This is a genomic window from Dongia deserti (assembly GCF_003574735.1).
In the GTDB taxonomy this organism is placed as follows: domain Bacteria; phylum Pseudomonadota; class Alphaproteobacteria; order Dongiales; family Dongiaceae; genus Dongia_A; species Dongia_A deserti.
In genome coordinates this window covers 1-223,697 of the sequence record NZ_QORW01000006.1, presented here as the reverse complement: position 1 = coordinate 223,697, position 223,697 = coordinate 1, and the positions used below count along the sequence as shown (strand labels likewise).

At 64.3% G+C, this 223,697-nt stretch carries 220 protein-coding genes, 5 tRNA genes, 1 pseudogene and 1 riboswitch (1 of these 227 running past the window's edge); of the genes and pseudogenes, 117 read left to right on the top strand and 109 right to left on the bottom strand.

The genetic code is table 11. The annotated features are described in order from the left end of the window. On the top strand, positions 1-507 hold the 3' portion of the coding sequence (locus DTX69_RS11500; RefSeq protein ID WP_119301672.1) for a glutathione S-transferase family protein. The gene continues 105 nt to the left of window position 1, outside the view; 507 of the gene's 612 nt are visible here — the last part of the coding sequence; its start codon lies beyond the left edge, outside the window; the stop codon is at positions 505-507. Positions 508-527: 20 nt separating this feature from the next. Further along, positions 528-1,508: a pyridoxamine 5'-phosphate oxidase family protein gene (locus DTX69_RS11495; protein ID WP_119301671.1), complete on the top strand. Its 981-nt coding sequence runs from the start codon at positions 528-530 to the stop codon at positions 1,506-1,508. On the opposite strand, the gene DTX69_RS11490 is transcribed toward DTX69_RS11495, so the two are convergent. From DTX69_RS11490 to DTX69_RS11475, 4 genes are all read right to left on the bottom strand, one after another. Next, positions 1,493-2,119 (bottom strand): dihydrofolate reductase family protein, encoded by a 627-nt coding sequence (locus tag DTX69_RS11490; protein WP_119301670.1) that lies wholly within the window; start codon positions 2,117-2,119, stop codon positions 1,493-1,495. The two genes, DTX69_RS11495 and DTX69_RS11490, sit on opposite strands and share 16 nt — an antisense overlap. Before the next feature lie 62 nt (positions 2,120-2,181). Next, on the bottom strand, positions 2,182-2,529 hold the full coding sequence (locus tag DTX69_RS11485; protein ID WP_119301669.1) for a GFA family protein: 348 nt from the start codon (positions 2,527-2,529) through the stop codon (positions 2,182-2,184). A gap of 100 nt (positions 2,530-2,629) precedes the next feature. Further along, the gene (locus DTX69_RS11480; RefSeq protein WP_119301668.1) at positions 2,630-3,508 is read right to left on the bottom strand and encodes a universal stress protein; all 879 of its coding nucleotides are present in this window, start codon (positions 3,506-3,508) and stop codon (positions 2,630-2,632) included. 96 nt (positions 3,509-3,604) lie between these two features. Then, a complete protein-coding gene (locus DTX69_RS11475) occupies positions 3,605-4,474 on the bottom strand; it encodes a helix-turn-helix domain-containing protein (protein WP_119301667.1) in 870 nt (289 codons plus the stop codon). A 139-nt stretch (positions 4,475-4,613) separates the two neighbouring features. Between DTX69_RS11475 and DTX69_RS11470 the strand changes: the two genes are divergently transcribed. Continuing rightward, the gene (locus DTX69_RS11470; RefSeq protein WP_119301666.1) at positions 4,614-5,585 is read left to right on the top strand and encodes a phytanoyl-CoA dioxygenase family protein; all 972 of its coding nucleotides are present in this window, start codon (positions 4,614-4,616) and stop codon (positions 5,583-5,585) included. An 84-nt stretch (positions 5,586-5,669) separates the two neighbouring features. Here DTX69_RS11470 and leuB read toward each other — a convergent pair whose 3' ends face one another. From leuB to DTX69_RS30105, 4 genes are all read right to left on the bottom strand, one after another. Then, on the bottom strand, positions 5,670-6,782 hold the full coding sequence (gene leuB / locus DTX69_RS11465) for a 3-isopropylmalate dehydrogenase (RefSeq protein WP_119301665.1): 1,113 nt from the start codon (positions 6,780-6,782) through the stop codon (positions 5,670-5,672). A 190-nt stretch (positions 6,783-6,972) separates the two neighbouring features. Next, positions 6,973-7,581, bottom strand: coding sequence for a 3-isopropylmalate dehydratase small subunit (leuD, locus tag DTX69_RS11460; protein WP_119301664.1), 609 nt, complete (start codon positions 7,579-7,581; stop codon positions 6,973-6,975). A 107-nt stretch (positions 7,582-7,688) separates the two neighbouring features. After that, positions 7,689-7,883 (bottom strand): hypothetical protein, encoded by a 195-nt coding sequence (locus DTX69_RS30110; protein ID WP_162917098.1) that lies wholly within the window; start codon positions 7,881-7,883, stop codon positions 7,689-7,691. A gap of 65 nt (positions 7,884-7,948) precedes the next feature. Then, a complete protein-coding gene (locus DTX69_RS30105; RefSeq protein ID WP_162917097.1) occupies positions 7,949-8,119 on the bottom strand; it encodes a hypothetical protein in 171 nt (56 codons plus the stop codon). A gap of 92 nt (positions 8,120-8,211) precedes the next feature. On the opposite strand from DTX69_RS30105, the gene DTX69_RS11455 reads away from it, so the two are divergent. Further along, complete coding sequence (locus DTX69_RS11455; protein WP_162917096.1) at positions 8,212-9,123, top strand: LysR family transcriptional regulator; 912 nt, start codon at positions 8,212-8,214, stop codon at positions 9,121-9,123. A gap of 124 nt (positions 9,124-9,247) precedes the next feature. Here DTX69_RS11455 and leuC read toward each other — a convergent pair whose 3' ends face one another. The 12 genes and pseudogenes from leuC to aroA all read right to left on the bottom strand — a co-directional run bounded on the left by leuC (position 9,248) and on the right by aroA (position 19,718). Beyond that, positions 9,248-10,654, bottom strand: a complete 1,407-nt coding sequence (gene leuC, locus DTX69_RS11450) for a 3-isopropylmalate dehydratase large subunit (RefSeq protein WP_119301662.1) — start codon at positions 10,652-10,654, stop codon at positions 9,248-9,250. A gap of 48 nt (positions 10,655-10,702) precedes the next feature. Then, on the bottom strand, positions 10,703-11,083 hold the full coding sequence (gene rplS, locus DTX69_RS11445) for a 50S ribosomal protein L19 (RefSeq protein ID WP_119301661.1): 381 nt from the start codon (positions 11,081-11,083) through the stop codon (positions 10,703-10,705). Continuing rightward, positions 11,080-11,820, bottom strand: a complete 741-nt coding sequence (trmD, locus tag DTX69_RS11440; RefSeq protein WP_119301660.1) for a tRNA (guanosine(37)-N1)-methyltransferase TrmD — start codon at positions 11,818-11,820, stop codon at positions 11,080-11,082. Before trmD ends, rplS begins: the two co-directional genes overlap by 4 nt. Continuing rightward, complete coding sequence (gene rimM / locus DTX69_RS11435; RefSeq protein ID WP_119301659.1) at positions 11,817-12,401, bottom strand: ribosome maturation factor RimM; 585 nt, start codon at positions 12,399-12,401, stop codon at positions 11,817-11,819. The genes trmD and rimM overlap by 4 nt, the downstream gene beginning before the upstream one ends. A gap of 22 nt (positions 12,402-12,423) precedes the next feature. Beyond that, positions 12,424-12,789 carry a 30S ribosomal protein S16 gene (gene rpsP / locus DTX69_RS11430; RefSeq protein WP_119301658.1) on the bottom strand — a complete coding sequence of 122 codons (366 nt, stop codon included), beginning with the start codon at positions 12,787-12,789 and terminating at the stop codon, positions 12,424-12,426. Positions 12,790-12,831: 42 nt separating this feature from the next. Further along, positions 12,832-13,233, bottom strand: a complete 402-nt coding sequence (locus DTX69_RS11425) for a VOC family protein (RefSeq protein ID WP_119301657.1) — start codon at positions 13,231-13,233, stop codon at positions 12,832-12,834. Further along, positions 13,230-14,630: a signal recognition particle protein gene (ffh, locus tag DTX69_RS11420; protein WP_119301656.1), complete on the bottom strand. Its 1,401-nt coding sequence runs from the start codon at positions 14,628-14,630 to the stop codon at positions 13,230-13,232. Before ffh ends, DTX69_RS11425 begins: the two co-directional genes overlap by 4 nt. 187 nt (positions 14,631-14,817) lie before the next feature. Next, positions 14,818-15,168, bottom strand: coding sequence for a LapA family protein (locus tag DTX69_RS11415; protein ID WP_119301655.1), 351 nt, complete (start codon positions 15,166-15,168; stop codon positions 14,818-14,820). Positions 15,169-15,272: 104 nt separating this feature from the next. After that, positions 15,273-15,611, bottom strand: a complete 339-nt coding sequence (gene ihfB / locus DTX69_RS11410; protein ID WP_119301654.1) for an integration host factor subunit beta — start codon at positions 15,609-15,611, stop codon at positions 15,273-15,275. Between the two features lie 281 nt (positions 15,612-15,892). Beyond that, positions 15,893-17,629 (bottom strand): annotated as a pseudogene (rpsA, locus tag DTX69_RS11405) (30S ribosomal protein S1); the annotation flags it as partial. Between the two features lie 83 nt (positions 17,630-17,712). Beyond that, complete coding sequence (gene cmk, locus DTX69_RS11400) at positions 17,713-18,369, bottom strand: (d)CMP kinase (protein ID WP_119301652.1); 657 nt, start codon at positions 18,367-18,369, stop codon at positions 17,713-17,715. Beyond that, complete coding sequence (gene aroA, locus DTX69_RS11395; RefSeq protein WP_284735703.1) at positions 18,366-19,718, bottom strand: 3-phosphoshikimate 1-carboxyvinyltransferase; 1,353 nt, start codon at positions 19,716-19,718, stop codon at positions 18,366-18,368. The genes cmk and aroA overlap by 4 nt, the downstream gene beginning before the upstream one ends. A gap of 200 nt (positions 19,719-19,918) precedes the next feature. On the opposite strand from aroA, the gene DTX69_RS11390 reads away from it, so the two are divergent. Both DTX69_RS11390 and DTX69_RS11385 read left to right on the top strand, forming a co-directional pair. Further along, entirely contained in the window at positions 19,919-20,248 is a 330-nt protein-coding gene (locus DTX69_RS11390) for a TIGR02300 family protein (protein ID WP_119301650.1), read from the top strand. Positions 20,249-20,362: 114 nt separating this feature from the next. Further along, positions 20,363-20,438, top strand: a tRNA-Ala gene (locus DTX69_RS11385). Positions 20,439-20,617: 179 nt separating this feature from the next. Here the strand turns inward: DTX69_RS11385 and DTX69_RS11380 are convergent. The 3 genes from DTX69_RS11380 to DTX69_RS11370 form a co-directional block, all read right to left on the bottom strand. Continuing rightward, positions 20,618-21,382 carry a hypothetical protein gene (locus DTX69_RS11380; protein WP_162917095.1) on the bottom strand — a complete coding sequence of 255 codons (765 nt, stop codon included), beginning with the start codon at positions 21,380-21,382 and terminating at the stop codon, positions 20,618-20,620. 95 nt (positions 21,383-21,477) lie between these two features. Next, a complete protein-coding gene (locus DTX69_RS11375) occupies positions 21,478-22,056 on the bottom strand; it encodes a cache domain-containing protein (RefSeq protein WP_119301648.1) in 579 nt (192 codons plus the stop codon). A gap of 110 nt (positions 22,057-22,166) precedes the next feature. Then, positions 22,167-22,856 (bottom strand): PAS domain-containing protein, encoded by a 690-nt coding sequence (locus tag DTX69_RS11370; protein ID WP_119301647.1) that lies wholly within the window; start codon positions 22,854-22,856, stop codon positions 22,167-22,169. On the opposite strand from DTX69_RS11370, the gene DTX69_RS11365 reads away from it, so the two are divergent. The 4 genes from DTX69_RS11365 to DTX69_RS11350 all read left to right on the top strand — a co-directional run bounded on the left by DTX69_RS11365 (position 22,770) and on the right by DTX69_RS11350 (position 25,544). Then, positions 22,770-23,324, top strand: a complete 555-nt coding sequence (locus DTX69_RS11365; RefSeq protein ID WP_162917093.1) for a GNAT family N-acetyltransferase — start codon at positions 22,770-22,772, stop codon at positions 23,322-23,324. The two genes, DTX69_RS11370 and DTX69_RS11365, sit on opposite strands and share 87 nt — an antisense overlap. A 128-nt stretch (positions 23,325-23,452) precedes the next feature. Continuing rightward, positions 23,453-23,914, top strand: a complete 462-nt coding sequence (locus tag DTX69_RS11360; RefSeq protein ID WP_119301646.1) for an Hsp20 family protein — start codon at positions 23,453-23,455, stop codon at positions 23,912-23,914. 62 nt (positions 23,915-23,976) lie between these two features. Then, positions 23,977-24,192: a DUF1150 family protein gene (locus DTX69_RS11355; RefSeq protein WP_119301645.1), complete on the top strand. Its 216-nt coding sequence runs from the start codon at positions 23,977-23,979 to the stop codon at positions 24,190-24,192. Positions 24,193-24,311: 119 nt separating this feature from the next. After that, a complete protein-coding gene (locus DTX69_RS11350; RefSeq protein WP_162917092.1) occupies positions 24,312-25,544 on the top strand; it encodes a pentapeptide repeat-containing protein in 1,233 nt (410 codons plus the stop codon). Between the two features lie 61 nt (positions 25,545-25,605). On the opposite strand, the gene ptsN is transcribed toward DTX69_RS11350, so the two are convergent. The 9 genes from ptsN to DTX69_RS11305 all read right to left on the bottom strand — a co-directional run bounded on the left by ptsN (position 25,606) and on the right by DTX69_RS11305 (position 32,934). Beyond that, positions 25,606-26,070 carry a PTS IIA-like nitrogen regulatory protein PtsN gene (gene ptsN, locus DTX69_RS11345; protein ID WP_119301781.1) on the bottom strand — a complete coding sequence of 155 codons (465 nt, stop codon included), beginning with the start codon at positions 26,068-26,070 and terminating at the stop codon, positions 25,606-25,608. A gap of 22 nt (positions 26,071-26,092) precedes the next feature. Next, on the bottom strand, positions 26,093-26,707 hold the full coding sequence (gene hpf / locus DTX69_RS11340) for a ribosome hibernation-promoting factor, HPF/YfiA family (protein WP_119301643.1): 615 nt from the start codon (positions 26,705-26,707) through the stop codon (positions 26,093-26,095). 163 nt (positions 26,708-26,870) lie between these two features. Continuing rightward, positions 26,871-28,391 carry an RNA polymerase factor sigma-54 gene (gene rpoN / locus DTX69_RS11335; RefSeq protein ID WP_119301642.1) on the bottom strand — a complete coding sequence of 507 codons (1,521 nt, stop codon included), beginning with the start codon at positions 28,389-28,391 and terminating at the stop codon, positions 26,871-26,873. A gap of 12 nt (positions 28,392-28,403) precedes the next feature. Continuing rightward, positions 28,404-29,228 carry an LPS export ABC transporter ATP-binding protein gene (lptB, locus tag DTX69_RS11330; protein WP_162917091.1) on the bottom strand — a complete coding sequence of 275 codons (825 nt, stop codon included), beginning with the start codon at positions 29,226-29,228 and terminating at the stop codon, positions 28,404-28,406. Then, the gene (locus tag DTX69_RS11325) at positions 29,225-30,175 is read right to left on the bottom strand and encodes an LptA/OstA family protein (protein ID WP_119301640.1); all 951 of its coding nucleotides are present in this window, start codon (positions 30,173-30,175) and stop codon (positions 29,225-29,227) included. The genes lptB and DTX69_RS11325 overlap by 4 nt, the downstream gene beginning before the upstream one ends. Beyond that, positions 30,172-30,888 (bottom strand): LPS export ABC transporter periplasmic protein LptC, encoded by a 717-nt coding sequence (gene lptC, locus DTX69_RS11320; RefSeq protein ID WP_119301639.1) that lies wholly within the window; start codon positions 30,886-30,888, stop codon positions 30,172-30,174. Before lptC ends, DTX69_RS11325 begins: the two co-directional genes overlap by 4 nt. Before the next feature lie 18 nt (positions 30,889-30,906). After that, positions 30,907-31,908 carry a KpsF/GutQ family sugar-phosphate isomerase gene (locus DTX69_RS11315; RefSeq protein ID WP_119301780.1) on the bottom strand — a complete coding sequence of 334 codons (1,002 nt, stop codon included), beginning with the start codon at positions 31,906-31,908 and terminating at the stop codon, positions 30,907-30,909. 204 nt (positions 31,909-32,112) lie between these two features. Then, entirely contained in the window at positions 32,113-32,736 is a 624-nt protein-coding gene (locus tag DTX69_RS11310) for a ribonuclease D (RefSeq protein WP_119301638.1), read from the bottom strand. Positions 32,737-32,849: 113 nt separating this feature from the next. Continuing rightward, a tRNA-Leu gene (locus tag DTX69_RS11305) sits at positions 32,850-32,934 on the bottom strand. Positions 32,935-33,091: 157 nt separating this feature from the next. Here DTX69_RS11305 and DTX69_RS11300 point away from each other — a divergent pair. Beyond that, positions 33,092-34,030 (top strand): complex I NDUFA9 subunit family protein, encoded by a 939-nt coding sequence (locus DTX69_RS11300; RefSeq protein ID WP_119301637.1) that lies wholly within the window; start codon positions 33,092-33,094, stop codon positions 34,028-34,030. A gap of 1 nt (position 34,031) precedes the next feature. Here the strand turns inward: DTX69_RS11300 and DTX69_RS11295 are convergent, their stop codons facing one another. Continuing rightward, positions 34,032-34,847 carry an undecaprenyl-diphosphate phosphatase gene (locus DTX69_RS11295; protein WP_162917090.1) on the bottom strand — a complete coding sequence of 272 codons (816 nt, stop codon included), beginning with the start codon at positions 34,845-34,847 and terminating at the stop codon, positions 34,032-34,034. A gap of 265 nt (positions 34,848-35,112) precedes the next feature. On the opposite strand from DTX69_RS11295, the gene DTX69_RS11290 reads away from it, so the two are divergent. The 5 genes from DTX69_RS11290 to DTX69_RS11270 all read left to right on the top strand — a co-directional run bounded on the left by DTX69_RS11290 (position 35,113) and on the right by DTX69_RS11270 (position 42,670). After that, positions 35,113-36,555, top strand: coding sequence for an NAD(P)-dependent oxidoreductase (locus tag DTX69_RS11290; protein WP_119301635.1), 1,443 nt, complete (start codon positions 35,113-35,115; stop codon positions 36,553-36,555). A 33-nt stretch (positions 36,556-36,588) separates the two neighbouring features. Continuing rightward, on the top strand, positions 36,589-37,071 hold the full coding sequence (locus DTX69_RS11285; protein ID WP_162917089.1) for a DUF2059 domain-containing protein: 483 nt from the start codon (positions 36,589-36,591) through the stop codon (positions 37,069-37,071). Positions 37,072-37,101: 30 nt separating this feature from the next. Continuing rightward, positions 37,102-41,628 (top strand): glutamate synthase large subunit, encoded by a 4,527-nt coding sequence (gene gltB / locus DTX69_RS11280; protein ID WP_119301633.1) that lies wholly within the window; start codon positions 37,102-37,104, stop codon positions 41,626-41,628. Between the two features lie 3 nt (positions 41,629-41,631). Then, entirely contained in the window at positions 41,632-42,183 is a 552-nt protein-coding gene (locus DTX69_RS11275) for an RBBP9/YdeN family alpha/beta hydrolase (protein ID WP_119301632.1), read from the top strand. Between the two features lie 73 nt (positions 42,184-42,256). Then, entirely contained in the window at positions 42,257-42,670 is a 414-nt protein-coding gene (locus DTX69_RS11270) for an ATP synthase subunit B family protein (RefSeq protein ID WP_162917088.1), read from the top strand. 81 nt (positions 42,671-42,751) lie between these two features. Here DTX69_RS11270 and DTX69_RS11265 read toward each other — a convergent pair whose 3' ends face one another. Next, positions 42,752-43,357 carry a hypothetical protein gene (locus tag DTX69_RS11265; RefSeq protein WP_119301630.1) on the bottom strand — a complete coding sequence of 202 codons (606 nt, stop codon included), beginning with the start codon at positions 43,355-43,357 and terminating at the stop codon, positions 42,752-42,754. 129 nt (positions 43,358-43,486) lie between these two features. Here DTX69_RS11265 and DTX69_RS11260 point away from each other — a divergent pair, with 129 nt between their 5' ends. After that, positions 43,487-44,056 carry a histidine phosphatase family protein gene (locus tag DTX69_RS11260; RefSeq protein WP_284735702.1) on the top strand — a complete coding sequence of 190 codons (570 nt, stop codon included), beginning with the start codon at positions 43,487-43,489 and terminating at the stop codon, positions 44,054-44,056. Next, positions 44,053-44,535, top strand: a complete 483-nt coding sequence (locus DTX69_RS11255) for a GNAT family N-acetyltransferase (RefSeq protein ID WP_119301628.1) — start codon at positions 44,053-44,055, stop codon at positions 44,533-44,535. Before DTX69_RS11260 ends, DTX69_RS11255 begins: the two co-directional genes overlap by 4 nt. 60 nt (positions 44,536-44,595) lie before the next feature. Here the strand turns inward: DTX69_RS11255 and DTX69_RS11250 are convergent, their stop codons facing one another. Then, positions 44,596-45,402 carry a M48 family metallopeptidase gene (locus DTX69_RS11250; protein WP_162917086.1) on the bottom strand — a complete coding sequence of 269 codons (807 nt, stop codon included), beginning with the start codon at positions 45,400-45,402 and terminating at the stop codon, positions 44,596-44,598. 192 nt (positions 45,403-45,594) lie between these two features. Here DTX69_RS11250 and DTX69_RS11245 point away from each other — a divergent pair, with 192 nt between their 5' ends. Both DTX69_RS11245 and fzlA read left to right on the top strand, forming a co-directional pair. Further along, positions 45,595-46,071: an NUDIX hydrolase gene (locus tag DTX69_RS11245; protein ID WP_162917085.1), complete on the top strand. Its 477-nt coding sequence runs from the start codon at positions 45,595-45,597 to the stop codon at positions 46,069-46,071. Positions 46,072-46,141: 70 nt separating this feature from the next. Then, positions 46,142-46,810: an FtsZ-binding protein FzlA gene (gene fzlA / locus DTX69_RS11240; RefSeq protein ID WP_119301625.1), complete on the top strand. Its 669-nt coding sequence runs from the start codon at positions 46,142-46,144 to the stop codon at positions 46,808-46,810. Positions 46,811-46,879: 69 nt separating this feature from the next. On the opposite strand, the gene DTX69_RS11235 is transcribed toward fzlA, so the two are convergent. Then, a complete protein-coding gene (locus DTX69_RS11235; RefSeq protein WP_119301624.1) occupies positions 46,880-47,527 on the bottom strand; it encodes a tetratricopeptide repeat protein in 648 nt (215 codons plus the stop codon). 199 nt (positions 47,528-47,726) lie between these two features. Between DTX69_RS11235 and DTX69_RS11230 the strand changes: the two genes are divergently transcribed. Continuing rightward, positions 47,727-48,590 (top strand): SDR family oxidoreductase, encoded by an 864-nt coding sequence (locus DTX69_RS11230; RefSeq protein WP_119301623.1) that lies wholly within the window; start codon positions 47,727-47,729, stop codon positions 48,588-48,590. On the opposite strand, the gene DTX69_RS11225 is transcribed toward DTX69_RS11230, so the two are convergent. Continuing rightward, a complete protein-coding gene (locus DTX69_RS11225; protein ID WP_119301622.1) occupies positions 48,587-49,426 on the bottom strand; it encodes an alpha/beta hydrolase in 840 nt (279 codons plus the stop codon). The two genes, DTX69_RS11230 and DTX69_RS11225, sit on opposite strands and share 4 nt — an antisense overlap. A gap of 34 nt (positions 49,427-49,460) precedes the next feature. On the opposite strand from DTX69_RS11225, the gene DTX69_RS11220 reads away from it, so the two are divergent. The 10 genes from DTX69_RS11220 to pheT all read left to right on the top strand — a co-directional run bounded on the left by DTX69_RS11220 (position 49,461) and on the right by pheT (position 56,952). Then, complete coding sequence (locus DTX69_RS11220) at positions 49,461-50,663, top strand: glycosyltransferase (protein WP_119301621.1); 1,203 nt, start codon at positions 49,461-49,463, stop codon at positions 50,661-50,663. 239 nt (positions 50,664-50,902) lie between these two features. Further along, entirely contained in the window at positions 50,903-51,343 is a 441-nt protein-coding gene (locus DTX69_RS11215; RefSeq protein ID WP_284735701.1) for a hypothetical protein, read from the top strand. 110 nt (positions 51,344-51,453) lie between these two features. Beyond that, entirely contained in the window at positions 51,454-51,609 is a 156-nt protein-coding gene (locus DTX69_RS11210; protein WP_119301620.1) for a hypothetical protein, read from the top strand. Between the two features lie 22 nt (positions 51,610-51,631). Then, positions 51,632-51,826 carry a hypothetical protein gene (locus DTX69_RS30100; RefSeq protein WP_162917084.1) on the top strand — a complete coding sequence of 65 codons (195 nt, stop codon included), beginning with the start codon at positions 51,632-51,634 and terminating at the stop codon, positions 51,824-51,826. After that, positions 51,820-52,182, top strand: a complete 363-nt coding sequence (locus DTX69_RS11205; RefSeq protein WP_119301619.1) for a DUF3175 domain-containing protein — start codon at positions 51,820-51,822, stop codon at positions 52,180-52,182. Before DTX69_RS30100 ends, DTX69_RS11205 begins: the two co-directional genes overlap by 7 nt. Positions 52,183-52,357: 175 nt before the next feature. After that, positions 52,358-52,561: a 50S ribosomal protein L35 gene (gene rpmI, locus DTX69_RS11200; protein ID WP_119301778.1), complete on the top strand. Its 204-nt coding sequence runs from the start codon at positions 52,358-52,360 to the stop codon at positions 52,559-52,561. Between the two features lie 27 nt (positions 52,562-52,588). Then, positions 52,589-52,951: a 50S ribosomal protein L20 gene (rplT, locus tag DTX69_RS11195; protein ID WP_119301618.1), complete on the top strand. Its 363-nt coding sequence runs from the start codon at positions 52,589-52,591 to the stop codon at positions 52,949-52,951. A 6-nt stretch (positions 52,952-52,957) separates the two neighbouring features. Beyond that, positions 52,958-53,374: a hypothetical protein gene (locus tag DTX69_RS11190; protein WP_119301617.1), complete on the top strand. Its 417-nt coding sequence runs from the start codon at positions 52,958-52,960 to the stop codon at positions 53,372-53,374. A gap of 93 nt (positions 53,375-53,467) precedes the next feature. Further along, entirely contained in the window at positions 53,468-54,553 is a 1,086-nt protein-coding gene (gene pheS, locus DTX69_RS11185; RefSeq protein ID WP_119301616.1) for a phenylalanine--tRNA ligase subunit alpha, read from the top strand. After that, positions 54,550-56,952: a phenylalanine--tRNA ligase subunit beta gene (gene pheT / locus DTX69_RS11180; RefSeq protein ID WP_119301615.1), complete on the top strand. Its 2,403-nt coding sequence runs from the start codon at positions 54,550-54,552 to the stop codon at positions 56,950-56,952. The genes pheS and pheT overlap by 4 nt, the downstream gene beginning before the upstream one ends. Before the next feature lie 88 nt (positions 56,953-57,040). Here pheT and DTX69_RS11175 read toward each other — a convergent pair whose 3' ends face one another. Beyond that, positions 57,041-57,562: a DUF2380 domain-containing protein gene (locus DTX69_RS11175; RefSeq protein ID WP_119301614.1), complete on the bottom strand. Its 522-nt coding sequence runs from the start codon at positions 57,560-57,562 to the stop codon at positions 57,041-57,043. Continuing rightward, positions 57,559-58,092: a DUF2380 domain-containing protein gene (locus tag DTX69_RS11170; RefSeq protein WP_119301613.1), complete on the bottom strand. Its 534-nt coding sequence runs from the start codon at positions 58,090-58,092 to the stop codon at positions 57,559-57,561. The genes DTX69_RS11175 and DTX69_RS11170 overlap by 4 nt, the downstream gene beginning before the upstream one ends. Positions 58,093-58,197: 105 nt before the next feature. On the opposite strand from DTX69_RS11170, the gene DTX69_RS11165 reads away from it, so the two are divergent. From DTX69_RS11165 to lepA, 3 genes are all read left to right on the top strand, one after another. Next, entirely contained in the window at positions 58,198-58,566 is a 369-nt protein-coding gene (locus DTX69_RS11165) for a CidA/LrgA family protein (RefSeq protein WP_119301777.1), read from the top strand. Next, the gene (locus DTX69_RS11160; protein WP_119301612.1) at positions 58,563-59,276 is read left to right on the top strand and encodes an LrgB family protein; all 714 of its coding nucleotides are present in this window, start codon (positions 58,563-58,565) and stop codon (positions 59,274-59,276) included. Before DTX69_RS11165 ends, DTX69_RS11160 begins: the two co-directional genes overlap by 4 nt. 101 nt (positions 59,277-59,377) lie before the next feature. Next, positions 59,378-61,180, top strand: coding sequence for a translation elongation factor 4 (gene lepA, locus DTX69_RS11155; RefSeq protein ID WP_119301611.1), 1,803 nt, complete (start codon positions 59,378-59,380; stop codon positions 61,178-61,180). A 7-nt stretch (positions 61,181-61,187) separates the two neighbouring features. On the opposite strand, the gene DTX69_RS11150 is transcribed toward lepA, so the two are convergent. Next, positions 61,188-61,463, bottom strand: a complete 276-nt coding sequence (locus DTX69_RS11150) for a hypothetical protein (protein ID WP_119301610.1) — start codon at positions 61,461-61,463, stop codon at positions 61,188-61,190. Between the two features lie 197 nt (positions 61,464-61,660). On the opposite strand from DTX69_RS11150, the gene DTX69_RS11145 reads away from it, so the two are divergent. Next, positions 61,661-61,753: transfer RNA gene (locus DTX69_RS11145), tRNA-Ser, on the top strand. Between the two features lie 58 nt (positions 61,754-61,811). Here DTX69_RS11145 and DTX69_RS11140 read toward each other — a convergent pair. Then, positions 61,812-62,357 (bottom strand): PAS domain-containing protein, encoded by a 546-nt coding sequence (locus tag DTX69_RS11140; protein WP_119301609.1) that lies wholly within the window; start codon positions 62,355-62,357, stop codon positions 61,812-61,814. A 535-nt stretch (positions 62,358-62,892) separates the two neighbouring features. Then, complete coding sequence (locus tag DTX69_RS11135) at positions 62,893-63,903, bottom strand: glycosyltransferase (RefSeq protein WP_162917083.1); 1,011 nt, start codon at positions 63,901-63,903, stop codon at positions 62,893-62,895. A gap of 327 nt (positions 63,904-64,230) precedes the next feature. Here DTX69_RS11135 and DTX69_RS11130 point away from each other — a divergent pair, with 327 nt between their 5' ends. The 8 genes from DTX69_RS11130 (at position 64,231) to DTX69_RS11095 (ending at position 73,115) form a co-directional block, all read left to right on the top strand. Then, positions 64,231-65,412 carry a glycosyltransferase family 2 protein gene (locus DTX69_RS11130; protein ID WP_119301607.1) on the top strand — a complete coding sequence of 394 codons (1,182 nt, stop codon included), beginning with the start codon at positions 64,231-64,233 and terminating at the stop codon, positions 65,410-65,412. A gap of 3 nt (positions 65,413-65,415) precedes the next feature. Further along, positions 65,416-65,601, top strand: coding sequence for an NAD-dependent epimerase/dehydratase family protein (locus DTX69_RS30605; protein ID WP_284735700.1), 186 nt, complete (start codon positions 65,416-65,418; stop codon positions 65,599-65,601). 58 nt (positions 65,602-65,659) lie between these two features. Further along, positions 65,660-67,459, top strand: a complete 1,800-nt coding sequence (locus DTX69_RS11120) for an ABC transporter ATP-binding protein (RefSeq protein WP_119301606.1) — start codon at positions 65,660-65,662, stop codon at positions 67,457-67,459. A 3-nt stretch (positions 67,460-67,462) separates the two neighbouring features. Next, positions 67,463-68,689, top strand: a complete 1,227-nt coding sequence (locus DTX69_RS11115) for a glycosyltransferase family 2 protein (protein ID WP_119301605.1) — start codon at positions 67,463-67,465, stop codon at positions 68,687-68,689. Next, positions 68,686-70,014 carry a glycosyltransferase family 2 protein gene (locus DTX69_RS11110; RefSeq protein WP_284735699.1) on the top strand — a complete coding sequence of 443 codons (1,329 nt, stop codon included), beginning with the start codon at positions 68,686-68,688 and terminating at the stop codon, positions 70,012-70,014. The genes DTX69_RS11115 and DTX69_RS11110 overlap by 4 nt, the downstream gene beginning before the upstream one ends. Next, positions 70,011-70,751 (top strand): class I SAM-dependent methyltransferase, encoded by a 741-nt coding sequence (locus DTX69_RS11105; protein WP_119301604.1) that lies wholly within the window; start codon positions 70,011-70,013, stop codon positions 70,749-70,751. Before DTX69_RS11110 ends, DTX69_RS11105 begins: the two co-directional genes overlap by 4 nt. Beyond that, the gene (locus DTX69_RS11100; protein ID WP_119301603.1) at positions 70,739-71,995 is read left to right on the top strand and encodes a glycosyltransferase family 4 protein; all 1,257 of its coding nucleotides are present in this window, start codon (positions 70,739-70,741) and stop codon (positions 71,993-71,995) included. Before DTX69_RS11105 ends, DTX69_RS11100 begins: the two co-directional genes overlap by 13 nt. A gap of 115 nt (positions 71,996-72,110) precedes the next feature. Then, a complete protein-coding gene (locus DTX69_RS11095) occupies positions 72,111-73,115 on the top strand; it encodes a hypothetical protein (protein WP_284735698.1) in 1,005 nt (334 codons plus the stop codon). 58 nt (positions 73,116-73,173) lie between these two features. On the opposite strand, the gene DTX69_RS11090 is transcribed toward DTX69_RS11095, so the two are convergent. Both DTX69_RS11090 and DTX69_RS11085 read right to left on the bottom strand, forming a co-directional pair. Then, positions 73,174-73,695: a Spy/CpxP family protein refolding chaperone gene (locus tag DTX69_RS11090; protein WP_119301602.1), complete on the bottom strand. Its 522-nt coding sequence runs from the start codon at positions 73,693-73,695 to the stop codon at positions 73,174-73,176. 8 nt (positions 73,696-73,703) lie between these two features. Next, entirely contained in the window at positions 73,704-74,345 is a 642-nt protein-coding gene (locus tag DTX69_RS11085) for a pyridoxamine 5'-phosphate oxidase family protein (protein ID WP_119301601.1), read from the bottom strand. A gap of 173 nt (positions 74,346-74,518) precedes the next feature. Here DTX69_RS11085 and DTX69_RS11080 point away from each other — a divergent pair, with 173 nt between their 5' ends. Continuing rightward, on the top strand, positions 74,519-75,739 hold the full coding sequence (locus tag DTX69_RS11080; protein ID WP_284735697.1) for a multidrug effflux MFS transporter: 1,221 nt from the start codon (positions 74,519-74,521) through the stop codon (positions 75,737-75,739). Here DTX69_RS11080 and dmeF read toward each other — a convergent pair. Then, the gene (gene dmeF, locus DTX69_RS11075) at positions 75,702-76,688 is read right to left on the bottom strand and encodes a CDF family Co(II)/Ni(II) efflux transporter DmeF (protein ID WP_119301600.1); all 987 of its coding nucleotides are present in this window, start codon (positions 76,686-76,688) and stop codon (positions 75,702-75,704) included. The two genes, DTX69_RS11080 and dmeF, sit on opposite strands and share 38 nt — an antisense overlap. Positions 76,689-76,886: 198 nt before the next feature. On the opposite strand from dmeF, the gene DTX69_RS11070 reads away from it, so the two are divergent. Continuing rightward, positions 76,887-78,686 carry a hypothetical protein gene (locus DTX69_RS11070; RefSeq protein ID WP_119301599.1) on the top strand — a complete coding sequence of 600 codons (1,800 nt, stop codon included), beginning with the start codon at positions 76,887-76,889 and terminating at the stop codon, positions 78,684-78,686. Here the strand turns inward: DTX69_RS11070 and DTX69_RS11065 are convergent. After that, complete coding sequence (locus DTX69_RS11065) at positions 78,662-79,627, bottom strand: glycosyltransferase (RefSeq protein WP_119301598.1); 966 nt, start codon at positions 79,625-79,627, stop codon at positions 78,662-78,664. The genes DTX69_RS11070 and DTX69_RS11065 overlap by 25 nt on opposite strands. Positions 79,628-79,821: 194 nt before the next feature. Between DTX69_RS11065 and DTX69_RS11060 the strand changes: the two genes are divergently transcribed. Further along, a complete protein-coding gene (locus DTX69_RS11060; protein WP_162917082.1) occupies positions 79,822-82,005 on the top strand; it encodes a mechanosensitive ion channel family protein in 2,184 nt (727 codons plus the stop codon). Positions 82,006-82,150: 145 nt separating this feature from the next. Here DTX69_RS11060 and DTX69_RS11055 read toward each other — a convergent pair whose 3' ends face one another. The 4 genes from DTX69_RS11055 to DTX69_RS11040 all read right to left on the bottom strand — a co-directional run bounded on the left by DTX69_RS11055 (position 82,151) and on the right by DTX69_RS11040 (position 86,148). Next, positions 82,151-83,563, bottom strand: coding sequence for a pyridoxal phosphate-dependent decarboxylase family protein (locus DTX69_RS11055; RefSeq protein ID WP_119301596.1), 1,413 nt, complete (start codon positions 83,561-83,563; stop codon positions 82,151-82,153). A 4-nt stretch (positions 83,564-83,567) separates the two neighbouring features. Then, positions 83,568-85,175, bottom strand: a complete 1,608-nt coding sequence (locus DTX69_RS11050) for a 5-guanidino-2-oxopentanoate decarboxylase (RefSeq protein ID WP_119301595.1) — start codon at positions 85,173-85,175, stop codon at positions 83,568-83,570. A 92-nt stretch (positions 85,176-85,267) separates the two neighbouring features. After that, entirely contained in the window at positions 85,268-85,612 is a 345-nt protein-coding gene (locus tag DTX69_RS11045; RefSeq protein ID WP_162917081.1) for a plastocyanin/azurin family copper-binding protein, read from the bottom strand. Beyond that, positions 85,609-86,148, bottom strand: coding sequence for a DUF4142 domain-containing protein (locus tag DTX69_RS11040; protein ID WP_119301593.1), 540 nt, complete (start codon positions 86,146-86,148; stop codon positions 85,609-85,611). Before DTX69_RS11040 ends, DTX69_RS11045 begins: the two co-directional genes overlap by 4 nt. A gap of 118 nt (positions 86,149-86,266) precedes the next feature. On the opposite strand from DTX69_RS11040, the gene DTX69_RS11035 reads away from it, so the two are divergent. Next, positions 86,267-86,968, top strand: a complete 702-nt coding sequence (locus tag DTX69_RS11035) for an RNA polymerase sigma factor (protein ID WP_162917080.1) — start codon at positions 86,267-86,269, stop codon at positions 86,966-86,968. Here DTX69_RS11035 and msrB read toward each other — a convergent pair. Beyond that, the gene (msrB, locus tag DTX69_RS11030; protein WP_119301592.1) at positions 86,952-87,383 is read right to left on the bottom strand and encodes a peptide-methionine (R)-S-oxide reductase MsrB; all 432 of its coding nucleotides are present in this window, start codon (positions 87,381-87,383) and stop codon (positions 86,952-86,954) included. The genes DTX69_RS11035 and msrB overlap by 17 nt on opposite strands. Positions 87,384-87,401: 18 nt before the next feature. Then, positions 87,402-88,202 (bottom strand): helix-turn-helix transcriptional regulator, encoded by an 801-nt coding sequence (locus DTX69_RS11025; protein ID WP_119301591.1) that lies wholly within the window; start codon positions 88,200-88,202, stop codon positions 87,402-87,404. A gap of 147 nt (positions 88,203-88,349) precedes the next feature. Between DTX69_RS11025 and DTX69_RS11020 the strand changes: the two genes are divergently transcribed. The 5 genes from DTX69_RS11020 to DTX69_RS11000 all read left to right on the top strand — a co-directional run bounded on the left by DTX69_RS11020 (position 88,350) and on the right by DTX69_RS11000 (position 93,421). Next, positions 88,350-89,507, top strand: coding sequence for an ABC transporter ATP-binding protein (locus DTX69_RS11020; RefSeq protein ID WP_119301772.1), 1,158 nt, complete (start codon positions 88,350-88,352; stop codon positions 89,505-89,507). Positions 89,508-89,587: 80 nt separating this feature from the next. Then, positions 89,588-90,730, top strand: a complete 1,143-nt coding sequence (locus DTX69_RS11015) for an ABC transporter substrate-binding protein (protein WP_119301590.1) — start codon at positions 89,588-89,590, stop codon at positions 90,728-90,730. Between the two features lie 190 nt (positions 90,731-90,920). After that, positions 90,921-91,820, top strand: coding sequence for an ABC transporter permease (locus DTX69_RS11010; protein ID WP_119301589.1), 900 nt, complete (start codon positions 90,921-90,923; stop codon positions 91,818-91,820). 7 nt (positions 91,821-91,827) lie between these two features. Next, positions 91,828-92,649 carry an ABC transporter permease gene (locus DTX69_RS11005; RefSeq protein WP_284735696.1) on the top strand — a complete coding sequence of 274 codons (822 nt, stop codon included), beginning with the start codon at positions 91,828-91,830 and terminating at the stop codon, positions 92,647-92,649. Between the two features lie 10 nt (positions 92,650-92,659). Further along, positions 92,660-93,421 carry an SDR family NAD(P)-dependent oxidoreductase gene (locus DTX69_RS11000; RefSeq protein WP_119301588.1) on the top strand — a complete coding sequence of 254 codons (762 nt, stop codon included), beginning with the start codon at positions 92,660-92,662 and terminating at the stop codon, positions 93,419-93,421. A 63-nt stretch (positions 93,422-93,484) separates the two neighbouring features. Here the strand turns inward: DTX69_RS11000 and DTX69_RS10995 are convergent, their stop codons facing one another. Further along, entirely contained in the window at positions 93,485-93,676 is a 192-nt protein-coding gene (locus DTX69_RS10995) for a hypothetical protein (RefSeq protein WP_119301587.1), read from the bottom strand. A 193-nt stretch (positions 93,677-93,869) separates the two neighbouring features. On the opposite strand from DTX69_RS10995, the gene DTX69_RS10990 reads away from it, so the two are divergent. Continuing rightward, positions 93,870-95,348 carry a catalase gene (locus DTX69_RS10990; protein ID WP_119301586.1) on the top strand — a complete coding sequence of 493 codons (1,479 nt, stop codon included), beginning with the start codon at positions 93,870-93,872 and terminating at the stop codon, positions 95,346-95,348. Between the two features lie 170 nt (positions 95,349-95,518). Next, positions 95,519-96,502 (top strand): NADPH:quinone reductase, encoded by a 984-nt coding sequence (locus tag DTX69_RS10985; protein WP_119301585.1) that lies wholly within the window; start codon positions 95,519-95,521, stop codon positions 96,500-96,502. Positions 96,503-96,508: 6 nt separating this feature from the next. Here the strand turns inward: DTX69_RS10985 and DTX69_RS10980 are convergent, their stop codons facing one another. Then, a complete protein-coding gene (locus DTX69_RS10980; protein ID WP_119301584.1) occupies positions 96,509-96,853 on the bottom strand; it encodes a DUF190 domain-containing protein in 345 nt (114 codons plus the stop codon). Positions 96,854-96,862: 9 nt separating this feature from the next. After that, positions 96,863-97,255, bottom strand: a complete 393-nt coding sequence (crcB, locus tag DTX69_RS10975) for a fluoride efflux transporter CrcB (RefSeq protein ID WP_119301583.1) — start codon at positions 97,253-97,255, stop codon at positions 96,863-96,865. A 92-nt stretch (positions 97,256-97,347) separates the two neighbouring features. Continuing rightward, a riboswitch (Fluoride riboswitch) is annotated at positions 97,348-97,409 on the bottom strand. A gap of 180 nt (positions 97,410-97,589) precedes the next feature. Between crcB and DTX69_RS10970 the strand changes: the two genes are divergently transcribed. Next, positions 97,590-97,811, top strand: coding sequence for a hypothetical protein (locus DTX69_RS10970; RefSeq protein WP_284735695.1), 222 nt, complete (start codon positions 97,590-97,592; stop codon positions 97,809-97,811). Between the two features lie 78 nt (positions 97,812-97,889). Here the strand turns inward: DTX69_RS10970 and DTX69_RS10965 are convergent, their stop codons facing one another. Both DTX69_RS10965 and DTX69_RS10960 read right to left on the bottom strand, forming a co-directional pair. Continuing rightward, positions 97,890-98,513, bottom strand: a complete 624-nt coding sequence (locus tag DTX69_RS10965) for a hypothetical protein (protein ID WP_162917079.1) — start codon at positions 98,511-98,513, stop codon at positions 97,890-97,892. A 290-nt stretch (positions 98,514-98,803) separates the two neighbouring features. Continuing rightward, the gene (locus DTX69_RS10960; protein WP_119301581.1) at positions 98,804-100,051 is read right to left on the bottom strand and encodes an adenylate/guanylate cyclase domain-containing protein; all 1,248 of its coding nucleotides are present in this window, start codon (positions 100,049-100,051) and stop codon (positions 98,804-98,806) included. 105 nt (positions 100,052-100,156) lie between these two features. Between DTX69_RS10960 and DTX69_RS10955 the strand changes: the two genes are divergently transcribed. Beyond that, positions 100,157-100,702: a NifU family protein gene (locus DTX69_RS10955; RefSeq protein ID WP_119301580.1), complete on the top strand. Its 546-nt coding sequence runs from the start codon at positions 100,157-100,159 to the stop codon at positions 100,700-100,702. 217 nt (positions 100,703-100,919) lie between these two features. Next, entirely contained in the window at positions 100,920-102,392 is a 1,473-nt protein-coding gene (locus DTX69_RS10950) for a sensor histidine kinase (RefSeq protein ID WP_119301579.1), read from the top strand. Here DTX69_RS10950 and ddpX read toward each other — a convergent pair. Then, positions 102,389-102,946, bottom strand: a complete 558-nt coding sequence (ddpX, locus tag DTX69_RS10945) for a D-alanyl-D-alanine dipeptidase (RefSeq protein ID WP_119301578.1) — start codon at positions 102,944-102,946, stop codon at positions 102,389-102,391. The two genes, DTX69_RS10950 and ddpX, sit on opposite strands and share 4 nt — an antisense overlap. A 135-nt stretch (positions 102,947-103,081) precedes the next feature. Between ddpX and tsaB the strand changes: the two genes are divergently transcribed. The 19 genes from tsaB to DTX69_RS10850 all read left to right on the top strand — a co-directional run bounded on the left by tsaB (position 103,082) and on the right by DTX69_RS10850 (position 120,844). Beyond that, a complete protein-coding gene (tsaB, locus tag DTX69_RS10940) occupies positions 103,082-103,765 on the top strand; it encodes a tRNA (adenosine(37)-N6)-threonylcarbamoyltransferase complex dimerization subunit type 1 TsaB (RefSeq protein WP_119301577.1) in 684 nt (227 codons plus the stop codon). Then, positions 103,762-104,280, top strand: coding sequence for a GNAT family N-acetyltransferase (locus DTX69_RS10935; RefSeq protein WP_119301576.1), 519 nt, complete (start codon positions 103,762-103,764; stop codon positions 104,278-104,280). Before tsaB ends, DTX69_RS10935 begins: the two co-directional genes overlap by 4 nt. A 146-nt stretch (positions 104,281-104,426) precedes the next feature. Continuing rightward, positions 104,427-104,837, top strand: a complete 411-nt coding sequence (locus DTX69_RS10930; RefSeq protein ID WP_119301575.1) for a MucR family transcriptional regulator — start codon at positions 104,427-104,429, stop codon at positions 104,835-104,837. 216 nt (positions 104,838-105,053) lie between these two features. Then, positions 105,054-105,440: a Fur family transcriptional regulator gene (locus DTX69_RS10925; protein ID WP_119301574.1), complete on the top strand. Its 387-nt coding sequence runs from the start codon at positions 105,054-105,056 to the stop codon at positions 105,438-105,440. Further along, complete coding sequence (locus DTX69_RS10920) at positions 105,437-106,273, top strand: GNAT family N-acetyltransferase (RefSeq protein WP_119301573.1); 837 nt, start codon at positions 105,437-105,439, stop codon at positions 106,271-106,273. The genes DTX69_RS10925 and DTX69_RS10920 overlap by 4 nt, the downstream gene beginning before the upstream one ends. Positions 106,274-106,280: 7 nt before the next feature. After that, entirely contained in the window at positions 106,281-107,174 is an 894-nt protein-coding gene (locus DTX69_RS10915; protein ID WP_119301572.1) for a lysophospholipid acyltransferase family protein, read from the top strand. Positions 107,175-107,308: 134 nt separating this feature from the next. Beyond that, positions 107,309-108,730, top strand: coding sequence for a tRNA (N6-isopentenyl adenosine(37)-C2)-methylthiotransferase MiaB (gene miaB / locus DTX69_RS10910; RefSeq protein WP_119301571.1), 1,422 nt, complete (start codon positions 107,309-107,311; stop codon positions 108,728-108,730). Beyond that, the gene (locus DTX69_RS10905; RefSeq protein ID WP_284735694.1) at positions 108,727-109,806 is read left to right on the top strand and encodes a PhoH family protein; all 1,080 of its coding nucleotides are present in this window, start codon (positions 108,727-108,729) and stop codon (positions 109,804-109,806) included. The genes miaB and DTX69_RS10905 overlap by 4 nt, the downstream gene beginning before the upstream one ends. Before the next feature lie 23 nt (positions 109,807-109,829). Beyond that, on the top strand, positions 109,830-110,357 hold the full coding sequence (gene ybeY, locus DTX69_RS10900; protein WP_119301569.1) for an rRNA maturation RNase YbeY: 528 nt from the start codon (positions 109,830-109,832) through the stop codon (positions 110,355-110,357). After that, entirely contained in the window at positions 110,354-111,235 is an 882-nt protein-coding gene (locus DTX69_RS10895) for a hemolysin family protein (protein WP_119301568.1), read from the top strand. The genes ybeY and DTX69_RS10895 overlap by 4 nt, the downstream gene beginning before the upstream one ends. Continuing rightward, on the top strand, positions 111,235-112,851 hold the full coding sequence (gene lnt, locus DTX69_RS10890; protein ID WP_119301567.1) for an apolipoprotein N-acyltransferase: 1,617 nt from the start codon (positions 111,235-111,237) through the stop codon (positions 112,849-112,851). The genes DTX69_RS10895 and lnt overlap by 1 nt, the downstream gene beginning before the upstream one ends. Positions 112,852-113,009: 158 nt before the next feature. Beyond that, positions 113,010-113,474: a helix-turn-helix domain-containing protein gene (locus DTX69_RS10885; protein WP_119301566.1), complete on the top strand. Its 465-nt coding sequence runs from the start codon at positions 113,010-113,012 to the stop codon at positions 113,472-113,474. Between the two features lie 157 nt (positions 113,475-113,631). Beyond that, complete coding sequence (metK, locus tag DTX69_RS10880; RefSeq protein ID WP_119301565.1) at positions 113,632-114,801, top strand: methionine adenosyltransferase; 1,170 nt, start codon at positions 113,632-113,634, stop codon at positions 114,799-114,801. Positions 114,802-114,843: 42 nt separating this feature from the next. Beyond that, complete coding sequence (gene trmB, locus DTX69_RS10875; protein WP_119301770.1) at positions 114,844-115,539, top strand: tRNA (guanosine(46)-N7)-methyltransferase TrmB; 696 nt, start codon at positions 114,844-114,846, stop codon at positions 115,537-115,539. A gap of 51 nt (positions 115,540-115,590) precedes the next feature. Next, positions 115,591-118,056 (top strand): helicase-related protein, encoded by a 2,466-nt coding sequence (locus DTX69_RS10870; RefSeq protein ID WP_119301564.1) that lies wholly within the window; start codon positions 115,591-115,593, stop codon positions 118,054-118,056. A 2-nt stretch (positions 118,057-118,058) separates the two neighbouring features. Beyond that, positions 118,059-118,451 carry an RNA-binding S4 domain-containing protein gene (locus tag DTX69_RS10865; protein WP_119301563.1) on the top strand — a complete coding sequence of 131 codons (393 nt, stop codon included), beginning with the start codon at positions 118,059-118,061 and terminating at the stop codon, positions 118,449-118,451. Between the two features lie 139 nt (positions 118,452-118,590). Continuing rightward, on the top strand, positions 118,591-118,926 hold the full coding sequence (gene fdxA / locus DTX69_RS10860) for a ferredoxin FdxA (RefSeq protein WP_119301562.1): 336 nt from the start codon (positions 118,591-118,593) through the stop codon (positions 118,924-118,926). A gap of 369 nt (positions 118,927-119,295) precedes the next feature. After that, entirely contained in the window at positions 119,296-119,838 is a 543-nt protein-coding gene (locus tag DTX69_RS10855; RefSeq protein WP_407643979.1) for a CarD family transcriptional regulator, read from the top strand. Positions 119,839-120,043: 205 nt separating this feature from the next. After that, positions 120,044-120,844, top strand: a complete 801-nt coding sequence (locus DTX69_RS10850) for a hypothetical protein (protein ID WP_119301561.1) — start codon at positions 120,044-120,046, stop codon at positions 120,842-120,844. A 5-nt stretch (positions 120,845-120,849) separates the two neighbouring features. Here DTX69_RS10850 and DTX69_RS10845 read toward each other — a convergent pair whose 3' ends face one another. After that, complete coding sequence (locus DTX69_RS10845) at positions 120,850-122,703, bottom strand: adenylate/guanylate cyclase domain-containing protein (protein ID WP_119301560.1); 1,854 nt, start codon at positions 122,701-122,703, stop codon at positions 120,850-120,852. 139 nt (positions 122,704-122,842) lie between these two features. Further along, positions 122,843-124,357: a M48 family metalloprotease gene (locus DTX69_RS10840; RefSeq protein ID WP_162917078.1), complete on the bottom strand. Its 1,515-nt coding sequence runs from the start codon at positions 124,355-124,357 to the stop codon at positions 122,843-122,845. 199 nt (positions 124,358-124,556) lie between these two features. Between DTX69_RS10840 and pip the strand changes: the two genes are divergently transcribed. The 8 genes from pip to DTX69_RS10800 all read left to right on the top strand — a co-directional run bounded on the left by pip (position 124,557) and on the right by DTX69_RS10800 (position 135,704). Continuing rightward, positions 124,557-125,507: a prolyl aminopeptidase gene (gene pip / locus DTX69_RS10835; RefSeq protein ID WP_119301558.1), complete on the top strand. Its 951-nt coding sequence runs from the start codon at positions 124,557-124,559 to the stop codon at positions 125,505-125,507. Positions 125,508-125,927: 420 nt separating this feature from the next. Continuing rightward, on the top strand, positions 125,928-126,284 hold the full coding sequence (locus tag DTX69_RS10830; protein ID WP_119301557.1) for a DUF6152 family protein: 357 nt from the start codon (positions 125,928-125,930) through the stop codon (positions 126,282-126,284). 6 nt (positions 126,285-126,290) lie between these two features. Next, positions 126,291-126,779 carry a DUF6644 family protein gene (locus tag DTX69_RS10825; protein ID WP_284735693.1) on the top strand — a complete coding sequence of 163 codons (489 nt, stop codon included), beginning with the start codon at positions 126,291-126,293 and terminating at the stop codon, positions 126,777-126,779. A gap of 11 nt (positions 126,780-126,790) precedes the next feature. After that, complete coding sequence (locus tag DTX69_RS10820; RefSeq protein ID WP_162917077.1) at positions 126,791-127,357, top strand: histidine phosphatase family protein; 567 nt, start codon at positions 126,791-126,793, stop codon at positions 127,355-127,357. Positions 127,358-127,505: 148 nt separating this feature from the next. Further along, positions 127,506-129,107 carry a B12-binding domain-containing radical SAM protein gene (locus tag DTX69_RS10815; RefSeq protein WP_119301555.1) on the top strand — a complete coding sequence of 534 codons (1,602 nt, stop codon included), beginning with the start codon at positions 127,506-127,508 and terminating at the stop codon, positions 129,105-129,107. A 519-nt stretch (positions 129,108-129,626) separates the two neighbouring features. After that, positions 129,627-132,293: a glycosyltransferase family 2 protein gene (locus tag DTX69_RS10810; RefSeq protein WP_119301554.1), complete on the top strand. Its 2,667-nt coding sequence runs from the start codon at positions 129,627-129,629 to the stop codon at positions 132,291-132,293. A 6-nt stretch (positions 132,294-132,299) separates the two neighbouring features. Then, positions 132,300-134,006 (top strand): glycoside hydrolase family 17 protein, encoded by a 1,707-nt coding sequence (locus DTX69_RS10805; protein ID WP_119301553.1) that lies wholly within the window; start codon positions 132,300-132,302, stop codon positions 134,004-134,006. Positions 134,007-134,105: 99 nt separating this feature from the next. Beyond that, positions 134,106-135,704: an ATP-binding protein gene (locus tag DTX69_RS10800; protein WP_119301552.1), complete on the top strand. Its 1,599-nt coding sequence runs from the start codon at positions 134,106-134,108 to the stop codon at positions 135,702-135,704. A gap of 96 nt (positions 135,705-135,800) precedes the next feature. On the opposite strand, the gene DTX69_RS10795 is transcribed toward DTX69_RS10800, so the two are convergent. Beyond that, positions 135,801-136,187 carry a hypothetical protein gene (locus DTX69_RS10795; RefSeq protein ID WP_119301551.1) on the bottom strand — a complete coding sequence of 129 codons (387 nt, stop codon included), beginning with the start codon at positions 136,185-136,187 and terminating at the stop codon, positions 135,801-135,803. A gap of 129 nt (positions 136,188-136,316) precedes the next feature. Here DTX69_RS10795 and DTX69_RS10790 point away from each other — a divergent pair, with 129 nt between their 5' ends. The 3 genes from DTX69_RS10790 (at position 136,317) to DTX69_RS10780 (ending at position 140,034) form a co-directional block, all read left to right on the top strand. Further along, positions 136,317-137,333: an alpha/beta hydrolase gene (locus DTX69_RS10790; protein WP_119301550.1), complete on the top strand. Its 1,017-nt coding sequence runs from the start codon at positions 136,317-136,319 to the stop codon at positions 137,331-137,333. Positions 137,334-137,766: 433 nt separating this feature from the next. Further along, entirely contained in the window at positions 137,767-139,314 is a 1,548-nt protein-coding gene (locus DTX69_RS10785) for an ATP-binding protein (protein WP_119301549.1), read from the top strand. Between the two features lie 9 nt (positions 139,315-139,323). Then, entirely contained in the window at positions 139,324-140,034 is a 711-nt protein-coding gene (locus DTX69_RS10780) for a response regulator (protein WP_119301548.1), read from the top strand. A 189-nt stretch (positions 140,035-140,223) separates the two neighbouring features. Here DTX69_RS10780 and DTX69_RS10775 read toward each other — a convergent pair whose 3' ends face one another. After that, positions 140,224-142,542, bottom strand: coding sequence for a patatin-like protein (locus DTX69_RS10775; RefSeq protein WP_119301547.1), 2,319 nt, complete (start codon positions 142,540-142,542; stop codon positions 140,224-140,226). 142 nt (positions 142,543-142,684) lie between these two features. On the opposite strand from DTX69_RS10775, the gene DTX69_RS10770 reads away from it, so the two are divergent. Next, complete coding sequence (locus tag DTX69_RS10770; protein ID WP_284735692.1) at positions 142,685-143,443, top strand: SDR family NAD(P)-dependent oxidoreductase; 759 nt, start codon at positions 142,685-142,687, stop codon at positions 143,441-143,443. A gap of 49 nt (positions 143,444-143,492) precedes the next feature. Here the strand turns inward: DTX69_RS10770 and DTX69_RS10765 are convergent, their stop codons facing one another. After that, positions 143,493-145,229: an adenylate/guanylate cyclase domain-containing protein gene (locus DTX69_RS10765; RefSeq protein ID WP_284735691.1), complete on the bottom strand. Its 1,737-nt coding sequence runs from the start codon at positions 145,227-145,229 to the stop codon at positions 143,493-143,495. Positions 145,230-145,852: 623 nt separating this feature from the next. On the opposite strand from DTX69_RS10765, the gene DTX69_RS10760 reads away from it, so the two are divergent. Further along, entirely contained in the window at positions 145,853-146,065 is a 213-nt protein-coding gene (locus DTX69_RS10760; protein ID WP_119301545.1) for a hypothetical protein, read from the top strand. A 1-nt stretch (position 146,066) separates the two neighbouring features. Here the strand turns inward: DTX69_RS10760 and DTX69_RS10755 are convergent, their stop codons facing one another. From DTX69_RS10755 to DTX69_RS10735, 4 genes are all read right to left on the bottom strand, one after another. Continuing rightward, positions 146,067-146,471 carry a hypothetical protein gene (locus DTX69_RS10755; RefSeq protein WP_119301544.1) on the bottom strand — a complete coding sequence of 135 codons (405 nt, stop codon included), beginning with the start codon at positions 146,469-146,471 and terminating at the stop codon, positions 146,067-146,069. Continuing rightward, a complete protein-coding gene (locus DTX69_RS10750) occupies positions 146,468-148,060 on the bottom strand; it encodes a GMC family oxidoreductase (protein WP_119301543.1) in 1,593 nt (530 codons plus the stop codon). The genes DTX69_RS10755 and DTX69_RS10750 overlap by 4 nt, the downstream gene beginning before the upstream one ends. Positions 148,061-148,235: 175 nt before the next feature. Continuing rightward, positions 148,236-149,387 (bottom strand): slipin family protein, encoded by a 1,152-nt coding sequence (locus DTX69_RS10745; protein WP_119301766.1) that lies wholly within the window; start codon positions 149,385-149,387, stop codon positions 148,236-148,238. Between the two features lie 405 nt (positions 149,388-149,792). Then, positions 149,793-149,864: transfer RNA gene (locus tag DTX69_RS10735), tRNA-OTHER, on the bottom strand. A 253-nt stretch (positions 149,865-150,117) separates the two neighbouring features. Here DTX69_RS10735 and DTX69_RS10730 point away from each other — a divergent pair. The 3 genes from DTX69_RS10730 to DTX69_RS10720 are packed head-to-tail and all read left to right on the top strand — an operon-like array spanning position 150,118 to position 151,944. After that, complete coding sequence (locus DTX69_RS10730; RefSeq protein ID WP_119301542.1) at positions 150,118-150,318, top strand: DUF2905 domain-containing protein; 201 nt, start codon at positions 150,118-150,120, stop codon at positions 150,316-150,318. 18 nt (positions 150,319-150,336) lie between these two features. After that, entirely contained in the window at positions 150,337-151,257 is a 921-nt protein-coding gene (locus DTX69_RS10725; RefSeq protein ID WP_119301541.1) for an aldo/keto reductase, read from the top strand. Positions 151,258-151,269: 12 nt separating this feature from the next. After that, complete coding sequence (locus DTX69_RS10720; RefSeq protein WP_119301540.1) at positions 151,270-151,944, top strand: DUF6064 family protein; 675 nt, start codon at positions 151,270-151,272, stop codon at positions 151,942-151,944. A gap of 7 nt (positions 151,945-151,951) precedes the next feature. Here the strand turns inward: DTX69_RS10720 and DTX69_RS10715 are convergent, their stop codons facing one another. The 6 genes from DTX69_RS10715 to DTX69_RS10690 all read right to left on the bottom strand — a co-directional run bounded on the left by DTX69_RS10715 (position 151,952) and on the right by DTX69_RS10690 (position 157,671). Further along, positions 151,952-152,881 carry a chitosanase gene (locus DTX69_RS10715; RefSeq protein WP_119301539.1) on the bottom strand — a complete coding sequence of 310 codons (930 nt, stop codon included), beginning with the start codon at positions 152,879-152,881 and terminating at the stop codon, positions 151,952-151,954. A gap of 315 nt (positions 152,882-153,196) precedes the next feature. Beyond that, the gene (locus DTX69_RS10710) at positions 153,197-154,297 is read right to left on the bottom strand and encodes a dihydrolipoamide acetyltransferase family protein (RefSeq protein WP_119301538.1); all 1,101 of its coding nucleotides are present in this window, start codon (positions 154,295-154,297) and stop codon (positions 153,197-153,199) included. After that, positions 154,294-155,274 carry an alpha-ketoacid dehydrogenase subunit beta gene (locus DTX69_RS10705; protein ID WP_119301537.1) on the bottom strand — a complete coding sequence of 327 codons (981 nt, stop codon included), beginning with the start codon at positions 155,272-155,274 and terminating at the stop codon, positions 154,294-154,296. Before DTX69_RS10705 ends, DTX69_RS10710 begins: the two co-directional genes overlap by 4 nt. Beyond that, on the bottom strand, positions 155,271-156,356 hold the full coding sequence (gene pdhA, locus DTX69_RS10700; RefSeq protein ID WP_284735690.1) for a pyruvate dehydrogenase (acetyl-transferring) E1 component subunit alpha: 1,086 nt from the start codon (positions 156,354-156,356) through the stop codon (positions 155,271-155,273). Before pdhA ends, DTX69_RS10705 begins: the two co-directional genes overlap by 4 nt. Before the next feature lie 124 nt (positions 156,357-156,480). Continuing rightward, a tRNA-Arg gene (locus DTX69_RS10695) sits at positions 156,481-156,554 on the bottom strand. Between the two features lie 76 nt (positions 156,555-156,630). Continuing rightward, the gene (locus tag DTX69_RS10690) at positions 156,631-157,671 is read right to left on the bottom strand and encodes an ABC transporter substrate-binding protein (protein WP_162917076.1); all 1,041 of its coding nucleotides are present in this window, start codon (positions 157,669-157,671) and stop codon (positions 156,631-156,633) included. 103 nt (positions 157,672-157,774) lie between these two features. On the opposite strand from DTX69_RS10690, the gene DTX69_RS10685 reads away from it, so the two are divergent. From DTX69_RS10685 to DTX69_RS10675, 3 genes are all read left to right on the top strand, one after another. Next, on the top strand, positions 157,775-158,770 hold the full coding sequence (locus DTX69_RS10685; RefSeq protein WP_119301765.1) for an NAD(P)H-dependent glycerol-3-phosphate dehydrogenase: 996 nt from the start codon (positions 157,775-157,777) through the stop codon (positions 158,768-158,770). A gap of 139 nt (positions 158,771-158,909) precedes the next feature. Continuing rightward, positions 158,910-159,371, top strand: coding sequence for a universal stress protein (locus tag DTX69_RS10680; RefSeq protein ID WP_119301534.1), 462 nt, complete (start codon positions 158,910-158,912; stop codon positions 159,369-159,371). Between the two features lie 308 nt (positions 159,372-159,679). Continuing rightward, positions 159,680-160,255: a GNAT family N-acetyltransferase gene (locus DTX69_RS10675; RefSeq protein ID WP_119301533.1), complete on the top strand. Its 576-nt coding sequence runs from the start codon at positions 159,680-159,682 to the stop codon at positions 160,253-160,255. 99 nt (positions 160,256-160,354) lie between these two features. Here DTX69_RS10675 and DTX69_RS10670 read toward each other — a convergent pair whose 3' ends face one another. From DTX69_RS10670 to DTX69_RS10645, 6 genes are all read right to left on the bottom strand, one after another. After that, positions 160,355-160,558: a hypothetical protein gene (locus tag DTX69_RS10670; RefSeq protein ID WP_162917075.1), complete on the bottom strand. Its 204-nt coding sequence runs from the start codon at positions 160,556-160,558 to the stop codon at positions 160,355-160,357. A gap of 74 nt (positions 160,559-160,632) precedes the next feature. Continuing rightward, entirely contained in the window at positions 160,633-162,708 is a 2,076-nt protein-coding gene (locus tag DTX69_RS10665; RefSeq protein WP_162917074.1) for a sensor histidine kinase, read from the bottom strand. Between the two features lie 240 nt (positions 162,709-162,948). Continuing rightward, a complete protein-coding gene (locus DTX69_RS10660) occupies positions 162,949-164,463 on the bottom strand; it encodes an aldehyde dehydrogenase (RefSeq protein ID WP_119301530.1) in 1,515 nt (504 codons plus the stop codon). A 200-nt stretch (positions 164,464-164,663) separates the two neighbouring features. Further along, entirely contained in the window at positions 164,664-165,581 is a 918-nt protein-coding gene (locus tag DTX69_RS10655; protein WP_119301529.1) for a DMT family transporter, read from the bottom strand. A gap of 22 nt (positions 165,582-165,603) precedes the next feature. Continuing rightward, the gene (locus DTX69_RS10650; RefSeq protein ID WP_119301528.1) at positions 165,604-168,132 is read right to left on the bottom strand and encodes a cation:proton antiporter; all 2,529 of its coding nucleotides are present in this window, start codon (positions 168,130-168,132) and stop codon (positions 165,604-165,606) included. Between the two features lie 104 nt (positions 168,133-168,236). After that, on the bottom strand, positions 168,237-170,453 hold the full coding sequence (locus DTX69_RS10645; protein WP_162917073.1) for a CHASE2 domain-containing protein: 2,217 nt from the start codon (positions 170,451-170,453) through the stop codon (positions 168,237-168,239). 68 nt (positions 170,454-170,521) lie between these two features. Here DTX69_RS10645 and DTX69_RS10640 point away from each other — a divergent pair, with 68 nt between their 5' ends. Continuing rightward, positions 170,522-172,114: a gamma-glutamyltransferase family protein gene (locus DTX69_RS10640; RefSeq protein ID WP_119301526.1), complete on the top strand. Its 1,593-nt coding sequence runs from the start codon at positions 170,522-170,524 to the stop codon at positions 172,112-172,114. 13 nt (positions 172,115-172,127) lie between these two features. Beyond that, positions 172,128-173,036 (top strand): hypothetical protein, encoded by a 909-nt coding sequence (locus DTX69_RS10635; RefSeq protein WP_119301525.1) that lies wholly within the window; start codon positions 172,128-172,130, stop codon positions 173,034-173,036. An 11-nt stretch (positions 173,037-173,047) separates the two neighbouring features. Here the strand turns inward: DTX69_RS10635 and DTX69_RS10630 are convergent, their stop codons facing one another. From DTX69_RS10630 to DTX69_RS10605, 7 genes are all read right to left on the bottom strand, one after another. Continuing rightward, a complete protein-coding gene (locus DTX69_RS10630) occupies positions 173,048-173,497 on the bottom strand; it encodes a GNAT family N-acetyltransferase (protein ID WP_119301524.1) in 450 nt (149 codons plus the stop codon). A 46-nt stretch (positions 173,498-173,543) separates the two neighbouring features. Next, positions 173,544-173,720: a hypothetical protein gene (locus tag DTX69_RS30095; protein ID WP_162917072.1), complete on the bottom strand. Its 177-nt coding sequence runs from the start codon at positions 173,718-173,720 to the stop codon at positions 173,544-173,546. A 318-nt stretch (positions 173,721-174,038) separates the two neighbouring features. Further along, positions 174,039-175,823 (bottom strand): acyl-CoA dehydrogenase C-terminal domain-containing protein, encoded by a 1,785-nt coding sequence (locus tag DTX69_RS10625; protein WP_119301523.1) that lies wholly within the window; start codon positions 175,821-175,823, stop codon positions 174,039-174,041. A gap of 9 nt (positions 175,824-175,832) precedes the next feature. Continuing rightward, positions 175,833-178,160 carry a 3-hydroxyacyl-CoA dehydrogenase/enoyl-CoA hydratase family protein gene (locus DTX69_RS10620; protein ID WP_119301522.1) on the bottom strand — a complete coding sequence of 776 codons (2,328 nt, stop codon included), beginning with the start codon at positions 178,158-178,160 and terminating at the stop codon, positions 175,833-175,835. Beyond that, entirely contained in the window at positions 178,157-179,293 is a 1,137-nt protein-coding gene (locus DTX69_RS10615) for a thiolase family protein (protein ID WP_119301521.1), read from the bottom strand. Before DTX69_RS10615 ends, DTX69_RS10620 begins: the two co-directional genes overlap by 4 nt. After that, positions 179,290-181,005, bottom strand: a complete 1,716-nt coding sequence (locus DTX69_RS10610; RefSeq protein WP_119301520.1) for a long-chain-fatty-acid--CoA ligase — start codon at positions 181,003-181,005, stop codon at positions 179,290-179,292. Before DTX69_RS10610 ends, DTX69_RS10615 begins: the two co-directional genes overlap by 4 nt. 97 nt (positions 181,006-181,102) lie before the next feature. Further along, on the bottom strand, positions 181,103-181,876 hold the full coding sequence (locus DTX69_RS10605; protein WP_162917071.1) for an SDR family NAD(P)-dependent oxidoreductase: 774 nt from the start codon (positions 181,874-181,876) through the stop codon (positions 181,103-181,105). Positions 181,877-181,995: 119 nt separating this feature from the next. Between DTX69_RS10605 and DTX69_RS10600 the strand changes: the two genes are divergently transcribed. Next, on the top strand, positions 181,996-183,192 hold the full coding sequence (locus DTX69_RS10600) for a phosphoglycerate kinase (protein WP_119301518.1): 1,197 nt from the start codon (positions 181,996-181,998) through the stop codon (positions 183,190-183,192). Positions 183,193-183,207: 15 nt separating this feature from the next. Here the strand turns inward: DTX69_RS10600 and DTX69_RS10595 are convergent, their stop codons facing one another. Beyond that, entirely contained in the window at positions 183,208-184,029 is an 822-nt protein-coding gene (locus DTX69_RS10595; protein ID WP_119301517.1) for a FecR family protein, read from the bottom strand. A 79-nt stretch (positions 184,030-184,108) separates the two neighbouring features. On the opposite strand from DTX69_RS10595, the gene DTX69_RS10590 reads away from it, so the two are divergent. Beyond that, positions 184,109-184,669, top strand: coding sequence for an NUDIX hydrolase (locus tag DTX69_RS10590; protein ID WP_119301516.1), 561 nt, complete (start codon positions 184,109-184,111; stop codon positions 184,667-184,669). 82 nt (positions 184,670-184,751) lie between these two features. Then, positions 184,752-185,387 carry an exopolysaccharide biosynthesis protein gene (locus DTX69_RS10585; RefSeq protein WP_162917070.1) on the top strand — a complete coding sequence of 212 codons (636 nt, stop codon included), beginning with the start codon at positions 184,752-184,754 and terminating at the stop codon, positions 185,385-185,387. Here the strand turns inward: DTX69_RS10585 and hrpB are convergent. From hrpB to DTX69_RS10565, 4 genes are read right to left on the bottom strand one after another with little or no spacing between them, the layout of a single operon-like run. Further along, complete coding sequence (gene hrpB / locus DTX69_RS10580; RefSeq protein ID WP_119301514.1) at positions 185,384-187,873, bottom strand: ATP-dependent helicase HrpB; 2,490 nt, start codon at positions 187,871-187,873, stop codon at positions 185,384-185,386. The genes DTX69_RS10585 and hrpB overlap by 4 nt on opposite strands. Positions 187,874-187,884: 11 nt before the next feature. Then, entirely contained in the window at positions 187,885-188,319 is a 435-nt protein-coding gene (locus DTX69_RS10575) for a YqaA family protein (protein ID WP_119301513.1), read from the bottom strand. After that, positions 188,316-188,726, bottom strand: a complete 411-nt coding sequence (gene cueR, locus DTX69_RS10570; protein WP_322090886.1) for a Cu(I)-responsive transcriptional regulator — start codon at positions 188,724-188,726, stop codon at positions 188,316-188,318. Before cueR ends, DTX69_RS10575 begins: the two co-directional genes overlap by 4 nt. After that, positions 188,726-190,951 (bottom strand): heavy metal translocating P-type ATPase, encoded by a 2,226-nt coding sequence (locus DTX69_RS10565; protein WP_119301512.1) that lies wholly within the window; start codon positions 190,949-190,951, stop codon positions 188,726-188,728. Before DTX69_RS10565 ends, cueR begins: the two co-directional genes overlap by 1 nt. Before the next feature lie 122 nt (positions 190,952-191,073). On the opposite strand from DTX69_RS10565, the gene DTX69_RS10560 reads away from it, so the two are divergent. Next, on the top strand, positions 191,074-191,277 hold the full coding sequence (locus DTX69_RS10560) for a heavy-metal-associated domain-containing protein (RefSeq protein ID WP_119301511.1): 204 nt from the start codon (positions 191,074-191,076) through the stop codon (positions 191,275-191,277). Positions 191,278-191,303: 26 nt separating this feature from the next. On the opposite strand, the gene DTX69_RS10555 is transcribed toward DTX69_RS10560, so the two are convergent. The 9 genes from DTX69_RS10555 to DTX69_RS10515 all read right to left on the bottom strand — a co-directional run bounded on the left by DTX69_RS10555 (position 191,304) and on the right by DTX69_RS10515 (position 199,479). Then, positions 191,304-191,636: a carboxymuconolactone decarboxylase family protein gene (locus DTX69_RS10555; protein ID WP_119301510.1), complete on the bottom strand. Its 333-nt coding sequence runs from the start codon at positions 191,634-191,636 to the stop codon at positions 191,304-191,306. 108 nt (positions 191,637-191,744) lie between these two features. Continuing rightward, on the bottom strand, positions 191,745-192,701 hold the full coding sequence (gene lhpI / locus DTX69_RS10550; RefSeq protein WP_119301509.1) for a bifunctional Delta(1)-pyrroline-2-carboxylate/Delta(1)-piperideine-2-carboxylate reductase: 957 nt from the start codon (positions 192,699-192,701) through the stop codon (positions 191,745-191,747). Between the two features lie 58 nt (positions 192,702-192,759). Further along, positions 192,760-192,960 (bottom strand): hypothetical protein, encoded by a 201-nt coding sequence (locus DTX69_RS10545; protein ID WP_119301508.1) that lies wholly within the window; start codon positions 192,958-192,960, stop codon positions 192,760-192,762. Position 192,961: 1 nt separating this feature from the next. Continuing rightward, positions 192,962-194,113 (bottom strand): PepSY-associated TM helix domain-containing protein, encoded by a 1,152-nt coding sequence (locus tag DTX69_RS10540; protein ID WP_119301507.1) that lies wholly within the window; start codon positions 194,111-194,113, stop codon positions 192,962-192,964. Between the two features lie 6 nt (positions 194,114-194,119). Then, entirely contained in the window at positions 194,120-196,516 is a 2,397-nt protein-coding gene (locus DTX69_RS10535) for a TonB-dependent receptor domain-containing protein (protein ID WP_162917069.1), read from the bottom strand. A gap of 124 nt (positions 196,517-196,640) precedes the next feature. Then, on the bottom strand, positions 196,641-197,585 hold the full coding sequence (locus DTX69_RS10530; RefSeq protein ID WP_119301505.1) for a FecR family protein: 945 nt from the start codon (positions 197,583-197,585) through the stop codon (positions 196,641-196,643). 32 nt (positions 197,586-197,617) lie between these two features. Continuing rightward, positions 197,618-198,127 (bottom strand): sigma-70 family RNA polymerase sigma factor, encoded by a 510-nt coding sequence (locus DTX69_RS10525; RefSeq protein ID WP_119301504.1) that lies wholly within the window; start codon positions 198,125-198,127, stop codon positions 197,618-197,620. A 128-nt stretch (positions 198,128-198,255) separates the two neighbouring features. Beyond that, entirely contained in the window at positions 198,256-199,149 is an 894-nt protein-coding gene (locus DTX69_RS10520; RefSeq protein ID WP_162917068.1) for a DUF1223 domain-containing protein, read from the bottom strand. A 138-nt stretch (positions 199,150-199,287) separates the two neighbouring features. Further along, on the bottom strand, positions 199,288-199,479 hold the full coding sequence (locus DTX69_RS10515) for a DUF1674 domain-containing protein (protein WP_119301502.1): 192 nt from the start codon (positions 199,477-199,479) through the stop codon (positions 199,288-199,290). Between the two features lie 116 nt (positions 199,480-199,595). Between DTX69_RS10515 and htpX the strand changes: the two genes are divergently transcribed. Continuing rightward, positions 199,596-200,525: a zinc metalloprotease HtpX gene (gene htpX / locus DTX69_RS10510; protein WP_119301501.1), complete on the top strand. Its 930-nt coding sequence runs from the start codon at positions 199,596-199,598 to the stop codon at positions 200,523-200,525. 15 nt (positions 200,526-200,540) lie between these two features. On the opposite strand, the gene DTX69_RS10505 is transcribed toward htpX, so the two are convergent. After that, positions 200,541-201,344: an IclR family transcriptional regulator gene (locus DTX69_RS10505; RefSeq protein WP_162917067.1), complete on the bottom strand. Its 804-nt coding sequence runs from the start codon at positions 201,342-201,344 to the stop codon at positions 200,541-200,543. A 221-nt stretch (positions 201,345-201,565) separates the two neighbouring features. On the opposite strand from DTX69_RS10505, the gene DTX69_RS10500 reads away from it, so the two are divergent. The 8 genes from DTX69_RS10500 to DTX69_RS10465 all read left to right on the top strand — a co-directional run bounded on the left by DTX69_RS10500 (position 201,566) and on the right by DTX69_RS10465 (position 210,306). Continuing rightward, positions 201,566-202,453 (top strand): proline iminopeptidase-family hydrolase, encoded by an 888-nt coding sequence (locus DTX69_RS10500; protein WP_119301499.1) that lies wholly within the window; start codon positions 201,566-201,568, stop codon positions 202,451-202,453. An 80-nt stretch (positions 202,454-202,533) separates the two neighbouring features. Further along, positions 202,534-203,472 (top strand): ABC transporter permease, encoded by a 939-nt coding sequence (locus tag DTX69_RS10495; RefSeq protein ID WP_119301498.1) that lies wholly within the window; start codon positions 202,534-202,536, stop codon positions 203,470-203,472. Further along, positions 203,469-204,338, top strand: coding sequence for an ABC transporter permease (locus DTX69_RS10490; RefSeq protein ID WP_119301497.1), 870 nt, complete (start codon positions 203,469-203,471; stop codon positions 204,336-204,338). The genes DTX69_RS10495 and DTX69_RS10490 overlap by 4 nt, the downstream gene beginning before the upstream one ends. After that, positions 204,335-205,303 (top strand): ABC transporter ATP-binding protein, encoded by a 969-nt coding sequence (locus DTX69_RS10485; RefSeq protein ID WP_119301496.1) that lies wholly within the window; start codon positions 204,335-204,337, stop codon positions 205,301-205,303. Before DTX69_RS10490 ends, DTX69_RS10485 begins: the two co-directional genes overlap by 4 nt. Beyond that, positions 205,300-206,307, top strand: coding sequence for an ABC transporter ATP-binding protein (locus DTX69_RS10480; protein ID WP_284735689.1), 1,008 nt, complete (start codon positions 205,300-205,302; stop codon positions 206,305-206,307). The genes DTX69_RS10485 and DTX69_RS10480 overlap by 4 nt, the downstream gene beginning before the upstream one ends. Beyond that, the gene (locus tag DTX69_RS10475) at positions 206,304-207,818 is read left to right on the top strand and encodes an ABC transporter substrate-binding protein (RefSeq protein ID WP_284735688.1); all 1,515 of its coding nucleotides are present in this window, start codon (positions 206,304-206,306) and stop codon (positions 207,816-207,818) included. The genes DTX69_RS10480 and DTX69_RS10475 overlap by 4 nt, the downstream gene beginning before the upstream one ends. 153 nt (positions 207,819-207,971) lie before the next feature. Next, positions 207,972-209,348: an RsmB/NOP family class I SAM-dependent RNA methyltransferase gene (locus DTX69_RS10470; protein ID WP_119301495.1), complete on the top strand. Its 1,377-nt coding sequence runs from the start codon at positions 207,972-207,974 to the stop codon at positions 209,346-209,348. Between the two features lie 193 nt (positions 209,349-209,541). Next, the gene (locus DTX69_RS10465; protein ID WP_119301761.1) at positions 209,542-210,306 is read left to right on the top strand and encodes an SDR family oxidoreductase; all 765 of its coding nucleotides are present in this window, start codon (positions 209,542-209,544) and stop codon (positions 210,304-210,306) included. Here the strand turns inward: DTX69_RS10465 and DTX69_RS10460 are convergent. The 5 genes from DTX69_RS10460 to DTX69_RS10440 all read right to left on the bottom strand — a co-directional run bounded on the left by DTX69_RS10460 (position 210,293) and on the right by DTX69_RS10440 (position 214,223). Then, positions 210,293-210,877 (bottom strand): DUF488 domain-containing protein, encoded by a 585-nt coding sequence (locus DTX69_RS10460; protein WP_284735687.1) that lies wholly within the window; start codon positions 210,875-210,877, stop codon positions 210,293-210,295. The genes DTX69_RS10465 and DTX69_RS10460 overlap by 14 nt on opposite strands. A gap of 44 nt (positions 210,878-210,921) precedes the next feature. Next, positions 210,922-211,617 carry a DUF1826 domain-containing protein gene (locus tag DTX69_RS10455; RefSeq protein WP_162917065.1) on the bottom strand — a complete coding sequence of 232 codons (696 nt, stop codon included), beginning with the start codon at positions 211,615-211,617 and terminating at the stop codon, positions 210,922-210,924. Continuing rightward, complete coding sequence (locus DTX69_RS10450; RefSeq protein WP_119301492.1) at positions 211,608-211,880, bottom strand: hypothetical protein; 273 nt, start codon at positions 211,878-211,880, stop codon at positions 211,608-211,610. The genes DTX69_RS10455 and DTX69_RS10450 overlap by 10 nt, the downstream gene beginning before the upstream one ends. A 92-nt stretch (positions 211,881-211,972) precedes the next feature. Further along, positions 211,973-212,998 (bottom strand): L-threonine 3-dehydrogenase, encoded by a 1,026-nt coding sequence (tdh, locus tag DTX69_RS10445; protein ID WP_119301491.1) that lies wholly within the window; start codon positions 212,996-212,998, stop codon positions 211,973-211,975. Between the two features lies 1 nt (position 212,999). Beyond that, positions 213,000-214,223 (bottom strand): glycine C-acetyltransferase, encoded by a 1,224-nt coding sequence (locus DTX69_RS10440; RefSeq protein WP_119301490.1) that lies wholly within the window; start codon positions 214,221-214,223, stop codon positions 213,000-213,002. Positions 214,224-214,353: 130 nt separating this feature from the next. Here DTX69_RS10440 and DTX69_RS10435 point away from each other — a divergent pair, with 130 nt between their 5' ends. Further along, the gene (locus DTX69_RS10435; protein WP_119301489.1) at positions 214,354-214,698 is read left to right on the top strand and encodes a VOC family protein; all 345 of its coding nucleotides are present in this window, start codon (positions 214,354-214,356) and stop codon (positions 214,696-214,698) included. A gap of 73 nt (positions 214,699-214,771) precedes the next feature. Here the strand turns inward: DTX69_RS10435 and DTX69_RS10430 are convergent, their stop codons facing one another. Next, a complete protein-coding gene (locus tag DTX69_RS10430; RefSeq protein ID WP_119301488.1) occupies positions 214,772-215,149 on the bottom strand; it encodes a response regulator in 378 nt (125 codons plus the stop codon). Positions 215,150-215,353: 204 nt separating this feature from the next. Between DTX69_RS10430 and rpe the strand changes: the two genes are divergently transcribed. Genes rpe through purH form a run of 3 tightly spaced genes read left to right on the top strand, consistent with a single transcriptional unit; the run spans position 215,354 to position 219,424 of the window. Continuing rightward, positions 215,354-216,028: a ribulose-phosphate 3-epimerase gene (rpe, locus tag DTX69_RS10425; RefSeq protein WP_119301487.1), complete on the top strand. Its 675-nt coding sequence runs from the start codon at positions 215,354-215,356 to the stop codon at positions 216,026-216,028. Between the two features lie 11 nt (positions 216,029-216,039). Further along, complete coding sequence (locus DTX69_RS10420; RefSeq protein WP_119301486.1) at positions 216,040-217,803, top strand: heparinase II/III family protein; 1,764 nt, start codon at positions 216,040-216,042, stop codon at positions 217,801-217,803. A gap of 37 nt (positions 217,804-217,840) precedes the next feature. Then, the gene (purH, locus tag DTX69_RS10415; RefSeq protein ID WP_119301485.1) at positions 217,841-219,424 is read left to right on the top strand and encodes a bifunctional phosphoribosylaminoimidazolecarboxamide formyltransferase/IMP cyclohydrolase; all 1,584 of its coding nucleotides are present in this window, start codon (positions 217,841-217,843) and stop codon (positions 219,422-219,424) included. A 6-nt stretch (positions 219,425-219,430) separates the two neighbouring features. On the opposite strand, the gene DTX69_RS10410 is transcribed toward purH, so the two are convergent. Beyond that, the gene (locus DTX69_RS10410; protein ID WP_284735686.1) at positions 219,431-220,357 is read right to left on the bottom strand and encodes an aKG-HExxH-type peptide beta-hydroxylase; all 927 of its coding nucleotides are present in this window, start codon (positions 220,355-220,357) and stop codon (positions 219,431-219,433) included. Between the two features lie 135 nt (positions 220,358-220,492). Continuing rightward, complete coding sequence (locus DTX69_RS30090) at positions 220,493-220,660, bottom strand: hypothetical protein (RefSeq protein ID WP_162917063.1); 168 nt, start codon at positions 220,658-220,660, stop codon at positions 220,493-220,495. Positions 220,661-220,829: 169 nt separating this feature from the next. Between DTX69_RS30090 and DTX69_RS10405 the strand changes: the two genes are divergently transcribed. From DTX69_RS10405 to DTX69_RS10395, 3 genes are read left to right on the top strand one after another with little or no spacing between them, the layout of a single operon-like run. Further along, positions 220,830-221,726 (top strand): hypothetical protein, encoded by an 897-nt coding sequence (locus DTX69_RS10405; protein ID WP_162917062.1) that lies wholly within the window; start codon positions 220,830-220,832, stop codon positions 221,724-221,726. A 57-nt stretch (positions 221,727-221,783) separates the two neighbouring features. Continuing rightward, positions 221,784-222,965 carry a DUF3734 domain-containing protein gene (locus DTX69_RS10400; protein WP_119301482.1) on the top strand — a complete coding sequence of 394 codons (1,182 nt, stop codon included), beginning with the start codon at positions 221,784-221,786 and terminating at the stop codon, positions 222,963-222,965. Next, positions 222,962-223,546, top strand: a complete 585-nt coding sequence (locus DTX69_RS10395; RefSeq protein ID WP_119301481.1) for a GNAT family N-acetyltransferase — start codon at positions 222,962-222,964, stop codon at positions 223,544-223,546. The genes DTX69_RS10400 and DTX69_RS10395 overlap by 4 nt, the downstream gene beginning before the upstream one ends. Positions 223,547-223,697 lie beyond the last annotated feature (151 nt).

Sequence of the window (223,697 nt, the reverse complement as noted above, 5' to 3'; positions counted from 1 at the left end):
GGCGCGCACAAGGCGCCGGAGTTCCTGAAGCTGAACCGGTTCGGGCAGGTGCCGGTGCTGGATGATGACGGCACCATCATCAGCGATTCCAACGCGATCCTGGTCTATCTCGCGAAGAAGTATGGCCGGAGCGATTGGCTGCCGGAAACGCCGGAAGCCGCGGCATCGGTGCAGCGCTGGCTGTCGGTCGCGGCGGGGCAGATCGCATTCGGGCCCGCGGCTGCACGCCTGGTCACCCTGTTCGGCGCCAAGTTCAGTGCCGAGGAGGTGATCGCCCGCGCCCATGTGGTGCTGACGGTGATCGACGAGGAACTGGCAAGCAGGAGCTGGATCGCCGCGCCCCAGCCCACCATCGCAGACGTCGCGCTCTACAGCTATATCGCGCGCGCGCCGGAGGGGAATGTCGACCTCTCCCCCTATCGCAACGTCCAGGCCTGGCTTCGCCGCATCGAGGCGCTGCCAGGCTTCGTCCCATTCCAGAAGGCGCAGGTCCGGCACGCGGCATGAGCAGGAAAGAAAGGTCAGCCATGTCGAACGTTGCGGAACAGGCTTTCGCTTCGCCTTGGCACGCCGGCGAGGTCGCCATGCAGCGCAGCGCCGGTTCCGCCGAGAAGCTGGCAGCGCACGGGCATCTGCTCCTGCGCGATCATCTGATCGAGCAACATCGGCTGTTCTATCCGCAACTGCCGTTCATCGTGGCGGGAGCGGTCGACAGCAAAGGCGATGCCTGGGCGACGATCCGCACCGGCAGTCCGGGTTTCCTGCACGCGCCCGATCCGTACCGGCTCAGCATTGCGGCTGCGCGCGAGGGGACCGATCCTGCGGATGACGGCATGAATGACGGCGATGCCGTCGGCCTGCTCGGCATCGAGCTGCATACGCGGCGCCGCAATCGCTTGAATGGCTTGGTGCGGCGACACGACGACGGAGGATTCGACGTGACTGTCCACCAGAGCTTCGGCAATTGCCCGCAATACATCCAGCTGCGCGATTTCGCATTCGTGCGGGACCCCTCCGCACCGACGGCCGAAGCGCCACGCGTGCTCGACCGGCTGAACGAGCTCGCGCGGATGATAATCGCCCAGGCAGATACCTTTTTCGTCGCATCCTACGTCGACCGTGCACCGGGTCGACGCGAGGTCGATGTTTCACATCGTGGCGGCAAAACTGGCTTCGTGCGCGTCGATGCGGACGGTGTGCTGACGATTCCGGATTTCTCCGGCAATCGGTTCTTCAACACCCTCGGCAACCTGATTGCCAATCCGAAGGCCGGGCTGCTGTTCGTCGATTTCGAGGCCGGCGACCTCCTGCAGCTCACCGGCGACGCCGAGGTGATCCTCGACTCGCCGGAGATCGCCGCTTTCGAAGGCGCGGAGCGCCTGTGGCGCTTCTCCCCGCGCCGCATGCTCTACCGCCCCGATGCGCTGCCGCTGCGCTGGACCTTCCAGCCGGATGGCTGGTCGCCGCAGTCACTGCGCACGGGCACCTGGGATCATACTGGCCGATAGGTGTGCGCGACCAAGCCGCCGTCGAATGCGGTCGAGCTCACAAGCTTGAGGTCGAGCGGTCGATCGAGATCCGAGAAGGGCGCCAGCCCGCGACCGAGCGCGACCGGATACACAAGCAGCCAGTATTCATCGGCCAGCCGTTCCCGCACGAGGCTGCGCGCGAAGCTGGCCCCACCGTGCGCCAAGATGGGCTTGCCGGGCTGCTGCTTCAGCCGCGCGATCTCGGAGGCCAGCTCGCCGCGCGCGATCCCCGGATTGGCCCAGGACTCCAGAACGGAAGGCGGGACCGCAGCGGAGCCTTTCGCTTGCGCGCGTGGCGCATCCTTCAGGGCCTGGGTCGTCGAGGCTTGTTCCAACCCTCTGCGCGTGAAGACGACCTTCGGGATTTCGTTCATGGGCGCTGCGATGGGATCGGTCGAGCTCGGCCAATAGGCCGCCATGTCGCGGAAGGTGCGGCTGCCCATGATGTGGACCCCCACTTGCCACAGCGTCTCGACGGTCCAGGAACTCGCACTGTCATCGAAGCTCTTGAAGATCCAGTCGATTTCGCCGTTTGGACCGCCCATGAAGCCGTCCAACGACAGGTTCATTCTCAAGATCAGCTTTCTCATCGCGTCGCCTCCGCTGCTTGCCTCTCATCAGCAAGGACGAACGGGCGGGCCGGAAGCCGACATCACATCGCGCGGCCGTCGAAATTGATGACGGGCAACGAAGCGGCCTCCACACCCTCCAGGCACCGCACGTTGATGTAAGCCGAGCGTCCCTCCTGCGAGCCCGCATCCTCGGCATAGGGGTGTATGCCGCAGGTCTGGCAGAAGCGATGTTCGATGACGTGGTTGTTGAAGGTGTAGCGCCCCACACCCTGCCCCGAACCCAGCAGACGCAGCTTGTCGCGCGGCACGGACCACAGCAATGCACCCTTGCGCGAGCAGATCGAGCAGTTGCAGGAAACGACTTCGGTCAATTCACCTTCGACTTCGAAAGCCAAGTTGCCGCAATGGCAGCCGCCTTTGTAGAGCATATCTGCCCCTCCTTATGAATTGGACTAAGCATAGTCGCGCATGAGCCGGCCCATCACGGCCGGTTGCGGACTACTCGTCAATAGGGGAGAGCGGTCGCGATCAGTGCGTCATGAAGACCGGAACGTTGGCGGCGTCGATCATGTGGCTGGTGACTCCGCCCAGCACCAGGTGCTTCAGGCGGCTGTGTGTGTAGGCGCCCATGACCAGCAGGCCGGCATCGACCTCGCGCGCGGCCAACAGCAGCTTCTCGGCGATGCTGCCGCCCATCTCCGCGCCTTCGCCGACCGACGCCGAGATTCCGTGCCACGCGAGGTAATGTACCAGGTCGGCCGCCGACTGCACGCCGGCATGGGAATCCTGCACATTGATCACGCGTACGCGTGGACGATCGCCGAGCAGCGGCAGCGCCGCGCTGATGGACCGGATGGCCTCGATGCTGCCGTTCCAGGAGATGATCGCAGCGCCATTCATCATCGCCTCGAGCTGCGCCGGCGTGCAATCGGAGGGGATCAGCAGCACGGGGCGACCGGCGGAGAACAGCGCATCCTCCACCGCCACCGCGACCAGATCCAGCGCCTGCTCCGATTTCGGCCGCGCCATGATGATGAGGTCCGTCAGCCGCCCGAAGCGCGCGAGCAGCTCCGATTCCTGCCCCTTCTCTGCGCGGAACTCCGCGGTCGCGCTGGGGTGCGGTTCCGGCCGATCGCCGAGCGCGACGTTGTTCGCCCGCATCCATCCATCGAAGGCCGACTTCGCCTGCGCGGAGCGCGCTTCCGCGTGGCGTTCGGCAGCAGCTACCACTTCTGCAATCGCGACACCGACATCGACCATCAGGGGCGTCGTCTTCAAGGGATCGGCCACCGCATGGAGCGCCTGGACATGGGCCTGATGAGCGCGAGCGACGATCAGGGCTGCATCAAGCGCCGTGCGATCCGAGTCCAGCCCGAACAGCGGAACAAGAACATGCTTGAAGGACATGGTCCAAGCCCTCCTCCTTATTGTTGTTGGAACGGAGCATAGCGCAATTTCGTTCCCGTTGCTTGATCTGGATCAGGTGCAGAGAGGGAATCCGCCTCAGCGCTTTTCCCGGTAGGCCCGCCGAAATGCCCGCGGCGTGACGCCCTTCATCGCTTTGAACTGACGATGAAAATTGGCGAGGTTGTGGTAGCCGGCCTCGTCGGCGATATGGGCGATGGGGCGATCGCTCCCGATCAGCAGAGCCGATGCGCGGCCGATCCTGAGCTGCACCACATAATCCGTCACGCTCATATGCGCGTGACGGTGGAACAGCCGATGCAGGGTGCTGAGGCTCATATGGACCCGGCGCGCGAGCGTCGCGACGGAGAGCGCGGGGTCAGCATAGTTCTCGTGCAGATAGGCAAGCACCGGCGCGATGCGCTCATCCTCGCTTTCGCTGACCGCCTTTGCGGCGACGGCCGGCGACGACAACGGCATGAAATCGGCATCGCGCGCCAGCATGGCCAAGAGATCGATGAGTCCGATCACCTGCGCGGTCTGATCGCGCGCTAGCAGCGCCAGAATGCGGCTCCGAGCCTCTGCAGCGCTCTTGTGGGAGAAGCCAAGGCCGCGCGTGGATGCATCCAGCATGCGGCAGGTCGCACGGAATTCGGGCAACGGGCGCAGCACCTGCTCGACCCAGCCCTGGTTGAACCACATGACGACGGCAGTATGCGGCTTGGCCGGATCGATCGGGCGCGCCGATTGCCAGGTGTGCGGCAGATTGGGCCCGACCAGCGCCAGGTCGCCATCGCGGTAGGGCGCGATGTGGTCGCCGATATAGCGTTGGCCGAAGCTGTTCAGCGTGAAGGTCAGCTCGTATTCGGGGTGGTAGTGCCACTCGAACGGGAAAGAGGGCAGCCGCCGGTGGAACAGGGTCCAGGACGCCCCCGCCGGCACAGTCACTTTCTCGAAAATGGGCTTCATCGCGCGTAGAATACGCCGAACTTGACCGATGAGTATATGTTTTTGACAGAGCCGGCGAACATGGACCTGGCGCGCTGACCTAGCATCTCGGCACCTTTTGCTCTTGTTGTGTTTTTGTTGTGCTTTGGGAGAGGTGTTCATGGACCGCTATGGATATGGCGATGGCAAGCCCGGCAATCCCTCGGTCGGTTATGCCGCGACCACGCAGCTGAAGGACATCAAGAAGCGGCTTCCGCTGCGCGTGCTCTCCTCCGCCGATTGGGAGCACTGGACGACCTGGGGCTATGTCGTGGTGAAGAACGCGGTCCCCGCGGCGAACGTCCGCCGTTTGGTCGATCTGCTCTGGGAGTTCCAGGAGATGGACCCGCAGGATCCGGCGACTTGGTACAAACCGCAGCTCCGCGATCACGAGATGAAGGAGCTCAACAACAGCGGCATGGTGGAGATCTATAACCACCAGCACCTTTGGGACAACCGCCAGCACCGCCGTGTCTACGACGCGTTTGTTGACATCTGGGACCGAGAAGAGCTCTGGGTGACGATCGATCGCGCGAACCTGAACCCGCCGAACCGCAAGGCGCGCGGCTTCAACGGTTTCATCCACTGGGATGCCGACACACGGTTGGACCCGCTGCCGGTCAACGTGCAAGGCGTGGTCTCGCTGGTCGATACCGACTCAGAAGTGGGCGGCTTCCAATGCGTGCCGGAGCTGTTCCGCACGCTGGAAGACTGGCGCAAGACGCAGCCTGCCGACCGCAACGGCTGGGTGCCGGACACCACCGGCTTCGAGATCGTGAACGTGCCGATGCAGGCCGGCGATCTCCTGATCTTCAACTCGCTGCTGGCGCACGGCATCCGGCCGAACCGCTCCGAGAACCGCGTGCGCATGGCGCAATACATCTCCATGGCGCCGGCGGATGAAGATAACCAGGCGCTGCGCGAGTTGCGCATCGCATCCTGGCGCGATCGCGAGCCACCCAAGGGCTATGCCTTCCCCGGCGATCCGCGGCAGTGGGAGAAGACGCGCTACGACCGCGCCAAGCTGACGGAGTTGGGCGAGAAGCTGCTGGGCTTGAGGAGTTGGAAGGAACAATCGGCGGCGGCTGAGTAGCCCCAACAGCTGCGCACAATTCAATGTCACCCCGGCCGAAGAGCCGGGGTGACAGAAAGAGTATGGACAGAAGCGGGCGAAGAGCTACTTCGCGAGCCTATCGAGCTCCTTCAAAATCTCGTCGCCCATGCGCGTGGTCGAGACCTTGGTGCAGCCCGCGGCCATAATGTCGCCGGTGCGGAAGCCAGCGGCGACCACGTTCTTAGCGGCCTGCTCGAGCAGGTCGGCCGAGGAGCCGAGGTCGAAGGAATAGCGGAACATCATCGCCAGGCTGAGCAGGCACGCCAGCGGATTGGCGAGATCCTTGCCGGCGATGTCGGGCGCGGTGCCGTGCACCGGCTCATAGAGCGCCTTGCGCCGGCCATTCGCGTCGGGCGCGCCGAGCGAAGCCGACGGCAACATGCCAAGCGAGCCAGTCAGCATCGCCGCGCAATCGCTGAGCAGATCGCCAAACAGATTGTCGGTCACGATCACGTCGAACTGCTTGGGCTGGCGCACCAGCTGCATGGCGCAGTTGTCGGCGTACATGTGGCTGAGCTCGACGTCGCTGTATTCCGCCTTGTGCAGCTTGGTCACTTCCTCGCGCCACAGCACGCCGCTTTCCATCACGTTGGCCTTCTCGACCGAGCAGACCTTGCGGCCCCGCTTGCGCGCCAGCTCGAAGGCAACGCGCGCGACGCGCACGATCTCGCTGGTGGTGTAGACCTGGGTGTTGATGCCGCGGCGCTCGCCATTCGGCAGAGTCTCGATGCCGCGGGGCGAACCGAAATAGACGCCGCCGGTCAACTCGCGCACGATCACGATGTCGAGGCCGGCCACCAGCTCCGTCTTCAGGCTCGAGGCTTCCGCCAGCGCGTCGAACACGATCGCGGGACGCAGGTTCGCGAACAGCTCCATATCCTTCCGCAGGCGGAGCAGGCCGCGCTCCGGTTTGATCTCGAACGGCAGATTGTCCCACTTCGGCCCACCGACGGCGCCGAGCAGCACTGCATCGGCCTTCATCGCCTTCGCCATGGTCTCGTCAGTCAAGGGCATGCCGTGCTTGTCGATCGCGCAGCCGCCGACCAGGTCGTCCTCGACGTCGAACTTCAGCGCCTGGTTCTTCGCGAACCAGTCCAGCACGCGCTTCACTTGCGTCATCACTTCAGGACCGATGCCGTCGCCGGCGAGGATCAGGAGTTTCTTGTTGGTGGGCATGTAGCTTCCTCAGACTTGCACGCGGCAACGCCGCCGATTTTTCCTTTCGTCATGGTCGGACTTGGTCCCACCATCCACGAGTTTCGGTGAGCAAAGCCGCGGCGCGTCGGACAAACTCGTGGATGGTCGTGCCCCGCTTGAACCATTGGCCACGACCATGACGGACGAGAGTGTGACTAGCGCCGGCGGCCTACCACAGCCAGGGCTGGCCGACCTTGGCCTTCTGCTCGTAGCTGTCGATGTTGGCGGCCTTCTGCATGGTGAGGCCGATGTCGTCGAGGCCGTTCAGCAGGCAGTGCTTGCGGAAGGCGTCGATCTCAAATTTGATGCAACCGCCGTCCGGCCCGCGGATCTCCTGCTTCTCGAGATCGATCGAGATCACGGCATTGGCGCCGCGATTGGCATCGTCCATCAGCTTGTCGACCTCTTCCTGCGGCAGCGTGATGGGCAGGATGCCGTTCTTGAAGCAGTTGTTATAGAAGATGTCCGCGAACGAGGGCGCGATCACGCAGCGGATGCCGAAATCGAGCAGCGCCCAGGGCGCGTGCTCGCGGCTCGAGCCGCAGCCGAAATTAGCGCCGGTCACCAGGATCTTGGCATTGCGGTACTGCGGCTTGTTGAGGACGAAATCCGGGATCTCCTTCCCGTCGGGCGTGTAGCGCATCTCGTCGAACAGGTTCTTGCCGAGCCCGGTGCGCTTGATGGTCTTCAGGAACTGCTTGGGGATGATCATGTCGGTATCGACATTCATCATCGGCAGGGGCGCTGCGACCCCGGTGAGCTGGTCGAATTTCTGCATCAGACATATCCGCGAAGAGCGGCCGTGTGGGGCCGCCGACGGGCGGTTATGTCACGGCGCGGCGGCCCCTCACAAGCCCTTCACGCGGGCACATCTTTTGGACGGGTCTACCAGCGCCAATCGCGTGGGTCCGACGGGCCGTCGACGGGCGGCAGCCCAACATCCTGGCGCAGATGGTCCGGCAGTTCCTCGATCGCGGACCGCCGGAGGCCCGTGCGCAGAAAGCCCCAGTTCAGCAGGGCCTCGCCCAGCCAATCCATGGCGAAGATGGGGGCCGACGAAAAACGCGAAGTCGTTAACATCTCAGTCTCCTTGCTTTGGTGGCAGGAGACCTAAGGGCTGTCGGGCCGGCGCGGAGTGAAGCAGTTCACTCCTGGTCTGGATGCTGCGGGGCCGGGAAACCGAGATCCCGCCAAAGATAATCCGGCAGGCGCCTGATCTCGATCTTCAACGGCGGCTTCGCGACCGGTGGCACGTGGGCGACCGGACGGGCTCCCAACCGGAACCGGGCGAGCCAAAGGGTGAATGCGTGGGCCATGGCGATCCTCCGTGGCTTCGACTCTATGCGCGACAAGTTCGGATCGACATTCGCCATCATTCGATATATTTCATGCGATTATGAATGGATCAGTGCCGAACTGGGATGACTTACGCCTGTTCGCAGCCATTGCAGCGGCAGGCTCCCTCAGCGCGGCCGCCCGGCGCCTGAAGTTGAGCCAGCCGACCATGAGCCGCCGGCTGCAGGCTCTCGAAGCGCAGATGGGCGCCAAGCTGCTGGAACGAGTGGGCGGCGGGCCGGCCGGCAGCTATGTGCTGACGCCCAAAGGCGCCGAGCTCCTGCCCCTTGTTGAGCGCATGGTCGAGGCGGGCGAAGCAATCGAGCGGGCCAGGCCGGATTTCACCGAGGACGCCACCGGCATCGTCCGGGTCGCCTCCGGCCCGATGACCATCCGCTTCATCGCCCGCCGGCTGCCCGAACTGCTCGATGCGCTGCCCGGGATCGAGATCGAGCTCTACAGCTCCTATTCGCTGATCAACCTTTCGCGGCGCGAAGCGGACATCGCACTGCGCAACCGCCGACCGGAGGAAGGCCGGCTGGCCATGCGCGCCCTGCCGCAACCAACCTATGCCGTGTTTGGCTCCAAGGTCTATGTCGCGCGCCACCCGGTGGCGGCGACCGAGGCGCGTTACGAGGAATGCCGCTGGATCGGCTTCGATGACACGCGCGGCTACAGCGAAAGCCTGCTGTGGCTGACCGCCAAGCTCGGCCGTGCGCCGCACATTCGCTGCAGCAACGCCAGCACGATCCTCGACGCCCTGGTCACCGGCGCGGGCCTCGCCGTGTTGCCCTGCTTCCTCGCCGCGGAAGAACCATCGCTGGTGCAGCTGACCGCGCCGATCGACGACTTGGACCGCGAGGGCCTGTGGCTCGTCGTGCATGAAGACATGCGCGACCGGCCGCGTGTGCGCTTGGCGGCCGACCGGATCGCCGCCTTGTTCCACCGCTATCGCCATCAGCTCCAGCCCGAGGGTGCGGGCTGATCAGAAAAGGTCGTAGCCTACCGCCATCAAAGGCTTGGCCGTGGGCGAGATCAAAGCGTGGAGCGAACTCGTGGGTGCCCGTACCAAGCGCGGGTAGAGCGAAATGAGAGGCGCGTGCTTGGACCTACGACAGTTTCCGCACGTCCGTCAGGTGCCCGGTCACCGCCGCTGCCGCGGCCATCGCGGGGCTGACCAAATGCGTGCGGCCGCCGCGGCCTTGGCGGCCTTCGAAGTTGCGGTTGGACGTCGAGGCGCAGCGTTCGCCGGGCGCGAGCTTGTCGGGATTCATCGCGAGGCACATGGAGCAGCCGGGCTCGCGCCATTCGAAGCCGGCTTCGAGGAAGATCTTGTCCAGCCCTTCCGCTTCGGCCTGGTGCTTCACCAAACCGGAGCCGGGCACCACCATCGCGTTCACGTGCGCGGCGACCTTGCGGCCCTTGGCGATCTTGGCCACCTCGCGCAGGTCCTCGATGCGGCCGTTGGTGCAGGAGCCGATGAAGACGCGGTCGACCTTGACCTCCTCGAGCCTCGTGCCGGGCTGCAGGCCCATATATTCCAGCGACCGTTCGACAGCGCGGCGCTTGTTCTCGTCGGCGATATCCGCCGGGTTCGGCACCTTGCCGGTGATCGGCAACACGTCTTCCGGGCTGGTACCCCAGGTCACTTGCGGGATGATGTCGGCGGCCTTGATCACGATCTCGGTGTCGTACTTCGCGCCGGGATCACTGGGCAATGTCTTCCAGAAGGCGACCGCCTGCTCCCACGCGCCGCCCTTCGGCGCCATCGGCCGGCCCCTCAAGTAGGCGAAGGTGGTCTCATCCGGCGCGATCAGGCCGGCGCGCGCGCCAGCCTCGATCGACATGTTGCAGATCGTCATGCGCCCTTCCATCGAGAGCGCGCGGATCGCATCGCCCGCATACTCGATGACATGGCCGGTGCCGCCCGCGGTGCCGAGGCGACCGATGATCGCCAGCACGATGTCCTTCGCCGTTACACCCGGGCCGACATGACCCTCGACCGTGATGCGCATATTCTTCGCCGGCCTCTGGATCAGCGTCTGTGTGGCGAGCACATGCTCCACCTCCGAGGTGCCGATGCCGAACGCCAGCGCGCCGAACGCGCCGTGGGTCGAGGTGTGAGAATCGCCGCACACGATGGTCATGCCGGGCTGGGTGAAGCCCTGCTCCGGCCCGATGATGTGCACGATGCCCTGCCGCACATCATCCATGGAGAAATAGTCGATGCCAAATTCGCGGCAGTTCTGCTCCAGCGTCTCGACCTGGATGCGGCTCTCTTCCTCGGTGATGCCCTTGGAGCGATCGGTGGTGGGGACGTTGTGGTCCGCCACCGCCAGCGTCGCCTTCGGCTGGCGCACCTTGCGGCCCGAGCTGCGCAGGCCTTCGAAGGCCTGGGGCGAGGTCACCTCATGCACGAGGTGCCGGTCGATGTAGATCAGGCACGTCCCGCCGTCCTGCTGATGGACCAGATGGTTGTCCCAGATCTTGTCGAACAGGGTCCGAGGTTTTGCCATGACCGATGCCGTTCCAGCCGATTTGCCTGATGCCTACTCTTCCGCGCCCTATTCTTCCGCGCTTGCGCCGATCGGGCCAGCCTTTTCGGTGATGCGGGCAGCCTTGCCGCGGCGGCCGCGCAGGTAATAAAGCTTCGCCCGGCGCACGTCGCCGCGGCGCACCAACTCGATCGAGACCAGGCGCGGGGAGTGCAGTGGGAACACGCGCTCCACGCCCTCGCCATAGCTGATCTTGCGCACCGTGAAGGAGGAGTTGATGCCGGCGTTCTTGCGCGCGATGCATACGCCCTCGAAGGCCTGCACGCGCTCGCGGTCGCCCTCGACCACCTTCACGTTGACCTTCACGGTATCGCCGGGCGCGAAGTCCGGCGCCTTGTTGCCGCCAAGCTTGGCGACCTGGGCCTTCTCGAATTTCTGCAAGGTGTTCATGATCCACGTCCTTTCTTCTGAATCTGTCCGGCGCTCTGCTGCGCCATCCGTTTCTGATAGGCAGCCCACAGATCGGGCCGCCGCGATTCCGTTGTCTGTTCGGCCTGCAGCTTGCGCCAGGCTTTGATCTTCTCGTGATGCCCGCTCATCAGGATCTCGGGCACCTGCCGGCCGCACCAGTCCGCAGGCCGCGTGTAGTGGGGATATTCGAGGAGGCCCGATTCGAAGCTCTCCTCCTCCAAGGTCTCTTCCGCGCCCATGACGCCGGGCAGCAGACGCACCGCCGCGTCGATGAGCGCGATCGCCACCGGCTCTCCGCCCGACAGCACGAAGTCGCCGAGGCTCACTTCCATGAGGCCGCGCGCTTCGATCACGCGCTCATCCAGCCCTTCATAGCGGCCGCACAGCAGCACCACGCCCGGACCGGTGGACAGTTCCCTCACCATCTCCTGGTTCAGGACCTTGCCGCGCGGTGTCAGGTAGATCGCCGGCTTCAGGCCATCGCGCGTCGCGTGATCGAGCGCCGCATCCACCACATCCGGCCGCATGACCATGCCCGGCCCGCCGCCAAACGGCGTGTCGTCGACCGTGCGATGCCTGTCGGTGGCGAAGCGGCGGATGTCGATGGTTTCGATCGTCCAATCGCCGCGCTCCAGCGCCTTGCCGGCGAGGCTGTGGCCAAGCGGTCCCGGGAACATCTCCGGGAACAGGGTGAGGATGCGCGCGGTCCAACTCATGGCGCGGCCTCCTGCAACTCGGCCGCCTCTTCCTCCTCGTGCTCCGGGACCTCGAAGAAGTCCGCCGGCAAGTCCAGCACCACGCGACCGCCCTTGATGTCGACCACCGGTACAAAGGCCTTGGTGAAGGGCACCACGAAGCCTTCGCCCGACTCCGGCACCACGAGCAGCAGATCGCCCGCGCCGTAATTGTCGACCGAGACGATCTCGCCCAGTTTCTCGCCCTTGCCATCGAACGCGCTGAGGCCGATCAGATCCGCGAGGTAGTATTCTTCCGGATCTTCCGGCGCCGGCAGACGTCCGCGGTCCACGAACAGCTCCACGCCTTTCAGCGCCTCGGCCGCGTTGCGGTCGGTGATGCCGGCCATGCGCGCGATCAGGATGCCCTTCGCCGCATCGGCGGTGCCGACGATGCTGAGCTCGAAGGTGCGCTTGCGCTTGGGATCGGTCAGCGGCCCGTATTCGGCAATGGCTGCGGGCTTGGCGGCGAAGGATTTCACCTTCACCTCACCCTTGATGCCGTGCGCGCCAAGGACGGCGCCCATCAGCACAAGTCGCTGCGATGTTGCCGAAGCTGGCATGATTGTGTCCGATCCGCCCCGCTTACTGAGCCGGCGCTTCAGCAGCCTTGGCGGCCGCTTCGGCCTGGGCCTTCGCGCGCTCTTGCGCCTTTGCCTTCGGCAGATGCTGCTTGCTCTGCTCGTGGCGCTTCGGCGCCTCGCATAAGCCGGCGCGGGAGAAGAAGAGCTGCACGCGCTCGCTCGGCGTCGCGCCCATCTTCAGCCAATGCTTAGCGCGCTCGACGTCGAAGGTGACGCGGTTCGGGTCATCTCTCTGCAGCATCGGATTGTAGGCGCCGATATGCTCGACGAAGCGGCCGTCGCGCGCGAAACGCGATTCGGCAACCACGATGCGATAGTACGGGCGCTTCTTGGCGCCGCCGCGGGTCAGTCTGATCTTCAACGACACTTGGTTCTCTCCTTTGGATGGTCTGTTGTTCGTCTCAGCTATCTATTCCGGATGGTGACAGCAAGCTTCGATCTTGTTGCCGTCCGGGTCATACGCAAATGCACCGTAATAGTTCGGGTGATAGTGCGGCCTGAGGCCCGGCGCGCCATTGTCCTTGGCGCCGGCCTTGAGTGCGGCTGCATGGAATTCGTCGATCGATTTCCGGCTCTTCGCCTGGAAGGCGACATGGGTGCCGCCCTTCGCATTCGACTCCTTGTCGAACTTTTCCGGCTCACCGATCCAGAAGCTGGGCTTCTCGGCCTCGCCATAGCCGTGCGCGATCACGCCTTGACCGGGAATATCGACGGTGTAGACGCAGGCATAGCCGAGGGGCTGCAGCACCGCGTCATAGAAACCCTTGGCCTTGCCGAGATCGGATACGCCGATCGAGATGTGATCGATCATCGCCGTCCTCCGAATGGTGGGGGCCCGCCCATGCCGCCAGCGCCGCCCTTCATCAGTCCGGCCATGCCAGAGCGCATCAGGCCCTTCTGGCCCAGCTTGCTGACCTGCTTCATCATGCGGGCCATTTCCAGGTGCTGCTTCAGCAGCTTGTTCACGTCCTGCACCTGCATACCGCAGCCCTTGGCGATGCGGTTCTTGCGCGATGCCTTGATGAGGTCGGGGTTGCGTCGTTCCTTCGGCGTCATCGACGAGATGATGGCGAGGGAGCGCCGGATGACCTTGTCGTCGACGCGCCCCTCGAGCTGCTTCTGCATCTTGCCCAGGCCGGGCAGCATGCCAGCGATGGAAGCGAGGCCGCCCATCTTCTGCAGCTGCTTCAATTGGCCGGCGAGATCGTTCATATCGAACTCGCCCTTCTGCATCTTCTTGGCGAGGCGTTCGGCTTCTTCGGCCTCGGTCGTCTCGATCGCCTTCTCGACCAGGCTGACAATGTCGCCCATGCCGAGGATGCGGCTGGAGATACGGTCGGCGTGGAAGTCTTCCAGCGCATCCATCTTTTCGCCGACGCCAATCAGCTTGATCGGGCAGCCGGTGATCGCACGCATGGAGAGCGCAGCGCCGCCACGCGCATCGCCATCGACACGCGTCAGCGCGATGCCGGTGACGTTGACGCGTTCCTTGAAGGCCTTCGCGACATTCACCGCGTCCTGGCCGGTCATCGCATCGGCGACGAGCAGCGTCTCATGCGGCTTGGCGGCGGCGTGCACCTCCGCCACTTCGCTCATCAACTCCTCGTCGATCGCGAGGCGGCCCGCGGTATCAAGCAGCACGACGTCGAAGCCTTCGAGGCGGCCCATCTGGATCGCGCGCTTGGCGATCGCCACCGGCGTCTCGCCCAGCACGATCGGCAGCGTCTTCACGCCGACCTGCTCGCCGAGGATGGCGAGTTGCTGTTGCGCGGCGGGCCGGCGCACGTCGAGCGAGGCCATCAGCACGCGCTTGCCGCGCTGCTCGAACAAGCGCTTGGCGATCTTGGCCGTGGTTGTGGTCTTGCCCGAGCCTTGCAGGCCGACCATCAGGATCGGAACGGGTGCCGGCGCATTGAGATCGAGGCCAGGCTCGACGCCCTCGCCGGCAGAGAGGGTCTTCACCAGCTCGTCATGGACGAGCTTCACCACCATCTGGCCGGGCGTCACCGACTTGACAACGCGTTCGCCGACGGCGCCTTCGCGCACCTTGGCAACAAAATCCTTGACCACCGGCAGGGCGACGTCGGCCTCGAGCAAGGCCACGCGCACCTCGCGCATTGCCTCGTCGACATCTGCCTCCGACAGGGCGCCGCGCCGGGTCAGCTTGTCGAAGACGCCGTTCAGCCGTTCCTGCAGCTTCTCGAACATGTCGCTCTGTCGATCCTCAAACGCTCGTCAGTCGGTTTGCCGCGTGCCGCGGCTGGCGCAAAACAGTTTCACGCCCGTGCGCGAAACTCGCGGACGGACGGGGCCCCTCGGGACCGGCCTTCAACAATGCCGTAAGGCGCGCGGAAACTAGGCTTAGGCGGTAGTTAAGTCAAGCAATCAGCCTTACTCAGGCCGCATGGGTAATGGCGGGTGGACGGGATTGTGGGCCGGCCTGCTTCTGAGCCTCGAGCTGCTGGCGCAACTGGCTGATTTGCTGGGCTTTTTCGGCGTTCAGGCGGCCCAGCTCGCGAGCCCGCTTGCGGGCGCCACCGCCGCTGAGCCAGGCGCTGAACGCGCCCACCACGAAGCCCAGCAGGACACAGGCGATGATGACGGCAAACAGGGGCGCGGGCATGACGTAGGGCAGCGGCCACAGGCGCACGTCCACCACGTCACGGTTCTGGACAACGAACGTGACGACGATCAACGCCACCACCAGGAACAGGAACCACTGCAGGAATCGCAGGACGGTGCGCATGCTCGATGCTCCGCGAAAAGAATCTTGAGACTCAGTCTATTGCGGCCAAAGACGCGGCGCAAAACATCCGTGTGCCGCAGCCGGCATCGCGCGCCTGGACGATGCTAGGGCTCCTTGCCGGCGCCGCCTGCAGACGAGGGCGTCTTCGCCGGCTCGGTCTCGATACGGCCGTTCAGCCGGTCGCGCAACTCCTTGCCGGTCTTGAAGAACGGCACGACTTTCTGCTCCACGGCAACGGTCTCGCCTGTGCGCGGATTGCGGCCGCGCCTGGCTTCGCGGAACTTCACGGAAAAGGCGCCGAAGCCGCGCAGCTCGACACGCTCCCGCTTGGCAAGTGCTTGGGTGATCTCTTCGAAAATCGTGGTGACGATCCGCTCGACGTCGCGGTGATACAAATGGGGGTTAAGTTCCCCGATGCGCAGTATGAGCTCCGATTTGGTCATCTGATTTTATCCCCCCACCCCGACGCATGTATCTCGGCGCCCGGGCGGCCCCTATGAGAACGGCGCCCATCCCGCGCCTCATCCCAAGCCTGCCAAGCATCCGCCCGGGCGTCAAGGATAAGTCGCTCATTTATATGAGTTTTTTGCAGGGCGGTTCCAGCCGCCCCAGCCCGCCGCCGGCTTCCCAGCCATCTGAAAAGAGCCCAAAAGCAAGGGGCCGGCGGGTTTTTCGGCCCGCCGGCCCCAGATTTCGGCTCGAAAAGCGGAGACCGACCGGTCTTTTAAGCTTCCTCGCCCTCTTTCTTGCCTTTCTTGGCCTTGTTGAGCGCAGCGCCCAGGATGTCGCCCAGGCTGGCGCCCGAGTCGGACGAGCCATACTCCGCCATCGCCTGCTTGTCCTCCTCGACCTCGCGGGCCTTGATGGACAGGGTCAGCTTCCGGGTCTTGGCATCGACCTGCATGATCTTGGCATCGACCTTCTCACCGACCGCGAAGCGGTCAGGCCGCTGCTCGGAACGCTCGCGCGACAGGTCCACCTTCTTGATGAAGCCCGACACGCCATCGCCTATGGTCACTTCGAGACCACCGTCCACCACCGCCGCGACCGTGCAGGTCACGACCGCGCCCTTCTTCAGGCTGGTGGCGGCCTCCGCGAAGGTATCCTTCTGCAGCTGCTTGATGCCGAGGGAGATGCGCTCCTTCTCCACGTCGACATCGAGGACCTTCACCTTCACGCTGTCGCCTTTCTTGTAGGCCTGGACAGCTTCCTCGCCCGGCTTGTCCCAGGAGAGGTCGGAGAGATGCACCATGCCGTCGATCTCGCCCGGCAGGCCGACGAACAGGCCGAACTCGGTGATGTTCTTCACATCGCCCTGCAGCTCGGTGCCGACCGGATATTTCTCGACGAAGTTGGTCCACGGATTGTCCAGGCACTGCTTGAGGCCCAGCGAGATGCGGCGCTTCACCGGATCGACATCCAGCACCATCACTTCGACCTCCTGCGAGGTCGAGACGATCTTGCCTGGATGCACGTTCTTCTTCGTCCAGCTCATCTCTGAGACGTGGACCAGGCCTTCGATGCCCGGCTCCAGCTCCACGAACGCGCCGTAATCGGTGATGTTGGTGACGCGGCCGGTGAACTTGGTGCCGACCGGATACTTCTGGTCGACGCCCTCCCACGGATCGGCTTCCAGCTGCTTCATGCCGAGGCTGATGCGCTGGGTCTCCGGATTGAAACGGATGACCTGGACCTTCACGGTCTGGCCGATCGAGAGCGCCTCACTCGGATGGTTGATGCGGCGCCACGCGATGTCCGTGACGTGCAGCAGGCCATCGACGCCGCCGAGATCCACGAACGCACCGTAGTCGGTGATGTTCTTGACCACGCCCTGCAGCACCTGGCCTTCCTTGAGGTTGGCAACCAGCTCGTTGCGAGCCTCGGCGCGGCTCTCTTCGAGCACGGCGCGACGCGACACAACGATGTTGCCGCGCGCGCGGTCCATCTTGAGGATCTGGAACGGTTGCGGCGTGCCCATCAGCGGACCCACATCGCGTACCGGGCGGATATCCACCTGGCTACCGGGCAGGAACGCGACGGCGCCGTTGAGATCGACGGTGAAGCCGCCTTTCACGCGGCCGAAGATCACGCCCGTGACGCGCTGGTTGTCTTTGAACTGACGCTCGAGCTGGGTCCAGGATTCCTCGCGGCGGGCCTTTTCGCGCGAGAGAACGGCTTCGCCGTTCTTGTCTTCCATACGCTCGAGATAGACTTCGACGATGTCGCCGACTTTGATCTCGGGCCTCTGTCCCGGCGTGGCGAATTCCTTGAGCGCGACGCGCCCTTCGGACTTCAAGCCGACATCGACCAGGACGAATTCGTTTTCGATTCCGACGACAGTGCCCTTGAGCACGCTGCCTTCGAGGCCCTGGCTGGCACCGAGGGTTTCCTCGAGCAGTGCAGCAAACGATTCAGATTGCGGTTTTTCCTTCAAGGCTGACTTAGCCATATTGGTGTTGGTCCTTTCATCGCTATTCCGGCCAACCGGTTGTCTCCGGCGGTCTTGAAAGCTGGTTGCACAAACGGATTCGGCAGAGGCGTGCGCTACGCCTTCATCTTCGTCGCGATGAAAGCCAGTGCGCGCTCAAACACCTGGTCGGCCGTGAGGTCGGAGGTGTCTATGGTCAGCGCGTCTGTCGCCGGTTTGGTCGGCGAAATGGAGCGGCCCTGATCGCGGGCATCCCGCTCCTGCATGTCCTGCAAAACCCGCGCGTATATAGCCGTCTCGCCGCGCGCTTGCAACTCTTTGACCCGCCTGTCCGCGCGGGCCTCAAGGCTCGCGGTAACAAACAATTTAGCATCCGCATCGGGGCACACGACGGTCCCGATGTCACGGCCATCGAGGACCGCCCCGCCACTATTCCTTGCGGCACTCCGGGCGAAATCACGCTGCCAGTTGAGGATGGCAGCCCGGACCGAGGGGATCGCCGCCACCTTTGATGCAGCGGTGCTGGTTTCCTCCGCCCGGAGGGCTGGCTCGCCCAGGATTTCGGGCTTGAGCGCCTTGGCGGCCGCGGTCGCGGCATTTTCGTCGGCCGGATCAAGGCCTTGGCGCAAGACCGACAGCCCGACGCCGCGATAGAGGGCGCCGGTATCCAGGAACTCGAAGCCGAAATGGTCGGCCAAGCGCCGTGCCAACGTGCCCTTCCCAGCCGCCGAGGGGCCGTCTACCGTGATGATTAACCTAGGCTTCTCGGTCATCGGTCGGCCTTGGTAACCATGGCGCCGAGGGCGTTCATGAGATCAACAAAGCCGGGGAACGAGGTGCCGATCGCCTCGGCGTCGTCGATCTCCACCGGTTTTTGCGCGGCCATGCCGAGCACCAGGAACGACATTCCGATGCGGTGGTCGAGCTTCACCGGAATGCGCACGCCGCCTGCAGGTGCCTTGCCGCCGGTGACGGTGAGGCTGTCCTGGCCTTCGCTGACCTTCACACCGCAGGCAGCGAGACCTTGTGCCATTGCGGACAGGCGATCGCTTTCCTTCACGCGCAGCTCGGCGAGGCCTTCCATCCTGGTCTCACCGTCTGCGAAGGCGGCGACGACCGAGAGGATCGGATATTCATCGATCATCGAGGGCGCACGTTCGGCCGGGACCGTCACCCCTTTCAGCGCAGAGTGACGCACGCGCAGGTCACCGACCGGCTCGCCCGCTTCCTCGCGGCGGTTCTCGATGACGATGTCTGCGCCCATTTCCAGCAAAGTCTCGATGAGGCCGATGCGATGCGGATTGAGACCGACATTCGGCACGCGGAGGTCAGAGCCGGGCACGATCAAGGCGGCGGCCATCGGGAAGGCGGCGGACGACGGATCGCCCGGCACGATGATCTTGCGCCCGAAAATCTCCGGTTGGCCGGTCAGCGAAACCGCGCGGCCCTCTGGTGTCTGCTCCACCGTCAAGGTCGCGCCAAAGCCTTTCAGCATCAGCTCGGTATGATCGCGCGTCGGCTCCGGCTCGATCACCGTCGTGATGCCGGGCGCGTTCAAGCCGGCCAGCAGGATCGCGGATTTCACCTGCGCCGATGCGACCGGCAGCTTGTAGGTGATGGGCATCGGCTCGGCGGTACCGATCACCGCGAGCGGCGGGCGGCCGCCGGCGCGCGCGACGATACGCGCGCCCATGCGTGACAGCGGCTCCGACACCCGCCCCATCGGGCGCGAGCGCAGGCTCGCATCGCCGGTGAAGAACGTGACGAAATCATAGGGCGCGACCAGCCCCATGAGCAGGCGCGTGCCGGTGCCGGCGTTGCCGAGATCCAGCACTTCAGGCGCCTCGCGCAGGCCACCGATGCCGCGGCCCTGCGCGCGCCACACGCCGTCCGCGCCCCGCTCGGCTTCGCCGCCCAGCAGGCGCATGGCGGTGGCGGTGCGCAGCACATCCTCACCTTCCAGCAGCCCGTGGATCTCTGTCTCACCCACCGCCAGCGCTCCCAGCATCAGGGAACGATGCGAGATGGATTTGTCGCCGGGCACGCGCGCGGTGCCGCTGAGCGGCGCGGCCTTGCGCGAGCGGAAAGGTTGAGGGGCTGCGGCGGAGCTGGAAGCGGTCACGGCGGTTGGACTTTCGAACGGGATCGGCGTGGCTTTAGCACAGGGCCGGCCAGCAGCGCCAACCCTCGAATAATCGCCGTCACACGAAGCCGCGAGGCCGGTTGACAGTGCTGGCCGAGCGTGGCAATGGGGCCACGACTTCATGAACAACCGGCCGGCGGGCCAACGACCCGGGGGCCCCGGCCAAAGGAGCGAGCGACGTGAGCAAACCGGAGTGGGGAACCAAGCGCACCTGCCAGAGCTGCGGCGCGCATTTCTATGACCTGCGCAAAGACACCATCATCTGCCCGAAATGCGGGGCAACCTATGATCCCGAGGCGGTGCTCAAGTCCCGCCGCGGCCGGGTGGTGGAGAAGTTGACGCCGGTCAAGCCGCTGGAGCCCGAGGTGCCGGAGGTCGAAGCGGAAACGGAAACCGAGGCCCTCGGCACCGAAGAGGAAGAGGTCATCGAGGACACCTCCGAGCTGGGCGAGGATGAGGAGGATATGTCCGAAGTCATCGAAGGCGTCGACGACGAGAAGGAGCGTTAAGGCTTTCACAGCCGTTCCAGCGGTAATTATTCGCTTGAATTAAAGGGGGCCGCTGCTTAGCTTCTGCCCCGGTTTCGGACCGCCCATTCCAGACGGCGATCCGCAAGGAGTTTCGGGCCCATAGCTCAGCTGGGAGAGCGCCACAATGGCATTGTGGAGGTCAGCGGTTCGATCCCGCTTGGGTCCACCAGACGAAAACCCCCGCCGCAGAGATGCGCGGGGGTTTTTCCTTGCAAGAGATCCGGGCGACGGCTCTCAGGCGCACCGACGCGATGGCGGTGGAGATTTCACTCACGCGATTGATCGTGCGCGCGGTCTCGTCCCGCGCGACCTGGGTAGCTCGCGCGGCTCGCACCGCGCCCGATACGATCACCCATCCAAGCGGAAAACAGAGCGCGCGCGGCTGAGGTCCAGCAGGATCGTGCTGACGGTGCTCTGATGGGTCCAGCCGGACACGCTGATCTGGACGATGGCACCGCGGAAGTCCGGGCCCAGCAGCCGCGCCAGCGTGCGTAGTCTGGTGTTGGTCACGGAAAACAATTCAGCGCCCGTCGCCCTGAAGTCCGTCCGCAGACGATGGGCGATCCGCGCCCATTGCGCGCCGGGCAACGCACGATCCACATAGATCAGCGTGTCGACCGTCAGATCCGATACGTGGATTCCCCGCGCTTCCATGTCGGCGTGGGAGAACTGGATGGTCGGCAAACCGAAGGTTTCCAGGACTTCGTCGCGTGCGCTCTCCAGGCCGAGCTCGCGGTACGTCGTGGCCGCAATCATGAAGCTCTGCCCGCCCTCTTCGCGCGGCGCGTACCAGATCCGAACGTCGCGCGCCCGGCCGCCGGAATCAGGAGCCAGGGCGAGCCGGACATAGGGTGCAGGTGTGGTCTGCACATCGATCGCCACGATCTCCGGCAGCGCCTGCTTGCTCATGCCGCATCCGCGGCGCACCGGCTCACCCAGCTCCCTCTTTTCGCAGAAGCCATTACCGAGTCGGGTCTCATCCAGGGCGAGGCCGTAGATCTGCAGGACCGTGTTGTCTTCGCTGCCGGCCAGCGCCGCAGGCGTGGAACATGCAATCTGCACAGTGATGCCGAGCCCCAGGAGGGCCCCGAGGCTTCGCACAACACCCATCATCGTCGCTATCCTCAGTGGTGAGCGCCAGAGGCGCTTCATCCGAGGATAGCGGGCTTGTTCGCCGCGAGCAACGAACTGCTGTGGCGGGTCACAGCCTACCTTGTCATCAGCGAAGGGTTAGACGCTGTGGGATCCCTTCGAGCTGTCACAGCGGTGGAAGCCACGCTCATCAGCCTGCACGTACCCGCGCCAGGAAGTTGCCGACCTCGCGGTTCATCAGCTCCGATGCGTTGGCTGGCCTCCGACAAAGCGGTGACGGTGGTGTCGGTGCGCTTTGCCTCCAGCACCGCGTGATTGGCAATGCTCGCCGAGTTGGCGACCTGCTGGCTGATCTCGCGGATCGACGTCGACAGTTCTTCGGTCGCCGCAGCAACCGACTGCGGCACCATATCGTTGACCCAGAAATATTCCTCGCCGCCGTAGCGCAGCGCGGCCAGCTCCGCCAGCGCGGCTTGTTGCGCCTCCTGCTCGCCCGTCACGGCGGCCTGCTTGTGATACGATGCGATGATGCCGTGGGCGATTTCGACTACGTGCTGCGTCTTGACTTGGCGGTCCTCAAGCAGCATAGCGCGCGTCCGCCAGGCGTCGACGGCGCCGACCAGCAGCGTGCCGATCACCGACACCGCCACCACCAGTCCCATTCGCCGCCCGATCTTGAGGTCTCCGAAACGCATAATCACCCTCCAAACGCGTCTTGGGCGCGCAAACCATGCAGCGCTCGTTAACGGCGCGTTTTATTTCCGACTGAAGAGATAGCGCCTTTGACACAGCGACGATCTGTCGCTCAGTCCACCATGTGATGGCTATACACGAGTATGATGTTCACGCGCGCATCATCATCGGAAAGCGGAAGAAGGATGACCTGCTCGCGGGCGTAGCGACCATCGGGTGTCGTGAATTCGCGGCGCTCCAGGCGCGGCGCGCGCCGGGCGACGACGTCCTGATAACTCGCCATCGACGCGTCGGCCGATGCGCCATAGAAGCCTTCGGCTACCGATTTGCCCGTCGGATCGCGCCCCCGCATCGCGACTTCGCGCGTGCCGACCAGCCGATAGAGGAAGCGGCGTTCGTCGGCGACTACTTCGACCAGCATGATCCCGGGAAGAAATGGCACGATTTCGCTCGGGTCGATGTTGGCGCGCGACGGCATGCGACGGTCGCGGCGCTTGTGATCCCAATAGGCATAGAACGTGGCGATGTCCGACTCGAAGTTGGCCAGATCGGGAAGAGCTTCAGTGGCGCAATGCGATGGCGTTCTGGTGGTGGGCCCCATGATCTCCCCCTCGGCAGAAGCGTTGCACTGCGCTGCGCACAGCACAAGTTGTGCGAAGGAACAGCCGAAGCGCCGAACTGTCACACCTGCCATCGACATGGTAACAACCGAGGCATGGATTCCGATTGGCTCAGCATCGAGACTCGACGCCTCATCTTGCGCACGCTTCCTCCTGCGGCGCTCGCTGCCCTGGTCGCACATGATAGGGCCGAAGCATCACGCTTGGCTGGCTGCAGGCTGGACGATTTTCCTGACGCAGCACTCCCACTCGCAGCGATGAGGCTACAAGACCTGGTCACAGACCTCACCTATCTTCCATGGTCGCTGCGGGCCATGGCGCTGAAGCCTGATCTTACGTTCGTCGGCTACTTCAATTTCCACACCAAGCCGGGTGCGGATTATCTGAAGGAGCTGGCGCCTGGCGCGGTGGAATTGGGCTACTCCGTGATGCCGAACTTCCACCGCCAAGGCCTTGCTCAAGAAGCCGCCCTGGGGATGATGGACTGGGCCAACCGGGTGCATGGGGTGAGCCGGTTTGTGGTCTCCATCAGTCCCCATAACCCGGCCTCCGTTGCCATGGCACGCAAACTCGGCTTTACCCAGATCGGCAGCCACATTGATAATGAGGACGGCTATGAAGATATCTTGGCCCGGAGCTGGCCATCCTAGCCGGCCTTGAAATCGTTAATTTCCCACCTAGATTCTAAACATGGCCGCAATCGGGTCATCCGGGGCCGCGCCGAATCGGGCGGTGCCGGAATTGGGTAGCTCGCTCGTGCTGGAGGAGCTTGGAAATTATGACGCGCTTGTCTTTGTTCAACAGCCCGCTGCTGCTCGGTTTCGATCATTTCGAGCGAACTCTGGATCGGATCGCCAAGAGCGGCGCGGAAGGTTATCCGCCCTACAATATCGAGCAGATCGGCGAGGATCGCCTGCGCATCACGCTGGCGGTTGCCGGGTTCGGGCTCGACGATCTGGAGATTCAGATCGAGGACAATCAGCTCACCATCAAGGGTCGGCAGAAGGACGATACGGGCCGCGTCTACCTCTATCGGGGGATTGCGGCGCGACAGTTCCAGCGCAGCTTTGTGTTGGCTGAAGGAATCGAGGTCAAAGCGGCGACCCTCGACAACGGCCTGCTGTCGGTCGACCTGCAACGGCCGAAGGCCGTCAGTCAGGCGCGTACCATCCCGATCAGTCGGGGCACGGGCGACAAGGCCACTGCCAAAAGGTTGACAGTGGACGCTGAGAGCAAATGAGAGCGCAAGGAGCCGAGGTGCCGCCAGGCGGGCATTGGATCCTCAGGTGACGGAGTGAAAATATGACGGAACTGGAACGCATTCGTGCCTTGACCCCCGATGACCTGCTGATGCTGGGGATCAAGAACATCGCCTATATGAAAGATATCGAGGTCGATGGCGAGACAGCGGTCGCTTTGTTTGCCGCCAATGGCCAACAGATTGCAGTCATGGAAGACCGACAGACGGCGGTCGCTGCCGCCTGGCAGAATGGCCTCGCTCCGATGACGGTGCACTGATCGAAGGTCCTGCCTGAGACTGAATGCCCCTTCAGTACCCTTAAGGGTTTTCTAACCACGTTCGCCGCAGCCTAGGTCCTCTCCCGGCGGAAATGTCCGCCCTCAATCGGGGACGTTGTGTGGACCTGCAGGCTTTGAAAGAGATCGTGACGGCGCACCGCGTCTGGCTGCGCAACGAGCGTGGCGGCCGGCGCGCCGATCTTGCCTTGAAGGTTTTCCGCGACCTCAATCTGCGCGGCCTTCATCTGCCCAAGGCCAAGCTCACCGGCATTCAGCTTATCAATTGCGATCTCAGCGGCGCCAATCTCCGGGAAAGCGATCTGTTCGCCGCGAATCTTGCCGGCAGCCGCTTCGTCGGGGCCGACTGCCGGGACTGCGATTTCCGCGGCGCCCATCTGCAAGGCGCCGACTTCTCCCAAGCCAAGCTGAGCGGCACCGACTTCCGCGAAGGATCGCTGCTGGTGTCGAGCGGCGGCAGCGTCGAGCCACCGAAGCGCGAGGAATGGAAGCCGACCAAGTCCGATACCGCCATGAACCGTGCCGACCTGACCGGCGCGAAGCTGCGCAATTCCATCATCCGCAAGGCGGATTTCTCCGGCGCTGTCCTGCGCAATGCCGATCTCAGCGGCGCCAATCTCGACGGCTCTTCCCTCAAGGATGCCGATCTGCGCGGCGCCAACCTAGCCAATGCTGATCTCAGCGGCACGCAGCTCAATCGCGCCGTGCTCGAAGGCGCGTTCCTCGACGGCGTCGTCCTGACCGATGCGAACCTGCACGGCGTCGAGCTCAACAAGGCAATCTTCAACAGCCTCGACACATCGGTGGCGATCTCGGTGGATGATTCGGCGGAGACCCAGGCCTTGATCGGCGAGATGATCATCGCCCACGAAAAGTGGGTGACCTCGTCCGGCGTCGAAGGCCAACGCGCCGACTTTTCCCACGCTGATATCTCCGGCCTGGATTTTTCCAGCCGCAACCTGCGCGGTGCGCTGTTTATTGATTCTCGGCTGCGTTCCGCCAAGTTCCGGCGCACGATCGTCGATCTGGCCGACTTTTCGCGCTGCGACTTGACCGGCGCCAATTTCGAAGGGGCATCGCTGCGCGGCACGAACTTCACCGGCGCCAATCTGCGGCGGACCGACTTCCGCAAGTGCGACCTGGAGGTGGAGATTGCGATCCTCTCCGACGGCAAGGCGCGCGAATGGCCGCCGCGCTTCAACGGCTGCAAGCTGGATGAAACCAATTTCGAGAACGTGAAAGCAAGCCGGATTCTCGCGAGCAACGTCACCGCCAAGAGAGTGATCGCCGACGAGGCTTTCCTGAAGCTGCTTGCGAGCGGCGCAACCGCCTGAACACGATTGGCCGCTCTTTCCGCGCCGGACCGGCAGCCCCGCCGGCTCGGCGGAAGACGCTCTAAGCGGCGTGGCTTTTCGCCGTGTCCGTCAGCAGCGCATAGATCGCATCGGTCTGATCGGCGCCGCGCAGCTTTTCGCACACGGACTTGTCGCGCAGCAGGCGGCTGACGCGCGCCAGCGCCTTCAGGTGGTCGGCGCCCGCACCCTCCGGCGCCAGGAGCAGGAACACCAGATCCACCGGCTGCTCGTCGATGGCGTCGAAATCGACGGGCTCATCCAGGCGCGCGAACAGGCCGAACAGTTCCTTGATCTCCGGCAGCTTGCCGTGGGGAATCGCGATGCCATTGCCGACGCCCGTGGTCCCCAGCCGCTCCCGCTCCAGCAACACATCAAAGACGGCGCGTTCATGCAGCCCGGTTAGTTCGGCCGCACGTTTCGCCAGTTCCTGCAGGACATGCTTCTTGCTGGTCGCCTTCAGGCGCGGCATGACCCGCGCCGGCGTTATGAGGTCTTCAATTTCCATGAATGTGTCCTTGGGTCCCGATTCAGCCTGCAGCCCGTTCACTGCCGGAGTTGGCCGGCCGCGCCGTCCCAAGGCGCGGATCGACCCAGCCGATATTGCCGTCATTGCGGCGATACACCATGTTCAATCCGCCATGTGCCCGATTGGTGAACATCATGGCCTTCAAATCCGACAGATCGAGTCGCATCACTGCTTCACCGACCGTCAAGGTCGGGATCTCGGTGTGCATCTCGGCGATGACGGCGGGCGCCTCGCTGCCGTGGGCGACGGCGGGTTCGCTCTCCTCCTCCGGCTCCGGCGCAAGAATGTACTGCGCGGCGCGGAAGCTTTGCGTCTCTGCGCGGTGGTGGTCGCGTAGCCGGCGCTTATAGCGCCGCATGCGTTTGGTCAGATGATCCATCGCCAGATCAAAAGCGGCATAGGCCTGATCAGCCGAGGCCTCCGCCTGGACCAGGATGCCGCGGCCGATATGGACGGAGATGTCGGCACTGAACAAATGCGACTGTTTCGAGAAGGTGACCGTCGCCTCGATCGGATTGCCGAAGTACTTCGCGATGCCATGGTCAAGCGCCTGCGCGACATGGGTCCGCAGCGCTTCACCGACGTCGATATTCTTACCTTTGACTGTCAGATTCATGATCTTTGTCCAACAGACGGGTGTGATGCCGATAGCTGTTAAGGTGGCCATTCGGCCTTGTACCTTCGTGCCCGTCCGACGGCGGGCCGGGACCATATGTACCGCCCCCTCTCAAGTCAAGGGCAGCCTCCCCATCGATCCTGGGGGCATGATGTAGCGCGCCTCAAGCCGAACGCAAGGACTTCTCGCGACGGCGCTGGACAGATGATGGAATTCTTAATGATTCCCGATATTTAGCGACAGTCCGGCGCGCGATATCCACGCCCTCATTCTTGAGCACGGCGACCAGCCGGTCGTCTGACAGGACGGCCTCGATGGGCTCCTTGTCGATCAGTTCCTTGATGCGCGAGCGCACCGCCTCGGCCGAGTGACTGTCGGCGCCGTCCGCGGCCTGAATCGCGGCCGAGAAGAAGTAGCGCAGCTCGAATAGGCCGCGCGGCGTTGCCATGAACTTGTTGGCGGCGACACGGCTCACCGTACTTTCATGCATGCCGATCTCGTCTGCAATGTTGCGGCGGATCAGCGGCTTCAAGTGCTTGACGCCGTGCAGGAAGAACATTTCCTGCTGACGGACGATTTCGGTCGCGACCTTGAGGATGGTGGTGGCGCGCTGATGCAGCGTCTTCACCAGCCAGTTGGCGGCGGAGAGTCGATCGGCGAGATACTCCTTGTCAGCCTTGCTCTGCGCCTTCCCGGTGACGCGCGCATGATATTGCTGGTTCACCAGCAGGCGCGGAAGATTGTCGCTGTTGAGCTCCACCGACCACGATCCGTCCGGCAGGCGATAGACCATGATGTCGGGCTGGATCGCCTGCACCTCGGTCCGATCGAAAGCGTAGCCTGGCCGCGGATTGAGGGAGCGAATCTCCGCCGCCATATCGGCAAGATCTTCAGCGTCGACGCCGCACACCTTCATGAGTTGCGCGCGATCGTGTTTGGCGAGGAGATCGAGGTGATCAAGCAGTGCCTGCATGGCCGGATCGAGCCGGTCGCGTTCCTTCAATTGCAGCGCCAGGCATTCGGCGAGATTGCGCGCCGCAACTCCGACCGGGTCGAACTGCTGTATCTTCTTGAGCACGCATTCCACCAATTCGAGCGAGCAGCCGAGGCGCTCCGCCAGCGCGATGAGATCGCCCTGCACATAGCCCGCATCGTCGATCAGATCGATGACCTGCAAGCCGATCAGCCGCTCGGTCGGATCGGCGACCTCGATCCCGAGCTGCTGCTCCAGATGCTCGCGCAGGGTGAGGTCGCGCGTCAGCGTCTCCTGGAAATCGCCGTCCTCGTCCGGGAAGTCGCCACGGCCAGCACCCACGCGCCAATTGGCCTGGCCCGAGGGTTCGCCGAAATCGGCGCTGCCTTCGCCGGCGCTGTTGCCGGTATAAGTGTTGTCGTAATCGGCATCGATCGGAGAATCCTTAGCGTCGGGCAGATGCTCGCGGTCGCCGAACTCCTTGGTGTCGAGCATGCGGTCCGGATCGACGCCGTCGGCGGAGGCTTCGGACGGTGCTTCGCGCTCCGAATCATCCGCGCGCTCGAGCAGCGGGTTGCGCTCCAGCTCATCTTCGACATAGGCAGCCAGGTCCTGATTCGACAACTCCAGCAGCTTGATCGCCTGCTGGAGTTGCGGCGTCATGACGAGGGACTGCGCTTGGCGCAGATCTAAACGTTGCGATACGGCCATTTGGGCCCGAAGCTAGAGCGAGAACCTTTCGCCAAGGTAAACGCGTCGGACCGCTGGGTCATTCACAATTTGGGCCGGTGTACCTTCGGATAGTACGCCGCCCTCATTGAGGACGTAGGCTCGATCGACGATGTCAAGCGTATCGCGGACATTGTGATCGGTGATCAACACACCGATCCCGCGATCCTTGAGGTGTGAAACCAGGTCACGAATGTCGGCGACCGCAATCGGATCGATGCCCGCCAGCGGTTCATCCAACAGCACGTAGTTCGGCTTGGCCGCCAGGCAGCGCGCGATCTCCACCCGCCGCCGCTCGCCGCCTGACAGGGCCGTCGCCGGCACCTTGCGCAGATGGCTGACCGCGAAATCCGCCAGCAGACGGTTCAGGCGATGGTCGCGCTCCCGCTTGTCGGGCTCGGTTACTTCGAGGACGGCCATGACGTTGTCCGCGACACTCATGCCGCGGAAGATCGAGCTCTCCTGCGGCAGATAGGCGATGCCGCCGCGGGCGCGCAGATACATCGGCAGGTCGGTGATCTCTTCGCCGTCCAGATAGATGGCACCGGCATCGGCACTGGTGAGGCCGGTCATGATATAGAAGCAGGTCGTCTTGCCCGCGCCGTTCGGACCGAGCAAACCGACCGCCTCGCCGCGTTGCACGCCGATCGTGACGTCGCGCAGCACCGGTCGGCGGCGATATTGCTTGCCGATGTGATAGGCCACCAAGCCTTCGATGCCGGTGGGGTCGACCTCCGCGCCATTGACGACGAAGGTGGGGCCAACCGGATGGGTCGTGCCGTTCACCTGGTCCTCGCGCTGGTCGCCAGTATCCATCATTGTGTCACCGGTGCCGATGGCGTTCCGGTGTTCGAACCGTTGTCCTTGTCCTTCGGCTTGATCGTGGTGAAGACGCGCTGGCCCTGCGCCGGCAGGAGACGGCTGACGTCGTTCTTGAGATCAAGCTCCGCCCGGCCGCCCCGATAGACGTTGTCCTTGCTGTGGATCACGACATTGCCGGTCAGGATCGCAATCTCGGTTTCGGGATTATAGGCGAGCCGGTCGGAGAAGGCGGTCTGATCCTTGCGGTCCACGCGTACATGGCCTCGGGCGTCGACCTGATAGACTTCCTGGCCGTCGTCCGCCTCATTCTCCGGCGTCGCAGGATCGTCGGCCTTGTCGCGGAAGAAAGCGGTCGCCTCGTCGGAATGGATGGTGGTGTCCTTCTTGGGGCGCACGATGACCACATTACCCTTCGCCACCACCACATCCTTGTCACGCCAATATTCGATCTGATCGCGCGCGGTCACCCTCTGTTCCTCAGTGACCACCTTCAGGTTCTTGCCGGTGAGGACTAGGAGCCGCTGCGCTTCCTTATATTCCGCATAGTCGCCGTAGGAGGTGGATTGACCGGTCACGATCTTCACGTTGCCGAACGCTTCCCAGCGCGCGAGCTCATCCTGTTCGTCGAGATAGGCGACCAAGGTATCGGCGGCGATCGACGTGTCGCCTTGCTTGGCGAGGGCATTGCCGCGCGCCGTATAGGTGCGCGCATCGCGCTTCCATTCGATACCGTTCTCGGCGGAGATTTCGATCGGATCCTTGTCGTTGTCGTCGAAGCCGAACCCGCCGCCCCCGCTGTCGCTTGCCGCGCCGCCGGTCTCCTGCGCCCAGGACGAGGACGCAAGGACCAGGATCAAGCTCGCCGCGATCGCGCCGGTGAGGCGCGCCAGACTCCAGCGCGAAGCTGGCGCTGTGGAATCGATAGTGACGCCGTTCGGGCTCATCCGCCCTGGCCTTTCTGCTTGGGGTAAATCTTCATGTAAGCTTTGCCCGTAAACACTATCGTATCGCCATCGTCGCGCACGCGGAACCCCTGCGAGATGAGTTCGCCGTCGCCGTTCTGGCCTTCCACGACATCGTCGCCTTCGGCGGTCTTGGCCTTGAGGTCGATGGTGGCGCTATGGGTCTGAAACGACAAGCCATTGTCGTGGAACAGGGTCACGTCGCCGATCAAGGTCATGATGTCGGCGTCGCGATCGAGGAGGCCGTCATTGGCCGTCAAGGCCACATAGGCGCCGCCGGACAGAACGATATCCGCCAGCGGCTTCTTCAGGGAAATGTGGCGATCGTCCCCGTCGACGTGAGAAGCCGATGTCGCGGTGATGCTGAACGGCCGGCCCTTGTCATCCCTGCCGTCATATTGGACGTCTTGGACCGTCACTTCCGCCTTTTCGGTATTTTCTTTGGGCACCTGCTGGATCAGGTCCGGGTTAACCATATTGTCCCGCGATTCCAGCCAGAGATAGCCGACATAGCCAAGGGTCGCGGCCACGATCAAAGGCAGCGCCACCTTGAGCATGCGCACCGATCGGCCGCGCCGAGCCTTGAGACGCGCCTGCGGCTTGCCGGCCCGCGGCGCGATCTTGCGCATGCCGGACGGTGCCGCGTCCGGCGTGGAGACCGGAGGACCTGGCAGGTTTTCGCTGGTGTTTGCCATGAGCCCGTCAGCCTTTCGTCATGCAACGCCAGCCCTGAGGCAGTCGTGCAGCCGCACGATCCCGACCGGCTTGCTGTCTTCCAGCACGAACAACGACGTGATCGACTTCTCGTTCATCAGGTGCACGGCCTCGGCCGCCAGTGCTTCGGCGCGGATGGTGCGGGGATGTTCCGTCATCACCTCGCGGACCGTGCGGTGCATGAGGTCAACATTCATATGCCGCCGCAGATCGCCGTCGGTGATGATGCCGACGAGATCACCGTCGCCATCGATTGCTCCAACACACCCATAGGTCTTGGTGGTCATCTCCAGGATCGCTTCCTGCATCCCCGATTCAACGCTGATCAGCGGCAATTCCTTGCCGACATGCATGAGATCGGAAACCCGCAGCAGTTTCTGCCCCAGCTTGCCGCCCGGATGCAGGGCGCGGAAATCCTCCGTCGAGAACCCCTTCCGCTCCAGCAGCGCCACCGCCAGCGCATCGCCCAGCGCCAGCATCATGGTGGTCGAGGTGGTGGGCGCGATCGCCATCGTGCCAGCTTCGCCGACCTTAGGTAGCGACAGCGCGACATCGGCAGCGTTGCTCAGGCTGCTATTCGCGTTGCCGGTGATTGCGATCAGCGGAATCGACCAGCGGCGGGTATGGCTGACGATGTCCGCCAGCTCGAAGGTCTCGCCGGAATTAGAGAGCGCCACCACGGCGTCGGCGGCGGTCACCATGCCGAGATCGCCATGGCTGGCTTCGGCGGGATGGACGAATTGCGCGGGCGTTCCGGTCGAGGCAAAAGTCGCTGCGATCTTGCGCGCGATATGGCCGCTCTTGCCCATGCCGGTCACGATCACACGCCCGGTCACGCCGGCCAGGATGTCGAGCGCGCGCAGCACCCGCTCATCCAGTTCGCGCGCCAGCCGCACCAGGGCATCGGCCTCCTGGGTCAGGACGCGCTGCGCCGCCGCCAGCCCTTCGGCCGTCGTCTCAGCGGCGGTGGATGATGTCCGCGCGCGGGCCGCGGACGCCAGATGCGCCTCGCTCGCCTCGCCTCTTGCCCGTGCCGTCAATGCCCTCTCCTCAATTTACGGCGGCAATCCATCAAGACTGGCCGGACCATAGCGCCGCGCGCCCGGCAAATCCAGCGAACTCCCGCCATGAGCCTCCCTCCCGGTCGGCCAAGTCTTTGCGCAGAAATGGAGAAATTCGAGGCGAGACTCTCCGTCAGACCTCGGTCAATGCTCGAAAATATCGGGCTGGTCCCAACCCAGCCGATCCAAGGCAGCCCGCGTCGGGAGGAAACCGAAGCACTGTTCCGCCAGCGCCCGGCGACCCTCCCGATCCAGGATCGGGTCCAGCTTGTCCCTCAGCTGATGAAGGTAGAGGACGTCGGAAGCGGCATATTTCAGCTGCTCCGGGGTCAAGGTCTCGGCGCCCCAGTCCGAGCTCTGCTGCTGCTTGGACAGATCGATGCCCAGCAACTCGCGGCACAGATCCTTGAGTCCGTGGCGATCCGTGAAGGTGCGCACCAGCTTGGCCGCGATCTTGGTGCAATAGACCGGCGCGCAATCGATATCGAGGTTAACCTTGAGCGCGCTCAGATCGAAGCGGGCGAAATGGAACAACTTCAGGGTCGTGCGATCCTCAAGCAGCGCCTTGAGATTAGGCGCGCTCACACGCTGGCCGGGCGCCGGCTTGGGGATCTGCACCAGATGGCAGATCCCGTCACCCTGGCTCAGCTGGACCAGGCACAAACGGTCGCGCACCGGATTGAGCCCCATGGTCTCGGTATCGACCGCGACCACCGGGCCAAGCTTCAGATCCGCCGGCAGGTCGCCGCGGTACAGCTCGATGGTCATTCAGCGTCCTTTACCGGTCGATTCGATCATCGGCGCCATCCTGCCGCCATTCGCGCCATTTGGCAAAGCGCGTCGGCCATCGGCTGCCGATCGGACGCCTAATGCTGATGAGATGGTGCCCAGGAGAAGACTCGAACTTCCACGGGTTGCCCCACAGGTACCTGAAACCTGCGCGTCTACCAATTCCGCCACCTGGGCTGAGCGACCATGCCGGATCGGCGGGTCGCGCGGCGCGGCGCATTCTGTCCAGAACCGGCTCAAAGTCAACCGGCATTTAAGAGCCGAGAGCGGCGTTTACAACGGCGGTTGGTTGCCACATACCTAGCCAAATCAATGATCTCGGGATGAGGGATGCATGCAGCGCTTGGCGACGGTGTTCGGTGGGTCGGGCTTCATCGGCCGCTATGTGGTGCGCAACCTAGCCCAAGCAGGCTGGCTGGTGCGCGCTGCCGTTCGGCGCCCGGACGAAGCGCTGTTCCTGAAAACCTCCGGTGCCATCGGGCAGATCACCCCTGTCGCCGCCAATGTCCGCGACCGCGGCTCGGTGGCGCGAGCCGTCGGGGGCGCGGATGCGGTGATCAATCTTGTGGGGATCCTGCACGAGGCCGGCCGGCAGAAGTTCCATTCTGTGCAGGCCGAAGGTCCCCGCCTCATCGCGGAGGAAGCGGCCAAGGCTGGCGCGCGACTTCTTGTCCATATCTCGGCGATCGGCGCCGATCCGAATTCCGATTCCGCCTACGCCCGCACCAAGGCCGAAGGCGAAGCGGCTGTGCGCCAGGCTTTCCCCAGCGCGACCATCCTGCGCCCGTCCATCGTCTTCGGACCGGAGGACGGCTTCTTCAACCGCTTCGCCCGGATGGCGATGCTGTCGCCTGCCCTGCCGCTGGTCGGCGGAGGCAAGACGCGGTTCCAGCCGGTCTATGTCGGCGACGTCGCCGAAGCCGTGATGAAGGTCCTCGAAAATCCGGATGCTGTGGGCAAGACCTACGAGTTGGCGGGGCCGAAGATCTACACCTTCGCCGAGCTGATGCGGCTGATGTTGAGGGAGATTGGACGCAGCCGCCTGCTGATGACGTTGCCCTTCCCGATCGCCAGCATGATGGGCGCGGCCATGCAATGCCTGCCCAATCCGCAATTGACCGTCGACCAGGTGCGCCTCTTAAAGCGCGACAACGTGCCAAGTGCCGGCTCAGCCGGCCTGACCGACCTCGGCATCGCGCCGACCGCGGTCGAAGCAATCATCCCCACCTATCTCGATCGATACCGCGCCCGCAGCTACTACCACCGGCCGTGAATCAGCAGCTTGGACCGCCTGCCAAGTAGAACAGATAGAGCAGATAGACGCCGAGCGCGACGCGGTAGACCACGAACGGCACAAAGCCGGAGCGGCGCACCCAATAGCTTATGAAGGCGATGGCCAGCAGACCGGTTATTGCCGAGAGGCCGAAGGCCAGCCCGGCTTGCGGCAGGTCGATCGTGCTGTCGGACTGGAACACCAGCCATCCCTTATAGACGGCCGTGACGACAAGGATCGGGATCGACAGCAAAAAGGCGAATCGCACGGCATCCGGCCGCTCGTAGCCGAGCACACGGCCCGTTGTCATGGTGATGCCGGTTGCGCTGGCGCCCGGAATGACCGCGCAGCATTGCAGCACGCCGAACGTCAGAGCCTGACCGAACGTCATGTGCTCCACCCGCCGGACGGTGAGGCCGAACTTGTCCGCCCCATAGAGAAGAAGGCCGAAAATGACCAGGGCGTCGCCAATCACCATCGGACTGCGCAGCGCGTCGCCCGCATAGCGCTCCACCAGGAAGGCAACCACGAGGTAGGGAATCGCCGCAACCAGCAGCAGGCCGATCAGCCGCACGCGGCCGTCGCGCTTGCCCTGCAGCACCTTGAGAAAGCCCTGCAGCATCCCGATCAGGTCACCGGCGAAGCAGAGCGTCACGGCGAGCAGGGCACCCAATAAGGCCGCCAGTTCCGTCCCCGGAGCTTGCGAACCCCAGCAATAAAGTTGCGGCACCAGGATCAGGTGACCGCTTGAACCAACTGGCAGGAATTCGGTCGCGCCCTGGAGAATCGCCAGGACCAGGATGTCGATATTCGGCACTCGGATGATCCCCGGATGTGGAAGAGCTTATAGCACGTTGGATTCCTTCGAAAAACGCAACAAGTAGTCGCAAAATGGTACTATCTGATCCGACTCTAGCTTCATTCATGATATTCGACAGGTTTTCGTCGGTGCGCTCGGGTAAAAAATGTCATTAACACTGCCATATAGAGCAGAATCTGCTGGATTGGTCGCATGGTTTGACCTAATCTGCCCCGCGTTTTTGGGAACCTCCGCCAAATTCAGGACTGGGACGGGGCGCGGGATGGCTGAGCATCTGCTGAAATTCGTTAATCTTGCCAAGGCCATGCCTGACAAGCGTGAGGCCGAGCTGCGGCGCGCCGACTTCCAGGAGATCTTCGAGCGGTTCCGCGCGCCCGCGGCGAAGGCCCAGGCCAGCCGCTGCTCGCAATGCGGCGTGCCCTTTTGTCAGGTCCATTGCCCGCTCAACAACAACATTCCCGACTGGCTCAAGCTGACCGCCGAGGGCCGGCTGGAGGAGGCCTACGAGATCGCCTCCGCCACGAATACTTTCCCGGAGATCTGCGGACGGATCTGCCCACAGGACCGCCTATGCGAAGGCAATTGCGTGATCGAGCAATCCGGCCACGGCACGGTCACGATCGGCGCGATCGAGCGCTACATCACCGACACGGCGTTCGAGATGGGCTGGGTGAAACCGATCAAGCCGGCGCGCGAACGCGGGGAATCGATCGGCATCGTAGGCGCCGGACCGGCGGGCTTGGCTGCCGCCGAGTTCCTGCGCCGCAAGGGCTACCAGGTGACGGTCTATGACCGCTATGACCGCGTCGGCGGTCTGATGATCTATGGCATTCCCGGTTTCAAGCTGGAAAAGCCGATCGTCCTGCGCCGCGCCGAGCAGCTGATCGAGGGCGGAATCGAATTCAAGCTGAACTGCGAACTGGGCCGCGACGTCACGCTCGCCGAGCTGCAAGACCGGCATGACGCGGTGCTGCTGGCGATCGGCGTCTACAAGGCGCGTGAGATGGCGGGGCCTGGCAGCGGCCTGCAGAACATCGTACCGGCGCTTTCGTATCTCACCACCAGCAACCGCATGGGCCTGGGAGACCGCGTGCCCGACTTCGAGTCTGGCGCGCTGAATGCACAGGGCAAGCGCGTGGTTGTGATCGGCGGCGGCGACACCGCGATGGACTGCGTGCGTACCGCCGTGCGCCAGGGCGCCACCTCCGTCCAGTGCGTCTATCGCCGCGACCGCGCCAACATGCCCGGCTCGCAGCGGGAAGTGGCGCATGCCGAAGAAGAGGGCGTGCAGTTCATCTGGCAGACGCAACCCGAGGCGTTCCTCGGCACTGCGGACAATCGCGTCAGCGGCGTGCGCTGTCATCGGATCCATCTCGGCCTGCCCGATGCCACGGGACGCCAGACGCCGCGCGTCATCGAAGGGTCGAGCTTCACCATCGAAGCTGATCTCGTCATCAAGGCGCTCGGCTTCGATCCGGAAGATGTAACGGTGGCGACGGGCAGCCGCGAGCTCGCCCTCACCGGCTGGGGCACGGTCAAGATCGATTGGCGCACGCTGATGACGAGCATGCCCGGCGTATTCGCCGCCGGCGACATCGTGCGCGGCGCTTCGCTGGTCGTGTGGGCGATCCGCGATGGCCGCGACGCAGCGGCCGCGATCGACGGCTACGTCACGCAATCCCGCGCCAAGTTGGCTGCGGAGTAGGGAGCGCAAAAGATGCGACGGATCCTTTGCAGCATGGCCGCGGCGCTGGTCATCGCGACGGCTTCATTTCACGCCACCGCCCAGGAGGTCGCGCCAGAGTCTCTGGCCGCCAGTCGCGAACTGATGGCCCTGACCAAATCCGATCAAGCCCTCGATCAAGTGTTTACGATGATGACGCCACAGGTCGGGCAGATGCTCGAACAAATCAATCCCGACAAGGGGCCGCTCATTCGCAAGATGCTCGAAGAATTGCTCTTGCCGGAAATGCGCAAATCCGTACCGGAAGCGATCGACGACATTGCCGCGATCTACGCGCGGAACTTCACGGCGGCAGAGCTGGCCGACGTGATCGCCTTCTACAAGACGCCCACCGGGCAGAAATTCATCGACCGGCAGCCGGCGCTGCTGACCGAGCTCAATCAAGCCGGACAAGCCTTTGGACAGCGCGCCGCGATCAATGCGCTGCGTACCATCGCCCCCAAACTGAAGGAGCAGGGCATCGACGTCCCCATTTGATGCGGATGCTTCGATTTCAGGATGACGGCTATGACTCATAGATCGACCAGCGACTGGCAAACGGAACGGACCCGTCTCGCCGCCAACGGCCTCTACGATCCGGCGGAGGAGCACGATGCCTGCGGCGTCGGCCTCATCGCGGCGATCGATGGCGAGCCGCGGCGCGAGATCGTGCTGATGGGCATTGAGGCGCTGAAGGCGGTGTGGCACCGCGGTGCGGTCGATGCCGACGGCAAGACCGGCGACGGTGCGGGCATCCATGTGCAGATCCCGCACGCCTTCTTCGAAGATTACGTGCGCAAGGTCGGGCAGGAGCTCAGCCCCGGCAAGCTCGGCATCGGCATGATCTTCCTGCCGCGCACCGACCTGGGCAAGCAGGAGGTCTGCCGCGTCATCGTCGAGCGCGAGATTCTGAACTACGGTTACACGATCTATGGCTGGCGCCAGGTGCCGGTGAATATCGGCGTCATCGGCGAGAAGGCCAATGCCACGCGCCCCGAGATCGAGCAGATCATGATCGCCAACTCGAAGGGCGTGAGCGAGGAGATCTTCGAGACCGACCTCTACGTCATCCGCAGGCGCATCGAACGCGCCGCCGCGGAAGAGGGCATCGGCGAGCTCTATATCTGCTCGCTCTCCTGCCGCTCGGTCATCTACAAGGGCATGTTCCTGGCGGAGCAGCTGACCGCATTCTATCCGGATCTTCTGGATGAAAGGTTCGTCTCGAACTTCGCGATCTATCACCAGCGTTATTCGACCAATACCTTCCCGACCTGGAACCTGGCGCAGCCGTTCCGCGTGATTGCGCACAATGGCGAGATCAACACGCTGAAAGGTAACGTCAATTGGATGAAGGCGCACGAGACGCGCATGTATTCGCCGATCTATGGCGATCGCATGGCGGAGCTGAAGCCGGTCATCCAGCCAGGCGGATCCGATTCCGCGGCGCTCGACAATGTGTTCGAGGTCATGACCACGGAAGAGCGCACGCTGCCGATGGTGAAGTGCCTGCTAGTCCCCGATGTGTGGGACGGCCGCGCCGCCATGCCGCAGAAGCACAAGGACCTGTTCTCCTATTGCAACTCGGTGATGGAGCCGTGGGATGGGCCGGCCGCGATCTGCGGCTTTGCCGGCAATTGGGTCGTCGCGTTCACCGATCGCAACGGTCTGCGCCCGCTGCGCTACTCGATCACAAGCGACGGGCTGCTGGTCGCGGGCTCCGAGACCGGCATGGTGAAACTGTCCGAGGACCGCATCAGCCGCAAGGGGCGCCTGGGCCCCGGCCAGATGATCGCGGTCGATCTCGGCGAGGGGCGTTTCTACGGCCACCGCGAGATCATGGACAAGCTCGCCGACAGCGCGGAATTCGGCGACTGGGTGAAGAACATCACCGTCATCGACGATCTCTTGAAGAAGACACGCGGCGAGCCAGCGCGGTTCGACAAGGAGGCGTTGCGCCGTCGCCAAGTCGCGGCCGGTCTCTCCATGGAAGATCTGGAGCTGGTGCTCCAGCCGATGGTGGAGGATGCGAAGGAGGCCGTCGTCTCCATGGGCGACGATACCCCGCTCGCGATCCTGTCGGAGCAATATCGCGGCTTGCATCATTTCTTCCGGCAGAATTTCAGCCAGGTCACCAACCCGCCGATCGATTCGCTGCGCGAGCAGCGGGTGATGAGCCTGAAGACCCGTCTCGGCAATCTCGGCAACGTGATGGACGAGGATGAGGGCCAGTGCCGCCTGCTGCAGCTCGACTCGCCGGTGCTGCTGACCGCTGAGTTCCAGGCCATGCGTGCCTACATGGGACAGAGCGTGGCGGCGATCGACTGCACCTTCGATCCCAAGGCCGGCGAATCGGCGTTGCGCGATGCCATCCAAACCATCCGCCGGCAGGCGGAAGACGCGGTGCGCGGCGGCGCCACGCACGTAGTCCTGTCGGATGAGCGTACCGGGCCCGATCGGGCGGCCATCCCGATGATCCTGGCAACCGGCGCGGTGCATGTGCATCTGCTGCGCCAGCAATTGCGCACCTTCACCTCGCTCAACGTGCGCTCCGGCGAGTGCCTGGACGTGCACCATTTCGCGGTGCTGGTGGGCGTCGGCGCGACCACGGTCAACGCCTATGTGGCGGAGGCGTCGATCGCCGATCGGCAGGCCCGCGGCCTGTTCGGCAAGCTCAGCCTCGACGAGTGCCTCGACCGCTATCGCAAGGCAGTCGATGAGGGTCTGCTCAAGGTGATGAGCAAGATGGGCATTGCGGTCGTGTCGTCCTATCGCGGCGGCGCGAATTTCGAGGCTCTCGGCCTTTCGCGCACGCTGGTCGCCGAATACTTCCCGCACATGCCCTCGCGCATTTCCGGCATCGGCATGGTCGGCATCCAGCGGCGCGTGACGGCCCTGCATGCGCGTGCCTGGAACCCGGATGCGATCGCGCTGCCGATCGGCGGCTTCTACAAGTACCGCAAGGGCGGTGAGACTCATGCCTGGGCCGCCGAGGCGATCCACACGCTGCAATCGGCGGTGGCCAGCGAATCCTACCAAGCCTACAAGCGCTACAGCGAAATGGTGGCCAAGGCGCCGCCGGTCGCGATTCGCGACTTGCTGGATTTCGTGCCGACCGGCCAGAGCATTCCGGTTGACGAGGTGGAAAGCATCACCGAGATCCGCAAGCGCTTCGTGACGCCCGGCATGTCTCTGGGCGCCCTGTCGCGCGAGGCCCATGGCACGCTCAACATCGCCATGAACCGGATTGGCGCCAAGTCGGATTCGGGTGAAGGCGGCGAGGACCCGGCACGTTTCAAGCCAAAGGCGAACGGCGACAACGAGAATTCCGCCATCAAGCAGATCGCCTCCGGCCGCTTCGGCGTCACCGCCGAGTACCTCGCTAACTGCCGCGAGATCGAGATCAAGGTCGCGCAGGGCGCCAAGCCCGGCGAGGGCGGGCAGCTGCCCGGCTTCAAGGTGTCGGTCGAGATCGCGCAGCTGCGCCATGCGACGCCGGGCGTCTCGCTGATCTCGCCGCCGCCGCATCACGACATCTACTCTATCGAGGATCTGGCGCAGCTCATCTACGACCTGAAGCAGATCAACCCGACTGCCAAGGTGTGCGTGAAATTGGTGGCGCGTTCCGGCATCGGCACCATTGCGGCCGGAGTCGCCAAGGCGAAAGCGGACGTGATCCTGATCTCCGGCCATGTCGGCGGGACCGGCGCCTCGCCCCACACCTCGATCAAGTATGCCGGCGTGCCGTGGGAGATGGGCCTTTCGGAAGCGCACCAGGTACTGACGCTCAACCGCCTGCGCCATCGCGTGCGGCTGCGTACTGACGGCGGCATCAAGACCGGTCGCGACGTGGTGGTCGCCGCGATTCTGGGCGCCGAGGAGTTCGGCATCGGAACGGCCTCGCTGGTCTCCATGGGTTGCATCATGGTGCGGCAGTGCCACTCCAACACCTGCCCGGTCGGCGTCTGCACGCAGGATCCGAAGCTGCGCGAGAAGTTCACCGGCACGCCGGAGAAGGTGGTCAACCTCTTCAGCTTCATCGCGGAGGAGGTGCGCGAGGTGCTGGCCTCGCTCGGCTATCGCACGCTGAACGAGGTGATCGGCCGCACCGAGCTGCTGGAGCAGGTGAGCCGCGGCGCGGCGGACCTCGATGACCTCGACCTCAATCCGCTGCTGTCGCAGGCGGACCCGGGCGATCAGGCGCGCTATTGCACGCTGGAAGGCCGCAACGAAGTGCCCGACACGCTCGACGCCAGGATGGTGGAGGACTGCCGGCCGCTGTTCGAGGCGGGCGAGAAGATGCAGTTGCAGTACAACATCCGCAACACCTATCGCGCCATCGGCACGCGCCTCTCCGCGCACATCACCAGGCGCTTCGGCATGAACGGGCTGAAGCCCAATCACCTGACCGTGCGCCTGCGCGGGTCGGCCGGCCAGTCGCTCGGCGCCTTCGCGGTACAGGGCGTCAAGCTCGAAGTGTTCGGCGATGCCAACGACTACGTGGGCAAGGGGCTGTCCGGCGGCACGATCGTGGTGCGGCAGATGCCGTCCTCCAAGCTCACCAGCCAGGACAACACCATCATCGGCAACACCGTCCTCTATGGCGCCACGGCCGGCAAGCTGTTCGCGGCCGGCCAGGCGGGTGAGCGCTTTGCGGTGCGCAATTCCGGCGCCGATGTGGTGGTGGAAGGCTGCGGGTCCAACGGCTGCGAATACATGACCGGCGGTACCGCCGTGATCCTGGGACGCGTCGGCGACAATTTCGGCGCCGGCATGTCGGGCGGCATGGCCTTCGTCTATGACGAGGCCGGCGACTTCCCGCTGTTCGCCAATGGCGGATCGGTGGTGTGGCAGCGGCTGGAGTCCCAATATTGGGAGCAGCATCTGCGCGGCCTGATCGAGAGCTACGCCGAGGAGACGCAATCGCGTTTCGCCCGCCGCCTGCTCAATGACTGGATGCTGGAGCGCGACAAGTTCTGGCAGGTCGTCCCCAAGGAGATGCTGGACAAGCTCACCCAGCCGCTGAGCGATGTCCGCGCCGCGAACATCGCCGAGTAAGGCATGGCCGCGCCGATCCTGATCGTGCCGGGCCTCGGCGGCTCCGGACCTGATCACTGGCAGAGCCGCTGGCAGGCGCGCTGGCCCAACGCAAGCCGGGTCGAACAAGCGGATTGGGATCGGCCGGACCGCGCCGGCTGGATCGCGCGGCTGGATGAAGCGGTGGCGAGTGCGGAGCAGCTGCCCATCCTGGTGGCGCATAGCCTCTCGTGCGCGCTGGTGGCGTGCTGGGCCGCCGAACGCGCGAGGCCCGTGCACGCGGCTCTGCTCGTAGCACCCGCCGACGTTGAATCGGACGCTCACACACCGCCCGAAGCGCACGTGTTCCGGCCACTGCCGATGAAGCGGCTGCCCTTCCCCGCCATCGTCGTGGCGAGCCGCGACGATCCCTATGTCGCTTTCCATCGCGCAGTTGCGATGGCAAAGGCCTGGGACGCAGAACTGGTCGATATCGGCGAGGCCGGGCATATCAACACCAGCGCCGGCTACGGCGAGTGGCCGGAAGGCGAGCGAATTCTGGCGCGACTGCCACCGGAGGGACACGACCGCGCCTAAGTCTCCGCAATCTCTGCGTGCAAATCCAGTCGGCTCGCACTATGATTGTTGGGCAGTAGCAAGGAGGCTTGCTGTGTCCGAATCGTCGCCTCTCGAGACAACTCTGAAGATATTGCCGGTCCTCGGAGCCTGCGTCACCTTCATGTGGGGCGTGTGGGTCTGGAAGAACAACGCTGATGACGAGCGCGCCGCAGCGACGGCCGAATCCATCCGCTACGCGGAGAGCCGACGGATCGAGGCCACACGTCCGTTCCTGGAAATGCAACTGAAGCTCTACACGGAAGCCGCACAGGTGACGTCGCGGATCGCGACCGGTTCGGGCGATACCAGCGCAGATCAGCGACGGTTTTGGGAGCTGTATACCGGCGAGCTTTCGATGGTCGAGGACGGCGCTGTTTCCAAAGCCATGGTGGAGTTTGGAACTGCCCTGGAAGGCAATGCCGATAGAAGGGACTCTGCGCAATCTCGGCGTAACGTTAGCGCGTAAGATGCGTGAGTCACTCGCCATATCCTGGGGCACGGATGCTTGGCAAATGAACCCGTAAAAAGGCCTGTCTCAACAAGACAATCAGGTGGGAAATCCCGTGTACCAATCGACATGACTGCCTGCGTGGTTCGCCATGCCGGGCTTGGTCAGGCAGCCGCGCGGCTTGATGAAGGAGTCGATGCGGCGCGCCGGCTTCTCGTGCCACTGGATGTTGAAGGCGGCGAGCTTGGGGAAGAATTGCAGGTGCGCGTACGGCAAGTGGTCGTGGATCCACCACGCCAGGCTGCGCCAATCCGCTCCGGCGGCGTAGCGATCGGCGAACCACGGCACCACCACGGTGGCGCCGGCGCCCATGCAGCCGTCGGCATCCCGCAGGTCCCACACGTGGTAGGCCGTATTCACCCGCACGCTGCCGCATTCGCCCCGGCGGTGGCCGAACTCCGTGACGCGGCGCGAGCGGAAACCGGAGCGGATGCCCAATCGGCCGAACGCCGCCTGTAGCGGCTCCAGCAGTGTTTCGCACAGTTGCCTTCCAGCGGCGACAGCGAGGTCGGGATCGTCCGGCAGGTTCGGAAGGCCGTGAAAGCCGGCGATCTCCGAATAGAGGAAGTCTCGCATGAAGAAGTTCGGCGACAGGCGCACGCGGCTGAAATCCTCGAGCGCCTCCATGGAGCGGGGCTTGCGCATGACTCTGCCTCAATTGCATTCCAGGCTCGCATCCTAGCGATCGCGCAGGTCGGTCGTAACTGACGTGCGCTGGCGCGGAGCGACGATAGAATGCTAGGAAGCGCGGCGCGCTCCTGGCGACACGAGAGAATGACAATGCTGACACGGCAGCCCTTCTGGTTCCTGCGCCACGGCCAGACCGACTGGAACCGCAGCGGCAAGTGCCAGGGCCGGTGCGATGTCCCGCTCAGCATGCAGGGCGAAGCGGAGGCGCACGCGGCGGCGCCGCACCTGAAGCATCTCGGCATCAACGCGATCTGCGCCAGTCCCTTGAAGCGCGCGCGCCACACCGCTGAGATCATCGGGCTGGCGTTGGGCGTGCCAGTCGTGGAAGTGCCGGGCCTCGAGGAAATGGATCTCGGCCCCTATGAAGGTGTCGCCGACTATTCCTGGATTGCCGCCTGGCGTGACGATCAGCCGGTCGCCGGAATCGAGCCGTTTCCTGAGGTGCGCAAGCGCGTGGCGCAAGCGGCCAACCGGGCCCTCGGCACCGCCAGCCATGTCCTGATCGTCGCCCATGGCGGGGTGTTCTGGGCCCTGCAGCATCTGTGCCGGTCGCCCTTCACGCCGTTAGCTCACTGCCGGCCTGCGCATCTGTCGCCGATCGGCGAGACGTCTTGGCGGATCGAGATGCTGTCGGCCCTGGAAGGCGAATCATGACCGACCTGAACATCCGCCGATCGAGACCGGACGATCGCGACTTCATCTTCGCCCAAGCGACACGGCTGGCTTCGGTCGCCGAGCTCCCGTGGCATTCAGGCGAAGACGTGCTGCGCTTCCAGCGTCGCTTCATGGCCAACACTTTGGCGCGGCCGGAGACCGAATGCGCCACCTTTATCGCCGAGACCGACTCGGGCGACCGGATCGGCTTCGTTCATGTCGAGGCGTCGACCGATTCGGTGACGCTCGAGCCCTGCGGGTATGTCTCGCTTCTCGCCGTCGTGGAGACGGCGCTGGGGCAAGGAATTGCGCGCCGCTTGATGGATGCCGCCGAAGACTGGGCGCGCCAGCAAGGCTTTCGCCTCATCTGCCTGGATGTGTTCGCGAACAACCAGCGCGCCCGCGCCTTCTATGCGCGGCAAGGATACCGGGACGATTCCCTGCGCCTCACCAAGCCGCTGTCCGATCAAAAAGTCTGAGCCTTCATCTTCCTCCCGGTGCCGGGGCAGGGGAATCACAGCGCACGCTGCGGAGCGAATTCAACGCTTGGTCATCGTCGGCAGTTTGTCGGGGCTTTCCTCGACCTCCGCGACCGCCTTGCGCCAGGCGACGATGCGTTCGGCGCCGGCGGGATGGGTGTCCTTCCAGCTGGCGATTGTCTTGTCGTCGAGCTTGGCCAGAACTTCGAACGTGCGGCCGGCGCGCTGCAGGTCGAAGCCGGCGCGCGCCAGCACGTATGCCGCCAGCAGATCGGCTTCGCGCTCCTGTTCCTTGGAGAAGGTCAGCATGCCGATCCGCCCGCCATATTCCAGGCCGAGCGCGGTCATGCCGTCGACGCTGTCCCGGTCCGCCCCGCCGGCTGCGGCAGCCCCGCCCATCAAGAGCCCACCGAGCAGTGCGCCGAGCAGGATACTGCGCGTGCTCTCGTCGACGTGGCCGGCGATCTGGTGGCTCATTTCGTGGGCCATCACGGCGGCGATCTCTTCATCCGTTTCCAGATAGTCGAGCAAGCCGCGATGCAGATAGATGTGCCCCGCTTCATCGGTGAACGCATTCACCTCATCATCGTCGACGTAGTGGAAGGTGAAATGGCAGTTCCTGGTCTCGGCGCGCACGCAGATCGATGCGACGCGTTCGGTGAGCTGCTTTTCGATGCGTTTGATCGCTGAGCGGTAGTAGGTGCGCGTACGCGGGAATTGCGGCAGGTCCGGATCCGCGCCTATTTCCCGCGCAGCCAACAGAGCTTCCTGCGGGCTGACTGGCGGCAGCGCAAATGTCGTGCCGCCACACCCCTGCACTGCCAGGCACAATGCCGCTGCCAGGCATGCGATGCGCGATGCCCTCATCCCCGACCCTCCTTGTCCCCCACTGGTTGACCCCGTGGCCTGCTGGATGGTCGCAACCTGTGATTGCTGGTATTTTGTTACATATACTAACGGTAGTGCGGCGACTTTGGCAAGGGCGAATCGGCTGCGCGGCTTGCCTCGTGCGCGCCAAAGGGCCATAACGCGGCCCTCAGCACGACGCAGGGTCCGCCCGTGAAGTCCAGTTCAATGCAGATTCCGATCCGCAGCCGCGGTGTCGCAGCCGTCATTTTGGCGGGCCGGGGCGACGCCGCGCGCGTCCTCGTGCTCCAGCGCAACAAGAACACCTCGCGCGGGCTGTGGAGCCTGGTCATGGGCCGGCTCGAGAAGGGCGAGAGCGCAGTGGCGGCGGTCCGCCGCGAGATCGAGGAAGAGACCGGCATCAGGCCGGAAGCGCTCTATACCACTGGCTGCGTCGATAGCTATTTCAATTCCGGTGCCAATTCGATCGAGATGATGCCGATCTTCTGCGCGCCCTTCGCGCAGGAGCCGAAGGTGACGCTGGATCATGAGCATCTCGCTTATCGTTGGCTCGGATTCGCCGAAGCGATCGAGACGCTCGCCTATCCCGGCCAACGCGAGGCCTTGCCGCACATCAAGCGCGACTTCGCGGACCGGGATCCGCCGGAGTTCCGGTTGATCCACGACTAGCGCCTGCCGTCCATCTGGATTGCCCGGGCGCGCGCTGTTAGATTGCGGCGGACATCGATTCTAACGGGCCATGCGCACCCTCTATCACTTTCCGCTGCAACCTCAATCCCGCAAGCTGCGCCTGCTGCTCAAGGAAAAGCACCTCGATTGCGACCTGGTCGTCGAGCGGCCTTGGGAGCGGCGGGAGGCATTCCTGCGCCTCAATCCCGCATGCGAGACGCCGGTGCTGACCGAGGATAGCGGCCTGACCCTGAGTGGCGATTACGCCATCACCGAATATCTGGAAGAGGCCTATCAAGAGCCCGCTCTGCTCGGCCGCGCCAAGGTGGAGCGTGCGGAAGTGCGGCGGCTGATCACCTGGTTCGACGGCAAGTTCCAGCGCGAAGTGACCCAGCATCTGCTGGATGAAAAGATCGTCAAGCGGCTCTACGGCCGCGGCGGGCCTGATTCAGCCGCCTTGCGCGCCGGCAAAGCCAACATCCACGTCCATCTGCACTATATCAGCTGGCTGATCGACCGGCGCAACTGGCTGGCCGGCGAAGAGATCTCCGCCGCCGACCTGACCGCCGCGGCGCATCTCTCCTGCCTGGACTATCTGGGCGACGTGCCATGGGAAGACCATCCGGTCGCCAAGGAATGGTATGCGCGCCTGAAATCCCGCCCCAGCTTCCGCCCGCTGCTCGCGGACCACTGGCCCGGCACCACGCCACCGGCGCATTACGCGAATTTGGATTTCTGATTCAGGGATCAGGGATCAGGAATCAGGAATCAGACGAAGCGCATTCTGATACCTGATTCCTGATCCCTGTCATCTGATATCCAGCTTCTGGATGTTCTTCTGCGCTTCACTGGCGAGGTCGGTGCCGGGCTGTACCTGGATCACGGTCAGCCAGTCGGTGCGGGCGCCGGCGACGTCGCCCTTGGCGCGGCGCAGATAACCGCGCTCCAGCAGCGCGGCGGGATGGCTGGGCGAGAGCTTCAGAGCCTGCTCGATATTGTCCTCCGCAAGGTCGGGATTCTCGAGCTGTCGGTATGCGGCGGCGCGCATGGCATAGACGTCGGGGTTGTTCGGCGAGAGATCGACCGCGGCGTTGAGGTCGTCCAGCGCCTCAAAATACATGCCGGACGTGCCGTAGGTAAGCGCCCGGTCGATCAACAGCTCGACGTTGTTCGGATCGAGCTTCAGGCCCTGGTCCTGCGTGTACAGCGCGCGCTGCGGATTGCCGGCCTTGATCCAGGCCTGGCCGGCCTGGGCGAATAATTCGGCGGCGAGCGGCGCCTTGTCCTGCGGCATGGCCTGGGCCACGCGCTCCAGCTCCAGCGCGCCATCCTCGACCTCGCCGGTGCGGATCAGCGCCAGCGCCTTGCAGTGGCGCGCCGCATCGCCGCCGCCTTGCCGCTCCCATTCCACCGCGCTGTCCAGCGCCCCGCCGGGATCGCGTTCCAGCAAGGACATGCAGGCCTGATACTGCCCCTGGTTATCGAGCGCCCCGGCGGGCGCGGCAGTACTCAGCGCGGCTATTGTCGCGATACACCAGAAAAGCGCGCGTAAGACCAAAGGAGACATCGCTTGCCAAGGCTCGATTATGCTTTAGTGCTGGGGCGAACCATCATTCGGGTGCCGGCAAATTGCAAGTCCGCCAAAACGCACATCGATGAAGCCACATCTGTTCTGCTTCGGATTGGGCTACAGCGCCACCTATCTGGCGCGCCAATTGATCGCAAAGGGCTGGCAGGTGACCGGGACCTGCCGTAGCCGAGACCATCAGATTGAGCTGAGCCGCCTCGGCATCGAGGCGCATCTGTTCGACCGCGATCATCGGATCGGCAGTTTGCCCGAGTTGCTCTCGCGCGCCACGCACCTCTTGAGCTCCGTGCCGCCGGATGAGAAGGGCGATCCGGTTCTGGACATGCACCGCACCGAGATCGATGCCGCGGCGCCGCGTCTGGCGTGGATCGGCTATCTCTCCACCACCGGCGTCTATGGCAACCGCGATGGCGGCTGGGTCGATGAGATGAGCGAGCTTGCGCCGACGGGCGAACGCGGGCGCCGGCGCGTCGCGGCCGAACGCGGCTGGCTGGCGCTCAGCCAGCCTGCGCATCTGTTCCGCCTGGCCGGCATCTATGGCCCAGGTTCTTCCGCGCTCGACACCGTGCGCGAAGGCCGCGCCAAACGCATCGTCAAGCCCGGCCAGATCTTCAGCCGCATCCATGTCGCCGATATCGCGCAGGTGCTGGAAGCGTCGATGGCGCGGCCGCATCCAGGCGCCGCCTACAACGTGTGCGATGACGATCCGGCACCGCCATCCGACGTGATCGCCTTCGCCGCCGCCCTGCTCAATCGGCCGTCGCCGCCGGAGATTCCCATCGAGCAGGCGGAGCTGTCGCCGATGGCGCGCAGCTTCTATGACGACAACAAGCGCGTCAGCAACAGCCGCATCAAGCGTGAGCTGGGCGTCGCCTTGCACTATCCAAGCTATCGTGTCGGCCTGCCCGCGATTCTCGGGGCCGGCGGCTAACGCACCAGTTCCTCGATGGTCGCACCCAGCAGCGCAAGGTCCTCCGCGCGCGACAAGCGGTGGTCGCCATCCTTGATCAGCGTCACGCGAACGTCATCGCTCGCGATCCGCTCTGCCAGCTCCAGCGACAGGCGATAGGGCACGTCAGGATCTGCCGTGCCGTGCAGCAAGCGCACCGGACGGTGGATTCCAATCGGCGCGGAGAGCAGCAGGTGCCGCCGCCCCTCTTCGATCAGCGTGCGGGTGATGGTGGTCGGTTCGTCCGAATAGTCCGATGGCGCCTTCAGGCGCCCGGCACGCATCAGCCGATCGCGCTCATCGTCGGTCAGGCGGTCCCAGATCAACGTTTCGGTGAAGTCGGGCGCGGGCGCCACGCCGACAAGCCCGGCGACACGGTCGGGGCGCGCCAAGGCGGCGAGCAGCATGATCCAGCCACCCATGCTGGAGCCGACCAGGATCAGCGAACCCTCCCCGACCTTGTCAATGATGGCGATCGCATCCTCCGTCCACTGCCCGATTGTCCCATCCTCGAACCGGCCGCTCGACTGTCCATGGCCGGAATAGTCGAAGCGAACGTAGCTAAGGCCGCGCTTGGCGCAGAACGCATCGAGGGAAGTTGCTTTGGTCCCGGCCATGTCGGACCGGAAGCCGGGCAGAAACAGGATTCCTGCGCAATCCCGTGTGCGATCGGTTGCGAGCCGTTTGCGATAGGCGAGCCGCCGGTCCGATAGGTGGAGGAATTGTGCCGCGCCGCCGCCGGCGCCTATGCTTTCAGGAGTATCGCTCGCCAATTCTGTTGCCGCCCTGTTCTCCGGCACGTATGGTGCCGCTTCCATGATCGCAAGCGAAAAGTGCCTTTCCGGTTGCTGAATGTCGAGCGACACCTCCGTCCTGCAATCCCGCGGCCGAAACAAGCCGAACCCGAACGCGCCGACCGTCTTGCATCTGGTCAGCCGATTGGACGGCGGCGGCGGAGCGCGATTAGCGATCGACTTGTCCAGCGGATTGGTGGAATCCGGCGGTCGCGCTCTGATCGCCTATGACGGCGAGGCCTCTTCGACCTACGAGCTGACGCGCCACAAGATCACACCGATTACAGAGGCGCTGACCAGCCGAAACCCAATCTCCGGCTACACTGTCACGCGCCGCCTGGCGTATGTGATCCGTGAGCAGAAGGTTGACTTGGTGCATGCGCAGAACGCCACACTGGCGGCTGTCGGCGAGGCGGCCGCACGCAAGGCCGGCGCGAAGATGATCACCACCTTCTGCGATGGACCGGGCGAGGTCGCGACGCTGTCGAAAAAGACGCGCACTGCCCTCATCAATTCCGACCACGTGCTGACGCTCTCCTATCTCACCGCCAATCTCCTGGCCGATGCCTTGCCGGAGCTGCGCGAGCGGGTCAGCGTGGTGCCTTACGGTATCGACCTCACGCGCTTCGATCCGCAGCGCGTGACCCCGCAACGCATGATCCAGATGGCGCAGGCTTGGCGCCTTCCCGACGACAAGCACATCGTCATGCTGCCGGCGCGCTATGTGCCGCAGAAGGGCCACGCGCTGCTGCTGGAAGCGTTGACCGAGCTCAAGGACATCGATCTGCGCTGCCTGATGGTCGGTCCGTCTCAGGATGGCGGCGCGTACCGCGACCAGCTCGAAAAGCTGGTCAAGATGATGGAATTGGAAGACCGCGTCCTGCTGGCGGACGAATGCCGCGATATGCCGGCCGTCTTGATGCTGGCGGACCTGGTGGTGGCGCCATATTTGACGCCCTCCACCTACAATCGTGTGGTGATCGAGGCCCAGGCGCTGGGTCGGCCCCTCGTCGTCAGCGACTATCCGTGCGCGCGCGAGCTGGTCGAAGGCAGCTCCATGGCGTGGCTGGTGCCTCCGAATGATGCGCAGGCCCTCGCGTGGGCGATCCGCGACGCGCTCGCCTTGCCGTCCGAGGAACGGCAAGCGCGCACCCCGCAGGTGATCCAGAACCTGCAGCGCCGGTCCGACCGCGACTGGATGCGCCACAGGGTGCTCGGCATGTATTGGGATATCTCCGGCAAGCCGGGCTCACCGTTCTAGGAACGGCCTCGGAACAGGCTCCTACCTCTTCTGTTACCAGAAAGACCCGGTCGAACGGCCGCAAGATGCAGGTGGAAGACGCGCTCAGGCGGCATGGCATGAGTGCGCAATTCAGCCCTTCAAGTACTGCGGCTGACGGCCGACAGCTCTGACAAACAGAGGAGATCATGATGGCTACCGCACGCCAGAAAGCAGTCGCCCGCGGAAACGTTCGCAAGGCACAGCGGACTTGGCGGTCGATGTCCTCTCGCGCTCGCGCGCGCTCGCAGCCGGAAGGGCGGGCCCGCACCAAGCCAGGCGCGGGCGGCGGCGCGTTCTTCCACATCGAAGTGCGACCGAAATCCGAGTTCAAGACTTTCCGCACCCAGGACGTCGGCAAGGAAGGCGGCATCGAGCGGGTCGCCGGGAAGCGTGCCAGCGGCTCATGGAGCACCCAGAAATGGCTGATCGGTAAGGACCATGCGCATGTCGAGGGTGGCACATTGGTCGGCGATACAGTCGACGCGCGCAGGGTGTTGAAGCGGCTCGGCTCGCCGCCCAAGCGCATCCGGGCTGACCGGTTCAAGGCCCAGGACCGGCCGAACGTACCAGAGCGCGCCAAGCCGACCACCGCACAGCGGCAAGCCCGCACGCGCAACATCCGCAAGGCGCGAGCGGCGCGGGCGCGAAAGCGAGGCTGAGCAAAGCGGCGCCGCGCGGATGTGCCACGCATCCCCTGCGCCTGGGAACCGAGGCCGATCTTTCTCGTTTTTAAATCCTGGGCCGGCGTCCGAACTCGGAATGGAATGCCATGATTCGCAAGCTGAAATCTGGCCAGTACCGTCTCTATTCGCGCAAGGTCGACCCCAAGACCGGGCGGCGCCGCAACTTGGGAACGTTTGGATCCCGCGCTGCCGCGGAGAAGCATGAGCGCGCGGTGCAGTTCTTCAAGAGACGCGCCCACTGAGCCTACGGGAGAGGAGCCGACGATGATCCGCAAAGTGAGCTCTCAAGCCTACTGTCTTCACCCCAGGACCGTTGCACGGAATTTCGGCGGCTGGGAGGCTGGCCTCTATCGCGCCCGCGCGGCCAGCGTGGATAGCGAAAAGGCGATGCAGGTCTTCAAGCACCAGCGCGCGCCCGTCCCCCTGCAGCCCAAGCAGCGGCGGAACGAATCATGGTAGCGCGCCGCAAAACCACGGGCCGCAAAACCACGGGCCGTAAATCCAGTGGGCGCAGATCCGCTGGGCGTAAGACCGCCGGTGGGAAGAATCGCCGCTGGTCGGCCGAGGTGACGCGCCGAAGCGACGCCCTGGATCTGGAGCAATCGGTCTTCAAGTCGAGCGACCCGCACAAGATCGCCTTGTCCCTGAAGCGGTCGGCCGAGCGGAGCAAGCGGCGCAAGAGCGCGCCGTACCGCTCCGCTGTGTCGATGCTCACCTTCTACATGAACCGGGCAGGCAAGAACCTGCCCCAGCGCCAGCTCCGCGTCCTGGAGCGGGCGAAGGGTGAATTGCGCAAGGTTTTCGGCCGCGAATAGCGCCTGCGCACGGCGCGTTAATACCTGCACACGGCGCGTTAGTACCCACATCCCCTGCCTTGCAAAGGAGAAAACCCCTCTGTATAACCGCGCGTCCAGCGACAGCCGCCTCTGGGCCTTGTACGGGCATGCCCATGCGCCATCGCCGCAGTTAACTTATTGAAGGACAATGAAAATGCCCAAGATGAAGACCAAGAGCAGCGCCAAGAAGCGCTTCAAGCTCACCGCCTCCGGCAAGGTGAAGTTCAAGCCTGCCAACAAGCGCCATGGCCTCGTCAAGCGGCCGAAGCAGATGAAGCGGCAAAGCCGTCGCAACGAAGTGATGTTCGACAGCGACGCGAAGAACGTGGTCCGCTTCTTCCTCCCGAACGGCCTCTAACCCTTAGCGCGACGACGGAGAGACACCATGGCACGTACCAAACGCGGCGTTACAACGCATGCGCGCCACAAGAAGGTCCTCGACATGGCCAAGGGCTATGTCGGCCGGGCCAACAACAATTACCGTATCGCCCTCGAGAAGGTCGAAAAGGGCCTGCAATACGCCTATCGCGACCGGCGCAACCGGAAGCGCGACTTCCGCGGCCTCTGGATCCAGCGCATCAACGCCGGTGCGCGCGAGCACGGTTTGACCTATTCTCAGTTCATCAATGGCGTGAAGCGCGCCGGGATCGAGCTGGACCGCAAGGTTCTGTCGGATCTGGCGATCCGCGAGCCGGCGGCTTTTGCGGCCATTGCGAAGCAGGCGCAAGAGGCACTCAAAAAGGCTTAGGAGCCGATGGCTGGCGGTTGTGTTCGGCGACTTGTCCTGATCCTCCCGCTGGCCGGCATCCTGGCACTGGTGGGGTGCGACAGCTACAAAGCCGACATCGCTGCCGTGAAGCGCGCCCAAACCATTCCCGGCAAGACCAACGAGGAACTCGTGATGGATCTCGCCGGGGCGCGTGCCTCGATCGAATGGGCGGCCGAGCGCTCGAAGGTCTACGACAACGACGACATCGTTGCCGTGACCGCCACCATCAACCGACTGGGACAGGCGGGCCAGCGCAGCAGGGTGGATCTGGTCTATATCCACAACCGGCAGACCAAGAAGGTCGCATTCGAGGAGCTGCGCCTGAACGGCCGGCGGCAGGACTGGCTGTCGGGCGCCCTGAACCTCATGCTGTTGAACCAGTTTAAGCTGCAACTGCAATAGCAAGCCGGCCAGGAACGTTTGGAGGGGAGGCCGGACTTGCTCCGGGCCTCCCCTTCTCGTATCTGGATGGCGCGAAAGTTAAGGATGGGATCGATGCAACATCTGAGTGGGCTCAAGGACAAGTGGCTGGCGGCGATTGCCAGCGCGGGAGCCCTGGATCAGCTGGAGAGTCTCCGGGTCGAGGCGCTGGGCAAAAAGGGCGAAGTTACGGGCCTGATGAAGACCCTGGGCAGCCTGTCGCCGGAGGAGCGCAAGCAGGCCGGCCAGTCGCTGAACCAGCTCAAGGACGCGCTGACCGAGGCGATCGATTCGCGCAAGGCCGCCCTGGAAGAGCAGGCGCTGAACCAGCGCCTGAAGAGCGAGACGCTGGATCTGACCCTGCCGGCGCGCCCGGAACAGGAAGGCCGCCTGCACCCGATCAGCCAGACCATCGACGAGATCGTCGCGATTTTCGGCGAGATGGGCTTCGTGGTCGCGGAGGGTCCCGATATCGAGGACGATTTCAAGAACTTCACGGCGCTTAACATCCCGCCGGATCACCCGGCGCGGCAGATGCAGGACACGTTCTACCTGCCGCCCAAGCCGGGCCAGAAGCCGGAAGAGGCGCTGGTGCTGCGCACCCATACCTCGCCCGTGCAGATCCGCACCATGCTTAGCCAGAAGCCGCCGATCCGCGTGATCTGCCCGGGCCGTACCTATCGCTCGGATTCCGACATGACCCACACGCCGATGTTCCACCAGGTCGAGGGTCTGGTGGTGGATGAGACGACGCACATGGGTCACCTCAAAGGCTGCCTGATTGATTTCGTGCGCGCGTTCTTCGGCATCGAGGATCTGCCGGTCCGGTTCCGCAATTCGTTCTTCCCCTTCACCGAACCATCGGCGGAGGTCGATATCGGCTGCGACCGCTCGGGTGGCGAATTGAAGCTGGGGCAAGGCAAGGATTGGCTGGAGATCCTGGGCTGCGGCATGGTGCATCCGAAGGTGCTCAGCAATTGCGGCATCGATCCCGCCAAGTATCAGGGCTTCGCCTTTGGCATGGGGATCGAGCGCATCGCCATGCTGAAATACGGCATTCCCGATCTGCGTACGTTCTTCGACGCCGACCTCCGCTGGCTGAAGCATTACGGCTTCGTGCCACTGGACGTGCCCTCTATGACCGGAGGGCTGACGCGATGAAGTTCACCTTGAAGTGGCTCAAGGAGCATCTCGACACCGATGCCGATGTCGAAACCATCGCGCGCACCCTCACCATGATCGGGCTCGAGGTCGAAGGGATCGAGGATCGCGCCAGGGACCTGGCGCCCTTCACCATCGGCTATGTGGTTGAGGCGGTGCAGCATCCGAACGCCGACAAGCTACGGGTCTGCAAGGTCCATACCGGCAAGGAGATCGTGCAGGTGGTGTGCGGCGCGCCCAACGCGCGCACCGGCATGAAGGGCGTGTTCGCGCCGGTCGGCAGCTTCATTCCTGGCACCAACCTCGACCTCAAGAAGGGTGTGATCCGCGGCGTCGAGTCCAACGGCATGCTGTGCTCGATGCGCGAGATGGGGTTGGGCCAGGATCACGAGGGCATCATCGACCTAGCCGCCGACGCGCCGGTGGGACATAGCTTCGCAGCCTACATGGGCTATGACGATCCGGTATTCGAGATCAAGCTGACGCCGGACCGCGCCGATTGCCTCGGCGTGCACGGCATCGCGCGCGATCTCGCCGCTGCGGACCTCGGCACCTTGAAGCCGTTCGAGCAGAAGCCGATCAAAGGGACGTTCGAGCCGCCGCTGAAATGGCAGCGCAAGGATGTGGGCGATGCCTGCCCGCTCGCGGTCGGACGCTATTTCCGCAACGTCAAAAACGGTCCCAGCCCGCAATGGCTGCAGGAGCGCCTGATCGCGATCGGCCTCAGGCCCATCTCCGCGCTTGTCGACATCACCAACTACGTGACCTACGACCTCAACCGCCCGCTGCATGTGTTCGATGCGGACAAGGTCAAGGGCAATCCCACCATGCGCATGGCGCAGGCGGGCGAAAAGGTGCTGGCGCTCGACGGATTCGAGTATGAGCTGCAGCCGGGCATGGTGGTGATCGCCGACGATGAATGCGTGGAAGCGATCGGCGGCATCATGGGCGGGGAGCATAGCGGTGTCACCGCCGAGACGCGCAACGTGTTCCTGGAAGCCGCTTTGTTCGATCCGGTCAACACGGCGCGCACGGGCCGCAAACTCGGCATCAATTCCGATGCGCGCTATCGCTTCGAGCGCGGCGTCGACCCCGAATCCGCCGATTGGGGCATCGAGGTCGGCACCAGGCTGATCCTGGAGCTTTGCGGCGGCGAGGCCAGCCACGTCACGCGCGCCGGCGAGCGGCCGAACTGGCATCGCACCATCACGTTCCGTGTGGAGCGGGTCGCAACCCTCGGCGGCGTCGAGGTTCCGGCGGAGCGGCAGAGGGTCATCCTTTCCAAGCTCGGCTTCGGCGTGGAAGAAGAGAGCGCGACGCGCTGGAAAGTGACGCCGCCTTCCTGGCGCGCGGACGTCGAGGGCGAGGCGGATCTGGTCGAGGAAGTCATCCGCATCAACGACTACGACAACATCCCCGCGGTCTCGATGCCGAAGCTCTCCGCCTTGCCGCATCCCGCCATCACGCCGCAGCAGCGCCGCGTGCCGATAGCCAAGCGCCTGCTCGCGGGCCGTGGGCTGCTCGAAGCCGTCACCTACAGCTTCATGCCAAGCGCGATCGCCAAGCTGTTCCAGCCGAAAGGCGCGAATGCGCCGCTGGTGATGCTCGCCAATCCGATCAGCGCCGATCTCGATGCCATGCGGCCGTCGATCCTCGGCAACCTGCTGATGGCGGCGGCACGCAATGCGGCGCGCGGCTACCCGGACGTCGCCTTGTTCGAGGTCGGCCCCTCCTATCTCGATGAGACCGAGAAAGGGCAAATCCTGTGCGCCACCGGCGTGCGCGTCGGCCTCTATCGCCCGCGCCACTGGGAAGGCAAGCCGCGCAGCGTCGACGCGTTCGATGCCAAGGCGGATGCGCTGGCACTGCTGCAAACCTTCGGCGCGCCAGTGGACAATCTGCAGGTCCTGTCCGAAGCGCCGGGCTACTATCATCCCGGCCGCTCGGCGGTGCTGCGCCTTGGTCCCACGATCCTGGCACAGTTCGGCGAGCTGCATCCGGGCGTGCTGAAGGCGTGCGACCTCAGAGGTCCGGTCGTCGGCTTCGAAGTGTTCCTCGATCGCCTGCCGATGCCGCGCTCGAAGGGCGCGGCGCGGACGCTGCTCAACGCCTCGCCGTTCCAGCCGCTGGAACGCGACTTCGCCTTCCTGGTCGATGCCGCGGTGTCGGCCGACAAGCTGACCCGCGCCGCGAAGAGCGCGGACAAGGCGCTGATCGCCGACGCCAAGGTGTTCGACCTGTTCCAGGGCGGCACGCTGCCCGAGGGCAAGAAGTCGATCGCCTTCTCGGTGACAATCCAGCCGCGCGAACGCACCCTCACCGATCAGGAGATCGAAGCGCTCAGCGCAAAGATCGTGGCGGCAGTGAACAAGGCGACGGGCGGGGAGCTGAGGAAGTAGCCGCCGCTGGTCTCGACGGGGTAGATGCTGGCCTCACTCCCGTTCAGGGCAGCAAAGTACGGGTATGGATGGATCTAGGATCCGCTGTCTATTGGAGCGCTAGATCCTTCGACAGAAGATCTTCCGCGAGGAACTGACCCGCGCGCGTCCACGCCTCCGCGTTGTCACCGCGGAAGGAAATGGTGCGGTCGAAGACCACCGTGTCCGTCTTGAGGTCGACGACCTGGGCTTTGCCGAATTGGACCAATGTGCTCATCTTGTGGATGCCACCATAGACCAGCAGGCGAGCGCCTGACTGGCGCGCTGCTTCGGTGAGCGATTCCGCGTCCATCGCGCTGGCGGAACAGGACGGCTTGGAACAGACCAGATCGACAACCTTGTAATTCCCACTGGCCGACAGCATGTCGCGGATGAGGCTGGTGAAGTCTTCGAGGCGCGCGGTGTGCTCGGCGGACTGGTCCCGCACCTCTCCGGAGGTGTCCGAGTAATCGAAATCAGCGACCGCGAGCGCGACCGGCTCGGCGACGGCGGCTCGCAGCGCCAATCCGATGCAGCCGCACGAAATAGCAAGCGTGCTCAGCCAGCGAAGCGCCCCGCGGACACGCTTCATTGCACGCTCACGTCCGACCTGGTCAGGTTTGCTTCCGTGAGCTCGGCAACCAGGGCCTTCGCCGCGTACTCCCAGGCCTCCTCGCTGTCGTTGCTGAAGACGATGTTGCGGTCGAAAACCAGCCGGTCCGCTTCGAGATCCACGGCCTCGGCATTGCCGTACTGGAGGGCTGCATTCATGCGCTGGATGCCGCCGAAGACCACGAGCCGCGCGCCGACGGCGCGCGCCTTTGCCAGGATCTCCGCCGCATCGGTCCGACCGGCGGAGCACGCGGGATCGCAGCTCAGTGCCACCACGCGATAGCGGCCGCTTTCGGCCAGTCCTTCGCGCACCTGCTGCACCAGCTTGCGCAAACGTTCGACGTTCGCGCGCCCCTGCTCCGTCACGCCGCCCGAGGGACCGATGTAGTCGAACTCGAGCACGGCAACCGGCACGGGTTCGACCGCCTGCGCCGCGCCGGAAAATGCCGTAAGCGCGCAGGTGATCGCGAGGCAGCGGAGCGCACGCGGGATCGAGCGGGATTGCATCATGTGCCAGCCGTGTGATTTGTGGGCCTCGGCCAATTCGACTGCCTGGGCGGCAACTGCGTCAATTTGGCCGAAGGCACAAGATTTGCCCGAAAGGAGCGATCCGCCATGATCGAAGCCGGCATTCTCCTGCTGCTCTGCCAGCTGGCAGGCGAGAGCATCGTGCGAGCGCTCGCCGTTCCGGTCCCCGGGCCGGTGCTGGGCGCCGTCCTCATGTGCGCCTTGCTCGCGATCCGCCGCAGCGTGCCCGACAACCTGGGGCGTACAAGCCATGACTTGTTGGCGAACTTCTCCTTGCTGTTCGTGCCGGCGGGCACCGGCATCATCCTGCACGCGACACGGTTGGAGGCTGAGGCGCTGGCACTCATCGCAGCGCTCATCGGCTCGACCGCGCTCACCATCGCAGTGGCCTCGCTGGTGTTTGTCGGCGTGGACCGGCTGATGGGCGGGACGGCACCGCAGGAGCAGCAGCCGTGAACGCGCAGCTGGGCCAGCTCTGGGTCTATCTGCAGGCCAACCCGCTCGGCTGGTTGACCGCGACGCTGGTCGCCTACTGGATCGGGGTCAAGGCGCAACGAGCGGCCGGCGGGCGGCCCTACGTCAATCCGGTGGCGATCGCGGTCGTGCTGCTGGTCGCACTGCTGGCCGTGACTGGCACGCCGTATCAAACGTATTTCGAAGGCGCCCAGTTCGTGCATTTCCTGCTCGGGCCGGCGACGGTCGCGCTTGCCATCCCGCTCTATGAGAACTGGCCCGCCGTGAAGCGCAGCTTGGTTCCCATGCTCGCGGCGCTGCTGGCTGGCACGGTCACTGCAGTGGCCTCGGCCGTGGGGATCGCCTGGGCATTGGGCGCGTCAGCCGAGTCCCTCGTTTCGATCGCCCCCAAGTCGGTCACAACCCCGGTTGCCATGGGCATCGCCGAGAAGCTGGGCGGCATTCCTTCTTTGACGGCGGTGCTTGTGATCCTGACCGGGATCATCGGCGCCATCATCGCAACACCCCTGCTCAACGCGCTGGGGCTCAAGGATTGGCGCGCACGCGGGTTCGCCGTCGGCGTCGCTGCCCATGGTTTGGGCACGGCCCGGGCGTTCCAGGTCAACGATCTCGCCGGCACCTTCGCCGGCATCGGCATGGCGCTGAACGCCCTCGCCACCGCGATCCTGGTGCCGGTGCTCTGGCACTGGTGAGGGCGCGCTAAATTCCTGAAATGGCGAGGAAAACCCTCAGTTGATCTTGCCCGCCTCAGCCCCTATGGTGCGGCGCGTTTACGTTTTCCACAGCCGGCCAAATGACCGACCTAGCCCACATCCGCAATTTCTCGATCATCGCCCACATCGACCACGGCAAATCGACTTTGGCCGACCGGCTCATCCAGGCCTGCGGGGGACTGACCGACCGCGAGATGAAGGAGCAGGTGCTCGATTCGATGGACATCGAGCGCGAGCGCGGCATCACCATTAAGGCGCAGACGGTGCGCCTCGCCTACAAGGCGAAGAACGGCGAGACCTATCAGCTGAACCTGATGGACACGCCGGGCCACGTGGACTTCGCGTACGAGGTCAGCCGCTGCCTCGCGGCATGCGAAGGTTCCCTTCTGGTGGTGGACGCCAGCCAGGGCGTCGAGGCACAGACCCTCGCCAACGTCTATCAGGCGATCGACAACAACCATGAGATCGTGCCGGTCCTCAACAAGATCGATTTGCCCGCCGCCGAGCCTGACCGCGTGAAGCAGCAGATCGAGGATGTGATCGGCATCGATGCATCACATGCCGTCGAAATCTCGGCCAAGACCGGCCTCAATATCGGCGAGGTGCTGGAAGCTGTCGTGGAGCGGCTGCCTGCGCCCAGGGGCGATGACACTGCGCCGCTCAAGGCCATGCTGATCGACAGCTGGTATGATCCCTATCTCGGCGTCATCATCCTGGTGCGGGTGGTCGACGGGAAGCTCAAGGCCAAGCAGGAGATCAAGATGATGTCGACCGGTGCCACCTATGAGGTGGAGCGGGTCGGCGTCTTTACGCCCAAGCAGGAGATCGTGCCGGACCTAGGCCCCGGCGAGGTCGGGTTCATCACGGCCGGCATGAAGGCGGTGGCGGATTGCAAGATCGGCGACACCATCACCGAAGAGCGCCGCCCGACGGCGACGCCGCTGCCCGGCTTCAAGCCCAGCGTGCCGGTGGTGTTCTGCGGCCTGTTCCCGGTCGATGCGGCGGACTTCGAGAGCCTGCGCGACTCCCTTGGCAAGCTGCATCTCAACGATGCGAGCTTCCACTACGAGATGGAGACGAGCGCGGCGCTCGGCTTCGGCTTCCGCTGCGGATTCCTGGGCCTGCTGCATCTCGAGATCGTGCAGGAGCGGCTGGAGCGCGAATTCAACCTCGACCTCATCACAACCGCGCCCAGCGTCGTCTACAAGATCCACCTGAACGACGGCACGATGCTGGAGATGCACAATCCGGCCGACATGCCGGATGTCGTGAAGATCGACCGCATCGAGGAACCGTGGATCAAGGCGACCATCCTGGTGCCCGACGAATTTCTGGGCGCGATCCTGAAACTGTGCGAGGAGCGGCGCGGCATCCAGACCGACCTGACCTATGCCGGCAACCGCGCCATGGTGGTCTACAAGCTGCCGCTCAACGAGGTGGTGTTCGATTTCTACGACCGTTTGAAGTCGGTCTCCAGAGGCTATGCCAGCTTCGATTATCACCTGGAGGATTACCAGGAAGGCGATCTGGTGAAGCTGAATATCCTGGTGAATGGCGATCCGGTCGATGCCTTGTCCTGTATCGTCCATCGCAGCCAGGCGGAGACGCGCGGCCGCGCCTTGTGCGTGAAGCTGAAGGACTTGATCCCGCGCCAGCTGTTCAAGATCGCGGTGCAGGCGGCGATCGGCAGCAAGGTGATCGCGCGCGAGACGATCAGCGCCTTACGCAAGGACGTGACCGCCAAATGCTATGGCGGCGACATCACGCGCAAGCGGAAGCTGCTGGAGAAGCAGAAGGAAGGCAAGAAGCGGATGCGGCAGTACGGCAACGTCGAGATCCCGCAATCGGCCTTCATCGCCGCCCTCAAGATGCACGACAACTAGGTTCGAACTATTCGACGCGCTTGCGGCCGAGACCGATGCAGATCAAGCCGACGACGCCAACGACCGCCCAGGCCGGCATGATCAGAATGGTATAGATCCCATTCCACAGGCCGCTCCAGACGGAGCGCTGCACCCAATTGAGGCTCGCCGGAAGGAATTTGTACCAGACGTCGTAGAGAGATAGGTGGCTGTTGCCATCTATCACCGCATACCAGAGGCTGGCAGCCGCAAACAAGACAGCCATGGCGATGAGGATAAATCCGGCGATGCGCAGCGGTGACATAGAATTACTATAACCCAGCTCGCCCGATTCGACAGCCACCTCGTCACGGCTAGTGCATACGATTTAAGCAAAATCAATCGGTTCGGGCCGTCCCGCGGACGGCGGAGGGCACACCCATCCGGCGCAACTTCAGGTGTTGCCTTGCCGGCCTCCCTTGGTTAGGTTCCGCGCCGTTCCGGGGCCGAGCCGCGGGACCGGGAGGGATGGCCGAGTGGTTGAAGGCGCGCGCCTGGAAAGTGCGTATACGGCCAAAAACCGTATCGTGGGTTCGAATCCCACTCCCTCCGCCAAATGCACCAGGTTGGAATGCCATAAAACCAGCAATCGGCACGATCGGCCTACGCTCGATCACCATCTCAACAAGGTGCGAGCCGTCGTGATCGGGTCGTAATCTTCAAGCCAGTCAGTGTGGCTCAGAAACATGATCTGGTCGACATCGACGCCGTTCTCCGAAAGCGGCAAGAAAAGAACCTCATCCTGTTCCACACGGTTTGCAGATGGATGGTATACTCCGCGATATAGAATAGGATTCCGTGCCAGCACGACGCGACCGAGATAGCGCGTAGTACCCTCTGCCGATTCACCGTAATAGCCTTCCTTCACCGATTTGCCCGTAGGGTCATATCCACGCATCTCGATATCCCGCGGACCGACTAGACGATAAATGTAGCGGCGCTCGTCGGGCACCACGTCGATAAGGCAAAGCAGTGCCTGAAACGGCTTCAGATCTTCCGAATGGAAGTCGGCGCGAGATGGCATCCTTCGGTTCCCGCGCTTGGCATCCCAGCAAGCATGGAAAGCAATCAGGGATTTGTGGCACGCTCCAATCGCCGATCTCGAACCTGATGGCTCTATTTCAAGCACAACTGGCTGTGCAGTGAAGCTTGTTCTCATATGTGTGCGCAATGATTGCTGAAGGTGCAAGGCGCCGTGTCTGACTGCAAGTCCGCTAGCTGATGAGACGACTGCCTATACGGCCGACGAACCGGGGGCCATGCCAAATCTCGATCAGAGGATAGAGTGCTGATCTCTGCAATTCGAAGGGTGCTCTATCCAATGCCGCTACATCGTCATCGCAGTACGTGCTGGCAGCCGAATATACCTTCCCCTCAACGTCTAGGAGGTAGAAACGGTAATAGCCGGGCCTACCTTTGGTGCTTACGCGATGGCTGACTGGCCTATGCTGAGACTCAAGGAGCATCATCCATCCGCCCTTTCTTATGCTGCCGCTTCCCTACCCCGAGGAGCAACCGCGCCCCAGCCAGATATCGTGGCTGTGTCTAGCAATCATTGTAGTATGACCAGGAGCCTATCCGTTCCGAGCATTGGCATCGATCAACATGGAAACGTATTGCTCGGGCAATCCGTTGGTATGAGGCCAAGCTTCGCAACGCGACTCCAACCGAGGTTCCTCCAGCCAACGCGAGTGCTAGGTCACGGGCAAACAGGCGGCGCCAAGCAAAGCGGCCTTCTGGGAATCGCCAAGCGCTTCGCACCGGCGCACACCCTGCGCGAAACCCAGCGCAAAGAAGGTCCAGGCGATCGCCGCAGTCCACCCCCTGCGACGGCTGGCCGCGCCTCTCAGGCGGTCAAAGGCGAAGCGGTACCAGTGGCGGCGGCGCTCGTGTGCCATCCGTCGCCAGGATTGCCAGTCGGCCGACCAGGTGAGCGCGCCGATCAGCGCTGAACTTGTGCCCAGTCCGCGGATCACGCGGAAAAGATAGCGACGGCTCATGCGGCTTGCCGGGATGCGATGTTTGAGCACAGCATCCGGCGTGAACCACAGGCTGTAACCGGCGGCGCGGACGCGCTGGGCCATCTCGACATCGCCGCCCGACACCAGGCGCCTGCCCACCCGATCGGCAATCAATGGCCGGGCGAGCCAGCCGGAGTCCGTGAGCGCCGCACGGCGCAAGACCATGCCGGCACCGGCCAGACTGTCGACCACGCAGTCGCGATCGCCGTGATCCTGTTCCGCGAAACAGAATCCGAACTCTTTCAGATAGGGAGGCGGCGGCACTTCCCAGTCCAGCGCGACCTTGCCGCCTATGCCGCCCGCATCGGAACGCGCCTCGATCGCGCGGCCGACTGCCGCGAGCCAGTTCGGCGCCACGAAGTTGTCGTCATCCACGAACGCAATCCAAGGTGCGGTCGTCTCTTGCACGCCGCGCAGGCGCGCGGCGGTCAGACCTTGCTCCCGCTCGAACACACAACGCAGGCCGGGCAAGTGGTCCTTTTTTATGTGGGACGCGACGACATCGGGGGTTGCGTCGGTGCTCGCATTGTCGATCACCAGCACGCGCCACACGATCTGGCCGCCGCAGTCTTGCTGTTCAAGATTCGCGAGCACGGCATCGAGGCCGGCGGCACGATTGTACGTGCAGATCACGACATCGATCGCGAGCACAGAAGGCGTTTGCCGAGATACCTCTTCTATCATCGCCAGCGCCTGACAAAACATTTTCTCGGGCGGAATGGACCCGCGATGCGCCGTTAGTTGAGCATCGAACGACGCTTCACAACGAGCAATCCTGATGTTTGTTCCACGCAGTGCGCGCGCTCAACGCAGCGCCATGAGCACTTTTGCCTATCATTGTTCATCCGCCATTCATCTTGATATTCGCACGCACCTCGCTGCACCGATTCCTACATGAGCAGTCAGTGACAACCGATGTACTCGCCGTGCGGTTTGCTGATTTGAGTCCGCGAGCATGATGCACTCCTGCTATGGAGTGTGCGCTTTGGTGGAAAGTGCGAAGCGCGTTCAATGATCGACGGCGGCCCGCTGGTCTCTGTGGTTGTGCCTGCATTCAATGCGGCCAAAACCATTTCAGGAACGCTGCACTCCATATCGCAGCAGACCCACCGCACACTCGAGGTCGTCGTGGTGGACGATGGGTCGACCGACGACACGGCCGAGATCGCACGAAGACATAGCATCGCCGATCCGCGCTTCCGTGTGGTTTCCAAGCCGAACGAAGGCGTCGCATCCGCGCGCAACGCAGGGATCAAGGCCAGCACAGGCGCTTTCATCGCGTTCATCGATGCCGATGATCTGTGGCATCCCACGAAGATCGCAAAGCAGCTCCAAGCATTGCTGGCCAGCGGGCCGGAGACGGCGCTGGTCTATTCGCCGTTCCGGCTGATCGATGCTGATGGAATGGTGCTCGCCTCACCGCACAAATATGGGGTCAGCGGATGGGTGCTCCATCGACACTTCCATACCAATCTCGTGGGCAACGGCAGCGCTCTTCTCATCCGCCGCGAAGTGATAGAGGAGTTCGGCGGGTTCGACACTTCGTTGCGGCAGCAGGACGCGGAAGGCTGCGAAGACCTGCTGCTGCAGCTCCGAATCGCCGGGCACTATCGCTTCGGCGAAGTCGCTGAATACCTGGTTGGCTACCGCAGGATTCCGGACAACATGTCGTCGAACGCGGAGCAGATGATCCGCTCCGGGATTCTGGCCGTCAGCCAGGCGTTCTCGGAATACCGCGACGTTCCGGGACTATCCGCCAGTGCGATGCTGAAGCGCTATGAATGGCAGAACCTGAAGATGAGCATTCGGAAATGGCGCGCCCGCGAGAGCCTGCGATCCTTTGCGCGTCAGTTCGCCTCAAGCCCCCTCTTCGTCATCCGCGCGCTGTGGACGGACCTTCCGGCCGTCGGGGCGAAGCTGCAACGGGCCCTTTCGAAGCTCGCATGGAACGCGGAGCCACTCCGCCACTTCTACGATTTCGATCCGAAGGAGGGTATCGATCTGAATCACGATACACCAACGTCGCGCGCCCTTCGCCGGTTGGCAAAGCTCGATCGGGCTTACCGGCCGAAGCCAAAGGGTAGCGCGATATCCTCTTCGCGATCGCTTTCCGACGGCGCGGTCGGGGCAAGCACGTCGTCGGCGTTTGCATCGGGGAAACTGAACTGCATTTCAACCTACCAAGAGGGCTGAAACATGAAGTCCGTGCTCGTTACCGGCGGCGCCGGATTTGTCGGTTCTCATCTCGTGGACAGGCTGCTGGCGCGCAAGCTGCTTCCGGATCGGACGTGCCACATCCCCCATGAAGTCGGCGTCGAGATGACGGTCGACTGGTTCGCGGAGCAGATGTGCGCTGAACAGCGCGCCGTTTCGAATGGATAGGTTTCGCGGCTTGATGCCGCCGTTTATATTGACTCGATAATCGGGCCCGGTTGCCCAGATGAGCTTGATGCCGACCTTTCTCAGTCGCGCGATGGGGATGCTGAAGCTGGCCGATCCGCCTGCTTGGGCGTCGCCCGCGATCGTCGCACTGGGCCTGACGGCGGCCTCTCTCGAAGCCCTGACGCTCTATCTGTTCATCCCGCTGATCCAGAGCCTGAGCGCGGCGGACAACGCAGGCGATCAGATCGGGCATCTGTTCAACAGCCTCCTGGAGCCGGTCCCGCCCGACAGGCGCGTTGCCATCTTGGTAGCGGCGGTATTTGCCGCGGTCCTCCTGAAGAACCTGGTGAGCTATCTCAATACGTTCGTGACGCGATTCACCGGGGGCTATGTCGCGCACCAGCTGCGGCAGAAGATCTTTGAACAGACGATCTCCTCCTGCATCGATTATCGCGTCCACAACAAGCGGACCGATATCGTCAATACCTTGACGACGGAGACCTGGAAGGTGAGCAACGGGCTTATCCTGGTCTATCGCCTGATCATCTGCACCTGCAGCTGTGCCGTCTTCGTGGTCCTGTTGCTCCTGATCTCCGTGAAACTCACGGCTGTCGCCATGCTGTTCCTGGCCTGCAGCGCCGCGATGGTTCACGTCGCGACCCGACGGGCAGACGCATTGGGCAAGGACGTGGTCGCCGAGAACAAGCGCTTCGGGCTGCGCATGTGGGAGAACATCAACGCTCTGCAGCTCATCCGCAGCTTTGCGCGGGAGGACTACGAACTGTCGCGCTTCAAGGCGCTATCGGAGATGCTGCATCGCCGCATGCTGAGGATGGACATGCTGTGGGCCGTGCCCGCGCCACTGGCCGAGATCTTTGCCACGGCGTTGATCGGCCTGCTCATACTGGCTGGCGGCATGATCGGCACGTCCTTCGCGGTCCTAGCTGCGTTCCTCGCAGTGCTCTATCGCATGCAGGCGCCGGTGCGGGAAATCATGTCCTCCAAAGTCGCGCTCGCGAGCCTGAGCGCCTCGGTCGCCGACGTGGCAGAGTATCTGGAGACAACCAGAAAACCATATATCAAGAGCGGAACGAAGCGCATCGGTTCGCTCGAGAAGGAGATTGTGTTCTGCGACGTGTCGTTCCGCTACGCGCCGCAAGAGCCCCTGGCACTCAGTCACGTGTCGTTCACGATACCGAAAGGCGCCACGACCGCGATCGTCGGGCGTTCCGGCGCCGGAAAGTCGACCTTGATGAGGTTGCTGTACCGGTTCGAGGACCCGACATCCGGCGAGATCCTGGCCGACGGAACGCCGTTGAAGCAGTTCGATCTTCGCGATTGGCGCCAACGCCTGTCCCTGATGTCCCAGGACGTGCGCTTGTTCAACGAGACGGTGGAAGCCAACATTGCCTACGGCGATCTCGACGCGCCTGCGGAAGCCATCCGCAAGGCGGCGACAATCGCGGGTGCCGACGAGTTCATCCGGGGTCTGCCGCAGGGGTACGCAACGGAACTGGGCGATCACGGCATGAGATTATCAGGCGGACAGCGGCAGCGGATCGCGCTCGCCCGCACCATCCTGAAGGACCCGGACATCCTGCTGTTGGACGAAGCGACCAATGCGCTGGACAGCGAATCGGAGCAGGCCATCCAACAAGCACTGGATATGTACACACGCGGCCGCACCGTCGTCGTCATCGCGCACCGCCTTACAACGGTCGCGAGCGCAGACCATGTCATCGTGCTCGACGGCGGCGGCGTGGTGGAGTGCGGCGCGCCGGCGACTCTGCTCCGGAGCGAAGGCCAGTTCGCCAAGCTCCATGACCTGCAATTCGGCAAGATCGCCGCGCGGGGCTAGGCCATGGCGTATCGCATCGTCGAGGTCGAGCTGTCCGAAACCCTGGCCCCCTTCACCCTGGGTCCCCATCAGGACGGCTTTGCCCTCCTCGCCCGATGGAAGGGCCGCCTGGCGGGATTTTATATGGCAGGCGCCACGCCAGGGTCTTCCATCTCCACCGAGGAGTTGGCGGCGCTCTGCGTCAAGCGCTTTGGGCGCCGGGCGCTTGCGCTGGAAGTCGAAACGGCGCTGCTCGAGCGATGGTCCCGCGGCCGCGAGATGACGCCACCGTCACTGACCATAGCCATCTGCACCAAGGATCGCGCGCAGCGCCTGGCTCGCCTGCTCGACTCGCTCAAGCTGGTGAAAGAGACAAGCCGCTTTCTGTCGACCGAGATCCTGGTCGTCGACAATGCTTCGGTGGATTCCGCCACACGCGATGCGGTCGCAGGTTTCGAAGGTGCTCAATATGTCTTCGAGCCGCGCGCGGGTCTCGATTTCGCGCGTAATGCGGCTTTGCGTCACGCAACCGGAGACCTGCTTGCCTTCCTCGACGACGATGTGGTGGTGGACCAGCACTGGTTGGATGGTTTGTTCGCGGCCTGGGCAGGTTGCCCCGATGCGGGCGGGTTCACCGGCCTGGTTCTGCCGTATAGGCTCGATACCGCAGCGCAGATCCAGTTCGAGCTGCGCGGTGGCTTCGGCCGCGGCTTCGAGCCCAAACGGTTTCATGCCACGAGCGCCGACAATCCGCTGCACCCGGTCGGCGCCGGCATCGTCGGCGCCGGCTGCAACATGGCGTTCGACCGATCGCTGCTGGTCTCCCTGGGTGGCTTCGACGAGGCGCTCGATACCGGAGCACCGCTGCCCGGCGGCGGCGATCTCGACATCTTCTATCGCGTGCTGCGGAGCGGCCGGACAATCGCCTATGAACCGCGCTATGCGGTCTATCACGAGCACCGCGAGACAATGCCCCAGCTGAGGCGGCAATATTGGAGCTGGGGTCTTGGCTTCATGGCTTTCCTCACCAAGTCCCGGCGCGACGACCCCGCCCTGAAGAACAAGCAGGACGCCATCCTGCGCTGGTGGCTGCTCGACAAGTTTGGAGACTTGGCCGCCGCAGGCTGTCGCTTCCGCCTTCAAGAGCTTGGCTTTCTGATGGCCGAACTCTGGGGTGGGCTCGTCGGCATGGCGGGCGAGTATGACCGCTCGCTGAAGCGCGTGCAGAAGATCCGAGGGCGGACATCGTGATCGCAAGCTCTTGGGATATCCGTCACGTCGAGCTCAGCGGCGAGCGGCCGGAAGTCGCGGCCAACCCGCGGCCCCTGTTCGTGGTGTTCTGGTGGCGCGCGCTTCCGCTCGGAATCAGGACGTATCTGCCGGAGCAACTTCCACTCGACAGCGGTGAACTTGCCGCCCTCACAGCTGAACTCGCAGCGACTCAGCTGGCAGCGCGGGCACCCCAATTCGGTGGTCCGGCCCGCGCAACCATCGATGGGCGGCCGTTGATCGCAGTGCCATTGGGCGCCATAGCAGAGGATCGCGGCCTGCTGAACCAGCTGGATCGGCTCGCGGACGACTCAGCGATTTCAGTCACGGAACTGAGTGTGATCGTGTGCACGCGTGATCGGCCCGACGCGCTGGAGCGTTGTCTCGCCAGCCTGGTTGCGCAGGAGAACCCGCCCGGCCAGATTATTGTCGTGGACAATTCGAAGGGCCGCACGGCCGAAGCCGTCACGGCGCAGGTTGCCGGCGTAGAGTATGTCCACGAACCACGGCCAGGACTGAGTGTTGCGCGCAATGCCGGCATCCGGGCAAGTCGTGGCGCGCTGATCGCCTTTACGGACGATGATGTCGAGGTCGCCTCCAGCTGGACAGCGGAAATCGCCCGCGCCCTTTCAAGCGCGGGTGTGGAAGCGGTGACCGGCCTGGTTCTGCCGGCCAGGCTGGCCACGCCGGCGCAGTGCTTCTTCCAGTTCCGGATGGGCGGGCTCGGGTCGGAGTGCGTACCGATAATCTTCGACGGACGCTTCTTTGCCGAGACCTGCCCCATGGGCGCCCAGGTCTGGCGGATTGGTGCCGGCGCGAACATGGCCTTCCGGCGCTCGCTGTTCGATCGGATCGGCTTGTTCGACGAGCGCCTGGGGGCAGGCGCATCCGGCTGCTCCGAGGATTCCGAGCTCTGGTATCGCTTGCTGGCTGGTGGCGGCGCCTGTCTTTACGAACCGAGGGCCTGCGTCACGCATCATCACCGCGAGGAATGGGACGCGCTGCGCCGGCAGGTGAGGGCTTACATGAAAGGCCATGTCTCCGCCCTGTTCGTGCAAGCGGCGCGGTTCCGCCACTATGGCAACATCCGCCGCGCTTTCCGGCAGCTACCCGGCTATTTCGTGCGAACGGCCTTTCGGGCGGTGCGGGATGGTGGCGGCATCCCGCGGCTCCAGATTCTCTGGGATGAATTTGTGGGCTGGCTGTGCGGCTTGCACTACGCCATCCGGCCGCGCTGGCACGATCGGTCGGGCTCCCCATCCAGGATCGGCCCGGTCGGAGCCTCGACCAGCGAATCGCGACCATGATGAAGGCCCCGCTTGGCGCGTTCCTCGCGCGCAATCCGTTCCCGCATGCGTGGACGGACGGACTGTTCTATCGGGAAAAGATGCGGGCCATCCACAGGGTTGCCCCGGAGCGTGTCGGCGATCGCGGCGCGCGGATCCTGGAGATCGGCGGCGGCCGTTCCGGCCTCGCCCGCCTGCTCTATCCTGATGCGGACGTGGTCACGATCGACGTCGATTTCGCGCTGCATGGACAGGGCCCGGCGGGTGCCGCTTCTTCCTTCGTCTGTGGAGACGCGCGAAGATTGCCGTTTCCAGATGGTATATTCGACGCCGTCACCTTGTTCGATGTGCTCGAGCACATCCCCGAAGATGGTCTGGCGGCCACGGAAGCCCTGCGTGTCGCACGCCCAGAAGGCGCGGTCCTCGTTTCGACACCGAATACCGACTGGCGGTATCCTTTCTACGGCTTCATGAAACGGCTCTGCCCGCCGGAAGCGGAGTTGATGGCAAGCTGGGGACATGTCCGTCGAGGATACAGCGTGCAGGAACTGACCAGGCTGTTCGGCGCATCGCCGGAGCGGTCCGCGACTTTCATCAACCCTGTGACGTCGTTCTATCACGACGTGGCGTTCTCCCGGCTTGGGCGCCGGGGGCGCAAGATCGCCTACGCCCTCAGCGCGCCCGTCGTCTCCATCGGCTATCTGGCGCACCGGCCGGGCGCGCCTGGCAGCGAGACCGCGTTCGCATGGCGACGATAGATCGCGGCACTCGCACCGGCCGCACCATTGCGATCTTCCCTTGGGGCGAGGCGATCGAGGAGTTCCTCGATCCGCTTAATCTCGATCTCAACGACTTCGTGTCCAGAATGACCGGCGGCTGGCTGTTCGGCTACGTTCTGGCGCTCCAGGGACAGGGCTGGCGGCCGATCATCGTGTGCGCGTCGGAGCGTGTCGGCACGCTGACACGCCTGGAGCACGCGGGTACCGGCGCCACTGTGTGGGCGGCACCCGCGCAGCGGTCGCGCCGGGATCCAATCACCTCCTTGGGATATCTCGAGCGGTGGCTGAAGAGCCCGATGCGCGATTTCCGCACTGTCTTGACCAAGGAGCGGTGCGCCGCCATCATTGCGCAGGAATATGAATACTTCCGCTTCGATCTGCTGTGCGTGCTGGCGCGACGCACGCGCTGTCCGATCTACGCGACCTTCCAGGGCGGCGACGTCACGCTCTCCCCCATCGAGCGGATTCTGCGTCCGTGGTTCTTGCGGCACTGCAGCGGCCTGATTGTGGCCTCGGCGCGCGAGCGGGCGCGACTGGCTGCGGCCTATCCACGCGTGCAGGTGCCGATCGCGAGTATTCCCAATCCGCTCGACTGCGAGGAGTGGCGCCCGGAGGACCGCGTTAAAGCGCGCGAACAGCTCGGCCTGTCGGCCGCGGATTTCATCGTCATCAATCATGGCCGCACCGATATCGGCCGAAAGGGCCTGGATATCCTGGTCGCGGCCTGGAAGCTGTTCTCTGCCAGGCATCCCGAAGCGCGCGCTTTCGTCATCGGCTCGGGGCAGGATCACGCTGCCTTTGCCCGCTTGCTTGAGGAGCAGGCGCCGGAGCGGATGACCTGGATCGCTGACTACATCACGGATCGCGCGCAGATGCGGCGCTGGCTGTCGGCGGCGGATGTTTACCTGACGACCTCGCGCACGGAGGGCATGCCGGTGGCGCCGTTGGAGGCCATGGCGTGCGGCTTGCCGATCGTCTCGAGCGATGCCCACGGTTTCCCTGATATCTTCGCAGCAGGAGAGGGTGACGGCGGCATCGTGACGCCCCGGGAAGATGTGAGTGCCACGGTCGCGGCCCTGGACCGCCTAGTTGCGGACCCAACCCTGCGGGCGCGCCTCGGCAGCGCAGCGCGCCGTCGCGTCGAGGAGCATTTCTCCATCGCGGCCGTCGGTGCTGCCCTTGACCAGTTTGTGCGCCAGAACCGGAAGGAACGAACCGCCTAGGGGGCACAGGCGGCTGTCTGTCAGTTTGTCAAATGAGATGCCGTCGTCGCAGCCCAGGGGCAACGGCGGTGCCTTGAGGCTGTTCTCGTCGCAGAAAACTGACCGGGATTGCATCATGGCTGTTCAAGATCCCACCGCAACTCGAGCCGAATTCGCATTCGAAGAAGCCGAGATGATCGACGGCGGCCCCGCCGTTTCGTGGGGAGCGATCTTCGCCGGCGCCTTATCGGCCGCCGCTCTGTCGTTCGTGCTGCTCGCAATCGGGGCAGCGTTCGGCTTGTCGGTCACCACGCCCTGGCAGTTCCTGGGGCAGGATGCAGGCGAAACCGCCGCCGCGATCGGCATCGGCACGGCGATCTTCCTCGTCGTTGTCCACGCCGTAGCCTCCGGGATCGGCGGGTATCTGGCCGGACGCTTGCGCTCCAAGCTCATCGGCCTGCGCGGGGACGAAACCTATTTCCGCGATACCGCGCATGGATTGGTGGTCTGGGCGGTCAGCGCACTTGTCACCATCCTGATGATTGCCTCGCTTGCCTTGTCGGCGGCCCGCGGCGGCATCGCTCTCGGCGCCGCCGGACTCAATGCGGCGGGCCAGGCGGCTCCTGCTGTGGCGGCGGCGGTGACCGATGAAGCGGGTGCGGGAGGAGACAGGATCGGGTATTTCGTCGATTCGCTATTCAGGCCGGGTGCCACAGCCGAGGGCGGACAACCGCCAGCGGGCCAAGCCACCACACAGCCCGCGAGCCCCGATACCGGCGCCATGATGGCGATGCCTGGACAGGCGGCGGGCGCCAACACCGAGATCAACCGCGAGGAGGTCGGTCGGATCGTGCGCATGGCCCTGGATGGGGAGCTCTCGTCCGAGGACCGGACCTATCTTGCGCAGCTGGTCTCCCAGGAGACCGGGCTCTCCCAGCCCGAGGCCGAGCAACGGGTGAACCGGGTCATCGACCGCGCAAAGACCGCACGGGCAGAAGCAATTCAGACCGCCAGGGAAGCGGCCGATGTCGCGCGCCAGGCAGGCATGTATACGGCACTGTGGGCAGCCGTTGCTATGTTGGCCGGTGCGTTCTGCGCCTCGCTGGCAGCAACGTGGGGTGGTCGGGCACGCGACCTCTAACCCGCCCTAAGCAGTCCTTGTTTCCGGACGCCAACGTCGAAACTCGGCGCGAGGACCATCAATGATGAGCGTAGCCGCGTACCCGGTTATAGGTCTGTATCTGCTCCGGCGTCAGAATGTCCATCATGGCGAGGTGATAGCGCAGATGCGCGGCGCGCAGCTCGCCTTCAATCGTGCCCGCGGACAGCGTCGCCGCCACGACCGATTGCGGAGTCGCCCGTTGCTCCGCGAACAGGCGATCGAGCGCGCGTTCCGCTTCGATCAGCCGCTCGCCGAGCGCGCTGGTCTCCTGCCGCATCGCTTCGAACAGCGCGCTCGTGCGCTGGTGCTGATCGGAGGTCAGTGCGAGCTCTTGCGCCAGATCGAGCACGTGCCGCGGGCCGGGATAGCCGTTCAATTCAGCCGCCAGTGCCAGGCCCATGCCGCGGCCGGCCTTGAGATCCGCGATCTGCTCGGGAGACAGCGCCTTAATGTCACGCGCGTGCAGCCCGGCATAGGGCGAATGCTGCCCGTGATGCGTCGTGTCCGCAATGGCGGGCATCGCGATCAAAGCCAAGGCAAGCAATGCAAACCGGATCATGGTGAGCCTCAATAAAGTTGCGTCCTGTAATCCTCTTCGATCGCCACATCGCAGGCGGCGACCTCCTCGTCCCGCGGCGGCACCTCGGCGGCAGCGGTCTGCTCCAGGATGATACGCGCGAGGGTGGGCATAACCTTCCGATCCACGATCGCGTCCTGCTGCCACAGGCGCGAGCGGCGAAAGGCCTTGGCACAGTGGAAGAACGCCTCCTCCACCGCGATGTGGATGGCAACCTTCGGCTGCTTGCGATCAACCGTGGCGCGCTCGAGGATCGCGGGGTCGGCCGTGATCGTGGCCTTGCCGTTGATCCGGAGCGTGTCCTCGAATCCGGGAATCATGAAGATCAGTCCCACGTTCGGATTGATGAGGATGTTTTCCATCGTATCCAGCCGGTTGTTGCCCGGCCGGTCAGGGATTGCGAGGGAATAATCGTCCAGCACCTGCACAAAGCCGGGTTGGTCGCCGCGTGGAGAAACGTCCGCACGGCCGCCTGTACCCGACGTGGCAATGCAGAGAAACGGCGAACGGGCGATGTAGTCGCGGGCGTGCCGATCGAGCTTGGGCAGGGACTTCTTCGCCGCCAGGCCTTCGGCATGTCCATAGAGGCGCCGCAACTCCGCCGCGCTTGCGATCTGGTGCTGATCCGCCATGGGTCTACCCCCTGATTGCGAACAATTCGCAGCAATAGATCACGGCCGCCTTGCCCCCGCAAGATATCGGATCGCGCGGCCAGATCCCGCATTTTGCAGGCGGTCCATGCGCCGAGCACGGTTTGACAGGTGGTGTTCATCATGCGAAGGGGACCGCCCTGCGAGGGAAAACCGTGAACTACGCCACCCAATCTTCCAGCGGCCATCAGGCCAGTTTCGAGTTCATCGCGCTGATGGCAGTGATGACGTCGATCATCGCCTTCTCGATCGACGCGATGCTGCCTGCCTTGCCGCTGATCGGGAGCGATCTCGCCGTTGCCGACGAGAATGACCGGCAGCTGGTCGTTATCGTTCTCTTCATCGGCCTCGCGATGGCGCAGATCGCCTATGGTCCTTTGTCAGACACGCTGGGACGCAAGCCTGCCGCCTATATCGGCTTTTCGATCTTCATCGCGGGCAGCCTGCTGTGCGTGTTCGCCTGGTCGTTCGAGATCATGCTGACGGGGCGCTTCCTGCAGGGCGTCGGCGCGGCTGGCCCGCGCATCGTCTCGCTGGCCTTGGTGCGCGATCTCTATTCAGGACGCGCCATGGCCCGCGTCATGTCCATGGTGATGGGTGTCTTCATCATCGTGCCGGTGATCGCCCCCTCCGTGGGCCAAGGGCTGCTCTTTCTCGGGGATTGGCGCCTCATCTTCATCGCGCTGCTGGCCGAGGGAGTCCTCGGCCTCGCCTGGTTCGCCTGGCGCCAGGAGGAAACCCTGCGGGAGGAGCGCCGCGCGGCCTTTTCCCTGAAGCGCATCTTCTCGGCCTTTGCAGACGCGTGCAGCAATCCGGTGACACTGGGCTACACGGTTGCGGCTGGGTTGGTGTTCGGCGCCTTCGTGGGTTATCTCGCCTCCACCCAACAGATCCTGGGCGAGCTCTATGGGCTTGGCGCCATGTTCCCGATCTACTTCGGCGCCAATGCCCTCGCGTTCGGCGCGGCCTCGATGCTGAATGCGCGCCTGGTCATGAAGCTCGGCATGCGGCGCCTAGCAGGCAGCGGCCTGGCCGCGACCAGCGCCTTGTCCCTCGCGTTCTTCATCGCGACATTGCTGCTGGACGGGCATCCGCCGCTCTGGTCGCTGATGGGCTATCTGCTCTTGACCTTCTTCTTCGTCGGGGTCCTGTTCGGCAACTTCAATGCCCTGGCGATGGAGCCGATGGGGCATATCGCCGGCACGGCCGCGGCGGTGGTCGGATCGCTCGCAACGGTCATTTCATCGGTTCTCGGCTGGGGGCTGGGCCAAGCCTATGACGGAACGGTACGGCCGATGATCGCCGGATTCGCCGCCCTCACCATCCTCGCCGGCCTTGCTATGTTTCTCGCAGAGCGCTATCGCCGCCACCCTTAGGGGCGGTCGCCAGCACCTCGACCGTCAGGTGCGCCAACGGATAGCGCTCTTTCAGAGCCATCTTCAGCTCGCCCGCGTCGGTCGCGTGGCGGGTCACGATGGCGACGATGGCGGCGAAATGCCCCGGTCCGACGCGCCACACATGGAGATCGGCAACCCGGTCGCCTTCCTTGGATTCGATATCGGTGCGGATGCGCGCGGCAAGGTCGCCGCCCGCCTCCATATCGAGCAGGATGCCGCCGGTATCGCGCATCAATCCGATCGACCAGTGCAGGATGACCACAGCACCCACCAGTCCCATCACCGGATCAAGCCAAACCACACCGAACCACCGGCCGGCCACCAGCGCAACAATCGCCAGCACCGAGGTCATGGCATCCGCCACCACATGCAGGAACGCGGCGCGGATGTTGTGATCAGCGTGATGGGTATGATGATGCACGTGTCCATGATCATGCTTATGGACATCCGCATGAGCATGACCGTGGCCGTGCCGCGTCCACAACATGCCTGCGCTGATGATGTTGACGGCCAGACCCAGCACCGCCACCAGGATCGCCTGATCGAAGGCGATCGGCAGCGGCCGCGCCAAGCGCTGCAGCGATTCCCAACCGATCATCACCGCGGCAACGGCCAGGATGATGCCGCTGCTATAAGCGGCGAGGTCGCCGACCTTGCCGGTCCCGAAGGTGAAGCGCGGATTGCGCGCATGGCGGCGTGCGAAGCGATAGGCCAATGCGGCCAGCCCCATTGCGCCGGCATGGGTCGCCATGTGCCAGCCATCGGCCAGCAGCGCCATCGAGTTGAACCAGGCACCGCCCACGATTTCCACCACCATGGTCGCGGCGGTCAGCGCCACGACCATCCAGGTGCGCCGCTCATGCCGCTCGTGCTGGCTGCCGAGGAAATTGTGCGTTTCGAACCAGGATTCGTCCGCGTCGCCGCGCATGATTTTCAAAGCCGCTTCTTGCCGCGTTCGCCTCACCGGATGTAATCCCGGAGCGGCACCGCGTCGAGCGCATCTTGGGCGGACGGCACAGTGCCGCACTGGATGAAATAACGTAACGGTGCCGTTAATCACCAGATAACCAGACCGATCCTATGGTAGCGCAATCTGGTCGGGAACCCATTACACGCCGGGAAGCGCATGCCAGCCGCAGAATACCGCAAGCTGATCATCATCATCTGGGTCATTGTGGCGACTGCAATGGCGGCACTTTGGGTCCCGAAGGCCTGGTCCGGAAGCTCGTGGGATACCGACGACTTCATGCGCCTCGTCCAGGTGCGAGACCTGCTGGCGGGCCAGGCGTGGGCCGACCTGACGCAATATCGCCTGAACCCGCCCGACGGCACCTTGATGCATTGGGCGCGGCTGCCGGATGTGCCGATCGCGCTGGTGACGCTCGCTCTGTCGCCGGTTCTGGGCGAGCGTGATGCCATCCTCACTGCGGCGATTCTCGTGCCGCCGCTCTACTTCCTGCTGTTCCTGACCTTCTTCGCGTTCGCCGCGCGCCTCATGCTCGGCCGGGCGCGCTCGCCGATCGCGCTGCTGGTGGCAATCGGCGGGTCGTACGGCATTGTCCAATTCGTTCCGGGGCGCGTCGATCATCATGGCTTGCAGCTGGTCAGCATGATGGCGGCCTTGACGCTGCTGCTCTACGGACTGGCTCGCCCGCGCTGGGGCAAGGTCATCGCCTGGGCCGGCGTGCCGTTCGCGCTTTCAATCTGGATCGGAGCGGAGACCCTGCCGGTGATCGTTGCGTGGTTCGTCGCGCTCGGTCTGGCCTGGTGCTATGCCGGCGGCCAGCTTGCCCGGTACGGTGCGATGGCGGGCCTGCTCGGTACCGTGATCGGCGCGGCCATCCTGGCGACATCCCAGCCGCGCGCCTTATGGTTCTCGCCGGCGTGCGATGCATTTTCCCTGATGCCTGTCGGGATGCTGGGGCTGATCGCAATAGGCTTTGCAGGCATGGCAATCCTTGGCCGTTATGCAAGCTCGTCCGTCGCGAGGCTCTTCGTTGCCGGAGCGTGCGGTGTCGCCGCAGGTGTTGCATTCGCCCTCGCATTCCCCGACTGCCTGGACGGCGGCTTCGAGGCGATCGACCCCGTCGTCAAGCTTCGCTGGCTGAGCCACGTCATGGAAGCCAGGCCCTGGGCGGACCAGTTCGCGGCCTTCCCGTTCCGCGCGCTTATGTATCTGTGGGCATCTCTGCTGGGTCTGGCTTATTGCGTCTGGCATGTCGTGCGAGCGGGCGAACGAGGCCGAATCCTGTGGGGCACGATCGCAGTGCTTGTGCTGGCTACGAGCGCAATGGTGTTCTGGCAGATACGGACCGTCAGCCTTGCGCAATCGATGGCCCTGCTGCCGTTGTCCGGGCTGGTTGCCGAGACAGTCAGATACTTCTGGCGCAGACCGAGCCGTTGGGTGAGATACGCGGCGGCAGTGGTGGTGCTCTACATCTGCTCCATTTCGTTCTGGCCCAGCATCCAGGGTGCTTACGACGCGATCGCCGCGAAACTTTCGGGTGGCTCAGTGGCCACGCGACTGGTGACCTTGCCATGCTCGCGGGACAGCGATCTCGCTCCCCTTCAGGGCATAGAGCCCGCCGTCGTCCTGAGTTACATCGACACCGGATCCATGATTCTGTTCCGTACCCCGCACAGCGTTCTGGCGGCGCCCTATCATCGCAACAATGAGGGCCTGCGCGCGACGATCGACCTATTCACCTCGAACGACGATCCCTGGATCAAGGCAAGGATGAAGGAGCGGGGCATCGGGTGGGTCGTCACCTGCCCGGGTCCGGAGGACCAAACGGTGTTCAAGACGGAGACTCACGACGGCCTCGCCGAGCGGCTGTCGGCCGGGCAGGTGCCGGACTATCTCGAGCAGATACCTGATCCGGCGGAATCAGGTATGCGGTTCTATCGGGTGCGGACTGGCGCGTAGTCCCACGTTCGCAGCGGAATGCTCATATAAGCGAGGCGCTTCATCTCACGCCGAGATGTGGTCACGGTCTCGAGGATGATGCCGCAAGTCAGCATCAGGAAGGCAAGGATCATGATGCCGGTGGCGAGGATCGCGGTTGGCACGCGCGGAACGAGCCCGGTCTGCAGGAACTCGATGATGACGGGCGTGCCCAGCCCGACGGAGAGAACGGCAAGCGCCAGGAAGGTGGCGCCGAAGAAGTCCGCCGGACGTTCCTCCTTCGTCAAATGCGAGACCAGCTTGAGGATGCGCCAGCCGTCGCGAATGGTGGAGAGCTTGCTCATCGAGCCTTGCGGGCGCGCGCCGTAGGGCGTGTCGATCTCCGCGATCTTCATCCGCAGCTCGAGCGCGTGGACCGACAGCTCGGTCTCGATCTCGAATCCCGAGGACATGGCCGGAAACGACTTCACGAACCGCCGCGACAGGACGCGATAGCCGGACAGCATGTCGCGAATGTTGCGGCCGAAGATCATGCTTACCAATCCGGTCAGCATGCGGTTGCCAAACCGATGGCCGGGGCGATACGCGGCATTCGCCTGCTCCACCCGGGCGCCCACGACCATGTCGAGCTGCTGCTCCAGCAGCGCCTCGATCAGACGCGGGGCGCTGGTCGCATCATAGGTGCCGTCGCCGTCCACCATGACGTAGATGTCCGCCTCCACATCGCTGAACATACGGCGCATGACATTGCCTTTGCCCTGCAAGGGCTCGTGGCAAACGATCGCGCCTGCTTCGCGCGCAACGGATGCGGTGCCATCGCTGGAATTGTTGTCGTAGACATAGATGCGCGCCTGCGGGAGAGCCGCGCGGAAGTCCCGGATGACGTGCGGGATCGCCACCGCCTCGTTGTAACAGGGAATCAGCACCGCCACCTGCGGCCCACCGCCCTCACCACCGTCCATCGACACTCCTGCCCCTCCGGCCATGGCGCAGCACAGGCGCCGCACGATGTGGCCTACGGATGCAGTCTTGCGCCGGATGGCTAATTTTCTCTGAATCTGCCGGATTCTGGCCAAAAGACCAGGGATTCCAAGGCGTCCGCTCCCGCGTTATGCTGGCCTGGAGCGGTGCGCTGCGGCCGCCCTGGGGGTCTGCAATGAGCATCTTCCACTTTGGCGTGATGGCTTGGCTGCGATTGGTGGCCGGCCTATTGAGTTTCGTGCTCTTGCTGGCGGCGGCCGCACCGTCCAGCATGGCGCAGCAGGGGCAGGAGCAAGCCACGGCAGAGCAGCCGCCGCATCAGGTCGAGCTGCTCCTGCAATTGTTGCGGGACCCCGCCGTTCAGCAATGGCTGGAGCGCCAGCCACCGGTCGACAACGCTGCCGACGTGCCGGCGCCTGCGCCACAGCCCGAGCGGTCCATGGCGAGCTATTTCGCCGAGCGGCTGCAGCTCCTCCGGGACAACTTGGCGCTGCTGGCAGCCGCCCGGCACAAGCTGCCGGCCGAGCTCGAGCGCGCCTGGATCATCCTGTCGCTCGAGTTCGAGGAGCACGGGCTCATTGCCATCCTGGTGCTGATCGCGATCTTTATCGGCGTCGGCTTCCTGTTTGCGTGGGGCTATTGGTGGGTGACCACTGCGTTCCGCAACTGGCTGATCGGCAGGGAGATCCTGAATGTCGGCGATCGGCTGCGGGCGATGGTGGCGCGCCTGGCTTTCGCGATCGGCTGGGCCTTGTCCTTCACGATCGGCAGCGTTGGGGCATTTCTTTGCTTCACCTGGCCGCTGCTCCTGCGCGAGATCGTGCTCGGCTACCTCGTGGCGTTCCTGTGTGGCTGGCTAGCGCGCATCGTTGCGGGCTTCCTGCTGGCGCCGGGTGGCGGGCGCGCTGCGCGCTTTCGCATTATCCCGATGTCCGACCCGGCGGCAAAGTTCTGGCAGCGGCGCATCATCATCGCGGTCAGCGTGGTGGCCTTCACCTGGGTCACGCTCGGTCTTTTGCGCACGCTGGGTGTATCGCCCGCCAGCCTCAAGTTGCTGAGCTATAGCGTAGGCCTCTTCCTACTTGGCCTAGCTATGGAGGTGATCTGGCGGCGCCCGGTCGTCGAGCCGGCGGCGGATGCCACGCGGCGGCGCATTGGACGGCGCGGCAAGTCCGTCATTGCGACCATCCTGTTCGTGGCGATGTGGGTACTATGGGCGCTGCATCTGATGCCTGCCTTCTGGCTGCTGTTGATCGGCAGCGCTTTGCCGTTCCTCCTCTCCATCAGCCGCGACGCGGTCGCACACCTGTTGCGACCGGTCGAGGGCGCGATGGAAGATCGCGGCGCGCCAATCCTCGCCGCCGTCGCCCTGGAGCGCGGATTGCGGGCCGCCCTGGTCGTCGTGGCCGCGCTGCTTCTCGCCCATGTGTGGGACATCGACCTGATCGAGCTGACCGCGCGCGATACGGTGGCGACGCGGCTGATCCGTGGCGCCTTGAGCGCGGTCGTCATCGTGCTGGTCGCGGATTTCCTATGGCGGCTGGTGCGCGCCGTGATCGATAGCAAGATCGCCGACGCCATGGGTGCCGGCGAGGTCGACAGCGAAGAGGCGCGCCGGCGCTCGCGGCTGCGCACGCTGCTGCCGATCCTCCGCAACATGTTGCTGGTGGTGGTGATCGCCGTGGCGGCAATGATGGTGTTGTCGGCTTTGGGCGTGGAGATCGGGCCGCTGATCGCCGGTGCCGGCGTGATCGGCGTCGCAGTCGGCTTCGGCGCGCAGACCCTGGTGAAGGACATCATCAGTGGCGTGTTCTATCTGTTCGACGATGCCTTCCGCGTCGGGGAGTATATCCAGAGCGGCAGCTACAAGGGCACGGTCGAATCCTTCTCGCTGCGGTCGGTGAAGCTGCGGCACCATCGTGGGCCGCTTTACACCGTGCCGTTCGGCGAATTGGGCGCGGTGCAGAACATGAGCCGCGACTGGGTGATCGACAAGATGCAGATCGGCATCACCTATGACAGCGATCTCGACAAGGCCAAGAAGATCATCAAGCAGGTCGGCAAGGACTTGGCTGCCGATCCCGAATATGCGCCGAATATCATCGAGCCTTTGAAGATGCAAGGCGTTGAGCAGTTCGGCGAATACGCCATCCAGATCCGCATGAAGATGATGACCAAGCCCGGCGAGCAGTTCGTCATCCGGCGCAAGGCTTATGCCATGATCAAGAAGGCCTTCGACGCCAACGGTATCAATTTCGCTTTCCCGACCGTGACGGTGGCACAAGGCGAAGATGCCGCCGCGGTCGCCCGCCAGGCCCTGGAACTCACCAGAGACAAGGTGGCGCCGGAGGGCGCTTAATTTCAACTGTCATCCCGGCCAAGTCACGAAGTGACGCAGAGCCGGGACCCATGCGGTCTGTCGGCGAACAAGTTCCGTCAAAGATGTAGCGAGGCGTTGACGCCGAATGGGTCCCGGCTCTCGCTGCGCTCGGCCGGGATGACAGCTATTTGATGTTGCGCGCGATTTCCTGGATCACCTCCCAGGCGAAGGTGACGTCACGTTCCGTCGTGTAGGTCTGGCCGACCACGAAGCGGATGACGAACTGGTCCTGAAAACGCGTCTGAGTGAGATAGGTGCGGCCGTCATCGTTGATCGCCTGGATCAGGCGTGCGTTGAGCGCGTCGAGATCGGCGGTGCCTTCCGGCTTATAGCGGAAGCTGAACAGGGAGAGGATCGGCGGCGTCACCAGCTCGAAATCCGCAGTTGCCTTGATGCGTTCCGCTAGCCCTTGCGCCCAGCGCACATGATCGCGGACCAGGTTGCGCAGGTTTTCGAGACCGTAGGCGCGGATCACGAACCAGAGCTTGAGCGCGCGGAAGCGGCGACCGAGTTGCAGCGACCATTCGCTGTAATTGATGATGCCGTCGCGGCCTTGTGTCTTCAAATATTCCGGGCGGATGCCGAGCGTCTTCACCAGCGCCGCGGGATCGCGCACGAAAAAGGCGGTGCAGTCGAAATTGGTCAGCAGCCATTTGTGGGGATTGAACACGACGCTGTCCGCCAGCTGAACGCCGTCCCACAGTTCGCGGAACTCCGGGCAGATCATCGCACTGCCGGCCCAGGCTGCATCGACATGGATGTGGATATTGTGCCGTCGCGCAATCTCGCAGATCGCGCGGACACCGTCACACGCACCCACCGAGGTGGCACCGACGGACGCGACGATGGCAGAGGGAAGATGGCCCGCGGCGCGGTCCGCGACAATCGCGCGATCGAGTGCCGCGACATCCATGCCGTAGAGCGATCCGCTCGACGGTAGTTTGATTAGATTGTCCTGACCGATGCCGGCAATCCAGCAGGCCTTATCGATGGAGGAATGCGCCTGTTCCGAGCAATAGACCCGAACGGCAGGCTGGCCGCTGAGACCCTGGCCGTTGCCACGCCAGTTGAGCGCCTTTTCGCGCGCGGTCAGCAAGGCGGAGAGCGTCGCGCTTGAGGCCGTATCGTGGATGACGCCCTGAAATTCCTCGGGCAGGCCAAGCATCTGGCGCAGCCAGTCCATGACGCGCATTTCCAGCTCGGTTGCCGCCGGTGAGGTCTGCCAGAGCATGCACTGCACACCAAGGCTGGCGGTCAGATATTCCGCGAGCACGGATGGCGGGCTGGAATTGCAGGGAAAGTAGGCGAAGTGGCGCGGGTGCTGCCAATGCGTGAGGCCGGGCACGATGATCTTCTCGAAATCGGCGAAGATCGCCTCCATGTCTTCGCCGCGTTCCGGCGGTGCGGCAGGCAGGGCCTTCAACGTCGCGCCCGGCGCCTGCGGCGAACGCACGGGCCGCTCGTGCACGGTCGAGAGATAGCGCGCGGCCCAGTCCGCGATCTTCGCGCCCCAGCCCCTGATCTCCTCGATCCGCATTGGATCACCCCTCGTAGTTCGCGACGTAGTCGTTTTCCTCGATCTCGATGATGGTCGCGGTCTTGCGCTTGGCTGCCTCGCGCAGCAGGCCGGGGAGATCGGACGGCTTCTTCAGCGTCACCGCTTCGCAGCCGAAGCCCTTCGCGAGGACCTGGAAATCCGGTGTGAAGATGTCGACGCCGATCGGATGGATCTGGCGCGAGACCATATAGGTCTTGATCTCGCCATAGCCGTTGTTGTTCCAGAGCAGCACAATGACCGGTGTTCCCGCCTCCCGCGCCGACGCCAGCTCCGCGATCGTGAATTGCAGGCCGCCGTCGCCGATCAGGCAGACAACCGGCCGGTCCGCCGCCGCAAGCTGCGCACCGATCGCCGCCGGCAGCGCATAGCCGAGCGTGCCATAGCCGGTCGCCGAGCAGAACCAGGAGCGTGGCGCCGCCGATGGATAACAGATGCACCCGGCATAGACCGGTTGCGCCGAATCGCCGACCAGCACCGCGCCCGGCAGGGCATCGCGCACCGTCTCCATCAGATGCAGGCAAGCGCGATAGGTGCGGCTGAGATCGGCCAGGACGGCATCGCGCGCCGCAGCGGCCCGTGCAGCGCCGTCACGCTTTGCGGAACTCAGCAGCGGCACCAAAGCGGAGCTCGCCTCAGATGCATCGGCGACGATCGGCAGGTCAGGCTGGCGCGAGCGTACGACCTGCTGCGCGTCGATGTCGATGCGGATGGTCTTGCCGTTGAATTTCGCGCCGCCCTGCTCGAACCAGTCATAGTCGGTCGAGCCGAACTCCGTGCCGATGGCGAGGATGACGTCGGCGCCTTCGATCAGCTTCATGGTCGGCGGCATGGATGGACTGCACGGCACGGCCAGCGGATGGCGGGGCGGGAGCAAGCCGCGCCCATTGACCGACATCACGGTCGGCGCGTCGAGCTTTTCGGCGATCGCGCGCACGAAGGAGCCGGCATCCTGCGCGCCTCCACCCAGCAACAGCACCGGCGCCTTGGCAATATTCAGCCAGTTCGCCGCCTCCTGCAGGGCCGAGGGCGAAGCGGCCGGCGGCGAAGGCGGCACGATGGCGCGGATCGGCGGCAGCTTGTCCGCCGGCGCAGTGATGATGTCGAGCGGCAGCTCGATATGGACCGGACGAGGCCGGCTTCCGGCGAACAAGGCAAAGGCACGCGCCATCACCCTGGGCAGCTCGGCCGGCGTCATGACGGTGTGACTGAACGCAGAGACCTGCTTGATCAGCTGTCGCTGGTCCTGCAGCTCATGCAGCCAGCCTTCGCCGGAGCCGATCTGGCCCAGGGCGTTGACTGCGGAGATCACCAGCATGGGGACGGAATCGGCGTAGGCCTGCGCCATCGCGGTGGCGATGTTGGTCATGCCCGGCCCGGTGATGATGAAGCACACGCCGGGGCGGCCGCTGACCCGCGCATAGCCGTCGGCCATGAAGCCAGCGCCCTGCTCGTGCCGCGGCGTGACGTGGCGGATTTTCGTATTCGGCAGGCCGCGATAGAGCTCCACCGTATGGACGCCCGGAATGCCGAATATCACTTCGACGCCATAAGCTTCAAGCAGTTCGGCTAGATACATGCCAACGGTACGCATAGAAATCCCCGTCCCTGATTTTTTTGACGATACTCCCGGGGAGTAGAGATAACGGATATGGACGGCTTTGGCGATTCCTGCCGGTGGCCTGCTCAACGGACCACGATGCGCCCCGTCATGTGGCGATGGAACTTGCAGAGGTATGCGAACTCCCCTGCGGTCGGGAAAGCGATTTCCTTGCGCTCACCCTTGCGCAGCGCGCCAGTGTCGAAGCCTTCGCCTGTGGCCGTGTGCGGCGCCAGGTCGAGATTGACAAATACGACAGTGCTGCCCGCTGCGATCTCGATATCAGCCGGCACAAACTCGAATTGCTGGATCTCCACGACCGGACTCTCCGCTTGCGCCGGTCGGACGAAGAGGGCTGTGGACAATAGTGCAAGAAAGCGGCGCCGGCCCCATGACAGCGAACCGGCGCCGCGCCTTGCGACTAGTGTCACGATCCGATCTCGTCCACGATCTGCTTGGCGTGCGTTTCGTGCGCCTTGAATGTATCGAGCGCGGAACCGAGCAGGGTCTTCAACTCACCATTCTCCACGTTCGGAATGAAGGCCTCGCCGACCACCTTGTTCACGGTCTGATGATAGGCAAGCTCGTTGGCGGCGTAGCTCTTGTCGAATTCGGCGCTGGAAAGCTGTGCCATCTTCGCCCAGTTGTCGCGCGCACCCTTCATCAGAGCCTGGCTGAATGCATTGTCCTGCGGCTCGGCCTTGAGTTTCTCCAGCAGATCGAGTGCGGCCTGGTTCACCGCTTCATGATCGCGGATCATCAGCTCGGCGAACTCGCGCACCTTGGGGTCGTCAGAGAGAGCGAGCGCCAGATGCGCGTTGCGGATATCGATATCGCCCGCAACATAGGCTGCGTGGGCAATTTCGAGGTCATTGAGCTTGGCGGGGTCCTGGGCCGTGGCGGAGCCAGCGCAACCCGCCGCCAGCCCTACGGCCAGCATAAGACCGGCCAATATGGTCCGAGACATGAGCGTTCCTCCCGTTTGGTTGCGATACAGGTTGGATGCTGGCGCCTTGCGCCGCGTTCCCCTTCGCGCGCAGAATCGAGGCGGGAACGTTCCGGCATTCGGCGCATCTAATGCGGTGATGGCGACTCCAAAACTAGACCCAGCGGACACCAGCACCGGCGAAGCGACCCTGATCGCGCGCGCCCTGGCGCGCGATGCGGTGGCGATGGCCGAGATCATGCGCCGCAACAACCGGCGGCTCTATCGTGCCGCCTGGGGTATTTTGCGGGAGGAGCAGGAAGCGGAAGATGCCGTGCAGGATTGCTATCTCAAGGCCTTCGCCGCTTTGCCCAATTTCCGCGGCGAGGCGGCGCTGTCCACGTGGCTGACCCGCATCGCCATCAATGAAGCGCTGATGCGCCGGCGCAAGAAGCAAGCGCAGGCGGCAGCGGTCGGCAATATCATTCCGCTACGGCCCGACGGCTCGCCGAAGGCGGAAGCGGTCGAAGACCCTGCGCTGTCGCCCGAGTCCGCCGTCATGCGCGCGCAGTTGCGGCCCTATCTGGAAAACGCGGTTGGCGACCTGCCGGAAGACCAACGCGCGGTGTTCATCCTCCGCGCGCTGGAGGACTTGAGCGTCGAGGAAGTCGCGCAGCTCCTCGACCTCAATCCTCAGACCGTCCGCACCCGTTTCCTGCGCGCCCGCCGCAAGCTGCGGGAAAGGCTGCAGCGCGAACTGAAGCTGAGCTTCGGCGAGATGTTGCCATTCGCAGGCGAGCGGTGCGACCGGCTGATCCAGCGTGTATTGATGCGCCTGGCTGTTTTCACGCCTTCGGCTTGAACTTTAGGGACGCGCCGTTGATGCAGTAGCGCAGGCCCGTCGGCGCTGGACCGTCCTCGAACACGTGGCCCTGATGCGCGCCGCATTTGGCGCAATGCACCTCGGTGCGGACCATGAAAAAAGAGCGGTCGGTCTGTGTCGCGGTGCCGCCTTCGATCGGTGCAACGAAGCTGGGCCAGCCGGTGCCGCTCTCGAATTTCGTGTCCATGTCATAGGCTGGCGCACCGCAGGCAGCACAGACGAAGGTTCCCGGCCGCTTTTCATGCAGCAGGGGCGATGAGCCAGGGCGCTCGGTCGCATGCTCGAACATGACGGCAAACTGCTCCGGGGTGAGCTGCCGGCGCCAGTCCTCGTCCGACTTGATGACCTCGTAGCCCTCGGTGGGGGCGATATTGCTCTTGCTGAAGAGTGCCATGTCGATGCCTCCAATCCTCTACGCTCGGTCGCCGGACAAGGATGCCAGGAACATGGAAAACAGCTCTGTCTGGCTCCCGATGCCGAGCTTGGCATAGATATTCTTGCGGTGGATCTTGACCGTGCCCGGCGCGATGCCAAGCGCGGCGGCGATCGCCTCCGAGGAATGGCCGCGCAGCACCAGCGCCACCACCTCGCTTTCACGATGGGTCAGGCGGTGCCGGCCGAAAGCAGCGAAAGCCTCGCGCAAGGCCGCCTCGGCGGGAAGGGTTCCTGGCGCATTGTCGAAGCGCTGGGCCAGGCCGCGCCAGTTGCGCTCCGCCGCCGCGATCACCACCGGCGCGACCGCGTGCAGCGCCGTCATCTCCCGCGTATTGAAGGCCGGCGAATGGCCGGCGCGCATCAGCGAAATGACGACCCGCGCGCCATCGCCTGTGGCGAGGAAAAAGCCGATCTCCTCAGTGAGGCCGGTCTGCACGTAGTAGGAGCGGTAATATTCGCTCTGATAGAAGCGGTCGGGCGCCAAGCCCCGCATGCGATAGAGCCCGGGCGCCACATTGTTGCGGCTGGCATGAAAGAAAGGATCGAGCAGATAGGGTCCGGCCTGATAGACCGTCACGAAGATATCGCGCCTCTGCGGGCCGAAATCATCATAGAGGTCGAGGGGCCGCTCCTCCCCCCGATAGCCGAAGATCACCGTGTGGTCGAACGGGGCGACCTGGCGCAGGGCGCGGGCCAAGGCCGGCGCAAAGCGCGGTCCATCCAGCTCCCGGATCGCTTCGGCCAAGGCCGGATACCAATCCAGCGTACGCTTAAGCATCTATCCCCACGATCAGGGGTAAACGGCCTGACTACCCCTCTGGAGGTATATACAAGGACCCCCGCTTGCCGCAACCTGATGCCCAATAAGGAATAACCCGGCGATGGGCCTCATCGACCTGGGGGCTGACAGGGAGTCGGTTTGGGCGTGACCTCATGGACTGAGCCGAAAGCAGCGGCCGCCGCGCGGTCGGCCAGCGCACCGGCGGACGTGGAATTTCGCAGCGTGACCAAGCGCTTCGGCCCGGTGGTCGCGGTCGACGATATCTCATTCGAGATTCCGCGCGGTTCGTTCCATTCCTTCCTCGGACCCTCGGGCTGCGGCAAGACCACCAGCTTGCGCCTGATCGCGGGATTTGAGCAGCCGGATGCCGGCGAGGTCGCGATCGGCGGCCGCTCCATGGTCGGCGTGCCGGCCTATCGCCGCCCGGTCAACATGGTGTTCCAGCACTATGCGCTCTTTCCGCACATGAACGTGGCGGACAACGTCGGCTATGGCCTGCGCCAGGCCCGGCCGAAGCTGGACCGCGCGGAGATCGACAAGCGCGTTGCGGAGACCCTGGAGCTGGTGCGCCTGCCCAAGATGGGCGCGCGGCGCACTTGGGAGCTGTCCGGTGGGCAGCAGCAGCGCGTGGCCCTCGCCCGTGCGCTGGTCAACCGCCCGACCGTTCTGCTGCTGGATGAGCCGCTGGCGGCACTCGACCGCAAGCTGCGCCGCGACATGCAGATCGAGTTGCAGAACTTGCAGCGCGATGTCGGCATCACCTTCATCCTGGTAACGCATGATCAGGAAGAGGCTTTGTCCATGTCCGACACCATCGCGATCATGCGCGATGGCAGGATCGTGCAGTTCGGCACACCTCAGCTTCTCTACGATGCGCCGGTCAACCGCTACGTCGCCGATTTCGTCGGCGAGTCCAACTTCCTCGCCGGCAAGGTCACAGCGACGCACACAAATGGCGCGAGCATCACGCTGTCCAATGGCCTTGCGCTCAAAGCGCGCTGGAGCGCGGCGGGCGAGCATCTGTCCGTCGGGGAAGATGGCGTGATCGCAGTGCGGCCGGAAGTGATCGGCCTGTGGCCGGTCGGCCGCGCGTCTGCCGATCTCGATCTGCGTCGCCAAGGTCAGGTGCGCAATCGCATCTATCTCGGCGACCACACGGAATTCAGCGTGCATGTGCCGGAGCTGGGCGAGCTGATGGTGCGGCTGCCGAAATCGGACCCGCTCGCCATGAGCCTGCAGCCGGGCGATATGGCGGAGATCGGCTGGCGCGCCGACCAGGCGCTGGCGCTGCGCGCTACCTAAGCGATTCCCCGGACACGAGGCCGGCGACGCGCCCCGCTGCCCGCAACAACCAAGACGTCGTATGCGCGGAGGAGGCAAACATGGATCGCAAGGAGTTCATCGAACAACTGCGCCGCTATCACAAGGGCTCGATCAGCCGGCGGCATTTTCTCGGTGTCACCGGCCTTGGCACGGCAACGGCCGTGTTGGCCGCCAGCGTGCCGCACCTGATGACCGGCCGGCGCGCCTACGCTGCCGGCGAGCTGGGCGACCAGGTGAATCTCACCACCTGGCCCGACTATCACGAGCCGAAGAATTTCGAGAAGTTCACGGCGGAGACCGGCGTCAAGGTCAACATCACCGTGTTCGGCTCGAACGAGGAGATGTTCGCGAAGCTGAAGGCGGGCGGGACCGGCTGGGACGTGCTGGTGCCGACCAACTACACGATCGAGACCTACGTGTCCGAGGACATGTTCGAGCCGCTCGATGCCGCGATGCTGCCGAACTACGCGCCGCAATCCTATACGGACCCGCGCTTCACCGAGCCCGGTACAGTCGGCGGCAAGCTTTATGCCGTGCACAAGGATTGGGGCACCACCGGCTACGTCATCAATTCCGCCAAGGTGACCGACAAGCCGACCAGCTGGAAGGAGTTCTGGGACCTCACCAACTCCAAGTACCAGGGCCGCACGATGGTGCATGACTACCAGCTCACCACCATCGGCAATGCGCTCAAGTATTTCGGCTATTCCTTCAACTCCAATGATGAGAAGGAGCTGGCCGACGCGGAGAAGCTGCTGCTCGACAGCAAGCCGAACCTGTTCGCCATCAACAGCGACTACAAGCCCTCGCTGATCAACGGCGACGCCTATATGTCGGTGTGCTGGACGGGCGACGGCAAGCAGCTGCAGAAGACCGATCCGGCCTTCCAATACATCCTGGGCAAGGAAGGGGGCGAGATCTGGGCCGACTTCTATGCGGTTCCAAAGGGCGCGCCGCACCGCGCGGCGGCCTATGCGCTGATCGACTTCCTGCTGGAGCCGAAGGTCAATGCCGACGAGGTGCTGTTCCACGGCTATCCCGTCGCGGACAAGCGCGTCATCGACCTGTTGCCGAAGGAGATCATCGAGGATCCGATCCTCTATCCGGCCGCCGAATTGCTGGCACCGCTGGAATTCGGCGCGGCGGCGACCCTGACCAATCCCGCCCGCGCCGAGATCATGGCGCGCTTCAAGTCGGCATAGGTCGGAACGACCCGCGTATGAGCTTGGGAACGCACAATATGGGTTCCTCCCCCGAGTCGGGGGAGGTTAGGTGGGGGCGTTGGTTCAACTCGACTCAATCTTCGCTTGAGAGAGCAACCCCCACCCCAACCCTCCCCCAACTTGGGGGAGGGAGACTCATCGCGTGCTGTTTCAAGCGCGAGATCCGCATATGACCGCCACTGCACAGACCATCGCAACACCCGCGGTCACCGAACGCAGGCAGTCGGGGCGGTGGCTCACCGCCCTGCTGCTGGCGCCCAGCGCCGTCTGGTTCTTTGTGCTGCTGATCCTGCCGCTGGCGGTCGTGCTCGTCTACAGCGTGGGCGTGCGGGCACCGGCCGGAGGCTACCAGGCGGCTTTCACTCTCGACAATTATCTGAACCTTCCGGCGCGCTGGGCCGCGTTCAAGAACACACTGACGTTGGCCCCGCTCGGCACGTTGATCTGCCTGCTCGCCGGTTATCCCCTGGCCTATTTCCTGGCGGTCAAATCAAGCGCACGCTGGCGCGTGATGCTGCTGATCCTCGTGATCGTTCCGTTCTGGACCAGCTTCCTCATCCGCACCTATGCCTGGATCTTCATTCTCGGGGGGCGCGGCATTCCTGCCTTGCTGGATGCGATGGGCATGGGCGACGTGCGCCTGATCAACACGCCGTTCTCAGTCATGTGCGGCATCGTCTATGCGTATCTGCCGCTGATGGTGTTCCCGATCTATGTCAGCCTGGAGAAACTCGACAAGAGGCTGCTGGAGGCCTCGGAGGATCTCGGCGCCGGGCCGTTCGCGACCTTCCGCCAGATCACGCTGCCCCTTTCCGCGCCGGGCATCATCACAGGCTGCATGCTGGTCTTCATCTTGCTGATGGGCGAATACCTGATCCCGCAGATGCTGGGCGGCGGCAAGGTGTTCTTCATCGGCAATGCGCTGGTCGACCTGTTCCTGCAGAGCCTGAACTGGCCCTACGGCTCCGCCGTGGCGATGGCACTGGTCATCATCATGCTGGTGACCGTCAGCCTCTATTTGCGCGCGACCGCCGCGACCGGCGGCCGTCGCGATGCCTCGCTGATCTGAGGCAGCCATGCTGCGCGCCTACTCCGCCCTGGTTTATCTCTTCCTCTATGGCCCGATCGCGCTGATCGTTCTGTTCAGCTTCAATTCGGGACTGAGCGCCGCCGATTTCCAGGGTTTCTCTCTGCGCTGGTACGCCAGGGTCGCCGGCAACTCGCTGATGCTGGATGCGCTGAGGACCAGTCTGACCGTCGCCTTCTCGTCCGCCGCGCTGGCAACCATCATGGGCACGATGGCCGCATTGGCTTTGCAGCGGGTCAAAGGCCCGGTGCGCGTGATCTTCGACGGCCTCACCTACATCGCGATCATGGTGCCGGGGATCGTGATCGGCATCGCGACCTTGATCGCCCTCGTCACGACGTTCGATGCGGCGAACGCGGTGCTGGCTGAGATCTGGCCGACCGACACGCCGCCGCAGCTCCACATGGGCTATGGCTCGATCATCGCTGCCCACACCTTGTTCTCCATGGCGTTGGTCGTCGTGATCGTCCGGGCGCGCATCGCCGGCATGGATCGCAGCCTGATCGAGGCCTCGATGGATCTCTATGCCGATCCTTGGGCGACGTTCCGGCAGGTGACGCTGCCGCAGCTGGCGCCTGCGATCCTGGCCGGCTTCCTGCTCTGCTTCACCTTCAGCTTCGACGACTTCGTGATCGCGTTTTTCGTCGCCGGGCCGCTCAACACGCTGCCGATCTACGTGTTCTCGTCGATCCGCCGCGGCGTAACGCCGGAGATCAATGCCATCGGCACGGCCATCATGATGTTCTCGCTGGTCATGCTATTCGGCGCACAACTGCTGCTGCGGCGCAAGAGCGTCCAGGGGAAAACGTAAGGAGGAAGGAATGATCCTCAAGGATCGCGTCGCCGTCGTCACTGCCGCCGGTTCCGGCATCGGGCGCGGCGGGGCGGAGATCATGGGCCGCGAAGGCGCCATCGTGATCGCCACGGACCTGGTCGCCGCGCGTGCGGAAGAAACCGCGCAACGCATCCGCGATGCCGGCGGCCGCGCCGAAGGGTGGCAGCTTGACGTCACCAAGGATGCCGATATCGACCGCCTGGTCGAGCAAACGGCAAAGACCCACGGCCGCATCGATATCCTGCACAACCACGCCGGCATCCAGATCGAAGGCACCTTGGAGCAGGTGCCGGTCAGCGGCCTCGACAGCAGCTACGATATCAACGTGCGCGCCCATTTCGTCGCGGCCAAGGCGGTGCTGCCGCACATGAAGCGCCAGGGCAAGGGCGTCATCATCAACACCTCATCCAACTCGGGTGTGTTCTTCGACAAGGGCATGCTGGCTTACATCACCAGCAAGACGGCGGTGATCGCCATGACCAAGCAGATGGCGCTCGACTACGGGCCCGACAACATCCGGGTCAACGCGCTGTGCCCCGGCTGGGTCGACACACCGTTCAATGAGCCCTACATGCGCCAGATGGGCGGGCGCGCTGCGCTCGAGGCTTACGTCAAGGACAAGATCCCGATGGGCCGCTGGGCCAGCGTGGCGGAGATCGCAGAATCCATCCTCTATCTCGCCTCCGACCGATCCAGCTACATGACCGGGCACGCTCTGGTGGTCGATGGCGGCGAGTGCATCGCATAGGGCGAGTACGCGCCCCGACGCTCTCGGTTCTTGCCGAGTGTCTGGCGATCAATCGGAAGCGCACTACTTCGCGTAGGGACCCGCTGAGGGACCGAAGTCGCCCTCGCACCAGGCCTCATTGCGGAAGGATCCGTTGCCGCTGCAATTATTGTCGATGAAACTGTATTCCGACAGCGAAGCGCCTTCCCTCGAGACCGAGCAGCCGGCCAGCAGGCTTGCTCCACAGATGAATGCCAGGACAGTGAGTCGCGTCATGTTTTCACCCTCATTTGTCGAGGAAGGACGAGACGCTAACAGCAGGCATGATAGCAGGTTCCTCGGCCAGGCGCGTCCTCGCCCGTTAATGATCGAGGAACGCGATTGAACTGATGAAAACAATGCGTTGGATCGATCGGGCGTTTCGGCGCCACATTCTCCACGAGCCGATTTGCAGTGGAGGAGCATCCCGATGGCCAGTGAGTTGAAAACCAAGCGCCCGACCTTGACGACGGCGGCCGGCATTCCCGTCGGCGACAACCAGAACAGCCTGACCGCCGGCCCGCGCGGGCCGCTGCTGGTCCAGGACTGGCAGCTGTTCGAGAAGCACGCCCACTTCAACCGCGAGCGCATTCCGGAGCGCGTGGTGCACGCCAAGGGTTCGGCAGCCTTTGGCACGCTGACCATCACCAACGACATCACGCGTCACACCAAGGCGAAGCTGTTCGCCGAGATCGGCAAGAAGGCCGAGGTGCTGCTGCGCTTCTCCACCGTCGCCGGCGAGAAAGGTGCTGCCGATGCCGAGCGCGACGTGCGCGGCTTCGCGCTCAAGTTCTATACCGAGGAAGGGAACTGGGACCTGGTCGGCAACAACACGCCGGTCTTCTTCGTGCGGGATCCCTACAAGTTCCCGGACTTCATCCACACCCAGAAGCGCGACCCGCGCACCAACCTGCGCAATCCGACGGCAATGTGGGATTTCTGGTCGCTGTCGCCCGAGAGCCTGCACCAGGTGACGATCCTGTTCTCTGACCGCGGCTTGCCGAAGAATTACCGGCAGATGAATGGCTATGGCTCGCACACCTACAGCTTCATCAATGCGCAGAACCAGCGCGTGTGGGTCAAATTCCACTTCAAGAGCCTGCAGGGCATCGCCACCATCTCGGAAGCGGAATCGGCGAGCGTGATCGGCACGGACCGCGAGAGCCATCAGCGCGATCTCTACGAGGCAATCGAGCGCGGCGAGTATCCACGCTGGCGCATGATGGTCCAGCTGATGAGCGAGGACCAGGCCAAGCAGGCCTCCTTCGATCCGTTCGACCTGACCAAGGTGTGGCCGCACAAGCAATTCCCTCTGGTCGAGGTCGGCATCCTGGAGCTGAACCGCAACCCGGAGAACTACTTCGCCGAGGTGGAGCAGGCCAGCTTCTCGCCTGCCAACGTGGTGCCGGGTATCAGCCACAGCCCGGACAAGATGCTGCAGTTCCGCGTCTTCTCGTATGCCGACGCGCACCGCCATCGCCTCGGCGTTAATTACGAAGCGTTGCCGGTGAACAAGCCGCGATGCCCCGTCCACAGCTATCACCGCGACGGCGCGATGCGGTTCGACGGCAACGAGTACGGCCGCGTCAATTACGAGCCCAACAGCTTCGGCGGGCCGGTGGAGGATCACCGCTTCAAGGAGCCGCCGCTGCCGATCGAGGGGCCTGCGGACCGCTATGACCACCGCGCCGGCAACGACGACTACACCCAGGCCGGCAACCTCTTTCGCCTGCTGACGCCGGAGGCACGCAGCCGCCTGATGGATGCGATCGCCGGCGCCATGCAGGGCGTGCCGGAGTTCATCCAGCGCCGTCAGATCAGCCATTTCGCCAAGGCCGACCCGGCCTATGGCGCAGGCGTGGCGGCCCGCCTGGGTTTAGGTGAGCGCGGCACCGCGGCGGCGGAATAGCGGCGGCGCCTCGGCTCTCTCGGGTCCACTGCCGCTCAGCGCCCGAGGCCCTTCCCCCTCCAGAGACGCCTCGGGACAATATGGGCGCGGCGAGCAACCACCGCGCCCTTTCTTTTGCCCGATCACTCGTACAGATTCGAGGCCGAGAGCACGAAGCGAAGGAACAGCTCATGAAAGCCGCCTTCTACGACCGTAACGGACCCGCTGACGAAGTGCTCAAGGTAGCCGAGCTGCCGATGCCCAGACCGGGCCCCGGCGAGGTCCTGGTGCGGGTGAAGACGTCCGGCGTCAATCCGTCGGATGTGAAGTCGCGCGCTGGCTTGCGTGCCAAGATGAGCTATCCGCGAGTCATTCCGCACAGCGATGGTGCGGGCGTGATCGAAGCGATCGGCGCAGGGGTCGATCCGGCGCGGGTCGGCGAACGCGTGTGGCTGTGGAACGGACAATGGCAGCGGCCCTTCGGCACGGCGGCGGAATACATCGCGCTGCCGAGCGTCCAGGCGCCGCATCTGCCGGATGGCGCGCCGTACGAGGCGGGCGCGTGCCTCGGCATTCCCGCCATGACGGCGCATCGCTGCGTGTTCGCCGATGGGCCCGTCGCAGGCCAGACCATCCTGGTGACGGGCGGCGCCGGCGCAGTCGGTCATTATGCGATCCAACTAGCGCGCTGGGGCGGCGCCAAAGTGATCGCGACGGTGAGCAGCGCGGAAAAGGCCGCGCATGCCAAGGCAGCCGGCGTCGACTATGTCGTGAACTACAAAAGCGAAGATGTCGCGCAGGCGGTGAAGGATATCACCAAGGGCCAGGGCGTCGATCGCGTCGTCGAGGTGGAGTTCGGCGGCAACCTGCAGACCACCCTCGCCTGCCTCAAGACCAACGGCATCATCGCCGCTTATGCCTCGTCCGCAATCATGGAGCCGAAGCTGCCCTTCTATCCGATGATGTTTCAGGGCATCACGCTGCGCATGGTGCTGGTCTACATCCTGCCCGAGGCAGCGCGCCGGCAATCGATCCAGGACATCAACCAGGCTCTGGTGCAAGGTGCCTTGGTGCACGCGATCGCGGAGACCTATCCGCTCGAGCAGATCGCCGACGCGCACAAAGCGGTGGAAAGCGGGAAAGCGATGGGCAACGTGGTGGTGACGATCGACTGAAGCGTTCTATTCGGCCGGCGCTTCGGTGCCGTAGCGCAGGACCTGCACGCGCTCCAGCGTCACCAGTCCCGCACCCATGATCGGCTCGATCGAGTCCAGGAAGGCGCGGATCTTGTCTTCCGCATCCACGATCTCGATCACCATCGGCAGGTCTTCCGACAGGCGCAGGATCTTCGCCGTATGCAGCCGGCTGGAATGGCCGAAGCCCATCGGCCCGCGCAGGACGGTGGCGCCAGCGAGCGGAAACTCGCGCGCCTTCAGCACGATCTCTTCATAGAGCGGCCGTTTGCCCGCCTTGTCGCTCTCCCCCAGGAAAATGCGCAGCAGCATGGCGTCCTTGGGAACTTGCATCGCCGCCTCCTATCGGTTGATGAGGGTCGCGAGCATGTGCCCCGCCCACACCATCACCAGGCACAACACCACCGAGCCCACGATGTTCGCGCCGACCAGCAGCCATTGTCCATCGCGTGCGAGAGTCAAGGTCTGCAGGCTGAAGGAGGAGAAGGTGGTGAAGCCGCCCAGGATGCCGACCATCATGAACTGGCGCGCCTCGGCCGGGATGAGGAAACGCCCGTCGGTCCCGGAGATGGTCGCGATGAGACCGATCAGGAACGAGCCGACGACGTTGACGATGAGCGTGCCCCACGGGAAGGTTTCGCCCACCAGCCGCGCGATGAGGCCCGAGCACCAATAGCGCGCCAACCCACCGAGCGCGCTCCCCACCGTCACCCACACAGCGATCGCAGCAGACATGCCTGCTCCTTTCCCGTCGTTGCATCTCACAGCGCGTGAAAAAACCCACCGGGCGGCGGGTTGCGGACATGCCCCCGCCGCGTGGGCAATCCACGCTGGCAGGAGTCATCAGCCTCTGCGGCGGTTCTCGGGGGACCCCATCCCCATCGCCGTGAAAGATGGCGGGCAGCCTTTGCGGCGTCAACGGCAATCTGTTGAGTGCGTGGCAGGTTTTCTGCAACAGAGCCATCCTATAGAAACTTTCCGCAACCGAATCGGCGGCTTTGGCACAGCCCGCTACAAGGCCATGACGCATGAATGATCCAGCGACGCCATCTCCTTCCCGATGCATCTGGTGAAGATCGGCACGTACACGGCATTCGGCGCGCTGAACCAGCGGCTGCTCCTGTTCGGTATCTCCGCCGGCGTCGGTGCACTCATGTCCAATTGGCTCGCCAAGCGCCTCATCAGCCGCATGAGCGAGCACAATTTCCGCGCCGTTGTCGTCGGCTTCATGGCCTTGAGCGGCGCCGTCATGACCTGGCGGCAAAGGGAGACGCTGTTGGGATTGATGTGAGGAGTAGGCGATCATCTTGTTTCCGGGCAGGCGAAACCCAACGGCGATATCCTTGGCCGGAATCAATCATCAAGGCGCTCAAGCCTTGGGTTTCACATTGCTTTCCCACCCAATGTCCTCCTGCATCCACCGCTGAAGCACAGCGGTCCATTCCATTGCGGCAGGCAGGTCCTCATCCGCAATGAAGAACAAGGCGGGCTCGGCTGCTTGATCGACGTGAATCGTCAGCGCGCTCGCGCATTGCACGTCTGAAGTCGCGCGCGGCATCCCGGCTACGGCCGGCAAATCAATGATCTTTGGCTTGGTAAGGCGGACCCGGCGAACGCGAGCATCGACGCGAAAGACGACATCAAATCCAAGGAATACCGGTGCGATGACGCGAATGAGCCGCTTCTCCGCATCAATCGCCGCAACCATGACCCCATCGACGGTGAGCACGTGCTCTGGACTGAATTGCTCTGTGCTGGCGTCGAACGGTTGCTTCACCGGCCGAGCAATCGCTTGGCGTGCTTGTGCAATGCGAAAGTCCAACCGCCACCTGGCTGCCAATTCCAACATTTGATTGCTACAAACACAGATGAAGAAAAACACGACATCGTACAGGGTCCGTTCAGCTTCCGGAATATGCTGACGGACGACCAGTATCCAAGTCGCCCTACCGCAGTCCAGGCGGCCGACACCGCAGGTAACTTCATCCGCCACAGCCGGCGTCTTCTGTCTGTCGCATCGCTTGCGATGGCGGCCATGGCGTTGCTCAACAGTCCCCACTGACTGAGATCGGCGCCACGTTCGCTGCTCAGGCGGGCAGCCCTAAATGCGCCAAAGCCATTTCGAAAAGCGGCCTCTAACCGAGGAACGCTGATCAAGAGGTAACCCCAAATTGCAGAAAAGGAGCCGCCACGATCATAAGTTACTGCGCGCAATTCCGAAAGCGACAATGAAGTCTCGCGGTGGTGCGAGGGCGGAAAGCGCGATGGACTGATGGGGTGCGTCTACGCCTCCGGCAGCCCGTAGACTTCCTGTGGGCTGTCGAAGCCGTGCATGGGATAGTGGCCGAGAGGCACCAGCTTGCTGCCACAGGGTGACGCAAACATCTTCGAGGCGAGCAGCGGCTGGTTGAGCGGACGGCAGAGGCCGGTGATGCGCGCCGCTAAGTTCACCGCCGGGCCGATCACCGTGAAGTCGAGGCGGGTCTGCGAGCCGATATTGCCGTAACTGACCGAGCCGGCATGAAGCCCTATGCCGATGCTGATCGGCGCCTTGCCCGCGCTGGCGCGCAATTCGTTGACGTCGCGCATGGCCTCCAGCGCTTCCTCGGCCGCCTCCAGCGCGGTGATGCATTTGCTGTCGCGGTCTAGATCGTCCTTCATCGGGAAGATCGCGAGCACGGCATCGCCGATGAATTTCAGGATCTCTCCGCCGTGCGCCAGCACCGGGCGTGTCACTGCATCGAAATAATCGTTGAGAATGGCCAGCACCTCGTCACGCGGCAGCTGGTTGCTCATGGCGGTGAAGTCGCGCAGGTCGCACTGCCAGATCGCTGCGGCGATGGTGACGCTGTCGCCGCGCCGGATAAGGCCGCCCATCACGCGCCGTCCGGCATCGGCGCCGAGATAGATTTCCAGCAGCGAGCGTGCCATCAGCCGCGTCTCGATCGCTTCGACGATGAGCGACAGCAACGGTAGCAGCGACTGGAAACCGTTGAATTGCTCGTCGGTGAAGCCGCCCGGCGCATCGGTTGCAATCGAGAGCGCAGCGAGCGGCCGTCCGTCGGCACGCCGGAGGCCGAAGATCGCATAGTCGGTGCCGCCCTCCGTCAGCAGGTCCTCGAGGATCGGAAAGTCGAGCCGAAGGCCAGGACCGAACAGGCGCCGGCGGATCATCGGTTCGCCCGCATAGATCAACGCCATCGGGCTGCGCAGGTACTGATCGCTCTGCCAGATGTCATGCTCGCGTGTAAAGGCCTCGACCTGCGGCGCGGCGCGCGACCAGCGATAGGCGATCGAGGCGATCTGCGGATGCAGGGTCGGCTTGGCGAGCAAGGCGCGCATCAGGGGAAAGCCGGCCGCCGTCAGCTCCACGCCCAGGCCGCGCAGCAGCTCGTGCCCCGTCGGCTGAACGCGTCCGTCGCGCAGCAGCCATCGGAAGGCGCGGTCGATTGCCGCATTCTCCAGCCGCAACTCCCCGTCTACTGCAGGCGGCAGGCCGAGTGCGGGACCGGTGCCAAATGGCTGATTCATAAGCCCATGATGAGTTTGGGGTTGAAGCAGGTCAAGCCTTCCACCATGTTCCGGTCAAGACCTGACATCCGCTGTCCGGATGCTGCCATTTTCCCGGAGACCGTCATGTTCATCCAGACCGAAGAAACCCCCAATCCAGCCACGCTGAAATTCCTTCCCGGACGCGTGGTGATGGAGCGCGGCACGGCGGATTTCGACGGCGCCGAAAAGGCTGCGCGCTCACCACTGGCCGAAAGCCTGTTTCGCATCGATGGCGTCGCGCGCATTTTCCTCGGCAGCGATTTCATTACGGTCACGAAGACCGACGAGAAGGACTGGCCGGTCCTGAAACCGCAGATCCTCGGGCTCATCATGGAGCACTTCTCCTCGAATCGGCCGGTCATTCTATCCGACGATAGCGCAGCGGCCGCCGACGACGAAGACGATGAGATCGTCGCACAGATCAAAGAACTATTGGAAACCCGCGTTCGCCCTGCGGTTGCCCAGGATGGCGGCGACATCATCTTCCATGCCTTCGAGGATGGCGTCGTGTATCTGCACATGCAGGGCTCATGCTCCGGATGTCCCTCTTCCACCGCGACCTTGAAGATGGGAATCGAGAACATGCTGCGCCATTACGTTCCGGAAGTGATCGAGGTACGACCGGTCTGACATAAGGGCGCGATCAATTGATTTGAAGGGGCGGGCCCATCCCGCCCCTTTGTTTTTGCAGGCCCACGGCCACCCGCGCCCATGGAACGCTGCCCACGACGACAATCGTGGGTTAAGGAAGCTTCCGGCAGGGTTTACCGGCGATTAACCAATTTGCCCCAGGCTGCGAGCTTCGCGTCCCCTATGCGGGCATTGCCCGGCTCGGAAGCAAAGCGACATGTTTCGCACCTGGCCGCTGTCGAAGAGATTTGCCGTGCTCAGCGGTCCGCTGCTGGTCGGCGCCGGATTGCTGATCGCGACCATGAATCACGTGTGGTTCATGGCCAGCATCGAGCGCGCGGCCGAGCGCAACAACGTGGCGCTGGCGCGCGTGCTCTCCAATGTCGTCTGGCCGGAGTTCGAATCCGACGTCCTGGCGCGGCAGGACTCGGACGAATGGCGTACAAGCCTGACACGGGAGATCGCCTCGCTCGTGCGTCACACATCTGTTGCCAAGGTAAAGCTCTATCGGTCGAACGGGCTCATGGTCTACTCGACCGACCCCACCGACACGCCGGAGAAAGAGGATGGCGAAGGCTTCGCAGCCGCCATCAAGGGCGAGGTCAAGAGCGAAGTCGAATTCGAGGACAAGATAAACACCTTCGGCCGCGTGACCAGCGACCGCCACATCGTCGAGAGCTACATCCCCATCTACGACGCGGACAATCCGCGGAAGGTCGTCGCGGTCTTCGAGATCTATGACGACATTACAGGGTTGCTTGCGCAATTCCGGGATGCCGAAGCCCGCCTTGGCGTGTTCCTGGCCAGCGTCCTGCTGTTTCTCTATGCATGCCTGCTTACGATGGTCGTGCGCAGCGAGGCGATCGCCAAGCGCCACCACGAAGCCAAGTTGCGCCTCGCCGACGCGGCCGCAAGGGCCGACGCGGCGAGCACGGCCAAGAGCGAGTTCCTCGCCAACATGAGTCATGAGCTGCGCACGCCGCTCAACGCCATCGTCGGCTTTTCCGAGGTTATGAAGCACGGCCTGCTCGGGCCCGTCACGCCGCGGCCCTATGCGGAATATGTCCGCCATATCTGGGTGGCCGCCTCGCATTTGACCGACATCATCGGGAACATTCTCGATCTCAGCAAGATCGACGCCGGCAAGGTGACCGTGGAAAAATCCACCGTGGCGTTGCCCGAGACCATCCTGTTGGTGTGCGGGATGATGCAGGACACGGCCAGCAAGCGCAGCATCACCCTGATCCATGACATCGATCAGGGCCTCGATTCCATGGTCACGGATCCCGTGAAGCTGCGGCAGATTCTGCTGAACCTGCTGTCGAATGCCGTCAAGTTCACGCCGGATGGCGGGCAAGTCATGCTCCAGGTCGGCCGCGTGGGCGACGGCATCGTGTTCTCCGTTCGCGACACCGGCATCGGCATGGACGAAGGTGAGATCAGGATCGCGATGAGTCCTTTTGGCCAGATCGAATCGCCCTTCTCTCGCATGCACGAGGGCACCGGACTCGGCCTGCCGCTGACTCAGCGTCTGGTCGGCCTGATCGGCGGGGGCATGGAAATCAGCAGCGAGAAGGGCGTCGGCACCGTGGTCAGGGTGATCTTGCCCGCCGACGAGCATGTCCCTTCGCCGACAATGCAGCTGGCGCCGGCGCTGCAGCACGTGCCGGCACACGCAAAGGCGAGCTAGTCCATCATCGGATGCGGCAGCCCCGCCTGTGCGACGACGGGGTAGTCGCGGGCATTGAACAGCTGATAGTGCCACCACTCGTTCGTATAGAATTCGAAGCCGGCGGCCGTCATCAGCCCGAGGAGGAGCAACCGGTTCCGCTGTGCCTCCAGCGACACGTCGGTGCGGCCGTGGTGTGATAACGGCGTGATGACGTCGAAGCCTGTACCCATATCGAGCTCCCGCCCGCTTGCATCGATCAGCGTCAGATCGAGCGCAACGCCACGATTGTGCGGTCCGCCTTTCCTGGGATCAGCGATGAATTCCGGGTCGGGGCTCGCGTTCCACAGCGCCCACTGCCCTTCGAGCGGGCGGTAGGCATCAAAGACCTTCAGCCGATAGCCGAGCGGGTGAGCCAGCGCGATCGCGACCTGCAGGCATTCCACAGCCTTGGGATGCAGGTAGGGCTTGGCATCGGCGCGGTAGAACGGCCTGCCCGCAATATTGTTGGGAGTGGCATAGGCAAGTTCGACGACAAGGTCGAATTCAGGCGGGCTGATATCGATGAGGCTCATGCGATCCGGAGGTCGATGGAATGACGCACGCTTGTCACGTCGGCAGACGAAGGCTACACACGCGATTGATGCGAAGGCATCCCTAGCAAACCTGCGCCGAGGAGCAAAGCCCGTCCGTCACATGGCTGCCATTCAATGAGCGCCGCTTCGACACCACCCCTTCTCTCGGCGCCGTTGCTGGCGATCGAGACTGCCGGCTCCGCCTGCTCGGTCGCGATACGCCTGAGTGCAGAGCGGCCGCCGGCGCACGAGATCATGGCGACCTCGCACGGCCACGCCACTGCGCTGGCGCCGATGATCCGGCGGCTCGCCCAGGCCACCGGCATCGACCTCAAGTCCCTGAAGGCGATCGCCGTCTCCTGCGGACCGGGAGGCTTTACCGGCATCCGCGTCGGCCTCTCGACTGCGCGGGCCATGGCGCTCGCCATCGGATGTCCAATTGTCGGGATCGGCAGCTTCCAGGCGCTGGCCGCCACTGCCGCGCGCTCCGGCGGCAAGCTCGCGGTATGCAATCTGGTGGTGCTGGACAGCCGGCGCAGCGAATTGTTCGCGGTGGAGCTTGGCCCCGACCTGCAGCCTTTGTCGCCCGCCGCGTTGTTGACAGCCGCCGAGATCGAGACGCGGTGCAAGGCTGGTGACATTGCACTCATCGCGGATGCGGAACTGACGCAGTTCGCTGCGCTGGGCGGTCTCAGCGCCAGTGCAGATGCGATCGCGGTTGCGGAGCTAGCGGCCACCCGGCCCGATCTGCTTCAGTCGGCGGAGCCGATCTATTTGCGGCCGCCCGACATTTCGCAACCCAGGCCGCGCAAGCCATGATGCACGAGTCGTCAGATGCCGTGCGCGTCCTCCCGGTCACGGCCTTTGATCTGGGCGTGCTTGCCGAATTGCACGCCGCCATTTTCAAGGCGCCATGGGACCAGCCCTGGTCCGTGCAGAGCTTCGCGGAGATCCTGGCGATGCCGGGTGTGCAAGGCTGGCTGATGATCAGCGGCGAGACGCCGATCGGATTCATGCTGGCGCGCTTTACGCTGGATGAAGGCGAGATCCTGCTGACCGGAATTGTGCCGCAAGAACGGCGCCGTGGTCACGCCGCGCACCTGATGCGCATCTTGTTCGATCACGCACGCGCGGCGGGAATCGCAAGCATGTTTCTGGAACATGCCGCCGGCAACGAGGCGGCCGGTGCGCTCTATGGTCGGTTTGGCTTTTCTCCGATCGGGCGGCGGCGCGCCTATTACGAACGGCGTGGCGGCGGGCGCGAGGATGCCATCACCTTGCGCTGCGACCTGTCGGTACGCGACATCGACCGACAGGGGGTTCCGCATAAATAGAATTGCGGAACCTTTTCCGACTTCAATACATCATTCTGTTGGTAAGTATTGCCAGCCCATGGGGTCGCATGAAATATACAATTGTTGTCGGCGCGCGCGTGCGGCCCTAAGTATTAACAAGTTCCGGTACGGAACGGAGTGACGATATGGTCGATGAAGCCAAGAAAAATGGCGTGCTGTCCATGGTTACCGATATTGTTGCGGCTCATTTGTCCAATAACACTGTGCCAGTTGGGGACATTCCGAAGCTTATTCACGAAGTATACGGCGCGCTGACCAACCTGGGCCAAACGCCGGCTAAGAGTGCCGAGCGGCAGGAGCCGGCCGTCTCTGTGAAGAAGTCGGTGACGGCCGACTACATCGTGTGTTTGGAGGACGGCAAGAAGCTGAAAATGCTGAAGCGCCACCTGCGCACGGCCTATGGCCTGACGCCGGAGCAATATCGCGAGAAGTGGGGTCTTCCTGCGGACTACCCGATGGTCGCGCCAAACTACGCCAAGAAGCGCAGCACCCTCGCGCGCCAGATCGGCCTCGGCACCGGCGGCCGGAAGCGCTAAGAAGCACTTGCGACTCGGCGAACGCGACTCGGGGATGATCTGACGCCGGCCAAAAGGTTTGCGCCGGCTGTATTCTGTGGGCAAAATGACTGACAATGGAATGAGCGAGCGGGAGCAACCGCGCGCGGATAGGGGCCGCCAGGCTCATGACAGCGGGGCATCATCGTGAGTGTTGTATCGCGACTTGAGAAACTGTGTCAGGACAAGGGCCTGAAGATGACAGAGCAGCGTCGCGTCATCGCGCGCGTGCTCTCGGATGCCGACGACCATCCGGATGTCGAACAGCTGTATCGTCGCGCATCCAAGATCGATCCCGGCATTTCGCTCGCCACCGTCTACCGCACCGTACGCCTGTTCGAGGAAGCCAGCATCCTGGAGCGCCACGATTTCGGCGATGGTCGCGCGCGGTATGAGGAAACGCCGGAGAGCCATCACGATCACCTGATCGACATCCAGTCGGGGCAGGTGATCGAGTTCAGCAATGAGGAAATCGAAAAGCTGCAGCACCGGGTGGCAGAGCAGTTGGGCTATAAGCTGGTCGGCCACCGGCTGGAGCTCTATGCCGTTCCGGCATCGGGCCGCAGCGGGGCCAAGAAGAAATGAACGCTCCCGCAGCGGAGCAGGAGCGGCCCGTCCATATCCACTTGGCGAGCCTGGAACTCCGTGTCGCAGAGAGCACGGCTGAGATCGAGGCGGCCCAGGCCCTGCGCTATCGCGTCTTCTATGAAGAGCTCAGCGCCAAGCCGACATCCGAAATGTCGGCGCTGCGCCGCGATTTCGACAGTTTCGATCCCTATTGCGATCACCTCATCATCATCGACCGGGACAAGGGTGAAGGCGCAGCCGGCATCATTGCGACCTATCGCCTGATGCGGCGCGAGCAAGCGAGCCGCCGCGGCCAGTTCTATTCGATCGATGAATTCGATATCTCGCCGCTGGTGAATTATCGCGGGGGGATCCTGGAGCTGGGTCGCTCCTGCGTCGATCCGGCTTATCGCACCAAGGCGGCGATGCAGCTGATGTGGAAGGGCATCGCCGACTACATCCTGCATTACAAGATCGGTGTGCTGTTCGGCTGCGCGTCGTTTCCCGGAACAGATCCTGCGGAGCACAAGGTGGCGCTCTCCTATCTCTATCATCGGCATCTGGCGCCGGCCGAATATCGGCCGCGCGCGCTGCCCGAGCGCTATGTCTCGATGAACATGATGTCGATCGAGGAGATCAACGAGAAGCGCGCCTTCATGGCATTGCCGCCGCTGATCAAGGGCTACCTGCGCTTGGGCGGGTTTGTCGGCGACGGCGCCGTCATCGATCCGCAATTCGGCACGGTCGATGTGAGCGTGATCGTCGTGCATGATTTGATCGCCGACAAATACACCAAGCACTACCACGACCAGGCCGCTGGCAAGACGGACGAGTCCAGTCCGACCGCCTGATCGCGCCATGTCCCTCGCCGAACCGCGCAGCATTTCCCAGGAAATCACCGATGATCCGCCGCTGGCGCCATCCGGCGTGACGCCGTTTGGGTCGAGTTATCTCGGTTTTTTCCGGCTCAGCCTTTATGGGCTCGTCACTTTGGTGCTGACGCCAGTGCAGATCCTGATCTTACTGGTTGCGCGGCGATTCTGGTGGGTGGTGCCCTACGCCTATCACAAGCTGTGCTGCCGCATCATGGGACTGAGGGTGCGGGTGGTCGGCAGCCCGACCAAGGAGCGCCCGGTCCTGTTCGTTAGCAACCACGTCTCCTATCTCGACATCCCGGCGCTGGGTTCGGTGGTCCCCGTCTCCTTCGTGGCGAAGACGGAAGTCGCGCAATGGCCGGGTTATGGCTTGCTCGCCAAATTGCAGCGCACGGTGTTCGTCGATCGCCGGCGCAACACGACGAGAAAGCAGCGCGATTCGATTCACGCGCGGCTGGTGGCGGGCGATGCGCTGGTGCTGTTCCCCGAAGGCACGTCCAACGACGGCAATCGCATCCTGCCGTTCCGCAGCGCGTTGCTGAGCGTGGCGGAAGCGGCGCCGGCCGCGCGACCATTGGTGATCCAGCCGGTCTCGATCGCCTATACCAGCGTCAATGGCGTGGCGCTGGGCTGGGGCCTGCGCCCGCTGGTGGCCTGGTACGGCGGGATGGAGCTGGGTGGGCATCTCTGGCGATTCACCCGGCTGGGCCGGGTCGAGGTGGTGGTGCAGTTCCATGACGAGGCGCGCCTCGGCGACTTCCCGTCACGCAAGGAACTCACCCGCCATTGCCAGGAGGCGGTGGCCGGCGGGGTCGACCGGGCACTCGGCGGGCGACTGCTTGCTGCGCCGCCTGACCTCAAGGAATCTCAACTATGACAGTTACTTAAGCCAACTTGGCGGAACTCAGCAAATCGAGTACAGGAGACGCCCCGCGCCATGTTAGAGTGGCAACGGGCAATCACCCACATGGAGCGAGCAAGGCCGGACCTGACGGCCGGTCGTAAACGGCATTGGCGAAGAAGCTTTATATCAAGACCTACGGCTGCCAGATGAATGTCTATGATTCCGCCCGCATGGCGGACGTCCTGGCGCCCCTTGGCTATGGCACGGCTGAAACGCCGGCTGATGCCGACATGGTCATCCTCAACACCTGCCACATCCGCGAAAAGGCTTCCGAGAAAGTGTTCTCCGAGCTTGGCCGTTTGCGCCGGACACGCGCCGAACGGCGCGAAGCGGGCGCCGACATGATCATCGCGGTCGCCGGCTGCGTCGCGCAGGCGGAAGGTGCGGAGATTTTGCGGCGAGCCCCAGAGGTCGACATCGTGCTCGGCCCGCAGACCTATCACCGCCTGCCGGAGATGGTGGCGCGCGCGACCCGCGCCCGCAGCCTGAAGGACGGCAAGAAGCGGCGCGGCGCCGGCGTGCTCGACACCGACTTTCCGCCGGAATCGAAGTTCGATCATTTGCCGGCACCGGCACCTGATCAGGCTGTCTCCGCGTTCCTCGCGATCCAGGAAGGGTGCGATAAGTTCTGCACCTTCTGCGTGGTGCCCTATACGCGCGGCGCGGAATTCTCCCGGCCGGTCACCCAAATCGTCGACGAAGCGCGCGCCCTGGTCGCCGCGGGTGCCCGCGAAATCACACTGCTGGGCCAGAACGTCAACGCCTATCACGGCGAAGCGCCGAACGGCGGCGAATGGGACTTGGGTCGCCTTGTGCGGCACTTGGCCGATGCGGTCGACGGCTTGCTGCGCATCCGTTACACGACGTCCCATCCGCGCGACATGGATGACGATTTGATCGCGGCCCACGCCGGGGTGCCGCAGCTGATGCCATTCCTCCATCTGCCGGTGCAGTCCGGATCCGACCGCGTGCTGGAAGCAATGAACCGTCAGCACGAGGCGCGCCGCTATTACGAGATCATCGAGCGCCTGCGCGCGGCGCGGCCGGACCTTGCCCTATCGTCCGATTTCATCGTCGGCTTCCCCGGCGAGAGCGAGGCTGATTTCGCAGCGACCTTGAAGCTGGTGGAAGAGATCGGTTTTGCCCAGGCCTTCTCGTTCAAATACAGCATCCGCCCCGGCACGCCGGGCGCGGCCATGGAGAACCAGGTTCCGGAGGACGTGAAGGACGAGCGGCTACAGCGCCTGCAGGCCGTGTTGAACGCGCAGCAGGTTGCCTTCAACCGCGCCATGGTCGGCCGCGTCCTGCCGGTCTTGCTCGAAAAGCCAGGGCGGCACGAAGGCCAACTGGTCGGCCGCTCTCCCTATCTGCAGGCCGTGCACGCGCCCGCGGATCAATCCGAAATCGGCACTGTTGTCGATTTGAGGATCGAGGATATCGGCCATTTCAGCCTGTCCGGCAGCCGCGTCCCATCCGAACACAAACCAAACCGTTCCAACCGCGAGACCCTGCAAGAGGCCGTTGCTTGAGCTTTCATCCCCTCGGTCACGTCGCCCCGCCGGTCCATCTGCAATTCGACGATAACCGGCTATTGCCATTGCTGTTCGGGGAGCACGACCAGCATCTGGCGCGACTGGAGCGGGAGCTAGGCGTCTCCATGGTCTCCCGCGGCAATCAGCTCATCATCTCCGGCGCCGAGGACAGCGTCACGGTCGCGCGGCAGATCCTGACCAGCCTCTATCAACGCCTGAAGCGCGGCCAGGAGGTGGACAAGCACGACGTCGACGCCGCCATCCGCCTGTCGCGGCAGGAGGATGAGGGGCGCACCGATGACGGCGCGGAACTGAACCTGTTCGGCACAGGCGCGCTCAAGGATGGCACCGCGATCAAGACCCAGAAGCGGCTGATCACGCCGCGCTCGCCCGCGCAGGCGCGCTACATCCGCATGCTGCATGATCAGGAACTGGTCTTCGGCATCGGCCCAGCCGGCACGGGCAAGACCTATCTGGCGGTCGCAGTGGCCGTCGCCATGCTGGCGAAGGGCACGGTAGATCGGATCGTCCTGTCGCGGCCAGCGGTCGAGGCGGGCGAACGTCTCGGCTTCCTGCCTGGCGACCTCAGGGAAAAGGTCGACCCCTATCTGCGCCCGCTCTATGACGCGTTGCACGATATGATGCCGGGTGACCAGGTGATGAAGCGCCTGACGACTGGCGAGATCGAGGTGGCGCCGCTCGCCTTCATGCGCGGCCGCACCCTGGCGAACTCGTACGTCATCCTGGATGAGGCGCAGAACACCTCGCCCATGCAGATGAAGATGTTTCTGACGCGCCTGGGCGAGAATTCGCGCATGGCAGTGACCGGCGATCTGACCCAGATCGACCTGCCGCCGGGCCAGAAGTCGGGCCTCAAGGACGCGCTCGAGGCGGTCGAGCATGTTGATGGCATCGGGACTGTCCGGTTCTCGGACAGAGACGTGGTACGCCATCACCTCGTTGCGAGGATCGTGAGTGCCTACGATACGCGCGACCGCAAGAAATCGCGGCGGCCCGCTGCCAGCACTGCGTCGTCCGGCAAGGAGGAAGACAGCAAGGAGGCGGACGGCTGACCGCCGTTCGAACGCGCTCTCACATGGCGGACCGACCTCGTCTCTCCATCGCGATCTCCATCGAAGATGCCAGCTGGACCAAACTGGTGCCGGAGGTGGCGCGTCTGTTGCGCCGGGCCGCGCGCGACGCGCTGGCCGAGGCGAAAGCCGACGGGTGGAAGGGCTCGCGCGTCGGACACGAAATCTCCTTCGTGCTGACCGACGACAAGCGGATGCGCTCCTTGAACCGCGCCTATCGCGGCAAGGACAAGCCGACCAACGTGCTCTCCTTCGCAGCGCTCGATGCCGCCAAGCTTGGCGCCATGGGTCCGAAGGCCGGCATGCCTTGGCTGCTGGGTGACGTGATTCTGGCCTCCGGCGTGATCGTCCAGGAAGCCAAGGCGCAGCGCAAGACCATCGCGCATCACCTGTCGCACCTGGCGGTGCATGGCGTGCTGCATCTGCTTGGCTACGATCACGAGGAAGATAAAGCGGCCGAGACAATGGAAGCGCTGGAAGTTGCCGCGCTGGCCGGCATGGGCATTGCCAATCCGTATGAGCTGCGCCGATGAGCGAACTCTCTGCCGAAGAAAGACAAAAGAAGGGATTGCGCAGCCTCTTCCGATTCCTGAGGCGCCGCGACAGCGAAGCCGCGTTGCGCGAAGCGATCGAGGAATTCATCGAAGAGAGCGAGACGGACGCCGACCAGCAGGCAATCGGCGAGTCCTCGCTGCTGCTGAACATCCTGAAGCTGGGCGAGAAGACCGCCCATGACGTGATGACGCCGCGGGTCGATATCCGCGCTGCGCCGGAAGACATCGATTTCCGCGGCCTCATACAGGTGGTGCGCGAACATGGACATTCGCGCGTGCCGATCTATCGCAACAATCTCGACGAGATCGTCGGCATCGTCCACATCAAGGATGTATTGCCCTACATCTTCGATCCGGAGAGTTTCCAGCTTGCCAAGATCATGCGCGCGCCGATGTTCGTGGCGCCGTCCATCCGCGTGCTCGATCTCCTGCTGCAGATGCGCCTGTCGCGCGCCCATATCGCGCTGGTAGTCGACGAGTTCGGCGGCATCGATGGCCTCGTCACCATCGAGGACCTGGTCGAAGAGGTGATCGGCGAAATCGAAGACGAGCACGATGTGGTGCGCGGGCCCAGCCTGGTGCAGCGCCCGGACGGTACCTGGCTCGCCGATGCACGCACGACCATCGAAGAGTTCGAGGAGCGCGTGGGCCCGGTGCTGACGGAGGAGGAGCGAGAGCACGATATCGATACGCTGGGCGGACTGGTCATGTCGCTCACCGACCGGGTGCCCTCGCGCGGCGAATTGGTGACGCATTCTTCGGGCATCGCCTTTGAAGTGATCGACGCCGATCCGCGCCGGATCAAGCGCCTGCGCGTCCGCAACGTCAAGCCGGTCGAAGCGGCCGAGCGCGCGTAATGCCGGCCATCGCGTTGAGAGACACCCCGCAGGGCGCCGCCGCTTCGGGCTTCGCCGGCCGCTACCAGGCGTGGTACCAGCGTCGCGGGCAATGGGCGCAGCGGCTGATCCTGATGATCTTCGGCGCGATCGCCGCGCTTGCCTTTGCGCCGGTTAACGCTCTGCCGCTCTTCGCCGTCGGTCTGGTTGCGCTGATCTGGACGGCGGAAATCACCGATAGTCGCCGGTCGGCATTTGCGGCCGGCTGGTGGTGGGGCTTCGGTCATTGCCTCGCCGGGTTCTTCTGGATCGCCAATTCCTTCCTGATCGACCCGGTGCGCTTCGGCTGGATGGTGCCGCCGGTGATCGCCGGCCTGGCCGCCTATATGGCCGTATATCCGGCGCTTGCGGTCGCGGCTTCGTGGCATCGCAACGCGCCGGCGCTCGCACGCGTGCTGCTGCTGGCGGCGGCCTGGACTATCGCCGAGTGGCTGCGCGGACATCTCCTCACGGGCTTTCCCTGGAATCTCGCCGCCTACGTCTGGAGCTTCGACGCGCCGATGATGCAGTCGGCCGCATTGTGGGGGGCGTGGGGCCTGAGCTTCTTCACGGTTCTGCTGGCCGGCCTTCTGTCGCTGATGGGACGCGGCAGCCGCAGTGTCACTATCCGCGCCGCGGTCGCCAGTGCAGTCCTACTGGCTGCGCTTTATGGCTACGGGTCATTTCGGCTGGGCATGACCTGGGCAACCCCCGCGGACTACAAGCCGGTCACGCTGCGCCTAGTCCAGGGCAACATCGATCAGTGGGAGAAGCTGACCGGCGCGCATCGCGATCGGGACATCGCGCAGCATCTTCGGCTCAGCGTGATGACGCCGGGGATCGAAAAGGTGCAAGCCGTCATCTGGCCGGAGACGGCGGCCACCCTCTTCCTGGATCGCAGCGAGGATTGGCGCCGCTATGTCGCCGCGGCCGCGCCGCCGGACGGCGTGCTTATCACCGGCACTCTGCGCGGCGATCCGCCGCAGGGCGAGCCGGACCTCTATTGGAATTCGCTCGCGGTCATCGATCCGCAGGCTGAGATCGTCGCCACGGCCGACAAGTTCCATCTGGTTCCGCTCGGCGAGTATGTGCCGATGCGCGACATCCTCGGCCCTTTCATCACCAAACTGACGGCTGGTGCCGGCGATTTCTCTGCTGGGCCCGGACCGGTGACTGTGCGCGCGCCTGGCTTGCCGCCCTTCAGTCCCCTTATCTGCTACGAGGTCATATTTCCCGGCGCGGTTCTCGATCCTGCCGATCGGCCGGCTTGGCTGCTGAACGTGACCAATGACGGATGGTTCGGCCGTTCGCCGGGACCATATCAGCACTTCGCGAGCGCGCGCTTCCGCGCGGTGGAGGAAGGTCTGCCGCTGGCACGTGCCGCCAACACCGGCATCACCGGCATGATCGACCCGTTCGGTCGTGTCACCGCTGCGCTTTCCTTGGGAACCGAGGGGGCACTTGATGTGTTGCTGCCAGCACCGCTTGCCCCCACAGTCTTTGCGCGCATCGGACTATTGCTCTCGGTCGTGCTCATCTTCGTGGCGCTGGCGGCGGGGGTCGGCTTGACCATGCGCGCAAATCGGCACAGGGTCTGACAGACCCGCCCGTTCGAGAACCTGTTGCGTGACCGCCACCCGAGCGCGACCATCCGATGCAACCGACCTCCTATACTTGTGGTGGGTTGTTAAGTCTGGAAAAAGCGAGAATATAAGCGATGCAATCCCTTAGAAATGAACCAAGAGAATCCAGGAAAATGGCGCGACCACGCAAATCGTCCGGCCGCATGGCCAGCAAAGGCTTCCCCAATCCCATTGACGTTCATGTCGGCAGCCGCATCCGGCTGCGTCGGACGCTGTTGGGGATGAGCCAGGAGCGGCTTGCCGAAGCGATCGGCCTCACCTTTCAGCAGGTGCAGAAATACGAGCGTGGCGCGAATCGCGTGGGCTCCAGCCGCCTGTACGATTTGGCGCGTGTCCTGGACGTTCCGGTCTCCTATTTCTTCGAGGACATGGCGCCCGGTGTGCAGGACAAGACGCCGTCGAAGCTGATGGGCTTGGCCCATCCGCCCGCACCCGATTATGAGCCGGATCCGATGGCCAAGCGCGAGACGCTGGAACTGGTGCGCGCCTACTACAAGATCGGCGATCCGGCGGTTCGCAAGCGCATCTTCGAGCTGACCAAATCGATCGCAAAGTCTTATCGCGACGACGAGGACTAATTAACACCGCCGGCGAGTAATTCTTGCTCAACCGGCGCTTGACCGGCCGGTCTTGCTCAACCAATATCCCGCCACCCGACGCGCCGGGCTCGCCAAACGGGCCAGTCCGGCGTGTTGTTTTGCTGCGATATCCTGTTGAGTGTCTGAGGGGCGAACCTTGTCCAAGAAATCTTATCTGTTCACCAGCGAGAGCGTTTCCGAGGGCCATCCGGACAAGGTCTGCGATCGCATTTCAGACAGCATCGTCGATGCATTCCTGGCCGCCGATCCCGAATCGCGAGTCGCGGTCGAGACTCTCTGCACCACCAATCGCGTGGTCCTGGCCGGCGAGGTGCGCGGGCCCAGGAGCGTCACCCATGATGTGATGAGGGAATGCGCACGCAACGCCATCAAGGACATCGGCTACGATCAGGCCGGCTTCAGCTGGAAGACCGCCGAGATCGATTGCTTTGTGCACGCGCAGTCCGTGGACATCGCTCAGGGCGTCGACGCCGCCGGCAACAAGGATGAAGGCGCCGGCGATCAGGGCATCATGTTCGGCCATGCGGTGAACGAGACCGAGCACCTGATGCCGGCGCCGATCTACTTTGCTCATCGCATCCTGAAGCTCCTGTCCGAGGCGCGCCGCTCCGGCGCGGAACCGGGCCTCGGCCCCGATGCCAAGAGCCAGGTGACGTTGCTGTACGAGAACGGCAAGCCAGTGAAGGCGACCTCGGTCGTCGTTTCCACGCAGCACGCCGAAAACCTCGATCAGGCCGCGGTGCGCGAGATTGTGCGGCCCTACGTGAAGCAGGTGCTGCCCGAGGGTTGGATGTGCCCCGAGCACGAATTCTACGTGAACCCGACCGGCCGCTTCGTGATTGGCGGGCCGGACGGTGATGCAGGCCTCACCGGCCGCAAGATCATCGTCGACACCTATGGCGGCGCGGCCCCGCATGGCGGCGGCGCCTTCTCCGGCAAGGATCCCACTAAGGTCGACCGTTCGGCCGCCTACGCCGCCCGCTATCTGGCGAAGAACGTGGTGGGCGCGAAGCTGGCCGACAAATGCACCATCCAGCTGTCCTACGCGATAGGGGTCTCCAAGCCGCTGTCGGTCTATGTGAACACCTACGGCACCGGCAAGGTCGATGAGGAAAAGCTCATCAAGGTCCTGACCGAGATGATGGACTTGAGCCCGCGCGGCATCCGCCAGCACCTGAAGCTCAACCGGCCGATCTATGGGCGCACGGCGGCGTACGGCCACTTCGGACACGAGCCGGAGGCCGACGGCGGCTTCTCGTGGGAGAAGCTCGACCTCGTCGCTGGGCTGCAGGCCGCGTTCAACTAGCCGCGTTTCTTTTTTGCGCTGATGAAGCCGGATCGCACGACGATGCCGGAGGCCAGGGATTCTGAGAACAGGCGTTTCTATGGACGCCGCAAGGGGCGCCCTCTGCGCAAGGGCCAGCAGCATCTGATCGAGACGCTGCTGCCGCGCCTTGCTGTCGACTTGCCTGGATCAGGCAAGCTCGATCCGCGCGCGCTGTTTCCGCACAAGCCGGATCAAGTGTGGCTGGAGATCGGTTTCGGCGGCGGCGAGCATCTCGCCGAGCAGGCGCGTGCTCATCCGGAGGCCGGGCTGATCGGCTGCGAAGTCTTCCTGAACGGCATCGCGACTCTGCTGAGCCAGGTTTCGTCGCTCGGTCTCTCGAACGTGCGGGTCTATCCGGAGGACGCGCGCGATCTGCTGGACGCCTTGCCGGACGCGTCACTGGACCGGGTCTTTCTGCTGTTCCCCGATCCTTGGCCGAAGCGGCGCCATGCCGACCGGCGCTTCATCCAGCCCGCCAATCTGGACCAGCTGGCGCGCCTCATGAAACCGGGCGCCGAATTCCGGGTCGCCAGCGATGATCCGATCTATATCGGCTGGGTGCTCGCCCATCTGATCCGCCACCCCGCCTTCCGCTGGACCGCCCGGACGCCGGGCGATTGGCGCGCGAGGCCGGCCGATTGGCCTGGAACCCGCTATGAATCCAAGGCTTTGCGCGAGGGCCGCCGGCCCGTCTTCCTGCGATTTACGCGGCGTTAGTCCCCAACCGGTCTTGAATTGTCTCGGATGGGACCCGAGAATCTAAAAATCATGAGCGACTCGGAAGCGCGGCTGACCGCGGTTCTCGGCCCTACCAATACCGGCAAGACCTATTTGGCCATGGAGCGGTTGATCGGTCACCGCTCCGGCATGATCGGATTCCCACTGCGGCTGCTGGCGCGCGAAAACTACGACCGCCTGGTCAAGGTGAAGGGCCCCGCCAAGGTGGCGCTGGTGACCGGCGAGGAAAAGATCGTTCCGCCCGGCGCACGCTACTTCGTCTGCACGGTCGAATCGATGCCGGTCGAGCGGCCGGTCGCCTTCGTCGCGATCGACGAGATCCAGCTCGCCGCCGACCCGGAGCGCGGCCACATCTTCACCGACCGGCTGCTGCATGCGCGCGGTCTCGAAGAGACCATGGTGATGGGCTCGGACTCCATCAGCCGCTGGGTCCGCGCCCTGGTGCCCAAGACCGAGTTCATCCAGCGGCCGCGCTTTTCGACGCTCAGCTATGCCGGGCCGAAGAAGATCACGCGCCTGCCGTCGCGCAGCGCGGTGGTCGCCTTCTCTGCGGCCGAGGTCTACGCGATCGCCGATCTGATCCGGCGACAGCGCGGCGGCACCGCGATCGTCATGGGCGCGCTTTCGCCACGCACGCGCAACGCGCAGGTGGAGATGTACCAGGCGGGCGAGGTCGATTACCTGGTGGCGACCGATGCCATCGGCATGGGCCTCAACATGGACGTCAATCACGTGTGCTTCGCGGCGTTGCGCAAGTTCGACGGGCGCGTCGCGCGACCTCTCACCAAGGCGGAGATCAGCCAGATCGCTGGACGCGCCGGACGCCACATGAGCGACGGCACCTTCGGCACCACCGCCGAAGTGGGTCCGATGGATCCTGAGATCGTCGATGCGGTGGAGAACCACCGCGTCGATCCGCTGACGCATCTGATGTGGCGGCGCGCCGATCTCGATTTCCGATCGATCGATCATCTGCTGCGCAGCCTGGAGACGCGCCCACCGTATCCGGGCCTCATCCGCCAGCAGGAGGCGGAGGATCACCAATCGCTGCAGCACATGGCGCGCGATCCGGAGATCATGGAGCTGGCGCGCGGTCGCGATCGCGTCGCGCTGTTGTGGGAGGTCTGCCAGGTGCCGGACTTCCGCAAGCTGATGACCGATGCGCATGTGCGCCTTCTGTTGCAGCTCTATCGGTTCCTGATCAAAGGGCGACTGCCGAACGATTGGGTGGCGGACCAGATCGCGCGGCTCGACCGCATCGAAGGCGATATCGATCAGCTGACGCAGCGCATCGCTCATGTCCGCACCTGGTCCTACATCGCGAACCGCGCCGACTGGGTGCAGGATCCCGGCCATTGGCAGGCGCGCACGCAAGCGGCCGAAGATCGTCTGTCGGAGGCGCTGCATGCCGCGCTCACCCAGCGCTTCGTCGATCGCCGACGCGCGGCTCTGCACCGCCGCCTCAAGTCGGGCAGCGACGTCGTCGCAGCAGTGAACGCCGCAGACGAGGTCATCGTCGAGGGTCACGTCGTCGGCACGCTCGCAGGCCTGAGTTTCTCCGCTATCTCCGGCGTCGATGCGGACGAGGCGAAGCCCTTGTTCGCGGCGGCGCGGCGCGCGCTAGGGCCAGCGCTGGCCGATCGCGCCGCGCAACTGACCGAAGATGATGATGGGCAGTTCAAGCTCACCGAGGCCGGCGACATCCTGTGGCGCCGCGCCATCGTGGCGAGCCTAAAGCCCGGTGATGGCCCGCTTCATCCGCGCCTGGAGCTGAAGGTCGACGACCTGTTGGACGGCGGTTTCCGCCGCATGATCGACAAGCGCCTGCGGGCCTGGGTCGACGCGACCTTGCAGCGCCGCTTGCGACCGCTGTTCACCTTGATGAGTGCGGAGCTGTCGGCCCACGCGCGCGGCCTTGCCTATCAGGTGGCGGAGGCGCTGGGCGCCTTGCCGCGCCGGCAAGTCGCACAACAGATCGCCCAACTCGGCAAGGAGGATCGCCGCCGCCTGCGCGCCTTGGGCCTGCGCCTGGGGAGGGAGACGGTCTGGTTGCCGACCCTGGGCGGGCGTGCGGCGCGTCACCTGCTGATGCGCCTGCAGGCGATCCACGCGCAAAGTGGACAGGCCCTGCCCGACCTGGCGGGTGATCTGGTCGCGCTGCCGGAGCCCGTGCCGGATCGCCTGCTGGCGGTCGCCGGCTATCGCGCCATCAACGGCCATGCGCTGAGCTTCGACCGGCTGGAGCGCCTGTCGGAGCGCACGCATCGCCTGTCGGCGCAGGGAGCGCTGAAGTGGGATTCCGCGCTGGCGGCCTCGCTCGACGTGCCGCAGGAGTTGGTGCGGCCGCTGATGAGCGAACTGGGCTTCATCGCCGAGGGCAAGCGCACGGAAGAGAGCTACAAGCGCCGGCGGCAAGCGCGCCGGGCACCGGTTCCGCTGCCTGACCCCAATTCGCCCTTCTCGATCCTCGCGCGCCTGCGCGAGACATCGCGCTAACGATGACTGGGGGCTCGCTGCGGCTGGACAAATGGCTGTGGTTCGCCCGCTTCGTGAAGACGCGTTCTCTCGCGACCAAGCTGGTGATCGACGGCCGCATGCGGGTCAACGGCGTGCCGACGCAGAAGGCGCACTACGCGATCAAGGTTGGCGATGTGCTGACCTTTCCGCTGGGGCCACATATCCGCGTGATCAAGGTGGTCGCCCTGGGCAGCCGGCGCGGACCGGCGACAGAAGCACAATCGCTCTATGAGGATCTGGATCCGCCGCGCCCGCCTGTCGCACAGCAGGCCACGGATGCGCGGTCCTTCGAACAGCGCGAGGCGGGCGCGGGCCGACCGACCAAGCGCGATGGCCGCAAGATTGCGCAGCTCAAATCGAGCGAGCCCAGCTGATCCGCCGAGACATGGCTGCTGCGCAGCGCACGCAAGTGCAGCGGACGCGCTGTTGCATGCCACTATGTGCTGTGCTAACTCCGCGCCGATTGAACGCGGGTCCCAGGCATTTCACACCGCGAAGCGACGGAGTTGATCGATGGCATATGTCGTGACCGAGGCTTGCATCAAGTGCAAGTACATGGATTGCGTGGAGGTGTGCCCGGTCGATTGTTTCTATGTCGGCGAGAACATGCTGGTGATCCATCCAGACGAGTGCATCGATTGTGGTGTGTGCGAGCCCGAATGCCCAGCCGATGCCATCCTGCCGGACAGCGAAGCCGGCATGGAGAAATGGCTGGAGATCAACCGGCAATACGCCGCTGAATGGCCGAACATCACGCGCAAGGGCGAAGCGCCGGCCGACGCCGATCAATGGAAGGGCGTGGCTGAGAAATTCGCCCAGCATTTCAGCCCGAACCCTGGAAAAGTCTAGCTCTTCCAGAGTTTTGGCCTGAGGGGGTGCCCACAGTGGAACCGCACTGGTTCCCTGAAAAGGTTAACTGCGCCTGCTGCATGTCTGCCCTTCCTTGAACCAAAAGGGCGTTTCTGATATATATTTTGTCAGGTCTGGTTGGCGGCGCGCATTGGTTAACAGCGGGTTTCCCAGGCGCTGGTTTTAGCCGCCCAAGCCTACAAATAGCGTGTTCCCAGTCCGGATCCACAAGGGTCCGGGAGCGGTGTTTGGCTGCTATGCGGTACCGGGGCAGGTCATCTGCTTCGCCTGCATTGAGGGCTTCGCAACGAGGCCTCCTGTGTGGAGGTTTTCCAGATGCGGACGGCGGCCCGGTTCGGAGGTTAGATCGTGGTTGAGAAGGCGAAGAAGAGCGTGGCGAAGGATAGTAAGGAGAAGGATTCCGGCTTCCGGAAGGGTGATTTCGTCGTTTACCCGACTCATGGCGTCGGGAAGGTCCTGGGCGTAGAGATCCAGGAGGTTTCTGGTCATTCCCTGCAGCTGATCATTATTCATTTTGAGAAGGACCGTATGACCCTGCGCGTGCCGGTCGCCAAGGCGAAGAATTCCGGCCTGCGCAAGCTCTCTTCGCGCAAGGTGATGGATGCCGCCCTGCAGACCCTGAAGGGTCGCTCGCGGGTGAAGCGCGCCATGTGGTCGCGCCGGGCCCAGGAATATGAGGCCAAGATCAATTCCGGTGACCCGGTTTCGATCGCCGAGGTGGTGCGCGATCTGCATCGCAATGCGGACCAGCCAGACCAGTCCTACAGCGAGCGGCAGATCTACCAAGCCGCTCTGGACCGTCTGGTGCGCGAGCTGGCGGCGATCGATGGCATCGACGAGCAGTCCGCTCATCAGCGTCTGCATCAAGTGCTGAAGGCCGTGGCCGCTTAACAGCGGCCCATCCTCTAAACCCGAGCTCTCTCCTCGAGAGGCCCCCTAGCGGCGGGACTTTCGGGTCTCGACCGTCGGACGGATGGCTCCCCGCCATCCGTCGGGGGATTTCGATTCGCTTTGGCCCGGCGGTCGGTGGCTTGCTACAGTCCTGCGGTGCTCCGATTCGTTCGGAACTGCCGGCTTCCGGGAAGCTTCAACCACAATGTCCGAGCAAGAGAAATTCGCCGTCCTGCGCGCCGCGCGGCGCATCTGGGCGATATCGCCGGTGCACGGCGACATGGCGCGGCTGCGCGCGCTGCACGGCTATGTGGCCGAGCAGTTCCAGGAGGGCGACCGTCTGATCTACCTGGGTGGCATGCTCGGCCGCGGCAGCGACGTCGCCGGCGTGGTGGATGAGCTGGTGAGCTTTCGCCGGCAGATCCTGGCGCGACCGCACATGTTCACCATCGATATCGCGTATCTGCGCGGCCAGCAGGAAGTGATGTGGCAGAAGCTGCTGCAGCTGCAGTTCGCGCCGAACCCCAAGGAAGTGCTGCCCTGGATGCTGCAACAGGGCGTCGGCACCACCATCACCGCTTATGGCGGCGATCCGGCTGAGGGCATCATCCGCTGCCGCGAAGGCGCCCTTGCCATCACGCGCTGGACCAACAGCCTGCGCACCGCCATGCAGGCGCGCCCCGGCCACTATCAGCTGATGGCGGAGCTGCGCCGCGCCGCCTACACCGACGATTACGGCCTGTTGTTCGTCCATGCCGGCATAGATCCCGACCGCCCGCTCGATGCGCAAGGCGACACGCTGTGGTGGGGCAGCGCCGGTTTCGCCGCGCTCAATCATCCGTACGGCGAATTCCTGAAGGTGGTGCGCGGCTTCGACCGCCATCATGCCGGCCCGGCCATGAGCGATTTTGCCGTCACGCTCGATGGCGGCTGCGGCTATGGCGGCAAGGCGCTGGTCGCATGCCTCGATGCCAAGGGCGACATCCTCGATCTGGTCGAGGCGTGAGGGCGTCACCCCATCGGCATGCGGAACACCCGGGTTGCGGTGCTGCGGCCGTGGAATAGCTGGTCGCCGACGTCGATCAGCGCCACGCCTGGTGGCAGGACCGATGCCAGCTCACCACTGATCACGATCACCGCATCCGACACGCCGTCGTCGACCTCGCGCGCGAACTGCTCCAGCCGCTGCGCCACGTTCACCGTATCGCCGACGAGCGTGTAGTTGACGCGGCCCGGAGCGCCGATGTTGCCGACCAGAGCCGGGCCCCTGTGGATGCCGATGCGGATGCGGATCGGCTTCAGCCCCTTGCGTGCGCGGCGTTCATTGTCCGCTTGCAGCTTCCGCGCAACGCGCTGCGCGGCCCGGACGGCGCGCTCGGCGCGATCCTCCTGGTCCAGCGGCGCGCCCCAGAATGCCATGATGGAATCGCCGATGTATTTGTCGATGGTACCGCCCTCCTGGTCGATGATCGCGCCCAGCAATCCGAAATGGCGGTTGAGCAGGGCCGCGACCTTGGCGGCGGGGCGGCCTTCCGCGATCTGGGAGAAGCCGACGATGTCGGTGAAGAGCACCACGATATCGCGCTCGCGCGAGATCAGCTCTTCACCGCTTTTCATCAGCAGCGGGGTGAGCGAGCGCGGGATGTAGTTGCTGAGCCATTGCAGGCCGTTGCGCATGGCCCGCTGAGCTTCCACGGCGCGCTCGACCTCCTTGATGAGGCTCGACTTGATCTCGAGCGGCGTGAAGTCGAGTCGTGCCAGCCGCTGTCCGGACTGAGAGAGAACGATCATCGGCCTGGCGATCGACCGGCCGAGCCAGTACGCCAACCCGAGCGCAATCAGCAGCACGATCAGCGCAAACGGAATGGCGCGGTTGATGGTCGCATAGGATTGCGCGACCCAGGTCTCAGGCAGGTGATAGCCGACGAACCACGCGTCGGGGCCGTAGCCGGTGAGACGCCGATGGATGACGAAGTGTGTTCCGTCCGGCAGCGCCACGCGCTCCATATGAAGGCCGGTCTGCGGGGCGTCCCGATGCTGGTCGGCCGCGCCGGCACTGGGCGGCCATTGCATCGCCGCGAGCACCGGATCGGGGAATTCCTGACGATCGGCCAGGATCGCGCCGTCCCGCCATTCCCGCCCTGGCGGCACATCCTTCGCGGTGCTGCCGTGCATGAGGATGTGACCGTCGGGAGTCAGCACAAACGGCACCAGCCCGCTAACCCCCGACAGGCGTGCGAGCCGCTCCGATGCGGCGCGCGTCGACACCGCGGCGCCGATGATGCCGATCACGTCGCCCTGTCGGAACACCGGCGCGACAGCAATGAGCAGCGGGCCGGTCTCCCAATCGAACTGGATCGGCCGAGACCAGAATTGCGCGCGGCGGCGCGTGGCCTCGGCGAGCAGCGCAGGCACCTGCGTCTCGTCAGTCACGTGCGTGACTTTGGCGCTATAGCCGCGGCCGTTCTCGTTCTGGCCGGCCCAGACCAGGCGGTGATCGAGCCCCACATAGGCGACGGCGCGCAGCTGGCGCACGGCGGCGAGCGAACCCAGCAGCAGATCCTGGAGCCTCTGATTGTTCTTTGGATCTACCTGATCGCGGCTGAGGATATCGGCCAGGAACTTGGATTGGTCGGCCGCCGGCTGCAGTTGCGATTCAATCATCTCGGTCAGTTGCGCAAGGGAGGAGCGGCCGAGATCCTCCACCAGCTGAGTGGTGGAGACGAGGCCGGCTACGTAGAAGCGCACGCCGATGACCACCGCCATCACGCTGGTCATGCCACCCAGCACCAGAACGAGCACGACCCAGATCGGCACGCGCAAGCGGCGCTTTGCGAAGCTGTCCCGCATAAGATGCATGGTCATGAGTCAGTGCTTGGAATCGCCAACATGACCCATGGGTTGTAGCACAGTTGCCGGCGAAGCAAGACCTCTCTCCCCTCGCCAGTGCTGATAGCCATTTCGTCGAGGCCCCGCACGGACGCAGGGTGCGGCTGTCGGGGCGCTAGTACGTGACGATCTTCACCTTTTGCCCGGCCTGCACCTGCTGGCCGCTGGTCAGCCCGTTCAACACGCGGAACCAGCCTTCCTTCTCGCTTGCCACGTCCATGCGGCTGGCGAGCGACTGCACCGTCTCGCCGGCCTTGACCGTCACGACGCGGATGCGCCGGGGCTTGTTGAATTGCGCCGCTTCGTTGCCGTCGATCTGGCGGAAGCTGTAGGCGATCTTCTGGAAATCGCTGTCGTAGCGCGTGCCGAGATCGGCGAGCGACAGGAACACGAATTCGTAGACCTTGCCGCTGGAATGACGAATCAGCACGGCGCGATAGTTGGCGCTGCCCGACTTGGTGTTGACGCGGGTGACACCCATGGCCGCTTCCATTCCGTTGACGGTAATGGGCTCGATATTCTTGAAGACGATGTTTCCCTTGGGATCATAGTTCTGCAACGCCGCGGTCAGACTGCCGGAAGGCTGAGGACTGGCGAGCGCCAGGTTGCCCAGCGTGCCCTTGGGGCCTTTGATCGCGACCACATCCGGGAGATTGACCAGCTTGTATCCGCTCGGCACCTCGAATGCGAAGCGCAGCGGCGGATGCACGAATTTGCCGCCGGCAATCACGCCCTGCGCGGGATCATCACCGAACATGATGCCGTCGATCTTCTGCAGATAGATGTCGCGCTCCAGCATCGCCCCGGGCTGCGCGCCACCGGCTTCCTGGATCGCGCGCTGCACACGATCGACGGTGCGCGGATGCGAAGCCAGCATGTTCTGGTCGTCGACTACGTTCGGGTCCTTGCCGGCGATCTTTGCCTCGAGCTGAGTCTGGGAGCGCAATGCCGCGAGGAAGCTTGCGGCAGCCTGCGGATCATAGGTCGCGCGCTTCATGTAGCGGACACCAAGAGTATCGGCTTCGAACTCCTGCTCCTGCGAATAGCCGGCGAGGCGCACCTGGCCGTATTGCGAGGCGAGCCCGCCCGCAAGTTCGGCGCCGGTCTGGCCGCCGAGAACAGCGCCTAGCAAGGTCGCGCCGATGACGCCCAGCTGCGTTTGTTGTGTCTGGCCGGCGCGTTCTGCCGTATGGCGCGCGGTAATGTGGCCGGTCTCGTGACCCAGTACGCTGGCGAGCTCAGCCTCGTTGTTGGCGAGCGCCAGCAGACCGCGGGTCGTGTAGATGTAGCCGCCCGGGACGGCGAAGGCGTTGACGTCCGGCGTGTTGAGGACGGTGAAGGTGTATTGAACCTCCTTGCGCTCGGACGTGGCAGCGATGAACTGGCCCACCGAGCTGACATAGGCGTTGAGGTCCGGCCTCTCCTTGTACTCGCCGCCGAACTCCTGCAGGATCTTCGGATGCTCCTGGCGGCCGAGCTGCGCTTCCTGTTGCACGGAGATCGGGGTGGAGAAGGTGCGGCCGGTCGCCGGGCTGGTCGCGGTCGTGCCGCAGCCGCTGGCCAAGGCGCCGAGGGCGACCGTCAGCAGGGCGAGGTGACGCCATGTCTTGGTGGTTGAGGGTCTACTCATGGCGATCACTCCTTGAGGTCCTTGGCTCAATGGCTCGAGCAACGAGTCTATCGTCCTGCCGGTTCCCGGTCCAAGGGCCTCGGCGTCAAAACCCCGTGACGGCAGTCCCCCAGCGCGAGTGGCCGATTTGGGGTTGAGGGAAGTGGACCCACCACTTACAACCCTTTGAGCCTTCTTTCAGATCGGACATAAGCCCGCAATGCCCGCCAAGGACTTGTTCCCCGAAATCGAGCCCTACGACACTGGCTTCCTGACCCTGTCCGCGCCGCATCGCATGTACTACGAGCAGAGCGGCAACCCAAAGGGTGTGCCGGTCGTGTTCCTGCACGGCGGCCCTGGTGCGGGGGCGAATGCGACCCACCGCCGGTTCTTCGACCCGGCGTTCTATCGCATCGTGATTTTCGACCAGCGGGGCAGCGGCCGGTCTCATCCCCTGGGCGAGATCAGGGACAATACGACTCCGCATCTGGTCGAGGATATGGAGACGCTGCGCAAGCATCTTGGCATCGATCGCTGGTTCGTGTTCGGCGGCTCCTGGGGCTCGACGTTGGCGCTGGCCTACGCCGAACATCATCCGGAACGCGTCCGCGGACTCGCGCTGCGCGGCATCTTCCTATGCCGCAAGTCGGAGATCGACTGGTTCCTCTACGGCCTGCGCGAGTTCGCGCCGGAAGCCTGGCGCGCCTTTGCCGGCCATTTGCCGGAGCACGAGCGCGGCAATATCCTGGAGGCCTATTGGGCGCGGCTGTCCAATCCCGATCCCAAGATCCACATGCCGGCGGCGCGCGCATGGAGCGTCTATGAAGGCGCCTGCTCGACCCTGCTGCCGAGCCCAGAGACGGTGCGCGCGTTCTCGGCCGATGTGCTGGCACTCGGCCTTGCGCGCATGGAAGCGCACTACTTCCGCAACAGCATCTTCCTGCCCGAGAACTTCCTGCTCGATAATGTCGACCGCATCCGGAACATCCCGGCCTTCATCGTGCAGGGGCGCTATGACCTGGTCTGCCCGGTCCGCAGCGCCGACGACCTGTCCCGCGCCTGGCCGCAAGCGCGCTACACCATCATCCCCGATGCCGGCCATTCCGCCATGGAACCCGGCACCCGCGCGGCCTTGGTCGCGGCGATGGAGGCATTCAAGAGCGTGGCCTAGGAGACTGATGAGACGATTCTTCAGGCTCGAAAGAAAACCCCTCCCTTCTGAGGGGAAGAGAGGGGGGAATTTGATGGCGTTCGGGCCTTCGGGGTGTGACCCTGTCCGCCTTCGCGGGTGTCTGCTCCGACCGGCTGCTGCCAGCCTGGTCGCGTCAGGCTTTCTCGAGTTATTGATCCCGACGGGCTCCACTATGCTGATGCTGGATGAACGGTGCCTGAACCGACCCTGACCTTTCGATCAGAAATTGCGCTTTAAGACGCATCGTCCCAGGCTGGACATTTTAGAGAATTCGGCGGTGGGCCAGTGTCTTAGCCGCTCACACGGAAGTCTGATGATTGGAGAGTTGTTTGAACGGCGGCCGGAAGCACGCTATGAATCCGGCTGACCGTCGTGCGTTCTCTTACTCAGGAGAGACCCATGACACCAATCAGCCGTCGCCTGTTCCTGTCCACGACATGCGCTTTGGTTCCGGGCGCGGCGTTCGCCCACCACGGCTGGAGCGGGTATGACACATCCAAATCGTTTGAAGTGACGGGTGAGATTCTAAAGTCGACCTATGAGAATCCGCACTGCGAGATCGAGGTCCAGGTCGAAGGCAAGCTGTGGCACTTCGTGCTCGCCCCGCCCTCGCGCATGCAGCGCCGCGGCATCACGGCAGAGATGATCGCGCCAGGCAAGACCTGCACCGTGTTCGGATATCCGCACAGCAGCAAGCCCGACGAAGCGCGCATCGAGTACATCGTCCTGGACGGCAAGCGCATCGAATTGCGGTAGAGCGCGGTGGAGGACCAGCCGGCCGCGCTGATCTTCCTGGCGTTGCAGGAAAGCGCGCTGGGTCACCTCATGCGCGCTTCGCCCGCGCTTTATCCGGCGGTCGAGATCTTGCACATTATGGGATTTGTCCTGCTGGTGGGCGCGATCACGGCGCTGGATCTGAGGCTGCTGGGCCTGGCGCGCACGATCCCGATCCAGCCGCTCGCGCACTTGCTGCTGCCGCTGTCGCGTGTCGGCTTCATCATTGCGGTCGCAATGGGCTTCCTGCTGTTCAGCGCGGATGCGGCGCATGTCGTGCGCAATCCGGCCTTCCAGGCCAAGCTGCTGCTGATCGTGGCTGCGCTGATCAACATCGTGATCGCCCACACCTGGCCATGGCGCCGCATTGCAAAGTGGGAAGGCGAGGCGCCGACCGGCGCGAAGGCGACCGCCCTCGCCTCGCTCGTGCTATGGCTAAGCGCGCTCACCGCCGGGCGGCTGATCGCCTACTTCTGAGGGCTGGCATCATGATCGCCCGCATAGCCATCGCCCTGATAATTGTCGCCGCCGTCAGCCACAACGCCCGTGCCGACGAAGCGGCGGCGTGGAAGGCCTTGCGGACCGGCGGCCATATCGCGCTGATGCGGCACACTTCCGCACCAGGGGCAGGTGATCCGCCCGACTTCACCCTCGGCGATTGCACGACCCAGCGCAACCTGAGCGCCAAGGGCCGGGAAGATGCCGCCGCGATCGGGGCACGCATCAAGGCCGAAGGCGTCGCCTTCGAGAAGATTCTGTCCTCGCCCTGGTGCCGTTGCGTGGATACGGCTCGATTGATGGAGCTGGGACCGGTCGAAACCGAGTCAACTTTTAGCAATGCATTCGTTCTGAGCAATCAAGGAGAGGCCCTCGCCGCCGGTGCCAAGGCGCTTATCCAGGCATGGAAAGGACCGGGAAACCTGCTGGTCGTGACGCATGGCGCCAACATCCAACCCCTGACCGGCATCTCGCCAGCGCAGGGCGAGATCGTCGTAATCGAGGTCGGCGCCGATGCCTCGATCGAACCCGTGGGCAGCATCCCGCCACCCGGCTGAGGCGACGAGTCTCGCAAAAAATACCACCCGCCAGCCGAAATTCATCCTAGAGTTGGGACGATCGGGCTGCACGCGCTGCAGCCCAGGGAACCAGCGTTGCGGAGCGGTCTTATTCCGTAAATCAATAGCCCATCGGGAGGGGCCGGCCATGAGAAGCCAGACCGTCGTCCAGAACACGCGCCGCATCCTGTGCGTCTTCCCACGCTACACGCCGTCCTTCGGAACGTTCGAGCACGCCTACAAGCTGATGGGCGTCAAGGCGTTCATGCCGCCGCAAGGCATCCTGCTCATCGCGGCCTATCTTCCCGAGATGTGGGAGGTGCGGTTTGTCGATGAGAACATCCGCCCGGCCAAGGAACGCGAGTTCGACTGGGCGGATGCGGTCTTCGTCAGCGGCATGCATATCCAGCGTCAGGCAATGCTGGACATTGCGCGCCGCGCTCATGCGCGGGGCAAGATCTGCGCGCTTGGCGGCCCCTCGGTCTCCGCCAGCCCGGAGCTCTATCCCGACTTCGACTATCTCCATATCGGCGAAGTGGGCGACGCCACGGATGCCCTGATCACCACGCTCGATCGCGACGTCAGCCGGCCGCCTGCCCAGCAGCGCTTCGAAACCGCCGAGCGTTTGCCGTTGCCGGATTTTCCGATTCCCGGCTATCACCTGATCGACGGCGGACAGTACATGTTGGGCTCGGTCCAGTTCTCCAGCGGCTGCCCGTATCGCTGCGAGTTTTGCGACATCCCGGCGCTCTATGGCCGCCAGCCGCGTCTCAAGGAGCCGAAGCAGATCCTGGCCGAACTGGATGCCATGCTGGCGCGCGGTCCGATCGGCGCGGTCTATTTCGTCGACGACAATTTCATCGCCAATCGCAAGGCCGCGCGCGAGCTGCTGCCGCACTTGATCGCCTGGCAGAAGGAGCGCGGCTATCCCCTGCGGTTCGCCTGCGAAGCGACGCTCAATATCGCAAAGCTGCCGGATCTGCTTGAGCAGATGCGCGAGGCTTATTTCACGACCGTGTTCTGCGGGATCGAGACGCCGGAGCTGGCGGCGCTGAATGTCATGCACAAGGAGCACAATCTCGCCGTTCCACTGTTGGAAGGTGTCGAGACTCTCAATCGTCACGGCATGGAGGTAGTCTCCGGCATCATTCTTGGCCTCGATACCGACACGCCCGAGACGGCGGCGCACATCAATGATTTCATCGATGCCTCCCACATACCGTTGCTTGCCATCAACCTGCTGCAGGCATTGCCGCGCACGCCGCTGTGGGACCGGCTGAAGGCAGCCGGTCGCCTGGTGGACGATGCCACCCGGGACTCGAATATCGTCTTCCTGCAGTCGTACGAGGCGGTGATGGAGAGCTGGCGGCACTGCGTGCGGCATGCTTATGAGCCGGAGGCCGTCTATGCCCGCTTCGACCACAATGCGCGCCACACCTTCCCGAACCGCATCAAGCTGCCGGTGACGCGCGCGCGGCTGAACTGGCCCAACATCCGCAAGGCGCTGACCTGCCTCACCAACATCTTCCTCCATGTTGGAATCCGCTCCGACTATCGCCGGACATTCTGGCGCATGGCCAAGCCAGCTTTGCGCAACGGGCAGATCGAGGAGCTGATCCACATCGCGCTCGTCTCGCACCATCTCATCACCTATGCGCGCGAATGCGAGCGGGGACAGCAGATGGCGTCGAACTATGCCGCCCGCACCGCACCGCCGCGCGGGACAGCGCTGGCCAGCAGCGGACGTTGACCGGCGCGCCGTTGCTCTGAGAGGAGAGGCCCATGGCCGCTTCCCTGGGCGTCGGGGCAAGGATTCGAGGACCGACCCAATGTCATGAGCATGACACTGAGTGACCGGTTGGCACGCGGCACCTATCAACGCCGACATCGCCGCCACATCTCGGCAATTCGATCACGGTCTCCTGGGAGTCCGATCCCAGCTTCCTCGGCGCGTTCAAAGGCGCCGTGCCCGGGGCATCGCTATTGCCATAGCTGAACGCAACGGCGCTGCCCGATTGATCGCGCACGGTGACCAACCTGCGACCTTGCGCCGCGATTCGGGACAAGATCGCACCGATCACACACTATTGTCCTAGGCGCCACGGGTTTGGCTCTTGATCTTCACAGGCGTGCCGCCGAGATTCCCGCCGGTCTGCGGATGGCCAGCGGTCTTTTTCGGGTTCTCATGGAACGGCTGAAGCTCGCCGGGCGTTTGTCAGTGGACGCCCCAAATCGCTGGCAGCACGCGTCTTTTCGGAACTGAAACATTATGCGCTTTTCGAACTGGATGATCGGCCTGGTAGTGGCGGTGCTGTTTGCCGGCACGTGGGTGTTGCTGAATCGCCCAGTCGAACACGATCCATGGACGCAGGACGTCTCCGGCCTCACCTATACCCCGCATCGTCAAGGGGCAAATCCGACCACTGGCAAGGAACCAACACTGGCCCAGGTGCGAGGGGACCTATCGCTGATGGCGGGCCTCACCACCCAGATCAGAACCTATTCTGCGGTCGGGGCGAACTATGGCATCCCGACAATGGCCGACAAGATCGGCCTGCGCGTGATGGCCGGCGCTTGGATCGATAAAGACAAGAAGAAGAACCGGCAGGAGATCGATAACCTGGTAGAGCTGGCCAAGAACAACGGCAGCGTCAGCCGGGTCACGATCGGCAACGAGGCGATCTTCAAGGACCTGGTTACAGTCGACGAGCTCATCCAGTACATCCGTGAAGTGAAGAGCCGCCTGCCCGACGTCCCGGTCGGTACGTCCGAACCCTTCGACATCTGGCTCAAGAACCCACGATTGATGAAGGAAGTGGATTTCATCGGAGTTCACATCCTGCCGTTCTGGAACGGCATCCCGGTGGAGGATGCGGTCGACTGGACGCTCGGGAACTACAACGAGGTCGTGCGCGTGATGAAGCAGCGCGGCCTCGACAAGCGCGTGGTGCTGAACGAGGTCGGCTGGCCGAGCCAAGGGCTGCAGCGCCAGGGTGCCGTCGCGTCTCCCGTCAATCAGGGGCTCTATCTGCGCAACTTCGTGCGCGAGGCCAAGAAGCAGCACATCGAGTATTTCATCATCGAGGGGTTCGACCAGCCGTGGAAGGCGGAGTTCGAAGGGGGCGTCGGTGCCTATTGGGGGATCTGGGACGGCAACCGCAACCTGAAGCCGGCCCTGCAAGGCATCCTGGTCAATTACCAGAATTGGCGTCTGTTGGGCGGCGCCATCCTGGCATTGGGCCTGCCCTTCATACTGTGGATACTACGCGCCGAACTGGGCCTGGTCGGGCGCGGCAGGTTCTTTCTGGCACTGCTGGGGCAGAGCGGCGTGATGATCGCCGTCTGGATCTACGCCACCTATAGCGGGCGATATCTCACCTGGTTCGACATTGTGGCGCTGGCGATGATCGCGCCGGCAACCGTCCTGCTGCTTGCGATCTTCCTGATCGAGGGCGTGGAGATGGCGGTCAATTTGTGGCTGGGCCAGAGCCAGCGCCGGCGCATCCCGCCGCCGGTGCGCGGCACCTGGAAGCTGCCTAAAGTCTCCATTCACGTGCCCTGCTACAATGAGCCGCCGGAGATGATGATCGAGACCATCCGCGCGCTCGAGAAGCTGGACTATGCCAAGTTCGAAGTCCTCATCGTCGACAACAACACCAAGGATGATGCGGTGTGGAAACCAGTCGAGGCCTATGTCGCCTCGCTGAACCGGCCGAACTTCAAGTTCTTCCACCTGCCGAAGTGGCCGGGATTCAAGGCGGGCGCGCTGAATTACGCGCTCAGCCAGACCGATCCGGAGGCGGAGATCGTCGCCACCATTGACAGCGACTACAAGGTTCGGCCCGAGTGGCTTAAGGAGCTGGTGCCCTATTTCGCGGATCCCGAGGTCGCGTTGATGCAGGCGCCGCAGGATTACCGCGACGGGCATGAGGACCTCTTCAAGCGCATGTGCTTCTGGGAGTATGCGGGCTTCTTCCATCTCGGCATGAAGACCCGCGACGAGAAGAACGCGATCATCCAGCACGGCACCATGGCACTGATCCGCAAGTCGGCGCTGATCGAGGTTGGCGGTTGGGGCGAATGGTGCATCACGGAAGATGCCGAGCTTGGCCTGCGCCTGTTCGAGGCGGGCTATCGCGCGGTCTATACCGAGAAGAGCTACGGCAAGGGCCTGATGCCCGACAGCTTCGACGCCTATCGCAAGCAGCGCTACCGCTGGGCCTATGGCGCGATGACGATTCTCAAGGGCCATGCGCGCGACCTGCTGCCCTTCGGCCGCAAGCGCCTCAACTCGGCCCAGCGCTATCAGTTCCTAGCCGGCTGGCTGCCCTGGATTGCGGACGGTCTGCAATTGCTGTTCGTCTATCTGGCGATCGCCTGGAGCGTCGGCATGATGGTGCTGCCGGACAAGATCGAACCGCCCCTGACGCTGTACCTGATCGTCACGCTTGGCATGTTCGTCTGCAAGGTCGGCAAATCGATGTGGCTCTATGCCCGGAAGGTGCCGTGCAGCTTCCTGGACAACCTGGGCGCCGCCTTTGCCGGACTGTCGCTGTCCTACGCGGTATCGAAGGCCGTTTGGCGGGGTCTCTTCACATCCAACCTGCCGTTCCACCGCACGCCAAAGCTGGAGAACCAGCCAGCCATCATCCGTGGCCTGGTTGCCGCGCGCGAGGAGACGATGGTCTTCCTCATGCTGGTGCTCTCCGGCGCCGGTGTCGCATGGGCGCGTACCTTGATCGAGCCGACCACGAAATTATGGGTGGTGCTGCTGGGCGTGCAGGCATTGCCGTTCCTGTCCGCCCTCATCATGTCCATGATCAACGTGCTGCCGGTCTTCAAGTGGCGCCGCGCCCGTGCGCCGCTGCCCGACCTGCCGTCCACCGTTCTGCACGGCGGTACGCCGGCGGCCGGCGAGCTGACAACCGGACGCTAAAGGGAGATGAAGGCAGCCCGTATCTTCGCCGCACTGGCGGGCGGTGTCCTCGCCATCCTCGCCATCAGCACATTCTGGCTATGGCGGGCGACGCCGGTGCCGATGCCCGATGCGCCGGGCGGCCGTTTCGCCTGCGTCTCCTACACGCCGTTCCGCGGCACGCAAACGCCCTTCGACCAACGCCTGATCATCCCACCGCAACAGATCGAGCAGGATCTGATCCGGCTCAAGACCGAGACCGATTGCGTGCGCACCTACGCGGTCAATCAGGGCCTCGACCAGGTGGTACCGGTCGCGGAACGGCTGGATCTCAAGGTCCTGCTCGGCATCTGGATCGGCGTGACCCGAGCCGACAACGAGGCCCAGATTGCACGCGCGATCGAGTTGGCGCGCGCCCATCCGCAAGCCATCAAGGCAATCATCGTTGGTAACGAGGTGCTGCTGCGCCAGGAGCAGTCGGCGGCAGCGCTGGAAAGCATGCTGCAGCACGTGAAGGCCGAGACGGGTCTGCCCGTCACCTATGCCGATGTCTGGGAGTTCTGGCTGCGGCATCCGGAGCTCGCCGATGATGTCGATTTCGTCACGATCCACATCCTCCCCTATTGGGAAGACGACCCGGTCCCCGCCAGCGAGGGCGTCGCACACATCGACGAGATATTGCGCCATGTTCATGCCGAGATGCCGGGCAAGACGATCTACATCGGCGAAACCGGCTATCCCTCCGCTGGCAAGCAGCGCGAGCGGGCCACTCCCGGCTTGGTGGAGCAGGCTGGATTCATCCGTGGCTTCCTCGACTACGCACACGATCACGGCTTGGACTACAACGTCATCGAGGCGTTCGATCAGCCTTGGAAGCGCGCCCTCGAAGGCACGGTAGGGGGACGTTGGGGTGTCTTCGCCGAGGATCGCACTTCTAAGTTCCCGCTGACTGGGCCGGTGGCGCGCATGGGAGACCCATGGCCGTGGCTCGGCGCAACGCTGGCGCTTGGCGTCGTGCTGTGGTGGCCGGCGCGCCGCGCGGCATCTGGCGCAGTGCCGGCGCTGGTCGCCCCCTTGCTGGCCGGCGCGGCGGCACTTGCCATCCTGCTGCAGATCGACCATGCCCTTCTCGCCGCCTGGCACTGGTACGAATGGGCGATCGAAGGCTCGCTGGCGCTGATCTCGGCCCTGGTCGCTATGCTGGCTCTGCCACGCATCTTGGCCGGCACCGGCGAGGATATCGCCGAGGCTGAACAGAGCCTGGAATGGCTGCGCCGTCCGTGGACTCGCCGGCCGGATGCTGCGCTCGCGCTGGGCGCGCTGCAATTGATCGTCGTGGCGGGAGCGGCCGTGGTGGCGCTCGGCCTCGACTTCGATCAGCGCTACCGCGATTTCCCGATCTGGGCGTTCGTGGTTCCGGCAGTCGCATTCGCCCTGCTCCGCCTGCGCTCGACGCGCCAATCGGGACCGGGACGGATGCCGATCGAGCTCTGCTTCGCCACGCTGCTTGCGCTGTCCGCTGCTTTTATTGCTCTTAACGAAAACGTCTTCACACGGCCGGAGATGCGGCAATCGATTCTGTCCGCGTTCAGCCCGGCCCTGCGCGGCGATATCAGCGCCTATTCCCTGATCTGGTGCCTGATGCTGCTCATCCTCGCCTACCCCTTGTTTGCCATCAGCCGCCGCGTGCGCGTGGCCAGACCGGCAATCGGTTCAAGTTCGATCCATAATTAACGCACTGTTAACCGCTCCCTTTAAGGATACGGATAGGATATCGGCGCTACGCTCTGCCGCCGGAATTCTGCAGTATCGCCATCATTTTGGAGCGGATTCATGGACGGAGCGGCCGCCCACGTCGTCACCTTTGGCACTGTCGCAGCAATCGAGGGCGCGCGTGCGCGCGTCGTCCTGGATATGGCCGAGGACGGCTCCGGTTTCGCCGGGCCGGTGCCGCCGCAGATTGGACAGGTCGTGCGCATCGATGTCGGCGAGGCGCGCGTGTTCGGTATCATCATCGGGCTGCGCACGCCGGCGGCCGAGCAAGCCATCATCGGTCCGCCGAACCAGATCATGGACCTCGATCTGATCGGCGAGATCCTGGAGAACGATGCAGATGCGCGGTTCCGGCGCGGCGTTTCCGAGTTCCCGCGCCTGGGTGATCGCGTCTCCGCGGCGGGTAGCGACGATTTGCGCAAGATCTTCACGCGCACGGACCGCGAAGGCGTACGGGTCGGCTGTGTGCACCAGGATCCGTCGATCCCGGCCAACATTTTCACAGACGATCTGCTCGGCAAGCACTTTGCCGTGCTGGGCACCACGGGCTCGGGCAAGTCCTGCGCGCTCGCGGCGATCGTGCGCGGCATCCTTTCCAAACATCACCACGGCCATGTCCTGATCTTGGACCCGCACAATGAGTACGGCGCGGCCTTTGGCGAGCTGGCGGATGTGATCAGCCCAGCCAATCTCGAACTGCCGTACTGGCTGCTGAACTTCGACGAGATGAAGGAGTTGATCATCGGCGAATCCAGCCGCATGCCGGAGATCGAGGCCGCGATCCTCAATCATGTGATCGTCGAGGCGAAGAAGAAGCTGAGCGGCAGCACGCCGGATTTCGCGATCACCGTCGATACACCGATCCCCTATCGCCTGTCGGACGTGACCAGGATCATCGACGACCTGATGGGCAAGTACGAGCGACCGCTGGAGCTGGCGCCCTACATGCGCATCAAGGACCGCTTCAACAGCCTGCAGGCCGACCGTCGCTACGCCTTCATGTTCCCTGGCCTCATGGTGCGGGACGAGATGACGCGCCTCCTGTCGCGCATCTTCCGCGTGCCGGTCAACGGCAAGCCGGTGACGATCTTCGACACCTCGGGCGTTCCGACTGAAATCCTCAATGTCGTCGTGTCGATGCTGTGCCGCCTCACGTTCGACTTCGCCTTGTGGAGCGATCGCGCAGTTCCCGTGCTGCTGGTCTGCGAAGAGGCCCACCGTTACGCGCCGAGCAACGAGAAGCTGGGCTTCGAGCCGACCAAGCGCGCGATCGCGCGCATCGCGCTGGAAGGCCGCAAATACGGCGTCTCGCTGGGCCTGGTGACGCAACGTCCGTCCGAGCTGGCGAGCAATATCCTGTCGCAGTGCAATACGATCTTTGCGATGCGCATCACCAACAACAAGGACCGCGAATATCTGGCAGCCGCCATGCCGGAATCGGGCAGCGGCATGCTGGAGGAGCTGCCGGCCTTGCGTGCGGCGGAAGCCATCGCCATCGGCGAAGGCGTGCCCGTTCCGCTGCGCATCATGTTCGATCCGCTGCCGGACGATTGCCGGCCGCACAGCAACACGGCGCGATTCAGCGATTCGTGGGACGAGGACAACATTCCGGTCGAGTTCCTGACCGAGGTCGTCAGCCGCTGGCGGCGCCAGCGCTAACTAAGCGAGCAGGCGATCGGCGGCGAATATGCGCCGCCGATCGCGACATTCTCTCTCGATCTTCCGGAATGTCACGCGGCAGCGTAACGCAGCGAGTTATCGTCGCAACAAGGCCAGCAGCGTCAGAACCAGAGCGAGCGCCCCGAGCGTGGTGTTGTAGAGCACCAGCGCCAGCGCGCTGAACAACAGCGCGATCGCGAGCACGATGCGCAGCAGCAGCCGCGGCAGCGTGACGACGAGCGCGACCACCGCGCTGGCGAGGGCGACCCAGCCCCACACTTCGTAATGCTGCACAACGAGCAGCCATTCTCGCGGCGTGCACCACCCCGGCGCATCCGCCTGGCCGCACAGGATGGCGATCCCTTCAGGCTGGATCATGCCGTAGCGCAGCCAGAAGGCCAGGACGAATCCCAGAAGAGGCACGATCGCCCAGGTCAGGGCGCGACGCTTCGTCCAGCTGTTGGGAACAGGTGCTTGAGTCATGCATTGCCGTTCTATCGGAAATGCCGCCACATGCAAGCGTCTGGCATTCACAACGGGGGGGGGTGCAATGGCTCTGGCGCTTCGCCTCATCCTCCGCCAACATCGCTACCCTGGCATGAGGGAGGAAATATGCGCAGAAACCGGACCGTTCCCCGGGGGCAAGTGCACCGGTTGATCCACACCAGCGAGGTGCTGGGCGGCAACCTGCTCGGTGACCCGACCGAACGTGAGCTCCATGTCTATACGCCGCATGGCTATTCGGCGAGCGCACGTTTACCGCTGCTGATGGACGTGGTCGGCTTCACCGGCTCGGGGCTGGGACACACCAACTGGAAGTCCTTCACGGAGAACGTGCCGGAGCGGCTCGACCGCCTGATCGGTGAAGGCAAGATGGGGCCGGTCGTCGTCGCCTTCCCCGACTGCTATTCGCGGCTGGGCGGCAATCAGTACATCAATTCCGCCGCCATCGGCCGCTACGAAGATTACCTGATCCAGGAGATCGTGCCCTTCGTCGAAGGCCGCTTTTCGTGCGGCGGTCCCGACAACCGCGCGATCTTCGGCAAGTCCTCCGGCGGCTTTGGCGCCATCACCCACGGCCTGCGTCACGGGGATTTCTGGGCGGCGATCGCGTGCCATTCCGGCGATATGGGCTTCGAGATGTGCTATCTTCACGACGTTCCGAAGGTGCTGAACGAGCTCGCCAAGCACGGACGGTCGATCGAGAAGTTCATAGCGCACTTCGAGGTGGCGCCCAAGCCGACCGAGGATGAGATCGCGGTCATCAATCTGCTCGCGATGTCGGCCAGCTATGACCCCGACCCCAGCTGCTTCCTCGGCATCCGGATGCCGGTCGACCTCTACACCGCCGAAGTGATCCCGGAGCGTTGGAAGAACTGGCTGGCCTGGGATCCCGCTCTAACCGCCGACAAATATGCCGACCACCTCCGGCGGCTGAAGGGCATCTACATCGATTGCGGCGATCACGACCAGTACACATTGCACTACGGCGCGCGCCGCCTGCATCGTGCGCTGGAGCGGTTGGGCATCGCGCACGTCTACGAGGAGTTTCCGGACGATCACACCGCGGTCGACTACCGGATGGACAAGTCGCTGCCGTTTCTGGAGCGAGCGCTGCGCAAGCAATAGCTGGAGAAAATCGGCTCCGGCACCGAAAGAGGACGGTGGGTTTCTTTCGGGCCGGAGCCGTTCGACGCACCGTGGAGGCATGCCGGGATGGCTGCAACCCGCGCTCAGTGCGCCGCGCGTGAGCTTGACTCATCGCCCGGCCGCGCCACCGGTTCAAGGAAGGAACGCAGCATAAGCAACTTATAAGTTTCTTATGGCGGACTTGTTAGTTGCGAGCGTGTGCAAGCGCAATATCATCTCATAGGCAGCGCGGCTACCCGCAATGCCCCGTGGGACGAGGGCAGAAACTGTTCCACGGTCCGGCAGAAAAAGAAAGCACTGGAGAAACTCGGCGCGTTCCGGCGCCCGTTCGGTTTTCCGCAACATACCCCCGCGAAGATCGTATAGTGCCGCCGGAACGTGCGCTTTCTAACGCCGCATCGGGGTTCTGAGCATGTTGACCAACGCTTCCATCTCACGCGCGCTCGCGCTCGCAGGCGACTTGCAGACACGAATGCGCGATGCCGCGCCGTTCCTGGTGCCGCTGGGCGCGGTTGCGGTTGCAACCGGCATTTCATGGGCGCTGAAGGGCTTCATCCCCGACGAGAGCTTGTCGATGGTTTTCCTGCTGGCGGTGCTGGTCGCCTGCGTCATTCACGGCCGCAACGTCGCGATCCTGTCTGCCCTTCTCGCCTTTCTTGCATACAACTTCCTCACCGTCGAACCGCGGTTCCGTTTCAGCTTCGCGCCGCTCAGCGATACGCTGACGATCGCGGTCTTCCTGGCGGTCGCCTTGCTGACCGGCGGCCTAGCGGGGCGCGTGCGCGATCAGGCGCGGGCCATGGCCGACCGAGCAGCAACCATCGGCATGCTGTTCGACGCCAGCCGCGAATTGGCGAAATCGTCCGACCAGGGCGAAATCACCACAATTCTCGCCAACCAGGTCTCGGCCGCGACCGGCGCACCGGCCGATGTGTTCATCCGCATGGATGAGACCATCGCGTGGGCGGCGCGGGGTCCGGCGCGAGCGCATGCGGACCAGGCGACGATCGCCTTCGCCGATGCGGCCTGGAGCAGCCTGCGCCATGCGGGACGCATCGATCTGCAGAACTCTCGCCAATCCGGCCTCATCGCCCACCCGCTCGGCGCGTTGCGGCGGCCGATCGGCCTGCTGGTCTGGCGCAATAATCCGTCGAGCGACGGCGGACGGTCGATGGACGAGCAGACGATCGCGGTGTTCTGCGAGCTCGGCGCCGTGGCGCTGGAGCGCGTATTCCTCATGGAGGAAATAACCAAGACCAAGATCCTGGCGGAGACGGACCGCCTGCGCACCGCGCTGCTCTCCTCGATCAGTCACGATTTCCGGACCCCTCTGGCAGGCATCCTGGCTTCCGCCACCGGGCTCCTGGAGCATGGCGACCACATCGAGCGGTCGATGGCGCGCGAGCTGCTGGTCGACATCCGGGACCAGGCGGAACGGATCAACCGCTACGTCGCCAACCTGTTGGACATGATCAAGCTCGAATCCGGGGCCATCGTCGTACGGCTGGAAGAAACCGACCCGATCGACATCATAGCGGCGGCGACCCGCCGCTATGGCGCGCGTGGTGCCGAGGGCTGGGTCAAGCGAGCATTTCCCAGCGAGACCTGCCTGGTGGAGGCGGATCCCGTGCTGCTGGAGCAGGCGATCTTCAACGTCCTGGACAATGCCATGCAGTACAGCCCCGCCGATTCCAGGATCGAGATATCCGTGCATGCGGACGCCACGCATGCCGAGATCGTGATCACCGACGAGGGCATCGGAATACCGGAAGCCGACCTGGAACGCGTGTTCGACAAGTTCTATCGTGTCTCCGCAGATCGCTGCCGCGTGCAGGGGACCGGCCTCGGCCTGTCGATCTGCCGGGGATTGATCGAGGCCATGGGCGGGCAGATCCATGCCAGGAGCCCCATCACGGACGGCCACGGAACGGCCATCCATCTGCGGCTGAAGCGCCCGTGAGATCGACGGATGGCCGCCCAGCGCATCCTCCTGGTCGATGATGAGCCGCAGATCCTGAAGGCGCTCCGGCTGTCGATCAGCGCCGCCGGCTATACCGTCCTGACAGCGGCAACTGGAGCCGAGGCCATCGAGACGATCCGGAGAGAGCTCATCGACGCCGTCATCCTCGACCTCGGCTTGCCCGATATGGACGGCAAAGAGGTGATCGGCATTGTGCGCCAGTGGTCGGAGGTCCCCATCGTGATCCTGTCGGCGCGCCACATGGAAGGCGAAAAGATTGCCGCCCTGGATGCGGGCGCCAGCGACTATGTCAACAAGCCGTTCGGCGTGGGCGAGTTGCTGGCGCGCATTCGCGTGGCCTTGCGGCTGCAGCGCCAGCGGGACAGCGCCAATGCCGTGTACCGGGCGAGCGACCTGAGTGTCGATGTGTCGGGGCGAAGGGTCATCGTCCGCGGCAAGGACGTGCGCCTGACACCCAAGGAATTCGACCTGCTACGCATCCTCATCATGCATGCCGGCCAGGTCGTGACGCATAATCAGCTGCTGTCCTTCGTTTGGGGCCCCAATGAGATGCGGGACAGCCAGGTATTGCGCGTCCTGGTCGGGCAGCTCAGGCAGAAGATCGAGGCCGACCCGCGTGTTCCCGCCATCGTGCTCACCGAGCCCGGCGTGGGATACCGTTTGCGCGCCGAAGACGATCCAGCGGAGGCAAGGTCATGACCCACATCATTCCGGCACCGGAGGCGCAGCCATGAAGCCCGCACGCACCCAGGAGCCTGGTAGTTTCGTCCTGTTCGTGACGGCGATAGTCGTCGCGATTCTGGTCGCCATCATCGTCGGCTGATGCGCCACAGGGACTGACGCGTTGGGCCAACGTCGCATGATCCGAACAATTCGCGTGCGTAGCAGCTAGCTCTCGCGAGCCAGCTTGTCCCTGATCCCGGCAATCAGACCGGGATCGGCTGTCAAATGGAGTCCCTCCGAGTCCAGGATGGCGCGGAACAGATCGGCGCGCAGCCGGTCGGCATCGATCGGTTGGGTGAGGCGCGCGCCAAGCGCCGAGATGAGCACGTCGACGCAGCGATCCGCGGCATTGAGCCTGCCCCACAGATAGTCGTGCTCGCGCCAGGTGCGGTTGAAGAAGGCGCCGAAGCTCATCAGCGCCGTGCCCTTGAGCATGATTTTCTCTGGCCCCAATCCATGGGCGTCGGCAGGGCTGATCCGGTCGACCAGAACCTCGTTGATCTCGTCCATGTCGGTCCATTGCAGGATCGGAAAGGTGATGAGATCGTAGAAGGCAAAGCCCACGTAGGACATGGTGACCGCGCGTCGCGCCATCGGCGGCAGGTAGTTGAGGCCCATGAGCGAAATGATCTCATCGAGGTCGCGATCGATCTGGATGAGGCCCATCGACCGTTCCAGCGCCCCGAACAGCTCCAGCGTCGGCGTCTCATAGGCAGCGGCCGCTTGGGCGATGTGCATCGCAGAGGCAGCGGACTCCGGCCCGTGACAGGGCGTGTCCCACCGCCGCGTCAGCCTGTCCATCACCTCGTAGAGTGCGCCCTTCAATTCGTCGATGGCGCCGGATTCGATACGCAGCCCTGCTTGCTCCATCGTGCGGTAGAGCTCGTTCAGCCGGCGGATCACGAAACGGATGCGCCGCACCCGGAAGTCGAGGTCGAACATGCGAAGGAAGGGGACGAGGCGCGCCGTCCCGCCATCCTCGTTGGGCGCCACCATCCGGTCCAGCAGCCGTTCGACCTGCGCGGCGTCCGCTTCCGCGCCGCCCGCTTTGGCCAGCGCCGCGATCAATGCGGATAGGCGTTCGATCACCCGCCGTAGTTTCAGTGTCTGATAGCTGAGATAGGCAAAACCGGCGCCGGCATGCGTCTTTTCGTTCGCCGCGCTGCGATAACGGCCGATCTCGTCGATGGTAGGCGGGTTTTCCGGATCGGCATCGACGATCTCGTCCACCAGCTTTTCCACTTGGGGATCGGCGGCGGCTAGGATCTCCGCCATGCGGCGCGCGCGTTCGTTCCATTCCTGGATCGCCATCAGGTCGTCGGCGATCGGCTCGTTGCGCGGGATCAGCGCCATCGCTGTCAGGATGGTGCGGAAGAAGCCCGGCGTTCCCTGATCGCCGCGCTGCACGGCCTCGCGATGAGGATTGGGATCGACATAGATAATGCGGCGTACCACCTCCCGGCTGGCCGGCCGGTTGCCAAGCGCGTGGATCACGGGAGAGAACGGCTTGTTCATCACCACGCTGCCGTCGATGAAGTAGCCACCGGCGTTCGCTTTCCCATGCGGATCATCGATCGCGAGCTTCTTGGTGATGAAATCCCGGCGGGTGGGCCAGTCGCGGCTTCGCCCCGCCAGGATGCGGTCCATTTCCGCGATGGTCGCCGGCGGAAATGCGCCCGGAAAAGACGCGGTCGCCCTGGCTGCAAACACCAGGGATGGCACGTCGTCCCGTGTGAACTCGCTGACGATCTCGCCCGACAAGGCGCGGCGGCAGGTGAAGGAGACGATCCGACGGTGCTCGGTCTCATCGACCGAGGGCGGATCATGCAACTGGATGCGATGACGGTGGCCGCGATAGTCGGTCAAGGTCACGAACAGATCCAGGCGATGACCGGGTGGCAGCAGCGTGCCGTTCGGCGACGCCTGCTGCTCCATCGCGTCGCAGGCGTCGAGGATCCAGCCGCTGAACCGCTCGCCAGAGAAAGGTGGCGTGAACCATTGCGCCTGAACGAACTGGCGCAGCTTGGCCCGCGTCTCGGGATCCGCGACCTGCTGCCCGAAGCGGCGGGCCAGGAACTGGTCGAACAACGGCGCCATCGCCGCCTTGGTCAGGCGGCTGATCGGGCTGCCTGGCGCCGCGAGGCTGGTGACGTCGGCATTCTTCAGCCAGAGTTCCCGGTGCGGCTCCAAGGGCAGATCGTGCGCCAGGGCTTTCGCCAGCATCACGCCGTTGATGCCGCCGGCGGACGCGCCGGAGATCAGATCGACGACCACCCGGAGGTCGAGTTCCGGCGACAGCTTGCGAAACAGCTCGTGATAGATCGCGGTGGAATCACCGGCGGGCGGGGTGGCGCCGCGCCCGGCGCGAAACTGTTTCGACGCGCGCACCAGATTCAGGATCTCGCGCGTCACGCCATGGATATAAACCGCCAGCGAGACGCCGCCATAGAGCACGACCGCCAGCCGCACTTCGATCTGCTTCATGGAACGGAAGTCCCCGAGTCGCGATCCTGGCCATGTTACAAGGCTGGACGCCTCTTGCCACGCCCCTCGCCATCATGGCCTGATCTTGGCCGGATGGCCCGACGCGGCTGCTTTGTGCATGGAATCTTGGGAGGCGGGTCACGTGAACTACTTCGACAATCCGGACTATGTGGTTGCGGTCGTCGGTGCGGGCCGTGGCATTGGCAAGGCTGCAGCCCTGCACCTTGCCCGGCATGGCGTGCGGGTTGCCTGCTTCGATCGCGAGGGGAAGGCCGCAGAGGCTACCGCGGCAGAGATCAGCAGGAGCGGTCGTGACACCATCGCGCATGGCCTGGAGGTGGCGGAGGAATCCACCATACCGCCGGCAATCGAGGCGGCCGCACGGACGTTCGGCCGCATCGATGCCCTGGTGAATTGCGCGGGCGTCACCGGACGCACCAACATTCCCGGCCATGAAGTCGAACTCGAGGACTTCGATCAGGTCTATCGCGTCAATCTGCGCGGCGCGTTCCTGCTCTCAAAGGCCGTGCTGCCGCACATGCTGGCGCGCAAGTATGGCCGCATCCTTCATGTGGCTTCCATCGCCGGCAAGGAGGGCAATGCCGGCATGACCGCTTATTCCGCGACCAAGGCAGGGTTGATCGGCATGGTGAAGAGCCTGGCCAAGGACTATGTCGAGCACGGCATCACCATCAACGCGCTCGCCCCCGCCGTTATCCGCACGCCGATGGTGGAGGCGCTGCCCCAGGCCACCATCGACTACATGACGGCGAAAATCCCCATGCGCCGTTGCGGAGAATTGGAAGAAGCGGCGCAAATGATCTCTTGGATCGTTTCACCGGCGTGCAGCTTCACCAGCGGTTTCACCTTCGACCTGAGTGGCGGTCGCGCAACGTACTAGTGATCGAGAGTGAACAACTGGCCTGCGGAGACTCTTGGGCCGCAGACGATCATTCCGGCAGGCCGGCCCTTCGTAAGCCTTCGATATGGTGCTGGCGATCGCTCTCCTGCCTGTAGTGCATCGTCGTCATATATTGTGTCACAGAGAAGTCGGGTGCCAATTTCAGCACTTCACGGGCATGGCTACGAGCCGCGTCGAGCCTGCCTGCGTGCGCGTTCGCAGCGGCCAGGAAGGCATGATGGGAGTGGTCGAGCGTATCGATTCTCCTGAATGATTCGATCGCCTCCTCATAGCGGTGCGCCACAAAGTAGGCTCTCCCAAGGTGGTTCCAGAACCTTTCCGGGTGATAGGGGTTGAGCCGCGTCGCCTTCTGAATCCACTCGATGCCCTCTTCCGGCTGCCCCAGCCAGGTGAGGATTTCGCCCTGCTGGACCACGATGAGATCGTCGTTAGGGTTCAGGCTGAGCGCACGTTGCTGATGATAGACAGCCTTATCGTGGTCGTCAGTCGTAACCGCCAGAGCTGCCAGAATGCGGTGCACGTCGCTGTCATGGTCATCCAGACTGAGCGCGATTCTCAATTCCTCGGCAACCTCGTCCATGGTGGCGTCGCGATCTGCGCACCAATTGTACACCCAAGCTTGACCAAGAGTACAGCCTCTCCAGGCGTGTGCGTGCGCGTACTTGGGATCCAGCGCGATCGCGCGGTTCAGGAGTTCCAACGCTCTGGCGTTGTCGGCCGGGTTCGACCGGTGGTGCAGGACCTTGCCAGCCAGCAGGCACTCGTAGGCTGCCATGTTCTCTGTCGGCTTGTTGGCGGCTCGCTCTCGGGACGCGGCTTCGACTCTTCCCGCCAGGGTCGACACCACGGCCGAGGTCACCTCATCCTGAATGGCGAAGATGTCCTCAAGCTGCCGATCATAGCGCTCGGCCCAAAGGTGCCGGTCAGTCTCTGCATCGATGAGCTGTACCGTCACACGCACCCGACCACCCGCTTTGCGAACGCTGCCTTCAATGACGTACTGAACGCCTAAAGTCCGCGCGACCTCGGTGACGTTGACCGACTTGGCCTTGTACTTGAAGGACGTGTTGCGCGAAATTACGAACAGCTCTTTGAAACGCGACAATTCCGTGATGACATCCTCGGTCATACCGTCGGCGAAGAACTCCTGTTCGGAGTCACCGCTCATATTGAGGAATGGCAACACCACAATTGAAGGCTTGACCGGCAGGGATGGGGTATTGCCCGGGCGGCGCGGCGACGGCGCCGCCATGTCGAGACGGTACACCCGCACCGGCTCCGCTATGTTCTTGAGTCGACGTTCGCCGAGATCCTCGAAGCTCAGGTTTAGATTCCGGGCCACTTCGGTGAAGACCTTGGCAGATACGCAGATGCCGCCTGGCTCGGCCAGCTCCTGCAATCGGCTCGCGAGATTGACACCGTCTCCGTAAAGATCCCCGCCCTCGACCAGCACGTCGCCAAGATTGACGCCGATGCGCAGATGGACGGGCTTCCCCTCGGGTTGCTCCTTATTGGCGGCGGCCATGGCTTGCTGCAGGCCGGCCGCCATTTCCACGGCGCTGACGGCGCTGCCAAACTCGGCAAAGAGGCCATCGCCCATCAGCTTGAATACGCGGCCGCCGTATTTTTTGATCAGCGGCTCTACCAGATTGATGCGACGCGCCCGGAGGAGAGCCAGCGTGCCGGCGTCATCCTCGCTCATAAGCCGACTGTATCCAACCACGTCAGCGGCAAGGATCGCAGCAAGGCGGCGCGTCACGGTCATGGCAAGAACTCCAGCCTCCGCAGCCGTTGGATGCCAGGATCGGTGCCAACGCCACCCGTCGCGTGGAGCGCACGAGGTGGGACGCGGCCACGCGTGTCAGGGTCTTGTGCCTCGGGGCCCCTCTTCTCCTACGGCCTGCAGGGGAATGGTAGGACGAGGTCGATGCGAAGGCGAGTCCCAAGTGAGCAGCGCGCGGCAATCGGCAGAACTGTCAGTTGCAAACGCGAGCACTTTTTAGTCCTCGCTGTACCTGGAAAATTCCCATGCGACGTTGCGGGGAATTGAAGAGGCGGCGCAAATGATCATTTGGATCGTTTCACCAGCTTGCAACTTTACCTTCGACCTCAGCGGCGGTCGCGCTGACTTGGCAGTCTAGCCTGCCGAGACAAGCCCCTTGCGAACGCCGAGAGGAAGACTCATCTGCTGCAATGCGCGTGGAGTTGAATGGTGGTGACGTTCAACATAGCGATATTCAAAAGATGACTTTATCTGACATCTTCGTGCAATGGCCCGGGCCTATGATGTGTTGTGAAGGCGACGAGGTGCGCTGCACTCGTCTCGAAGGTAAGTAGAATTTGGGGAATCGATTTCCCGAGAACATGCATATGCCGAGGAGCGTAACGATGCCCAACCCGTCTAACATTGAACTCATTCAAGGCTCGACCAAGGTTGGTGTCCTGGTGCCGGAGAACGAACGCGCGATGCGCCTGGTGGTGACCGACCAGCGCTATCGCCTACTCGACGGCAGCCGCTTCCCGAGCGTACGTCAAGCGGAGCTGACGGTGGAGCGGCTCTCCAACTTCGTGGATCGTCCGCCTTCCGCTCACGCCGCCTAGACTAGGCGCGCCAGAGCTGTCCGCGGCTTTTCACTTTTTCAAGAGTGCGGAACAGGGCCTCGTCATTCGGTGCGACATCATGCCCGTGGGGCTGCGGCGGAGCGACGCGCCAGCCGAGCGCGGCAAGGACTGGCGGCGCTTCGTAATAGCCCGCCAAGGCTTCGGCCAGCAGCGCCTTGAAGGCAACCGGCGCATTCAGCTCGACGATGCGGAGCTTGGCCACGCGATCGGCCGCAGCCGCCGCCAGGAAGCCGTCGTTCTCGCCAAGCGCGGTGATGACCGGCTCCGCCAGCCGCTCGAGCCTGGTGAGGTCGAGGCCGGCTTCCGACGCTGGCGGCAGCGGCGGCTCGCCTTCGTCGCCGGGCAGCATTGTATCCAGGATGGCGAGGAGCATGGTGCGGGTCATGGCCTCGCCCCCACTAAGGCATCCGCGAGCTTCAAGGCAAGCGCGCCAATGGTCGAACCGGGATTGCAGGCTCCAGCCGTCGGGAACAGGCTGCCGTCGGCGACGATCACGTTGGGCACTGCATGGCAGCACCCGTCGGCATTGGTGACGGAGGTCGCAGGATCGCTGCCCATGCGCGCCGTGCCCAGGAGATGCCAGCCGGTATAAGGCGCCAGCGGCACGCGCACGATGCGATGGGCGCCCGCCGCGCGCAGCATCTCCTCCGCCCGTGCCATGCCGAAATCGAGCGCGCGACGCGCCTCGCGTGACAAGGTGTATTCCACCCGGACGCCGGGCATGCCGTCCGCCTCCATCTCCCTGGCCATCGTGACGCGGTTGTGCAACTCCGGCAGATCTTCCGCCATCACCAGCACGGCCATGGAATGGCGGAACTCCTCCCGCAGCAGGCGCTGCGCCTCCGCACCCCACGCCGGCTCGAGGCGAGAGGCCTGGACCAGCAGCGGGTTCTCCCGCGTGACCTGCAGATGGATGCCGCGCTTGAATCCGCGTGTTTCGTCCGTCTCGTAGAATTCGTGCGAGTAGAGCGCGCAGCCGACCGGACCCACCGGTCCGTCCAGCTCCTCCGTGAACATGCCGCGCACATAGGCCGCTGGATGGAACATGAGATTGCGGCCGAGCGCGGGCGACTCGATACCCGACGCCATCAACAGGCGTGCTGTCCCAATGCCGTTGCCAGCCACGACGATGGTGGAGGCCGGCTGCCAGCAATCGCGGCCGTTGCCGTCGCGATAGCGGATGCCGGTCGCCACGCCGCCTTCCACCACGATCTCCTGCACGATGCAGTTGGTGCGCAGGCCGACGCCGCTGGCGATCGCCCGCGGCCAATAGGTGAGGTCGGTCGAGGATTTCGCACCGTTGGCGCAGCCTTGCTGGCATGGGCCGCAATGATTGCAGGCTTCGCGCGTGCCTTCGGTCACGGTGTTGATCGCGGCATCGACCGGCCACCAGTGCCAGCCGAGCGCATCGAACGCCCGTGCTGCCTTAGCGCCGAGACGGCCCAGCGGCAAAGGCGGCATGCGCCGTGATTTCTTCGGCGGATAGGCCGGATCTCCCGCCAGCCCCGACACGCCGAAGGCCTCGTCGTTCAGGTCGTAATAGGGCTCCAGATCGAAGTAGGAGAACGGCCAATCGTCGCCCACGCCGTCCAGCGTTCGGATCTTGAAGTCCGAGGGGTGCAGGCGCGGGAAGTGCGCGGCCCAATTGATGGTCGAGCCGCCGACGCCATTCCACATCAGTGGCTTGAAGTCCGAGCCTGAATCATCGATCGGATAATCGGCGGAGATGCCGTTGCCGCCCGCCTGCAGCCGCAGGTTAGGCGATGTCGCCCAACGCCCGAGCGACAGGCGCTGCCAGTCCGGCTGCTGCGCGGGAAGGTTCGCACGATCCAGCCAATCGCCGCGTTCGAAGCACAGGATGCGCAGGCGAGGCGCGCGGCCGGCCAGCCGCCGGGCGAAGGCCGCGCCGCCCAACCCAGCCCCGACGATCGCAACATCGATCGGGCCAAACTTGATCTGTCTGCCGGACGCCATGGAATGCTATCGCATGACCAACACTGTTAGGATCATGCGACAACGGCGCGCATTCGGCAATCATACGCCATATGGCCGGTCGAGCTAGGCTCATCGACATGTGATCGCGACGAGTTGCGACAAATGTTCCGCACTTACGTGGAACAGGCCGCGCCATTCCTGACGCGGCCTTTCCTTAGGCGCTCTCGCTCGCCTTCAGGCGGACGAGCTTGCTGAGCAGGGCGTCGAAGCCCTGTCCCTCACCCGCGTGGAGATCGATGCGCCCGACCTTCTCCACCAGGCGCTCGAGGCGCTCGAGCTCCTTCAGACGGAGCAGAAGCGGGTTCTCCTCCATCAGCTTGGCGGTGTTCAGGAGCGAGCGCGTGGCCGCAGTCTCCTCCTGGCGGCGGATCAGGTTGGCCTTCGCCGTCCGTTCCGCCTCCACCACCTTGTTCACGAGCTCGCGGATCTCGCCGGGCAGGATCACGTCCTTCACGCCGAGCTCCGTCACCTCGATGCCAGCCTCGCCGAGGCGCTCGCGCACGAAGCTGCGCAGCTCCGCGTCGAGCACCGACTTGGCCGACAGCACCTCGTCCAGGGTGCGGGCCGCCACCGCCTCGCGGATCGCGAACTGCACCAGACGGTACAGCCAGCCATCCACGTCCACGACCGCGCTCACCGCGCGCTCGGGATCGACGATGCGACGCAGTGCCGTCAAGGTCACACGCAGGGCGATGCGGTCCTTGGTCAGCATCTCCTGCGCGGTGATCTCGACTGCCTGCGGACGCAGATCGACGCGCTTGATCTCGATCTTGCGGCCGACGGTCCAGAAGGCGTGACGCCCCGATGCCAGGCGCTCGACCAAGCGACCTTCGACGTACAGCAAGCCTGCCTCGTGGTTCTCGACGACCGTCTCCATCACGTGCGGGTTGCGTGCACGCTCGATCAGCGACAGGTGACGCACGCTGACCTTCGGATCGCTGGTCACGTCGATCCGCTCGACCGTGACCGCGGTTGCGACCTTCCAGTAGACGCGCACCTGCCAGGGCGCCATCAAGTGCGTCGGACGCCCGTCGAGGCTGACGATCGCCAGCTCATCGGCGCGGGTCTCCACCGCCTCGAACAGCTGGGCCGCGATCTCCGGCCGCTCCGCCTTCAGCACCGCATAGCGGTCCGCCGGGAACTCGGTGCGCACGACGTTGAAGCTCTCCGCCTTCAGCGCGCCGCGCGGGTCGAACAGCCGATGCAAGCCCGGCTCCAGGACACGCACGGTGCGGCCGTCGCGCAGCAACAGCGCGCGCTCACCGTCCTTCACCAACACACGCAGGAACAAACCAGCGCGAACCATTTTGCCCTCCATCCATGCGCCGCGCGGCCCATGCCGCGAAGCGTCGTTTCAGATCCGAGGAACCGGGTTCCGGACGCGTCTTCCTTCGAGAACGGCGGGCCCGGGCTTCAGCCCGACGGAGCGCGCGTACAGATCTCCCCGCCACCGAACTTTCGTTCAGCGTTGGAAAGCTGGACTCGCGTTCCGCGCGGGCGGTATCCGCCCCGGCGCAGAGCCGGTCTCAAAGTGTCTGGTTCGTTCGAGAGGCCTTTTGGCCAGACGACCGGACCGCGACTGAAGCGCGCGTCCGGTTCCCTTCAGAGGTTGTCAGCGTGACAAGCTGAACCGGAGCGCAGGAGTGGGATTCGAACCCGCGACTGGATGGTCTATGTCCATCTGCTCTACCTGACTGAGCTATCCTCGTTGTGCATCCGACCGGATTTGAACCGGCGACCTCCGGATTTCTCCGGCGCTCTCACCTGACTGAGCTACGAATGCCATGTCTTCGTTCGGCGGAACACGAGATACGCAGAGCGCACCGCGCCGGCCGGGACTAACAGCCCGGGCCCAGGGCCTCGCGAAGGAGCGGCGTTATGATCCCGCTCTTCGAAAAGAGCAAGTAGAATCTGCACTGCAGGTTGCAGCGGCTCTTCAGGTTGTGGCCGGCTCGACACATGGCACCGATCAGCGCAGTGTTGCGTTAAGCATCGGCGGCCCCATATTTCGTCGGTGTTCCAATGGGATTTGCTCCATGTCGCGAACACTGATCATCATCGGACTGTTGATCGTCGCGGTGGGCGTACTCTGGCCCTGGCTGCAGAAGATCGGTCTCGGCCGGCTGCCCGGCGATTTCGTCATCAGGCGGGAAGGCTTCACCTTCTACGCGCCGATCGCGACCTGCATTCTCATCAGCATCGTGCTGTCGGTCGTGTTCTGGTTCCTGAGACGCTGATAGCGGGAGGATCAAGCTATGGATTTTCGCCAACCCACCCGTCGCGCCGTCCTCGCCGGCGGGGCAGCGCTGGCCGCCTCGGCCGTGGCATCTCCGGTGAGCGCACAGGCGCCGCAGGTCCTCATGCGCCCCATTCCATCGAGCGGAGAAACGATTCCGGCGACGGGCCTCGGCACCTGGATCACCTTCAATGTCGGCAATGATCCCGTGTTGCGCGACGAATGCGCGGCAGTGATGGCAGCCTTCTTCGAGGCCGGCGGGCGCATGATCGATTCCTCGCCGATGTACGGCTCGTCCCAACCGGTGATCGGCTACGGCCTAGAGAAGCTCGGTTCGCCGCCCGTGTTCTCAGCGGAGAAGGTATGGACTTCGTGGGGCTCCAACGGCCCGGAGCAGATGGAGCAGTCGCGGCGCTATTGGGGCGTTCCGCACTTCGACCTCATGCAGGTGCACAATCTGCTCGCCTGGCAAGACCATCTGAAGACGCTCTACGCCATGAAGGAGGCGGGCCAAGTGCGTTATGTGGGGATCACGACCTCGGAGGGCCGACGCCACGACCTGTTCGAGGAGGTCATGCGCAAGGAGAGGCTCGATTTCGTGCAGATCACGTACAACATCGTCGATCGCGAGGTGGAGGAGCGCCTGCTGCCGCTGGCGCGCGACCGCGGCATCGCCGTCATCGTCAACCGACCGTTCCAGCAAGGCGACCTGACGCGCCGGCTCGAAGGTGAAGAACTGCCCGAGTGGGCCAGCGAGATTGGTGCCAGCAGCTGGGCGCAGTTCATCCTGAAGTTCATCCTGTCGCATCCCGCCGTCACCGTCGCGATTCCCGCGACCACGCGCGTCGATCATGTGCGCGAGAATGTGGCAGCCGCCAGCGGCCCGCTGCCGGACGAGGCCATGCGGCAGCGCATGGCGGCCTATATCGAGCAGCTCTGATGCGGAGTTCCGATGAGTGAGTGGTGGGGCTACCGCCTCTCGGACTTTCTGCTGTTCTCCCCCCGCGCTTATTGGCGCCTGCTCGAGTTGCACAACGAGGCGCTCTGGCCCTTGCCGCTGCTAACGCTCGCGGCCGGGCTTCTCGCGGGCGGCCTCGCGCTGCTGCGGCCGAAAGCAGCCTCACGAGTTATTCCGCTGCTCCTCGCCGTGCTTTGGGCGTGGGTGGCCTGGAGCTTCTTCTGGAACCGCTACGCAACCATCAACTGGGCAGCCATTTATGTCGCGCCCATCTTCGCGTTGCAGGCGATGCTTCTGTTCGTGCTCGGCGGCCCGCGCCAAGTGGATCCCGATGGGCGAGGCTGGTGGCGCGCGATTGTCGTCACGCTGCTCGCCGTGGCACTGCTGTATCCACTGCTGGCGCCACTCAGCGGGCGTCCGTGGAGCCAGGCGGAGATATTCGGCATGGCGCCCGATCCCACGGCGACCGGTACCCTGGCGCTGTTGCTCCTCACGCGCGCGCGCTGGTGCGTCCTCCTGTTTCCGATTCCGGTTCTGTGGTGTCTGGCAAGCGGCATAACGCTAGGGGCGATGGATGCGTCCCTGGCGTGGGTGCCACCGTTCGCCGCCCTTGCGGCCTGCGCGCTGGCCATCGCGCAGCCTCGCAAAGCGGCGCGACCGCGAGTCTAAGGCGCGCCTAGAGCCCGAGCGCCGTGCGCGTTGCCGGACCGGCGATGCCGTCCGCCGTCAGGCCGCGTCTCGCTTGAAAGGCCTTGAGCTGCGCTTCCGTTGCTGGCCCGAAAACGCCGTCCACTTCGAGCGCGAAATCCGCCCTGGTCAGTGCTTCCTGGAGAGCGACGACGTCGCCGCCCTGCATGAAGGGCGAACGCAGGCGCAGCAGCCGTTGCTCCGCGATCTCGGCGGAAACCCGGATCGGCGGCGCGCCGGACAGGATCTCCTCGGTGATGGCGACACCCCGCACTGTGAGAGGCAGTGGCAGCGCCCAGGCCTGGGCATCCACCAGTTTCTGCAGCGCATCCATGCGGTAGACCGTCTTGCGCAGGAGCGTGTTGGAATGGTTCGCCAGCCAGTGACGGCGAGTCGCGATGTAGGTCGTGATCCATTTCTTCTCGTCGCTGTCCCCCGGCCGCTTGATGGCGGCGATGGTGCGATCGCGCATCCGTGCCCAGGAACCGTGCACCACGCTGTCATACACCGTGGTCACGCCGAGCGCGGTCGTGATGCCGAGGGACTGCGCCGCGGTCGCCGCCGGTGCCCAATAGACGCGATCGAAGAAGCCGTCCTGGCAAGCTTGCATCACCGGATCGTCGCCCGCCGCACGCAGCAGCGACTTGAAGCTTTCGTCGTGATTGAGCGCGGCGTCGATCCCTTCGAGCCGCGGCAGGCTTGGCCGCAGCCGGTCCGCGAACGCCGCCTCCCGCATGTCGCAATAGGCCTTGATCAGGAGATAGAGATTGCCGCTGCTCAAGGTGGTCTGCGAACGGCCATAGGTCAGCTGTCCGGAATCGCCTGCCAGCAGTGTCACCTGGCCATATCGCCCCAGGGCGCGGCCTGTCTCAAAGATGTTGACGATGGCTTGCGCCGTGCGTTTCTGCAGTTCGTCCATGGCATGCCTCCATCAAAAAAGGGGTTACGGCCGCACGCAATAGCGGGCGGCGTCGAATAGAGCTCATCATGTCGCTTGGCCTGACAACCTATAGCTGAAAAATGTATTAAGATCAATCGCAGCGTTTTTGCTGCGGCAAGGCGGGTTTCGTTCTCAGCCAAGCTAAAACCAGGAAATCATGGGCGGAATTGGAACTGTTCTGGCACGGTTGCCAGGCTGACGGGGGCGGCGTGACCGGGTCTGCTATTTTCGCGTCACGAACCGTCACGGAAAGTGGGCGATCTTTCTCAGGAGCGAGATCGTCGGCAACCCCGCTCAGGTCTCGCGCTCGAGATCCTGTCGCGCCGCCTGCAGGAAGCGCGCGGCCTCGCCGCCGGTCACGGCGCGATGATCGAACGTCAATGACAGCGGGAGGACGCGGCGAACCTGTGGCCCATCTTTTTTCGGGAGGATCACGGAGCGTGCCATGCCCGCCCCAAGGATCGCGACCTGCGGCGGCACGATGACGAGCGCGGCATAGCGACCACCGAACATGCCGAAGTTCGACAAGGTGATGGTCTGGCCCCGCAGTTCCGCCAACGGCACCGTGCGTGCGCGAACATCCGCCTTCAGCGCATCGATGCCCCGGCGTAGGCTGGCCGCATCGCGATGACCGACATCGCGCAGCACCGGCACAATGAGGCCGTCGCCGGTATCCACTGCCAGGCCGAGATCTATGGTGGCATGCAGCCGCCGTGTCATTCTGCCGCCATCATACCAGGCATTGAGCGCAGGCGAGGCTCCGCAGCCGGCGACGATGGCGCGTACCAGGCGAACGGTGAGGTCCTCGCCCTTCTCCCAGCCGCCGATATCGGCATCATCGACCACGGTTGCCGGCACGATCTGCGCGCCGGAGCGTGCCATGTTGGCCGCCATCGCGCGCCGTACGCCTTTCAGCTCCTCCTCGGGCGTCGCAGCGGCTGCGATCCGCGCCAGCTTTTCGACATCCTCGATGGTGATGGCTCCGCCCGGGCCTGTGCCAGCCACATCTGCGAGCTCAACGCTCAGCTCCCTGGCGCGCCGGCGCACGGCGGGCGCCGCCCTCAAGCCAGGAACTGGCGGCAGAGTCGGTTGCTTCGCTTCCACCGGCGCCGCCGCTGGCTCCGTCAATTCGCCGACGATCGCACCTGTATCGGCGCGCGCACCTTCAGCGAACTCGACCAAGGACGCGCCGACCTTCACGCGTTCCCCTTTGCCTGCGCACAGCCGCTCGATCCGGCCGGACTGCGGGGAAGGAACTTCGATCACCGCCTTGTCCGTTTCGACCGAAACCAGCGGCTGATCAGCAACCACATGATCGCCCGCAGCGACGTGCCAGCTTACGATCTCCGCGTCCTGCAGCCCCTCGCCCAGATCCGGAAGCCTGAACGTCTTCATCGGAAGGCCAGAACCCGCCGCGCGGCAGCGAGAATCCGCTGCTCCTCCGGCATGTAGTGCTGCTCCAGCCGCAGCAGCGGCATCACCGTGTCAAAGCCGGCAACCCGTTCGATCGGTGCCAGCAGCGAGAGTAGGCCGTGCTCCGCGATCCGCGCCGCGACCTCCGCGCCGAACCCTGCAGTGCGTGGCGCCTCGTGGATGATCACGCAGCGGCCGGTCTTGGCGACCGACCGCAGCACGGTCTCGCTATCAAGCGGCTTCAATGTTGCTAGGTCGATGACCTCGGCGCTGACACCGCCGGCAGCCAAGCGCTCACCGGTGGCCATGGTCTCCTTGAGCATCGCGCCCCAGGTCACGAGGGTGAGGTCGCTGCCTTCGCGCACGACAAAGGCACGGTCGAGCGGCAGCGATGCGCCGTCATCTGGCACCTCTTCCTTGATCGCGCGATAGAGCCGCGTCGGTTCGAGGAACACAACCGGATCCGGATCATGGATGGCGGCGAGCAGCAGCCCATAGGCGCGAGCCGGGGAGGAAGGGATGACGACGCGCAAACCGGGCATGTGCGCGAATATCGCCTCCGGGCTCTCCGAATGATGCTCGACGGCCCGGATGCCGCCGCCGCAGGGTGAGCGCAAGACCATCGGGCAGGTGAGACGACCGCGCGTGCGCGTGCGAATGCGCGAGGCGTGGTTCATCATCTGGTCGATGATGGGATAGATGAAGCCGGTGAACTGGATCTCGGCAACCGGCCGGAAGCCCTGCGCCGCAAGGCCGACACAGAGGCCGGCGATCGCCCCTTCGGCCAGCGGCGTATCGATCACCCGTCCCTCCCCGAACTCGGCGAGCAGTCCCTCGGTCGCGCGGAACACGCCGCCATCCTTGGCAACATCCTCGCCCAGCACCACCACCGTCGGGTCGTCCCGCATGGCGCGTGTGAGGGCGCGGTTGATGGCCTGGACGAGCGTGATCTCGCTCACCTTCGGCTCCTTGCAGCCAAGGCAGCCGCGCGCTGGTCGGCAAGATCGGCGGGCAGCGTCGCATAGGTATGATCGAATATGCTCTCGACGGGCTGCGGAGCAGTCGCGAGATAGGATTCGACCGCCGCGTCGACCTGCGTGCTGAGCGCGGTCAGCATGCGCTCCTCATCCGCCTTGGTCCACAACTCGCGCTTCACAAGATAGCGGCGAAGGCGTGCGATCGGCTCCTCGTTCCAGCGCTGGCTCACTTCGGCATCGCTGCGGTAACGGCTCGCGTCGTCTGCGGTCGTATGGTCGCTGAGGCGATAGGTAATCGCCTCGATGAGGGCAGGGCCGTTGCCGGCGCGCGCCCGCGCCAATGCATCCTCGACGGCGGCACGGACCGCGATCACATCGTTGCCATCGACCTGCTCGCCCGGAATTCCCGCCGCGACTGCCTTTTGCGCCAGCGTCGCCGCAGCCGTCTGCCGGGCGACCGGCACCGAGATCGCCCAGCCATTGTTGTTGATGACGAAGACGACGGGCAGGCGCCATACGCCCGCGATGTTCAGCGCTTCAGCGACCTCGCCCTTGGAGGTCGCACCATCACCCATCACGCAGACTGCGACGCATTGCTCTCCGCGGAGCTTGAATGCAAGCGCCACACCGACCGCATGCGGAGCATGGCTGCCGACCGGAACGTTGACGGGGAAGTCATGCCTGGGACCGGAAGAAGCACTGCCGCGCTCATCACCGCCCCAGTAGAGCAGGATGTCCTGCAGAGTCACGCCGCGCCACAGCTGCGCGCCATGCTCGCGGAAGCTGGGCAACAGGAGATCTTCCTCACGCATCGCCGCTGCCACGCCAACCGCTACCGCCTCCTGCCCGAGCGACGACGGATAGGTGCCGAGCCGGCCGGTACGCTGAAGCGCCACCGCCTTCGCGTCAAACGTGCGCGTGAGCACCATCGCCTGGTAGAGGTTGATCAACTGCGTGGAATCGCGCGCAAAGTCCGGCATGGTTGCCGTCGCGTCGCCCGACGGTGAGAGAAACCGCCGGTATTCAATTGCAAACGAGGCGGTGGTGGACCGGGCGCCTTCCAACCGACGTGCCTTTCTGCCGTCCCAGCTGCGGCTAGCGCAGTGATCCCTATCCTTACCGACAACGCTATTTAAGTAGGTCGTGTCAGCCTTGACCTGTGTCAATGCCGGAAGAAAATGGCGGCGGCGTCCCCGAGAGGATTCGAACCTCCGACCTGCGGTTTAGGAAACCGACGCTCTATCCTGCTGAGCTACGGGGACGTGGGGTGAGGCAGGATCCGGTCGGCAGCCCTTATAGCAGAGCCGCCCTGGCCTGTCAGGTCCCGCCTCAAAGGCCTTAATCCAGCGCTTCCAAGGCCTTGACCGCCGCGTCACTGGTGGCGCCCCTGGGCGCGGTCTTCAGGAGCGGGTCGGGGGCGGCGGTCAGCAGGATGGTGACGGTGCGGTCGTAGGCAGCCGGATCGAGCCGTCCGAACGGAATGCGGTCCACCTGCACCAGATCGTTGGCCGCCCAGATCGAGCGCAACAGGGTCGCCAGTTCCGGCACCGGCGGCGGCACGATCTCGACCAGGAACTCCGCCGCCTTGCGCGCCTCGTGGGCGGCGTTTCGCCAGCCGGCGCGCACGGCTGCGAGAAAATGCGCGATGCGTTCGACGCGGTCGGAGTATTTCAGATCCTTCGCACGCACATAGACGCCGTCCTCCAGGATCGCGGTCCCCACCTGCTCATAGAAGAAGACGCGATAGTCGAAGGTCGTCTTGCCATGCAGCCCGAGCTGCGCTGGCAGCGCATAGCTCTGGCCGGTGAAGCAATCGCTTGCGCGCTGGCGATAGGCATCGGGATCGAGTCCCTCGCGCAGGATGGTGACGCCGTCCGCCTCGCCATAAATGCCAAGGCCGACCTTCGCCATCCAGGCATAGAACGCGCCCTCCCGCCCGCCGGACCACAGCGATATGTTCATGCCCCTGAGGTCCTTGGGCTCCTTGATCGGCTTGCGGCAGGCCAACACTAGGCCGGATTTCTGAAAGATCTGCGCGACGTGAAGAATGTCCGCGCCGTCCGCCCGCACCTTGAGCGCCCGAGGCATGATGTCGACGGCAAGGTCAGCGTCGCCGGTCGCCAGCATGGCCGAGGGCGCGCGCTTGTCGGCGATCACGAATGTGGGATCGAGCCCTTCGCGCGCGAACCAGCCGCCGGCTTTCGCCAGGTAATAGCCGATCGTGCGCGCCGACGGCCCCTCCGGGAGCGCCACCACGATCGGCGTTAGCTCGGTATCCTGGGCGGCAGCGGGTGGCTGGGGCGCCGCCGCAGCGAAGATCAGGACCAGCAGGGCGGCAGGTCCGCGCCTATGTCGCTGCTGCCGAACCGGCGCCTCCACGACCCATCTCGCCTTGCATCTCATTGCAGGGCAGATTACAGGCGCATCCTGGCGGCGCGCAATCGATCCGCGCGGTCGCTGGCTGCGCGAAAGCGAGAGGTTGATGCAAATCCGATCTGTCGGCATCGCCGGCGCTGGCGCCTGGGGCACCGCTCTTGCCATCCAGGCGGCGCGTGCCGGCCTCGTCACCACCCTGTGGGCGCGCCGCCCGGAAGCGGCGGCCGCGATCGCGACGAGCCGCCAGAACCCCGACTATCTGCCCGGCGCCACGCTGCCGCCGGAGGTCACCGTCACCGCACAGCTGGCGGAGGCGCTGGCCGCCGATGCCGTGCTTTACGTCCAGCCGGCACAGCATCTGCGCGCCTTATGCATGGCGGCGCGCGATGCCTGGCGCGCGGGCACGCCGCTGGTGCTGTGCGCCAAGGGGATCGAGCTGGGCAGCGGCCTCCTGCTCACCGATGTGGTGGCGGAGCTGCTGCCGCAGGTGCCAGTCGCCGTCCTTTCCGGCCCCAGCTTCGCCGGCGAGGTGGCGGCCGGCCTGCCGACGGCGGTGGTGATCGCCAGCCCCGATGCGGCGCTCAACGAAGCGCTGATGCTGGCGCTGTCGCACGGCGCGTTCCGGCCCTACGGCAGCCTGGACCCGGTCGGCATCGAGCTCGCGGGTGCGGCCAAGAACGTGCTCGCTATCGCCTGCGGCATCGTGATGGGACGGAACCTCGGCGAGAATGCCCGCGCCGCCCTGGTGACGCGCGGCCTGGCCGAGCTGGCGCGCCTCGCCCATGCGCTCGGCGGGAGGGCGGAGACGATGCTGGGCCTCGCCGGCGTCGGCGATGTGGTGCTGACCTGCAACTCGATGAAGTCGCGCAACGCCTCCCTCGGCTTTGAGTTGGGGCGCGGCCGACCTCTGGCGGAGATCCTGAAGGAGCGGCGCAGCATCGCCGAAGGCGTGCCGACCGCCGCCGCGCTCGAGCAGCTGGCGGCGCGGCTGCAGGTCGACATGCCGATCGCCCACACCGTCGCCGCCATCCTGTCCGGCCGTGCCGACATCGACCAGGCGATCCGCGATCTGCTCGCCCGCCCGCTGAAGCACGAAGGCTGAGCGGTCTGGATAATCCACGAACGCCAGTCGTTCACCGCCGCGACATCGCTATGCCTAACGAATCGCTAACGTTTGGGTGACACCCTAACGAACCCGAAGCACCGTGGCGCTTCGCCGCGACTCGGCGAGGCGAGATATCATGAAGCTTCGACCGCGGAAGCAGGAGGACGACGTGAACACGGAACGTCTGCTGTGCGCGACCGATGGCTCGCCGCCTTCCGAGAAGGCCGTGGCCTACGCGGTCGGCTTGGCCGAGGAGATGCGGCGCCCTATCACCTTTCTGCTGGTCGCCGACGGCGCGCTGGAGACGGCGCCGGAGATGTGGGACGAGGCGCGGGTAAAGGCGCAGAACCTGCCGCCGGACAAGGAGCTGCTGGCAGCGCTCAAAGCCGCCTTGGAACGAAAGCTGCTCAACGTGAAGCTGGTACGCGCCTACGGCTCCGACCCGGCGGAGGCGATCGTCGGCTATGCCGAGCGCAACGGCTATCACCACATCATCGTCGGCTCCGAAGGGCGCACCGGCGCCAAGCGCATGCTGCTGGGCTCGGTCGCCGAGGATGTCGTCACCCGCGCCCACTGCCCCGTCACAGTCGTGCGGTGAGCGGCCCTCGCACCCCGTCATCATCCGTTACACACGATTCCGCGAGCAGCCTCTTGTGCCCGCGCCGAAATTTCCTATTTCCAGGGTCGGCGCTTTGATGTATTTTCCGCGCCCAGCTGAAACTGCGTAAGAGTGCTTTGATGTACGCCTTGCGTCACCGACGACGTATCCCCGAGAGCCTGCCGGGCGGGATGGTCGTTCGTACGCAAGGACCGGAGCACCTCCATTAGCGAGGTGATCCTCCAGGCGGCGGACGACCGGGCAAACCGGCGAAACGTTCGAAGACCTGTTGTGAAGGATCACCACCGATGAAACTCATCAAGCCCGAGTACCTGATCAAACCTGAACCGGCCGTGCTGGCTGGCGCCGTCGAACGCCTGTACGACGACGTGTTTGGCCCAGCACGGTTCCACAAGGCTTCCTACCTGTTCCGAGAGGGCGTCGAGCCTGTTCGTGAGCTGAGCTGGATCGCGCTGGAAGGCGACCGATTGGTGGGCGCCATCCGCTACTGGTCGATCCTGGTCGGCGAGAGTGGCCATCCGGCCTTGCTGCTCGGCCCGCTCGCGATCGCGCAGGACCGCGCCGGCAAAGGCATCGGCCGCGCCCTCATGTTCAAGACGCTCGATCTTGCCGCGCAGCTTGGCCACGATCTCGTGCTGCTGGTCGGCGACGTCGATTACTACAAGAGATTCGGCTTCGTTCCGGCGACGCCGCACGGCTTCGTCATGCCGGGCGAGACGCGGCCCGACCGCCTGCAAGTGGCCCCGTTGAAGGACAATGTCCTGGGCCGGATTGCGGGGGAGGTTCGCCACCTGCACAGCGGCCTGCCGGCTGTCGCCGCAAAGGCGGCCAGACGCGCGCCCCGCAGAGCCCGCGCCCGCTAAGCTGACCGGAGAGTAAGCTCACGCCCGTCGGACCACGTCCGACGGGCTGCTTGCTTGTACGGCCAACAAGCACCCGACGCTGCCCAATGAATGGTCAACTCAGGTGCGGAGCTTTCGCCGCCTGCTGTCGCCCTTGTCGCCCTCTCCGCCTTTCGGCGGCGACTTTGCGGCGCGGCGGCGCGTCTCGGCGTTCTCTTTCGCGAGTTCCGGCTGGGCTGCGCTCGGCTCATTCGATTCGATGAAGTGCCCCGCGCTGTCGCGCTCGACCGCGGGTTTGTCACGCTCTTTGTCGCGTCTCGGCATGTCTCGCTCCATAGCTGCTTTCTCGGTCAACCATGGCCGGTTGGACGCGTTCCACTCGCCTCGTGCGTGGCTGTTTAGGCCCTCCGGCGCTCGGCGCCGTGCTCGACCAGCGTCTCGCTCCGCGAGAACGGGACTTCGATCCGGATGTCGCAGACGAGGCCGCTGGGCTCCCATTGCCTGGCGACTGTGCCATTCAGATGGCTCTGGACAACCGTATCGATGAGCATTGTGCCGAAGCCGCGGCGAGTCGGCGGCTCCGACAGCCTCGGTCCGCTCTCCTCAATCCAGCTCAGGCAGATCGCCGGCGAATCATGGCCGGTTGTGGACCACTTCACGATGACGCGGCCCTGCCCGGTCGAGAGCGCTCCGTATTTACCGGCATTCGTGGCGAGCTCGTGAATAATCATCGACAGCGACTGGGCGACAGCTGCGGGGAGACGCAAGGCAGGACCTTCGATAATGCATCGCGACAGCGAGCAGCCCTCACCGCTGTCCCGGAATGCGGCAAGCTCGTTTCGGATCAAGTTCGCCATATCCGCGTCGAGCCATGCCGATTCACTCAGCAGTGACTGAACGCGACCGAGAGCGCCGATCCGGCCCTCAACAGCGGCGGCAAGCGCATGGCTGTCGCTTGTCGTCTCGGCGCTCAGCCGCACGCTTGCCTGAATCATGGCCAGCATGTTCTTGGCACGATGCTCGACCTCGCGCGTCATCAGATCACGTCGTGCTTCGGCCTCGCGGTGCTTCGAAATGTCCTCGACCACGACGACCACGTGACCCGGACTGCCCGGCAGAAGCGATGCGAAGACGCGAACGGGCAGGCGGCTGGCATCGGCGCGCACGACATCCTTCTCGTAGCTCTCGGGACCTCGACCTTGCCTCACCTTCTCGATGGCGCCTTTGTCCGCCTCATGGAATTCCGGCGCCGTGACGGCGTTCCAGCTCCACCTTCCAAGCGCCAGATGGTCGCGGGAATGCCCGGTCATGGATAGTAGGCGGTCGTTTACCGCGACGGCCGAACCATCGAAGTTCAGAATGGCCATGCCGGCAACGCCGGAGTCGAAGACGGCGCGGAAGTTTGCCTCAGCGTCGCGTTGTGCTTGTGCGCGCGCCAGCTCGAGCTGGGCATCCTTCACGCGCCGCGTGTCACGAAATGCCAGGGCGACAAGCGCCCACAGGAGCAGAATCGCTGGCCCACCGAATAGGAGCTCCGCCTCCAGGCGTTCCTTCCAGCGTCCCACCACTGCAGCCGCATCCCGGGCGACCAGCGCGTAGAGGGGGTAGCCACTCACTTTGCGAAAGGCGACCAGACGATCCACGCCGTCTACAGGCGAAACCCCGCGCATGATGCCGCGCTCCAGGCCCCCGTTGATTCCTCGGATGTAATCGCTCTCTTGGGGTATTGGAGGAAGCGGTTTCTCAAATCCGGGATTTCGAGCAAGGATTTCGCCGTCGGCGCGAACGAGGGCGACAACGTCATTCGCCTCCGTCGTGAGGTCGGCGAAGCCCGAGGACACGTGATTGGGCTGTACGGAGATATTGATGACGCCGTCAAACGCGTCATCGGGCAAGCCATTGCCCGATCCGCTGCGCCGCTGACTGACGCCGAAGAAGAGGAAGTTGTCCAGGCGTCCAATATTGACTTTGCTGACATGTGTGACAGGCGCGTCGGGTTTGCTCAGGTCGCGCACCCACTCGCGGTCCTTGAAGTCACGATCACGCGGCACCGGATACACATTCGCCGTCAGCAGCAGATAGCCGTCACGATCGAGCACCGCCACCGTCTGCACCAGCGGGAGCGACGGGATCAGCGCGCGTAGTTGTTGATGAAGGTCATACTCGCGCGCCCGGATCTCGGAATCCGACAAGCCGCGCAGCAGATCATTGACGCGGTCGGCCGCGAGACGATGCGCCTCCAGGATGCGCAGGCTGTATTCGGCCGTCGCGTCGGCGCTGCGGGCGAGCTCACGCTCGGTCTGCTGCCAATTCGTGTGAAACTCTTGCGTGGAGAGACCAGCGAGAAGGACGACAGGGATCGTTGCCGCCGACAGCAGGAAAGCGACAGGCCACCGCGAATCCGGCTTCGGTGCACGCGCAATGTGAAGGTTTTTGGCCCCCATAGCCCCTGTCCTGCGACGGCCAGAAGACAATGCGCTCCCGGCTGGTTCTGTGTCAAATGTACGTCCGTGCAGCATTGAGGGGAAGTAACGCCTGCGGCCTCGGAGATAGTCGGCCGGGACAAGCGCTTCGGCTCGCACTCAGGCTGATACGGGTTCCACATCGTGGAACCCCCTATCTACTGGGCAAAAACCATGTATTAGTTGGTTTCGTTCAAAGCAACGAGGGCGGGAGTCGCCTCCCGCCCTTGCAATCTATCGCAGCACCAAACCTCAGCCCAGGTGCATCCACACCGACTTGGTCTGGGTGACGGTGGTCAGTGTCTCCAGGCACTTGTCGCGGCCCATGCCGGACTGCTTGAAGCCGCCCCAGATCGAGGTCATGTCGCCATGGTCGAAGCAGTTGACCCAGACGATGCCGGCCTCGATGTCGCGCGCCGCCTTGTGGGCCACCGACACGTCGGAGGTCCAGATCGAGGCCGCCAGGCCATAGATCGAATCGTTGGCCATGGCGATCGCCTCATCCAGTTTCTTGTAGGTGAGGACTCCGGTGACGGGCCCGAAGATCTCCTCCTTGGCGATGCGCATGTCGTTCTTGACGCCGGTGAAGAGCGTCGGAGAGACGTAGCAACCCTTGTCCAGGCCCTTGGGCACAATGCCGCCCATGGTGAGCTTGGCGCCTTCCTTCTTGCCGATGTCTATGTAGGAGAGCACGCGCTTCTGCTGCTCCTTGGTGACCAGCGGGCCCATCGTCGTCGACGGATCGAGCGGGTCGCCGGGCATGAAGCTCTTCTTCGCCTTCTCCTGGAACCTGGAGACGAATTCGTCGTGGATCTTGGCATCGACGATCAGGCGCGAGCCGGCGTTGCACACTTCACCCTGGTTGCCGTAGATGCCGTTGACCGCGTACTGCACGGCGGTGTCGAGATCCGGCACGTCGCCAGTGATGATCTGCGGGGTCTTGCCGCCGCACTCGGTCGTGACGCGCTTCATGTTCGACTGGCCAGCATAGACCATCATCAGTTTGCCGACCTCGGTCGAGCCGGTGAAGCCGATCTTGTCGACGTCCATGTGCAGCGCGAGCGCCTTGCCCGCCTCCTCACCAAGGCCATGCACGACGTTGAAGACGCCGGCCGGACCGCCGGCTTCCATGAACAGCTTGGCCAGCAGGTTGGCTGAGAGCGGCGATTGCTCGGCCGGCTTCAGGATGACCGAGTTGCCTGCGGCAAGCGCCGGCGCTGTCTTCCACGCCGCCATCATGAGTGGGTAGTTCCACGGCACAATGCAGCCGATCACGCCCAACGGCTGACGCAGGATGTAATGGAACTCGGTCGCCGCCGTCGCGGTCACCTGTCCTTCGATCTTGTCGATGGTCTCGCCGAAGTAGTTGAAGGTCATCACCGAGCCGGGGATGTCGATGTTCAGCATCTCGCTGATCGGCTTGCCCATGTCGGTGGTGTCGAGCAGCGCGAACTCCAGCGCATTATCCTCGATCAGCTTGGCGAACTTGTAGATGACCTGCATGCGATCGCGCGGCGCCATGCGCGACCATGCGCCGGACTTGAACGCCTTGCGCGCCGCCTTCACCGCCGCGTCGACGTCCGCCGCATCGCCGCGGGCGACTTCGGCGATCACTTCGCCGGTCGCGGGGTTGATGGTCTGGAAGGTCTTGCCCTTTTTCGAAGGAACGAACTTGCCGTCGATGAAGTGGCGGGTCTCGGGCTTCAGCTTGGCCGCCGCCTTGTGCAGCGCTTTCGCATCCAGTGCTTTTGCTTGTTCGAGATTCATGATGTCGTCCTCCCTTGCGTCTCCGAAGCATTTTCCGCCGAAGTGGATCCGCGTTCGGCGCAGAAAATGCGACCAACTTTCAGACGGCGCACCAACGGATGGGCGCGCCAATCCCGTCCTGCTTATAGCCCGCCGCAAGGGATGAGCGCCAGTGCGCCCGCCTGACCCGGATGGGCCATGCCACCGCCCGCAGTAAGGCTTTAGGAATGCGTGGGAATTTGGGCGCGTTCGCGGGCACGGATGCGCTCGCGGTGCAAGGCGTAAAGACCTGATCCGACAATGAGGGCAATGCCGATCCAGGTGGTGATCGCCGGCCAATCACCGAACCACACGAACCCGACGATCACCATCCACAGCATCTGCACATAGATGAAGGGGGCGAGCGTGCCGCCGGGCGCGGCCTCGAACGCCCTGATTATGAGATAGTGGCCGAGCCCGCCCGAAATCCCGAGGGCGAAGAACAGGATCCAGACATAAGTGGAGGCGGGCTGCCAGATGAAAGGCATGACGAGCGTCAGCCCTATGAACCCGGCCACGCCGGAATAGGCGAGCGACGTGCCGGCCGAATCTTTGCGCGAGACGATACGGGTCAGGGTCGCATAGATGGAGCCGCAGCCAGCCGATCCTAGCGACAGCAACATGCCCCAATGCATCATGCCGAAGCCGGGGCGGATCACCACCAGCACACCGACGAAGCCCATGGCGATGGCCAGCCAGCGGCGCATGCCCACGCGCTCAGCCAGAAAGAAATGCGCAATCGCGGTGATCAGCAGCGGCTCGATGAAGGCGACCGCCTGTGCCTCCGCCAGCGGCACGTAGCTGACCGCGCCGAAGAAGAACAAGGTGGCGGCAAGCAGCAAGAGCGAGCGCGCGAGCTGCAGCCAGGGATGCCTGGTCACGAACATGCGCGCCCAGCGCGTGGTAGACCAGATCGGCTGGCCTACCGGTCGCTCCGCATAGAATGGCAGGAACACGATATGGAACACATAGCGCCCCCACGCGACTTGCAGCACGGGGATGTAGTGCGATGCCTCCTTCGCGAGCGAATCGAGGATCGTGAACACGATCCCGGAGCCGAGCAGGAACAGGATACCCCGCAGATGATTGTCTTTGGTCAATTGGATTGCTCAGCTGAGTGGACTATCGACCGACCTGCCTGTCGGCAGCTTGCTGGCTGCGGGCCGCACCGCGCAGTGGGCGCAGGCGTTCCTCCGCGACCGCTTCGATGGCGCGCTTGAGATCGGCATCGCCCGCCAGGAGATCCTGGAAGTCGCCTGAGCTCAGTTCCAGCAGGCGGCAATAGCCGAGAGAAACCACGTCCGCGTTGCGCGGTTGGCCGGTCAGCAGAGCGAGCTCGCCGAAGAACTCGCCGCTGCCCAGCTCCACCGGCTTGCCGGGGATCAGCACGGCGGCGGCGCCGGAAGCGATGAAATACATGGCATCGCCGCGCTGCCCGCGCCGCACGATCGGATCGCCGGGCAAGGTCATGCGCGACTTCAGCAGCAGCGCGATCGAAGCGCGCTTGTCCGGCGGCAGCTTGGCGAACAGCGGCACGCGTTCGACCAGCTCGGTCGCGGACAAGGCCACGTCCAGTCGCAGCGGCTTGTCGAGGTCGGCCCAGCGCTGGTCGCGGTCGCGCGACAGGGCATCCGCCACCTCGCCACCGACGATGGCGCGTTCCTTCCACTCCTCATAGCGATCGCTTTCCATCTGGCGCGCGATCCGGCCCAAATAGCGGCTCTGCAGCTCGCGCGTGAAGTCCGGATATTGCAGGCGCAGCGCCGTCAGCGCCTCGTCGATCGCGCGCGTGCGCTCCAGAATCAGGCCGCGGATCTCGATGGCGGTCTCTTCGCCGAGCAGGGCGGTCAGGCGATCGCGGCAGAAACCGAGCAGCTCGCCGATCACCAGCCGGCGATTGAGCATGGTCTCGCACCGTTCGGCCAAGGCGTCCGCCAGCAGCCACTCAAGGCCGACGCGATGATTGAGCCAGATGCCGAGGTTCATCCGCCAGTCATGACGCAAGGTCTGGCGTGCTGCCGCGGCATAGCCCTCGCGGCCTGTGAAACGGGCTGCCTCACGCAGCCGTCCGGCATCCGTCAACAATGTGGCGGCGATCCGTCGCGGCATGATGCCGTCCCTGAAATTCTTGAAATAGCGTGCTTCCTCCTGCGCGCTCAGGATCGTAAGGCCGATCGACAGCAGCTCGTCCAGCATCAGGTCGCCACGGCCTGCACGGATGCGGCGGAAGTGGTTGAGCTGCATCGCATAGCGGGTGGTGATCATGTCGATCGCGGCGGCAGCCAGGCCTTCGCGCCGACCGATGGCGCGTACCTCCTGATCGATCTCCTCGATCGCCAGCGACAGCGCGCGGTCGCGTAAACCGCGATCCAACGCCGACAACCGATCGAGCCTCAGCCAATGGATCAGCAGGCGCAGCGTTGAGCCATTGACGAACAGGGTCAGCAGCACGAAGCCGGTCACGCTGGTCGCGATAAAATCGCGGATCGAATCCGAGGCACCGGGATGCTCGACGATCGCCAGCGCCAGCGCCAGCGAGATGGCGCCGCGCATGCCGCCCCACATCACGACGACTTTCATGCGGTTGTCGACGCGTTCGGCAATCCCCACTGACGTCAGCAGCGGCAGCAGCCCGCCGACCACGATCAGGCGCGCCACCAGCGCGGCCACATAGAGCACGATGATGGCGCCGATCTCCGCCCAGGTCGTATGCCGCATGATGGCCGGCACCAGCATGGCGGCGAACAGGAAGATGAGCGAATTGGCCCAGAAGCCAAGCTGGCCCCAGGCGCCCGCCATCCGTTCATGGGTCGCGGGTGACATGCGCGTGCGACCGAGAGAGCCGACCACCAGCCCCGCAATGACGCAGGCGACGACGCCCGAAACATGGAAATAATGCTCGCCCACCACGAAGCTGAGATAGGCCAGCGCTACCGTCAAAGTGATTTCCGCCGTGGTGAACCCCTTGAGCAGCGGGAAGAGGTAGCAGACGCCGAGCCCCATCGCGCCGCCGAGCAGCGCGCCACCTACAAACTTGACCAGGAAGTTGCCGGCGGCTCCACCCCAGGCGGCCTCCTGCCCGCCCAGCAACATGCCGACCAGCATGGAGAAGAGCGCGATGGCGGCGGCATCGTTCAGCAGGCTCTCGCCCTCGACTAGCATGGTCAGCCGCTTGGGCGCGCCGATCTCCTTGAAAATGCCGATCACCGCCGCCGGGTCCGTGGTGGCGATGATGGCACCCAGCAGCAAGCAGGCGATCAGGCCGTATTCCGTCACGCTGGCCAGCGCGAACCCGACCACCAGCATGCAGACGATGACCGCGATCACCGCCATCAAAAGGATCGGCGCGATGTCGCTCAGCATCCGCCTGACGTCGATCGCGAGCGCGCTCTCGAACAGCAGGGCCGGCAGGAAGATAACCAGGAAGGCCTCCGACGAGATGTGGAAGCTGGACAGGACCGTCAGGAAATCGGTCACCATGGCGCCTTCCGGCATCTGGCCGCGCACGGCGATCAGCAGTCCGAGCGCGCTGCCCGCCAGCGCCAGCAGCACGGAATAAGGCAGCTTCACCCGCTGCGCCAAAGCTGGCAGCAGGCTCGTGAGGGCCAGCAGCCCGGTGATCCCGAAAACGATGAGCCCGATATTGGCCATGGATCAGCCTAGCAAGGCGGCCGGCTTCGCCCGCCCCCCCAAATGGGGGATGGAAGCAGGCGAGACTGCAGGCTTGGCCGTGAGATGCCGCATGATGTCCTGTTCTACCCCGCCTTGGTCTTGGCTTCATAGACGCCATCCCAATCGGCGGGCGGCGGGCTGAGGCGATATTCAACGATCCGCCTGGCATAGAGATCATAGAACCCGTGTAGGAATTCCGGCGCCAGGCTCCGGCATTCGCCTAAAGCGGCTTCAGCCTGGTCCCATTCCTTGGCGCGATAATGGGCCAGCAGGCGGTCTTGGGCCTCGTGGAGCGCCCGGAACGGGGGCGTGGCCGCGACAGTGCGATCACCGACGCAGGTGAAGATCCGGACCGGCAGGACCTTGCCCTTCACCCGCACACGATCGAGTTCCAGCAGGGCCAGCCCAGAGGCGCTCTCCGCCGTCTCTTGCCCTATCACCAAGTCGATGCCATAGGCCGGCGAGAGCGCCTCCAGCCGCGACGCGATATTCACGGCATCGCCCAGCACCGTGTAATTGAACCGCTGCTCCGACCCCATATTGCCGACGCATCCGGTGCCGGAATTGAGGCCGATCCCGATCTTGATCTCGACCGCGGGGCCGTCCTCGCCCGCCATGGCCGCCATCGCGGCATTGAGCTGCTCAAGGCCCGCCCGCATGTTGAGCGCCGCCAGGATCGATTTCTCGGCATGGCTGGGGACATCCATGGGCGCATTCCAAAATGCCATGATGCAGTCGCCGATATATTTGTCGATCGTCCCGTCATGCGCCTGGATGATCTTGGTCATCGGCGTGAGGAACGCGTTCATCAGCTGCGTCAGCGCCTGCGGATCAAGCGCCTCGGAGATCTTTGTGAAGCCGCGAATATCACAGAACATCAGAGTGAGCTCGCGCAGCTCGCCGCCGAGCTTCAACTGCTCCGGATGCTCACTAAGCCGATCGACCAGGATCGGCGAGAGATATTGTGCAAATTGCAGTCGGACCTGCCGTTTCTCGTGCTCCGTCCGCAGGTAGTTGATCAGCGTGCCGCTCCCGAACATCGCCGTTGCCGCGAGCGCCGGGTAGATCGGATCGAACAGATAGCCATTTTGCACGAACTGCCACCACGACGCTCCGATCGTCACCGCAATCGCTCCGACCAGAACGAAGGCGCCTGCAATGGCGCTGCGGCGGTACAGAAACGCGAGAAGCACCAAGCCAAATGCGCCAAGGTAATATTGCTCGACCTCGTCCGCGTCGTAGGGCCGCGTCAGGAACTGGCCAGCGAGTACCTGCTCCAGGATCTGTGCATGGATTTCGACTCCCGGCATATAGGGCGCCAGCGGCGTTGTGCGAAGGTCCTGGAATGCGGCCGCAGTGGCGCCGATGAGCACGATATGCCCCGCGATTCGCGCCGGATCGAAATCCGGCTCGAACAAGTCCCCGAGCGAAACGCGCCGGCTTGGCTCGAGGCCGGTATCGAAGAGCAGCAGTTCGCCGCGCTGGTTGACCGGGATTATTGCCTCGCCGATGCGCATCTTCTCGATCTGACCATCGGACGAGAGCTTGACCTGCGCCGTCTGTCCGCCGACCCCGACGCGCAGCGCATCGCCGGCCAGTGTATTGAACAGCTTGTCGCCAACGGTGACGACCAGAGGAACGCGCCGGACCACGCCATCGGGATCGGGATCGCCTGCCTGCACTTCTCCCAACCCTTGGGCCGATTTCATCAACTGCGGCAGCGGCAGCACCGCGTAGGGTCCGCCGCGAACCAGGGTGGTCGCAGCGACGTTGCTGCCCTCTGGGCCGATGGTCGCGATGCTGTAGCGATAATCGATTGGTGGTCGACCCTTGAGCTGAGCATCGTCGGAATAGACGAAGGCAAGCACCGAGGGCGAGCGCGCGAGTGCCGCTGCAAATTCAGCATCGGGATCCGGCAAAGTCGCAAGCTGCGCCCGCACAGGTCCATACTGCGGATCCGCCGGCAGGTTTTGGGCGATCGCGGCCGGAGAGGTGCGATCCGCCTCGGCGAACAGGACATCAAACGCGATCGCGGCGGCGCCCATTTCCGTCAGCCGATCGGTGATCCGCGCCAGCGTGATCCGCGACCAGGGCCACTGGCCGAACGTGTCGAGCGATTTCTCATCGATTGCGGCGATGACGACCGAGACGCTGGGATCGTACACACGCGGTTTCAGGCGCTGGTAGGAATCGAAGGTCAGGTTGCGAAGCTGTTGCAGCGGGAGCGGATCGACGGCACGCAACGCCAGCGCGCCGATCAGGATCGCCGCGCCTACCGCCAGGTCCCAACCGATTTTCATCCGCTTCCCCTCGAGAGGGCGGAAGTTTAGCATCGCGACTCGCGACAAAGACAGGGGCAGCGGAAATCATGAACGGCTTATTGGTTCCACCCAGCGTGCTCTATGCCAAGCCGGCGGTACGCAGCCGCGATGGGCTGGCCGCCGCGCAGTCGCGCGACGCGGCGGCAGCCGGCGCGCGCATTCTGGCGCAGGGCGGCCACGCGGTGGATGCCGCGGTTGCCGTCAGCTTCGCCTTGGGCGCGGTCGAGCCGTGGATGAGCGGCCTGGGTGGCGGCGGGTTCGCGACCCTGTGGGATGCCACCAAGCGCGAGGTGCGCTGCCTCGATTACGGCATGATCGCGCCGCAGGGCATCGACCCGGCCGACTACCCCCTGACCGGCGGCGCCACGACAGAGGGATTCTTTGGCTGGCCGGGCGTCCTTGAGGACCGCAATATCCTCGGCCCACACTCGATTGCCGTGCCGGGGCTCGTCTCCGGCCTTGCGCTTGCCCATCGCACCTACGGGCGGCTGCCTTGGAGCGATCTGGTGCAGCCGGCCATCGCGCTGGCGGAGCGTGGCTTGAGCCTTGACTGGTATGGCGCCCTGTCCCTGCTCGTGGAGGCGAAAGGCCTCGCTCGGTTCGAGGCAACGCGCAACCTCTATCTGCCCGGCGGACGCGTGCCCCAGCCGTTCGAGGAAGGTGCGCCGGTATTTCTCAAGCTCGGCCGCCTGATCGATACGCTGAAGAAACTGGCATCGCCGGACGGGCCGGAGCGCTTCTATCGGGGCGATATCGCCGCCGATCTGATCCGCGACTTGCAGGCGGCAGGCAGCAAGATCACTCACGCCGACCTTGAGCGCTACCAGGCACGCTTCATCGATCCGGTGGAGATCGCCTATCGCGGCGCCAAGGTGTTCGCGCCCTCCGGCCTGACCGCCGGCCCGACACTTAAGCGCGTGCTGGGCGAGTGGAGCGAGCGCCTGCCTGCGGTCGCCAAGGGCGAGAAACCGGGCGCCGCGCATTACGCCGTCTATGCGGAAGCGCTCGACCGTGCTTATCGCGATCGTCTGCAGACTATGGGGGCCAGCGACAGCGAGACGCGGCCGAGCTGCACCAGCCATTTCTGTGTCGCCGACAAGGACGGCAATGTCGTCGCCTGGACGCAAACCTTGCTGTCGCGCTTCGGCTCCTTCGTGCTCTCGCCCTCGACCGGCATCCTGATGAACAACGGCATCATGTGGTTCGATCCGGTGCCGGGAAAGCCGAACTCGATTCGCCCTGGCGCGCGACCGCTCAGCAACATGTGCCCGACGGTCGCGCTGTCTCCGCAGCTCGGTGCGCTGGCGATCGGCGCCTCCGGCGGACGCAAGATCATGCCGGCGGTTGCGCAGATCCTGTCCTTCCTGGCGGATTTCGGAATGGATCTGGATGGCGCGTTCCACTGTCCGCGCATCGATGTCAGCGGCGGCGAGGTCGCGCTGATCGATCGTCGGCTCGATCCATCCGTGTTGAAGGAGATCGGCAAGAGCATGAGGGCCGAGCTGACGGACCTTGCGCCCTATCCCGCACAATTCGCCAATCCCAGCGCGACACAGGCTGCGCCTGATGGTGTAAGACTGGGTGCGACCGACCTCGCCTCGCCGTCGTCTGGCGCGGTGGCGCCATCAGATTTGCTTTAACGACGGAGTTGTCATGAGACACGCTGCCTCGCTCGCGGCCTTTCTGGCGCTGATCGCGCTGCCCGCCTTGGCCGATCCCATTGTCGATGAGAAGTCGACGACCGAGACCAGTATCACCATGGATGACAAGGCCTATCTCATCCACACCATCAACCGCTGGCACGATGTCACGTCCTTCTATGACGACCGTACCGGCACGGGCGAGATGAAGCGGTACCTGGTGGAGTCGGAGATCGAGCGCCTGAGCCGCGAAGCGGACGAGGAGGAGATCGACATTCAAAGCTCCGTCTTGCGCATCAAGGCCCGGCCGCTGACACCACGGGGCCTCGGCGAGGCCATGACCATGGAAACCAAGGCGGACGAGGTCGCGGTCTCCGGCCCCTATGTGATCGCGACCTTGTGGGGCTGCTGCGTCGAGCAGCCCAGTCACGAGGTGTTCAGCCTCTACACCGGCAAGCGGCTGTTCAGCGCGACGGGCGAAGGCGAATCCGGCGACTGGCTGACCATGGGCAAGAAGGCCCCGAACTACGACCAGCGTATCGTGGCCGCGCATATTGCGTTCACGGCGCGCGATGCGGACGAACTGAGTGAAGATCGGGACGTCGTCGGCCTCATCACCTACGCGACCGAGGCGGAGCCGCTGCAGCGCCTGACCCTGCGCGCACCGGGTGGCCGGGACAGCGATCTGCCGCTGGAATGGACGTCGAAGCTGCTCTGGCTGACCAAGCGCGAGCCGGAGGGCATCGACCACGCCTTCTTCGAGCAGGTCGGCGTTGCCCAGGAGGTCTATACCGGCATCACCTTGCGCCTGCGCCTCGATGATCAGACCAATATCGACATCCCGCTCGTCGCCGATCGGCTGGTGCCCGGCGAAGCCAAGCTGCCCGACGGCTATGCGCTGACGGAAGTGGCGGTGGAATAAGGCAACAGCCCCTAGCTCGGCGCGTCGCCGGCTTTCAGCTCCATGCTGAGGCCGAAATCCTGGAAGCCGATGGCGTGCCAGAAGGCGATGCCGGCCTTGTTGCCGATGGCGGCCTCGATCTGCACGGGGCGATCCTTCGGGAACACATCGCGGCGGAGCAGTTGCATCGCCGCCCGCCCCCAGCCCTGTCTCCTTTGGTCGCGGCAGATGAAGAAGTGCCGGACGTACGCACCGCGATCCTCCAGCCGCCACACGGCATAGCCCGTGACGCGCTCGCCCCGGCGGAACAACAGCACCTCGTATTCTCCGGTTTCGATCCAGCGCGTCACGCGCTCCGTCAGCGCTGACAAGGGAAGCGGATAGGGGTGCGGCTCGTCTTCATCGAGCTGTAGATTGAGCTCGCCCAGCAGCGGCGCCTCGGCGCGTGTAGCCCTGTCGATGCGAAGCTTGCCGCGATCCATCGCGGCAGGTTACGCAATCACGCCTGGCGAAGAAAGCCGGAGCGCGTCAGGCGTCGTTTGCGAACACCCGGACTAGGCGCAAGGCCGGGATGCCGGTCGCCACCCGCTTCAGGCTGCGGCGCGACCACAACAGAGCCCACAAAGACAACGGCAGAACGGTGAAGGTGCCAGCCGGAACCGGAGGCACATGGCGCGGGCTGCGCTTGTTCGAGGAGCTGTGCATTTTTCATCCCAGTCCGCCCCACCCCTGATCCAATAAAGAGCACGCCGGCGGACCTTTGGGGACGGGGATGGTCCGCCGGCGCGGCGTCGTAACGCCCCATTTGGGAATCCCCCGAATGGGATTCGGACGCCAAGGCAATCGCAAACTTAGGGTTTGGGAAAAACCCACAGCGGAAAACGTTGGGGGACGTCTTCGCTGCCCTAGAGATGTAGGGAATGCGGGGCAAAATGTTTGTGACGGGGCGCACAGTCGGTGCGACAAAGCCGTGATAATTCGTTATCTGTTAATAACGAATGGAAAAGTTAATGGTTTCCACGGCTAGAACGCCTCGGCGGGCAAGGCCATTAAGGTCTGGCTTCCTGACGTTAATGTCGCGAAGAGCGTGTTCGTCTCCGGCAGCAGGCGCGTCATGAAGAAGCGCGCACAGACCAGCTTCGCCTCGTAGAACGGCGCCTTTTCGCCCGCCTGCTTCCGCAGCGCGATCTCGGCCATGCGGCACCACATGTAAGCAAGCGCAACCAGCGCAAATAGGCGCAGATAGTCCGTCGCGGCAGCACCCGCCTCCTCCGGATTCTTGAGGCCGGCTTGCGCCAGCCAAGCGGTCGCCTGCTGCAATTTGGCGAAGGCCTTCATGCTGGGTAGGGCAAACTCCACCATCTCCGGCTTCTCTGCCGCAGCTTCCAAGTAGGCGCCGACGGGATGGAAGAAGCGGCGCAGCAAGCGCCCCATGCCGAGCGACAATTTGCGTCCCACCAGGTCCAGCCCTTGGATGCCGTTCGTACCTTCGTAGATCTGGGTGATGCGCGCATCGCGGACGAGCTGCTCCATGCCCCATTCGCGGATGTAGCCGTGGCCGCCGAACACCTGCACGCCGAGATTGGCGGCATGGAAACCATGATCGGTGAGGAAGGCCTTCACGACCGGTGTCAGGAGGGCAACCAGGTCATCCGCTTCCTGCCGGCGCTTTTCGTCCGGATGGTGCCGCGAGATGTCGAGCTCCATGCCGACCCAGTAGCTGACGGCACGGCATCCTTCTGTCAGCGCGCGCATGGTGAGCAGCATGCGCCGCACGTCCGGATGGACGATGATCGGATCGGCCGGCTTGTCGGGGAACTTGGCGCCGCTCAGCGCGCGCATCTGCAGCCGGTCCTTGGCGTACATGACCGCGCCCTGATAGGCGGCTTCGGCAATGCCGAGGCCCTGCATGCCGACGGCAAGCCGCGCCGCGTTCATCATGGTGAACATCGCCGACATGCCCTTGTTGGGCTGTCCCACCAGCCAGGCGGTTGCGCCATCGAAGTTCATGACGCAGGTGGCCGACGCCTTGATGCCCATCTTGTGCTCGATCGAGCCGCAGCGCACCGCATTGCGCGGCCCTGCCTCGCCGGACGTGTTCGGAATGAATTTGGGGCACACGAACAGCGAGATGCCGCGGATGCCGGCGGGCGCATCAGGCAGCCGCGCAAGGACGAGATGCACGATGTTGTCGGTCAGGTCATGCTCTCCGGCGGAGATGAAGATCTTGGTGCCGGTGATCTTGTAGCTGCCATCCGCATCCGGCTCTGCCCTGGTCTTGATGAGGCCGAGATCGGTGCCGCAATGCGGTTCCGTCAGGCACATGGTGCCCGACCAGGTGCCGGCCACTAGCTTCGGCAAATACGTCGCCTTTTGCTCCGACGTGCCGTGCAATGCGAGCGCGTTATAGGCGCCGTTGGAAAGACCGGGATACATGCCGAAGGAAAGATTGGCCGAGCAGATCATCTCTTCGACCGCGAAATTGACGACCTTGGGTAAGCCTTGCCCGCCAAATTCCGGATCGCACGGCAGGCCGGTCCAGCCGCCTTCGATGAATTTCGCGTAGGCTTCCTTGAAGCCCTTGGGCGTCGTCACCGTGCCGTTCTCGTAGTGGCACCCCTCTTCGTCGCCCGAGTGATTGATCGGCTGCAGCTCGTTGGCGGCGAACTTGCCCGCCTCTTCCAGCACCGCCTCGACAACGTCCTGCGTCGCGTCGCCGAAACCCGGCAGCTCCGCCAGCTTGTCGGCGCCGAGCAGTTCGAACAGGACAAAGCGCATATCGTCCAGAGGTGCGGTGTAGGTCGGCATGCTTGGTCCCTAGTTCCTCAGCGGCTTTCCAGTCGTCAGCATGTGTTCCATGCGCGCCAAAGTGGGCTCGGTCTTCACCAACTTCATGAAGGCGGCGCGCTCGAGCTTCATCACCTGGTCCTCGGTCATGATCTCCGTGTGATCGGCCTTGCCGCCGCTCAAGACTTCCGCGAGCGCGTCAGACACCGTCACATCGTGCGCTAGTGCCTTCCCCTGCAAGGCGAAGCCGTGCACGACCAGGTTCAAGCCAGTCTTGCCGGTCGGTCCGGGCAAGCGCAGCTCCGCCGGCTTGGGCGGTTGATACCCGTCGGCCAGCATCTTCAATGCACGCGCCTTCGCATCCGCAAGCAGGCGATCGCGATTCATGGTGATGCCATCACTGGTGCGCAGGAACTTCAGCTCCTTCGCTTCCGCCGCGGACTTGGCCACCTTGGCGAGCGAGATGGTCTCGAACGCAACAGCAACTGGCGGCATCGGACCTTTTGGATCCTTTGGACCTGGCTGAGCGCGGATCAGCATCTCCTTGCAGCCACCCCAGCCCGGGATGACACCGACGCCGACCTCAACTAGGCCGATATAGGTTTCCGCATGGGCTTGCACCGCGCTGGCATGCAGCACTGTCTCGCAGCCGCCGCCGAGCGCCATGCCGCTGGGCGCGGCCACGACCGGGAACGGCGCGTATTTCATTGCCTTCATCACCGCCTGGCCCTGGCCGATCAGATCATCGATCATCGGCCACAGCCCGACATTCGCGGCGAACAGCGCGAGCCCGACATTGGCCCCGACGGAGAAATTCTCCGCCTCGTTATGGATCACCAGCGCCTTCATCTTCTTGCCGACGTGATCCAGCGCCTGCTTCATCAGGCCAAGGGAGTCCGAATCGAGCGCGTTCATCTTGCTGTGGAACTCGAGGCAGGCGACGCCATCGCCGATATCCCATAGCGACGCCGAGATATTCTTGAGGATCGGCTTGGAGATCAGCTTGATATCGGACAATAAGAGCACACCGTCCGCGCGCTCGACTGGATGATAGGCGCCATCGGTGCCGAGATAATTCAGCTTTCCACCCTCGACCTTGTAGAAGCCACCCGCCTTGGCCGCGCTGTCCAGAAATGCCGGTACGTCGATCTTCTCACTACGCAGACGTTCGACAAACCAGGCCGCGCCCATCTGGTCGATCATCTCGAACGGGCCGCGCTTGAAATTGAAGCCGGTCTTCATCGCCTGGTCGACTTCGACGATGTTATCCGCGATCTCCGGCACCAGCGACGCCGCATAGGTCAGCAGGCGTGACAGCACGGACCAGGCATATTGCCCACCCCTGTCTTGGTGCGAGACCAGGACCTTTAGCCCGCCTTTTGCCGCATCAGCGGAGTCGAGCCGCGCCTCGCGCGAGGTCGCGTAGGCGCCTGTTTTCAGGTCGATCGATTCCTTGACGCGCCCGCCGCCATCCGTGTTGAGGCGATAGAAGCCACCCTTGCCCTTCCGGCCGGTGTAGCCTTCGGCGATCATCTTCGTCAGCAGCGGCCAATCGCGCCGAAGCTTGACGTATGGATCATCGGCCTTCAGCGAGGCCGCCATGCTCAGGTCCACGTGCGGCATCAGGTCGAGGCCGACCAGATCGAGCAGCCCGAAGATGCCGGTCTTGGGCGCGCCGATCGGGCGGCCCATGATCGCATCGGCCTCTTCGACCGTGAGGCCGAGATCGAGGGCCGCCGTGACCGCCGCCTGCATCCAATAGACGCCGATCCGGTTGGCGACGAAGCCGGGGGTGTCCTTGGCATGGACGATGGTCTTGCCCAGCATGATGTCGCCGAACTCGGTGATCTGCTGGATGGCCTCGGGCCGCGTCTTCGACCCACCCACCACTTCCAGCAAGCGCATGTAACGCGGCGGATTGAAGAAGTGCGTGATGCAAAAGTCCTGCGCGAAGCTATCCGGCAGGCCCACGATCAGCTGTGCCAGTGGAATCGTGGACGTGTTGGATGAGACGATCGAGCCTTTCTTCCGCTTCCCCTCGAGCTTGCGATAGAGATCCTGCTTTAGGTCCACGCGCTCGATGATCGCCTCGACGATCCAGTCGATGTCGGCGAGTTGCTCCAGATCGTCTTCGATATTGCCGGGCGCAATCAATTTCGCGGCCGACTTCGACATCAAAGGCGCCGGGTCGGCCTTCAGCAGCTTGTCGATCGAGGCCTTGGCAATGACGCTGCTATCCGCCGCATCCTTCGGCACGATATCGAGCAGCAGGACCGGCACGCCGGCATTGGCGATCTGGGCGGCGATGCCACTGCCCATCACGCCGGCGCCGACAACGCAGGCTTTTTTGATTGTCATGCCGCCTCCAGGATGGTGGCGATCCCCTGCCCGCCGCCGATGCATTGGGTGGCGAGCGCGAACTGCTTGCTCTCGCGCTTCAGGAGGGCCGCCGCCTTGCCAGTAATGCGGGCGCCGGTCGCGCCGAGCGGATGACCAAGCGCAATGGCCCCACCGTCGATGTTGGTCTTGTCGAGGTCGATCTTGAGGTCGCGCATGCAGGCGATGGCCTGCGAGGAGAAGGCCTCGTTCAGTTCGACGATGTCGATGTCCTTGATGGTGAGGCCGGCGCGCTTCAGCGCCCGCTCGGTCGCGGCGACCGGGCCGATCCCCATGATCTCCGGCGTGCAGCCGACGACCGCGCTGGACTTGATGCGCGCCAGCACCTTGAGACCGTTTGCCTTGGCGTAGTCCTCCGACGTCACGAGGCAGGCCGAAGCGCCGTCGGTCAGCGGCGACGAGGTGCCAGCCGTGACGCTGCCTTTCTCATCAAAGGCAGGCTTCAGTCCGGCCAGCGCTTCCAGCGAGGTCTCCTCGCGGATGCAGCCGTCGCTCACCACCTTCTCCTTGCCGGCATGGATGGCGATGATCTCGTCGGTAAGCTTGCCAGCCTGGCGCGCGGCCGTCGCCAGCCGATGGGATCGGACCGCGAACTCCTCCTGCTCCTTGCGCGCGATCTGGTACTTTTTCGCGACATTCTCCGCAGTCTCGCCCATCGACATATAGCCGCCCTTGACCTTCTCCGCGAGCGCGGGGTTTGGCATGGGATTGAAACCCATGATCGGCACGCGGCTCATGGATTCGATGCCCGCGCAGATGAAGGCTTGGCCCGAACCCATCGCGATCGCGCCCGCCGCCATGTGAATCGCCTGCATCGACGACCCGCAGAAACGGTTGAGGGTGGCGCCCGCGACCGTCTGCGGCAGGCCCGCGATCATGCTGATGAGGCGCGCGACGTTGAGCCCCTGTTCCGCTTCAGGAAAGGCGCAGCCCAGGATCAGGTCCTCGACATCGTCCGGCTTCACCCCAGTCTTCTCGATGAGGCCCTTTATCACCGTCGCCGCGAGATCATCGGGTCGCACCTTCGTGAGCGCGCCCTTGCCCGCGAAATGGAAGGGGGAGCGAACGTAGCCGGCGATCACCGCCTTGCTCATGGATTTGTCTCCGTCTGCAGGGCCTCCTTGGCCCGTTCTTCTTCAATCAGCACTTTCTTCTGGATTTTGCCCACCGCGGTCTTGGGCAGTTCGGCGCGGAATTCGACGATCTTCGGCATTTCGATCGGCGAGAGCTTGTCCTTCAGGAAGTGGCCTAGTTCTTCAGTGGTGAGCGTCTCGCCCGTCTTCAAGGCGACCACCGCCTTGACCGTCTGTCCGCGATAGGAATCGCCGACTCCGATCACCGCGCACTCCTTCACGGAGGGATGCGCATAGATCGCCTCCTCCACGTTGCGCGGATAGACCTTGAAGCCGGAGGCAATGATCATCTCCTTCAGCCGATCGGTGATGAAGACGTAACCATCCTCATCGATTCGCCCGACATCACCGGTATGGAGCCGCCCGTCGATGATGGTCTCCGCCGTCGCGTCAGGCCGGTTCCAATAGCCCAACATCACCTGCGGTCCCTTGAAGGTCAGCTCACCGATCTCACCCGGCGGAAGGACAGTCTTGCGGTCCTCGAGCGACACGATCTCGCAGATCGTCGCCGGCACCGGCAAGCCGATGGACCCCGCTTTGGACGCCGAAGGTGGATTGACGCAGGTGACAGGCGAGCATTCCGACAAGCCATATCCCTCGACGATATGGGCGCCGGTGCGTCGTTCGAAATCCTGGCGCACTTCCATCGGCAGTGGCGCGCCGCCGGAAATGATCATCTGGATCGAACTCAAATCGTAACTGTCGATGCCCGGCGTGCTCAGGAGCGCGGTGAAGAGAGTCGGCACCGCGCAGAAGGCGGTCGGCTTCTTCCTGTCGATCAGCTTCAGCAGCGCCTCGGGCTGGAACCGCGGCACCAGCACCATCTCCGCCCCCACCGACAAGGACCAGTTCATGACGCAGGTCATGGCGAAGGCATGGAACAAGGGCAGGATCGCGAGCGAGCGCACGGCAGCCGTGGGATAGTTGCTGAACCACAGGCTCACCTGCTGCGCATTGATATCGACATTGGCGTGCGTCAGGGCAGCACCCTTCGCAACACCGGTAGTGCCGCCGGTATATTGCAGCAACGCCAAGGTCGTAACGGGATCGATGGCAGGCGGCGTCACATGGCCGTCATTGTCGGTCAGCTCCTCGAACGGAATGAAATGGACGTCGTCATCGGTCTTGGCCAGCTGCTTGGCCATGGCAAACGGCGCGAGCAGGCGCTTGGCAAAGGGCAGCGCCTTGGGTAGCGAGCAGACGATGATGCGCCTGAGCGGTGTGCGCTCGAATTGCGGGCGCAGCTTGCCGACCAGGCCCTCCAGCCCCATCGTCACCATGATGGTGACACCGGAATCGATGATCTGATGCTCGATCTCCCGGTCGGCGTACAGCGGGCTGAAGTTCACGACCACGCCACCGGCCTTGAGGATTCCGTAATAGCTGGTCACGAAGTAGGGACAATTGGGCAGGAACAGCCCTACGCGATCGCCGGGTTTCACGCCGAGATCGATCAGGCCGCGCGCAAACCTGTCGCTAAGCTGCCGGATTTCGGTGAAGCTCCAGCGCCGATCGAGGAAATCGATGCAAGGCTTCGGGCCATAGTGCCCGGCCGCCTCATCCAGCAAGCGGTAGAGCGGGCGTGGGGTGAACCTGGTGTGCCAGTCGATGCCCGGCGGATAGGATCTCAGCCAGGGCCACGACGCTGCCGGTTTCGACGAAACATGTGTCATTCGGCCTCCTGGCCCACCATGGGCCGGCGCGGCGCGGCTATGGTCGCATCCTGTTAGATAATAGACAAATGTTTGGTTAACAGAGGCCAGTAATCAGTCACTGCCACCGCCGCATTGCGCGCTCGGCCGCTGCGGCGACGAAGCGGCGGGGCAGGAAGCGCGCCGCGGCAGTCGCCAGATAGGTCGCGGGACCGACCACATGGACCACGCGATGGCCGAGTGCCTGCAATCCTTGCCGCGCCACCCGTTCGGCGTCATCCAGCTGCGGCAAGTTGGCGCGGTTCACGTTTGCCCGCTCGAAAAACCGCGTCCGGGTCGCGCCGGGACAGAGCGCCAGGATATCGATCGGGTCGTCTGACAATTCCTCTGCCAAAGCCTCGGCGTAGTGCAGCAGGAACGCCTTGCTGGCGGCATAGGTCGCGAACAAGGGAATGGGCAGAAAAGCAGCGGCGCTGGCGACGAAGATCACGCCGGCGCGCTGCCCGCCCTCCGCGCGCTTCAGCATTCCGGGCAACAAGGCGCGGGTCAGCTCCACCGGCGCAACCATGTTGAGCTGCGCCATCTCGCTTTCCCGCTCCGGCGGATTGTCCGCCACCCGGCCCAGATATCCGATGCCGGCATTGTTGATGAGGAGGTCGATTGGCTGCCCCTCAGCGAAGCCGAGTACCGCCCGCCGCCCCTCCGCCGTCACCAGATCGGCGGCGATGCTGCGCACCGTGCGATCGGCATTTGCCAGCTCCCCGGCCAGATGCGTGAGGCGCATCCGGTCGCGACCGGTCAGCAGCAGGGATGTGGATCTGGGCAGGGCGCGCGCGAACGCTTCGCCAATCCCGCTGGACGCGCCGGTGATCAGAGCACAACGATATGTCATTCGACCCCTCTCGAATTCGCGCGCCAAGATAGGCCATGCCGCAAATTCGCACCATTGGCGCATTGCAATTCAACGGGTCCTGTGGAACATCGCCTGCTGCTTCACATTGGAGGATCCGAATGCCCAAGTTCCGCACCCTCGATGACCTCTCTGTGACCGGCAAGCGCGTGCTGGTGCGCTGCGACCTCAATGTCCCGATGAAGGACGGCAAGGTCACCGACGCGACCCGCATCGAACGTTCGGCAGAAACCCTGAAGGAATTGAGCGGCAAGGGTGCTCGGATCATCGTGCTGTCGCACTTCGGCCGACCCAAAGGCAAGCGCGCGTCAGAATTCTCCCAGGCGCCGCTGGTCGAGCCGCTGGCCAAGGCATTGGGCCGCAAGGTCGCCTTTGCCGACGATTGCATCGGCCCGAGCGCCGAACAGGCGGTCAAGGCGCTCAAGGACGGCGATGTCCTGCTGCTGGAGAACCTGCGCTTCCACAATGAGGAGGAAGCGAACGACACGGGCTTTGCGAAGCAGCTGGCCGCGCTCGGTGATCTCTATGTGAACGACGCCTTCTCCGCCGCCCATCGTGCCCATGCTTCGACGGAAGGTGTCGCCCATCTGTTGCCGGCGGCGGCGGGACGCCTGATGCAGGCGGAACTCGATCATCTGCAGGCGGCGCTCGATGATCCCAAGCGCCCGGTGATGGCGATCGTCGGTGGCGCCAAGGTCTCCACCAAGCTGGACCTGCTCGGCAACCTGGTGAGCAAGGTGGACCGGCTGGTGATCGGCGGCGGCATGGCCAACACCTTCCTGTTCGCGCAGGGTGCGGAGATCGGCAAATCCCTGGCGGAGCGCGAGATGGCCGACACCGCGCGCGAGATCCTGAGCAAGGCGCAAGCCAGGAAGTGCAAGATTCTGCTGCCCGCAGATGCCGTGGTGGCGACCGAGTTCAAGGCCAACCCAACGGTCGCGACGATCGCAGCCACGGCCGTGCCGAGCGACAAGATGATCCTCGACGTCGGGCCGAAGACGGTCGAAGCAATCGTTGCCGAGATGAAGACCTGCAAGACTCTGGTGTGGAACGGCCCGCTCGGTGCTTTCGAGACGCCGCCCTTCGAGCGCGCAACCGTCGCTGTCGCGAAGGAAGCCGCGTCGCTCACCGGAGCCAAATCCCTGCTGTCGGTCGCGGGCGGCGGCGATACGGTCGCGGCATTGGTGGCAGCAGGCGTGGAGGAGCAATTCTCCTATGTCTCGACAGCTGGCGGTGCGTTCCTGGAATGGCTGGAAGGCAAGGAACTGCCTGGCGTCGCGGCCCTGGCGCAGAAGTGAAATAACAGGGGCGCGCTAAGGCCGGCCGCGCTTGCCGCCTTTTCCGTCCTTGCCGTCGCGGCCGGGCTTGCCCGCCTTGCCGACATCGGGCCGCGTTCCATCGGGAGGCGAACCAGAGGACAGCGAACGTGCCTTGGCAAGCACGGAAAGATGGCTCAATCCGTCGGCGGAGAGACCTGCACCGGCGAGAGCGCCGGCCAACGTTGCGTCCATCGCGGCAATCTTGGCCGGCAACGCGCCGACGGGCAAGGCAGCGGCAATGCGCGGGTCCGTCGGCACGCCGGCGTCGCTGACCGTCAGCGACTGGCCGGCGCCGACCTGCTTGCGCTCGCCATTGTTGCCAAGGACCTCGACAGCGCCGTGGCGTACGAGCAGATATGTCACACCAGTATCGTCCACCGCCAGGTCGAACTCTGTCCCGCGGACGGCGAGCGTCGCGCTGGGTGTGGAAACCTTGTAGGCGGGCTTCTGCATCGTCCCGGTCGAGAACCGCAGCGCGCCGAATTCCAGCGTGAGATCCAACACGCCGGCGGCGCCCGGATCGAACACGAACTCGTCCAGCCTCACACGTGCGCGCTCGCCGATCGCCAGTTCCGTCTCGTCGACGAACTGGATGACGGCAGCGGAGCTACCCTGGGTCGCGATGAGTTCCTGGTACCGCACCTCGTCCGCGGTCGCGAGACGGCGGTTCGCAACAGCGGTCTCGGCTGAGACATCCGCGACGACGACACGCGCGGTGCCAATCGCGACCTCCGCGCGCGCCACCACCGGCCATAGCGTCAGGGCAGCGAAAGTGAGCGCAACGAGCTCGATCCGGGAATATTGTCGGGCATACATGGCTTCATTACACCCATGCCCGCCTTAAGAAAGAGTTCATGGGCTTGCCACGCCGCACCTGGTTCGCCAGACTGTTCCAATGTCTGAAAAGACCAACATTGTCCCCGCGCCGCAACACGGCACCAACTTCATCAGCGCCATCCCGGAAGGCGACACGCGCACGCGCCAGGTGTGCGCCGAGTGCGGCTTCATCAACTACGAGAATCCGAAGATCGTCGTCGGCTCGGTCTGTCATTGGGGCGAGCGCATCCTGATGTGCCGGCGCGCCATCAATCCGCGCCGCGGGCACTGGACCTTGCCGGCGGGATTCCTGGAGCTGCACGAAACGACCACGGCCGGCGCGGCGCGCGAGGCATGGGAGGAAGCGTGCGCGAGGATCGAAATCGAGACATTGCTCGCTGTCTATACGGTCCCGCGCATCAGCCAGGTCCAGCTCATGTATCGTGCGCGGCTGTTGACTGACGAGATCAGCGCCGGGCCGGAGAGCCTGGACGCTCGCCTGTTTGAGTTCGACGAAATCCCCTGGAGCGACATCGCCTTCCCTTCGGTGCACTGGGCCCTACACCAGTTCCAGGAAAGCCGGCACCTTGACAGCTTCGCGGCTTATACCAACCCGCCGGGCGAGACGGGCGACTTCTAGCAGCGCTCACACCTTCGTTGGCGCTGCAATTCCAGGCGCGATCAACTGTTTACACAAGGAAATTCCTTGGGACAGTCTTGCCTTGGATCAGCCATTTGCCGCCGCTTCAGAACTGAACCCGCGCGAGACCGCGTCCCAGGTCTTGCATCGCCTCAGCATCGGCAAGCCGGAGGACAAGGTCTCGCTCGGCGAGATGCTGGATGTGCTGGGCGAGCGCGGCTTCGGCGTATTGCTGATCGCGTTTGCCGTGCCGAACCTGCTGCCGTTTCCCGGCGTGCCAGGCGTCAGTTTCGTTACCGGCATGGCAATCCTCTACATCGCCATCCAGCTCATACTGGCAAAGGACGAGCCCGCGTTGCCGAAATGGATCGGCCAGAAGAGCTTCACGCGCGGCCAGCTCTCGCGTTTCATCGTGAAGACCAACCCATTCCTGCGCTGGCTGGAGAAACCAATACGGCCGCGCTGGACGCCGGCCGTCGTGGGGATCGGGGAGCGCGCGATTGGCGTGGTGGCTCTGATCCACGCGCTGACGCTGGCGCTGCCGATCCCCATGGGCAATCTGCCGCAAGCCGTCGCGCTCATCCTGTTCGCCCTCGCGCTGATCGAGCTCGATGGGTTGATGGCAGTCCTCGGCTATCTCGCTTCCATCGCAGCCATCGCCTGGTTGACGGCGGTCGTGTTCGGAATCGGCAAGATCGCGTTCGCGATGTTTGGCTAGCGCGGCCGCGGCTTCGCCCGCGCCGTCGGCTCCGCCTGCAGGGGATCGTTGGGCCAGTAGTGCTTCGGATATTGGCCTTTGAGGTCCGCCTTCACCGCGCGATAGGAGTTGGCCCAGAAGCTCTTGAGGTCGCGCGTCACCTGGACGGGCCGCCGCGCGGGGGAGAGTAGATGCAACAACACCTGCACCTTGCCGCCCGCGATCGCGGGCGTGTCCGTCGCGCCGAACATCTCCTGCAAGCGCACCGCCAGCACCGGCACCTCGCCCGACTGATAATCGAGCGGCACGCGCGAGCCGCTGGGCACGACCAGATGGGTCGGCGCCAGCGCGTCGAGAGCCTGGCGCTGCTTCCAGTCGAGCTGCGACAGCAGCGCATCCATGAGATCAACATTGGCAAGATGCGCGCGGCGCGTCATGCCGGAGAGACAGGGCGCCAGCCAATCCTCCAGGCTCGCCAGCAGCGCTTCATCGCTGAGATCGGGCCAGTCCCCGCTGGTTCGGCGCAGGAAGGCGATGCGCGCCTGCAGGTTGCGCGCGTTGTCGGTCCAGGGCAGCACGGCCAATCCCATCGCACGAATGCCTTTGATCATCGCCGCGATCACCCGATCGGACGGCGGAGCCTTCAGCGGCTTCTCATCCAGCACCAGCGACCACAGCCGGCGTTCGCGCTTCGCCTCCACCATTTCGGCGCGCGGATTCCAGGCGAGCACATCTTGCTCTTTGATCGCGTCGGCGAAATCCTCCTCGATCTCAGCCAGTGCGATCGGCGCTGCCAGGAAGATTCGAGCCTCGCGCGCTTCCCCATCCAGAGACCCGACCGCCAGGAAATCCTCAGCCGCAAGCGGGTCGTGCGCTCGGAGCATGGCACCGCGGCCGTTGCTGAGGCGGAACTGGCCCACGCCGCCGCGCTTCTGTGCCAGGCGATCGGGATAAGCGAGCGCCAGCACCTGCCCGCACTGCGCGATCGACGATTCCGCCTCCTTTTTCACGCCGAGTTGCCGCCGCCAATCCAGCGCCGATTGCCAGACACGAGCGCGCTGATTGCGATCGAGCGCCGGATCATTCGACTCGCGCCGAAGCAGTTGCACGCGATGACGCAGATCGGCGTCGCTCTCGCGCCCCTTGAGCAGGTCGCGCTCGCTCAAGATGGCCGCGATGTCGCAGGCAAGATCACCGAGCCCACGCTCCTTCGCCCGCACCATCATGTGCGCCAGGCGCGGATGCACGCCCAGCTCCGCCATGCGCCTTCCATGCGCCGTCGCCAGGTTGTTCGCATCGATCGCGTCCAGTTGGCGCAGCAGCGTGCGCGCCTGGGCAAGCGCAGCCGCGGGTGGCGGCGTCATCAACATTAGCGAGGTGGAATCTGCGATGCCCCAAACCGCCAGCTCCAGGGCAAGGGGCGCGAGATCTGCGGCTTCGATCTCCGGCGCATCAAATGCGGGCAAGGCCCGCTCGCCGGCCGCGCTCCATAGGCGATAGCACACGCCGGGTTCCGTGCGGCCTGCGCGGCCGCGGCGCTGCGCCGTCGCGGCGAGCGATGCCTTGATGGTGACGAGGCGCGACATGCCGCTGTTGGGGTCGAAGCCCGGGCTGCGCCGCAAGCCGCTATCTATCACTACCCGCACGCCATCGATGGTCAGTGAGGTCTCGGCGATGGAGGTCGCGAGGATGATCTTGCGCCGGCCTAGCGGATCGCGGCGGATCGCCCTGTCCTGCTCCGGCAGAGGCAGATCGCCATAGAGCGGCAGCACGATGGCGCGGTCCTCGCCCCCCAGCCGATCCTGCGTGCGGCGGATCTCGGCTGTGCCGGGCAGGAACGCCAGTACGTCACCGCTTTCCTCGCTGAGGGCGCGGCGGATGGCAGAGGCCATCCGATCCTCCAGCCGCGCATTGGGATCGTCACCCAGGTGGCGCGTGTCGACCGGAAAGGCGCGTCCTTCGCTGCGCAGGCGCCGCGCGCCGGTGATCCGCTGCGCAACGCTTTCGCCATCAAGCGTTGCCGACATCACCACCAGCCGCAGATCCTCGCGCAGGCCGACTTGCGCCTCCAGCGCGAAGGCCAACGCCATGTCTCCTTCGATGGTGCGCTCGTGGAACTCGTCGAACAGGATCGCGGCCACGCCCGGGAGGGCAGGATCACCCTGCAGCTGCCGCAGGAAAAGGCCAGTGGTCACCACCTCGATACGGGTCTTCGGCCCTACCTTCCGGTCCAGGCGCACGCGGTAGCCGACAGTCGCTCCGACCTCCTCGCCCAGCATCGCTGCCATGCGGGCCGCGGCGCCACGCGCTGCGAGCCGACGCGGCTCCAGCACGATGATCTTTCCGCCTTTCGCCCAGGCAGCATCGAGCAGGGCCAACGGCACGCGCGTCGTCTTGCCCGCGCCGGGCGGCGCTTCCAGCACCAGGTTCGGCACAGCCGCGAGCGCCTCCAGAATCTCCGGAACCAACGGCTCGATCGGCAGATCGGTCACAATGCGCGCGCTCATGGCGCGGCACCTTACGGTCTCGATATCCAGTCCGCCAGATAGAACACCACGAGGTAGCGGCCGACCTTTCCGACCGCGACGGGAAGCAGGAAGAACAAGAAGCGCAAGCGCGCAAGGCCCGCGGCAAGGGTCAGCGGATCGCCGATGATCGGCAACCAGGACAGCAGCAGCGACCAAGCGCCGTAGCGCCGGAACCAAAGGCTTGCGCGCGCCAGCCGCGCATTCTCCCGCACCCAGCGCGACTCGGCCGCCCAGCGGCCCAGCGCCCAGTTGATCGTGGCGCCCAACACATTGCCAAGACTGGCCGTGGCAACCAGCATCCAAGGCGCGTAGGCGCCGCTCGCGACCAGGCCGGCCAGAACAGCTTCGGAGGAAGCCGGAACGATCGTCGATGCAATGAGGGCCGCGAGGAAGAGGCCACCGAGGCCAGCGAATTCCAGGCTCATCCAGCGAGATCGTCCAGGATCGGACACTCCGGCCGGTCATCGCCGTGGCAATGGTGCGCCAGATGCTTCAGCGAGCGCACCATCGACTGCATTTCCGCGATCTTGCGCTCGAGATCCGCGATGTGACGTTCCGCCAGATCTTTCACATGGGAGGAGGAGCGCCGGCGATTACGCCACAAAGCAAGCAAAGTGCGTATCGTCTCCAAAGGAAACCCGAGCGACCGCGCGCGCTGGATGAAGCGCAGCGTGTGCACGTCGTTGTCGTCATAGAGCCGGTAGCCTGACTCCGTGCGCTGCGCCTTCGGCAGGAGGCCGATCGATTCGTAGTGCCGGATCATCTTGGCCGAGATGGCGGAGGATTTGGCCGCTTGCCCGATGGTCATTTCCCGGTTCATCGACATCACCATTACGCACCTCCCGAGACTCGGAATCGCCAACGATTGAGACTGAGCGCGTTGGTCACCACGGTGACGCTGCTGAGCGCCATGGCCGCGCCCGCCACGATCGGCGTCAGGCCGCCCATCGCCGCCAGCGGAATCCCCAGCACATTGAACAGAAAGGCCCAGACCAGGTTCTGCACGATCTTGCGCCTGGTCGCGCGCGCCAAGTCGATAGCAGCTGGGGCCAGCAGCGGATCGCCCCGCATCAGCGCAACGCCCGCGGTCTCGATTGCAACGTCGGTGCCGGTCGCCATGGCGATCCCGAGATCGGCAGCCGCCAACGCCGGCGCGTCATTGACGCCGTCGCCCACCATGGCGACGGTTTCACCCTTGCTTTTCAACTCCGTGACCGCACCGACCTTATCTGCCGGGAGCAATTCGGCGCGCACATCGTCGATGCCGATTTCAGCCGCCAGATGACGCGCAGCGGCGACATTGTCGCCGGTCAGCATCAGGGTGCGCACGCCCAGCTTATGCAAAGCCGCCAAGGCCTGCTTCACGCTCGCCTTTGGCGCATCGCCGAAGGCCAGTGCCGCGAGCGCGCGCTTGGCATCGACGTCAGCGAGATAGGAGACGGAATAGCCCTGGGCTTGCAACCTCGTCGCAGCCGCGCTCAAGGCGGCAAGGTCGATGCCCTGCTCTTGCATCAGGCGCCCGTTGCCGAGCAACAGGCTGCGTCCGTCCGCGCAGCCGGCGACTCCGCGTCCGGGCAACGTGCGCAGGTCTGACATCGTCAGCGGCGTGACGTGCGCCGCAGCTTCGGTCACCGCGTGCGCCAACGGGTGATTGGCGCCCTGCTGCAAACCGGCGGCAAGCGCCAGGAGGCGGTCGCGCGGCAGACCTTCCGTCGTCACGATATCGGTCAGGTGCGGCTTGCCGACGGTCAGCGTGCCGGTCTTATCGAATGCCATGATGGTGGTAGCGCCGGCCGTCTCTAGCGCGACGGCATCGCGGATCAGGATGCCGTTCTTCGCACCGACTCCTGTCCCCACCATGATGGCGGTCGGCGTCGCCAGGCCCAGCGCACAGGGACAAGCGATGACCAGGACCGCGACAGCGTGCAGGATCGCCGGCTCCCACCCATGCCCGGCAATCACCCAGCCCGCGACCGTCATCGCGGCGATGACCAGAACCACCGGCACGAACACGGCGCTGATCTTGTCCACCAGGCGCTGGATGGGGGCCTTGGCACCTTGCGCCTCCGCCACCATGCGCACAATGCGGCTCAGCATGGATTCCGCGCCGATGGCGGTCACGCGCACCAGCAGCAGGCCGTCGCCGTTGACCGCGCCGCCGATCACATGATCGTCCAGCTCGACATCCACTGGCTTGCTTTCTCCAGTCAGCAGCGACTGGTCGACGGCGGATCGCCCCTCCGCCACCACGCCGTCCGCCGCGATGCGGCCGCCCGGCTTCACCACCAGCAGCTCGTTCAGACGCAAAGCGTTGACGGCAACAACCACATCCTGCCCATCGCGCCGCACCAAGGCCTCGGTCGGACGAAGCGATTCGAGCGCCTCCAGCGCTTTCAAGGTGCGGCGCTTGGCCCGCGCCTCCAGCCATTTGCCGAGGCGCACCAGCACGATGATGACCGCCGCCGTTTCGAAATAGAGGTGAACGGTCCCGGTCGTCATCAGATGGAGGCTGAGGCCGAAGGCAGCACTGGTGCCGAGGGCCACCAGCACATCCATGTTGGCCGTTCCGCCACGCAACGCCTTCCACGCGCCGCGATAGAATGGGGCGCCCAGCCAGAATTGCACCGGCGCCGCCAGCGCCAATTGCCACCAGGCCGACAGCATGACGTGACGGTCGAGCAGCGCCCCCAGCATCGGCACGATCAAGGGAGTCGTGAGCGCAACGCCCGCCAGGATCCAGGCCAATTCGCGCCGCAGCTTGCCCTGATCCTCCGGCACGCCGCCATGGTCGACCGGACGCGTGCCGTAGCCGGCCTTGGCGATCGCCGCCTCGATCGCGGCGGGCGTGACGCGCGCGTCGCCCTCGATCCACGCGATCTCGGTCGCGAGGTTGACGGTGGCGGCGGCAACGCCGGGCACGCGCTTTAAGACCCGCTCGATACGGCCGACGCAGGCTGCGCAGGTCATGCCGGTGACGCCGATGGTGACATGACGGTCGGCGGCACGCGGCGATTGGACGGAGGTTTGTGCCGGAGCGGCAGCTTCCAAGGATGTCATGGTGCCTAGATGGACCTTACCATCATTGGAAGGTCAAGCGCGATTTTGCCGCGGCCGCTTCCCTTGACCTTCCCATGATGGGAGGGTCCATATTGCGGACATCTGGATCCGAGGAGCCACCCATGATGAAGCTGAAAGTATCGGGCATGACCTGCGGCGGCTGCGCCAAATCCGTGGAGCGCGCGATTACCGCGGCTGCTCCGGGCGTCAAGGTCACCGTCGACCTGCAGTCGGGCGAGGTCGCGATCGACGGCGCTACCGCCAAGCAGACCGTGGTCAGCGCAATCGAGGACGCCGGCTTCGACGTGGTTGGAGAGGCGGCTTAGCCACCCCTCCTAGCCACTAACTTCGCCTATTTTGCTGCCTGCGCGATTCGCTCCGCCGCAGGAAACAAGTGGGCGGCGTGGGTGATCGCGCCGCCAGCCCGCATCACCGCCGCGAGCATTGCAGTCTCCGCCAGTTCCAGATCGGTTGCACCGGCACTGCGCGCTTCTTTGCTGTGGATCTCGATGCAATAGGGGCACTGGGTGGTGAGCGCCACAGCCACCGCGATCAGCTCTTTCACCTTGCGCGGCAAGGCACCCTCAGCGAGCGCAGCGTCACCAAACGCATCGAAAGCCGCCATTGTGTCAGGGATTGTACGCTTGAGGGCGGATAGGCGGGCCAAGTTCTTCATCTCGTACATCGGGGCATCCTTTCGTTCATAGGCATGGCCTACGATCGAGGATGGGAGCCTGCGAGCCACTCCTCCAATGCCGAACGCGTATGGACTTGTGAACCGACCGATATGGAACTAGCGCGCCTGAAGGCGTTGCATCGCCAGGCGCGCCGCCGCGAAATCCTCGATCGCGGTGCCGACCGACTTGAAGAGCGTCACTTCGTCCGCACTCATGCGGCCCTTGTGCTTGCCGCGGGTCAGATCAGCCAGATCCGCCTTGATCGCCGCCTCGGTGATGAGGCCGGCCTTGAGCGGAATGACCAGGTCGCCGCCCTCTTTGAGCGCACCGGCGCGGGTGTCGCAGAACAAGGATGCCCGGCCGATCGCGGCATCGTCGCTTTCGCGCATCTCGGGCGTAAAGGCGCCGACCAGGTCGAGATGCCCCCCCGATTTCAGCCAGGCGCCACGGATCAGTGGCTCCTTGCTCAACGTCGCGCAGGAGATGAGGTCGGCTTCGCGCGCGCATTGTTCCAGATCGTCGGCCGGCTCCACCGGCAGGCCGAGGGCGGCCAGCTCTCTCACCTTAGCATCACGCTTCTTAGCGTCGCGCGCCCAGAGCTGCACGCGCTTGATGGAATGCTGTGAGCAATGCGCCTCGATCAGCGGCCGGCTGAGCGCGCCAGCCCCGACCATGAGCATGCGCGAGGCATCCGTCCGCGCCAGATAGCGCGCCGCCAGCGCGGAGGCGGCGGCGGTGCGCCGCACCGTCAGGCTGGCCCCTTCGATCAAGGCGCGCGGCTGGCCGGTCGGGCCATCGACCAGCAGGTAGACGGCGTTCACAGCGGGAAGGCCACGCGGCCCGTTGCCGGGTGTGATGGTGGCGAGCTTCATCCCGATCGCCTGCCCCGCTTCCCAGGCCGGCATCAGCAGCAGTGTCTGGTCCGGCTCGCCGTTCGGCATCGGGATCGAATAATGATGACGGACCGGCACGGTCCAATCGGCCGCGAAGCCTTCCGCCAGCGCATCCACCAACGAGGGATAGTCGAGCAAATGCTCGAGCTCCGCCGCACTCACATAAGGAACATCGGTCATGATGCGCCGGACCTTACGATTTCGGCGCCCAGGCTGGAAGAGGCTATCTGGGAAGAGTCTATGTGGGCCGACGCAACCAGTACCACAGGATGACGGCGACCGGCACTGCCAGTGTCAGCCAGGACAAGACATCCCAGATGTCGTCGCCCACAAGGGCCGACACGAGCCCGATGATGCTGACGATGGCGATCGCCAGCGGCGCCGCGAAAACCTGGCGCAGGCTGAGGCGCCCGCCGGGGGCCGATCCGTTGATGGCCATGCTATTGCGCCGCGAGGCGGGCTTCCGCCCGTTCCAGTTCGGCAATTTCCGCCTCGATCGACGAAGAGCGCCGGCGCGCCAGCCATAGATAGACGCCGCTGCCCAGCACGATGATGGTTACGACATCGAGGGCGGCCCACAGGATCTTCAACGGCATGCCGCCATAGTCGCCGAAATGCAATGGCTGAGAGATCAGCAGGACCGTCAGATACCACGGCAGCTCGCGCGTCTCGATCAGCCCGCCAGTCTCGGCATCGACCAGCACAGGCTGGATGAGCCGGGAGGTCAGCGGCGTATCGCCGAGCATGGCGAACATATAGTGGTGATCGGTGGAGAAATCGGTGCCCGGGAACGCCACGAAGTCGGGTTTCATGCCCGGCGCCGCGGCCAACGCCGTCTCCAGCGCACGGTCGACGGAGCCGGGTTCCTGCAACGGCGGCTTGCCCTGGTACGGCGCGGTCATCTCCGCCAGTTGGTCCATGCGCCAGAGCGCCAGCATCGGTTCTGCCAAGGCGTTGATGATTCCGGTTCCGCCCACCACGAACGCCCAAGTGAGCGTCACCACGCCCAGCAGATTGTGCAGGTCGAGCCATTTGGCGCGCGGCGCCTTGTCGTGGCGCACGGTGCCGAAGGTCAGCTTGCGCATGAAGGGCGCATAGAGAACGGTGCCGGAGACGATCGAAACGACGAACAGCAACCCCATGAAGCCGAGGAAGAGTGTCCCGGGCAATCCGGCGAACAGATCGATGTGCAGCGTCACCATCACATACATGAAGCCGGAATTGTAGTTCGGCTCCTTGAGCAGAGCGGCGGTGCGCCCGTCAAACGCCAGGGTCCGGAAATCATCCGGCGCCGAATTTGGCCCCTGCAGGCTTGCATAGACCAGGTTCGGTTCCTCATCGTCCCAGATCAGGTATTTCACCTGTTCGCCCGGATAGAGCCGCTGCGCGGCCGCGACGATCGCATCCGTCCCGGCCGGCGTCGCATTACCTTCGAGCGGCGGCAGGTCAGGCACGTTGCCGGTGGCGTGGTCGATCTCCTCATAGAAGATGATCGGCAGCCCCGTGATGCAGAGCATCAGCAGGAACAAGGTGCAGACGAGGCTTGTCCACTTATGCACCAGATGCCAGGTCTTGATGGTACGTGCCCGCATGCGACCTCAGAAATGAGCCTCCACGCCGACGCCGAAGCTGCGTGGGTGCACGACGTTCAGCACGTCGTCGGATGTCGTGGCGACGCTGCCCGGATCGATCAGCGTCGGATCGTCGGAATCGAGGATGTTGTTGACGAAGCCGAATATGCGCACGTTCGCGTCGGCGCCGAACGTGTATCCAACCTGCGCGTTGAGCAGCCAGTAGGAGTCGACCTCTGCCTCCTTCAGGTTCTCGACGGTCGAGAAGTAATCGCCGGAATAGCGTGCATCGGCGCTCACTTCGAAGCCGCTCTCATGGCGATAGAGAATTCCGAAGTCGGCAGTCACGTTCGGCGCCAGCGCCAGATCGTTGCCCTCGAACGGGGAGTTGCGATACTCCTTGATATCGGTTTCCAGCAACCCGACTTCGCCGAACAGCGTCAATCCGGGCGCCGCCAGCCAGCGCGCGCCAAGCTCCGCGCCGTACGTGTCGACCCGGTCCGCATTGCGAATGACGTAAGACCAGACGCTCGGGTCGGGATTGAGATCGAGCGGGACCTGCATGTCCTTGTAGCGGGAATAGAACAGGTTGCCGGTCAGGGTCAGCGTCTTGTTCAGCAGCTCCGCCCGTGCATAGGTCTCGTACGTCCAGACATACTCCGGCTTGAAGGTATAGCTCTCGAACGGCACGTCATAAGTGAAGCCGGCACCGCCTCCGTTGTAGCCGCGCGAAACCACGGCGCCGAAGGTGAGCTGGTCCGTCGGGTGCCAGGCCAAGCCGATCTTGGGCAGAAATGCGTCATAGGTCTCGTCGAGATCGTTTTCGAACACAAAGAGTGCCCCGGTGCGGCGGCGCTCCTCGCGTTCATAACGCGCCCCGAGGGTGATATCGAAGTCCTCGAAGACAGTCAGAGTGCCCTCGCCGAACACGGCGAGCGTCGTCGTTTCGTCGTGGAATGTCCCTCCACCGAACAGGTCGATGAACTCGTCCTGTTCGTTGTTGAAGACGTAGATCCCGCCGAGCGCATTCAGCCGGCCGTCCAATCCCGTGAAGCGGACCCGCGGCTCGCTGACAATCTCGGTCGCTTCGATTTCCGCGTTGCCGTCACCCGGAACCGCCTTGCGCGTGATCTCGATGCTGGTGACGGACGTGGTGTTCTCCAGCGCCCAGTTGTCATTGATCTGCCACTTGGTATCGACGATGCCGCCGGTCGAGACCGGGTTGAATGTCGGCATGAGCGGATACGAGGACTCATGCTCGTCGGCCGGCCGCAGCACGCTCTCCGTCTGCGGCGCGAGATAGTCGGAATGTGTCAGCGTGATCGTGCTGGAGAATCCCTCCCACGCCTTCGGTTCGATCAACAGCTTGGCGCGGGCGTTCAGGAATTCGGAGTCGCCCGGATCGCCGACATTCTCGACGTCGTCTTCGAAATCGACATAGCTCTCGCTCAGCTGCTGGTCGATGGCCACGCGGAACGCGAGTTGATCTTCAATCAGCGGACCCGACACCATGCCGGAAAGCGTTTGCCGGTCATAGTCGCCGCCGATCGCGCGTGCGCCGACCTCGAAGTCGTAGGTCGGGTCGTTTGTCTTGACGGCGACCGTGCCGGCGATGGCGTTGCGGCCCTGCAGCGTACTTTGCGCGCCACGAAGAACTTCAACCTGCTCAACGTCCCAGAGCGAGACATCACCGAACACCACTTCGTTGTAGCTCTGCGGCCGCCCGTCGATCTGGACGTTGAGCCGGGGCCGCGTACCGGCGAGGAACGCGTCCGCGCCCTGTGCGGGACCGGTGCCGTCGACTCCGCGCACCGCGGGCGCAATGTTGCTGGTGGAGGGCGCGACGACGTTGGGAATGCTGGACATGATATCGTTCGTCGATTTCATTCCAGGCCGCTGCTCGATCGTGTCGGCATCGAGCACGACGACGCTGGTGGCTGTGTCCATGATCGAGCGCTCGGTGCGCTCCGCCGTCACGGTCAAAGGCTGCAAGGTCATGGCGCGCGGCTCGAGCGGCACCACCCGCTCCAGCATGACGATGTTGGGCTCGCTCATCCGCCACGTGACGTCGGTCCCGCTGAGCAGCCGGCCCAATGCTTCCTCCGGCGTCAGGGTGCCCGAGACCGGCTGTGATTGGAGGCCCTCGAGAATGGCGCTGTCGACCGCGACTTGCAGGCCGGATTGCTGGCCGAACGCGGTCAACGCGCTCGATAGAGGCTGGGCGGGAATGTCGTAGGGTGCGACCCCGGCCTGCGCGATCTGCTTATAGGCCGCCGCCCCCTGCTCCAGCTGTTGCAGGCGCTTCTGCCAATCGCTGGCCGCCGCTCCCGTCGCGGCGTACGAAACAGCCAAGCCGGTTATGCCCACCAGTTGCGCCAAACGCCATCTGCGCGCGCCGGACCGGCCGCGCCCCTGCCTCGTCATTCCGTCCCCCATCTATGCCCCAACATACCCTAGAGTGCAAACAATTCGCATTTGCACTTGGCAACAGACGGATGGGGCACCAGGATTTTCACGGGCAGCGGCGATTTTCATGACGGCGGCGGGCTCAGCGGCCGTCGACCACCAGCAGATAGGGCGTCAGACGGAGGATCCGGCCGCCATACGGCTGCAGCACGGCGCGCAGGGCGGCGTCGGGGTCGCGGAGGTCGAACACGCCGGTGATGCGGCGGGCGCCGAGGATTGGATCGCGCAACAGGATAACGCCGCTGTAATGCCGCGACAGCTCCTCCAGCACGTCGGCAACCGGTGCGCCATCAACCACCAGCTTGCCCCTGCGCCACGCGGCAATGCCCGCAGTGCTGATCGTGCTGGTTTCGATGCTGCCGTCGGCGCGATCGACGATCGCGCGTTGTCCCGCCTGCAATGTGACAGCACGTGCGGGATCGGCGGTCACCGAGACCGACCCGCTCTGAACGAAAACCGTCACCGCGCGGTCGGACAGCAGGACGTCGAACGCGGTGCCGAGCACGGTCACCTTTGCCGCGCCGGCGGCCACCGTGAACGGGTGAACCGCGTCGCGCGTCACCTGGAAGAAGGCGCGCCCGTCGAGCAGGGCCACCGCACGGTCTGCCGGCACGGCAATCGCGCTATCCGCGTCGAGCGATACGATCGAACCATCCGGCAGCGGCACGTCACGGACTTCGCCCGCGCCGGTGCGGTAGTCCGCCCGGAGCAGAACGCCGAGATCCGACGCCAGCCACAAGAGCAGGCAGGCGGCAAGCGCCGCAGCCGCGAGCGTAAACCCCTGACGCCACCATTTCCCCGATGGCTTCGGCTGCGCAGGCCGTGGCACGGCCCCGGTCACACGCCAGACCTGCTCCGCACGCCGATAGGCTTGGAGATGGCTCGCGTCCTGCGCCAGCCAGGCATCGCGCGACGCCCGCAGCTGCCGGTCCTCCGGTGCAGCCTGGACGCGTAGCAGCCAATCGAGCGCGCGATCCCAGATCGGGCCGGCCAGCTTTGGATCCGATGGTGAAGGCTTGAAGGTCATGCGAGGAGAAGACGCTCCAGCTCTGCGGATTTTCACGACTCGAATCCGCCGAGGCGGTCCGCGCAGTGGGTGAGCGCGTCCTTCACCAACCGGTGCGCCAAGCCGACCGAGATGCCGAGCTGCCTGGCGATCGCGGGAAACGTCTCGCCTTGCAACCGGTTCAATTCGAACGCCCGGCGCGTGCGCGGCGGCAATTCATCCAGCGCCGCGATGACGATGCGCAACTGGTCGCGATCCACAGTCGCCTGCTCCGGCGATGGAGCGGCGGATGCAAGCCGTTCCATGGCCCCCGGCGGCGGCCGATCCTCCTGCGCCAGGTGCCGCGCCCAGTCCAGCGCCAGGTTGCGCACAATGCGATAGAGATAGCCGACCGGCTGCAGAATCGTGTCATCCGCCCGCTCGGTCGCAGCGGCGAAGCGCAGATACGCCTCCTGCACGACGTCTTCCGCGCGCGCCCTGCAGCCGACGATCGGCTGGGCGTAGTCGATCAGCGCGCTGCGATGGGCAAGGAAGAGGTCGAGGCGGACAGAATCGTACGTCACAAGCGGCGCTACCAGGCGGGGTTCGCGGCTTCGACGTACCCGTTTGGGGCCGGCTCGATCCGATCAGGAAGTGGCGAGCCTATCGGAGGGTTGCCCAGGGATCAACCGCTGCCGTTCGATGGCAGTTGCTACCACGCCTTGGTGAAATTGAAGGCGGCGGCGGCGATGATCGGCCCATGCTCGGCCTGATTGGCGATGATGGCGCAAGCGTCGGGCGAGTTGGCCTTGGCGGCCGGGTTCAGTTTCAATTCGATCTCGGTCGCGGGTCCGTACCACATGCCGACCTTCTGCAGCGAGCGCACCACGTTGTACGTCATCAGGCTGCGCCCGGCATTCTCGCCGGCCTTCACATGACTCTCCGCGCTCTTCTGATAGGTCACCAACCACACGGTCGCCGGCACGCCGATCGGCGCCTCCGGGAATTGCACCATCACGCGGCCATCTTTCTCGCGCATCACCTGGATGCGATACATTGTGTTGCGCGTGTAGGCTTTCTTCAGCGCCTTCTCGACCGCCTTGCGGTCGGAGCCGACGACATCGATAGCACCAGCGACGATCATCTGCGGCGTGTAGACCATCGAAGAGCCCTGCGCCTCCGCATAGGCGCGCTGTCTCTTGGTAAAGACGGGATCTGCGAAGCGATCCTTCCAGCCGATATAGTCCCAGTAATCGACGTGGAACGAGAGCGGCAGCACATATTGACGCTGCGTCAACTCGCCCAGCAACGCATCCGCCGGCGGACAGGAAGAGCAGCCTTCCGAGGTGAACAGTTCCACCACCATCGGGGCCGGCACGGTGGTGAGGATGATTGGCGTGTATTCCTGCTTCGGCGCCGCCAGCGGGCCGGTGTCGACCCCCGGCGATCCGGCGCCGGGCGAATTCGGCGCTACCAGCGATTGGCCGAACCGGGGGCCAGTGCTGCCGCCGGTCCCATCCAGATCCACATCCAGGCTTTGGGCGCGGGCAGCCGCCGAGCCAAGCACTAGGCCCAATACCAATAAAATTGCCGACAGGATGGCCACGCGGATTTTCATAGGAACAGAATGGAATTGCGCTGGCGCCAGGGCGAATCACGAAGGGGTGAGACGTCGGATTGGCTCGATGGATCGCCCTGGCTGGCTCCATCGAGCGCTGCCATGTGCACCATTTCGTGCATGCCTTCAGAAGTCGCTCACGCGGCCATTGCGCTCCCAATCGCCATAGCGTGTTGGCTCGGGCCCACTCGGCCCGCCGATCTCGCGCGGCCGCTTTGATGCCTTGTGGGCATCGTTCGGCGATTTGGACGCTCCGCCAGCCGGTGCATCTGTCACCGGATCGGCTGCCTTTGGTGCATTGGCATCAGGCTTTGTCATGCTGTTAATGATATACGCATCGGCCTGGTCCGGCCAAGCGTTCGCCTTGATTCCCGACGCGGAAAGACCATTTCATAACCGGACGGATGATAGGGCCTCAGGAGGGGCCAAGACGGATGAGCGGTTATATGCGGACGGGCTTGCTGCTGTCGGCTCTGACCGGGCTGTTCCTGGCAGCGGGCTTCCTGATCGGTGGGCAGCAGGGCATGGTGATCGCATTCGTGATCGCCTGTGGCATGAACCTGTTCGCCTATTGGAACGCGGACAAGCTGGTGCTCCGCATGTATGGCGCCGAGCCGGTCGGCGAGACGACCGCGCCGGAGTTCCATCGCCTGGTGAGCGACCTGGCCGCACGCGCGGGCCTGCCCAAGCCGAAGGTCTACCTGATCGAGAATCCGCAGCCGAACGCCTTTGCGACCGGCCGCAATCCGGAGAATGCCGCGGTCGCCGCCACCACCGGGCTCATCAAGATGCTGAGCCGCGACGAGATCGAAGGCGTGATGGCGCACGAGCTCGCGCACGTGAAAAATCGTGACTCCCTGATCATGACCATTACGGCGGTACTGGCCGGCGCCATCGGCATGCTGGCGAATTTCGCGTTGTTCTTCGGCGGCGGCCGCGATCGCGAAGCGCCGCTCGGCGGTTTCGGTGCGCTGCTGGTGATGCTGTTGGCACCGTTGGCCGCGATGCTGGTGCAGTTCGCGATCTCGCGCTCGCGCGAATACGAGGCGGACCGGATTGGCGCGGCGATCTGCGGCCGGCCGCGCTCCCTCGCATCAGCGCTCGTCAAGATCTCCAACGGCGCGGCGCAGATTCCGAACCACAACGCGGAAGCAAATCCCGCGACCGCGCACCTCTTCATCATCAACCCGCTGCACGGACGTGGCGCAGATAGTCTGTTCTCCACCCACCCGAACACGCAGGAGCGCGTCGACCGCCTGCTGGCGATGGACGGCGACATCATGACCACAGAAAGCCCTGTGCCTCAGGCCCGCGTGCGGCGATCAACCATCCCCAATTCCACAGTGCGCGGGCCCTGGAGCTAGAACTCACCCGCTCCGTCAGGCCGGCACCGCGGATGATGGCCGGTAGCCCTGCAGGCTTGACAGGATGGTGACCGTCCGCAGCAGCGCCGGCGCAAGCTCGATGCGCATGCGCTTCGGCGTCCAGTCTCGCGTCGTCATGGACATGTTCACGCCGCCGATCGACCTCCCCTCGGCATTGAGGATGGGCGCGGCAATCGTCAGCTCGCCGGGCAGGCACTCCTCTTCCGCGATCGTGTAGCCAACCCGGCGCGCCGCGGCGATCCGGGCGAGGATTTCGCCGCGATCACAGATCGTGCGTTCCGTGAACGGCAGCATGTCCGAACGATCGAGGATCGCAGCCACTTCATCATCGGGCCGACCGGACAGGATGGCTCGGCCGCTGGCCGTGCAGAAGGCCGGGACTCGCTCGCCCACAATCGGACTCAGTAGCCGCGCGCGGCGCGCCGGGATGCGCACGACGTAGCTGACATCGGTGTCGACGAGGCGGCTGAGGTTGACGGCCTGGCGTGTCTGCTCGTGCAGCTCGACGAGATGCGGCCCGGCAACCTGGATCAACGGATCGGAGCGCATATACGCGACCGACCAGTCGAGCATGCGAGTTGACGGGCGATAGCGGCGGGTGCGCGGGTCCTTCTCGAGATAGCCCAGCACCATGAGCGTGTGGGCGAAGCGCTGGGCCGCACTCTTGTCGAGACTGGCCAGGCGGCAGATGTCGCTGAGCCCCAGGTCCGGTTCTCCCGTCAGGAAGGCATTCAGCACCCTGAGACCTTTTTCCAGTGAACCAACGAAAAGGGCGTCCTCACGCTGCGCGCGATGCATGGGCGCGCGCAGCTGACCGGCATGCCCGCCCTGCGCCGTGCCCCTTGCGATACGATAACTGGCCGTTCCCATGACGCCCCGTTCGGCTCCGAATCAGCCTAGCCCGATTGTCAGCCCCGAATCGATCATGTAGTATGGTGCAATAAGAAGTATCGGATAACAATACACTATCACGCTCGGCCCGGCGGCTATCCGGTCCGGTGCTGGACAGGGGTGGCACGATGTGGGGTGAGCGCGCGCCCGATCGGACCGAAGAGGTCGCGGTCGGCAAATACCGTGTAGTCACGTACAGTTTCGGCAGCGGCAATGACGTCGTCATGCTGCTGAACGGTGGTCCGGGCCTTCCGTGCGACTATCTGCGCGAAGCGCATTCCTTTCTCGCGGACCACGGCTATCGCGCCGTGACGTTCGATCAGCTTGGCACGGGCAGATCGGACCGGCCGACCGACGAGTCACTTTGGAGCATCGCGCGCTACGTCGAGGAGGTGGAGACGATCCGTACCGCCCTCGATCTCGGGCGGGTGCATCTGCTCGGCCATTCCTGGGGCGGCTGGCTGGCAATCGAATACGCTCTCCATCATGGCGACAAGCTGAAGACCTTGTTGCTGGAAGACACCGTCGCCGATATGCCGCATCTCATCAGCGAGCTGGAACGGTTGCGCGGCGCACTCGGCTCCGAGACGGTGGCGATGATGCAGCGCCACGAGGCCCAGGGCACGATCAATCATCCGGAATACATGGCGGCAATTACGATCCTGAACTACCGCCACGTCTGCCGGCTGGAGGAATGGCCGGCGCCCGTCAAGCGCTCGCTCGACGACTGGAACATGGGCCCCTACATGACCATGCAGGGCCCCAACGAGTTCCTCTACACCGGCAATCTCAAGGACTGGAACCGAGTCCCCGACCTGCATCGAATCACCGTGCCGGTCTTGATCACCTGCGGGCAACATGACGAGCTGACACCGGCCTGCGCGTTGCGCCTGAAGCAGCACCTTCCCAATGCCGAGCTGAAGGTGTTCCCCAATTCCTCGCACATGCCTTTCTATGAGGAACCACAGGCCTACTATCCCGCCCTACTGGACTTTCTGGGGCGGCATCGGGGTTAGAGGCAGCATGGCCTGCGTTGCGCCAGCGACTGACTATCTCTTCATGCGGAACGGTAGTTCCGTGTTGCGGGGGTAGTCCGGTGCATCGTTACGCCTTCATCCTCACGCGACCGCTGCAGCTCATTCCCGTGCTGTTCGGCATCAGCGTGCTTTGCTTCTTCCTCGTGAAGTCGATCCCGGGTGATCCGGTGCGGCTTCTGCTCGGCACCAAATCGACGCCGGAGGCAGTCGCGCGTATCCGCGCCCAGTACGGGCTGGATGAGCCGCTTCTGACCCAATACATTTATTTTCTGAAGAATCTCTCCGCTGGCGAGATGGGGCATTCGCTCCTGTATAAGATGCCGGTGCTGCCGCTGATCGCCGAGCGCGTCGTGCCGACACTGATGCTGGTCGTGGGCAGCGTGCTCCTGACGCTGCTCATCGCGGTGCCGCTGGCCAGCCTTGCGGCGTTGAAGCGCGGGACGGCCACCGATCATGCCATTCGCGGTTTTACCACCGCCGGTCTCGGCTTTCCGGCCTTCTGGCTCGGCATCATGCTCATCATCGTCTTCAGCGTGAAGCTGGGCCTGTTCCCCGTGGCGGGCTTCGGCGAGAGCTGGCTGAGCAAGCTCCACCACATGGTGCTGCCGTGCCTCACGGTTGCGCTCGCCTTGTCGGCGATCGTGACGCGCAACCTGCGCGCCAGCATGATCGCGGAGCTTGCGTCCGATCATGCCACGGCGGCACGGGCCAAGGGTTTGCCGGAGAGCTGGGTATTCCGCCGCCATGTTCTGCCGAACTCGCTGATCCCCACCATCAATCTTCTGGCCATCAATGTCGGCTGGCTGATCGGCGGCAGCGTTGTCGTGGAGACGGTGTTCTCGTTGCCCGGCATGGGGCAGCTGCTGGTGCGCGCGATCTTCACGCGCGACTACATGGTGGTTCAGGGCGTCACGCTGGTCTTCGCGTGCGCCACGGTTGTGTTGAACTTCGTCGCCGACCTGCTGACGGTCGCGGCCGATCCCAGGGTCAAGATATGAGTGTCGAAGCCCTCTCGCGCGGCAACTGGCTGGCGCGGGGATTCGGCGCGCTGGGGCTCGGCCGCGCCAATCTCAATTTGCGCCTGGGAGCGGCCATCATCGTGGGCTGGGCGCTGATTGCGGTGTTTGCGCCGTGGATCGCGCCCTATGATCCGATCACGCACAACCTGGCCGACAAGCTGCAAGGCCCCAGCCTGCTTCATCCGCTCGGCACCGACAATTTCGGGCGCGATATCCTTTCACGTGTCATATACGGCGCGCGCATCGACCTGCAGATGGGCGTGCTTGGCGTCCTGTTCCCCTTCCTCATCGGCACGACTCTCGGCGCGATCGCCGGCTATGCCGGCGGCTGGGTCGACATCCTGTTGATGCGCATCCTGGACGTCGTCCTGGCGTTCCCGTTTCTGGTGCTGATGCTGGCGATCATCGCCATCCTGCAACCGGGACTGACCAGCTTCTACATCGCACTGGCGCTGGTCGGCTGGGTGTCCTATGCGCGGCTGGTGCGCGCGCAGGTGCTGGTGCTGAAGACAAGCGACTTCGTTACCGCCGCGCGCTCCCTCGGCTTCGGGCGCTTCCGCATCCTGTTCCGCCACATCCTGCCCAACTGCATCGCCGGTTCGATCGTCTTCTCGATGTCGGACGTGGTGCTGGTGGTGCTGGCGGGCTCGTCCATTTCTTATCTCGGCCTCGGCGTCCAGCCGCCGACCGCCGAATGGGGCGTCATGATCGCGGAAGGCCAGAACTTCATCACCACAGCCTGGTGGATCACCACCTTTCCCGGCCTCGCCATCGTGCTGATGGCCTTCGGCTTCAGCCTGCTGGCCGACGGGCTTGCAGAGCGTTTTGGATTGAGGCAGCCATGAGTCTGCTGATCGTCCGCAACCTCTCGATCGCGGCTGGCGAGCGCCTCCTGGTGGAGGAGGTCGATCTCGATCTTGCCGAAGGCGAGGTTCTGGGCCTGGTCGGTGAGAGCGGATCAGGCAAATCGATCACGTGTCGCGCCCTGATGCGGCTGCTTCCTCATGATCAGCTGCACATCGCGGGTGGCAGCGTCACACTGAAAGGGCGCGATCTCGCGCGTCTGGATGAAGCGGAGATGCGCAAGGTGCGCGGGGTGGAGATCGGCATGATCTTCCAGAACCCGAGCTCGCATCTCGACCCGGTCATGCGCATTGGCGATCAGATCGCCGAGAGCGTACGCTATCACGAAGGCGCGAGTACGAAGGAGGCGCGGGGTCGCGCGGTCGAGCTGCTGCGGCAGGTCGGCATACCCGATCCGGTGCGCCGGGTGAGCGCCTATCCCCATGAATTCTCCGGCGGCATGCGCCAGCGGGCGATGATCGCGGTGGCGCTGGCCTGCCGGCCCAAGCTGCTGATCGCCGACGAGCCGACCACAGCGCTCGACGTGACGGTGCAGGCCCAGGTGCTGCGCCTGCTGCTTGACCTGCGCGATCGGCTCGGGCTCGCCATCCTGCTGGTGACGCACAACCTCGGCGTGGTGGCGCAGACCTGCGATTCCCTCACCGTGATGTATGCTGGCCGCATCATGGAGCGAGGTCCGAAGCGCGACCTGCTGCGGGCGCCGGCGCACCCTTACACCGAGGCGCTGCTGAAGTGCCAGCCGGGATCGGCCAAGCCCGCAGCCCAGCTCCCGGCCATTCCCGGCCAGCCACCGCTCGCGGGCGCGTTTCCGCCCGGATGCCGGTTCCACCCGCGCTGCCCCCGCGTGGCCGACATCTGCCGGCGCGAGCGGCCGGCCTTGTCACCAGCGCAAGGGCCGCGGGTCGCTGCCTGCCATTTCACGTCCGCATTGCGAGCTGCGTCATGAGTGCACCATTGCCCCTGTTGCAGGTACGCGATCTGGCAGTGCGTTTCCGCGCAGGCGGCGTTGGACTGCCAGGATTCGGGGCGCGCTACGTCAACGCGGTCAACCATGTCAGCTTATCGATCGCGCCGGGCGAGACGCTCGGTGTGGTCGGCGAATCCGGCTGTGGCAAAAGCACGTTGGGCCGCGCCATCCTCAATCTGGTGGATGCGCAAGGCGGCGAAGTGCGCTTCGAGGGCGATGTCGTTTCTTCGCACGACCCATCCTCGATTGCCAAGCTGCGCGCGCGGGCGGCGATGATCTTCCAGGATCCCTATGCCTCGCTCAATCCGAAGCTCGCCATCGGCGAGGCGATAGCCGAGGTCCTGCGCGTCCATCGCAAGACCCAGCCGGAGAAGGTCGCCGCGCGGGTAGCCGAACTGCTGTACCTAGTCGGCCTGTCGCCGGAGCTGGCCGCACGCAAGCCGCACCAATTGAGCGGCGGGCAATGCCAGCGTGTCGGCATTGCGCGAGCGCTCGCGATTGAGCCGCGGCTTATCATCGCCGACGAGTGCGTGGCGGCGCTCGACGTCTCCATCCAGGCGCAGATCCTCAATCTGCTGATGGAGCTGCAGCGGCAGATGAATCTGTCGCTCATCTTCATCTCGCACGACCTCGGTGTCGTCCGGCATCTCTGCCGGCGCGTCGCCGTCATGTATCTCGGGCGGATCGTGGAGCTCGGTCCGACCGAGCAGGTGTTTGCGGCGCCGCAGCATCCCTACACCCGCGCCTTGCTGGCCGCCGTGCCGGACATCGATCCCGACCGGACGCTCAATCCTGCCCAGTTGCGGGGCGAGCCGCCGAGCCCGCTCGATTTGCCCACCGGCTGTCCGTTCCATCCGCGCTGCCCGCACGCACAAGAGGTGTGCGCCCGCGGTGAGGCACCGATGCTGCGCGCTTCAGGCACCCGCGAACTCGCCTGCCATTTCGATCTGCCACTCAACTCACAACAGGGAGAGGGACCATGAAAGGAAAACTGAAATACGGCCTGATGCTGGCCGGCGCGCTCGCCATCCTGGCGGGCGATATCACCATTGCTGCAGCCGACGGCGTCCTGACCATCGGCCGGCGCGAGGACGGCACCACCATGGACCCCATCAAGTCGGCGCAGAACGTCGATTTCTGGGTCTTCTCCAACATGTATGACGTGCTGGTCCGCGTCGACAAGACAGGCACCAAGCTGGAGCCCGGCCTGGCGGAAAGCTGGACCGTATCCGACGACCAGATGACCTACACCTTCAAGATGCGGAACGCGAAGTTCTCCGACGGCTCGCCGATCACGGCGGGCGATGCCGCCTGGAACCTGCTGCGCATCCGCGACCATCCGGAATCGCTGTGGAGCGACACCTATACCGTGATCAAGGACGCCGTCGCCACCGACGACAAGACCCTGGTCGTCACGCTCAATCAGCCGACTGCGCCGTTCCTCACGACGCTGGCCATGCCCGGCATCTCCATCCTGTCCAAGAAAGCGGTGGAAGCCGACGAGGCCGGCGTGTCCGATCATCCGGTCTCGTCCGGCGCTTTCGTGATGAAAGAGTGGCGCCGCGGCGACAAGGTGATCCTGGAGAAGAATCGGTCGTTCTGGGAGGCAGAGCGCGTGTCGTTGGATGGCGTCCAGTGGATCTCGGTGCCGGACGACAACACCCGCGTGCTGAAGCTGCAGGCGGGCGAGCTCGATTGCGGCATCTTCATCCCCTTCTCGCGCATCGCGGAGCTCAAGCAAGACGGTAAGCTGAACGTGCTGCTGGATCCGTCCACGCGCGAGGATCACCTGCTGATCAACCATGAGCATCCGCCGCTGGACAAGAAGGAGGTCCGCCAGGCCCTCGACTACGCCATCGACGAGCAGGCCATTGTCGATACCATCACCTTCGGCGTCGGCACCGTCGCCAATTCCTACGTTCCGGCCGGCGCGCTCTATTACCACGCCGACAACCTCAAGCGGCCGTACGATCCGGCCAAGGCAAAGGAGATGCTGGAAGCGGCTGGCGCCGCCGGCATGACGCTGCAGTACAATGTCGAGGCCGGCAACGAGGTGGACGAGCAGATCGCGGTGCTGATCCAGCAGCAGGCCGCCCAGGCCGGCATCAACATCAACATCGTCAAGATCGATCCCGCCGCCGGCTGGGACGAGCTGGTGGCCGGCAACTACGACATTTCGGTCAACTACTGGACCAACGACATCATCGACCCGGACCAGAAGACCACGTTCGTGCTCGGCCACGATGCCAACATGAACTACATGACGCGCTACAAAAACGATGAGGTAAAGGAGCTTGTTGAGAAGGCTCGCATCGAGTTCGATCCCGAGAAGCGCGAGCAGATGTATATCGACCTGCAGAAAATGGCGAAGGAGGACGTGAACTGGATCGACCTCTACTACAGCCCCTACCGCAATGCCTGCGGGAAGCATGTCGTGGAGTTCTACCAGAACCCCCTCGGCCGGTTCTTCCTAGAAGATACGAAGAAAATGTAGGGCCTCCTGCACTACAGTCTTCCGCTCTTGCGGGGACTGAACGGCAGTCCTGCTAATTGGATCACCGGGCTTCGGCGCTGAGGCGCCGACCCGGTGATCTCGCTTCAAGACACCCCTTGGACAGCCCCGCCGCAATCGTGCATAAGGCGGCCCATGGCCAACCCGCCCTCGCCCGCTGAAAAGCCGCCGGAGTCCGGCAGTGTCGTGCTGTCGGCGCGTGCTGTGGCAATTGAGCTGCTGGAAGCGGTCCTGAAGCGGCGCAAGCCGTTGGATGACGCGCTGGCGGAGCAGCCGGATCTCGACAAGCTGGTCAACCGGGATCGCCAGTTCGTGCGCGCGCTCGTCACCTGCACGCTGCGGCATCTGGGGCAAATCGATCACGTGCTGGCGCAGTGCCTGGAGAAGCCGCTGCCCGCCCGCGCCAGCGCCATCCGCAACATCCTGCGCCTCGGCACAGCGCAGACCCTGTTCCTGAAGACGCCAGCGCATGCCGCGGTCGACACGATGGTGACGCTCGCCGGCAAGCGCGGCGGCGAAGCCGGCTACAAGGGCCTGGTCAACGCCGTGTTGCGCCGGATCGCGCGCGAGGCGGACCTGTTCCGCCAGTTCGCGCCGGGTAGCGGCAATTTCACAGGCGCGATCTCGTTGCCCGACTGGCTGTGGCAGAGTTGGGTGAAAGCCTATGGGGTCGCCAAGGCGACGCAGATCGCGATCGCGCATCTGGAGGAGCCGCCGCTCGATTTCACGGTCCGGCGCGATCCCGACCACTGGGCCAAGATGCTGGGCGGCACGGTCCTGCCCGGCGGCACGGTGCGGCGCGCGGCCCATGCGCCGGACAACTACCGACCTTCGCCGCGCATCGAGGATTTGCCTGGCTATGCCGAAGGCATGTGGTGGGTGCAGGATCTCGGCGCCAGCCTGCCGGCGAAACTGCTCGGCAACCTGACCGGCAAGCGCGCGATCGACATGTGCGCGGCGCCCGGGGGCAAGTCGGCGCAGATGGCATTGGCCGGCGCGCAGGTGACCGCGCTCGACCGCTCGCGCAAGCGCCTGGCGCGCGTGGCGGAGAACATGAAGCGCCTGCGCTTTGCGGTCGATTGCGAGGTGGCCGACGCGACGCTGTGGCAGAAGGGCAAGGATTACGATGTCGTGCTGCTCGATGCGCCCTGCACCGCCACCGGCACCATCCGCCGCCACCCCGACGTGGCGTGGCTGAAGGATCCGCGCGACGTCGCCAAGCTCTCCGCGACACAAGATGCGCTGCTGAACACCGCCGTGCGACTGGTGCGGCCGGGCGGCACCATCCTTTATTGCACCTGCTCCCTGCAACCTGAAGAAGGGCCGGACCGCGTCGCCGCCGCGCTCAGTCGCCATCCTTCACTCGCACGCGTGCCGATCCGCGCAGAGGAGCTGTTCGGCTTCACCGAACTGGTGACGCCGGAGGGCGATCTGCGCTCGCTGCCGTCGCATCTCGCACAGCTCGGCGGCATCGACGGCTTCTATGCTGCAAGGCTGCTGAAGCAGAGCTGACGTAAAGACAGTTCGTATGTCGCCCTTCCCTCGCTCGTCATCGCGGCCTTGAGCCGGGATCCCCGCCGCACGTGCGACTGCAGGATGGACCCCGGCTCAAGGCCGGGGCGACAGTTCGTGTATGTGAGCAAGAAGCGGAGTGAGTCCGCGCACGTGCTCTGCATTATGTCTTCGTCACAGAATGGAGAACACGATGCGCGCGCTCATGAGCAAGGTTGTCATCATCACCGGTGCCAGCTCCGGAATCGGACGCGCAGCTGCGAAATTGTTCGCCGAAGAAGGCGCCAAGCTTGTCGTTGCCGCGCGCCGCAAGGACGCGCTGGACACGCTGGTTGCCGAGATTGCGGCATGGGGTGGCGAAGCAATCGCCTATGCCGGTGACGTCAAGGATGAAGGCCTGCATCAACACCTCGTCGAGACTGCGCAGCGTGCGTTCGGCGGGCTGGACGCCGCTTTCAACAATGCCGGCACCTTGGGTGAGATGGGACCAACGCCGCAGATCTCCCTCGCCGGATGGAACGACGCGCTCGAAACCAATCTGACCAGCGCATTCCTGGCCGCCAAATATCAGATCCCGTTGATGCTCGATCGCGGCGGCGGTTCCCTCATCTTCACCTCGACCTTCGTCGGCTACACCGCCGGCATGCCGGGCGTCGCGTCCTATGCCGCGGGCAAGGCCGGCTTGATCGGACTGACCCAGGCGCTCGCGACGGAGTTCGGCCCCAGAGGCATCCGCGTCAACGCACTGCTGCCCGGCGGAACTGACACGCCGATGGCCCAGGCCATGATCGGCACGCCGGAAGGCCGTCAGTTCGTTGAGAACATGCACGCCTTGAAGCGCATCGCCACGCCGGAGGAGATCGCGAAATCCGCGCTCTATCTCGCCTCCGACGCGTCGAGCTTCACGACCGGCACGGCGATGCTGGTGGATGGCGGCGTGTCGATCAACCGGACGTGAGCGAGAACGCCATCTGCTGGCCGCGCTTGTCATAGGCGCGCGCCAGGGCTGCGTCGCGGCTGGAGAGCAGGTCGATATGCTCCTTGGCGATATGCAGCAATCTTTCCTCCAGCTCGGCGTGCGGTTCGATCCGCCCGTCCGCCAGAATATGGCCGAGTTCGGTATCGCGCTGAGCCAGGGCGCGCCCCACCAGAATGGTGCGGTGGCAGTCCAGCGGCTCTTTCTCCGCGCACATCAAGGCAGTGCGCTTGGCGTGCGACTCGTCGATCAGCGCATTGATCGCTTCCTGGAAGGCCGGTGTCGCAGCGATGCGCGTGTAGCTGACCTTGCCATGTTCGTAGCAACCGGGATCCTTCGGCCGGGCGCCCAGCGCATCGCCCAGGAACCAGTATTCGATCCCGGCGTCCTTGAGCGACGCCGCGAGCGCCTTCTGGCTGAATTGCGGATTGCGCCGCGAGAATGGTGTCGAGCGCACGTCGGCCACGCAGGCTATTCCGGCACCCCGAGGCAGGTCGATGAAGCGCAGGGCGGAATGATTGGAATGGCCGATGGTGTAGATCATGGCGCTCATGGACGCCATTGTAGTGACCGCCGGCGGTTCCGTCGCCGGTCGTCTCAAGACCGCCCGGTCCACACGGGCGGCGAGGCTGCGGATGGGCCATCCATGCACAGCACAAGCCGCGTCATGCCGGTGCCGGCAATCGGCGGCGAGCGATGCAGAACGCCGCCACCGTCGATGGTCTGCTCGCCCTTGAACACAGCCACGGCAAAGGCCGGCAGCTGCACGATCGGGCCGAGATAGGCGCGCTGAGCCTGCAGTGCTTCATCGACATTGCTGGCCGGCACGATCTGCGTGCCTGCGCCGCGATAGGTCGTGATGAGGCGCAAACGCGACCGGTCGCGATGGAATTTCCAGCAGGCGTCATGATTGACCGCTTCAAGCCGCACATCGATGATCTCGCTCGCGGCAACGCGGGCGTAGCACGCGGCGAGCATAGCAATATCCTCGACGAGGAAGCGCTCGAGCGGCGCGCCCGCCAGTCTCGTGCCCTCCAGGATGGAAGCGATCACCGGTTCGACGTGGCGACGCTGCGCCAGCGCGCGACCGTTCGGCAGGTCGCCGGGTGCCAGCGCCTCCAACGCCTGGATGATTTCCACCGGTGCCGTGCGCCGCCAGATGCAGAGGCCGACGTCGCGCTCGCCGATGCGATGCAGAATCGCCGGCGAATCGCCGCGCAGAATGCCGGGCTGGCCAGTGCCGAGGTCCGTCAGCCAGGCCGACTGCGCCGGCGGAACTACGCTCACTGCCACGATGGATCCGGCGGCCCCTCCGCGACGATCGCATCAGCTAGCCGCCGCAACAGGAAGGCTGCGCGCTGTGTGCCGTAGGCGAGAGTCAGGCGCGGCAAGAACTCCGTCATGGCAGCCGCCGTCGCGCTGCCGAGCGGGATCCGTTCACCATCGCAGCGCGCGAACGCTTCTTGGAAGAGAACCCGGGCGTCATTGAACTTGGGAAGCAGTGCGACGTGGCCGCCCGAGAACGCGATCTCCGTGAGATTCTCGTCTTCGATCATCCGACCCCCTCACGATATGGTTATGTTATAACATATCTATCCCGATATCTGCAGGCGGCGCAAGGGGCAGCAGCGCCGGGGGGGGGGGACGCCTAGGCCCAGTCCAGGATTACCTTGCCCGACTGGCCGGAAAGCATGATTTCGAAGCCCTTCTTGAAATCGCCGACCGGGAAGCTGTGGGTGAGAATGGGTGAGAGGTCGAGGCCGGATTGCAGCATGGCGATCATCTTGTACCAGGTTTCGAACATCTCGCGGCCGTAGATGCCTTTGATCTCCAGGCCCTTGAAGATCACCTGGTTCCAGTCGATCGCGGTGTTGGCAGGCGGAATGCCGAGCAGCGAGATCTTGCCGCCGTGATTCATGTGCTCCAGCATCTGCGAGAAGGCGGTCGGCACGCCGGACATCTCGAGCCCGACGTCGAAGCCTTCCACCATGCCGAGGTCGCTCATGACGTCCTTCAGCGTGTCGCGCGCCACGTTGACGGCACGGCTGGCGCCCATCTTGCGCGCGAGGTCAAGGCGGTAGTCGTTCACGTCGGTGATGACGACGTAGCGAGCGCCGACATGGCGGCAGATCGCGGCCGCCATGATGCCGATCGGCCCGGCGCCGGTAATGAGCACATCCTCGCCCACCAGGTTGAAACTGAGCGCGGTGTGGGTCGCGTTGCCGAACGGATCAAGGATGGCAGCCATCTCGTCGCTGATGCCGTCCGGGATCTTGAAGGCATTGACCGCCGGGATCGCGAGGTAGTCCGCGAAAGCGCCCGCGCGGTTGACGCCCACGCCGACCGTATTGCGGCACAGATGCCGCCGTCCGGCGCGGCAATTGCGGCAATGGCCGCAGGTGATGTGGCCTTCACCGGAGACGCGGTCGCCGATCTCGAACCCGCGCACCTCGGTTCCCATGTCGACCACCTCGCCGACATATTCATGGCCGACCTGCATGGGAACGGGGATGGTCTTCTGCGCCCACTCGTCCCATTTCCAGATGTGGCAATCGGTGCCGCAGATCGCGGCCTTCTTGATCTTGATCAGCACGTCGTTGTGACCGACCTCCGGCTTCCTCACGTCCGTGAGGGAGAGGCCGGGTCCTCGTTCCAGCTTCGCGAGCGCGCGCATCTCAGATCGCCTCTTTCTTCTTGCCGCCGATTGCGCCCAGTGCCAAGCCGACCTTGGCGAAGGCTTCCGCGGCCTTGTTGATATGCTCGTCGGTGTGCGCGGCGCTCATCTGCGTGCGGATGCGCGCCTGCCCCTTGGGCACCACAGGGAAGGAAAAGCCGATCACGTAAATCCCCTCGTCCAGCAGCGCATTGGCCATGCGCGTCGCCAATGCCGCATCGCCCAGCATCACCGGAATGATGGGATGATCGCCCGGCACCAGTTCGAAGCCCAGCACGCTCATCTTCTGCCGGAAGGAGCGGCCATTGGCGATGACGCGGGCGCGCCGCTCCGCTCCGTCCTCGCTTTGCACCAACTCGAGCACCTTGAGCGACGCGCTCACGATGCTCGGCGCCAGGGCATTGGAAAAGAGATAGGGCCGCGAGCGCTGGCGCAGCAGCTCCACGACCTGCTTCTTCGCGGCTACGTAGCCGCCGCTGGCGCCGCCCATGGCCTTGCCCAGCGTGCCGGTCAGGATGTCGACGCGACCTTCGACGCCGCAATATTCCGGCGCGCCGCGGCCATGCTGCCCTACGAAGCCGACGGCATGGCTGTCATCCACCATCACCAGCGCGCCGTAGCGATCCGCCAGATCGCAAATCCCCTTCAGGTCGGCGATGATCCCATCCATGGAGAACACGCCATCGGTGGCGATCAGCTTGACCTTGGCGCCGGCCTGGTCGGCGGCTTTCAGCTGCGCCTCCAGATCGTCCATGTCGTTGTTGCGGTAGCGGAAGCGCTTGGCCTTGCATAGGCGGATGCCGTCGATGATCGAGGCATGGTTCAACGCATCGGAAATGACGGCGTCGTTCTCCCCCAGGATGGTCTCGAACAGGCCGCCATTGGCGTCGAAGCAGCTGGAATAGAGGATGGCGTCCTCCATTTTGAGGAACTTGGCCAGCGCCTCTTCCAGCTCGCGATGGATATCCTGGGTGCCGCAGATGAAGCGGACCGAGGCCATGCCGAAGCCATGGCTGCGCATGCCGTCGATCGCCGCATCGACCAGCCGCGGATCGTCCGCCAGACCCAGATAGTTGTTGGCGCAGAAGTTCAGGACCTCGCGCCCGTCCGCCAGGTGGATGGCGGGGCCTTGCGGCGTGCCGATCAGCCGCTCCGCCTTCCAGAACCCATCGGCCCTGATCTGTGACAGGATCTGGTCGAGCTGTTGATAGAATGCGGCCTGCATGGCCGATACCTCATGACTGGCTGGGTTTGCCCGGACTTTAGGCTGCCAGCCCGGCGGGCTCAAATTCCAATTCCGGCGGCCGGAGTGGCGTATTCGTTAATCCATGGGATGAAATACGACGGAGGCGGAGATGCACAAGAGCGGACTGGTCGGATTCATCATCGATTGCAATACGGAGGATCTGGACGCTGCGGCGCAATTCTGGTCCGAGGCTCTGCGCCTGCCGCTGGAAGAAGGTGGTGGCGATCCCGGGTATCGCAAGCTCGCCAAGGGCCCAGGCGGCCTGAACATCGAGGTCCAGCAGGTGGACCATCCCAGCCGGGTACATCTCGACATTGAGTCTACCGACGTCGAGGCAGAGGTGCAGCGGCTCGAACGGCTTGGCGCCAAGCCGGTCTCACAGGTCAGGGATTGGGTCGTTATGGAAGCGCCGACCGGCCAGCGGTTCTGCGTGGTGCCCGCCCGCGGTGATTAGCCGCCGAAGGCTTTGCCGTTCGCCCTCCGTTCTTCGGCGTGCGCCCCCTTCAGGGACGGCCGTTCCTGGTAGGCTATGCCACCATCTGATGGCCGGCGCTTTGATTGATCGCGCGCGCGAGCGCGTCGCAGGTGAAAGGTTTCTCGAGAGTCGCCGTGGCCCCGAGCTTGCTCGCGAAATCAAGCGTGTTGAATGCGCTCGCGTGTCCGCTGCCGGACATCGCAACCACCGCGACCGAGGGATATTGCTGTCGTATCGCCATCAGGACCTCGAGCCCCTCCACTTCGGGCATGATGATGTCGGTGACGACGAGATCGACGGCACTCTTGGCGAGTTCGTTAAGCCCGAAACGGCCATTCTCCGCCTCCACGACCGTGTGCCCGAGACGTTCGAGCATCCGGCGCACGATCTTGCGCACCATCGGTTCGTCATCGATCAGCAATACGCGCATTACTCACCTCGGATGGCCGGCTTGTGGGTCGCAGCATGAATTGGGCCACTAGCCCCCTATCCTGTTGGCTAGGTGGGTAACAATTGATTACCCGCCACAACCTTTACCTGTATGCATTCGACCTAGACCTTTCGGGGGACGACCGAGGAAACGGGCGCGTCCCGTTCCTTGCCCTCGACTCTCCGCGGGTGGTAAGCATCCGCCATGCAGCAGACGACGCGCATCGCTCCCTCGATCCTCTCCGCCGACTTCGCCCAGCTGGGCGCGGAAGTGAGCGCGATTGCGGCGGCCGGCGCCGACTATGTCCATGTGGATGTGATGGACGGGCATTTTGTCCCGAACCTGACCATCGGGCCGATGGTGGTGAAGGCGCTGCGCCCCCACGCCAAGCTGCCGTTCGATGTCCATTTGATGATTGCGCCGGTCGACCCCTATGTCGCGGAGTTCGCGCAGGCCGGCGCCGACATCATTACCTTCCACCCAGAAGCCGGGCCGCACCCGCACCGGACCATCCAGCTCATCAAGTCGCTCGGCAAGAAGGCGGGGCTGTCGCTCAACCCTGGCACGCCGATCTCTGCCATCGAGTGGCTGCTGCCTGAAATCGATCTGGTGCTGGTGATGAGCGTCAATCCCGGCTTCGGCGGCCAGCGCTTCATCGAGTCCAGCCTGGACAAGATCAAGGAGTTGCGCCGGCGCATCGACGCAGTGTCGGAGAAACAGGGTGGCCGGCCGATCGACCTGGAGGTCGATGGCGGCATCAACGTTGAAACTGCGAAGCGGGCGATCGCGGCCGGTGTGGACGTGCTGGTGGCGGGCACCGCGACGTTCCAGGGCGGCACGAGCAAGTACGCCGCCAACATCGCCGCGTTGCGCGGCTGAGAGGCAGGCCGATGACGGCCCTCGCTGAGACGCTCCGCAAGCCTTCGCCGCAAAGGGCGCGGCGCGGCAATCGCCGGCCCAAATTGCTGGCGCCGCGCCTGCAGACCTTGTTTGCGCTGCCGCCCAAGCTGCTGGCCCATCGTGCAGTGCGCCGGCTCCTGCAGCCGCTCTATCGCAGTCGGCTCTACGGCTCGACCCTCGGCAAGCGCTCGAGCGGCGAATTGGCCGCCGTCCCGACGGAGATCTGGCCGGCCGATTCGCGTCCGGCGCTGGCGCTGCTCAATGGCGAGTTCCACTTCGGCGCCGATGTGGTGAAGAATCCGAAGCCGCTGCACAACCCGCTCGGCGCGACCGAAGCGTGGCAGCGGCAGATGGCGAACTTCGTCTGGCTGGATACGCTGCGCGCCTTCGGCGGCGTGCAGGCGCGGCAATTCGCGCGTCACGCGGTCCTCGCCTGGTTCACCGACACGGCGGCGTACGATTCCCTCACTTGGTCGAGCGACGTGCTGGCAGCGCGGCTGCGGCGCTGCCTGCTCAACAGCGTGTTTCTCGAGACCAACACCGACGCCCTGTTCCGCGCGCACCTGCTGCGGTCTCTCAATCGCCAGGCGGAGCATCTGTCGCGGGCATTGCCGGATGGGCTCAACGGTTCCGACCTGCTGAAAGCCTGCATCGCACTCATGCTGGCCGGCGCCTTACTGCCGCAGGGTGAGAAGTGGCTGCGCAAGGCCAGCCTGCTGCTTGACCGCGAGCTGCACGCGCAGATCCTGCCCGATGGTGGCCATGTCGAGCGCAGCCCGTCCGTCATGCTGGACCTGCTGCAGCATCTGCTCGATCTGCACCATGCGCTGGCGTTGACCGGGCGCAAGCTGCCGGATCAGCTTATCGCCACCATCGGCAATCTCGCGTCGGCGCTGAAGCTGCTGACCCATCCCGATGGCGGCCTCGCCTTGTTCAATGATTCGACCGAGAGCAAGTCCTCCGCCGTCCTGCTGGCGCTGATGCGTGCCGATGCCGCGAGCGGTGTCGAGGCGCGCGATCTGGTGCAACTGCCGCACACCGGATTCCAGCGCATGGTCGCGGGGCGGAGCGTCCTCATCTCCGACACCGGCGCGCCACCGCCGCACGGGCTCGATAGTCACGCCCATGCCGGCACGCTGTCCTTCGAGTTTAGCCACGGCGGCGAGCGCATGATCGTCAATTGCGGCGCGCACCCGACGGCAGCCGAATGGCGCCAGGTCCAGCGCGCGACCGCCGCGCACTCGACGCTGGTGGTGGACGACACCAATTCCAGCATGCTGCTGCCGCCCGACGGACCCTATGGCGGCGGCCTCGCCTTGACGCCACGCGCCGTGGTGGTGCGGCGCGAGGCGACGGGGGCCGGGCAATGGCTGGATGCGCGTCACAATGGCTATGAAGAGCCGTTCGACCTGGTCCACCGGCGGCGCCTGTTCCTGACCCCGGACGGCCTGGAGCTGATCGGCGAAGAGACCCTGACCGGTCGCGGCGGCAGGACCTTCGCCCTGCGTTTCCATCTGCATCCGAATGTGCAGGTTTCGGTGAGCCAGAGCAGCCAGTCCGCGCTCTTGAAACTGCCGCAGGGTGGCGGCTGGCGCCTACGGGTGCAGGGCGGCGACTTGTCGCTGGCCGACAGCATCTATCTCGGCCAGGCGGGCGCGGCGCGGCGCACCCAGCAACTGGTGGTGCAAGGCGCGATCGAGGACGACACCACCCAGGTCAAATGGGCCTTGCAAAAGGAAAGCGCGAAGCGATAACTGGCGCGCCATCCGACAGCGCAGGGAACAGCCCTTCATGCCAGCCACGCTCCGTCCGATCCGCCGCGCTTTGCTCTCGGTATCTGACAAGAGCGGCCTTGCAGAACTGGGGCGCTTCCTGGCCGAGCGTGGCGTCGCGCTGCTCTCCACCGGCGGTTCCGCGCAGGCCTTACGCCAGACCGGGCTCACGGTCACGGACGTTTCCGAGCATACCGGCTTTCCGGAGATCATGGATGGCAGGGTGAAGACTCTGCATCCCAAAATCCACGGCGGCCTGCTGGCGCGGCGCGACCTGTCGGAGCACGTGGCGGCGCAGAAGGCGCACGGGATTGCGGACATCGATCTGCTGGCGGTCAATCTCTATCCGTTCGAGGCGACCGTCGCGAAAGGCGCCGATCGTGACACCATCATCGAGAACATCGACATCGGCGGCCCGGCTATGATCCGCGCCGCCGCGAAAAACCACGACTCCGTCACCGTGATCGTCGATCCCGCCGACTACGAGGAGCTGAAAAAGGAGCTGACGGCCAACGATGGCGCGGCGAATCTCGCGTTCCGCCGGCGCATGGCGCGCAAGGCCTATGCGCGCACGGCGGCCTATGATGCAGCCATCTCGACCTGGATGGCGGGTGATCTGGGCGAGCCGTTCCCCGAGCGGATGACTGTGGCGGGCGAGCTCCAATCGCTGCTGCGCTATGGCGAGAACCCGCATCAGCGCGCGGCCTTCTATGTCACTGATCGCAAGCGGCCCGGCCTTGCCACGGCCAAGCAATTGCAAGGCAAGGAGCTCAGCTACAACAACCTCAACGATACCGATGCGGCATTCGAGCTGGTCGCGGAGTTCGACGCACCCACCATCGCCATCATCAAGCACGCCAATCCGTGCGGCGTCGCCTCATCCTTGGATCTGACGAGCGCCTACGAGCATGCGCTGGCTTGCGATCCGGTCAGCGCTTTCGGCGGCATCATCGCCGCTAACCAGGCGCTTGATGGCAAGACCGCCGAATTGATTTGCAGGATTTTCTCCGAGGTGATCATCGCGCCGTCCTTCTCGCCGGAAGCATTGGCGGTCCTTGGCGCGAAAAAGAATCTGCGCCTGCTGGAGACCGGCGGCATGCCGGACCCTGCTGCGCAGGGGCTCGTCTTCAAGAGCCTGGCCGGCGGCTTCCTGGCGCAGGACCGCGATGGCGCGCGCACACTTGCAAGCGATCTCAAAGTCGTGACCAAGCGCGCGCCGACCGAGCGCGAGATCAGCGATCTGCTGTTCGCCTTCACGGTCGCCAAGCACGTGAAGTCGAACGCCATCGTCTATGTGAAGGAGCGCGCGACCGTCGGCATCGGCGCCGGGCAGATGAGCCGCGTCGACTCCTCGCGCATCGCCGCCTGGAAGGCGGCGGAAGCAGCCAAGGTCGCGGGCGATTCCGAAAGCTGGGCGAAAGGCTCGGTGATCGCGTCCGACGCCTTCTTCCCCTTCGCCGACGGATTGCTGGCGGCCGCCGAAGCCGGCGCCACCGCCGTCGTCCAGCCTGGCGGCTCCATGCGCGACGACGAGGTGATCAAGGCCGCCGACGAAGCCGGGCTTGCCATGATCTTCACCGGCACCCGCCACTTCCGGCACTGAAGCGCGCTAGGCAGCTTGTCTCATGTAGGAAAGCGCGGACTCGATGGCCGTGCGGCCTGTCTTCGTGAGCCGAGCATGGGCCGCAACGATCGCGTAGCCGTTCTCGAAATTTCGCCGGTCCTCGGCGCGCGCCTTCACCGCTTGCGCACACTCCTCCTCGGTCAGAAGCCCGCTGGCGATCAGCCGGGACATCGCCCAGTGCATGCGGGCAGAGACATAGGTGGCGTGAAACACGCCATCCATCGGCCGTGGTTCGATCCGAAGTGGAGAGTCGAAAAGTTCCTCGTCGGGATTGAGCACGAGCACCTCTTCGGTGCTGAGCCCGAACAGCACGCTATGCCCGCTCTCATGCGCCAGCACCTCCGCCAATTCTATCCGGGTCTGATGGCGTTCGGCATTCAGGAACAGGGCCCCCCACAAGCGGTAGGCCGATCCGCCGTCGAACTGCATTCTCGCGCCCTTCGACCCCATGACCAGAATGACCTGGCTGATGATGGCGCGCATCTCCTCCAGCAACTTCGGACTCGCCTGTCTGAGCAGGTCGCACGCGCGGTCGAACTGGCGGTTGAAAGCGTCGATCTGCTCCGGCGCCGGCGGCAGGAAATCGAACGGACACGACGGATCGCTGTTCATGAAGCGCACATAGCGCTCTCTGCAGGCTCTGAGCGCCGGATCGTCAAGGCCAAGCACCTGGAGCGACGCATCGACGGGGCGCTCACGCGCCAGCGCGTCGAAGAGCGCCAGGACGGTTGCCTCGTCATCGCCCAGGAGCGCCGGAACCAAGTCATAGTACAGCGCGAAGGTCGAGGGCGGAAAGCGCCGCCCTCTCTGGATCTCGGCCACAATGCGCATGACTCCGGCGTGGTCGAAGGGCAGCTTGCCGACGCATCGTTCCTGGATATGACACAGACTTTCGGCCAGGCCATTCTGCATCGCGCGGTCGCACGCAATTGCGCGCCCGGGATCCGGATCGAAAGGAGCCGCTTCAGACATACGCGAGCGCAGCCGACCGCCTGCCACTATGGGGGACCGGATCTCAACCGGTTCACGCCCGACGAAGCTGCCAGATCAGCCGGCCTTAACCCCGATCTTTGCGCCGATCTTGGCGGTGGAAACCGCCACCGCGCGCTCGGTGATGTCGGGCTTGCCGCCAATTTTCGCGGTCCTGACGTTCTGGCCGCTGACCACGATCTTGAACCCCAACAATCGGGTCACGTCGAGTTGCACGCCATTCATGAGAAATCCCCCGATGGATAAGCTTGGTCAAACAGACTTTACTAGCCTGAACTGACTTTGCAATTCTTATGCGGCATTTATCCTTGGGGCCAGCGCAGAAATTGTGATCTTTTTCGTCAGCACCGCTGCACATGCTTACACCTTTCGGCGCCTGCTGGGCTTCCCGGGGGTGCCAAAGACCGCGTCCTATACCTATGACCGGCTGTTCCGGTCGCGGCGCGTGCCAAGGGGAACCTGGGTTTTCACTGATTTCGACCGGCTCGGCGCGTGGGAGTTGGAGTTGGCCGCGCGCGCCTATCGCAGCCTGAAGGCTGCCGGCCTCACGGTGCTCAACGATCCTGCCATCGTCTGCCAGCGTTTCACGTTGCTGCGCCGCCTTCGCGAGCAGGGTTTCAACCGCTTCGCGGTGTGGAGCGTGGACGCCGGCGAATGGCCCGACCGCTATCCCGTCTTCCTGCGCGCCCAATCCGCCCATCGCGGATCGTTCAGCGGACTGCTGGGGGACCGCGCCGCGTTGGAAGCAGCGATTGCCGAGCGCATCGGCCGGGGTGTGCCACGGCGCGAGCTGATGGTGGTGGAGTATTGCGCGGAGGCGGTTCGCGAGGGCTTGTTCCGAAAACTGGCGAGCTATCGCGTGGGCGCCGTCATGGTGCCGGCGCTCTGCGTCCATCAATCGAGCTGGGTGGCCAAGGATGGCGAGATGGGCATCGCCGGCCAGGACCTATACGATGACGAGTACCGGATCGTCGCCGAGGATCGCCATTGCGCTGAGATACGGCCAGCGTTCGAGATCGGCGAGATCGAGTTCGGCCGCGCCGATTTCGGGATGGTTGACGGGCGACCGCAGGTCTACGAGATCAACACCAACCCGACCATCGGCATCCTCGAGAAGCATCCGTTTGCGGTTCGCATCAAGGCGGACAGGTTGTTCCAGGAGAAGTTCGCCGCTGCGCTTAGAAGGATCGACACGCCGGACAGTGCGGAACGTGTGCCGATCAAGAGCAGCGTGCTCAAGGAGCAGCGGCGTCATGACCGCTGGATGACAAAGGGCCGCTGGGTGATTTGATCCGCCCCACCGGCAATCTGCTGGCGGTGCCCGCGGTCGCGTTCTACATTTACCCCCATGACGGACAGGATCGAATTGCCGCCCTATGAGACCGTCGCCCTGGTGCTGCAGGGCGGCGGCGCGCTCGGCTCCTATCAGGCCGGCGTCTACGAGGGCCTGCACGAAGCCGGCATCCAGCCCAATTGGTTCGCCGGCATTTCCATCGGCGCGGTCAATGCCGCCATCATGGCCGGCAACGCGCCCGACCAGCGGGTGCCGCGCCTCACCGAATTCTGGGAGACCATCTGCCGCTCCGCGCTGCTGTCGGATGCGATGCTGGAGGAGCGGATCACGGCGTTGGCCGGTGACGGTCCGGGCCGCGCCGCCATCAGCGCGTTGGCGGCCGGTCGCGCCCTGCTCGGCGGGCAGGATGGATTCTTCACCCCGCGCGTGCCGCCGCCGTTCCTCTGGCCGTTCGGCGGCATTGCGGCGACCAGCTTCTATGACACCGCGCCGCTCAAACAGACGCTGGAACGGCTGGTCGACTTCGACCGCATCAACGCGCGCGAGACGCGGCTCTCCGTCGGCGCCGTCGACATCGAGACCGGCAACTTCGCCTACTTCGACAACGCCGCGATCAAGATCGTGCCGGAGCACATCATGGCATCCGGCGCCTTGCCGCCCGGCTTTCCGGCGGTGGAGATCGAGGGGCGCTATTTCTGGGACGGCGGCCTCGTCTCCAACACGCCGCTGACCGAAGTCCTGGGCCACACGCCGCGCCGCGACACGATCGCCTTCCAGGTCGATCTGTGGAGTGCTGATGGCCCCCAGCCGCAGAATATTCTGGACGTCGCGGAGCGCGAAAAGGACATCCGCTATTCCAGCCGCACCCGCATGGCGACCGATGCGGCAACCGACTTGCAGCGCCTGCGCCGCGCGTTGAAGCGCGCGCTCGACTGCCTGCCCCCGGAAACCGCTTCCGATCCGGAGATCGCGAACCTGCGGGATCTCTCCTGCTCCAAGGTCTACAACATCATTCACCTGATCTATCGCGAGAAGCACTATGAGGCGCAGCACAAGGACTACGAGTTCAGCCTGCCCACGATGCGGGAGCATTGGGAGGCCGGCCTCGCCGACATCCGCCGCACGCTGAAGCATCCGGAATGGTTGGAACGGCCGCGCGGCCTTGGTGTCGTCACCCACGATGTGCACCGTGCAGCGCGCGAAGCTGCGAAAGCGGAACCGGAGGCGGCCGAGTGAACAACCGCAATCCGCCGATCGCGTGCCGGCCCGTGACACCGGACGATACTGGATTGATCACGCAGCTCTTCAGCGCCAATAGCGTATGCCGCGGTTGCTGGTGCATGCATTGGCGCGTGGAGAAAGGCGGGAAGACCTGGAATGCCTGCTGGGGCGACCCCAACCGCCGCACCTTCCTGAAGTTGCTGCGCCAAGGCCGCGTGCAGGGCGCCCTCGCCTTTGCCAAGGACAAGCCGGTCGGCTGGTGCAACTTCGGCCCGCGCGAGGACTTCCCGCGCCTCAAGCGTTCGCGCGTGCTGATCTATAAGGCGGCGCCCAGCACGTGGAGCATCAATTGCTTTTTCGTGGCCGCGGGCTGGCGCAAGCGCGGCATTGCGAGCGCGCTGCTCAACTCGGCGGTGAAGGCTGCGTTCGAACGTGGCGCCCGCGTGCTCGAAGCCTATCCCACACCGCAGAAGCCGGAACAGAACCTCGTCGCCGCTTTCGCCTGGACCGGCACCCGCACGCTGTTCAAGAAGGCGGGATTCAAGCCAAGCGTCGACAACGAACGGGTGTGGGTGAAGCGACGGGCGAAGGCGTAGTTGAGGCGCTGGCTTCACTCTCCCATTGTCATAGTCGTGCTTGGCACGACCATCCATATGTGGACGGCCCTTTGCCTGCAAGGTTGATTGGATGGTTGAGCAGGTCCGATCGCTTGCGTCCATATGTCCGGCCTGTTGGTGCGATCGTGAC

What these genes read in the sequence shown, in the direction of transcription:
- DTX69_RS11300 (WP_119301637.1), top strand. Translation starts at nt 33,092, where the DNA reads ATGCAGCGCTTGGCGACGGTGTTCGGTGGGTCGGGCTTCATCGGCCGC.
- DTX69_RS10815 (WP_119301555.1), top strand. Translation starts at nt 127,506, where the DNA reads ATGAGAAGCCAGACCGTCGTCCAGAACACGCGCCGCATCCTGTGCGTC.
- DTX69_RS11025 (WP_119301591.1), bottom strand. Translation starts at nt 88,202, where the DNA reads ATGCTTAAGCGTACGCTGGATTGGTATCCGGCCTTGGCCGAAGCGATC.
- DTX69_RS30605 (WP_284735700.1), top strand. Translation starts at nt 65,416, where the DNA reads ATGAAGTCCGTGCTCGTTACCGGCGGCGCCGGATTTGTCGGTTCTCAT.
- DTX69_RS11275 (WP_119301632.1), top strand. Translation starts at nt 41,632, where the DNA reads ATGGCCGCGCCGATCCTGATCGTGCCGGGCCTCGGCGGCTCCGGACCT.
- DTX69_RS10645 (WP_162917073.1), bottom strand. Translation starts at nt 170,453, where the DNA reads ATGAAAATCGGTTGGGACCTGGCGGTAGGCGCGGCGATCCTGATCGGC.
- DTX69_RS10555 (WP_119301510.1), bottom strand. Translation starts at nt 191,636, where the DNA reads ATGTACGAGATGAAGAACTTGGCCCGCCTATCCGCCCTCAAGCGTACA.
- fzlA (WP_119301625.1), top strand. Translation starts at nt 46,142, where the DNA reads ATGCGCACCCTCTATCACTTTCCGCTGCAACCTCAATCCCGCAAGCTG.
- DTX69_RS10635 (WP_119301525.1), top strand. Translation starts at nt 172,128, where the DNA reads ATGAGACACGCTGCCTCGCTCGCGGCCTTTCTGGCGCTGATCGCGCTG.
- DTX69_RS11050 (WP_119301595.1), bottom strand. Translation starts at nt 85,175, where the DNA reads ATGCGTACCGTTGGCATGTATCTAGCCGAACTGCTTGAAGCTTATGGC.
- DTX69_RS11235 (WP_119301624.1), bottom strand. Translation starts at nt 47,527, where the DNA reads ATGTCCTTGCTGGAACGCGATCCCGGCGGGGCGCTGGACAGCGCGGTG.
- DTX69_RS10795 (WP_119301551.1), bottom strand. Translation starts at nt 136,187, where the DNA reads ATGACTCAAGCACCTGTTCCCAACAGCTGGACGAAGCGTCGCGCCCTG.
- cueR (WP_322090886.1), bottom strand. Translation starts at nt 188,726, where the DNA reads ATGGTGATGTCGATGAACCGGGAAATGACCATCGGGCAAGCGGCCAAA.
- DTX69_RS10660 (WP_119301530.1), bottom strand. Translation starts at nt 164,463, where the DNA reads ATGAATCTCGAACAAGCAAAAGCACTGGATGCGAAAGCGCTGCACAAG.
- pip (WP_119301558.1), top strand. Translation starts at nt 124,557, where the DNA reads ATGCCCGCCAAGGACTTGTTCCCCGAAATCGAGCCCTACGACACTGGC.
- msrB (WP_119301592.1), bottom strand. Translation starts at nt 87,383, where the DNA reads ATGGCACTCTTCAGCAAGAGCAATATCGCCCCCACCGAGGGCTACGAG.
- trmD (WP_119301660.1), bottom strand. Translation starts at nt 11,820, where the DNA reads ATGAGTTGGACCGCGCGCATCCTCACCCTGTTCCCGGAGATGTTCCCG.
- DTX69_RS11190 (WP_119301617.1), top strand. Translation starts at nt 52,958, where the DNA reads ATGGCTGGCGGTTGTGTTCGGCGACTTGTCCTGATCCTCCCGCTGGCC.
- DTX69_RS10685 (WP_119301765.1), top strand. Translation starts at nt 157,775, where the DNA reads ATGCAAATCCGATCTGTCGGCATCGCCGGCGCTGGCGCCTGGGGCACC.
- DTX69_RS11060 (WP_162917082.1), top strand. Translation starts at nt 79,822, where the DNA reads ATGAGCATCTTCCACTTTGGCGTGATGGCTTGGCTGCGATTGGTGGCC.
- hpf (WP_119301643.1), bottom strand. Translation starts at nt 26,707, where the DNA reads ATGAATCTGACAGTCAAAGGTAAGAATATCGACGTCGGTGAAGCGCTG.
- rpe (WP_119301487.1), top strand. Translation starts at nt 215,354, where the DNA reads ATGCAGCAGACGACGCGCATCGCTCCCTCGATCCTCTCCGCCGACTTC.
- DTX69_RS11485 (WP_119301669.1), bottom strand. Translation starts at nt 2,529, where the DNA reads ATGCTCTACAAAGGCGGCTGCCATTGCGGCAACTTGGCTTTCGAAGTC.
- DTX69_RS10500 (WP_119301499.1), top strand. Translation starts at nt 201,566, where the DNA reads ATGTGGGGTGAGCGCGCGCCCGATCGGACCGAAGAGGTCGCGGTCGGC.
- DTX69_RS11150 (WP_119301610.1), bottom strand. Translation starts at nt 61,463, where the DNA reads ATGTCACCGCTGCGCATCGCCGGATTTATCCTCATCGCCATGGCTGTC.
- DTX69_RS10865 (WP_119301563.1), top strand. Translation starts at nt 118,059, where the DNA reads ATGACTGGGGGCTCGCTGCGGCTGGACAAATGGCTGTGGTTCGCCCGC.
- hrpB (WP_119301514.1), bottom strand. Translation starts at nt 187,873, where the DNA reads ATGAGCGCGCGCATTGTGACCGATCTGCCGATCGAGCCGTTGGTTCCG.
- rpmI (WP_119301778.1), top strand. Translation starts at nt 52,358, where the DNA reads ATGCCCAAGATGAAGACCAAGAGCAGCGCCAAGAAGCGCTTCAAGCTC.
- DTX69_RS10885 (WP_119301566.1), top strand. Translation starts at nt 113,010, where the DNA reads ATGGCGCGACCACGCAAATCGTCCGGCCGCATGGCCAGCAAAGGCTTC.
- DTX69_RS11170 (WP_119301613.1), bottom strand. Translation starts at nt 58,092, where the DNA reads ATGATGCAATCCCGCTCGATCCCGCGTGCGCTCCGCTGCCTCGCGATC.
- DTX69_RS10515 (WP_119301502.1), bottom strand. Translation starts at nt 199,479, where the DNA reads ATGACAAAGCCTGATGCCAATGCACCAAAGGCAGCCGATCCGGTGACA.
- DTX69_RS11070 (WP_119301599.1), top strand. Translation starts at nt 76,887, where the DNA reads ATGCCAGCCGCAGAATACCGCAAGCTGATCATCATCATCTGGGTCATT.
- DTX69_RS10985 (WP_119301585.1), top strand. Translation starts at nt 95,519, where the DNA reads ATGAAAGCCGCCTTCTACGACCGTAACGGACCCGCTGACGAAGTGCTC.
- ihfB (WP_119301654.1), bottom strand. Translation starts at nt 15,611, where the DNA reads ATGACCAAATCGGAGCTCATACTGCGCATCGGGGAACTTAACCCCCAT.
- DTX69_RS10620 (WP_119301522.1), bottom strand. Translation starts at nt 178,160, where the DNA reads ATGACAATCAAAAAAGCCTGCGTTGTCGGCGCCGGCGTGATGGGCAGT.
- DTX69_RS11370 (WP_119301647.1), bottom strand. Translation starts at nt 22,856, where the DNA reads ATGTGCGACCAGGGCAGCGAGCGCCGCAGGAGGAAGCGTGCGCAAGAT.
- DTX69_RS10505 (WP_162917067.1), bottom strand. Translation starts at nt 201,344, where the DNA reads ATGCATCGCGCGCAGCGTGAGGACGCCCTTTTCGTTGGTTCACTGGAA.
- DTX69_RS10530 (WP_119301505.1), bottom strand. Translation starts at nt 197,585, where the DNA reads ATGACCTTCAAGCCTTCACCATCGGATCCAAAGCTGGCCGGCCCGATC.
- leuB (WP_119301665.1), bottom strand. Translation starts at nt 6,782, where the DNA reads ATGCCCACCAACAAGAAACTCCTGATCCTCGCCGGCGACGGCATCGGT.
- DTX69_RS10750 (WP_119301543.1), bottom strand. Translation starts at nt 148,060, where the DNA reads ATGGCGTCCGGCAGACAGATCAAGTTTGGCCCGATCGATGTTGCGATC.
- DTX69_RS11290 (WP_119301635.1), top strand. Translation starts at nt 35,113, where the DNA reads ATGGCTGAGCATCTGCTGAAATTCGTTAATCTTGCCAAGGCCATGCCT.
- DTX69_RS11495 (WP_119301671.1), top strand. Translation starts at nt 528, where the DNA reads ATGTCGAACGTTGCGGAACAGGCTTTCGCTTCGCCTTGGCACGCCGGC.
- DTX69_RS11425 (WP_119301657.1), bottom strand. Translation starts at nt 13,233, where the DNA reads ATGATCGATCACATCTCGATCGGCGTATCCGATCTCGGCAAGGCCAAG.
- DTX69_RS11130 (WP_119301607.1), top strand. Translation starts at nt 64,231, where the DNA reads ATGATCGACGGCGGCCCGCTGGTCTCTGTGGTTGTGCCTGCATTCAAT.
- DTX69_RS10955 (WP_119301580.1), top strand. Translation starts at nt 100,157, where the DNA reads ATGTTCATCCAGACCGAAGAAACCCCCAATCCAGCCACGCTGAAATTC.
- DTX69_RS10605 (WP_162917071.1), bottom strand. Translation starts at nt 181,876, where the DNA reads ATGACATATCGTTGTGCTCTGATCACCGGCGCGTCCAGCGGGATTGGC.
- DTX69_RS10480 (WP_284735689.1), top strand. Translation starts at nt 205,300, where the DNA reads ATGAGTGCACCATTGCCCCTGTTGCAGGTACGCGATCTGGCAGTGCGT.
- DTX69_RS10840 (WP_162917078.1), bottom strand. Translation starts at nt 124,357, where the DNA reads ATGAGTAGACCCTCAACCACCAAGACATGGCGTCACCTCGCCCTGCTG.
- DTX69_RS10610 (WP_119301520.1), bottom strand. Translation starts at nt 181,005, where the DNA reads ATGACACATGTTTCGTCGAAACCGGCAGCGTCGTGGCCCTGGCTGAGA.
- ptsN (WP_119301781.1), bottom strand. Translation starts at nt 26,070, where the DNA reads ATGGAAATTGAAGACCTCATAACGCCGGCGCGGGTCATGCCGCGCCTG.
- DTX69_RS10545 (WP_119301508.1), bottom strand. Translation starts at nt 192,960, where the DNA reads ATGGCCATCAACGGATCGGCCCCCGGCGGGCGCCTCAGCCTGCGCCAG.
- DTX69_RS10960 (WP_119301581.1), bottom strand. Translation starts at nt 100,051, where the DNA reads ATGAATCAGCCATTTGGCACCGGTCCCGCACTCGGCCTGCCGCCTGCA.
- pheS (WP_119301616.1), top strand. Translation starts at nt 53,468, where the DNA reads ATGCAACATCTGAGTGGGCTCAAGGACAAGTGGCTGGCGGCGATTGCC.
- DTX69_RS10565 (WP_119301512.1), bottom strand. Translation starts at nt 190,951, where the DNA reads ATGACATCCTTGGAAGCTGCCGCTCCGGCACAAACCTCCGTCCAATCG.
- DTX69_RS11085 (WP_119301601.1), bottom strand. Translation starts at nt 74,345, where the DNA reads ATGGCGGATCAGCACCAGATCGCAAGCGCGGCGGAGTTGCGGCGCCTC.
- rimM (WP_119301659.1), bottom strand. Translation starts at nt 12,401, where the DNA reads ATGCCAGCTTCGGCAACATCGCAGCGACTTGTGCTGATGGGCGCCGTC.
- rpoN (WP_119301642.1), bottom strand. Translation starts at nt 28,391, where the DNA reads ATGGCCGTATCGCAACGTTTAGATCTGCGCCAAGCGCAGTCCCTCGTC.
- DTX69_RS10870 (WP_119301564.1), top strand. Translation starts at nt 115,591, where the DNA reads ATGAGCGACTCGGAAGCGCGGCTGACCGCGGTTCTCGGCCCTACCAAT.
- DTX69_RS10745 (WP_119301766.1), bottom strand. Translation starts at nt 149,387, where the DNA reads ATGGTTCGCGCTGGTTTGTTCCTGCGTGTGTTGGTGAAGGACGGTGAG.
- DTX69_RS10640 (WP_119301526.1), top strand. Translation starts at nt 170,522, where the DNA reads ATGAACGGCTTATTGGTTCCACCCAGCGTGCTCTATGCCAAGCCGGCG.
- fdxA (WP_119301562.1), top strand. Translation starts at nt 118,591, where the DNA reads ATGGCATATGTCGTGACCGAGGCTTGCATCAAGTGCAAGTACATGGAT.
- DTX69_RS10400 (WP_119301482.1), top strand. Translation starts at nt 221,784, where the DNA reads ATGACGGACAGGATCGAATTGCCGCCCTATGAGACCGTCGCCCTGGTG.
- DTX69_RS10470 (WP_119301495.1), top strand. Translation starts at nt 207,972, where the DNA reads ATGGCCAACCCGCCCTCGCCCGCTGAAAAGCCGCCGGAGTCCGGCAGT.
- DTX69_RS11215 (WP_284735701.1), top strand. Translation starts at nt 50,903, where the DNA reads ATGTCCTCTCGCGCTCGCGCGCGCTCGCAGCCGGAAGGGCGGGCCCGC.
- rplS (WP_119301661.1), bottom strand. Translation starts at nt 11,083, where the DNA reads ATGAACACCTTGCAGAAATTCGAGAAGGCCCAGGTCGCCAAGCTTGGC.
- DTX69_RS11165 (WP_119301777.1), top strand. Translation starts at nt 58,198, where the DNA reads ATGATCGAAGCCGGCATTCTCCTGCTGCTCTGCCAGCTGGCAGGCGAG.
- DTX69_RS11310 (WP_119301638.1), bottom strand. Translation starts at nt 32,736, where the DNA reads ATGACCATCGAGCTGTACCGCGGCGACCTGCCGGCGGATCTGAAGCTT.
- DTX69_RS10450 (WP_119301492.1), bottom strand. Translation starts at nt 211,880, where the DNA reads ATGATCGAAGACGAGAATCTCACGGAGATCGCGTTCTCGGGCGGCCAC.
- DTX69_RS11015 (WP_119301590.1), top strand. Translation starts at nt 89,588, where the DNA reads ATGGATCGCAAGGAGTTCATCGAACAACTGCGCCGCTATCACAAGGGC.
- DTX69_RS11470 (WP_119301666.1), top strand. Translation starts at nt 4,614, where the DNA reads ATGGACCGCTATGGATATGGCGATGGCAAGCCCGGCAATCCCTCGGTC.
- DTX69_RS11255 (WP_119301628.1), top strand. Translation starts at nt 44,053, where the DNA reads ATGACCGACCTGAACATCCGCCGATCGAGACCGGACGATCGCGACTTC.
- purH (WP_119301485.1), top strand. Translation starts at nt 217,841, where the DNA reads ATGCCAGCCACGCTCCGTCCGATCCGCCGCGCTTTGCTCTCGGTATCT.
- DTX69_RS10590 (WP_119301516.1), top strand. Translation starts at nt 184,109, where the DNA reads ATGTCTGAAAAGACCAACATTGTCCCCGCGCCGCAACACGGCACCAAC.
- DTX69_RS11175 (WP_119301614.1), bottom strand. Translation starts at nt 57,562, where the DNA reads ATGAAGCGTGTCCGCGGGGCGCTTCGCTGGCTGAGCACGCTTGCTATT.
- pheT (WP_119301615.1), top strand. Translation starts at nt 54,550, where the DNA reads ATGAAGTTCACCTTGAAGTGGCTCAAGGAGCATCTCGACACCGATGCC.
- leuC (WP_119301662.1), bottom strand. Translation starts at nt 10,654, where the DNA reads ATGGCAAAACCTCGGACCCTGTTCGACAAGATCTGGGACAACCATCTG.
- DTX69_RS11415 (WP_119301655.1), bottom strand. Translation starts at nt 15,168, where the DNA reads ATGCGCACCGTCCTGCGATTCCTGCAGTGGTTCCTGTTCCTGGTGGTG.
- DTX69_RS10435 (WP_119301489.1), top strand. Translation starts at nt 214,354, where the DNA reads ATGCACAAGAGCGGACTGGTCGGATTCATCATCGATTGCAATACGGAG.
- DTX69_RS11210 (WP_119301620.1), top strand. Translation starts at nt 51,454, where the DNA reads ATGATTCGCAAGCTGAAATCTGGCCAGTACCGTCTCTATTCGCGCAAG.
- tdh (WP_119301491.1), bottom strand. Translation starts at nt 212,998, where the DNA reads ATGCGCGCGCTCGCGAAGCTGGAACGAGGACCCGGCCTCTCCCTCACG.
- DTX69_RS10485 (WP_119301496.1), top strand. Translation starts at nt 204,335, where the DNA reads ATGAGTCTGCTGATCGTCCGCAACCTCTCGATCGCGGCTGGCGAGCGC.
- DTX69_RS11005 (WP_284735696.1), top strand. Translation starts at nt 91,828, where the DNA reads ATGCTGCGCGCCTACTCCGCCCTGGTTTATCTCTTCCTCTATGGCCCG.
- DTX69_RS11250 (WP_162917086.1), bottom strand. Translation starts at nt 45,402, where the DNA reads ATGAGGGCATCGCGCATCGCATGCCTGGCAGCGGCATTGTGCCTGGCA.
- DTX69_RS10990 (WP_119301586.1), top strand. Translation starts at nt 93,870, where the DNA reads ATGGCCAGTGAGTTGAAAACCAAGCGCCCGACCTTGACGACGGCGGCC.
- DTX69_RS10780 (WP_119301548.1), top strand. Translation starts at nt 139,324, where the DNA reads ATGGCCGCCCAGCGCATCCTCCTGGTCGATGATGAGCCGCAGATCCTG.
- DTX69_RS11065 (WP_119301598.1), bottom strand. Translation starts at nt 79,627, where the DNA reads ATGGACGGTGGTGAGGGCGGTGGGCCGCAGGTGGCGGTGCTGATTCCC.
- DTX69_RS10845 (WP_119301560.1), bottom strand. Translation starts at nt 122,703, where the DNA reads ATGACCATGCATCTTATGCGGGACAGCTTCGCAAAGCGCCGCTTGCGC.
- DTX69_RS11380 (WP_162917095.1), bottom strand. Translation starts at nt 21,382, where the DNA reads ATGATGGGTGTTGTGCGAAGCCTCGGGGCCCTCCTGGGGCTCGGCATC.
- DTX69_RS10820 (WP_162917077.1), top strand. Translation starts at nt 126,791, where the DNA reads ATGATCGCCCGCATAGCCATCGCCCTGATAATTGTCGCCGCCGTCAGC.
- ddpX (WP_119301578.1), bottom strand. Translation starts at nt 102,946, where the DNA reads ATGAGCCTCATCGATATCAGCCCGCCTGAATTCGACCTTGTCGTCGAA.
- DTX69_RS10475 (WP_284735688.1), top strand. Translation starts at nt 206,304, where the DNA reads ATGAAAGGAAAACTGAAATACGGCCTGATGCTGGCCGGCGCGCTCGCC.
- DTX69_RS10625 (WP_119301523.1), bottom strand. Translation starts at nt 175,823, where the DNA reads ATGCCGACCTACACCGCACCTCTGGACGATATGCGCTTTGTCCTGTTC.
- lnt (WP_119301567.1), top strand. Translation starts at nt 111,235, where the DNA reads ATGCCGGCCATCGCGTTGAGAGACACCCCGCAGGGCGCCGCCGCTTCG.
- DTX69_RS11220 (WP_119301621.1), top strand. Translation starts at nt 49,461, where the DNA reads ATGTCGAGCGACACCTCCGTCCTGCAATCCCGCGGCCGAAACAAGCCG.
- DTX69_RS30105 (WP_162917097.1), bottom strand. Translation starts at nt 8,119, where the DNA reads ATGGCCCACGCATTCACCCTTTGGCTCGCCCGGTTCCGGTTGGGAGCC.
- ybeY (WP_119301569.1), top strand. Translation starts at nt 109,830, where the DNA reads ATGGCGGACCGACCTCGTCTCTCCATCGCGATCTCCATCGAAGATGCC.
- DTX69_RS11100 (WP_119301603.1), top strand. Translation starts at nt 70,739, where the DNA reads ATGGCGACGATAGATCGCGGCACTCGCACCGGCCGCACCATTGCGATC.
- tsaB (WP_119301577.1), top strand. Translation starts at nt 103,082, where the DNA reads ATGAGCGCCGCTTCGACACCACCCCTTCTCTCGGCGCCGTTGCTGGCG.
- lptC (WP_119301639.1), bottom strand. Translation starts at nt 30,888, where the DNA reads ATGGCAAACACCAGCGAAAACCTGCCAGGTCCTCCGGTCTCCACGCCG.
- DTX69_RS11260 (WP_284735702.1), top strand. Translation starts at nt 43,487, where the DNA reads ATGACAATGCTGACACGGCAGCCCTTCTGGTTCCTGCGCCACGGCCAG.
- DTX69_RS10600 (WP_119301518.1), top strand. Translation starts at nt 181,996, where the DNA reads ATGCCCAAGTTCCGCACCCTCGATGACCTCTCTGTGACCGGCAAGCGC.
- DTX69_RS30110 (WP_162917098.1), bottom strand. Translation starts at nt 7,883, where the DNA reads ATGTTAACGACTTCGCGTTTTTCGTCGGCCCCCATCTTCGCCATGGAT.
- DTX69_RS11105 (WP_119301604.1), top strand. Translation starts at nt 70,011, where the DNA reads ATGATGAAGGCCCCGCTTGGCGCGTTCCTCGCGCGCAATCCGTTCCCG.
- DTX69_RS11120 (WP_119301606.1), top strand. Translation starts at nt 65,660, where the DNA reads ATGAGCTTGATGCCGACCTTTCTCAGTCGCGCGATGGGGATGCTGAAG.
- DTX69_RS10800 (WP_119301552.1), top strand. Translation starts at nt 134,106, where the DNA reads ATGGACGGAGCGGCCGCCCACGTCGTCACCTTTGGCACTGTCGCAGCA.
- DTX69_RS10765 (WP_284735691.1), bottom strand. Translation starts at nt 145,229, where the DNA reads ATGACCGTGACGCGCCGCCTTGCTGCGATCCTTGCCGCTGACGTGGTT.
- DTX69_RS10490 (WP_119301497.1), top strand. Translation starts at nt 203,469, where the DNA reads ATGAGTGTCGAAGCCCTCTCGCGCGGCAACTGGCTGGCGCGGGGATTC.
- DTX69_RS10410 (WP_284735686.1), bottom strand. Translation starts at nt 220,357, where the DNA reads ATGCAGAATGGCCTGGCCGAAAGTCTGTGTCATATCCAGGAACGATGC.
- DTX69_RS10810 (WP_119301554.1), top strand. Translation starts at nt 129,627, where the DNA reads ATGCGCTTTTCGAACTGGATGATCGGCCTGGTAGTGGCGGTGCTGTTT.
- htpX (WP_119301501.1), top strand. Translation starts at nt 199,596, where the DNA reads ATGAGCGGTTATATGCGGACGGGCTTGCTGCTGTCGGCTCTGACCGGG.
- leuD (WP_119301664.1), bottom strand. Translation starts at nt 7,581, where the DNA reads ATGCAGAAATTCGACCAGCTCACCGGGGTCGCAGCGCCCCTGCCGATG.
- DTX69_RS10920 (WP_119301573.1), top strand. Translation starts at nt 105,437, where the DNA reads ATGAACGCTCCCGCAGCGGAGCAGGAGCGGCCCGTCCATATCCACTTG.
- DTX69_RS11000 (WP_119301588.1), top strand. Translation starts at nt 92,660, where the DNA reads ATGATCCTCAAGGATCGCGTCGCCGTCGTCACTGCCGCCGGTTCCGGC.
- DTX69_RS11360 (WP_119301646.1), top strand. Translation starts at nt 23,453, where the DNA reads ATGACGCGCTTGTCTTTGTTCAACAGCCCGCTGCTGCTCGGTTTCGAT.
- lepA (WP_119301611.1), top strand. Translation starts at nt 59,378, where the DNA reads ATGACCGACCTAGCCCACATCCGCAATTTCTCGATCATCGCCCACATC.
- DTX69_RS10790 (WP_119301550.1), top strand. Translation starts at nt 136,317, where the DNA reads ATGCGCAGAAACCGGACCGTTCCCCGGGGGCAAGTGCACCGGTTGATC.
- DTX69_RS10440 (WP_119301490.1), bottom strand. Translation starts at nt 214,223, where the DNA reads ATGCAGGCCGCATTCTATCAACAGCTCGACCAGATCCTGTCACAGATC.
- DTX69_RS10560 (WP_119301511.1), top strand. Translation starts at nt 191,074, where the DNA reads ATGATGAAGCTGAAAGTATCGGGCATGACCTGCGGCGGCTGCGCCAAA.
- DTX69_RS30100 (WP_162917084.1), top strand. Translation starts at nt 51,632, where the DNA reads ATGATCCGCAAAGTGAGCTCTCAAGCCTACTGTCTTCACCCCAGGACC.
- DTX69_RS10675 (WP_119301533.1), top strand. Translation starts at nt 159,680, where the DNA reads ATGAAACTCATCAAGCCCGAGTACCTGATCAAACCTGAACCGGCCGTG.
- DTX69_RS10785 (WP_119301549.1), top strand. Translation starts at nt 137,767, where the DNA reads ATGTTGACCAACGCTTCCATCTCACGCGCGCTCGCGCTCGCAGGCGAC.
- DTX69_RS10915 (WP_119301572.1), top strand. Translation starts at nt 106,281, where the DNA reads ATGTCCCTCGCCGAACCGCGCAGCATTTCCCAGGAAATCACCGATGAT.
- DTX69_RS11095 (WP_284735698.1), top strand. Translation starts at nt 72,111, where the DNA reads ATGGCTGTTCAAGATCCCACCGCAACTCGAGCCGAATTCGCATTCGAA.
- DTX69_RS10420 (WP_119301486.1), top strand. Translation starts at nt 216,040, where the DNA reads ATGACGGCCCTCGCTGAGACGCTCCGCAAGCCTTCGCCGCAAAGGGCG.
- DTX69_RS10760 (WP_119301545.1), top strand. Translation starts at nt 145,853, where the DNA reads ATGCCCAACCCGTCTAACATTGAACTCATTCAAGGCTCGACCAAGGTT.
- cmk (WP_119301652.1), bottom strand. Translation starts at nt 18,369, where the DNA reads ATGACCGAGAAGCCTAGGTTAATCATCACGGTAGACGGCCCCTCGGCG.
- DTX69_RS10540 (WP_119301507.1), bottom strand. Translation starts at nt 194,113, where the DNA reads ATGCGGGCACGTACCATCAAGACCTGGCATCTGGTGCATAAGTGGACA.
- DTX69_RS10715 (WP_119301539.1), bottom strand. Translation starts at nt 152,881, where the DNA reads ATGGACGAACTGCAGAAACGCACGGCGCAAGCCATCGTCAACATCTTT.
- DTX69_RS11205 (WP_119301619.1), top strand. Translation starts at nt 51,820, where the DNA reads ATGGTAGCGCGCCGCAAAACCACGGGCCGCAAAACCACGGGCCGTAAA.
- DTX69_RS10460 (WP_284735687.1), bottom strand. Translation starts at nt 210,877, where the DNA reads ATGAGCGCCATGATCTACACCATCGGCCATTCCAATCATTCCGCCCTG.
- DTX69_RS10710 (WP_119301538.1), bottom strand. Translation starts at nt 154,297, where the DNA reads ATGAAGACGTTCAGGCTTCCGGATCTGGGCGAGGGGCTGCAGGACGCG.
- DTX69_RS10830 (WP_119301557.1), top strand. Translation starts at nt 125,928, where the DNA reads ATGACACCAATCAGCCGTCGCCTGTTCCTGTCCACGACATGCGCTTTG.
- DTX69_RS10680 (WP_119301534.1), top strand. Translation starts at nt 158,910, where the DNA reads ATGAAGCTTCGACCGCGGAAGCAGGAGGACGACGTGAACACGGAACGT.
- DTX69_RS10995 (WP_119301587.1), bottom strand. Translation starts at nt 93,676, where the DNA reads ATGACGCGACTCACTGTCCTGGCATTCATCTGTGGAGCAAGCCTGCTG.
- DTX69_RS10930 (WP_119301575.1), top strand. Translation starts at nt 104,427, where the DNA reads ATGGTCGATGAAGCCAAGAAAAATGGCGTGCTGTCCATGGTTACCGAT.
- DTX69_RS11480 (WP_119301668.1), bottom strand. Translation starts at nt 3,508, where the DNA reads ATGTCCTTCAAGCATGTTCTTGTTCCGCTGTTCGGGCTGGACTCGGAT.
- DTX69_RS10725 (WP_119301541.1), top strand. Translation starts at nt 150,337, where the DNA reads ATGGATTTTCGCCAACCCACCCGTCGCGCCGTCCTCGCCGGCGGGGCA.
- DTX69_RS11475 (WP_119301667.1), bottom strand. Translation starts at nt 4,474, where the DNA reads ATGAAGCCCATTTTCGAGAAAGTGACTGTGCCGGCGGGGGCGTCCTGG.
- DTX69_RS11490 (WP_119301670.1), bottom strand. Translation starts at nt 2,119, where the DNA reads ATGAGAAAGCTGATCTTGAGAATGAACCTGTCGTTGGACGGCTTCATG.
- DTX69_RS10935 (WP_119301576.1), top strand. Translation starts at nt 103,762, where the DNA reads ATGATGCACGAGTCGTCAGATGCCGTGCGCGTCCTCCCGGTCACGGCC.
- DTX69_RS10980 (WP_119301584.1), bottom strand. Translation starts at nt 96,853, where the DNA reads ATGCAAGTTCCCAAGGACGCCATGCTGCTGCGCATTTTCCTGGGGGAG.
- DTX69_RS11035 (WP_162917080.1), top strand. Translation starts at nt 86,267, where the DNA reads ATGGCGACTCCAAAACTAGACCCAGCGGACACCAGCACCGGCGAAGCG.
- DTX69_RS30095 (WP_162917072.1), bottom strand. Translation starts at nt 173,720, where the DNA reads ATGCACAGCTCCTCGAACAAGCGCAGCCCGCGCCATGTGCCTCCGGTT.
- DTX69_RS10535 (WP_162917069.1), bottom strand. Translation starts at nt 196,516, where the DNA reads ATGACGAGGCAGGGGCGCGGCCGGTCCGGCGCGCGCAGATGGCGTTTG.
- DTX69_RS11225 (WP_119301622.1), bottom strand. Translation starts at nt 49,426, where the DNA reads ATGGAAGCGGCACCATACGTGCCGGAGAACAGGGCGGCAACAGAATTG.
- DTX69_RS10775 (WP_119301547.1), bottom strand. Translation starts at nt 142,542, where the DNA reads ATGAAGCAGATCGAAGTGCGGCTGGCGGTCGTGCTCTATGGCGGCGTC.
- lhpI (WP_119301509.1), bottom strand. Translation starts at nt 192,701, where the DNA reads ATGACCGATGTTCCTTATGTGAGTGCGGCGGAGCTCGAGCATTTGCTC.
- DTX69_RS11230 (WP_119301623.1), top strand. Translation starts at nt 47,727, where the DNA reads ATGAAGCCACATCTGTTCTGCTTCGGATTGGGCTACAGCGCCACCTAT.
- DTX69_RS10630 (WP_119301524.1), bottom strand. Translation starts at nt 173,497, where the DNA reads ATGGATCGCGGCAAGCTTCGCATCGACAGGGCTACACGCGCCGAGGCG.
- DTX69_RS10595 (WP_119301517.1), bottom strand. Translation starts at nt 184,029, where the DNA reads ATGTATGCCCGACAATATTCCCGGATCGAGCTCGTTGCGCTCACTTTC.
- DTX69_RS10950 (WP_119301579.1), top strand. Translation starts at nt 100,920, where the DNA reads ATGTTTCGCACCTGGCCGCTGTCGAAGAGATTTGCCGTGCTCAGCGGT.
- DTX69_RS11090 (WP_119301602.1), bottom strand. Translation starts at nt 73,695, where the DNA reads ATGATCCGGTTTGCATTGCTTGCCTTGGCTTTGATCGCGATGCCCGCC.
- DTX69_RS11375 (WP_119301648.1), bottom strand. Translation starts at nt 22,056, where the DNA reads ATGCGTTTCGGAGACCTCAAGATCGGGCGGCGAATGGGACTGGTGGTG.
- gltB (WP_119301633.1), top strand. Translation starts at nt 37,102, where the DNA reads ATGACTCATAGATCGACCAGCGACTGGCAAACGGAACGGACCCGTCTC.
- DTX69_RS11010 (WP_119301589.1), top strand. Translation starts at nt 90,921, where the DNA reads ATGACCGCCACTGCACAGACCATCGCAACACCCGCGGTCACCGAACGC.
- DTX69_RS11365 (WP_162917093.1), top strand. Translation starts at nt 22,770, where the DNA reads ATGGATTCCGATTGGCTCAGCATCGAGACTCGACGCCTCATCTTGCGC.
- DTX69_RS10925 (WP_119301574.1), top strand. Translation starts at nt 105,054, where the DNA reads ATGACAGAGCAGCGTCGCGTCATCGCGCGCGTGCTCTCGGATGCCGAC.
- DTX69_RS11055 (WP_119301596.1), bottom strand. Translation starts at nt 83,563, where the DNA reads ATGCGGATCGAGGAGATCAGGGGCTGGGGCGCGAAGATCGCGGACTGG.
- trmB (WP_119301770.1), top strand. Translation starts at nt 114,844, where the DNA reads ATGCCGGAGGCCAGGGATTCTGAGAACAGGCGTTTCTATGGACGCCGC.
- crcB (WP_119301583.1), bottom strand. Translation starts at nt 97,255, where the DNA reads ATGTCTGCTGCGATCGCTGTGTGGGTGACGGTGGGGAGCGCGCTCGGT.
- DTX69_RS11355 (WP_119301645.1), top strand. Translation starts at nt 23,977, where the DNA reads ATGACGGAACTGGAACGCATTCGTGCCTTGACCCCCGATGACCTGCTG.
- DTX69_RS11265 (WP_119301630.1), bottom strand. Translation starts at nt 43,357, where the DNA reads ATGCGCAAGCCCCGCTCCATGGAGGCGCTCGAGGATTTCAGCCGCGTG.
- DTX69_RS11285 (WP_162917089.1), top strand. Translation starts at nt 36,589, where the DNA reads ATGGCCGCGGCGCTGGTCATCGCGACGGCTTCATTTCACGCCACCGCC.
- DTX69_RS11115 (WP_119301605.1), top strand. Translation starts at nt 67,463, where the DNA reads ATGGCGTATCGCATCGTCGAGGTCGAGCTGTCCGAAACCCTGGCCCCC.
- DTX69_RS11325 (WP_119301640.1), bottom strand. Translation starts at nt 30,175, where the DNA reads ATGAGCCCGAACGGCGTCACTATCGATTCCACAGCGCCAGCTTCGCGC.
- DTX69_RS10650 (WP_119301528.1), bottom strand. Translation starts at nt 168,132, where the DNA reads ATGGCCAATATCGGGCTCATCGTTTTCGGGATCACCGGGCTGCTGGCC.
- DTX69_RS10615 (WP_119301521.1), bottom strand. Translation starts at nt 179,293, where the DNA reads ATGAGCAAGGCGGTGATCGCCGGCTACGTTCGCTCCCCCTTCCATTTC.
- DTX69_RS10850 (WP_119301561.1), top strand. Translation starts at nt 120,044, where the DNA reads ATGTCCGAGCAAGAGAAATTCGCCGTCCTGCGCGCCGCGCGGCGCATC.
- DTX69_RS11135 (WP_162917083.1), bottom strand. Translation starts at nt 63,903, where the DNA reads ATGATAGAAGAGGTATCTCGGCAAACGCCTTCTGTGCTCGCGATCGAT.
- DTX69_RS10465 (WP_119301761.1), top strand. Translation starts at nt 209,542, where the DNA reads ATGCGCGCGCTCATGAGCAAGGTTGTCATCATCACCGGTGCCAGCTCC.
- lptB (WP_162917091.1), bottom strand. Translation starts at nt 29,228, where the DNA reads ATGATGGATACTGGCGACCAGCGCGAGGACCAGGTGAACGGCACGACC.
- DTX69_RS10575 (WP_119301513.1), bottom strand. Translation starts at nt 188,319, where the DNA reads ATGAGCCTGGAATTCGCTGGCCTCGGTGGCCTCTTCCTCGCGGCCCTC.
- DTX69_RS10670 (WP_162917075.1), bottom strand. Translation starts at nt 160,558, where the DNA reads ATGCCGAGACGCGACAAAGAGCGTGACAAACCCGCGGTCGAGCGCGAC.
- DTX69_RS11140 (WP_119301609.1), bottom strand. Translation starts at nt 62,357, where the DNA reads ATGAGAACAAGCTTCACTGCACAGCCAGTTGTGCTTGAAATAGAGCCA.
- DTX69_RS10805 (WP_119301553.1), top strand. Translation starts at nt 132,300, where the DNA reads ATGAAGGCAGCCCGTATCTTCGCCGCACTGGCGGGCGGTGTCCTCGCC.
- DTX69_RS10895 (WP_119301568.1), top strand. Translation starts at nt 110,354, where the DNA reads ATGAGCGAACTCTCTGCCGAAGAAAGACAAAAGAAGGGATTGCGCAGC.
- DTX69_RS10755 (WP_119301544.1), bottom strand. Translation starts at nt 146,471, where the DNA reads ATGACCCGCACCATGCTCCTCGCCATCCTGGATACAATGCTGCCCGGC.
- DTX69_RS10720 (WP_119301540.1), top strand. Translation starts at nt 151,270, where the DNA reads ATGAGTGAGTGGTGGGGCTACCGCCTCTCGGACTTTCTGCTGTTCTCC.
- dmeF (WP_119301600.1), bottom strand. Translation starts at nt 76,688, where the DNA reads ATGCGCGGCGACGCGGACGAATCCTGGTTCGAAACGCACAATTTCCTC.
- DTX69_RS10730 (WP_119301542.1), top strand. Translation starts at nt 150,118, where the DNA reads ATGTCGCGAACACTGATCATCATCGGACTGTTGATCGTCGCGGTGGGC.
- DTX69_RS30090 (WP_162917063.1), bottom strand. Translation starts at nt 220,660, where the DNA reads ATGAATGGCGTGCAACTCGACGTGACCCGATTGTTGGGGTTCAAGATC.
- DTX69_RS10430 (WP_119301488.1), bottom strand. Translation starts at nt 215,149, where the DNA reads ATGCGCGTATTGCTGATCGATGACGAACCGATGGTGCGCAAGATCGTG.
- DTX69_RS11040 (WP_119301593.1), bottom strand. Translation starts at nt 86,148, where the DNA reads ATGTCTCGGACCATATTGGCCGGTCTTATGCTGGCCGTAGGGCTGGCG.
- ffh (WP_119301656.1), bottom strand. Translation starts at nt 14,630, where the DNA reads ATGTTCGAGAAGCTGCAGGAACGGCTGAACGGCGTCTTCGACAAGCTG.
- rplT (WP_119301618.1), top strand. Translation starts at nt 52,589, where the DNA reads ATGGCACGTACCAAACGCGGCGTTACAACGCATGCGCGCCACAAGAAG.